We start from the raw sequence: 223,105 nt of genomic DNA on the forward strand, positions 1-223,105 counted from the left end.
CGTGAACCACGGCGGCGGCTGGTCGGCGGACGGCAGGACGCTGCCCGGAGTGCTCGACATCGAGTGGAACCCGTACGGCGGGGACTGCTACGGCAAGACCAAGAGCCAGATGGTCGGCTGGATCCGCGACTTCCTCAACCGCTACAAGGCCCGCACCGGCCGCGCCGCCGTGATCTACACCGCCACCAACTGGTGGACCGAGTGCACCGGGAACTACAGCGGGTTCAGCGCGACCAACCCGCTGTGGATCGCCCGTTACGCCTCGACGGCGGGCACCCTGCCGGCCGGCTGGGCGTACTACACGATGTGGCAGTACACCTCCACCGGCAAGACCGTGGGCGACCACGATCGCTTCAACGGCAGCGAGAAGCAGCTGAAGACCTTCGCCTCCGGCTGACCGGGCAGCGAGCCGGCAGGCGCGGGGGCGCCCGCCGGAACTCCCCGACCGCACCGGGAGGGGCGCCGGGTAGGCTCGAAGCGTGGCACGCGTCGAGATCCCTCAGCTGCTGGTCTCCCCGGTGCACCGGATGGCCGGCCGGCCGGGCGACGGCCTGCCCGGGCTGCCGCCCGGCGAACTGGTGGAGAGCGTCCGGGTGCGCGCCGGGCTCGGCATCGAAGGCGACCGGTACTTCAACCGCCCCGCCCACCGCGACGCCTCGATCACCCTGATGGCCGCCGAACGGCTCCCGCGCACCGGGTCACCGGAGGCGGGCCTGCTGCTCACCCGGCGCAATGTGCTGCTGCGCGGTGTGGACATCGACGCCCACATCGGCGCGACCGTCTTCCTCGACTGCGGCACCGGGCCGGTGGAACTGGAGGTGCGCCGCGCGGCGCGGCCCTGCGCCTGGATGGACGTCACTCTCGGGCCCGGCGCCCAGCGGGCGCTGCGCGGCGGCGGGGGAGTGCGGTGCCGCCCGGTCGGCGACGGCGTGCTGGCGGTGGGAGACGCCGAGTTCGGGGTGGTGCGGGCCGCCGGCGCGTGACGGCGCTCACCCGGCGGAGGCCAGGAGGTGGTCGGTGAGCCGGTTGGCCTGGGCGAGGAGCGTGCCGTAGGTGGCGAGGTCGTCCGGGTGGCCCGTGGTGGACCGGGCCAGCTCCTGGCGGAGGGTGTCGAGGGTGGCGCGCAGGTCGGTCACCTCGGCGCGCAGCTCGTCCTCGCGGGCGGCATCGAAGAGGCTGTGGCTGTACAGGCGCAGGGCGCGGGCGGTACGGCACAGGAACCGCGCGTAGGTGCGGGCGAGTCCGGGGTGCGGCCGGGGCGCGGCGCGGTCCTCGGCGGCGACCTCCAGGACCGTGCGGGTCACCCCGGCGATGTGCACGGCCGCGTAGTCCAGTACCGCGATGGCGTCGTCGTAGCCCTTGCCGGGCAGCGGTACGGACCCGCGGCGGCGCAGGTTGCCGCGCAGGCTCTCGCGGCTCCAGTCGACCGCCGAGCGGGCCTCGTCCACGTGCCGGTGCAGCCGCAGCGCCCGTTCGTGCCAGGCGCCCGCCTCCTCCGCGTCCCAGCGCCCGGAGGTCAGCCCGTCGGCTACCGCGTGCAGGATGTCGTGCGCCTCCTCGGTCGCGTCCCGCAGCACCGCCCGCGTGTCGCGCAGATACAGCGGCGGGCGGACCAGCGCGTTCACGGCGATGCCCACCCCCGCGCCGAAGACCGCCGCGGCGATCCGGTCGGCGGAGGTCGGCACGCTGACAGTGCCGTTGGTGAGCACGAACAGGGCACCGGTCGCCGCGTAGACGCCCTGGCTGCCCAGGCGCCGCCAGTGCCCGAGCAGCAGCGCGAGCGGCAGCACCACCGCCATCGCCACCGCGGTGCTGTGCAGCACCAGGCCGACGGCGGTGGCCGCGACCGTGCCCGCGGTGATCGCCCCGAGCTGCTGCAGGCCGTGCGCGAGGGAGCGGTAGACCGTGGACTCCACCAGGACAACCGCGACCCAGGGCGCCACGAACGCCGCCGGCGCGTGCAGCCACCAGCCCGCGATCAGCCAGGCCAGCCACGCGGCCAGCGCCGCCTTCAGTGCCTGCGCGGCCAGATCACGCTCCCGGCCGGGCCGGGCACAGGCCCGGCGCAGACTCCCCGCCGCGGCCGACAGATCGAGCCGGACCGCGCGCACCACCCGTCGTACGGCCTGCTCTGTACGCCCATTTCGCATAGGCCTCCGGGTGACCAACGGGTCCGGGCCTACGCATGCCTCCTCGCCGGAAGGGCGCGTGCGGCGGGGCGATGTGCTGGATGTCACGACGGCTTCGGCGTCATGAGGTGGGCTGCGTCACGGCCGCGAGCGACGCTGTGAGGTGATCGGTGTGCACGAGGGGAGCGGCTGGACGGCGGGATCGACGGCCCGGCGCGCTCGACGGCACGACGTGTTCGGCGGCATGCCCGTTCCCGATGCCGCAGCGCGAGCGACGCCATCGGGCGATCGGGCCGGTACGACCGACCGCGCGTGCGCGCGACCGGCTCGGCGGCGGGATGGGGTCTACGGAGTGAACGGCTGCACGGCCGGACGGTGTCACGGCGTGCACGGCCGGACGGGCGTCCGGCGGGATCGGTGTCGCGGTCTGTACGGCGTCACGGCGTGCGATGCCCCGCCGGGATCGTCGGCGGGGTCCAGTCGGCATGCCGCAGGATGGTCCGCATGGCCGCCCTGGCCGGGACGAGCCGCAGGGCGGTGTCGCGCAGGGCGACGGCCAGCGGGCCGGAGAGCTGCTGGCCCATCCGGCCCGCCTGGCGGGCGGCACGGGCCACCGCCTGGGCGCGGGGCCGGCGCTCGGCGTCGTACCGGGCCAGTGCCACGGGGAGCGAGGGCGCGTCCGCGAGCGCGGCGGCCAGGCATGCCGCGTCCTCCAGGGCCTGGCAGGCGCCCTGGCCCAGGTTCGGGGTCATCGCGTGCGCCGCGTCGCCGAGCAGGGCGACCCGGCCGGAGACGAAGGAGGGCAGGGGAGTGGCGAGTTCGGTGATGTCATGGTGCAGCACGTCCTTGGTCCTCGCGGCGCGCGGCGTGGCCGGCGCGGAGGAGCGGACGGTCTGGCTGCTGCGCTGTGTCGACGGGCTCGTCTTCGACCGGCTGGTCAACGGCGGCGCCGTGCCGGAGGCGGAGATCGCCGCGCTGGTGGCCGCGGCGCTGCGCTGACCCGGCTCTGCCACACGACGGCGGCGCCGCCTCCCTGGGACGGGGAGACGGCGCCGCTCTGCTTCATCTGACCCTCGGCGTCAGACCAGCCACCCGACGAGGTGGATGAGGCCGGCGAGGACGTTCGTGAGGATGTTCATGGTCGTGCTGCTCCTTGCGGTGTATCTCTGAGTGGGACCTGTGCTCGAACACGGTCTGCAGCCCGTCACTCGCACAACGTAAGTATCACCCGGTCGGCGTAGTCACGGCGGTCAGATGAACGACGTCCACCTGTTCGAGGGAACAAGTGATCCAGTGTTCGATCATGCTGCGGTCCGAGGGCCCCTCACGGCGGTACGGCCCGCAGCGCCCGCAGCACGGCCCACACCACCGAGATCAGCGGAACCGCGACGATCGCGCCGATCACCCCCGCCACGATGCTGCCCGCGATCACGGACACGGCGACGACCAGCGGATGCAGCCGGACCGCCCAGCTCATCACCACCGGGTGCAGCACATGCCCCTCCAGCTGGCCGATCACCACGATCAGCGCCAGCACGGCCAGCGCCGTGAGCGGCCCCCGCCCGGCCAGCGCGACCACCGTGGCGACCGCCAGCGCCACCGGCGAACCCACCAGCGGCACGAACGCGGCGAAGAACTCCAGCAGGGTCAGCGGCAGCGCCAGCGGCACCCGCAGCAACAGCAGTGCCACGCCCACCAGGACCGCGTTGGTGGCGGCCACGATGATGATGCCGCGCGTGTACCCGGCGAAGGTCAGCCAGGCCGCCCGCCCCGCCCGGTCCCAGGCCGTGCGCGCCCCGGCCGGCAGCAGCTCCTCGCGCGCCCAGGCCCACAGCCGCTCCCCGGAGTGGATGAAGAACACCGAGGCGAACAGCGCGAGCGCCCCGCCCGTCACCAGCTCCACCACCCGGCCGAGGCCGCTGACGGCGCTGCTCAGCAGGTTCGAGCGGTGCGCGGCGAGGTAGTTCGTCACCTGGCGTTCGAGCGCGGAGAGCCGGCCGGGGCTCAGCCGGAACGGCGGTCGCTGGAGCCACTCCTCGATCCGGTGCACACCGCCGCGGAACTCGCCCGCGAGCCGCGGCGACTCGCCCGCCACCGCGTTGCCCACCAGCGCGAGCAGCGCGAGGAGCACCAGCAGGCTGCCCACCAGCGCGGCGGCGACGGCCAGCGGCCGCGGCAGGAGCCGGTCCAGCAGGTCGGCGAGCGGGCGCAGCACCGAGGTGATGACCAGTGCCAGGAACAGGGCGACGGCGATCAGCTGGAAGCTGCCGAGGACGCTGAAGACGCCGTAGACGACGACGCCGACGAGGATGAGCCGCCAGGAGTAGGCGGCGGCGACGCGCAGCCAGGGCACGGTGCGTTCGGCCACCGGCTCCGACGGCTCGGGGCGCGGGGAGGCCGCGAGCCGCACCGAGTACGCGGGCCGGCTGCCGTACCCCGCCCGTCGCCCGCCACCCCCCGGCCCGGCCGCCCGCCGCCGCGCATCGCCCACCGTCGCTCCCGTCCCACGCTCCTGGAAGCACCGTAAGCACACCCCCGCCCACCCGGCCCGCCCAGCGCCCGCACGCGGGTCACCCCCCGCCCACGAACGTGACCGTCTCCCCGACCGGAGCCCGGCCGGTGCGCGCGTGCGGCACCACCGGATCGGCCCGGCCGACCGATAGGCCCGCGAACAGCACCTGCTCCGGCGGCGGCCCCACCACCTCCGCGACCGTCCGCCGGTACACCGACCAGGCCATCTGCGGACAGCTGTGCAGCCCCTCGGCGCGCAGCAGGAGCATCACCGTCTGGAGATACATCCCGAGGTCGGCCCACTGGGCGGCGCCCATGTCCCGGTCGATGTAGCACAGCAGCAGGCAAGGGGCACCGAAGCACGCCCAGTTGGCCGCCACGGCCGCGCGCCGGGCCGCCGCGTCCCCGCGCCCGATCCCGAGCGCCCCGAACCGCCGCGCGGCCGCCGCCGACTGCCGCTCGCGGTACGGTGGTCCCACGTCCGGCGGATACATCCGGTACTCCCGCTCGTCACCGGGGTCCCCGGCCGCGGCGCGCGCACCGGCGCGCTTCTTCAGCTCGGCCAGGGGCGTGCCGGTCAGCACGTATATGTGCCACGGCTGGAGGTTGCCGCCCGAGGGCGCGCGGGCGGCGGCCCCGAGGACCCGCTCCAGCACCTCCCGCGGCACCGGCTCGTCCGTGAAGGCGCGCACCGCCCGCCGGCTCCGCACCGCCGCGTACACATCCATGGCCCGCTCCTGTTCTCCGCTCATACGGAGACGACGCGCGTCCGCCCGGAGATGTGACACGGGGCGAGTGATGTGACAGTGGACGTGGGCCACGCGGCCCTGGTGCGGGTGGCGGTCACGGGACCTCCACAACTCTCCCCGGTGGGCGGGTAGCGCCGGGGCACTCGCGGGGTGTCGTCGGCCAGGAGGGGGTACCTCCATTGATCACCGTCGCGGTTCTGCTGCTCCCCGTTCTCAGTCTGCTGCTGTTCGGGCTCGATCAGGTCGAGGACCGATGGGTGACCCGCCCGTCGAAGCCCCGCGCCGCCCGTACGCGCCGGCGCCGCCGGGGCAGACCCGGACGTCGCTGACCCACTCAGGAGCTGGGTCCGTGCGGTGACGGGCGACGGCGGCGTCGAGCACGTCCCGCAGCGCCCGCCACGCCTCGGTCGTACACCGCGACCAGACCGGTGTGGAGAGCAGGGGCAAGGGCCGCTGCCGGGAGCGGGCGGAGAAGGCCATCGGGCACCTTTCCGGGCGGGGCGGCGGGCGGTCGCTGCTCCCTGTGCCCTCCGTGTGCGCACGCGCACGGCGATATGGGCGACCGGTGCCTGCCCGCCGGTGCGCCGCGCCGCCGCCCTTGCTCAGCGCTCCTCCTCCGCGCCCCCGCTCGCCCGCTCCACCGGCAGCAGCTCCCGGATGTCCGCCGGCAGCGCGCCCGCCATCCGCTCGGTCAGTTCCGGGGCCAGCGCGGCGTCCAGGACCTCCAGTACGGCGGCGGCGTCCCGCAGCGCGGTGTCCTCGTCGGTGCCCGCCCGGTCGGCGATGCGCCCGGCGAAGGCGGTCAGCCCGAACCGCTCGCCCGCCGCGCCGGAGCCGCGAACACAAGGGGTGCCCGGCTCCCGTTCCTGCGCGGAGACCGTGCCCGCGTCCGCCGCCCGCCGCATCGCGTCCGCCATGTCGGGCGGCAACTGGGCGGCCACATGCCGGGCCAGCCCGGACGGCAGCCGCTCCGACAGCGTCGCCACGACCGCGTGCGTGGCCCGCTCGACGGAGCCCCGGTCGGGCAGCCGGGCGAGCGCCTGCACCTTCCCGATCATCTCGTCGTGCCGCATGCGTCCGTCCCCTTCCTCACGTTTCCCCCCGGCCGGGTACCCACGTCATCGGCCGGATGCCGAGGGGCGCGGCCGGGGCCGTCCCGGTAGCGTCAGGAGACCACCTCGGGGGTAGGCGCGAGCGGCAGGACGAATCGAACGCGAGACATGCGAGGTGTGCATGGCGGGAGTGTGGCTGGCGGCACCGTTGTGGGACATACACAACGGCCAGGGACCCAGGCAACTGGCCGAACTGGGGCTCGCGCTGGTGCTGTCGAGCCTGATCGGCTGGGAGCGCGCGGCCCAGCAGAAGAGCGCGGGCCTGCGCACCCACACGCTGGTCGGCATCGCCAGCGCGCTGATGATGGAGGTGTCCCAGCACGGCTTCACCGCGGTGCTGGGCCTGGAGCACGTCTCCTTCGACCCCTCCCGTGTCGCGGCCCAGATCGTCTCCGGCATCGGCTTCATCGGCGGCGGCCTGATCTTCGTCCGACGGGACGCGGTACGGGGCCTGACGACCGCCGCCACCGTCTGGCTGACCTGTGCCGTCGGCATGGCCTGCGGCGGCGGGCTGCCCGTGCTCGCGCTGGCGGTGACCGCGCTGCACTTCCTCGTCGTGCGCGGCTACTCCTACTTCTCCGGCCGGCTGGTCCCCGGCACGACGGCCGCCGCCTTTGAGGCCCGGCTGACCTACCGCACCGGCTCCGCCCTGCTGCCCCGCCTGATGCAGACCTGCACCCGGCTCGGCTTCCGCATCGTGCAGGTCAAGGTCGAACGGCTGCCCGGTCGCACGGACGACGCGGCCCGCGTCCTGCTCGAACTGGAGGGCACCCAGGACCCGGCCCGGCTGACCTCGGAGCTGTTCCAGGACGAGGGCGTGCTCGACATAGAGCTGATCCCGGCGGCCGACGAGGAATGACGGCCGACGGGGATGACGCCCGGCCCTCCGGTCGTCGGCCGTGCGATGACGCTCAGTCCTCCGCGGTCTGCTGCGTCCACGTCCACGCGTACTGAAGCCAGTCCGCCGCGGTCAGCGCGCCGAAGCCGCCGCAGGCCAGCCGGGTGAGCCGGGGCGCGGCCGCATACGAGCACACCAGCGTCCCGGCGGCCCAGGCGGAGACGCAGAACGGGCAGGACAGCAGGTCGCCTACGGCCCGCCGCACACCCCGGCCGCGCGGCTCGTCCACGACCTCGTTCGCCTCGCCCTCGCCGGTCCGCCGGGTGAACGGCGCCCGCACGAAACTGGTGACCTTGTCCCTGGCCACCAGCCGGGACGCCTTGTAGGCCGCGGTGCCGAGCAGCACGACGTCCCACGGCGGCACCCGCTCGGGCAGCCGTACGCCCCGCCGCCGGGCCAGCAGTGCGAAGGCGCCGGTGCCCGCCGCGAACACGGAGGCGAGGGTCGCGTAGCCGGCGAGCGGCACCTCGCCCCGCTCGTCGTAGCCTGCTGCGACCTGCGTCGTCATGGGACCTCCATAGCCGTTCGGTTCCGCCGGGAGCAGGGACCGGGTTCCCGGAGGAGGCGGGGCGACACGGCACGGACCCGTACGCGCCGACCCGGTCTCCCGTACCCGCCCGGACCCTGGGCCCCGTCCCGCCCCCGGCGCCCGTCCCGCGCGGTCCAGATGGCGCAAGGGCACCCGTCGGCGGGGGTGAAACTCCGTGGCGGTCCTTCGCGGGGCGGGGCGCGGGGGTGAGCATGCCGCGTCATGGACATCCTGCTCGTGGCCAGCGCGTTCAACAGCCTCTCCCAGCGCCTGTACGCCGAACTCTCCGACCGGGGACACCGCGTGGACGTCGTCCTGGCGGCGCAGGGCGAGGAGCCGGTGCGGGCCGCCGTACGGGAGTCGCGCCCGGACCTCGTCATCGCCCCGATGCTCACCACCGCCCTGCCGGAGGACGTGTGGCGGGAGCACACCTGTCTGATCGTGCACCCCGGGCCGCCCGGCGACCGGGGGCCCGCCGCGCTGGACTGGGCCGTCGCCGGGCAGTCCGGGGAGTGGGGCGTGACCGTGCTCCAGGCCGAGGCCGGCATGGACGCGGGGCCCGTCTGGGCGGCCGAGCCGTTCCGCGTGGCGCCCGTCGGCAAGAGCGACCTGTACCGCAACGAGGTCGCCGACGCCGCCGTCACCGCCGTCCTCACGGCCGTACGCCGGCACGCGGAGGGCGCGTTCAAGCCCCGGCCGCAGAGCGACCCCTCGATCGACGTGGTCTGGCGGGACCCCTTCCGCCAGGAGCGGCGGCGCATCGACTGGGCGCGCGACGACACCGAGACGGTGCTGCGCAAGCTGCGCGGCGCCGACTCCCGGCCCGGTGTCCTCGACGAACTCCTCGGCCGGGAGCTGTTCCTGCACGGCGGCCACCCGGAGGACGAACTGCGCGGCCGGCCCGGCGAGCTGCTGGCCCGGCGGGCGGGAGCGGTCTGCCGGGCCACGCGGGACGGCGCGGTCTGGATCCCGGAACTGCGCCAGCGCAGGAACTCCGGCGACCCGGCACCCTTCCGCCGCCCCGCGACCGATGTCCTCGGAGCCCGCGAAGCCCTCGAACTCCCGGAGGTCCCCGCCCCGTTGGAGCTGCCCGAGACCCGGCGCACCTACACCGACATCCGCTACCGGCAGCACGGCGACGTGGGCCTGCTGAGCTTCTCCTTCCCCGGCGGCGCGATGAGCACCGGCCAGTGCCGCCGGCTGCTCGCGGCCTACGAGCACGCGCTCACCCGCCCCACCCGCGTCCTGGTGCTCGGCGGGCCGCGCGACTTCTTCTCCAACGGCATCCACCTGAACGTCATCGAGGCCGCCCCGGACCCCGGCCGGGAGTCCTGGATCAACCTGCACGCCATGGACGACCTGGTGGAGGCGGTGCTGCGGACCACCGACCGGCTGGTGGTGGCCGCGCTCGCCGGCAACGCGGCCGCGGGCGGCGCCATGCTCGCCCTCGCCGCCGACCAGGTGTGGTGCCGCACCGGCACGGTCCTCAACCCGCACTACCGGCGCATGGGCCTGTACGGCTCCGAGTTCTGGACGTACACCCTGCCCCGCCGGGTCGGCCCGGACGAGGCCCGGCGGCTGACCGAGGAGGCGCTGCCGGTGAGCGCCGCCCGCGCCGAACGGCTCGGCCTGGTGGACCGGCTCGTACCGGCCGCTCCCGGCGAGTTCGCCCCGGCGGTGCGGCGGCTCGCGGCCACCCTCGCCGCCGACCCCGGCTTGGGCCGCCGTATCGCCGCGAAGGCGTCCGCCCGCGCCGCCGACGAACGGCACCGCCCCCTCGCGGAGTACCGGCGGGCCGAACTGACCCGGATGCACGCCCTGTTCTTCGACCCGCGGGCGCCGTACCACGCCCTGCGGTCGTCGTTCGTCCGCAAGACCCCGGCGGGCTCACCCCGGCCACTGACCGCACCACCCGACCCGGCCCTCCCGCTCACCGGCCGCGCCAGCGGCACCGGCCGGACCGCCTGTATCCGTCGGACCGGCGGCGCCGGAGCGGGAGCCGCCCGATGACCGCCCCCCTCCTCGTCGCCGGTGTCGGCAACATCTTCCTCGCCGACGACGCCTTCGGACCCGAGGTGATCCGCGCCCTCGAACAGCGCCCCCTGCCCGCCGGGGCGCGGGTGCGGGACTACGGCATCCGCGGCCTGGACCTCGCCTACGACCTGCTCGGCGGGTGCCGGACCGCCGTCCTCGTGGACGCCGCCCGGCGCGGACGGCGCCCCGGCACGCTGTCCCTGATCGAGGCCGAACCCCCCGACGGCACCGTCCCGCCGGAGGCGCACGGCATGGACCCCGCGAAGGTGCTGGCCCTGGCCACCCACCTGGGCGACGAGCCGCTGCCCCGCGTGCTGGTGCTGGCCTGTGAACCCGAGGTGCTGCCCGCCGGGGACGAGGACATCCTGCCGGGACTCAGCGCCGCCGTGCGCGCCGCCGTCGAACCCGCCGTCACCGCGCTGCACCGGCTCGTCGCGCTGTTGCTGGCCGACCCGGACGCACCGGCCGCCGCATTGGGCCGCTCGATGGAAAACGGCCCGGCGCACCCGGCTGCGCTGCCGCCCACGCACCCGCGACGGCCGAAGATCGGTGACACCTGGGGGCCGCGCGGGACGCGGCCTCCGGGGCCTAGCCGCCCGACCCGAGGAGCAGCGCCCATGTGCCGGTCCGACGTCCGACAGGCCGTCCTGGCGAAGAACGACGACCTCGCCGCGCGCCTGCGCGAGGAACTGGCGGGGCGGGGGGTGGCCGTCGTCAACCTGCTCTCCAGTCCGGGGAGCGGCAAGACCGAACTCCTCGGCCGGATGCTCGCCGACGCGGTCGCGCGGGGCGTGCCCGTGGCCGCGCTCACCGCCGACCTGGCCACCGAGAACGACGCCGTCCGGCTCGCCCGCTCCGGCGCCCCCGTCCAGCAGGTCCTCACCGACGGGCTCTGCCACCTGGAAGCCCGCCAGGTACGCGAACGGCTCACCGGCTGGCTGCCCGAGGACACCTCGGTGCTGTTCGTGGAGAACGTCGGCAACCTCGTCTGCCCGGCCTCCTACGACCTCGGCGAGACCCTGCGGATCGTGCTGATGGCGGTCACCGAGGGCGAGGACAAGCCGCTGAAGTACCCGACCGCGTTCGGCTCCGCCCATGTCGTCGTCATCACCAAGACCGACCTCGCCGAGGCCGCCGGGTTCGACGAGAGCGCCTTCAGGGCGAATGTGCGGCGGGTCAATCCGGGAGTGGAGATCGTGCGGTCCTGCGCCCGCACCGGGGAAGGCGTCGGCACCCTCCTCGACCACGCGCTCGCCGCCCGCGAGGGCGCCCCCGCGCACCGGCCGCCCCTCGCCCCGCATCCGCACGGACACCACCACCCCCACACCGAGTCCGCGCCCGTCGCATGACCGCTCCCGCGACCGGCCCGGTCCGCCGCCGGCTCACCGTGCACGGCACCGTGCAGGGAGTGGGCTTCAGGCCGTACGTGCACCGCCTGGCCGCAGAGACGGGTCTGGCCGGGTTCGTCGGCAACACCGGCGACGGCGTGCTGATCGAGGTCGAGGGCCCGGCGGCGGAGGTGGACCGGTTCTGCGCACTGCTGGCCCACCGGCCGCCGCCGCTGGCCACGGTGACCCGCGTCGCCCACGAGGACCTGCCCGCCACGGGCGCCGCCGGACCCTTCGCGATCCGCTCCACCGAGCGGGCGGCCGGCCGCGCCCAGCTCCCGCCCGACACCGCGACCTGCGCCGACTGCCTGCGCGAACTCGCCGACCCGGCCGACCGCAGACACCGGCACCCCTTCGTCACCTGCACCCACTGCGGGCCCCGCTTCACCATCGCCACCGGCATGCCGTACGACCGGGCGGCGACCACCATGAGCGGCTTCCCGATGTGCCCCGACTGCGCCCGCGAGTACGGCGACCCCGCCGACCGGCGCTTCCACGCCCAGCCCGTCGCCTGCCCCCGCTGCGGGCCCCGGCTCACCCTGACCCGCCCCGGCGTGCGCCCGGCGCGGGACGCGGACGCCCTCGCGGCGGCACGGGACCTGCTCGCCACCGGACGGATCGTCGCCGTCAAGGGGCTCGGCGGCTACCACCTGGCCTGCGACGCCACCGACCCGGAGGCCGTCGCCAGGCTGCGCGAGCGCAAGGAGCGCGGCGGCAAGGCGTTCGCCGTGATGTGCGCCGACCTCGCGGTGGCCGAGGGCCTCGCGGACCTGACCCCCGCCGAGCGCGCCGCGCTGACCGGGCCCCGCCGCCCCATCGTGCTGGTCCGCCGCCGTACCCCGGCAGGGGAGCTGGCCGCGCAGGTCTGTCCGGGCAGCCCGCACCTCGGGATCATGCTGCCCTACACCCCCGTGCACACCCTGCTGTTCGGGCTGCCCGGCGACCCGCCGGGACCCCGCGTGCTGGTCATGACCAGCGGCAACCGCTCCGGCGAACCCATCGTCACCGACGACACCGAGGCCCTGACCCGGCTCGCGGGGCTCGCCGACGCCTGGCTCGCCCACGACCGGCCCATCGCCGGGCCCTGTGACGACTCCCTGCTGCGGGTCCGCCCCGACGGCACCGAACAGGTGCTGCGCCGCTCGCGCGGCTACGTCCCGCGCCCCCTGCGGCTGCCGGTCCCGGTACGGCCCGCGCTCGCGGTCGGCGGCGACCTGAAGAACGTGCCCTGCCTCGGCGAGGGCGACCTCGCCTGGTTCGGGCCGCACATCGGCGACATGGGGGACCTGGCCACCCTGGATGCCGCCCGGCGGGCCGAGCGGCACCTGACCCGGCTGACCCACGTCACCCCCCGGCTGATCGCCGCCGACCGGCACCCCGGCTACCACTCCACCCGCTGGGCCCGCAGACGCGCGGGCGCCCGGCTCCCGCTGCGGCTCGTCCAGCACCACCACGCGCACATCGCCTCCACCATGGCCGAACACGGCCTCGACGGCACCACCCCGGTCATCGGCGTCGCCTTCGACGGCACCGGATACGGCGACGACGGCACCGTGTGGGGCGGCGAGATCCTGCTCGCCGACTACACCGGCTACCGCCGCTTCGCCCACCTGACCCCCGCCCCGCTGCCCGGCGGCGACGCGGGCGTGGCCAACCCCTGCCGGCTGGCGCTGGCCCGGCTGTGGGCCGCGGGCCTGCCCTGGGCGGCGGACCTGCCCAGCGTCACCGCCTGTTCCCCGTCCGAACTCGCCCTGCTGCGCCAGCAGTTGGATCGCCAGGTGGCCTGCGTGCCCACCTCCAGCATGGGCCGCCTCTTCGACGCCGTGGCCTCCCTCGCGGGCGTGTGCCACCGCGCCGGATACGAGGCGCAGGCCGCGCTGGAACTGGAGGCCGCGGCCCTCGGCGCACGGGACGCCGACGCGGTGGCGTACCCCTTCGGGCTCACCGGAGGCGCCCCCCTCGCCTGCGACCCCGCGCCGATGCTGCGGGCGCTGCTCGCCGACCGGCGCCGCCACACCCCGGCGCCGGTCCTCGCCGCCCGCTTCCACCGGGGCGTGGCCCGCGCCGTCACCGAGATCTGCCGCCGGGCCCGCGCCGCCACCGGCCTCGGCACGGTTGCCCTCACCGGCGGGGTGTTCGCCAACGCCCTGCTGGAGGACAAGTGCGCCGCCCTGCTGGGCGCCGAGGGCTTCACGGTTCTGCGGCACGGCGAAGTCCCCCCGAACGACGGCGGGTTGGCGCTCGGCCAGCTGATGGTCGCGGCCACCGCACCCCACCACGAGACGGAGTGAGCCATCCATGTGTCTGGCAGTGCCCGGCAAGGTCGTGTCCATCGACCACCAGGCCGACCCCCTCACCGGCCTGATCGACTTCGGCGGCGTCCGTAAACAGGTCTGCCTGGAGTACCTGCCCGATGTGCGGGTCGGCGAGTACGTGATCGTGCACGTCGGCTTCGCGCTCCAGCGCCTCGACGAGGAGTCGGCCCGCGCCTCCCTGGAGCTGTTCGACCAACTCGGGCTGCTGGAAGAGGAGTTCGGCGACGCGTGGGAGCAGGCGGCCCGCCAGGAGAACGCCTGTCTGGAGAACGAGAGCGAGGTCCGGTGAAGTACATCGAGGAGTTCAACGACCCCGAGCGGGCGCGCCGGCTGCTGGACGAGATCCGTGCCACCGTCACCCGCCCCTGGGCACTGATGGAGGTCTGCGGCGGCCAGACCCACTCCATCATCCGGCACGGCATCGACCAACTGCTTCCGGATCAGGTCGAGTTGATCCACGGCCCCGGCTGCCCGGTGTGCGTCACCCCGCTGGAGGTCATCGACAAGGCCCTGGAGATCGCCGGCCGCCCCGAGGTGATCTTCTGCTCCTTCGGGGACATGCTGCGGGTGCCCGGCACCGACCGGGACCTGTTCCGGGTCAAGGGCGAGGGCGGCGACGTACGCGTGGTGTACTCCCCGCTGGACGCGCTCGAACTCGCCCGCAAGAACCCCGACCGGCAGGTCGTGTTCTTCGCCATCGGCTTCGAGACCACCGCCCCCGCCAACGCCATGGCCGTCCACCAGGCCCGCCGCCTGGGCGTGGCCAACTTCAGCCTGCTGGTCTCCCATGTCCGGGTCCCCCCGGCCATCGAGGCGATCATGACCGCTCCCAGCTGCCGGGTGCAGGGCTTCCTCGCCGCCGGGCACGTGTGCAGCGTGATGGGCACCGCCGAGTACCCGGACCTCGCCGACAAGCACCGCGTCCCCGTCGTCGTCACCGGCTTCGAACCCCTCGACATCCTGGAGGGCATCCGGCGCGCCGTACACCAGCTGGAGCGCGGCGAGCACCGGGTGGAGAACGCCTACCCGCGCGCCGTGCGCGAGCAGGGCAACCCGGCCGCCCTGCGCATGCTGGAGGAGGTCTTCGAGGTCACCGACCGCAACTGGCGCGGCATCGGCCGCATCCCGGCCAGCGGCTGGCGGCTGACCGACGCCTTCCGCGCCTACGACGCCGAGCACCGCTTCGACGTCTCCGGCATCCGCACCGAGGAACCGGCCGTGTGCCGGGCCGGCGAGGTCCTCCAGGGCCTGATCAAGCCGACCGAGTGCGAGGCGTTCGGCACCGCCTGCACCCCGCGCACCCCGCTCGGCGCCACCATGGTCTCCAGCGAGGGCGCCTGCGCCGCCTACTACCTCTACCGCCGCATGAACACCCCGGCACCGCAGGGATCGCGCATCCCGCGGGAGGAGATGAACCCCGTTGGCTGACCTCGTCACCCCCGCCGCGACCGCCACCCCGGACCCGGCCGTCGACCCGGCGAACTGGACCTGCCCCGCCCCGCTGCGCGACCAGCCGGTCGTCGTCATGGGCCACGGCGGCGGCGGTGCCCTCTCCGCCGAGCTGATCGAGCAGGTCTTCGCCCCGGCCTACGGCAACCCCGCCCTCGCCGCCCTCACCGACTCCGCCGTGTTCGAGCTCGGCGGCGCCCGGCTCGCCTTCTCCACCGACTCCTACGTCGTACGGCCCCTGTTCTTCCCCGGCGGCAGCCTCGGCGACCTCGCCGTCAACGGCACCGTCAACGACCTCGCCATGAGCGGCGCCCGGCCCGTCCACCTGTCCACCGCCTTCGTCCTGGAGGAGGGTGTGGAGCTGGCCGTGGTCGGGCGGATCGCCCGCGCCATCGGCGCCGCCGCGCGGGCCGCGGACGTCACCGTGATCACCGGTGACACCAAGGTGGTCGAGTCCGGGCACGGCGACGGCGTCTACGTCACCACGGCGGGCGTCGGCCTGGTCCCGGACGGCGTCGACATCCGCCCCCAGCGCGCCCGGCCCGGCGACGCGGTGATCGTCAGCGGCCCGATCGGGCAGCACGGCGTGGCCGTGATGAGCGTGCGCGAGGGGCTGGAGTTCGGCGTGGAGATCACCTCCGACACCGCCCCGCTGGCCGGTCTGGTCGCGGCCATGCTGGCGGTCACCAAGGACCTGCACGTCCTGCGCGACCCCACCCGCGGCGGGCTCGGCGCCTCCCTGAACGAGATCGCCCGCGCCTCCGGCACTGGAGTGCTGCTGCGCGACCGGGCCATCCCGGTCCCGGAGGAGGTCGGCAACGCGTGCGGCTTCCTGGGCCTGGACCCGCTGTACGTCGCCAACGAGGGCCGGCTCGTCGCCTTCGTACCGCCCGAGCACGCCGAGGCGGTGCTCGCCGCGATGCACGCCCACCCGCAGGGCACCGGCGCGGCGCTGATCGGGGAGTGCGTGGCGGACCATCCGGGCATGGTCGTCGTCGCCACCGGCCTCGGCGGCACCCGCGTCGTGGACCTGCCGCTGGGCGAGCAGCTGCCCCGGATCTGCTGACCGACAGCCACCAGGAAAGATCCGGCCCCGCCGTCCTCGGCGGGGCCGGACCGATGTCCACGTGTCGCCGTCCGTGTTTCCTAGGTGTCGACGCCCGTGATCTCCAGCTCCCGGCCGCTGCGCAGCTCCTGGGAGGGGCGGTCGCAGCGCGGGCACCAGAAGAACGGCGGTATGCCAACCGCGAACTCCTCGGCGCACCCGTCGCACCACGCCAGCGCGGGCACCGGCTCCACCACGAGCCGGGCGCCCGCGAGCGCCGTACCGTCGCGGGCCACCTCGAAGGCGAAGTCCAGCGCGTCGGGCACCACCCCGGACAGCTCACCGACCCGGACGGTCACCGCGGACACCCGGTCCGCACCGTCCGCGCGGGCGATCTCCTCTGCCTGTTCCACGATCGCCGCCGCGATCGACAGTTCGTGCACGGCCGCCTCAGGGGTAGCGCCGGTTCGCGCCCGGACCGCCGGTCATCCGGAAGATCCGCAACTCCCGCACGATGCCCGGGAATTCCTTGATCACAAGGGCGGTGATCACACCGCCCGCCAGCGCGGCCTGGAGCAGCAGGAGCTGCCGTCCGGACATCCGCGCTCGCGTGCGCCGTCTTCTTCTGCAATCGCTCATGGCGGTCACTTTCCGTTCTCTCATCCGGGCGAGATGTTCGGCATGCTCTCGCCCAGGGCGTCATGCCGCTTCCAGTGGATACCGGTGGAGCGGCGCGCGTCGGAGCTGCCGTCCCGGTGGTGCCCGGTCTGCTCCTGGTACGGGCCCTTGTTGCCCTGGTGCAGTCCGGGCACATGGCTCGGGGTGTCGGGCTTCGCCTGGGCTCGGCCCACTCGGATGGTGCCCATGTCCGCTCTCCTTCCAGGTCGTACGACTACGACCGTTCGGTGAGGTCCCTGAAGAACTGTTCTACGGCCGGCCAGACCCGCCCGCCACCGGAGAGGCCCCGCCACTCGCGGCGGACCAGCGCCGTCATCCGGAAACAGTCGTCGACCGGCACGATCCAGTGCTCCGAAAGGCCCCGTACGGTGTTCACCAGCAGCGCCTCCACGTCCGGTGCGATGGACGCCACCTGCGGAACCCCGGCGGCCAGCCGCCGCCAGGCGTCCGCGTCCACCTCCCAGCGCATCGCCCCGGCCGGGCTCGGCCCCTGCGCGGTGACCGTGCCGTCGGAGCGCGGCACGAAGAACACCAGCCCCACCGGGACACCCAGCATCCCGGTGTCCACGGGCGCGAGCCGCACCCTGCGCCGGGGCACCAGCCGGTAGCGGCCCTCGCCCGCCGCGCCGTCCGCGAACAGCACCGAGCAGGGACCGCACACACAGCGCACCTCGGCGGCCCCGGTGTCGTACAGATGCGGATGCTCCGGCGCCACCGGGGCCGCGCACAGCTCGCAGCTCTCGGCGTCGGCGGTGGCCGCGCGTTCCGCGGCGGAGCGGATCACCCGCGCCAGCGCCCCGTCCGCGCTCACCCGGCCTCCTGCGGCACGGACCGGCGCTTGATCGTGCTCAGCGGCACGAAGGCGGGGGCTGCCCTGCGCTCCTCGCCGGCCGGCACGATCTCGACGCCGGTCAGCTCGGGAGCCACGGCCAGCACGGCCTCCCGCACCGCCGCCGCGATGTCCGCGGAGCCACCGCCGCACCCGCCACCGCAGCCGCCCCCGGAACCGGAGCCGGAGTCCAGCCGCACCCGCGCGACCTCGCCCTCGACCCCGGCCCACGCCAGGTCGCCGCCGCGCTCGCGGACCGCGGGCGCGAGCCGTTCGACCGCGCGCTGGGCCCGCTCGGCCAGGGGCTGCGGGTGCACGCCGTGCAGCACCATGAGGTGGCCGACCAGCTCGTCACCGGCCAGCCGCGCGCCCAGCCGTTCGTCCGCGCCGTCCAGGACCCGGCCGAGGGCTTCGCCGTAGACCTCGGTCAGCAGCCGCACCGCTTCCAGGGCGGGGCCGGGCGTGTGCTCCAGCCCGGCCAGCGCCTCGTCCAGCCGCGCGAGCCGGGCTTCCACCTCCCGGTCCGTGAGGCGCCCGGCCGCTTCAGCCATGGTTGGCCCCGTACGTCGGCGAGTGCACGGTGCTCAGGGTCTTGCCCTTGCCCATGTACATGTGCACCCCGCACGGCAGGCAGGGGTCGAAGCTGCGCACGGTGCGCATGATGTCGACGCCCTTGAAGTCGTCGGGCCCGTTCTCCTCGAAGATCGGCTGGCCCTGCACCGCGTCCTCGTAGGGACCCGGCGTGCCGTAGATGTCGCGGGGGCTGGCGTTCCACGGCGTCGGCGGGTACGGGTGGTAGTTGGCGATCTTCTTGTCCCGGATCACCAGGTGGTGCGAGAGGACCCCGCGCACCGCCTCGTGGAAACCGCAGCCGATCGACTCGTCCGGCACCTCGAAGTTCTCGAAGACCTTGGTGTCGCCGCTCTGCAGCATCCCCATGGCCTCCTCCAGGAACTGGAGCGCCATGGCGGCGGCGTAGGCGATGAAGTACGGCCGGGCGCGGTCGCGTTCGAGGGTGTTGCTCCACTTCGGGATGCGCCACTCCAGCGTGGTCTCCGGCAGCTTCTCGCCCCTGGGCAGGGTGATGCGGATGCCGCCCCCGGTCGCCTTCACGTACGGGGTGTCCACCAGGCCGCTCAGCGCGGTCGACCAGAGCCGGGCGAGCGGGCCGCCGCCGGTGTCCAGGGCGAGGTGCTCGCCGGTGGCCGGGTGGTACCAGCGCGGGCTCATCACCCAGCTGTAGTTGCCCTCGAAGTCCCGCTTCTGCGGCACCGGCACCGTGGTCTGGTTCCACGGGTGGCGCATGTCGACGGGGTTGCCCAGCGGGTCGTGGGTGACGAACGGGTCCTCGTTCACCCAGTCCTCGTAGAAGGAGCTGCCCAGCATGATGCGCAGCCCGAGGTTGATGTCGATCAGGTTGTTGGTGACCAGCTTGCCGTCCACGATGATGCCCGGCGTGACGTACATCGCCTTGCCCCACTCGTTCATGGTGGCGTAGCGGTAGTCGACCACGTCCGGGTTCTGGAAGGCGCCCCAACAGCCCAGCAGGATGCGGCGCTTGCCGACCTCCTCGTAGCCGGGCAGCGCCTCGTAGAAGAAGTCGAAGACGTCGTCGTTCATCGCCACCGCCTTCTTCACGAAGTCGATGACGCGCATCAGCCGGCTGAGGTAGTCGGTGAAGACGCTCGGCTGCGGCATGGTGCCGACGCCGCCCGGATAGAGCGTGGAGGGGTGCACATGGCGCCCCTCCATCAGGCAGAACATCTCCCGTGTGATCCGGCTGACCTTCAGCGCCTCCTTGTAGACCTCACCCTCGAAGGGGTTGAAGGCCTTCATGATCTCGGCGATGGTGCGGTAGCCGTGCACATCGCCGCGGGGCGCGTCGGTCCGCTCGGCGCGGGCCAGCACACCGGGGTTGGTGGCCTTGACCATCGCCTCGCAGAAGTCCACGAAGACCAGGTTGTCCTGGAAGATCGTGTGGTCGAAGATGTACTCCGCCGCCTCGCCCAGGTTGGTGATGTGCTCGGCCAGCTTCGGCGGCTTGACGCCGTAGGCCATCTGCTGGGCGTAGTTGGAGCAGGTGGTGTGGTTGTCGCCGCAGATGCCGCAGATCCGTGAGGTGATGAACCCGGCGTCGCGCGGGTCCTTGCCCTTCATGAACACCGAGTAGCCGCGGAACAGCGACGAGGTGCTGTGGCACTCCACGACCTCACGGTTGGCGAAGTCGATCTTCGTGTAGATACCCAGGTTGCCGATGATCCGGGTGATCGGATCCCAGGACATGTCCACGAGCTGGGCGGGTTTGCGTCCTGAGGTCCGCGCGTCGGTGGTGGTCATCTGCGGTACTGTCCCTCGCTGTTCGAGTCGGGCGGGGCGGATGGCGGGGTGCGGCGGTCGGGTGGCGGGACGGGGCGCGGCCGGGGAGAGAGCGGCGTCACGCGCGCCAGTGCGGGTCGTAACCGCTGGTCAGCTTCTGCTTGTTGTGCCGCCAGCGGGGCTCGTGGTTCACCATGTCGTTGGTCAGCCCGCGCAGCCGGCGGATGACCGCCCCGTACGGCTTGATGACCATCGACGAGAGCGTGCCGCCCGGCGGCTCGTCCATGAACGGCATGAAGGCGTCGGGGAAGCTGGGCATGGTGCAGCCGATGCAGATGCCGCCGACGTTCGGGCAACCGCCGATGCCGGACATCCAGCCCCGCTTGGGCACGTTGCAGTTCACGACCGGTCCCCAGCAGCCCACCTTCACCTGGCACTTGGGGGAGTTGTAGTCCTTGGCGAAGTCGGCTTGCTCGTAGTACGCGGCCCGGTCGCAGCCCTCGTGCACGGTCTTGCCGAACAGCCACTGCGGGCGCAGCATGTGGTCCAGCGGCGGCGGGGGAGCGGTGCCGGCGGCGTGCTGGAGCACCCAGACCAGGGTCTCCATGAAGTTCTCCGGCTGGATCGGGCAGCCGGGCACGTTGACCACTGGCAGGCCCGAGCGCGCCTTGAACTCCCAGCCCAGGTAGTCCGCGAGGCCCATGCAGCCGGTCGGGTTGCCGGCCATGGCGTGGATGCCGCCGAACGTGGCGCAGGTGCCGGCCGCGACCACCGCCCAGGCTCTGGGCGCCAGTTGGTCGATCCACCAGTTGAGGGTCTGCGGCTCACCGGTCGCCGGGTCGTTGCCGAACGACGTCCAGTAGCCGTCGCCCTCGATGATGTTCTGGTTCGGGATCGAACCCTCGATCACCAGGATGAAGGGCTCCAGTTCACCGCGGGCCGCCTTGCGGTACGGGACGAGGAAGTCCTCGCCGCCCAGGCTCGGGGAGAGGACCTTGTTGACGAGGTTGACCCTCGGCAGGCCGGGGATGAGGCCGAGCACCACGTCCTCGATGGACGGCTGCCCGGCGGCGGTCAGCGACACGGTGTCGCCGTCGCAGCTCATGCCCTCGGAGATCCACAGGATGGTGATCTCGTCGAAGCCCTGCGGGGCGTCGGCGCGGGCCTCGGTGGTACCGCTCTGTGTGGTCATCTCTGCGGCCTCCGTCGCAGTCGGTCGTGGGCCCGGCCGGGGGCGGCCGGGGTGCCCGTGGTTGCGAGGGGTTCGACCTCGTCGGGCCGGAAGTAGTGGAAACGGCCGTACCAGCCGTGCAGTTCGGCGGCCGGATCGTCGTCCACGGTCACGGCGAGCCGGACGCCGCCGTCCACGTCGTGGAAGACCCCGGCCACGGTGGCGGACCGCCCGACCAGGAACATGTCCTGGGCGTCGGCCCCGCGCGTGCGCGGCCGCAGCAGCACCGGACTGCCGGCCCCGACGGGCACCCCGGCCACGAGCACTGTGTCGGTCGTCGGCGAGAGCCCCTCGTCCCCGCCTTCCTGCCACCAGGTGGGGCGTTCGGGTGTGCCGGGGCCGGGGGATGCCGCGCGGGCCGTGGTTCCGGGGCGAGCTGCCGGGGCCGGTGTGCGGGTCGAGCCGGCCGGCCGGGACCCGGTCGGAGCCGCCGGGGTCAGGGAGCGGATCGCGCCGTGCAGGTGTTCGAAGACCTCGCGGGGCATGCTGTCGACCCGGTCCAGGATCCGCGCGGCCCGTGGATCGGTGGCCCGCGCCTCCGCCTTCTCCTCGTCGGTCAGCAGCATCGTCCGCAGCGTGAGGATCTCGTCGATCTCCGCCGCGTCGTGCAGATCGCCCGGACTCTCCGGCGCCACCTGCGGATGGTCCGGGAGGATGATCGGCGCCGAGAGCATCGCCGGACCGGTCTCGCCCGCGCCGTCGTCCGACTCCGGCGGCGCGCCCCCGAGCACGGGGAACGTGAACGCGTTGCGGCACTCCCGTGCCTGCCCGGCCAGCGCCTCGGGCGGATCGATCAGCGAGACGAACTCCAGGCCCTCGCCGCCGATGACCGTGTGCGTGGCGATCAGCGCCTCCCGCAGCGCCTCGTTCCGGCAGGCCCCCACGTCCGCCGGCTCGCCCGTGTTCTCGGTGCGCACCCGCAGCCGGTACAGGCCCGGCGCGAGCGGCTCGGCGGCCACCGACGTCGCCGCCCGCACCTCCCGGTGCCGCCGTACGATCCGTCCCGCGCCCGAGGGCAGCGGCTCGTACTCCTCGCCTGCGGGCGCGCCGACCGTGACGGTACGACCGCCGTCCAGCAGTTCAGCGAGCGACGCCGTCAGCTCGGTCTCGCGAGCGATCGCCTCGTCGAAGGAGAGATGCGTGGTGCCGTCGTCCGTGCGCAGGGACTCCACCGGGGCCCCGTTCGCGTCCTCGACCTGCTTGTGCTGCATCTGGAGGTACCGCACCCGCAGCCGTACGACCGCGTCGTCCGCCGGTGTGCGCACCAGGCACTCGGTCTGCTGGTACCAGGAGTCCGCGGAGCCGGAGACGCCGGGCGCCACCGGGCCGAAGCGCTCCACCCAGTCGCGGGGGAGCAGCACCCCGAACTGCCAGCGGACGCGGTTCTTGGCCGAGGACCGGCGGTACGGGTAGAGCAGGTACCCCTCGTACAGCACGGCGTCCGCGACGGCGCCCAGCTGCTCGAAGGCACACGCGTGCTCGGCGTCGGCACCCTCCGTGAGCAGGGGTTCGCACACGCCGACCTGGTCCGGCATCCCGCCTCCTCGTCCCTGGGGCAGCCGGGTGGTTCCTCGCACACCCGGACATTTCTCCCATAACGGTCACATCGGTCGCCGCTTCCCGCCCCTCCGACGCACCCGCATTGGGCCGGTCAGGCGATGCGCCCGTCTCCGGGTGGCGGACCGGCGGCCCGGCACCGCCGGGTGCGGCGGCTGTGAGTGGAGGGCGGGACGTTCCCCAAGTGCCGTGAAGTGAAACGGCGTTGGGGCTCCGGCGGATGCGCCGACCGCTAGAATCGGAGGCTACGCACCGCGGGGGTCGTCAGAGTCGGGGGGAGTGGTCATGTCCGGTGGTTTCGGGGGTCCGGAGGGTCCGAGAGACGCGGCGGGAGCGGGGGGAGACCGGGGGCCGGGGGGCGCCGGTGCCACCGGGGGATCCGGAGGGCCGGGAGGGTTCGGAAGCCCTGGCGGGCCGACGGTCCCCGGAGGATTCGAAAGCCCCGCGGGCGGTGCCGGAGGCGCTGGAGCCCCCGCGGGACCGTGGCCGTACGGTCCGGGTGGTCCCGGCGCTCCGGGCCAGGGCTTCCGCGTGCCGCCCATGCCCACGAGCCCGCCGCCCGCGCCCCAGGACACCGGCCGGGCCGTCGCGGTCGCCCTGCTCAACCTCAGCGGACTCGGCCTCGGCTACGCGCTCACGCGCCGCCGGCTCCTCATGGTCGCCTGCTGGCTGGCGACCGCGATCCTGCTGGTCGTCGCCCTGCCCGCCGACGCCGACGGCGTCCCCGCCGCCATCCTGGCCCTCTACGTCCTGCTCCTGCTGCTGGCGGCCGCCCACGGCGCGTACCTCGGGCTGCGCACCCGCCTCGTCTGGCCCGGCCGCGCGCCCCTCGCGCTGCTGCTCGGGCTGGTGCTGCTCGCGGTGCCGGCCGGTGGCGCGCTCTGGTACCAGGACGCCCGCGAGGAGGCCGTACAGCAAGCCCTCCTCGACCGCCTCTCCAGTGCCGACCACCTGGTCGCGGCGGACGCGGGCAAGCCCTTCAGCACCGCCGAACCCGACTACCGCGAGGTCCTCGGCGTCTACCGCGAACTCGTCGGCGACCACCCCGGCTCCCGCGCCGCCCGCAAGGTCCCCGCCAGCCTGCGCACCTACTACGCCAAGGTCGCCGCCCCCTACGACAGCCAGGACTACTGCACCGCCGTGGCCCCGCTGACGTATCTGCGCACGGTGCCCGGCGAATTGCCCGACGCCACCGTCGGATCGCTCGCCGGCTGGCCCGACGACCGGCTCGCGACCTCGCTGTACGAGTGCGGAGCGCAGGGCCTGTCCGCGGGCGACCAAAACTGGGTCACCCGCTTCGGCGACTTGATGAAGACGTTCCCGCGCTCCGCGCAGACGGCCAAGGTGGCCCCCGCCGTCGACGCGGCCGTCAAGAAGGCGCAGAACGGCGTGGGCGGCTCCGGATCCTGCGCGGCCGTCGAGGAGTTGCAGCGGCTCGACACCAGGATCGGTGACCTGAAGACGGCCTCGGGCGACCCCGGCGGCAAGCTCGCGTCCGCCGCGTCCCGGGCCGGGCGCAGCGGCGACGACGGCGCCTACGACTGCGGCGTCCAGCAGTACAGGAGCGGCGACTTCAGCGGCGCCCAGCAGACCATGGACACGTTCGTCGCCGGACACCCGCACCACCGGAACCGGGCGCTCGCCCAGAAGATCGCCATCGCCGCCGAGGTCGCCCAGACCATCCCGGCGGCCGGCAAGAAGCTGCCCACCACGGCCACCGGCGGCAGCATCTCCGTCACGGTGAAGAACGACAGCCCGGACGACGTCACCGTTCTCTACACCGGCCCGGTCACCGGCAGCTTCACCCTGAAGGCCTGCGGGGGCTGCCGGTCGTACCTGCTCGCCGACACGCTGATGTCCACCTTCAAACCCTGCGCCGGCGGCAAGGACTATCCGCAGCGCACCCTGCAACTCCCGGTCGGCACCACGTACTTCGTGCACAAGCCGAACGGCGGCCGGGTGACGACCGCGGGCTCCGACACCGCGAAGCTGCGCCCCGGATACATCTACACCGAGTGCGCGTACACGACCCAGGGCTTCGGCGGCTCGGGGACCTGACCGGCGTCGCCGCCGGTCAGGCCGGGCGGGGGATCAGTCCTGGCGGCCGCCCCGGCGGCGGGCGGCCACCACGACGCCCGCGCCGAGGACCACGGCCGCGCCCGCGGCGCCCGCGAGGGGCAGCGCCGGACCGGCGCCGGTGCTCGCGAGGCTGACGGAGCCGCCGGTGGTGAGATCACCGGTGGTGCCGGCGCCGGTCGCACCGCCGGTGGTGCCTCCCGTGGTGGTGGTGCCGCCGTCGGTGCCCTTGCCGGTGCCGCCCGTGGACGTCGAGCCGGTGCCGCCGGTCGGGTCGCCGCCGCCCGGTGAGCCGCCGTCCCCGGTGGAGCCGCCGCCCGAGGTGTCCGTGCCGCCGGTGACGGCGAGCGCGATGCGGGCGGTGTCGTTCTTCTTCACATGGTCGAACGGCCGCGGCTCCGAGCCGAGTTCCACGTAGCCGCGGGCGCCGGGCACCGCCTTGTCGATCTTCACCTTGAAGGCGTACGACGTGCTCTCGTGCTCGTTCACCCAGGGCGCGCCGGTGCCGCACGCGTAGGACTCGGCCCCGGTGTTCGTGCACCGCGCGTCGGTCCGCGCCGCCGAGGTGCCCTCGGGCAGCGTCACCAGGACATGGGCCGCGCGCTGACCGGGCTGCGGCAGCACCCAGGCGGGCCCCGCGTTGCGGAACGTGACCCGCAGCGTGACCGTCTGTCCGACCTTGCCCTGCAACTGGGCGCCGCCCACCTGGAAGTCGGCCGAGCCCGCGGCGTTCACCGCGACGTCAGCGCTCGGCGCGGCGCCGGCCGGCGGGGCCTTCTCACCGGTCCGCTCGACCAGTTTCAGCGCGGCTGCCGTGCCGTGCACCGGGGGGGAGGCGCCGTCCTCCGGGACCGGGGCCGCGGAGTCGACCGCCACCTGGATGTGGTCGTACAGAGCGCGGTCCAGGGCCTTCAGGGTCAGCGGGCGCTCCGGGGCGTACACGGCGCCCGGCTGCACCGGCTGGTCGAACTCGCACACCACCTGCGCCCGGCCCGGCTGCTCGTCGGTCGAAGGGACCGTGTAGCTCAGGCAGTTGGACGGAACCGAGGTCTGGCCCAGGCCGCGGGTGACGGAGTACGACAGCCAGACCTTGTCGAGCGCCGCGCTGCCCGTGTTGGTGAAGACGGGCGACAGCGGGAGGTCGCTGCCCGGCTTCACCTTGTCGAACGGCGCGATCGTGCCCAGCGCCAGGCCGGTCGTGGGGCCGTCGGCGGCCACGGCCGGCGCGGCGCACAGCGCGATCAGGGCGACGGCGCCGAACGCGCCCGCGGTCTGGCGCACCGCACGGGGGCCGGGAGAGCTGAAAGGCATGGAATCCTCTGACTGGAGCGACGGTGGCGGACGAACGGTCAGTGGAGGAACGGGAGTTCCCCTTGCTGTGAGACGCCTGTGCCGCCGGAACGGTTGTGCGAGAGATCGTCCCGGTTTCGCGGCCACTCGTCGCCCGTCGCCGTTGCCCGTCACCTCGCCCCCGCCGTGCTCCCGCCCGTGTTCCCGTCCGGGCTCCCCGCGGGCGGTTCAGCCGGCCGTGTTGTCCGTGCGCAGGCGCACCTGTTCCTCCAGCCGGCGCAGGCTGTCCTCCAGAGCCTTGGCGGCGGCGCGTTCGCCCGGATCGTGGCGGGTGTCGAAGAAGGAGAGATGGACGGTCACCTCGCTGGCGCCGCTGCCGATGCCCGCCACCTGGAGCCAGCCCGCGTACTCGCCCTGCTCACGGGTGCCCCACTCCAGGCGCATCTGGTCGGGCTGGGCCCGCAGCAGGGCGGGCGTGTCCTCGCCGGAACCGGCCTCGTGCACGCTGACGGCGGGCGGGTCCTCGGGGGCCACGTGCAGGGCGTCCGGGAGCCAGGAGTCCAGCTGGTCGAGATTGGCCGCCTGGTCGAAGACGTGCTCGGGCTGGGCGGGCATCGTGCGGGAACGTTCGTACTCGCTCATGGTGGCATCGCCCCTCGGGTCGGAAGTCGTACCCCGCCCGCGTGCCCCGTCCGCGCCGGCCGAAAAGCGCCCGCGCCCGGCTGTCAGGCCACCGCGGCGCGGGCGGTGCGCTCCACCAGCGAGACGCCGTCGCTCATGGAGGCGCTGCCGTCGGAGAGGACGGCGACGAGGCACCGGTGGCCGCCGAGGGTGACCTCGCCGATGCTGTTGACGTCCCACAGGCCCGTGGTGGTGCGCTGGAGCCAGCCGTTCTTCAGCTCGGTGCCGGCCGCGTTCACCGCCGAGACGCCCCAGGACTGCTCGGGCAGGACCCCGGCCATCAGGGTGCGGATATAGGCGCGGGCGTCGTCGGTGAGGGGGGTCGGGGCGCCGTCGTCGAAGACCGCGCGCAGCAGCCGTATCTGGTCGCTCGCGGTCGTCCGGGTCAGCCCCCATTTGCCGCCGGGACCCGCCGTGGTCGAGGTGAGCCCCAGGCGGTCGTTGGCGGCCGTGAGGCCGGGGGCCCGGCCGATCTCCTTCCACAGGGCGTTCGCCGCCTCGTTGTCGCTGCGCCGGATCATCGGCTCGGCGTGCCCGCGCTCCTCGTCGGTGAGCGTCCGGTGCTCGTCCTGCGCCTTGAGCAGCAGCGCAGCCAGGATGTCGACCTTGACGATGCTGGCGGTGTCGTAGGCGCGGTCCTCGCCCTGGATCACGGGGGTGGCGCCGCCCGCGTCGAGGTCGAGGACGGCGACGGTGGCGCGCGGGTCGGGAACCGGGGCGGAGGCTTTCGGAGCCGGGTCCGAGGTCGTCGGCTTCGGCTGCGGGGTGGGCGTGGCGGCGGCAGCCGCCGGGACGCCGGCGGTGAGCAGGGCGGCCACCGAGGCCAGGAGGGCGCCGGCCGTGCGGCGCGGGTGCGAGGACATGGCACCCGAACGTAGACACATCCGGCCCCATGCGAAGTGGCTGCCGTCACTCCGGCCTCGTTTCGCCCCGTTTTGTGAGAAGAGACACGGGGGAGGCCAAGCGGTGCACGGGCGCCGCCGCGGCGGCGTGTATGCGCGGCCCGGCCCCGGTCCTCGCTTATCGTCGGCCGGACACCGACATCCGGAGCGATCATGGAAAAAACGGATGAACTGGTTGCCGCGGAGGAGGGCGTGGCGGTCGTCCCCGTCCCGCCGCCTGCGTCCGTGCGCCGCCCTGGGCTCTGGCCGCTCGGCGCGGCCGCCCTGCTCGCGGCGGGCGCGACGGCCGTACTCCTCCTCGGCGGCGCACAGTGGCTGGACCAGCCCGCCGTGGGGGCCTGGCGCACCGTCTGCCTGGCCATCACCGTCCAAGCGCTCCCGTTCCTCGTGCTCGGCACCGTGCTGTCCGGGGCCATCAACGCCTTCGTGCCCGCCGATCTGTTCACCCGCGTGCTGCCGAAGCGGGCCGCGCTCGCCGTGCCGGTCGCCGGCGTCGCCGGCGCGGTGCTGCCGGGCTGCGAATGCGCCTCCGTCCCGGTCGCCAACAGCCTGATCCGCCGGGGCGTCACCCCGGCCGCCGCCTTCGCCTTCCTGCTGTCCGCGCCCGCCATCAACCCCGTCGTGCTCACCGCCACCGCCGTCGCCTTCCCCGGCGACCCCGCGATGATCGCCGCCCGCCTGCTCGCCTCCCTCGGCACGGCCGCCGTGATGGGCTGGCTGTGGCTCTGGCGGGGCGACGAGAAGTGGCTGCGCCCGGCCCTGCGCCACCGGCACACCGGGCACGCCCACGGCCACAGCCGCTGGCGGGAGTTCCGGGCCGGCTTCCAGCACGACTTCCTCCAGGCCGGCGGCTTCCTGGTGCTCGGCGCCATGGCCGCCGCCACCTTCAACGTCGCCGTGCCGCGCGCCGTCCTCGACGCCTTCTCCGGCACCCCCTGGCTCTCGGTGATCTTCCTGGCCGGTCTCGCCGTCCTGCTGGCGGTCTGCTCGGAGGCCGACGCGTTCGTCGCCGCCTCGCTGACCGGGTTCTCACCGACCGCCCGGCTCGCGTTCATGGTCGTCGGGCCCATGGTCGACCTGAAGCTGATCGCCCTCCAGGCGGGCACCTTCGGCCGCGCCTTCGCCTGGCGGTTCTGCACGGCGACCACGGTCGTGGCCGTCGCCGCCAGCGCCCTGACCGGAGGGGCCCTGCTGTGAGACGCCTCCTGTCGAGCCTGCTGCTGAAGCTGACCGGCCTCGGCCTGCTGCGCATCACCCTGTTCGGCGACACCTACCTGCGCTACGTCAAACCCGGGCTGCGCCCCGTGCTGATCGCCTCCGGCGTGGTCCTGCTCCTGCTGGGGATCGCGGCGGCCTTCACCCGGACCGCGAGCACAGGGCACGGCCAGGAGAGCCAGGGCTGCCACGACGGCCACGACCACTCCGGCACGCCCAGGGTCGCCTGGCTCCTCTTCCTGCCCGCGTTGAGCCTGCTCCTCTTCGCCCCGCCGGCCCTCGGCGCCTACACCGCCGCACGCTCCGGCGCCAAGCCGGTCGCCGTGCAGAAGAGGGGCTTCGGGCCACTGCCCGCGACCTCCCCGCTGCCGCTGACCCTCACGGACTTCACCAAGCGCGTGCAGCAGGACCGCAGCCGCGCCATCCGGGACCGTACCGTCCGCCTGACCGGCTTCGTCACCCCGGACACGGCGGGTGACGGCTGGTACCTGACCCGCATCATCTTCACCTGCTGCGCCGCCGACTCCCAGACCGTCAAGATCCACGTCTACGGCTCCGCGGCGCCCCCGGCCAACACCTGGCTCGCCGTCACCGGCACCTGGCACCCCGCGGGCACCCTCGGCACCCGGTCCGCGCCGGCCGCGCTCGACGTCCGCCGGACCACCCCGATCGCCCAGCCGATCAACGCCTTCACCGACGACCTGCCGCTCACTCCGGGCTAGGGGTCTCTCTTTCGGATCTTGTCGGGGTCACGGCGTCTGGCACGCACATCTGCGGCGTTCTCGCCGTCGGCCGGCGCCGACCTGATCCGGAAGGCCCTGGCCGATCACCTCCGACCGGGAAAAGGGCGTCCGCTCAGCCGAACAGGGCGCGCACCCGGATCGTCTCGACCCGGCGCCAGGTGCCGCCGGGCAGCAGCAGCCACTGATTGCCGGGGCCGTGGCCGCGCCAGTGGCCCGCGCCGGGGGTGGCGTTGCCGGTGCGGGGATGCGCGCCCCGGCGTGTGGGCAGCGGGGCCCCGCAGTCGCGGCCGGTACGCCGCCCCGCGGCCTTCGCCTTGCCGTTCTTCCTGCTCTGTTTGCCCATCCGTGCCTCACCTCCCGTACCTCCCGGTTCCCCTTACGGCAGGATGCACCGCCCCGGCGCCCGGCGGCAGGGCCGAACGGACGCTCTTTTCTGGCGCGGCGGCGGCATCTCGCGCAGCGTGGAGCGCAGGAGGCTACAGCCGTGGCCGGCGCCGCCGCAGAGAGGTGGGACAGATGGACCAGGACGTCTCCAGGCCCCGGATCGTGGTGGGGGTGGACGGCTCGCCCTCCTCCTTCGAGGCGGTGCGCTGGGCGGTGCGCTACGCCGCGCTCGTCGGCGGGGTGGCGGAGGCCGTCGCGGCCTGGGAGGTGCCGCTGTACGGCTGGTCCGCGCCGGCGGTGGACATGTACATGGACGAGGAGGCCACCCTCGAGCAGATGACGCGGGAGCTCACCGAGGTGCTCGGCGCGGACGCGGCCGCCGAAGTGCGCACCCGCATGGCCCACGGCAACCCCGCCGACATCCTGCTCCGGGCCGCCGAGGGCGCCGAGGTCCTGGTCGTCGGCAGCCGGGGCCGGGGCGGCTTCGCCCGCGCCCTGCTCGGCTCCGTCAGCCAGCGGGTGGCCGCGCATGCCCCCTGCCCGGTGGTGATCGTCCGCTCTGAGGAGACCTGAGCACGGGGGCCGACGGGGGCTACAGGGGCTACGGCGGCCCCGGTGGCTCCCGCAGCACGCTCCAGGCCACCGGCCCCAGCAGGTCCGCGAGCCGCCGGAACACGTCCAGCAGCAGATCGTCCAGGGTGAGCACGCCCACCGGGCGGCCGTCGGCCAGGACGGGCAGCCGGCGCACGCCGGCGCGCCGGAAGGTGCGGTAGGCCTCGTGGATCTCGTCGCCCGCGTCCAGCGTGACCACCCGCGGCGACATCACCGCGTCGATCCGGCTGTCCGGCGGCAGCCCCTCGCCCAGCCCGCGCAGCGCCAGATCGCGGTCGGTGACGATGCCGCGCAGCACGCCGTCCGCGACGACCAGCAGGGAGCCGACGGCGGTCTCGGCCATCAGCCGGGTGGCCCCGGCCAGGGTGACGTCCGGTGCGACGGTCACCGGCGGCGCGGTCATCAGCCCGCCGACGGTGACCTGCCCCGCCGCGGACGGCGGTCCGGCCTGGGGGAGATGGGGCATCAGGACCTCTTTCGGGGGCGCCGGCGAGGACACCGGCACCGGGGCGGTGCCGTCTTCACTCTGCGCCGGGCGGGCAGCCGGGGTAGGGGCCGCCCGGACCGCGCCGGGGTAGTCCGATTCCCGGCGAAAGGGACAATGTATCCATCGGCTCACCCGTTCGGCCGCGCGAGCGTGAAAGCCGGACGGGCCGCCGCGCCGGCGCGCAGCCCGAGGAAAGGCGGTGAGGACGATGCCCCTGCCCCTGGTCGTGGGTGTCGACGGCTCTGAGTGCAGCCTGCTGGCGGTGGACTGGGCGGTGGACGAGGCGATCCGGCTCGGCGTGCCGCTGCGGCTCGTGCACGCCTCGCTCTGGGGGCGTTACGAGGGGCGGCTGCCCTCGCTCGGCGGCGAGCCGTCCGCTGCCCACGTGATGGCCCAGCACACCGTGGCCTCGGCGACCGAGCGGGTACACCGGCGCGCCCCTGACCTGGAGGTGGACTCCGCCGTGCCGGCCGAGGACCCGGTCTCGGCGCTGCTCGCCGAGGGCGACCACGCCACCGCCGTGGTGACCGGCAGCCGGGGCCGGGGCGAGCTGAAGGAACTGCTGCTCGGCTCGGTGGGACTCGCCGTCGCCGGACGGGCGTCCGGGCCGGTGATCGTGGTCCGCGGGGACGCGGCAGGACTCGGGGGCACCCATGAGCGGGTGCTGCTCGGCGTCGGCGAGCCCGGCACCGGCGACACGGCCGCCCGCTTCGCGCTGGGCGAGGCCGCCGCCCGCCGGTGCGTCCTGGACGCGGTGCGCACCTGGTGCCGCTCCCCCGCGGAGGGCACCGCCGCGCCGGATCACGAGGACCAGGCCGCCGGACTGATCGACAAGGTGCTCCAGGCCCCGCTGAGCGAGTACCCGGACGTACGGGTGTCCCGGACCGTCGTCGAAGGTCCGCCCGGCACAGTGCTCCTGCACCGCTCGGCCGCCGCGGACCTGCTGGTCGTCGGGGTACGGCGGGAGCGCGGACACGCCGGGCTCCAACTGGGCCGCGTGACGCACCGGTTGCTGCACCACGCCCTGTGCCCGGTGGCCGTCGTACCTCAACCGCTTTAAGACCTTGGGCGGCTCAGCGCGCGGAGTGCTCCTTCGTGCCCTGCGGCTCCAGGTGGGAGGCGAGCACGGCGGCCTGGACCCGGCGCTGCACCCCGAGCTTGGCCAGCAGCCGCGAGATGTGGTTCTTGACCGTCTTCTCCGACAGGTACAGCCGCCTGCCGATCTCACGGTTGGTCAGGCCCTCCCCGATCAGTGCCAGGATGTCCCGCTCGCGCGGCGACAGGCTCGCCAGCTCCGGCGGCAGCGACGGCGCCTCCTCGGGCTCGGCGCGCAGCGAGCGCATCAGCCGGGCCGTGGTCTCCGGGTCCAGCATCGACTGGCCGGAGGCGACCGTGCGCACCGCGGACACCAGGTCAGAGCCCTTGATCTGCTTGAGCACATAGCCGGACGCGCCGGCCATGATCGCGTCCAGCAGGGCGTCCTCGTCGTCGAACGAGGTGAGCATCAGACACGCCAGCTCCGGCATCCGGTCGCGCAGTTCCCGGCAGACCGAGATGCCGTCCCCGTCGGGCAGCCGGATGTCCAGCACGGCGACGTGCGGGCGCAGGGCGGGGCCCCGGACCAGGGCGTGTGCGGCGGTGTCGGCGTCGCCGACCACGGAGATGTCCGGTTCGGCGTCCAGGAGGTCCGCCAGACCGCGCCGGACGACCTCGTGGTCGTCCAGGAGGAACACCCGGATCGGGTCCTGTGCCGTGAAGGTGCGTGTCTCGGTCATCTCGACCTCTCGTTCCCGGAAGTGCAGACAGACTGCGGCCTGTCACCCGGTCGATCATCGCCGGACGGCGCCGCGCCCACCAGGGCCGACCGGCCCCACTTTCCGAGCTCCAGCCCCTTCCACCAGGGTGTCATGCCCGGCCGGGCGCCAGGTCGAAGCGCGCGTCCACGACGCCCTCGACCGCGCGCACCAGCCGGGCTGCCACCGGGACCAGGGACGTGTCCCGGATCCGGCCGAGCACCGTCACCACGCCGTCCTCCACCCGCAGTTCCACGGCCGAGTCCGGCGGCGGGAACAGCCGCGCCACGATCTCCCGCCGTACCTCCTCCTCGATCTCCCGGTCCGCGCGCAGGAAGACCTTGAGCAGATCGGCGCGGCTGACGACGCCCTCCAGCATCCCGGTCCCGTCCACCACGGGCAGCCGCTTGACGCCGGCGCGGGCCATGGTGCGGGCGGCCTCGGCGAGGGTGGCGCCGGCGCGCACGGTGACCGCGGGGGAGGTCATCAGGTCCCCGGCGGTGATCGCCTCGCCCTTCGCCATGTCGGCGGGCGGCCGCAACCGCCGGTACTCCTCGTCCGGATCGTCCCGCAACTCCTCCTTGGGCAGCATGTCGGCCTCCGAGACCACGCCCACCACCAGGCCCTCCCCCTCGATCACCGGCACGGCGCTGACCTGCCAGTCCTGCATCATCTCCACCAGCTCCTTGAAAGGAGCGCGCCGGCCGACGGCGGCGACGGTGGTCGTCATGACGTCGCTGACGGTGTGCGGGCTGCCGTACATGGTGACTCCGTGGCTTCTCGTGGCTTCTCGTGGCTTCTCGACGCGGGCTGCTCGCGGGGAGTCCCGCTGTCCCCAGCGTGCGCCGGGCGCGTCCGGTCGGCACAGGGGCTGCCCGGCTCCCGCGCGGCTCCGGTGACCGGGCCGGTCGGTCCCGGCCCGGGACCAGCGGCCCCTGATCGTCTCGCCGGTCCTGCCCGAGGCTGGAATCGTCGCCCCTGTCCCCCCGGAGGCGACGCCCCAGTGAGGTGGAACCATGACCCGAACCGTCACCGCGGGCCTCGACGGCTCGCCCGAGAGCCGGGCCGCCGTCGAGTGGGCGGCGCGCGAGGCGGCGCTGCGCGCGCTGCCGCTGCGGATCCTGCATGTGCGGGAGCCCGAGCCGGAAGCCGGCGCCGACCGCGCCGCCGCCGGGGAATGGGCCCGCAGGGTGCGCCAGTCCGCGGCCGGCCTGCGGCGGCGCCACCCCGCCGTCGAGGTCGTCACCGACCAGATCACCGGCGAACCGGCGCAGACCCTCACCGAGGCGGCCGACGGCGCGGAACTGCTGGCGCTCGGCTCCCGCGGCCTCGGCCGGCTCGGCGGGTTCCTGGTCGGCTCGGCCGGGCTGTTCGTCATCGCCCACACGACGCGTCCGGTGGTACTGGTCCGTGCGGGTGAAGCGGCCGCCGACGAACACCGGCCCGGCCCCTCGGGCGTCCCGTCCGCCGCGACCCCGTTCCGGCCCGTCGTCCTCGGCCTCGACATCGACGACCCCGAGGGCCCGAGCCAGGCCCTGCTGGAGTTCGCCTTCGACGCCGCCGCGCGCCGCGGCGCCGCGCTGCGGGTCGTGCACGCCTGGACGCCGCCGCCGTACGCCGCGTACGGCGTCCCCGCCGACCCGCCGGTCGTGCCCGCCTTCGGACGCCGGGCGTCCGCCCTGCTCACCGGGGCGCTGCGGCCCTGGCGGCAGAAGTACCCGGACGTCGAGGTGAGCGAGGCGAGCCGGGCCGGCAACGCCGCGCCGGTCCTGATCGACGCCGCTTCGGACGCCTCCCTGGTGGTCGTCGGGCGCCGCGTCCGCACCAGCCCGTACGGCATCCACGTCGGCCATGTCACCCACGCCGTCCTGCACCACGTCGCCGCGCCCGTGGCCGTCGTCGCGCACAGCTGAGGCAGCCCGCGTGCCGGGACAAGCGGCCGTATGCGGCGAGGCCCGTGGCCGAAACGGCGAAACGGGGCGCTACGGCTCGCGCGCGCCGGTGAATCCGTCAACGATGGGGTGCGGGCCCGCCTCGTCGTCGACCCCTACCAGGGAGAGTGAACACGATGGACCTGCCCGTGCTCGTCGGCGTCGACGGCTCCGAGGAGAGCCTGCGCGCGGTGGACTGGGCCGCCGGGGAGGCCGCCCTGCGCGGGGCACCGCTCCGCCTCGTCTACGCCTCGCTCTGGGAGCGCTACGAGGGTTCCCTCATCGCCCAGGATGTCGGGAAACCGGCCGAGGAGGTGATGGGCGAGGACATCATGAACGCCGCGGGACGCCGGGCCCGGCGGCACCATCCGGGGCTGCGGCTCACCACCTCCGTGCTGGCCGACGAACCGTCGTTCGGGCTGGTGAACGAGAGCAGCACCGCCCGCCTCGTCGTCCTCGGCTGCCGGGGCCGCAACGCCGTCGCCGAACTGCTCCTCGGCTCCGTGAGCCTGTCCGTCGCCGCCCGTGCCCACTGCCCGGTGATCGTGCTGCGCGGCGGGCCCGAGGACCGGCCGGCCCGCGTCGTGGTCGGCGTCGCCGGGAAGGCCGCGGGGCCGGCCGCCGTGCGGTTCGCCGCCGAGGAGGCGGCGCTGCGCGGGGTGCCGCTGGAGGCCGTACGGGCATGGCGGCGGCCCGCGCACGGCACCACCGGGCATCCGCTGCTCGCCGGCGGCCCCGCCCACGCGGAGGAGCAGGAGGCCGCCGAGACGCTGGAAGAGGCCCTACGGGACGTCCCCGAGGGGCTGGAGCAGCACCGGCGCACCGCGGAGGGACACGCCCGGGACGTCCTCGTCGCCGCCTCCCGCGGCGCCGGGCTGCTCGTCGTCGGCGCCCGGCGCCGCACCGGCCGCTTCGGCCCCCGGCTCGGCCGCGTCGCCCACGGGGTACTCCACCACGCGGCCTGCCCGGTGGCCGTCGTACCGGAAACCGACTGACCGCGCCCGCCCGGACGATTCCGCGCCCCCGACTCCCCACGCACACCACCGACTTCGCACGCCCACCACTGACGTCGTACGAACCTGACGCCGATCGGAGTCCTCATGACCGAGGCCGCCTCACGGGAAGCCGCCCTCACCGAGGAGGAGCTGCGCTCCCTGGACGCGCACTGGCGCGCCGCCAACTACCTGGCCGCCGGCCAGATCTACCTCATGGCCAACCCGCTGCTGACCGAGCCGCTGCGCCCCGAGCACATCAAGCCGCGGCTGCTCGGCCACTGGGGCACCTCGCCCGGACTCAACCTCGTCTACACCCACCTCAACCGCGTCATCAAGGCCCGCGACCTGGACGCGCTGTGCGTGTGGGGGCCGGGGCACGGCGGCCCGGCCGTCCTCGCGGGCTCCTGGCTGGAGGGCAGTTACAGCGAGATCTACCCGGACATCAGCCGGGACGGGGCCGGCATGGAGCTGCTGTTCCGGCAGTTCTCCTTCCCCGGCGGCGTGCCCAGCCATGTGGCCCCCGAGACGCCCGGCTCCATCCACGAGGGCGGCGAACTCGGCTACTCCCTCGCGCACGCCTACGGCGCCGCCTTCGACAACCCCGATCTGCTGGTGACCTGCGTGATCGGCGACGGCGAGGCGGAGACCGGGCCGCTCGCCGCGTCCTGGCACTCCGACAAGTTCCTCGACCCGGTGCACGACGGCGCCGTCCTGCCCATCCTGCACCTCAACGGCTACAAGATCGCCAACCCGACCGTGCTCTCCCGGCTCCCCGAGAGCGAACTCGACGCCCTGCTGCGGGGATACGGCCACGAACCGCTGTACGTCGGCGGCGACGAGCCCGCCGAGGTGCACCGCGCCCTCGCCGCCGCCCTGGACGACGCGCTGGACCGGATCGCGCGGATGCACCGCGGCGCCCGCGAGGACGGGGCCACCGAGCGGGTGCACTGGCCGGTGATCGTGCTGCGCACCCCCAAGGGCTGGACCGGTCCCGCCGAGGTGGACGGCGTACCGGTCGAGGGCACCTGGCGGGCCCACCAGGTGCCGCTGCCGGGCGTGCGCGAAAACCCCGAGCACCTGCGGCAGTTGGAGCGGTGGCTGCGCTCGTACCGGCCCGAGGAACTCTTCGACACGGACGGACGGCCGCGTGCCGACGTGCTCGCCTGCGTCCCCGAGGGCCCCCGGCGCCTCGGGTCCAACCCGCACGCCAACGGCGGCGTCCTGCTGCGCGACCTGCCGCTGCCGCCCCTGGACACCTTCGCGGTGGCCGTCGACAAACCGGGCACCGCCCTGCACGAACCCACCCGGATCCTCGGCGACCTCCTCGAACAGGTCATGGCGGACACCCGCGAGCGCCGGGACTTCCGCCTCGTCGGCCCGGACGAGACCGCCTCCAACCGGCTCCAGGCCGTCTTCGACGCCAGCGGCAAGGCATGGCAGGCCGGCGTCCTGCCGGTGGACGAGCACCTGGACCGGCACGGACGGGTGCTGGAGATCCTCTCCGAACACCTCTGCCAGGGCTGGCTGGAGGGGTATCTGCTCACCGGCCGGCACGGACTGTTCTCCTGCTACGAGGCGTTCGTGCACATCGTCGACTCGATGGTCAACCAGCACATCAAGTGGCTCAAGACATCGCGGCGGTTGACGTGGCGGGCCCCCGTCGCCTCGCTCAACTACCTGCTCACCTCGCACGTCTGGCGCCAGGACCACAACGGCTTCTCGCACCAGGACCCCGGCTTCGTGGACCACGTCCTCAACAAGAGCCCCGAGGTGGTCCGCGTCTATCTGCCGCCGGACGCCAACACCCTGCTGTCGGTGGCCGACCACGTGCTGCGCAGCCGCGACTACGTCAACGTCGTCGTCGCCGGAAAGCAGCCCTGCTTCGACTGGCTGACCATGGACCAGGCCCGCGCCCACTGCGCGCGCGGCGCCGGGATCTGGGAGTGGGCGGGCACGGAGAACGGCGGCGAACCCGATGTCGTCCTCGCCTGCGCGGGCGACGTCCCCACCCAAGAGGTGCTGGCCACCGCCCAGTTGCTGCGCCGGCACCTGCCCGACCTCGCGGTGCGGGTGGTCAACGTCGTCGACATGACCCGGCTGCTGCCGCACGACGAACACCCGCACGGGATGACCGACTTCGAGTACGACGGCCTGTTCACCACCGACAAGCCCGTCATCTTCGCCTACCACGGCTATCCCTGGCTGATCCACCGGCTCGCCTACCGCCGCACCGGCCACCGGAACCTGCACGTGCGCGGCTACAAGGAGTCGGGCACCACGACCACGCCCTTCGACATGGTCGTCCGCAACGACCTCGACCGCTACCGCCTCGTCATAGACGTCATCGACCGCGTCCCCGGCCTCGCGGTCCGCGCCGCCGCCGTCCGCCAGACCATGGCCGACGCCCGCAGCCGCCACCACGACTGGATCCGCGCCCACGGCACGGACCTGCCGGCGGTCGCGGAGTGGACCTGGGGCGGCTGAGGTCCGGCACCGCCCGCGTGGCGCGCCCCGTCCGGCGGGGCGTGCGGGCCGGACGGCCCATGTCCTGCGGCGACGACCACCCCGCCGGGCGGGCGGGGTCAACGCCGCGAGGGAGCGGCACCGCGGGGGATCGGTGCCGCTCCTGAGGACACTCTCGCCCGGCTCGTACGCGTCTCGCCAGTGCCGTTCGGACCCGCACCGGGGGCCGTACGGCCCGGCCCGTCCGCCGCGGCACATGCCCCCGGCATGCCGAGGATCACAGGTCGACGAGGGGACGGCCGCGTGTCCCTCCCCTGCCCCGAGCGGCTACCGTGTCCCTCGGAACCCGTCGGTTCGCGGCCTGGGCCGACGGGAAGTGGAGGGCGTGGTGACCGGAACGGAGGAGCCCCGCGTGCGGCTGCCGCAGCTGAAGCTGGACGAGCTGCTGGAGGAGCTGCAAGCGAGGATCGACGCGGCCCGCGGCACCCGCGACCGGGTGCACAGCCTGCTGGAGGCGGTCCTCTCCGTCGGCCGCGAACTCGACCTGGAACAGGTCCTGCACTCCATCGTGGAGGCCGCGGCGGCGCTGGTGGACGCCAAGTACGCGGCCCTCGGCGTCATCGGCCCGGACGGCACGACCCTCGCCGCGTTCCACACCGTGGGCCTCTCCGAGGAGCGGATCGCCGAGATCGGCCCCTACCCGGAGGGCCACGGCATCCTGGGCGAGCTGATCCGCCACCCGGAGCCCCTGCGGCTGCCGAAGCTCTCCGCCCACCCGGCGTCGTACGGCTTCCCGCCCGGCCACCCGCCGATGAACACCTTCCTCGGCGTCCCGATCCGCGTCCGCGACCAGGTCTTCGGCAACCTGTACCTCACCGAGAAGCGCGGCGGGGCCGACTTCGACGAGGAGGACGAGTCGGTCCTCGCCACCCTCGCCGTCGCCGCCGGCGTCGCCATCGACAACGCCCGCCTCTACGAGGACTCCCGGCTGCGCGAACGCTGGCTGATGGCGAACGCCGAGATCAGCCGCAGCCTGATGTCCGGCAGCGAACGCGCCGAGGCCCTGGACCTGATCGCCGAACACGCCCGCGAGATCACCGGCTCGGCCCTCGCCGCCGTGGCGATGCCGATGCCGGACACCGAGGTGCTCGGCGTGGAGATCGCCGTGGGCGCCCAGGCCGACGCCCACCGCGGTCTCGTGCTGCCCCTGGACCGGACCCTGATGGGCCTGGCCTTCACCGCCGCCGCCCCGGTCACCAGTGACGACGTCGCCCACGACGCCCGTGTCCGCCAGGATCCGCCGCGCTTCGACGGCCTCGGCCCCGCCGTCGCCGTCCCGATCGGCACCGGCGAGGGCGGTGCCCGCGGTGTGGTCCTGCTGGCCCGCGAGAGCGACCGGCCCGTGTTCTCGGAGAGGGAGACCGAGATGCTGCGGGGCTTCGCCGCGCAGGCCGCGATCGCCATGGAGCTCGCCCAGCGCCGGCAGGCCGCCCAGCAGATCGCGCTCCTGGAGGACCGCGACCGTATCGCCCGCGACCTGCACGACCTCGCCATCCAGCGCCTCTTCGCCACCGGCATGACCCTCCAGAGCGCGGGCCGCTTCATCGAGCACCCGCAGGCCTCCGAGCGGGTCCTGCGTGCCGTGGACGACCTGGACGAGACGATAAAGATCATCCGCTCCACCATCTTCGGGCTGCGCGCCCGCGAGGGCGCCGCGGCCGGCGGGCTGCGCGCCCGCGTGGTGAGGGTGGCCGGCGAGGCCGCCCCGGTGCTCGGCTTCGCGCCCAGCGTGCGCATGGAGGGCCTGGTCGACACCGACGTCCCCGGCGAGATCGCCGACCACGTGGTCGCCGTACTCTCCGAGGCCCTCACCAACATCGCCCGGCACGCCCATGCCGACCGGGCCGAGGTGCTGCTCACCGCCGACGGCCGCGAGGTGCGCCTGCGGGTCCGCGACAACGGCGTCGGCATCCCCGCCGGGGGCCGGCGCAGCGGGCTGCGCAACATGGCGGAACGCGCCCAGCGGCTCGGCGGCCGGCTCGACGTGACGAGAAGCGAGGGCGGCGGCGCCACACTGGAGTGGCGGGTCCCGCTGACCCCGGCCTGACCCGGCGCCGGGACCGGTGGGCACCCGGTCGGGGCCGCCCGGCCCATGACACCGGGCGGGCGGCGGCCACAGACTGAACGTGCGCACGGCACCAGAGCCCTGGAGGAAGCCATGGACGGCACTCCGACCACCGTGGACGACGTGATGACCCGCAGGGTGCTCGCCCTGCGCACCGGCGCGGGCTTCAAGGACATCGTGCAGGCCATGCGCGAGTGGCGGGTCGGCGCCGTGCCCGTGCTGGACGACGCCGGACACGTGGTCGGCGTCGTCTCCGAGGCGGATCTGCTGCCCAAGGAGGAGTACCGCGACCGCGACCTCGACCGGTACGGCAGGACGCGCCACCTCGCGGAGCCGGCGAAGGCCGGGGCGGCGAGCGCGCGGGAGCTGATGACCACCCCGCCGGTCACCGTGGCCCCGGACGCCACCCTCGGCCACGCCGCGCGCGTCATGGCGCGCGCCCACGTCAAGCAGCTGCCGGTCGTGGACCCGGAGGGCACCCTGGTGGGCATCGTGAGCCGCTCCGACCTGCTGAAGGTGTTCCTGCGCGGCGACCCGGAGATCGCCGGGGAGGTCGGCCGCGAGGTCGTGACCCGTCTCTTCGGCCCCGAAGCGGCCGGGATCCGGGTGGAGGTGCACGATGGTGTGGTGACGCTCAGCGGCCGGGTCCGGGACACCGCGCTCGTACCGCTCGCCGCGCGCCTCGCGCGGGCCGTGCCCGGCGTGGTGGACGTGCGGTGCGCGCTGGCCGGGCCGCCGCGCCACCCGGATCTGGACCCGGACCTGCCGGACGCCGAGTCGGCCGGCACCCGCTGAGGGGCCGCCGGCGGAAGAGGAGGCGGTGACGATGACACGGACACCTGCCACGGCGGTCAGGCCGGTACGGCTGTGGCGGTGGCGGCGCAATCCGCTGCGCCGGCACAGCGATGTCGTCGAGGCCTGGATCGTCCTCGCCAGCTGGCTGCTCGTCCTGGTCTGCGGGGTCCTCGCGGGGCTGCTCGCGGCCCAGGCGTCCGCCGCGTCGTACGCCGCCCGGCTCGCGCGGGTGCACCCCGTCACGGCGGTGCTCACCGACCCGGCCGTCACCTCACCCTCCGGCAGCGGCTATGACGACGGGCGGGTGTGGGCCACCGTGCGCTGGACCGACGCGGACGGCTCGGTGCACACCGACCGGGCGAAGGTCGCCCCCGGCGCCCCCGCCGGAAGCAGCGTCACGGTCTGGGCGGACCGCGCCGACCGCATCGTCACCTCGCCGGTCACCGGTGCCTCGGCCGACCTCCAGGCGGCCCTGACCGGCGTCCTCGTCGGCCCGGCGGCCGGCACCGCCGTGTGGTGCGCGGGCCGGCTGGTCCGGGGCCGGCTCATCCGGCGCAGGATGGCCGAGTGGGACGAGGAGTGGAAGCAGATAGGACCGCGCTGGGGCAACCTCAGCGGCGGCCGCGGCTGAACGGCGACGCGGGAACGCTCAGCCCTCCGTGAGATGGCAGTCCACCCCTACGACGCCCTCCACGCCCCGCACCATGTGCACCGCGAGCGGGATCCGCGTACCGTCCGTGACCTTCCCGGTCAGCGTCACGACCCCGTCGACCACCACGACGTGCAGCGGCTCGACCGGTGCCGGGAACAGCACGTCCAGCACGTCGCGCCGGATCTCGTCGGCCAGTTCACGGTCCTCGCGCAGGAACACCTTGAGCAGGTCACCCCGGCTGACCACGCCCTCCAGCACCCCCTCCGACGTCACCACCGGCAGCCGCTTGACGCGCTTGAGCGCCATGATGCGTGCCGCCTCGGCGAGCGTGGCATCCGCGTGCACGGTGACCGCGGGCGTGCTCATCAGCTCCTCCGCGCTCACCCCTCCGGCCTTGGCCAGGTCGCCCAGCCGGCGCCGCTGGGTCATCCGGTCGGGATCACTGTCCCGGAACTCCTCCTTGGGCAGCAGATCCGCCTCGGAGACCACGCCGACCACCCGGCCGTCGCCCTCCAGCACCGGCAGGGCGCTGACGTGCCACTGCTCCATCCGCGCCACGATGTCCTTGAACAGGGCGGTACGCCCCACCGCCACCGCGGCGCGCGTCATCACGTCGCCGACCCGGCTCGGGCCCCCGGTGGTGCGGGCCTCCCGCGCGGGCGGCCGGGCGGTCACTCGAGGCTCCCGCTGCCGTAGGGCGCGTAGAGGTCGAGCAGCCGGATGCGGGAGGCGTGCAGCCGCTGGGCGACCACGCGGCCGACCCAGCGGGCGATCGCCCGCCCGAACTCCGGGTCCTCGTCGCAGCGGCCGAGCACCGGGCCGGCATCGAACTCCCAGGCCCGGACCGGGCTCGTCGCCTCGGCGCCCAGCTGCCAGATGTGCGGCGGGAAGTGCCAGGACCAGCCGATCAGTTCGCCGTAGCCGAGCGTCTCGATGACGGCGGGCCGGCGGCCGGGCACCCGCAGATCGAGGGCGACGGAGCCGGTGCGCACGATCCAGAAGCGGTCGGCGCGCCGCCCCTCCTCGAACAGCCGGGTGCCGGCCTCGAAGGAGACCTCGCGGGCGAGGGCCATCAGCCGATCGCGCTGTACGGGGTCGAGTGCCGTGGCCATGGTGGTGGCGGAGGTCATCGCATCGGCTCCCTTCCTGGGGTCGTGATCCCAGCGTGGGCGTCTGTGCCCGGCGCCGCCACAGGTCGCCCGGACCCGGCGCGGGGGCCGTTCGGCCCACGGACGGGCGCGGGTACCGAACGGAACCGGGGCATCGCCGAGGCGGGACGCGACCGGGGCGGAGCGGGGCGGGGACGGGGCGGGGAAAGCCACCCGCTTCTCGCGGATCCGGATTGCGCGGTGCGCGGCTCCCGGCCGCTTCTCCGCGTCTCGACGGCTCTCCCCGCCACCACCAGCACACCACGAGATCCGCCGGCGCACCAGTGCCGCCCGGTAGCGGGCCGCTCTGGCAAGGGGGGCCGCAGGGCCCGAGCCGGACGCCGCCCCGATGGCGCACCATGGAGGACAAGCGTAGGGGGATATAAACACGCAAACCCGTCGAGGGGGCGCGGAGCGGAGAAGAGAGGCTGAGAGCATGGTCTTCGCATCTTGGACCACCCCCGGAGTCTTCACCGGCCGGGGCGGTGCCCGCACCGTGGAGGCGGGCGTCCTCACCGGCGACCTGACCGTCCACACCACCTGGGACGGCCGCGAGGCCGATGTGTCGGTGCAGTACAGCGGCACCTCCGAGTGGTTCACGCTCAGCGGCAGCCCGGTGCCCTGCCGCTCCGAACGCGCCAGCCGGGACCTGCACCAGGAGGTCGTCGAGTCCATCAGGAAGGGTGCCGAGGCCACCGTCCCGCCGTTCCACCAGACCGCCACCCCATAGCGGCGCACGGGCAGGACGCGTCCGGCGACGGCGCGTCAGGCGTCCAACGCCTCCCGCACGCCCGGATAGCAGCGGATCAGGTCGGTGAGCCCGACCAGCTCCAGGGTGCGCAGCACGGGTCTGCGCACCCCGGCCAGGCGCAGCCAGCCATCCGGCTCATGGGCCTGGTGGGCGGCGATCAGGACGTTGATGCCGCTGGAGTCCATGAACCCCACCCCGGCGAGGTCGGCGACCGTGTGCGGCGCCGCCCCGGTCGCCACGGGCATCAGCGCGCGCCGCAGGACGCCCGCGGTCCGGTGGTCGACCTCGCCGGTCACCGTGACCACGACGGCCCCGTCGTGCGCCGCCCGGCCGACCGCCAGCCCGTCCGGCTCCAGTGATTCCTCGGTGCTCGCCCTGTCTGTCACCCTTACCCCGGCCCTGTTCGAAGGTCCCTGAAGGCCCCTGCCCGACCCCCGCTCACCGGCCGCCTGCCCCGTTTTCCCCGGACGATGCCGCCCCGGCGCCCGGCAGCGGTTCCCGGCGCTCCAGCCAGGCGCGCGGTACGGCCGCCACTCCGGTGCGCGCGGCCACGATGCCCCCGGCGATGGCACACGTGGTGTCCACGTCGCCGTACCCCTCCGCGGTGCTCCACAGGGCGGCCACGAGGTCACAGGAGTGGCGGGCGGCGCACCAGACGGCGAACGGCACCGTGTCGTCGGCGCGGATCCGCCGCCCGCTGCCGAGCAGGTCCGAGGCGCGCGCGGGCTCGGTGGCGAAGGGCACCTCGGTGGCGCGGGCCAGCCCGTCTTGGACCGCGCCGTCCGGGGTCAGGGCGGCCACGTCGGCGACGGTCAGCGCGCCCCGTGCGGACAGCGCGGCCGCGACCGCCACGGCGACCGTTCCGGCGATGCCCTCGGGGTGGGCGTGGGTGACCTCGGCGGAGCGCGTCGCCTCCGCGACGACTCGGGTCAGGCTGCCGTGGAAGAACGCGCCGAGCGGTGCCACCCGCATCGCCGCGCCGTTGCCGAGACTGCCCTGCCCGCCGAACAGCTCGCGCGCGGACTCCCGCCATCGGTCCGGGAGTTCGAGCAGGCGCGGCAGCAACTGGTGCATGCCGTGGCCGTATCCCCGGCCGGGATCGGCGTCGTAGCCGAGGGCGAAGGCGAGGGCCAGTTCGCGCGGGCGGATCTCGCCGTGTTCGTCCAGCACCCGCAGCAGGGCGAGGGCCATCGCCGTGTCGTCGGTCCAGCGCCAGGGCGATTCCTCGGGGGCCTGCCGGGCGCGGATCTCCCGCGCCCGGCGGTGGGGTTCGCGAAAGAGCGGGAACCAGCGTTCGCCGAAGGCGTCGCCGAGCGCCAGTCCTCCAGGCTGCGGCGGGCGGCGGCGCGGTCCGTGGTCGCGGTGGCGGTCATGGCCCCGATTCTGCCCGGCGGCTCACAGCGGTGTGGCGGCGTGCAGCACAAAGGCCAGGGTGAGCGCGGAGTTGGCCGAGAACATCGCGGACAGCGCGGCCCCGGTGGCCGCGGTCCACACCGCGAGACCCGCCGTCGTGAACAGGGACGGCCAGGCACGGGCGGCGGGTGCGGGACCGAGGAGCGCGGCGACCCGGCGGGGGAGCGGTCCCGGCGCGGCGAGTGCGGGCAGCGTCGGGGCGGGCGCCGGGCCGGTGGCGGCCAGCGCCGCCCTGCCGATCGCACGGGCCACCACCCGGCGGCTGCCCACGGCCCGCGCGGCCTCCTCGTCCGCCCACCGCTCCGCCGTGTACGCCACCGCGGTGCGCAGCGGCAGCAGGAACGGGTTGGCGCGGGCGGCCAGCCGGACCAGCAGCAGATGGCGGTGGTGCCGGGCAGTGAGATGGGCCCGCTCGTGCGCGAACAGCGCGCGGCGCTCCCGCGCGGCCAGCGAGCCGAGCATCCCCGTGGACACCACGATCCGGTCTCGCCCGCCGCCGGGCAGCGCGTAGGCGTACGGCGCCGGGTCCGCCAGCACGGCCACCTCGGTGCGCGGCAACCCGGCCAGCGCCCGGTGGGCCCGCCGCCGTACCCGTACATGGCGGGCCAGGGTGCGGGCGCACGCGGCGAGGACCGCGAGCAGTGCGGGGATGGCGGCCTTGCCCGCGATCTCGTGCCGGGGCACGCTCGCGCGCACCTCCGGGTCCGACCAGCCGTCCGGCAGCGGATTGCCGGGCAGTTGGGCGGTGCCGACCACCATCAGCAGGGCCAGGCACACCGTGCTGCACAGCGCCATCACGGTGGACACCGAGGTCAGCAGCACGGTCGCGGTGCGCGGGTGCAGCCGCTGCTCGGCCAGCCGGGCGATCGGCCACGCGGTCAGCGGCAGGACCAGGGGCAGGAAGACGAAGATTCCCATGTGCGCTCAGTCTTCGCCGGATTCCAGCAGTTCGCGCAGCAGCCGTTCGTCGCCCTCGGGCAGCGCGGTGATGAAGCTCGCCAGCACCGCGTGCCGGTCCTGCTCGCCGTCCAGGACCCGGCGCATCTTCAGCGCGGCCAGGCCCGCCTCGTCGGCGGCCGGGAGCCACACGAAGGAGCGTCCCTCGCGCCTGCGGGTGACGGCGTTCTTCGCCAGCAGCCGGCCCAGGACCGTCATCACGGTCGTATAGGCGAGCCCCGCGGCCAGATGGTCCCGCACCCAGCCCGCGGTCACCGGACCGCCGGCTTCGTGCAGCGCCCCGAGCACCCGTGTCTCCAGTGCCCCCTGCGCCCTGCGCCGACGGTGCGCGTCCGGCTCCGCCACCCGCGTTCTCCCTTCCTGCCTGCCGCCCGTGTGCCTCAACCCCTCGTGCCGAAGGGGCGTCACATCGTACAGAGCGGACCTGCGCCGGCTTTCTTCTACAGTGTTGTAGATTCACACCGGCGAACCGGTGAGGGCGACAAGAGCAAGGGAGCGGACCCGTGTCGGTCAACCTGAGCAAGGGTCAGCGGATCAGCCTCGACAAGGCGGACGGCGGCGCACTGGACGCCGTGCGGATGGGCCTGGGCTGGCGGGCCGCGCCACGCAAGGGGTTCCTGGCCAAGCTGGCCGGCACCCGTGAGATCGACCTGGACGCCTCCGCCCTGCTGTTCGCGGGCGGCCGGCTCGCGGACGTCGTCTTCTTCCGTCATCTGGCCAGCGACGACGGCTCCGTACGCCACCTCGGGGACAACCTCGTCGGCGGCGCGGGCGCCGGGAGCGACGACGAGGTCATCCTGGTGGACCTGGCGCGGGTGCCCGGCCATGTCGACCAGATCGTGTTCACCGTCAACTCCTTCACCGGGCAGACCTTCGGCGAGGTGCGGGACGCCTTCTGCCGCCTGGTCGACGAGCGGACCGGGGCGGAACTCGCCCGCTACACCCTCAGCGGCGGCGGCGCGTACACGGCGCAGATCATGGCGAAGCTCCATCGCACCGGCGGCGGCTGGCAGTTGCAGGCCATCGGCGCACCGGCCTCGGGGCGCACCTTCCAGGACCTGCTGCCCGCGATCAGCGCGCACTTGTGACCTTCTTGGCCGAATCATTGCGTGCGTCATCGCGTGCGCGTGGAACCGGCGGCGGGCGGAACTCGTTGATCATCATGGACGCGGATTCCCGCGGTGGCTGTGGAGGACATGCATGAGCACGACCCTGACCAAGGGCGGCAATGTGTCGCTGAGCAGGCAGGCCCCCGGCCTGACTGCCGTGACGGTCGGGCTGGGTTGGCAGACCGGCCCCGGTTACGAGCCGGACGGCAGCGCGCTGCTGTGCGACGGGACCGGCCGGGTCCTGTCCGACGAGCACTTCGTCTTCTTCAACAACCCGAGCAGCCCGGACGGTTCCGTCCGGCACGACGGCCAGGGCCGGCCCGCCGGCGAGGACGACCAGCGGATCCGGATCGACCTCACGCGTCTCCCGGACGCCGTGGAGAAGATCGTCTTCCCGGTCTCCCTGTACGACGCGGCGCGTCGCGGCCACACCTTCGGACAGGTGCGGCGCGCTCATATCCGCGTCCTCGACCAGGACGGCGGCACCGAACTGGCCCGCTACGAGGTGACCGGCGGCGCCCTCTCCCAGGAGACGGCGCTGGTCCTCGGCGAGCTGTACCGGCACGGCGCGGAGTGGAAGTTCCGCGCCGTGGGCCAGGGTTACGCCTCCGGCCTCGCGGGCATCGCGGGCGACTACGGGGTGTCGGTGCTGGGGGAGGCGGCCGAGCCGGTGCAGGAGCCGGTGCCGGTGCCGGTGTCGCAGAAGGCTCCGGCGGCGCCCGAACCGGCGCCTCGGCAGGCCCCGGCTCCGCCCGTCCCCCCGCCTCCGCCCGCCCTGCCGGGGGCATCCGTGTCCGCCGTTTCCCCGCATCCCACCGGGAGTTCCCCCATGACCTGTTTCTTCGACCCCAACCACGGCCCCGGTGTGACGACCGTGACCTGGTCCCCGCAGTGGGGCGTGCCCCGGCCCGTCCAGACGTGCGGCGCCTGCGCCCAGCGGGTGCAGACCACGGTGCCGCCCTTCTACACCCCGCCCCAGCAGGGCTACCCCCAGCCGGTGGCACCGGGCTACCCGCAGCAGGGCTATCCCCAGCAGGGCTACCCGCAGCAGGGCTACCCGCAGCAGGGATACGCCCAGCCCTACGACGACCGCCCGCACGAGTACCGCCACCACGACCACGAGGAGCACGGCGGTGGCCGCCGGTTCGGCACCGGCGCGCTCATCGGCGCCGGCGCGGCCGGACTCATCGGCGGCGCGCTGCTGAACGAGGCGTTCGACGACGACGAACCGGAAGTCGTCAACAACTTCTACGAGGACTGACACCCGCTCCCCGCAGCCAGCGCCGCCCGTCGCACGACGCGCCCCCCGCCCCACGGCGGTCCGGACCCGGCCCCGGACCGCCGTGCGGTTCCGGACGCCTAGACTGGGGCCGCGCATCTGCGTCGGCTGTGCTGAGGGCGGGGACGGGAGAGGGTCGTGACGGAGAACGCCGGGGGGTACGACGATCCGCCCGCCGAGGTGCTGGCCGAGGCCGCCGCCGCGTTCGGACTGCTCGCCTCCTCCGCCCGGCTCCATCTGATGTGGGCGTTGTCACAAGGTGAGAGCGATGTCACGCACCTCGCCGACCGGGTGGGCGGCGCCCTGCCAGCGGTCAGCCAGCATCTGGCCAAGCTGAAGCTCGCCGGGCTCGTCCGCTCCCGGCGCGAGGGCAGACGGCAGGTCTACTACATCGACGACCCCGATGTGGTGACCCTCGTCCGTGCGATGGTCGGCCAGCTGACCGCCCGCGCCCGGCACACCGCCGCGCCCGCTCGCCGGCTGCACGGGATCGGCGGCTGAGCGTCACCGGCCTTCGCGTTCACCGGGCTCCAGGCTTGGGTAAGAGCGCGCGCCTGTACGCTCCGCTCACAGACGGGGCGCGTAGACTCCGGCTGCCGTACCGCCCCGCCCAGGGCTCGCCGGTGCGATGAGGTGCCTCACCTGTGAATCTCGTGTGCATCCCTGCCGTACCGGAACCTTTGTTTGTTAGATTGCGCAACTACGCAATCAAGGTGGGGCGGCACGTCACCGCCTCGTACACCACCGCGCATGCCAGGCCGCAGCGTCGACGGCCCGGCCCTACCGTTCAGGGGAGTGGGAGATGAGCGACCCGTGGGACGGGCCGGCCGGCCAGGCCACGCGCCGCCGTGACCGACGGGTGCCCGGCCAGCGGGCCCCCGAGCCGGACGGTGCCGGTGCCGAGGCGGCACCCGCCGAGGACCGCCCCCAGGGCGGCCGGGCCGCGGCCCGTGCGGCCGCCCGCTCCCGCAGCGCGAAACGCGCCCGCAGGGCCCGCCCGGTGCCGCGCGCCAAGCGCGTGCTGAAGATCGCCGCGATATCCGTGTCCACGCTCATCGTGGTCACCGCCGGTGCCGGCTGGTGGTTCTACGACCACCTGAACGGCAACATCCAGAGCTTCTCCCTCGACGGCAAGGGCGGCACCGAGAAGCCCGACGCGTTCGGCCGCACCCCGATCAACATCCTGGTGATGGGATCGGACGGGCGTACCAGCGCGGCGGACTGCGAGCTGGGCGGCGGCTGTGCGCACACCGGGGTGCAGACCGGGAGCAACGCGGACGTGGAGATGGTGGTGCACATATCCGCCGACCGCTCCAACGCCACCGTGATGAGCATCCCGCGCGACACCATGACCCAGGTTCCGGCCTGCAAGAATCCGGTGAACGGGCAGTCGACCGCGGGCTACTACGGCCAGATCAACAGCGCCCTCCAGTACGGCCCCGCCTGCCAGGCGCAGACCGTGCACCAGCTCACCGGCATCACCATCGACCACTTCGTCAAGCTCGACTTCTCCGGTGTGGTCAAGATGTCCGACGCGGTCGGCGGCGTCCCGGTGTGTGTCAGCGACAACGTCTACGACACCTACTCGCATCTGAAGCTGTCCAAGGGCACCCACACCCTCAAGGGCGTCGCGGCCCTGGAGTTCGTGCGCTCCCGGCACGGCTTCGGCGACGGCAGCGACCTGGGCCGCACCATCTCCCAGCACATCTTCCTCAGTTCGATGATCCGCAAGTTCAAGAGCGCGGGCACCCTCACCGACCCCGGCGCCGTCTACGACCTCGCGGACGCCGCCACCAAGGCGCTCACCGTGGACAACGGCCTCGACACGGTGAAGAAGCTGATCGGACTCGCCGCGGACGTGAACAAGGTCCCCACCAAGCGGATGACCTTCACGACCATGCAGACGGCGGCCGACCCGGCCAACGACAACCGCGTGGTGGTGGGCCCCGGCGCCAAGGCGCTGTTCGCCGCCATCGCCAACGACCAGTCCCTGACCACCGGTTCCGGCGGCAAGAGCGCGGCGGCCGCCGCCACCAAGAAGGCCACCGCGCCCAGCGTGCCCGCCGCGCAGATCGCCGTGACGGTCGAGAACGGCACCGCCGTCACCGGCCGGGCCTCCGACATCGCCACCGTGCTCACCGACCAGGGCTTCAGCTCCGGTACCACCACGGCCAACGCGCCGAGCCCGTCGGCGACCACCACGCTCACCTACGGCACCGGGCAGAAGGGCGAGGCTCAGACCGTCGCCAAGGCGCTCGGGCTGTCCGGCTCACACCTCAAGCAGGGCACCGGCACCGGCCTGACGTTGGTCATCGGCGGCGACTGGGCGAGCGGCACCACCTTCCCCGGCGGCTCCTCCGGCGGCACCTCCGACACCAAGACGGCGGTCGCCAACGCCCACGCCTCCACGGCCGACGAGGCCAAGGCGTGCGCCAAGGTCAGCCCCTACAAGACCGTCACCCTCAACGGGGTCTCCATGACGCCGTCCGAGGCGTACGCGGAGGCCAGGGACAAGCCGGACTCGGACTCCTGAGCCGGGCGCCGTCAGGAGGGCCGCTGCGAGGCCGCCGCGTCGGGGCGCAGATCGGCGAGGGTGAGCGGATGCGCCGGCGGGTCGGGCAGCAGGACGCGCGAGGTGACTTGGAGGTCGCGGCCGGCGTGCAGCAGCTCGCCGGGGGCCAGCAGCCGCCAGTGCGGGCTCTCGTCCAGGGGCTCGCTGGCCACCACGACGGACGACAGGTCGGCCAGCGCCGCCGAGTGCACCCGCAGCCGTCCGTGCCGGCCGGTGTGGTCGAGGTGCCGTGACCCGTGATGGCCGCCCGCGGGCCGCTCCAGCACATACAGCTCGTGGGTGTCCGGATAGCGCAGCGCCCACAACTCGCCGGCCGTGACGAGGATGACGTTCAGCGCGAACAGCGGCAGGTTCCCGGCGACCCAGCGGGCCGCGGCGGTGAGCCCCGCGGACACATCACCGCCGTGTGCCTCGGTCTCCCGCGTGACGAGGGCGAAGAACCGCTCGGAGTCGGTGTCGCCGTGCACCAGGGCGCGGTCCTCGCCCAGGTGACGGTCGAGCAGATCGAGCCCCTCGATCACCCCGTTGTGCGCGAACAGCCGGCCCCGCTGCTCGAAGGGGTGCGTGTTGCGCACGTCCAGGCCGCCCGTCGAGGCGTACCGGATGTGCGCGAGGAAGGCGGCCGATTCCACCTCCCGTGCCTCCTCGGCGAACGCCCGGTCCTCGTAGGCGGCGATCGGCGCCTTGTGCACCTCGGGTGTGCCGTCGGCCCGGTAGTACCCGAGGCCGGTGCCGTCCGGCTCGCGGTGGCTCTGCGCGCTGAGGCTGTCGGGCGCCTCCAGCAGCCAGAAGGTGGCACGGGTGCGACGGGGAGCGCTGGTCAGCCCGAACAAGCGGCACACGGGGTCCTCCGAACAGAAGGCGTCCTCCGAACAAAAGGTCAATCTGTTCCTACCCCAGGCAAAAGGAAGATACCGGGACGGCAATGCATTTTGTTTTCCACCCGGGATCCCGTCGGCGGCTTGCACAGTGTGGAGGTGCGGTCACCCGGCCGTCATCTGGACCACGCACCATGCACAGCACCATGCGCACAAGGGGGACCTCTGTGTCCGTTTCCGTTCTCACAAACGTCCGGCGGCTGACCGCCGCCACCGCCGTCGCGGCGGCCGTCGTCGGCGCCGCCGCGCTGCCCGCCGCGGCCGCCGGCCACCACTCGGGCCGCTCGCACGGCGTGGTGTACATCAGCACCGTGCGGTACGACAGCACGGGCCGGGGCGCCCGTAACAACACCGAGCTGAACCAGCAGTGGGTGGCCGTCAGCAATCATTCGCGCAAGGCGGTGAACCTGAACGGCTGGACGCTGTCGGACGCCGCCGGCCACACCTTCACCTTCCACCACTACTCCCTCGGCGCCCGCGCCACGGTCCGCGTCCACACCGGCGTCGGCCGCGACACCCGGTCCGACCTCTACCAGGACCGCCGCTCCCAGGTCTGGGACAAGTCGGACACCGCCAAACTGCGCAACGACCGCGGCCGCCTCGTCGACCAGGTCTCCTGGAACCAGCACCGCGCCACGGGCCACCACCCGCGCCAGGGAGGTGGCCGCCACTGAAAGCGACCGGCTGAGGTGAACGGCGCGGGCGGTGCGCGGCTCTCCGTGGGCGGCGCGCCGCCCGTCGGTGTGACGGCGGTTCAGAGCACGGACCGCAGCGCCTGTTCGAAGGTGGGATGGGCGAAGGAGAAGCCCGCCCGCGTCAGTGCCGCCGGGACGGCGCGGGTGCTGCACATGAGGGTCGCCGCGAACTCCCCGAGCGCGGCGCGGAGCGCGATGGCGGGTGCGGGGAGGACGGCCGGGCGGTGCAGGACCCGCGCCATCACCCGCGTGATCTCGCGTTCTGTCAACGGCTCGGGAGCCGTGAAGTTGACCGGCCCCGACAGCGCCCCGGCGGTGAGGGCGAACCGCAGCGCCGCGATGTGGTCGGCCAGCGAGATGAACGGCCAGTACTGCGTGCCGGACCCGATCCGCCCGCCCAGCCCGAGCCGGAACAGCGGCAGCATCCTCCCGAACGCCCCGCCCCCGCCCGCGACCACCAGCCCGGTCCGCGGATGCACCACCCGGATCCCGGCTTCCCGAGCCGGGTCGGCCGCCGCCTCCCACTCGGCGCAGACGGACGCCAGGAAGTCGTCCCCGGCCGGTGCGCCCTCGTCCACGATCCGCCCGCCGGTGTCCCCGTAGTAGCCGGTCGCGGACGCCGACACGAGCACCCGCGGCGGCACCTCCGCGCCGGCGCACGCCCGCGCGATGGCACGGGTGCCCCGCACCCGGCTCTCCCGGATCTCCCGCTTGTACGACGCGCTCCACCGCCGGTCCCCGACCCCGGCCCCCGCCAGATGCACCACTGCGTCCACCCCCTCAAGACGCACCCCGCCCCCGGCCGGATCCCACGTCACCGCCTCGCCGCCGTCCCCCGACCCGTGCCCCGCCCCCTCCCGGACGAGCCTGACGACCTGATGCCCGTCCCGCGAGAGCGAACGGACGAGGGCGGAACCGATGAGCCCATGGGACCCGGTGATCGCGACGCGCATGGCGTCCTCCTGGGGCGGCGAAGTGCTGCGGTCTCTCCCCGGATTGAACCCCGGATCCGCCCGTTTCGCGCCGCACGACAGCCCGGTCTTTTTGAGCGCGGCCATCCCGCGGCGACCATCGCCGAGACACTCGACCGAGCCGGCACCACCCCGGCCGTCCTGGGCCGCCTCGACACCGCCCCGGACCACGTTCGCCGGCGCGTCGGCCGAAACGCCGTGGACTCCGCCGCTCCCGGCCTGGTTCACTGCCGCCCGGATCGAAACCGGACCGAACCGGACCGACCCCGGCCCGAGCCGCTCCCTTGGAACGGCCCCCGCAGGAAAGGCTGTGACGTGACCTGGGAGTGGGACGAGACCCTGTTCGCGGGAGCCGCCGAGCACTACGAGCGCGGCAGGCTGCCGTACGCCCCCGGCCTGGTGCCGCTGCTCGCCGGGGCGCTGCCCGCCGACGGCCGCGGCCGGCTGCTCGACGTGGGCTGCGGTCCGGCCACCGTCACCGTCCCGCTCGCCGCCCTGTTCCGCGAGGCCGTCGGCATCGATCCCGACCCGGAGATGATCCGCGCGGCCGAACGCCGGGCCGCCGCCGCGGGGGTGGCCCGGCGGACCCGCTGGGTGCGGTTGCGCGCCGAGGAACTCCCGGCCGGGCTCGAGCTGTTCGACGCCGTGGTCTTCGCCCAGTCCTTCCACTGGACGGACCGGGCGCGGGTGGCCCGCACGGTCGGCGGGATGCTCCGGCCCGGTGGCGCGCTGCTCCACCTCGCCGATCTGAAGGGCGAGCGGCACCCGGCCGCGGGATCGCCGTACCCCGCCGTGCCCCGCGAGAGCATCGCCGCACTGGTCAGGGAGTACCTCGGGCCGGTCCGCCGCGCGGGGCGCGGGCTGCTGCCGCGCGGCACTCCCGGCGACGAGGCGGAGATCCTGGCGGCGGCCGGCTTCCTCGGTCCCGAGCGCCATGTCGTGCCCGGCGGCCGGGTGCTGGAGCGCACCGCCGACGACGTCGTCGCCTGGACCCTCTCGCACTCCTCCTCCACCCCGCCCCTCTTCGGCCCCCGCCTGGGCGCCTTCGAGGCGGACCTGCGTGCCCTGCTCGCCGGGGTCTCACCGGCGGGTCGCTTCGCCGAGCGCGTGCCCAGCACCGAGGTGTTCATCTGGCGGATTCCCGGAGCGGTTTGATCCGCTTGAGACACGGTAGGGGACCGCGATATCCGGTACGAAGATCGCATCATTGGTCATTACGATGTGATCCTCAGAGACAACTATTCGACCGGCTCGGCGGACCTGAGCCGGTCGGGGTCATCGATGCCAGGGACCGCTCCCCGGGCTGCGGTGATCTTCCTTCACAGGAGGACCCTCCCGCATGTTCCGACGTATTGGCGCCACGGTCGTCCGACATCCCGTCTGGACGATCGTGGCATGGCTGATCGCCGCGGTGGCGGTCGTCGCCACCGCCCCCGGCCTGCCCTCGAACAGTGACGAGAGCAGCTTTCTGCCCAAGAGTTACGAGTCGATCAAAGCCGCGGACCTCCAGTCGAAGGCGTTCCCCAGCGCCTTCACCCCGTCCGCGATCGCGCTCTACCAGCGCACCGACGGCGGCCGGCTGACCGCCGCCGACCAGAAGGACGTCGCCCGGATCACCACCGAGCTGGGCCAGAAGAAGATCGACCAGGTACAGAAGGTGGTCCCCGGCCCGCCGTCCAAGGACGGCCGGTACGCCATGACCCTGGTCCAGATGGACAGCAAGAACGCGGGACAGCCCAAACAGGCCGACGCCGCCAAGACCTTGCGCGCGGACGTCAAGCAACTGGCCAAGGGCACCCATCTCGACGTCAGACTGGGCGGCTCCGCCGCGCAGGCCCTCGACCAGCAGGACTCCTCCAAGCGCGGCCAGGCCCTGATCGGGTTCGGCACCTTCGCCATCATCCTGGTCACCCTGCTGATCATCTTCCGGGCGCCGATCCTGGCCGTCCTGCCGCTGGTCCTCATCGGCCTGGTCTCGGCCGTCGCCAACGGGCTGATCGCCTACGCCACCAAGCTGTTCGGGCTCCAGGCCAACAGCTCGATCTCGTCCATCCTGATCGTGGTGCTGTTCGGCGTGGGCACGGACTACTTCCTGTTCCTGATGTTCCGCTACCGCGAACGCCTCAGGGCCGGTGACGAGCCGAAGGAGGCCATGGTCAACGCGGTCGGCCGGGTCGGCGAGGCCATCGCCTCGGCCGCCGGCGCCGTCATCATCGCCTTCCTCGCGCTGGTCCTGTCCACCCTCGGCTTCCTCAAGCAGATGGGCCCCGCGCTCGCCATCGCGGTCGCCGCCACCCTGGTCGCGGGTCTCACCCTGATCCCGGCCGTGGTCTCCCTCATCGGCCCGAAGGTCTTCTGGCCCTCCAAGTCCTGGCAGAAGGAGCCGGAGAACGCCCGGTTCGCCGCGCTCGGCCGCGCGGTACGGCGCCGCCCGGCGCTCACCGCCGTCGCCTCCGGCCTCGTCCTGCTCGCGCTGTCGGCGGGCACGCTCGGCTACAAGGCCACCTTCGACCTGGCCTCGGGCTCGATGCCCAAGACCAAGGAGTCGATGGTCGTCCAGGACCGGATGCAGAAGGCGTACTCGGCCGGTGCCGCCGCGCCCACCGACGTCTTCCTCTCCAGCACCGGCGGCAAGCCGCTCGACAAGAGCGCCTTCGCCGGGTACGCCAAGAAGCTGGGGGCGGTCGACGGCGTGGCGAGCGCCCGGATGACCGAGCTCAACAAGGACGGCACCACCGCGGACTTCACCGTCACCCTCAAGTACGAGGCGTCCACGGACCAGGCGATCGACGCGGTGCAGCGGGTGCGCGACGTCGCGCACGCGGACGCGCCCGCCGGCACCGGGGCGCTGGTCGGCGGCATGTCCTCGATCTACAAGGACATCGACACGGCGGTCAACCACGACTACCGCACGGTGTTCCCGGTCGCGGCCGTCCTCATCATGATCATCCTCGGCCTGCTGCTGCGCAGCGTCGTGGCGCCCTGGTACCTGATGGCCTCGGTGGGCCTCGGCTTCGGCGCCACCCTCGGGGCCACGGTGTGGATCTTCCAGAAGGGGGAGGGGCACTCCGGTCTGATGTTCATGCTCCCGGTGATCATGTACCTGTTCGTGGTCGCCATCGGCACCGACTACAACATCCTGATGATCGCCCGGCTGCGCGAGGAGGCCCGCGAGGGCCGCGAGCCGCGCGAGGCGGCCGGCCAGGCCCTGCGGCACGCCGGGCCGACCGTGGCCGCGGCCGGCTTCATCCTGGCGGCGACCTTCGCCACCATGATGCTGGCCGGCAACTCGCTGCTCACCGAGATGGGTTTCGCGGTCTCCTTCGGCATCGCGATCGCCGCGTTCGTCATGGCGATGTTCTTCACGCCGAGCCTCACCGCGCTCATCGGCCACGCGGCCTGGTGGCCGGGCCACGGGGACCGGGCGGCCGAGGCCCCCGGCACCGTCCCCGCGCAGGCCGCGGGCGAACGTGACCCGGCGCGCCACAGCCGCTGACACCGGGCACCGCTCCACGGGGGCACACCAGGGCACGGGCCCCGGTGTGCCCCCGCTCGCGGTGACGTTTCGCACCGGTCGCCCGGCGGTACCCGGAGGCCCATGTTCCGCAGCATCGTGCGCGGCTGTGCCGCCGGGGCCGCCGGTACCACCGCACTGAACGCCATGACCTACTTGGACATGGCGTTGCGCGGCCGGCCCTCCAGCGGCGCGCCCGAAGACGTGGTGGAGAAGGTCACCGAGAAGGCGGGGCACCCGGTCCCGGAGACGGAGGACCGGGGGAACCGGCTGTCCGGTCTCGGCGCGCTCACGGGCATCGCCGTCGGGGTCGGCACCGGCGCCGCCGTCGCCCTGCTCCACCGGGCCGGCCTCCGCCCGCCCGGCTGGCTGGGCGGCCCCGCCACCGGCGCCCTGGCCATGACCCTGACCGACGCCCCGATGGCCGGTCTCGGCGTCAGCGACCCCCGCGCGTGGTCCCCGGCCGACTGGACCGCGGACGCCCTCCCGCACCTGGCCTACGGCCTGGTCACCTACGGAATGATCGCCGCGGCCCACCGGCACCACTGACCGCGGGCGGCGGCTCCGTCAGCGAAGCAGCAGCAGCGTCACCGCCGCCGCCAGCCCCGCACAGAGGCCCAGCGTCCAGGCCACGCACCGCCGCCGCAGTTCCCGGTACCGGTTCTCGTACTCGGCGCGCAGCGAGGCGCAGCGGGCGGCGATGCGTTCCAGGTCCTTCCTGGCGCGGCGCAGGGCGTCCTCGACGTAGCTCTGCTCGATCTCGGTGCGCTGGGAGGTCGTCAGCCAGTCCATCGGCCGGACGAACTCCCTCGCGCGCTGCTCCGCCTCCGCGATGCGGGCCTGCCAGAGCAGGTATCCCTCCACCTGGTTGCCCAGTTCCCCCTCGGCGACCTCCGGCCGCAGAGTCGGGTCGCTCATACCGCGCCCTGTGCCTCGGCCTCGGCCAGCGCGATGTCCGGATGGTGCAGATCGAACGCGGGGGCTTCGCTGCGGACCCGCGGCAGGGTCAGGAAGTTGTGGCGCGGGGGCGGGCAGGAGGTCGCCCACTCCAGGGAACGGCCGTAGCCCCACGGGTCGTCCACGCCGACCGGCACCCCGAACCTCGCCGTCTTCCAGATGTTGTAGAGGAACGGCAGCATCGACAGGCCCAGCAGGAAGGAACCGATGGTGGAGACCGTGTTCAGGGCGGTGAAGCCGTCGGCGGCCAGGTAGTCGGCGTACCGGCGTGGCATGCCCTCGGCGCCCAGCCAGTGCTGGACGAGGAAGGTGGTGTGGAAGCCGATGAACAGCGTCCAGAAGGTGATCTTGCCGAGGCGTTCGTCCAGCATCTTGCCGGTGAACTTCGGCCACCAGAAGTGGAAGCCGGCGAACATGGCGAACACGACCGTACCGAAGACCACGTAGTGGAAGTGGGCCACCACGAAGTACGAGTCGGACACATGGAAGTCCATCGGCGGCGAGGCCAGGATCACTCCCGTCAGACCGCCGAAGAGGAACGTGACGAGGAAGCCGGTCGCCCAGAGCATCGGGGTCTCGAAGGACACCGAGCCCTTCCACATGGTGCCGATCCAGTTGAAGAACTTCACCCCGGTCGGCACCGCGATCAGGAAGGTCATGAAGGAGAAGAACGGCAGCAGCACACCACCGGTGACGTACATGTGGTGCGCCCACACGGTCACGGACAGACCGGCGATGGAGATCGTCGCGGCGATCAGGCCCATGTAACCGAACATCGGCTTGCGGGAGAAGACCGGAATGATCTCGGAGACGATCCCGAAGAACGGCAGCGCGATGATGTAGACCTCGGGATGTCCGAAGAACCAGAACAGGTGCTGCCACAGCAGCGCCCCGCCGTTGGCCGAGTCATAGACGTGGGCGCCGAACTGGCGGTCCGCCTCGATGGCGAACAGCGCGGCCGCCAGCACGGGGAAGGCCAGGAGCACCAGAACAGCGGTCAGTAGGACATTCCATACGAAGATCGGCATGCGGAACATGGTCATGCCCGGAGCGCGCATGCAGATGATCGTGGCGATGAAGTTGACCGAGCCCAGGATCGTCCCGAAGCCGGAGAAGGCCAGCCCCATGATCCACAGGTCGGAGCCGACATAGGGCGAGAACGCCTCGCTGTGCAGCGGGGCGTAGGCGAACCAGCCGAAGTCGGCCGCGCCGTCCGGGGTGAGGAAGCCGCCCACTGCGATGAGCGAGCCGAACAGGTACAGCCAGTAGGCGAGCATGTTCAGCCGCGGGAAGGCCACGTCGGGCGCGCCGATCTGGAGCGGCATGATCCAGTTGGTGAAACCGGCGAACAGCGGCGTCGCGAACATCAGCAGCATCACGGTGCCGTGCATCGTGAACAGCTGGTTGTACTGCTCCTTGGAGACGATCTGGAGCCCCGGACGGGCCAGCTCGGCGCGGATGATGAGCGCCATGAGGCCACCGACCAGGAAGAACCCGAACGACGTCGCCAGGTACAGCGTGCCGATCGTCTTGTGATCGGTGGTCGTCAGCCACCGCACCACGACATTGCCGGGCTGCTTGCGCCGCACCGGCACCTCACTGTCGTAGGTGTCGGCCGGCCCCTTGGGCTCGTTCAGAATGCTCACAGCTGGTACGCCTCCCGGCGCTCGCAGGTTCGCCGACGTCAGTCATCCGACATCCTCGCGGCACCGGGGTGGCCGCCGGAGCCGCCGGCGGCCGGGACACGGCCGAACGGCTGACGCTCACACCCGAACGGAGCATCCCCGTGCCCCGTTCGGAGCAACGGGGAAGCGCGCGGCGGCGGGCCCGGCCATCAGGGGGAGTGGTTGGCGAAGGTCGCCAGATAGGTGCCGTAGAGCAGGGAGAAGGCGGCGAGGTACCCGCACAGCCTGCGGGTGGCGTCGGGGTCGGTGCGCCACCGGTGGACCAGTGCCCGTGCCGCGGGGACGAGCAGCGGGAACGCGGGCAGCAGGAAGCGCGGCTTGGACTCGAAGGGGCCCGAGACGAGCACGACCGGCAGCAGCAGCGCGGCGGTGTACAGCAGCAGCGCCGGCGGGACGCGCTCCCGGCACAGCCGGACGAACAGGAAGACGCCGACCGCCACGACCACCAGCGCCACCGGGTAGACGACACCGTCGGTGACCGGCACCGTCGCGAGGAAGCGCAGGGTGCCCAGGCCTCCGTCGAAGCGCGACTCCCAGGCGCTCTGCACCTGGAAGTAGCCGCGCAGCAGAGCGCCCGTGCGCTCCCCCACCAGCAGCAGGTATGCCGTCCAGCCGAGCGGGGCGACGAGGGCACCGGCCCACAGGCCGAGCGGCACCCGCCCCCGCCGCCGTACGACGTCGAGGGCGGCCACGCCCAGGACGGCCGCGGCGGCGGCGTAGCCGTTCGGCCGGGTCAGGCCCGCCAGCGCGGCGAGCGCGCCGGCCGTCAGCCAGCGCTCGTCCAGCAGGGCGTACAGGCACCAGACGGCGAGCGCGATGAACAGGGGCTCGGTGTAGGCGAGGGTGAGGACGACCGAGTGCGGCAGCACGGCCCACAGGGCGACCATGGCGGTGGCGACCGCGCGGCCGTACAGCCGGTACCCGATCGCGTAGATGCCGACGACGGCCAGCGCGGTCGCGGTCCAGGCGATCAGCAGCGCCGCCACGCCCGGCGTCAGCGGCGGGATCCAGTCGAGCGCCCGGATGAGCCCCGGATACAGCGGGAAGAACGCCCAGTCGGTCTGCACCGCGCCCGAGTCGGTGATGTGCACGCGGGTGCCGTAGCCGTGCGTGGCGATGTGCAGGTACCAGACGGAGTCCCAGGAGTGGGCCAGGCCCTTGAGTATCGCCCGGCCGGTGAGCAGGTTCACCAGGACGACGAGGCCGGCCCCGGCCAGCCGGACGGCGCCGAACAGGACGAGCGCCCGCTGGACGCCGGGCGGCCAGGCCCGCCGCTCGGGTCCCCGCAGGGACGGGCCGGGCCGTTCGGGGGCGGGGGCAGCACGGTGCTGCGGGGAGAACGTACTCACCCCTCGACCTTCATCGCAGCCGCACGTCCGTGCAATGGGACCACGCCGATCACGTCACTTCTGGCTCGTTCTCTTTGCTGGTCAGAGCGTCGCATCCGGGAAATACAAGACTGTTCGCCCCTACCCGTCCCGGTTCGGGCGGGTCATCCTTGAACGGCGGCCCGCACCGGGCCGCGCCCCGCGGAAGGAGCCCCTGTGGACGGCTGGTACGTCGACGACCGCTGCACCAACTGCGACGTCGCCCGGCAACTGGCGCCGGACCTGATCGCCGAGGAGAACGGCACGTCCCGGATCGTGCGCCAACCGGCGACCGAGGACGAGAACCGGCGCCTGTACGCCGCCGTGTTCGCCTGCCACACCCGCTCGATCCGCCCCGCCACCGGCCGCGTCGACCAGGCACTCGACCCGTTCCCCCTGGCCCTGGACGACGGCGTGCTGCTGTGCGGTCACAACTCGCCGCGCACCGCGGCCGCCAACTCCTATCTGCTGCGCCGCCCCGACGGCACCCAGATGATGATCGACACCCCCCGCTGGAGCCCCGCCCTGGCCGGCCGGTACACGGCCACGGGCCGCATCACGGACGTGCTGCTCACCCACCGCGACCACGCCGCCCACGGCCGCCGCTGGGCGGACCACCTCGGCGCCCGGCTGTGGATCCACGAGGGCGACCTCGACGCCGCGCCCGACGCGGACCAGGTCATCCGGGGCCTCGACCCGGTGGAGGTCGGACCGGGCGTCACCGTGCATCCGCTGCCCGGCCACACCCGCGGCAGCGTGCTCTACCTCGCGGACGACCGGTACTGCTTCAGCGGCGACAGCTTCCACTGGTCGCGCTCGCTCGGCGACCTCGCCGTCGTGGACTGCGTGACCTGGTACTCCATCGAGGAGCTGGCCGCCTCACTGGCCCGGACCGCGGACCGGCTGCGCTTCGAGTGGGTCCTGCCGGGCCATGGCGACCGCAGGCACCTGCCCGCCGCCGAGATGTCCCGCCGCCTGCGCGCCCTGACCGAGCACACCAGCACCCTGCGCCCGCGTCCCGTGGACTTCACGGCCGTACGGTGGTGAGGGGGACGGCGTTCGGCAGCGGGAGGTCACCGTGCGGCTGGCGGAGTTTCTGACCCGGGTCCAGGACCGCGGGGAGTACCGGAGCGAGGAGGAGGCCGAGCACGTCAGCGAGGCCGTGCTGTGGACGCTGGCCACCCGGATCACCCCGGAGGAGGCCGAGGAGCTGGCGGCGCGGCTGCCCGCACCGCTGGACGAGGCCCTGCACCGGGACCGGGGCTGCGCCGAGTCCTTCGGCCGGGAGGAGTTCCTGCGGCGGGTGGCCCAGCAGACCGGCGCCCGGCCGCGCACGGCGGAGTGGGACGCGGGCGCGGTGCTCTCCACCGTCGCCGACTCCGTCCCCGGCGGCGAGCTGGACGGCCTGCTGGCCCGGCTCCCGGTCGACTACGCGGACCTGTTCGGGAGGCCGGAGCCCGCCTGAGCGGGGGACCTGAGCGGGGAACCTGAGCGGGGAAGGGGACTGGCAAGCGGGACCGGGGGTTCGGGAGCGGGGCCGGCAGGTAAGCGGGGCGCGGACTCACCGCTGTGCGTCTCCGCCTACGCCTCACTCCCGTGCGTCTTTGTCACCGGCCCCCGTTCCCGGTCACCGGCCCCCGTTCCCGCTCCTCCCGCACGGCCCGCAGCCGCTCGTCGCACCACCGCCTGGCCGCCTCGGAGACCTGGGCCAGCGCGCGCGGGTCCTCGAACAGATGGGTGGCGTCCGGTACGACGTGCAGGGCGTGCGGGGCCCGCAGCCGCCGGGCCGCGTCCTGGTTGAGCCGCAGCACCTCGTGGTCCTGCCCGCCGACGACCAGCAGGACCGGCGCCCGCACCTTCTCCAGCGCCTCGCCCGCCAGATCGGGCCGCCCGTCCCGCGACACCACGGCCAGCACCCGGTCGGGACGTTCGGCGGCGGCCGTCAGCGCGGCGGCGGTGCCGGTGCCCGCGCCGAACAGCACCACCGGCGTGCCCCGCGTGTCCGGCTGCTCGTCGAGCCAGTCGATCGCGCCCACCAGACGGTGCGCGAGGAGCGGGATGTCGAAGCGGTGCTCGCCGTTCAGCGCGTCGTGCCGCTCCTCCCGCTCGCTGAGCAGGTCGAGCAGCAGCGTGCCGTACCCGGCCGTGCGCAGCTCGGCGGCCACGGTCCGGTTGCGGGTGCTGTGCCGGGAGCTGCCGTTGCCGTGCGCGAACAGCACCACCGCGCGCGAGGATGCCTGGACCACGAGGTCGCCGTGGAGCGCGGCGTCGTCCATGCGGACGAGAACCATCTCGGAGATCATCGGCCTCAACCCTTTCCGGGGCGCCGTTCCCGCCGAGCGATACGGCCCGGATCCCGCCGAGCGGTACGGCCCGGATGTCCACATCCCATGATGCCCACGGCACCACGCCCCCGGCACCCGCAGGGCCGCGGGCCGGAAGGACCGCCGTCACCAGCCGGTCAGCAGCAGATGATTGAGCAGCAGCGCGAGCACGGCCTGGGCGGCGAGCCAGGGCCGGGGATGGGGCAGCAGCGCGCAGGCGGGCAGCAGCCACAGCGCGAAGGGCAGCCAGATCCGCTCGGTCTCGGCCTTGCTCATGCCGGACAGGTCGGCCGCCAGCAGGGCGAGCAGCGCGGCGCAGACGAGGAGGGCGAGCCGGGCCCGCGGGCCGGTACGGCGGCGCAGCAGCTCGGCACCGGTGCGGCGCAGGCCCGCCGCGGTGGCCGGTCCGGTGATGAGCACGGCGCAGGCGAGATTCGCCCACACCCAGTAGCCGTAGGGGCGCACACCGCCCACCCCCTGGTAGTAGCGGATCGTCAGGAGCTGGTAGCCGTGCCACCAGTTGAAACCGGCGAGCGTGAACACCACCGGCACGACGGCCAGCCCGGCGAACAGGGGAAGCAACAGGACGGGCCGGGCGCGCAGTTCGCGCCGGGCGAGGAGGAGCACCACCGCGCCGACGAGGGCGAAAAGCGTGAGGCCGTACGAGAGGTAGCAGGTCAGCCCGGACAGCAGGCCCGCGCCGGCCGCCGCCCAGGGGGAGCGCCGGGTCAGGGCGAGGGCGAGCAGGGCCAGTGCCCAGGCGGCGACCGCCGCGAAGTAGCCGTCGGCGGAGACGCCCTGCCAGACCGCGGCCGGGGCCAGCACCGTGAACGGGGCCGCCCGCCGCGCGAGCGCCTCGCCGGCCAGGGCCCGCACGGCGATCAGCACCGCCACGCATCCGCTCGCGCCGACGAGAACGCAGAACATCCCGGCCCAGCCGCCGCCGCGCAGCCCGATCCGGTCGAGCAGGACGAAGGTCAGCGTGGCCGCCGGGGGATGCCCCGCGACATGGGCGGGCCAGGGGCGGGGTGTGCCGCTGACGATGTGCCGGGTGAAGTCGTGCAGGGCGGCCGGGATGTCGTGGAAGCGGCCGATCACCCGGAGGTACTCCTCACGGGCGGTCAGCCGGCCGGCGATGCCCCGCTGCCAGCCGTCCACCAGCGCCAGCGAGACGATCCACGCCAGCGCGGTCGCCCAGGCCGCCGCGAGCAGCCCGCGCCAGGGCAGCCGGGCCGCGAGCACGGGACCCTGCACCACGGTCGCCGCCGCCACGGCCAGTGCGGCGGGGGTGCCGGGGCCGGCGTGCGGGTCCCAGTCGGCGAACAGCGGGGGCCAGTGCACGAACAGCGTTCGGTGCACGGCCTGGATATGGCGGCCGACCAGGACCGCCGCCGTCACGAGCAGGGCGGCGGCAGCGGCGGCGTACAGATCGCGTCGCCCGGCACGGGAGGGATGTGCCGCGGGGCCGGGAGCGGGGTCTCGGTGGGGAAGGAGGGTCACACCCGGAACGCTAGGCCGGGCGGGCGGCGCCGGGCCGCCGTCCAGGCCGGACGTCAGGGTTTCGTCACCGGCCGTACCGCCTGTCCCGGACGTCTTGCGGCTTACGGTCGGCACATGCGCGACCAAGACCGCCTCCCCAGCTCACCGGGTTTCTGGCGCAGCCCCCTGCGCGGCCCGTGGTTCACCTCGGTGCTCGGCCTCGTCCTCCTCGTCGGCGTCACCGTCCTGTTCGTGACCGGCCTGGTGTCGTACGCCGCCTACAACCCGAACCTGTCCCCCGTGAACGACACGACGCCGGACAAGGGACTGCTCGGCTTCTACCTGTTCGCCTGGCCGACCGACCCCGTGTGGCTGTACCGCCTCACCCAGGGCGTCCACGTCACCCTCGGGATCACCCTGATCCCCGTGCTGCTGGCCAAGCTGTGGTCGGTGGTGCCCCGGCTGTTCGCCCTGCCCCCGGCCCGCTCCGTCGCCCACGCCCTGGAACGCGTCTCCCTGTTGCTGCTCGTCGGCGGCGGCCTGTTCGAGTTCACCACCGGCGTGCTCAACATCCAGCTGGACTACGTCTTTCCGGGCTCCTTCTACCCGCTGCACTTCTACGGCGCCTGGGTGTTCTTCGCGGCCTTCGCCGCCCACGCCGCGCTCAAGACGCCGAAGGCGCTGCGCACCGTACGACGGCGGCTGCGCGGCGAACCCGAGGAAGGCGGCACGCCCGCACCCGACACCCTGGTCGCCCCGCGCCCCGATCCGCCCACCGTCAGCCGGCGCGGCGCTCTCGGACTGGTCGGCGGCGGCTCGTTGCTGCTGCTCCTGACCACGGTCGGACAGAGCCTCGGCGGCCCCTTCCGCCGTGCCGCCCTGCTCGCACCCCACGGCACGGCCGATCCGAACGGCGGCCCCAACGGCTTCCAGATCAACAAGACCGCCGCCTACGCCGGGACCACCACGGCCGACACCCACGAGGACGCCTGGCGGCTCGTCGTCACCGGCCGCACCGGCACCGTCCGCCTCAGCCGCGCCGAGCTGCTCCGACTGCCGCTGCACAGTGCCTCGTTGCCCATCGCCTGTGTGGAGGGCTGGTCGACCGCCGACCAGTGGTGGCGCGGGGTACGGCTGCGCGACCTGGCCGCGCTGGTCGGCTACGACGGCGATCCGCCGGACGTGCTGGTGGAGTCCCTGCAACGACACGGTGCCTTCCGCCGCGCGGCCCTGCGCGCCAACCAGGTGGCCGATCCGCGCGCCCTGCTCGCCCTCTACGTCAACGGCGAGGAACTGTCCCCCGACCACGGCCACCCGGCGCGGGTCATCGTGCCCGCCGCACCCGGTGTGCTCAACACCAAATGGGTGGCCCGGCTGACCTTCGGAGCCCTGTGATGACGTCCCGCCGGATGCGCCTCGCGCTCGGCAGCCCCTTCCAACTGCTGCTGCTCGCCTGCTCCTTCGCGCTCGCCGCCTACGCCGGGATCCGGCTGCTGGCCGGCGACTGGCGCGCGGTGGCGCTGTGGATCGTGGGCGCCGCCCTGCTGCACGACCTCGTGCTGGTGCCCCTGTACGCGGCGGCCGACCGGGCGGTGACCCACGGTCTCGCGGCGGCCGGACGGCGCGGCTGGACCCCTTACGTACGGGTCCCGGCCGTGCTGTCCGCGCTGCTGCTCCTTGTGTGGTTCCCGCTGATCAGCGGTATGACGGCCGAGCGCTACCGATCGGCGACCGGTCTGTCGCCGGACGGCTTCCTCACCCGCTGGCTGCTGATCACCGCCGTACTGTTCGGCGGTTCCGCCGTGCTGCTGGCGTGGCGGGTGCGCAGGGCGGCGAAGCACCGGCCGCCCGCGCCCCAGTGAGCGACGCGCCGCCACCCGGCCCGGCGCGCATGGCGCAGCAGGGCCGGGGTGCCGAGCCGGGCCCACGGGAACGGGGCACCGCCGGCGCCCGGCCCCGCGCTCACGTCGACCACCTCGACGTGAGCGCGTTCATCGACGTCCACCGGCACGGTCTCCGCGATCAGCAGGCCGCCCGGCCGAAGCAGCGCGGCCACCCGCTCCAGCAGCGCGGCCGGGTCCCCGCCGATGCCGATGTTGCCGTCCATCAGCAGCACGGTGCCCCAGCGGCCCTCGGCGGGCAGCGCCTCGAACACCGAGCGGCGCAGCACCGGACCGCCGAGCCCCGTGGTGTGCGCCACGGCCGCGTCGCTGACGTCGATGCCGAGCACGGGACGGCCTCGGGCGGCGAGTTCCGCCACCAGCCTTCCCGGCCCGCAGCCGACGTCGAGCACGGTGCCCTCGCAGCGGTCCAGCACCGCGAGGTCGACCGCATCGGCCCGGCCGCACCAGCGCTCCACCTCCAGCGGCAGCAGCCAGCCGTCGACCCGGCGCAGGAACAGCGGACCCCGGCCGGTGCGCAGCGCGGTGGCGTACGGGTCGGCGGCGGCCCAGGCGACGGAGCCGCTCATCGGGGCAGCCCCGCGGCGCAGCGGGCCATCTCGGCGGCGAACCGGCCGCGCGGGGCCAGCGCGGCGACCGCCCGAGCGTCGGCGGCGACATCGACGTCCCGCAGCCGGGGCAGGTCACGCACCCGCAGCCCGGCTGCGGTCAGCCGGGCCCGCTGCGCGGCGCCGGTACCCGGCGTGGACATGGGGACGCCGCGCAGCAGCGCCGGGTCGGGCTCGGCCAGCCCCAGCGCCCAGAACCCGCCGTCCCGCGCCGGGCCCAGCCACGCGTCGCAGTCGGTGAAGTCCACCGTGAGAAGCTCCGGCGTGACCTGCGGGGTGTCCATGCCGATCAGCAGTGCGGGGCCGGCGCAGTGCGCGAAGGCGTCCGCCAGCCGCTCGTCCAGGCCGCCCGCGCACTGCGGTACGACCTCGAAGCCCGGCGGCAGCCAGGGGCCGGGTGTCCCGTCCAGCACGAGGACACGCCGGGACGCGGGTGTCCGCGCCACGGTGTGCAGGGTGTCGGCGAGCGCCGCCTCGGCGAGCCGCGCCGCTTCCGGCGGGCTGAACGGCGGGGTCAGCCGGGTCTTGGCCCTGCCGGGACGGGGCTCCTTGGCGATGACGAGCAAGGTGGTCACTGCGCCGTCCTCTCCTGGGCGCGGGCCGGGGCCTCGGTCAGCACCCGGCGCATGTCCCGCACCGCGTGCCAGGTACCGGTCCAGGTGCCCGTCACCTTGGAGGTACCGGTGCGGGGGAGGTACGGCACGTCGTACTCGGCGATCCGCCAGCCGGCGTCGGCGGCACGTACCACCATCTCCAGCGGGTACCCGCTGCGCCGGTCGGTGAGACCCAGCCCGAGCAGCGCCTCGCGCCGGGCGGCACGCAGCGGCCCCAGGTCGTGCAGCCGAAGACCGGTGCGGCGGCGCAGCATCCGCGCCAGCGCGAGGTTCCCGGCCCTGGCGTGCACCGGCCAGGTCCCTCGGGCCACCGGGCGCCTGCGGCCCAGCACCAGATCGGCCCTGCGCTCCTGGATCCGCTGCACGAAGGGCACCAGCAGGGCCGGGTCCAGCGAGGCGTCGCAGTCGCAGAAGCACACGATGCCGGCCGTGGCGGCGGTCAGCCCGGCATGGCACGCGGCACCGAAGCCGCGCCGCGGTTCGTCCACCACGGTGGCGCCCAGCGTCCGGGCGATGCGGGCCGAACCGTCGCTGGAGCCGTTGTCGACGACGAGAGCACGCCAGCCCGCCGGGATCCGGCCGAGCACCCAGGGCAGGGCCTCGGCCTCGTCCAGACAGGGCAGCACCACGTCGACGGACGGAGAAGAGATCGTCATGCCTCTCACCCTACGAACGCGAACCGGGCATAACGGACTGTCGGTCCTTACGAAACGCGGACACCGCACCCGCCGCCGCGCCCGCTCGCCGCGGGCGGTGGGACGCTTGGGGCATGCGAGCGCAGTACGGGCCCGACCGGGCCCCCACCACGGACGACGACCTGGTACGAGGCACGGACGACCCGGTACGCGACAGGGGCGACCGGGTACGCGGCACGGACGACCAGGCGCGAGAGCGGGACCGGGAGGCAGCCCGCGCCCGGATCCTGGTCGTGGACGACGACCCCACCGTCTCCGAGGTCGTCGCCGGATACCTGGACCGCGCCGGCTACACCGTCGACCGCGCCGACGACGGCCCCACCGCGCTCGGCCGCACCCGTGACCGGTGGCCCGATCTCGTCGTCCTCGACCTGATGCTGCCCGGCATGGACGGCCTGGAGGTGTGCCGGCGGCTGCGGGAACAGGGGCCCGTGCCCGTCATCATGCTCACCGCCCGCGGCGACGAGGAGGACCGGATCCTGGGCCTGGAGATCGGCGCCGACGACTACGTCACCAAGCCCTTCAGCCCCCGCGAACTCGTGCTCCGGGTGGAGTCGGTGCTGCGCCGCAGCCGCCCCGCCGCCACCGGGCACCGGCTGGCCGCCGCCGGTCTCGCGCTCGACCCCGAGGCCCGCCGTGCCACCAAGGACGGCCGTGAACTCACCCTCACCCTCCGGGAGTTCGACCTGCTCGCCTTCTTCCTGCGCCACCCCGGCCGGGCCTTCGCCCGCGAGGACCTGATGCGCGAGGTCTGGGGCTGGGACTTCGGCGACCTGTCCACCGTCACGGTCCATGTCCGCCGGCTGCGCGGCAAGGTCGAGGACGACCCCGCCCGGCCCCGGCTGATCCGGACCGTCTGGGGCGTCGGCTACCGCTTCGAGCCGGACGGCGCGGAGGACTGACCGTGCGCGACATCCTCCTCATCGCCCTGTACGCCTTCGCCGCGGCGGCCGCCACCGGTCTCGCCGGGGCGGGCGTGCTGCGGCTGATCCGGCGGCGTTCACTCACCGCCTCCCTCACCGTCGTCGCCGCCGTCGGGGTCCTCGCCATGCTGGCCGGGACCCTCGCCGTCGCCTGGGCGATGTTCCTGTCTCCGCACGACCTGACCGCCGTCACCACCGTCGTCGCCATGGCAGCCGTCGTCTCCCTGGCCACCGCGCTGCTGCTGGGCCGCTGGGTGGTCGCCCGCAGCCGCGAACCCGCCGACGCCGCACGCTCCTTCGGGGACGGCGGTGCCTTCGCCGCGCCCGGCGGACCCGCGACCGCCGAACTGGAGGAACTCAGCCGTGAGTTGGCCGCCACCAGTGCCCGGCTCGCGGAATCCCGCGAGCGCGAGCGGGCGTTGGAGACGTCCCGCCGGGAACTGGTCGCCTGGATCTCGCACGATCTGCGCACTCCGCTCGCCGGACTGCGCGCCATGGCGGAGGCCCTGGAGGACGGGGTGGCCGCCGACCCCGACCGCTATCTGCGGCAGATCCGTGCCGAGGTGGAACGCCTGGACGGCATGGTCGGCGACCTCTTCGAACTCTCCCGCATCCACTCGGGCACCCTCTCCCTGAGCCTCGCCCGGATGTCCCTGTACGACCTGGTCGGCGACGCGCTGGCCGGCGCCGATCCGCTGGCCCGCGAGCACGGGGTGCGGCTGGTGGGGGAGGGCGTCGCGCCCGTGCCGGTGGAGGTGGACGGCCGGGAGATGAGCCGGGTGCTGGGCAACCTGCTGGTCAACGCCATCCGCCGGACGCCCGCCGACGGCACGGTCGCCGTCGCGGCCGAACACACCGACGAGGGCGTGATGCTGTCCGTCACCGACGGCTGCGGCGGCATCCCGGAGGAGGACCTGCCGCGTGTCTTCGACACCGGATGGCGCGGTACCGACGCCCGGACACCCCCCGCGGGCGCGGGCCTCGGCCTCGCCATCGTGCGCGGCATCGTGGAGGCCCACCGGGGCCGGGCCACCGTCCGCAACATCCCCGGCGGCTGCCGCTTCGAGGTGACCCTGCCCGCCGCCCGCTAAGTCCCGCGACCCCCGCCAAGGTCCTCAGAGAGCGGCTCCGGGCTCCGGGAGATCAGTCCTCCCGGAGCCCGGCCCGCGCGAACTCCCGTACCCCGTCCGCGAATCCGACCCGTGGCCGCCAACCCAGCGCGGCCCGCAGCCGGGACGAGTCGGCGGTGATGTGCCGTACGTCCCCCAGCCGGTACTCCCCGGTGACCACCGGTGCCGGGCCGCCGCACGCCTCGGCGAGCGCCCGCGCCAGTTCGCCGACGGTACGGGGCTCACCGCTGCCCGTGTTGTACACCGTGAGGGCGCCCGGCGCGCACTGGGCCTCCAGCGCGGCCACGTTCGCCGCCGCCACGTCCCGGACGTGCACGAAGTCCCGCCGCTGGCCGCCGTCCTCGAAGACCCGCGGAGCCTGACCGCGGGCGAGGGCGGAGCGGAAGAAGGAGGCGACCCCGGCGTAGGGGGTGTCGCGGGGCATCCGCGGCCCGTACACGTTGTGGTAGCGCAGGGAGACCGCCGTGCCGCCGGCGGCACGGGCCCAGGCGGCGGCCAGATGTTCCTGGGTGAGCTTGGTCGCCGCGTACACATTGCGGGGATCGGCCGGGGCGTCCTCCCCGACAAGACCCGGTGACAGCTCGGCCCCGCACGCCGGGCAGCGCGGCTCGAACCGGCCCGCGTCGAGGTCGGCCACGGCGCGCGGGCCCGGCCGTACGACACCGTGGTCCGGGCAGGTGTAGCGGCCCTCGCCGTAGACCACCATGGACCCGGCGAGGACCAGGTGCCGCACGCCCGCCTTCGCCATCGCGGTGAGCAGCACGGCCGTACCCAGATCGTTGCGTGAGACGTACTCGGGGGCGTCCGCGACGCCGTTGCCGAGACCGACCATCGCCGCCTGATGGCACACGGCGTCCACCCCGGCCAGCGCGGCCGTCACCGCCCGCGCGTCCCGCACATCCGCGCCGGGGTCCGCCCGGACGTCGTACACCACCGGCTCGTGCCCGCGCGCCCGCAGCGCCTCGACGATGTGGGAACCGATGAACCCGGCGCCGCCGGTGACAAGTACACGCATACGGGCCACGCTAGACGGGGCCCGCGCCGCGCCTCGGGAAAACGCGGGTCATGTCACGACTCCGTAAGGCGTGCCGGTGCTCAGCCGATGCAGAGCACCAGCACGCAGAGCTGTTCCGGCGAGGTCGACGGGGGGCGGAGCTGCCGGTGGTGGGGGAGGGGGTGCCGGTGGGCGGGTCGTGACGGCTTGCCGTACGGGGCTCGTGCCGTCCGGCGTCCGGGTCGCCGGGGTGGAGTGCCGGGCCGGGGGCGTGCCGGGCGGGGCCGACGGGACGGGGGCCTGGTCGGGCGCCTCGTCCTGTGGTGCGGTGCCCGTGGCCCCGTCGTCCAGCGGCGTGGCCGCCTGCGCGCGGTCGGCGGTGTGCCGGTCCAGTGCGGCGAGGGTCAGCCCGCCGCCGACGAGGGCGACGGCGGTGGCGACCACCGCCCGGCGCCCGCTGGGGATCGGCAGATGCCGGACGGGGCGATGTCCGGGGCGTAGGCGCCGCAGCCGGGGCACACCGGTGTGTCACTCCTCGCGGATTCTCCGCCGGTCGTGCGGCCTCCTGAGCCGGTCAGGCTCCCGAGCCGAAGCCCAGCGCGAACACATGCAGGCCACCGCCGCCGACATCGGAGGGCAGCCGGACGCTGCGCACCGTCCTGCCCGGAGCGAGGGCGGCCGGCGCCGTGGCGAAGACGTCCGTGGTGACGTTCTCGGGCGCGGCCTTGGCATGGTTGCGGTAGGAGGTCGTGACCGCGAGGGTGGTGCCGGGCAGCGGGGTGGCGCGTCCGGCGTTCAGCGTCCAGTCGGAGAAGCCGACGGGCACCGTCTGGGTCGTGCCGTCGGTGTAGGTGACGAGCGCCGTGCCCGAGGAGGGGCCGTTGTTCGCCGCGCCCAGGAAGGACAGCGTGCCCGAACCGCGCACGCGCAGCGTCTGGCCGTTCGCCAGGTAGTTGTCGGCCGTGGCGGGCGCCTGCCTCGGCCAGGTGAAGGTGGTCCCGCCGACCGTGAGCCGGGCGCCCGGAGTGACGCCCGCGGCGGCGAGGGCGGCGGCCGAGTAGCTGTGGCCCGCGCCGTCGAAGTCGGCCGAGTCGGCCGCGGTGTCGGCGGAGGTGCCGACGTCGGTGTAGCCCTCGACGCCGGGATAGGAGCGCGGGGCCGCCGAACTTCCGGACGCCCAGGCCGGGTTGGGGGCGGTGTCCAGGGTGAAGGCGAGGGTGCCGCCGGTGGTGAGGGCGCCCGCGGGGGCGTACGCCTTGTTCCAGGCCGCACCGCGCCAGGTGGCCGAGCGTACGTACGGGGCGTCGTCCGCGGCGCCCTTGCCGTCGATGGTGAGGGTACGGCCGGACGGGAGGGTGACCTGGGCGCGCGGGAACAGGGGGCTGCCGAGGGCGAGATCGGCGGTGCCAGGCGTCTCGGGGTACATCCCGAGCGCGGACCACACGTACCACGAACTCATCTCGCCCAGGTCGTCGTTGCCCGCGAGACCGGCCGGGCCGTCGGTCCAGATCTGGTCCTGGACCTGCCGCACCACCTGCTGGGTGCGGTAGGGCAGGCCGATGTAGTCGTACTCCCACGGGATGTTGAGGCTCGGCTCGTTGCCGAGATTGGTGTACCCGCCGGCGCCGGTCAGCGAGGACAGGTCGGTGTCCAGGAACTTCGCCAGCGCCGCGTCACCGCCCATAGCGGTGGCCAGTCCGTGCACGTCGAACGGCACCATCGGCGTGTACTGCCAGGAGTCGCCCTCCACGAAGGACGCCCCGGAGGTCGGCGAGAACCCCGCCGTCCAGGTGCCCGAGGCGTCGCGCGGCTGGAGGAAGCCGGTGCCGTAGTGGAACAGGTTGCGCCAGTCGCGCGCGCGGTTCACGAACCGGCGCTGGTCGGCGCGGTCGCCGAGGGAGCCGGCGAGCGCGGAGACCGCGAAGTCGGCCGCGCCGTACTCCAGGGTGGTGGAGACGGGCCCGTAGGCGTTGCAGCAGCCGTAGCTGCCGTTCCGGGGCAGCCGGCCGAGCTGCTCCAGATGGGCGAGGCCGGGCCGGTTGTCGTTGGCGGCGGTGGCCTCGTGGATCACCCCGCGCAGGGCCTCGGCGGCGTCGAAGTGCCGGGCGCCGAAGGCGTAGTACCCGGCGATCATCCCGTCCGCCGGGTCGCCGACCATGACATGCGTCTCGCCGTTGTTCTCCGACCACTTGGGGAACAGGCCGGTCTGGCGGTAGTCGTCCAGCATCGACTGCGCGGTGTCGGCGGCGGTCCCCGGCGCGAGCAGCGCCTCCAGCTGGGCCTGGGAGCGGTAGACGTCCCAGCCCGAGTAGTTGGCGTAGGCCGCGCCGTGCCCCGGGTCCACGGTGTGCACGGTGTCGTCGAAGCCCGGATAGCGGCGGTCGCTGTCGCTGATCACGTTCGGGTGCAGCAGGGAGTGGTAGAGCGCGGTGTAGAAGACCGTCCGCCGGCTCGGTGTGCCCCCGGCGATCCGCACCCGGCCGAGCAGCGCGTTCCAGTCCCGGTGCGCCGCGTCGCGCACCCGGTCGAGGTCCCAGCCGGGGTTCTCGACGCGGCGGTTGCGCACGGCGCCGGCCACCGAGACGTACGACAGGCCCACCTTGGCCTGGACCGTGCGGTGCGCGGTGGTGTCGAAGGTGACGTAGCCGTCGCTCCCGGTCGCGGCCGGCGTGAAGGTGCGCCCGGAGTGCGGCAGCCGGCCGTGCGGCACCGGCCTGTTGGGGGTCTCGGGGGCGTTGGGCGGGGCGACGGTCGTGGGGGCGGCGGGCGCGGCGGTGACCGGTACCGTGCCGCTCGCGGTGAACGGCCGGTCGAAGACCATGTCGAAGTAGACGGTGTACGCGTTGTGCATCCCGCAGAAGTTGCCGCTGGTGACCTGCCCGCTCACCTCGTCGTCGCCCACGACGTCGAACTTCACGTCCGAGTCGCCCGCCTGACTGCCCATCAGCTTGAACAGCAGGTTCGCCCGGTCCGTCGCGGGAAACGTGAACCGCGCCATGCCGCTGCGGGTGGTCGCGGTCAGCTCCGTGCGCACCCCGTTGTCCAGGTCGACGGCGTACGAACCGGGGGAGGCGGACTCGGCCGTGTGCGAGAAGCCGGCCGTGGCCCCGGTGTCGAGCGCTCCGGTGGTCGGCAGCACCGGGATGTCACCGGCGGCGCGGCAGCCGGGCCCCGCGATATGGGTCAGGCTGAAGCCGGTGATCGCCGAGTCGCCGTACGCGTAACCGCCGCCGTAGGGCCGGTGGGGGGTGTCGGGGCTCCACTGGACCATCCCGAAGGGGGCGTCGGCGCCGGGGAAGTCGTCGGCCGCGTTGGCCGTCCCGATGAACGGGTCCACCAGGGCGGCCGGGTCGCTGACCGGGGCCGGTGCCTCCGGCGCGGCATGGGCCGGAGCGGCCCCGAGCGCCACCAGCAGGGCGCCGGCGGCGAGCAGTCCCCGTCCTCTCGGTCGTGCCATGGCGACCAGGTCCCTTCGTCGGCAGGCCGGACAGCCCGAAGCGGATGGCTTCACGAGACGCAACGAGACACATGACAACGTTGTTCCGGTGGGGCGGCGGTCAACACGCCGTACGTCCGGGAACGTTGAGCCTTCCGGCCCCAGGGTGTCAAGCACGGGCCCACCGGAATCGGCCGAGATCGCGGAGGGCTCCCGGCCCGGTGGACCCCACCGGGCCGGGAGCGCCGCTCAGTCGGTCGTCAGCAGGCGTCGTACGACATAGCCGGCGGAGTCCACGCCGGAGGTGCCGCCCTCGACCAGGGCCGCGACCGCGATGTGCGCGTTGTACGCGGTCAGCCAGCCGTTGGTGTGGTCGCCCTCCTCGGCGGTGCCGGTCTTGGCGCCGACCCCGGCGAGGCCGCTCAGCCGGGGTGCGGCGGTGCCACCGGTGGCGGCCGCGCGCATCATCGACCGGAGGTAGCCGGCCGTGCGGGGCGTGATGGGCCGCGGCGCGTTCGCCTGCGGCTGCCCCGGCACGATGATGGGCTGCCGGAAGGCACCGCCGCGCACGGTGGCCGCAACGGACGCCATGAACAGCGGGGTGGCCGAGACCCTGCCCTGCCCGATGAACTGGGCCGCCTGGTCACCGCCCTGCGCGTCCTCCGGAATGCGCGGGTCGGTGGTGGCGACGCCGCCGCCGATGGACCAGCTGCCCATGCCGAAGACGTTCACGGCCTCGTCGTGCAGGGCGGAGGCGTCACCGTCGTGCACCAGGTAGTGGAAGCCGTCCTTGATGAAGGAGGTGTTGCAGGACACGGCGAAGGCCTGCGCCAGGTTGGACCCCGGATCCGCCTTCACGCCGGGGTCGTTGTGGAACAGCTGGCTGTTGGCCATCAGGGAGTCGGTGCACGGCGCCGGGCTGGCCGGGGTCAGGCCCGCCTTGTCGAACAGGGCCGCCGAGGTGATGATCTTCATGGTGGAGCCGGGGGACTTGATGCCGTTGATGGCGATGTCCCCGTCCGTGCCCGTGTGCGCGACCGCCAGGATGTGCCCGTTGCTCCAGTCGACGGCCACCGACCCCGCGGGCCTGCCCCCGAGGTGCGGATCCTTTACCGCCTGCTCCGCCGCCGTCTGGAGCCGGGCGTCGATCGTGGTCCTGATGACCGGCGCGGTGCCCTTCTTGAAGGTCTTCAGCGTCTTCACGCCCACCCCGTCGGAGTCCACGACGGCCACACCGGTGCCGGGACGGCCGCCGGTGGCCTTGCCGTTCTGCCGGATCGTCGTCGCGATGTCCCGCAGCGAGTCGAACCCCGACAGGTCCGTCCTGCCGTCGGCGGCCACCACCTTCGCGTCGCTCGCTCCCGCGGGCAGCGTGCCCGCGGTCAGTGACTGGTCGTCCCCGAGGCCCGGATACAGCACCGAGTTGTTCCAGTGCACCGCCATCGCGCCGTTGTCGCTCTTGCGCACGGCCACCGCGCTGGGGTAGCTCCAACTCCCGCCCGCCACCTGCGCGGTGACGGTGAAGGTGACCTTGGTGGCCCCGGCGGTCGCGCTCGACGGACCGGCCGCGGAAACGTTGTCGAACGTCACCTGCTTCAGGCGCAGGCCGTCCTTGTACTGCCGCAGCGCCGGGGCCGCCGCGTCCGGCGCGTCGGTCTCACCGGCCGCGCCGCCCACGTTCTGCCCGGACCAGTGGTCCAGGAACGACCGGGCCAGCCTCACCGCCTCGGTCCCGGAGGGCGGTGTGTCCGACGCCGCCGACGGGTCGAAGCCCGCGTCCTGCGTCCGGTCGGCCGTACCACCGGTCAGCCCGTGCAGGAGGTTGTAGGTGCCTATTCCCCCCAGAACGAGCAGCGCGGTGGACGTACCGGCTATGCCGATCTTCACAGCTCTGTTCATGCGCTGGATCGTATGTACGTTCCATGAAGTGACGAGGTGACTACGGCGGGATCGTTACCGGAATGTCAATACGGACCGCTCAAAAATCCGGAGTGACGGGACCGGACGGGGCCCCGGCGGCGCCACCGCCCCCGGCCCTCGGACGATTAAACCGGTCGATACTGGTGTAAAAGTGAGACTGATGGAACCATCGCGCACGAACGGCACGGCAGCCGCGTCCGCGGGGTCGGCGGACCTCTTCGACGCGTCCACCGACGCGGCCGCGGTGATCGCCGAGGACGGTGCGGTGGTCGGCTGGACCCGCGGCGCCGAGGCACTGCTCGGCTACTCCGCGACGGAGATGGTCGGAGTTCCGGCCGGCCGCCTGCTCGCCGTGCCCGAGGACCCCGCACGCGTCGGCGGCATCGCGGCGCGCTGCCGGGACGGAAACGGCTGGAGCGGCACGGTCCGGGTCCGGCACCGCGACGGCCACCCGCTCGACCTCCTGCTGCGCGTCTCGGCCGCCTTCCGCATGGGCGGCCAGAACTGCTTCCTGATGTCGGCGCGCGAGGAGCGTGAGCGGTGGACGGTGGCCCAGTCCGTCCTCGACGGCTTCCTCACCCGCTCACCGGTCGGCATGGCCGTCCTGGACCGCGAACTGCGCTACGTATGGCTGAACGGCACGCTGGAACGCCTCGGTGGGGTACCCCGCGAGGAGCGTATCGGCCGGCGCCTGAGCGAACTGCTGCCCGGGTTGCAGGCGGAGGCCCTGGAAAAGCTGATGCGCAAGGTGCTCGCCACCGGCGTGCCCGTCACCGACTACGAGTACCACGGCTGGAGCTGGGCCGACCCGCACCGCGGACACGCCTACTCGACCTCCTTCTTCCCCCTCGCGGACGCCGACGGCACCGCCACCGGGATCTGCTACATGGTCCTCGACGTCACCGAACGCTGGGCCGCCCGTCGCATCCTGTCGATGGTCAACGAGGCGGGCACCAGCATCGGCACCACCCTCGACGTGCTGCGCACGGCCGAGGAACTGGCCGACTTCGCCGTCCCGCGCTTCGCCGACTTCGCGGTCGTGGACCTGCTCGAACCCGTGCTCGGCGGCGAGACGCCTGAGAGCCTGCTCGACGACGCAGCAACCGCGCCCGCCCGGCCCATGCTGCGCCGCGCCGCCCTGCGCTCGGTGCGCGAGGGCTGCCCGGAGGCCGTCTACCGGGTCGGCGACCGCGTCGGCTTCCTCGGCCCGCCGCACGACGCCAGAACGCTCGTCAAGGGCGAACCGCTGTTCATCCCGGTCCTCGACGCGCGACAGGGACCCTGGGCCACCGCCGAGCCGCTGCGGGCCGACCGCATCCGCGCGTTCGGCATGCACTCGCTGATCTCCGTGCCCATGCGGGCCCGCGACACCACCCTCGGCGTCGCCACCTTCGCCCGCACCACCAACCCGTCCCCCTTCGACCCCGACGACGTGCTGCTGGCCCGCGAACTCGTGGCGCGCGCGGCGGTCTGCCTGGACAACGCCCGCCGCTACACCAGGGAGCACACGGCCGCCCTCACCCTCCAGCGCAGCCTGCTGCCCCCGGCGCTGACCGGCGGGACCGCGCTGGACGTGGCCTCCTCCTACCGCCCCGCCGACTCGGCCGGCGGCGTCGGCGGCGACTGGTTCGACGTGATCCCGCTGTCCGGGGCGCGGGTCGGGCTCGTCATCGGGGACGTGGTGGGCCACGGCATCAGCGCCGCCGCGAGCATGGGCCGGCTGCGCACCGCCGTACAGACCCTCGCCGACATGGAGCTGCCCCCGGACGAACTGCTCGCCCATCTGGACGACCTCGTGCTGCGGCTGAGCGGCGAGGAGAGCTTCTGCGGCGCCGATGTCCGGGGCGCGGCGGCCTTCACCGGCGCGACCTGCCTCTACGCCGTGTACGACCCCGTCACCCGGCGGTGCACCATGGCTCGCGCCGGCCACCCGCCACCCGTCGTCGTCCCTCCGGACGGCCCCGCCTACTTCCCGCAGATCCCCGCGGGGCCGCCGCTGGGCCTCGGCGGCATGGCCTTCGAGGCGGCGGAGATCGAACTGGCCGAACACAGCCTGTTCGGCCTGTTCACCAACGGTCTCATCCAGGCATCCGACGACGTCGAACGCGGCTTGACCCGGCTCGCCGAGGCACTCGCCCGGCCCCAGCCGGACCTCGGGACGCTGTGCGCCGCCGCCGTACGCGATCTCGTCCCCGGCCCCCAGCCCGACGACATCGCGCTCCTGCTGACCCGCACCCACGCGCTCGGCGCGGACCACGCCGTCTCCTGGGAAGTCCCCGACGACCCGGCCGCCGTCGGCGAGATCCGCACCCTGGCCGCCCGCCAGGTCACCGACTGGGGCCTCGGTGAACTGGCCATGACGACGGAACTCCTGGTGAGCGAGCTGGTCACCAACGCCATCCGCTATGCCGCCGGGCCCATCAGCGTCCGCCTCCTCCGCGACTCCCGGCTGACCTGCGAGGTCGCCGACGCCAGCAGCACCGCGCCCCGCCTTAGGCACGCCCGCAGCACCGACGAGGGCGGCCGCGGACTGTTCCTCGTCGCCCAGCTCTCGCTGCGCTGGGGCGCCCGCTACACCGGCGACGGCAAGATCATCTGGGCCGAGCAGGAGATCCCCTAGGGGTCGGATGGCTCGGCTAGGGCTGGTGCGGCTAGTGCGCGGCGTGGATTCCGTCGTCGGCGAGCAGGCATGCCGCGAGGGCCGCCGTGTCGTCCTGGAGGCTGTCGCCGCTGTACGCCAGCAGATCGTGGTGCAGCCGCTCCAGCAGCTCGTGCGGGGGCAGCGGGCCGAAGGAGTGCAGGCGCTGCACCAGGGGGTAGAAGGTGCCGGACGCGTTCCTGGTCTCCGTCACACCGTCCGTGTACAGCAGCAGTTGCTCGCCGGGCTCGAAGGGGTAGCTGTCGACGTGGTGCGGCTCCGGAAGCAGCACCCCGAGGTTGAGCGGGGGACCGGAGCAGCCGCGATCGAGTTCCCGTACCTCGTCGGCGCGGATCAGCAGCGGCGGCGGATGCCCGCAGTTGACGACGCGGATGACCTGGCCGTCGGCGGGGATCTCGGCGAAGACCGCGGTGACGAACCGCTCGCCCGTCTCGCTGCCGCCGAGGTGCTCGGCCCGGCGGGTCATGCTGCGCTCCATGCGGTGGGCCAGCGCGGCGAGATCGGGCTCGTCGTGCGCGGCCTCGCGGAACGCGCCGAGCAGCGCCGCGGCCGTCTCCACCGCGAGCAGTCCCTTGCCGCGCACGTCACCGATGAGCAGCCGTACACCGAAGGCGGTGGGGACCGCCTCGTAGAGGTCGCCGCCGATGCGCGCCTCGGCGGCGGCGGACAGATAGAGGCTCTCCAGGAGGAGGTTGCCGATCCGCTGCGGCAGCGGCCGCAGCAGCACCCGCTGCGCGATGTCGGCCACGAACCGCACGTCGGCCAGGGTACGTTCGCGGCGGATGCGGTGGGCGGCCAGGATCGTGCCGAGGGCGCCCACCAGCGCGGTGCAGACGTAGTCGGCGACGTAATGGCGGTCCCACAGGTAGCCGACCGGACGGCCCGCACAGCAGGGCGTGCCGGCCAGGATCCCCTCCATGACGACGGCGAAGACCGTGGCGCCCGCGACCGCGCGCGGCCCGTGGGCGAAGGCGGTCACCAGCGGGAGGGCGACCAGCAGAAAGCTCACGGGCCAGTCGACGGGCGTGATCGGTTCGAGGATGAGTACGGCTGCGACGTAGAGCACCGGAAGCCAGCGCATCCACCCCGGAGGCGCCGGCGGTCCGGTCCGCGTGGCGGCACCGACCTCCGGCTGGCGACGTGGACTGCGCACACGGGACTCCTGTCACACGGGCTGGACGAGCATCCAGCCTGGTGCGCGGGTCCACGCCGCACCGGTCATTGCTCCAGTCAGCGGCATGTTCCGGTTTCCGGAGGCCATCGGGCCGTGCCGGGGAACCGGGGTGCCCGGCCGGGGGAACGGTTCACCAGTAGTGCCGGCGGCCGGCGACCGCGTGCCCCATCGACCCGAGGATCCACAGCACCGCGCCGACCACCAGAAGGATGATCCCGATGGTCCACAGAATGGATATCCCGGTGAGGAATCCGACGATGAGCAAGATGATGCCGAGGGCGATCATGGCCCGCCTCCTGTCGACGAATGTTCCTGGTGACCGGGTGCCCCGAACTACGCCGAGTCATCATCCGGGACGCGAAAATCTGAGCGGGTTCCGACGGCCGGGCCCTGCTCTCCCGCCGGGCCGTGCTCTCCCGCCGGGCCGTGCTCTCCCGCCGGGCCGTGCTCTCCCGCCGGGCCGTGAGCGCGACGGCACCCGGCGTTCAGTTCCCGGGCGCGCCCCGGAGCAGGCCGTCCATCACCAGGTCCAGGAGCCGGGTGGCGCGCGGTCGCCAGTCCTCGCGGGGGTCGAGCTGCCACAGCCCGGCGATGGCGAGCATGAAGTCGTCCGCGGTGACGCCGGGCCGGATGGTGCCGGCCTCCTCGTTGGCCCGCAGCAGGAGCGCGGCCGCGTCGGTCACCGGGGTGTGCGCGGGCTTGGCCGGGCCGCCCGGCGCGCCGGTGACCTGCCGGATCGCGGCGGCCAGACCGGCCTTGGCCATGGCGAACTCGGAGAGCCGGTCCATCCAGGCGCGCAGGGCCTGCGCGGGCGGCCGGGTCTGGAGCAGCCGGGCCGCGCTCTGCGCGACCTGCCCCATCTCGTGGCGGTAGATCTCCAGGACCAGCGCCTCGCGGTTGGGGAAGTTGCGGTAGAAGGTCCCCTGGCCGACGCCCGCCTTGCGGGCGATGGCGCTCAACGGGACGTCCGGGCAGCGCGACAGCTCGGTGAGGGCCACCTCCAGGATGCGCTCCCGGTTGCGCTGCGCGTCCGAGCGCCGTGGTGAGTCCTTCATGTGCGGCACTCGTCCTCTCCGAGGGTCGTGGCCGAACCTCGCCCTTGCTAAGCGGACAAGTGTCCGTTACGTTTTCAAGGTAACGGACACTTGTCCGGTTGACTCCACGATAGCCGCGGAACCGCCACCATGGCAGCCGTCAGGCCGCCGCCCCCCACCACGGCGATCCGCACCGGCCCGCTACGGCCGTTCCCGGCCCCTGTACTCCACGGCTCCGCATACCAACGGCTCGGCATACAACGGCTCTGCACCCCATGTGTTCTCTGGAAATGCGAAAGAAGCTGCCATGGCCCCCTCGACGTCCAGTGTCATCACCCTGCACATCAACGGCGAGAAGTTCACACTGCCCGTCGACCACCGCACCACCCTGCTCGACGCCCTGCGTGAACGCCTCACCCTGACCGGCACCAAGAAGGGCTGCGATCAAGGGCAATGCGGGGCCTGCACCGTCCTGCTGGACGGGCGCAGAACGCTCGCCTGTCTGCAACTCGCCGTGGCGGCCGAGGGGCGGGAGATCACCACGATCGAAGGCGTCGCCGAGGGGGGCCGGCTGCACCCCGTGCAGCAGGCGTTCCTCGAACTCGACGGCTACCAGTGCGGCTACTGCACGCCCGGACAGATCTGCTCGGCGATCGGGATGCTCCGGGAACACGCCGAGGGCCTGCCGAGCGCCGTCACCGACGATATCCGGCCGGAGGCGGGGCCACCCCCGCTGACCGCCGAGGAGATCCGGGAGCGCATGAGCGGCAACCTGTGCCGGTGCGGCGCCTATGTCGCCATCGTCGAGGCGGTGGCCAGGGCGGCGGCGGACGGCGAGCGCGCGGGCGCCGCGACCGGGTCCGAGGAGGTCGTGGCATGAGGGAGTTCGACTACCGGCGGGCCGCCGACGTGGCGGGCGCCGTCGCCCTGCTCGGCGCCGACCCGGACACCCGCTACCTCGGCGGCGGCACCAACCTCGTGGACCTGATGAAGACGGGCGTCGAACGCCCCACCCGACTGGTCGACATCCGCGAACTCCCGCTGGACGGGATCGAGTCGACGCCGGACGGCGGCCTGCGCATCGGCGCCACCGTCACCAACGCCGACCTCGCCGCCCACCCCGAGGTGCGCCGCCGCTACCCGGCGCTTGCCCAGGCGGTGCTGGCCGGTGCCTCCGGACAGCTGCGCAACATGGCGACGGTCGGCGGGAATCTGCTCCAGCGCACCCGCTGCGGCTACTTCACCGATGTCGCCCAGCCCTGCAACAAGCGCATTCCGGGCAGCGGTTGCCCCGCCGTCGAGGGCGAGCACCACAACCACGCGATCCTCGGTGCCTCCGAGCACTGCGTGGCCGTACACCCCTCCGACATGGCCGTCCCGCTCGCCGCCTTCGACGCCGTCGTCCACTATGAAACCGCCGACGGGCCGGGCGAGTTGCCGCTCGCGGAGTTCTACCTCCCGGTCGGCGACACCCCGCACCGGGAGACCGCCCTGCCGGCCGGCGCGCTGATCACCGGCGTCGTCCTGCCGCCCGCGCCGGTCGCGGCCCGCTCCCGCTACCGCAAGGTGCGCGAGCGCGCCTCGTACGCGTTCGCCATCGGCTCCCTCGCGGCTGCCCTCGACGTCCGCGACGGCGTCGTGCACGAGGCGCGCCTCGCTTTCGGCGCGGTCGCCTCCCGGCCCTGGCGTGCCCTGGCCGCCGAAGAGGCGCTGACCGGGGCGCCCGCCGCGCCCGAGACCTACGCCGCCGCGGCGGACGCCGAACTGGCCGCGGCCCGGCCGCTGCCGCACAACGGATACAAGGTGACCCTCATGCGCAACCTCGTCGTGGCCGTGCTCACCGAACTCGCCGAGGAGGCCACCCGATGACCACCGTCACCGACACCGGGACGGCCACCCGCACGCCGTCCGTCGGCACCGCCCGCACCCGCGTGGAGGGCATCGAGAAGGTCACCGGCGCCGCCCGGTACGCGGGCGAGATCCCCTTCGCCGACCTCGCCCACGGCTGGCTGGCCCTCTCCACGGTCGCCCGCGGCCGCATCAGCGCCCTCGACACCGACGCGGTGCTCGCCATGCCCGGCGTCCTCGCGGTCCTCGACCACCGCAACGCCGTGCGCCTGAACACCGAGTTCGGCAGTCTGCTGGGCATGCGGCCGGACCCGACCTGCGCCGTCTTCCAGCACGACCGGGTGCCGCACCTGGGCTGGCCGGTGGCGCTCGTCGTGGCCGAGACCTCCGAACAGGCACGGGAGGCCGCCGAGTCGCTCGTGGTGCACTACGAACCGGAGCCGCACGCAACGGAGTTCACCGCGGAGCACCCCGACGCCTATCCGGTGGACGGGGTCATGCCCGCGGTGACGGAGAAGGGCGACATCGAGTCCGAACTCGCCGCCTCCGCAGTGGCGCTGGACGCCGAGTACACCACCCCCGAGGAACATCACAACCCGATGGAGCCGCACGCGGCCACCGCCCACTGGGAGGACGGCCGCCTGGAGGTCTTCGACTCCAACCAGGGCGCCAACTGGGTGGTGGGCGACCTCGCCAACCTGTTCTCGCTGGACCCCGCCAGCGTGCGGGTGCGCTCCGAACACGTCGGCGGCGGCTTCGGCAGCAAGGGCGTGCGCGCCCACCAGGTGGCCGCCGTGATGGCCGCGAGCGTGCTGCGGCGGCCCGTGCGCGTGGTCATGACGCGCCGTCAGATGTTCACGCTGGCCGGCCACCGCAGCCCCACCGTCCAGCGGGTCAGGCTCGGCGCCGACGCCGGCGGCCGGCTGCGCGCCCTGGAGCACCGCGCTCTCAGCCACACCTCCACCGTCTACGAGTTCGTGGAACCGAGCGCCGGGGTCGCGCGGGTGATGTACGACGCGGACGCCCACCGCACCGAGAACCGCGTGGTGCGGCTCGACGTGCCGAGTCCGACCTTCATGCGCGCTCCGGGCGAGGCGCCGGGGTCCTTCGCCCTGGAGTCCGCGCTGGACGAACTCGCCGAGAAGTGCGGGCTCGACCCGGTGGAACTGCGGCTGCGCAACGACGCCGAGCGGGGGCCGGTCTCCGGCCTGCCGTTCGCCGGCCGGCGGCTGGCCGACTGCTTCCGCGAGGGCGCCCGCAGGTTCGGCTGGGCCGACCGCGACCCGCGACCGGGAGTCCGCCGGGACGGGCGCTGGCTGCTGGGCACCGGCACCGCGGCGGCCTCCTTCCATGTGGGCGCGGGACCCTCCACCGCGACCGCGACCGCCCACCCGGACGGCACCTTCACCGTCCGGATCGCCGCGGCCGACATCGGCACCGGGGCCCGTACGGCCCTCACGCTGGTCGCAGCGGACGCGCTGCACACCGCGCCCGAACGGGTCCGGGTCCGCATCGGCGACAGCGCCTTCGGGCCGGCGATGATCGCCGGCGGCTCGATGGGCACCCGCTCCTGGTCCTGGGCGGTCAAGCTCGCGGCCGAGGAACTGCGCGAGCGGCTCGCCCTGGGCGCCGACATCCCGGCCGAGGGCATCACCGTCCGCTCGGACACCACCGCGGCCATCGGCGCGCTCGCCGCCGCCGAACGGCACTCCTTCGGCGCCCAGTTCGCCGAGGTGGCCGTGGACGTCAGCACCGGCGAGGTGCGCGTGCGCCGCATGCTGGGCATCTTCGCGGCGGGCCGGATCATCAACCCGCTCACCGCCCGCAACCAGTTCCTCGGCGGCATGGTCTGGGGCATCTCCATGGCCCTGCACGAGGAGGCGCTGCGCGACCGCGCCTCGGGCGGCCTCGTCGGCGCCGACCTCGCCGGCTACCACGTCGCCAGCCACGCCGACGTCCCGCGCCTCGAGGCCGACTGGATCGAGGACGACGACCCGGACGACCCGGTCGGCGTCAAGGGCATCGGCGAGATCGGCGTCGTGGGCGCCGCGGCCGCCGTCGCCAACGCCGTCTGGCACGCGGCCGGCACCCGCCAGCGCCACCTGCCGATCAGCCCGGAACGGGTCCTCGCCGCGGGGGCGCCGGATGCTTGACCTGGCCGCCGAGCTGACGCAATGGCTGAACGAGGGGCGGGAGTTCGCCGTCGCCACCGTGGTGTCGGTGGGCGGCAGCGCCCCGCGCGAGCCCGGCGCCGCCCTCGCCGTCGACCGCGCGGGCGCCGTCATCGGCTCGGTCTCCGGCGGTTGTGTCGAGGGCGCGGTCTACGACCTGTGCCGGCAGGCGCTGGAGAGCGGGCGGAGCGTCGTCGAGCGGTTCGGGTACAGCGACGAGGACGCCTTCGCCGTGGGGCTGACCTGCGGCGGGGTGATCGATGTCCTGGTCGCTCCGGTGGGCGAGGGCGCACCCGTGCGGCCGGTCCTCGCCGCGGCCCTCGGGCTCGCCGCCCGCGGCGAACCCGCGGCCCTCCTCCGGGTCGCCCGCGGCCCGGAGGACCTGCTGGGCCGGGCCCTGCTGGTGCGGCCCGACGGCGCGCACGAGGGCACGCTCGGTGGGCACGCGGACCTCGACCGGACGGCGGCGGCCGAGGCGGGCGCCCTGCTGGAGGCGGGCCGCACCGGCACGGTGGAGGTCGCCGCGGACGGCTCGCACTGCCCCGGCGGTCTCACCCTGCTGGTGGAGTCCGACGTACCGCCCCCGCGCATGATCATCTTCGGGGCGGTGGACTTCGCCGCGGCGCTGGCCAGAGCCGGAAAGTTCCTCGGCCACCATGTGACCGTCTGCGACGCCCGCCCCGTCTTCGCCACCCCGGCCCGCTTCCCCGACGCCGACGAGGTGGTGGTCGACTGGCCGCACCGCTATCTGCGGCGCACCGCGACCGACGCGCGGACCGTGCTGTGCGTGCTCACCCACGACGCGAAGTTCGACGTGCCGCTGCTCAAGGTGGCCCTCGGCATGCCGGTGGCGTTCGTCGGCGCGATGGGCTCGCGGCGCACCCACGAGGACCGGGCTCGGCGGCTGCGCGCGGAGGGCGTGAGCGAGCGCCAACTGGGCCGGCTGCGCTCGCCCATCGGCCTCGACCTGGGCGCCCGCACGCCCGAGGAGACCGCCCTGTCCATCGCGGCGGAGATCGTCGCCGCCCGGCGGGGCGGCACCGGGGCCCCGCTGACCGGCGGCCGGGCGCCGATCCACCGGGACCGGCCGCCCGCCGTGGCGGCGGGCGTATGAGACGGGGACGGTGGGTACACAGGGAATGAGGTTTTCATCGAACGGTGAATTGCTGCTCCGGCGAAGGGCGGGACCGGCATGGACACGGCAGGCACCGGCAGCGCGGTCGAGCGGACCACGTGCTGTGTGGTGGGCGGCGGCCCCGCGGGCATGGTGCTCGCCCTGCTGCTGGCCCGCTCCGGCGTCGAGGTGACGGTGCTGGAGAAACACGCCGACTTCTTGCGCGACTTCCGTGGCGACACCGTCCACCCGTCCACCCTGGCGCTGCTGGACGACCTGGGCCTGGCCGAGCGGTTCGCCCGGCTGCCGCAGCGCCGGGTGCGCACCGTGCGGCTGCCGGTCGACCCCGGCCGTCCGGAGGTCACCGTCGCCGACCTGTCCGTACTGCGCGGCCCCTACAACTACGTGGCGATGGTGCCCCAGTGGGACCTCCTCGACCTGCTGGCCGACGAGGCCCGCCGCGAACCCTCCTTCCAGCTGCGGATGAACACGGAGGCCACCGGCTTCCTGACCGAGGCGGGACGGGTGACCGGCGTGCGCTACCGCACCGCCGACGGCCGCACCGGCGAACTGCGCGCCCTGCTCACCGTCGCCTGCGACGGCCGCGGCTCGCTCGCCCGCGCCCGGCCCGAGCTGGGCCCGCGCTCCTTCGCCTGCCCGATGGACGCCTGGTGGTTCCGGCTGCCGCGCCGCACCGGCGATCCGAGCGGGCTGGTCGGTGGCGCGGGCGACCGCTTCCTCACCGCGATGATCGACCGCGGCGAGTACTGGCAGTGCGCCGCGCTCATCCCCAAGGGCACCGACGGCAGCCGCCGCGCAGCCGGACTCGACCGGTTCCGGGCCCAGTTCACCGCCGCCGTGCCCTGGCTCGCCGACCGCACCGACGCCCTGCGCTCCTGGGACGAGGTCAAGCTCCTCGACGTACGCCTGGACCGGCTGCGCCGCTGGTACCGCCCCGGACTGCTGTGCATCGGCGACGCGGCCCACGCCATGTCCCCGGTCTTCGGCATCGGCATCAACCTCGCGGTCCAGGACGCCGTGGCCACCGCCCGCCATCTCGCCCGCCCGCTGCGCCGGGGCGCCGTGAGCGAGCGAGAACTGCGCGCGGTGCAGCGCCGTCGCCGGCCCACCACGGTCGCCACCCAGACGCTCCAGCGGCTGGCCCATGCCCGGCTCATCCGCCCCGTGCTGGAGGGGTGGCCACCGCTCGGCGACGCGGACCGGGCCCGGCGCGTCGCCCATCTGCTCGCCGGATCACGGCGGTTGCGCAGGCTTCCCGCCTACTTCATCGCGTACGGCGCCCTGCGCGAGCGGCCACCCGCGGCGGCGATCCGGACAGGCGACGCCGAGCGGACACACAGGTAACCGCGGGTAAGCGGGGTAATCCATAACGATCTTGGCGCAGCCCTTGTGCAAGGGACGAACACCCCTAGCCTCCCCCCCATGGCTTTCCTTTCAAGTCGCCGCAGGAGAACCCGTCTGGCTCCCGAGCTGGACGATCAGGAGCTGGGCAGACTTCTCAAGTCCCTGCGGGCGACCACCCGGACGGGGACGATCGCGACGACCGACCTGTGCGCGGCGCAGATCACCCGCCTGCTCGATCAGGACCAGGGCGACTGGGACCGCCGTACCCACCGCATCGGTGTGCTGGCGGACTTCCTGACCGCGTCGCACCTGCCACGCTCCTGGGCCGCGCGCGAGCCCCGCAGTGCCGACGCGCTCGTGCTGCACGCCTGGACCATGGTGGCCGACGCCCGCGCCCAGGGCCGCCCGGAGGCCGCCTCCGAGGCCACCGACCTGTGTCTGCGGGCCGCCGAGACAGTCCCCGACGACCCCACCCCCTGGGTCGTGCTGCTGGAAGTCGCCCGCCTCCAACGCTGGGCGCAGCCCCAGGCGTTCGGCGTCTGGAACGAGGTGCTCGCCCGCGACCGCTGGAACCGCGAGGCCTACCTCGCCATGCTCGGCTACCTCAGCCCCGAGGAGGGCGGCTCGCGCATCCAGGTCCTGGAGTTCGTGGACACGCTGTGCGCCCGCATGCCCGCGAACGCCCCCTGCGCCGGCGTCGAACTCACCGCCCAGGTCCTCCAGTACCACTCCGTCCTCGGCCGGGGCGGCTTCGAGGCCCTGGTGGCCCGCAACCACTGGTCCCACGCCATGGCCGCCCAGGCCCTCGACCGCGTGGCCCACACCTGGCCCCAGGCGGGATTCCTCCGCCACGCCAGGGCGCTCGCCGACCTCAACCTGCTCGCCTACGCCCTGATGGCCGCCGACCGGCGCCGCGACGCCGCCCCCGTCTTCGAGGCCCTGGGCGGCATCGTCACGTCCTGGCCCTGGAACACCGGCGGCGACGCCCTCACCGAGTTCGACCAGGCGCAGCGCAGGGCGACCGTCGGCTTGTGAACTTGCGCAGGACGAGCCGGTCGGGGTGGTTGAGGCGGTTCTTGCGCGTCACATAGGTGACGCCGGTCCCGGCCGTCGACTTCAGCCTGACGACGGGACGCGCGGTGCTGCGTGCCATGGGGTGCCTTTCCGCCCGGCCCTCACTCCCAGAGGCCCGCTGATCCCTACGGGGGCGACCCCCGCGATCCCGGAGGTCCGCTGACCGGTATTCCCGATGGCCCACCGGCCCGGTTCCGCGAGCGGCGGCACCGGGCCGGTCGCCGTGGGGCGGCAGCGGCCTGCTGTGATGTCCCCCACCCACCCTTGTCGTGGCGGGGAAGGGCTCCCTAAGTTCGTATGTATGTCCGCTTATGACCCCGCTCCGTCCGGCCGGCCGGTCGAGTTCTCCGTCGACCTCACCGCCCACGAGATGCTCCGGCGCGCCCACGTCATGGACGCGGTCGGCCCCACCTGGGACCCCGTCACGGCGCTGCGGGACGAGGACGCGGCGCGGGACCTGCTCTACTCGGACCTCGACGAGGAGCAGCAGCGCATCTACGACGAGCTGGTGGCCGCCGGCGTCCTGCCCGAGCGCGGAGACGGCCGTGCTACCGCTTGACCCCCAAGCGGACATCGGTCGGCGCGCCTGGGTGACCTGCCCGAACTGTTCGGACCACCAGGGCTGCGCCACCTGCGGGGAACGCCGCAGGTGCACACGGCACTGGCGCTATCTGCTGTCGAACACCGGCAGCATGCTCCACCTCCAGTGCCCGACCTGCACCCACGTCTGGGACCACGAGACGGGCTTCGGCGCGAGCCGGGGCAGCCCGAACCGGGCCTCGGAGGACCGCTGACCTCGCCTGCCGCCGGGCGGGCGCGGTTCAGGCCGCGCGGCTGAAGAGGGGCAGGTAGCCGAGGGACTGCCCGGAGGCGTTGGGGTGGTACGACTCGGTGAGGTCCAGCACCTCGACGCTGCGCAGCCACGGCCCCGCGGAGCAGATCTCGTGCCCGTCGAACGCGCTCCGGGCGTCCGCGAACGCGAATCCGTGGCCGGTGGCATGCCGGGCGATCACGCCGTCGAGGTGGTCGATGGCCGCGTTGAGCGCCGCCCGCTCCTTGTCCTCAAGCCCCCGCGTGCAGGTGCCGTGGAGCTGGTAGAAGTGCGGGTAGCCGAGCACCACGACGCGGGCGGCCGGCGCCTTGCTCCTGATCGTCGAGTAGAGCCGGTCCAGGTTCCCGGGCAGCGTCTTGTCGACGTAGGCGCGCGCGGTGTCGATGGCGCTCAGGCACGCGGTGGTGCCGGGCAGCGCGCAGATCCCCATCACCTTGGCCCAGCTCGCGTCACTGCCGCCGACGGTGACGCTGACCAGGTTGGTACGGCCGCTCAGCGACCCGAGCTGCTTGGCCAGCACATCGCCGGTCCTGGCGCCGTTGCAGGCGGCGAACGCGAACGACGAGGCGTGCGCCGCGGCCCACAGGGCGGGGTAGGCCCGGCGGCTGCGCAGACAGCTCGCGCCGTCGGGGAGGTAGTCCCCGGCGCCGACGCCGGCCGAGTAGGAGTCCCCGAGCGCCACGTAGTCCAGGGTCGCCCGGTTCGGTGCCGCCGGTGCGCTGGCCGGGCCGGCCAGGGTGCAGGCGCCCGCGAGGAGCACGGCGGCGGCCCAGGACTGGATGCGGAACGGTCTCATGCCCCCGTTTATCGCGGAGCCGCGACACCCCCGCCTCGTCACGGTCCGCGACCTTGACAATCCACTCCGTCAATGCGCCCGGGGCGGGGACTCGGGCTGGAGGGCAGCGAGGCGTGGGACCGTCGGCCCGCAGCCCGCCCGGAATTCACCCGAAAGGACGCCACCCGTACGGCCGAGCGGAAACAGAAAAGGCAAGGAGACGTACTCCTTGCCACTCTCAACTTATAGCGGGTGGGGGGCCTTGCGGCAAGGCCCCTCCCATGCCGCACAATCTCCGCTCTGGACGGCGAACCGCAGGTGGGACGCCTGCTGTGGGTGAGGGAGTTCCATGATTGACGTGATCATCGCGGGCGGCGGACCGACCGGTCTGATGCTGGCCGCCGAGCTGCGGCTGCACGGCGTCCACGCCGTCGTGCTGGAGAAGGAGGCAGAGCCCACCCAAATCGTCCGGGCGCTCGGGCTGCACGCGCGCAGCATCGAGGTGCTGGACCAGCGCGGCCTGCTGGAACGCTTCCTCGCCCAGGGCAAGCGGTACCCGCTCGGCGGCTTCTTCGCGGGCATCCGCAAGCCGTCGCCGACGGGCCTGGACACCGCGCACGCGTACGTCCTCGGCATCCCGCAGCCCACCACAGAGCGCCTGCTGGCCGAGCGCGCCACGGAACTGGGCACCGAGATCCGCCGGGGCCGCGAACTGGTCGCCCTGAGCCAGGACGAGGACGGGGTGACCGCCGCACTGGCGGACGGCACCCGGCTGCGCTCGCGCTACCTCGTCGGCTGCGACGGCGGCCGCAGTACGGTGCGCAAGCTGCTCGGTATCGCCTTCCCCGGGGAGTCCTCCCGCGTGGACACGCTGCTCGGCGAGGCACGGCTGACCGCCTCGCCGGAAGAGGTGGACGCCGTGGTGACCGAGGTCCGCAAGACCCAGCTCCGGTTCGGCGTCGGACCGCTCCAGGACGGCGCGTACCGCTTCGTCGTACCGGCCGAGGGCGTGGCCGAGGACCGCACGGCCCCGCCGACCCTGGACGAGGTACGGCTGCGACTGCGGGCCGTCGCCGGCACCGACTTCGGCATCCACGCGCCGCGCTGGCTCTCCCGCTTCGGCGACGGCACCCGGCAGGCCGAGCGTTACCGGGCCGGCCGCGTCCTGTTGGCCGGCGACGCCGCCCACGTCCACCCGCCGATGGGCGGACAGGGCCTCAACCTCGGCGTCCAGGACGCCTTCAACCTCGGCTGGAAACTGGCCGCCGAGCTCGCCGGCTGGGCCCCCGAGGGGCTGCTCGACACCTACGAGCGCGAACGCCACCCCGTCGCCGCCGACGTGCTCGACAACACCCGCGCCCAGATGGAACTGGTCTCCCTCGAACCCGGAGCGCGGGCGGTGCGCAGGCTGCTGACGGAACTGATGGACATCGAGGAGGTGAACCGCCGCCTGACCGAGAAGATCATCGCGACCGGCATCCGCTACGACTTCGGCGACGGCCACGAACTCCTCGGGCGCCGCCTCCCGGACCTGCCACTGAAGCAGGGACGCCTGTACGAGCTGCTGCACCAGGGCCGCGGCCTGCTGCTCGACCGGACCGGCCGGCTGTCGGTGACCGGCTGGGCGGACCGGATCGACCACGTCGTCGACGGCAGCGACGAACTGGACGTCCCCGCCGTGCTCCTGCGGCCCGACGGCCATGTGGCCTGGGCGGGCGAGGACCCGTCCGACCTCGCCGAACGACTGCCGACGTGGTTCGGCGCCCCCGCCTCACGCCGTTAGGAGGCCCGGCCCTACGCGCGCTCGGGAGTGCGGGGCCTCGTCCGCCGGTGGATGGCGCCGCGCGGAGCGCCGCAGGGCGAGGAGGGCGCGGCTCTCGGTGTGCACGGACTTGCCCACCAACTCGACGTCCATCACTCGCACATGCGGATCCGGGTCGCGGGTCAGGTGCCCCAGCGCAGGCCCGAGGACCCGGTCCGCTCCCGGCGCACAGGCGCCCCCCTCGCAGCGGACGCAGGCGAGGGCGTGGAACGCGGCGACCCTGGAGCCGGCGACAAGCCGCGCGGGCCGCCGGGTTCCGGCGCGGGGCCCGGCGCGGAAGGCGCCCGTCGCCCGCACACCCTGGCGCGGCAGCTCCCGGTTCGCCGCGACGGCCCGCTGCGGGTCACCCAGGCACGCGACGAGGGCGTCGCCGTTCGCACTGATGAAGCCGAGCCCGGAGCCAGTCTTGGCCCCCGGTCTTCGCCCCCCCGTAAAAGGGAATTCGCGAGGCGAGTCGAGGGGGGCGAGATGCGGCCCGCGTGGGTGCACATGCCCAGGGGGCCGCCCCCGGTGTCAGACGGTGCCGTCCTCGGCGGCCCGGAAGTAGTAACCCGCCTCCAGGTCGGCGAGGAGGGTCGGCCCGGTCGGGTCCCAGCCGAGCAGGGCGCGGGTGGCGGTGCTCGACGCGGGCGCGTCGAGGCCGACGAAGCCGCTCATCCAGCCGAAGTGCCCGGCCAGCTCCTCGGCCCCCACCGACACCGTCGGCAGCTTCAGCTGACGGCCGATCACCTCCGCGATCTCGCGGAGCGGCACGCCCTCCTCGGCGGCCCCGTGCAGCACGGTGCCGGCCGGGGCCTTCTCGACCGCGAGCCGGAACAGCCGCGCCGCGTCCAGCCGATGCACGGCCGGCCACCGGTTGGCGCCGTCACCGGGATAGCCGGAGACGCCCTTGTCCCGCGCGATGCCGACCAGGGCGGCGATGAAACCGTTGTCCCCGTCGCCATGGCAGGTGGGGGAGAGCCGCACCACGGACGAGCGCACACCGCGTTCCGCACACGCGAGCACGGCCTGCGCGGTGACCGCGCGGATCAGGACCGGCGAGTCGCCCTCGATCACCGGCATGTCCTGCTCCGTCGCCACCCGCCCCGGATTGAGCCCGGCCAGCCCGGAGGCGAGGACGAACGGGCGGTCGCTGCCGGCGAGCGCCTCGGTGAGCACGTCGACGGCCCTGCGGTCGGCCTCCGCCGCGCTCTGGAAGCCGCCGGAGAATGCCACGTCGTGCTTGAACGCGAGGTGGATCACGCCGTCCGAGTCGGCGGCCGCGGCGCGCAGGACGTCCAGGTCGTCCACGGCGCCGCGGACGACCTCGGCGCCGGCCTTGGTGAGCGCGTCGGCGGAGGCGTCGGAACGGGCCAGGCCGACGACCTGATGACCCGCGTCGATGAGTTCCGGTACGACGGCCGAGCCGATCCAGCCGGACGCCCCGGTCACGAAGATGCGCATGAGAGATCCCCAGACAGGTCGATGTCAGTTACTGACATCGACGCTAGCACTGATGTCAGTCGCTGTCATCGCGTAGGATTCGGGCCATGGGCAGATGGGAGCCGAACACGCGCGAGCGCCTTGCGAAGGCGGCGCTGGACCTGTACGGCGAGCGCGGGTACGAGCAGACCACCGTGGCGGAGATCGCCAGGACCGCGGGACTCACCGAGCGCACGTTCTTCCGGCACTACGCCGACAAGCGCGAGGTCCTGTTCTCCGGCGCCGTCGAACTGGAGCAGATGTTCACGCAGGCGGTCGCCGACGCCCCGCCCTCGGCCGCGCCGATCGACGCGATGGCGGCGGGCCTGGACGCGGTCTGCGCGGTGTTCGAGGAACGGCGCGACTTCGCCCGCAAGCGCCACGCCGTGATCTCGGCGACCGCGGAACTGCGTGAACGCGAACTGATCAAACTCGCCTCCTTGGCCGCCGCCCTCACCGGAACCCTCCGCCGCCGCGGCGTCCCGGAACCGGCCGCCAGTCTCACCGCGGAGACCGGCGTCGCAGTCTTCAAGGTGGCTTTCGAACGCTGGATCACCGCCGACGAGACGCGTCCGCTGGCTCTGCTGGCGCGGGAATCGCTCGACGATCTCAGGTCCGTGGCCATGGGCGGGAACGTTCCGATGAGTGAGGTGTGACCGGTGGGGTAGGCGCCCCCACCGGCCGGTCGAGCGGCAAAACAGGGCAGACCGCTACAGGATGCCCAGGGCTCGTCGCCGGCCGTACAGGAAGGAGAACGTCATGATCAAGCTGGTACGGCACGCGGGTACGGTCGGCGCCTCGGCGGCCCTGCTCGGCGGGGCTCTACTCGCCACTGCCGGGACCGCGGCGGCGGCTCCGCAGAACGCCGCACACCTCCCCGCCCGCACGACTGCGAGTCAGACCGGCGGCCACGTCTGCTCCGCGCAGCGTGGCACCCACCGGCTCGACCCCTGGATCGAGGGGCAGCTGGCGCAGTTCGTGCCCGCGGCGAAGCACCGGCTGGCCGTGTACGACCCGTGGGTGAAGGACCAGCTGGCCCGGTACGCGCCCGCCTCCTGCGGCCAGGGCTGACACCGGCTCCCCGCGTCCGTCCCCGTCGGCGCCGTCAGCGCACGAACTCCATGGCCGGGTATATCGGTGACGGTCTCTCCAGCAGCCGTCCGTCACGGCCGCGCAACCAGTGGTCGAAGTACGCCGCCACATACGCCTCGGTCGTGCGGATCGCGGTGGCCGGAGCGATCGTGCCGAGGTCACCGGTCAGGACGGACGCCGGCAGGCCCAGCTGGGGCAGAAGCGCCTCCGCGTCGGTGAACGAGGCGTGTTCCGAGCCGCGCAGGGTGAGTTGACGCGTCCAGCCCGGGGTGCGGGCGCGGAACGCCTGCCAGCCGGGTCCGGTGTCCGTCTCGCCGTCCTTGCCCAGCAGCAGGAACGGCCGGTCGAGACCATGCCGGGCCACCGGCATCAGTGAACCGTCCAGGTAGGTCAGGTTGCCGTCCATGTCGATGCCGGCGGTGATCCTGTGGTCGGCGTCCATCGCCAGCGCGGCGGCGGTACCGCCCATCGAGTGGCCGAACATGCCCACTCTCGACAGATCCAGCGCGCCGGCCAGACCCTTCGGCAGGCGCTTCCCGTCCGCGTCGGGGGTGTGGCCGCCGTCGAGCAGCCGAAGCTGGTCCAGGACGAAACCGGTGTCGGCGACCCGGACCGCCAGCGCCTTGCGGATGAAGGCGTCGGGGTCGCCGGGCGGCAGCATCGTGGCGAGCGAGCCGTCCGGGAACTGGACCTCGGGTGCCTCATAGGTGTGGTCGACGGTCACCACGGCGTAGCCACGGCTCGCCAGGTCCGCCGCCAAGGTGGTGTCCCAGGTGCGGGGTTCGCCGAGGCCGGGGGAGTAGAGCACCACGGGAAGCGGCCCGCTTCGCCCGGTGGCCGCGGGGGCGTCGCGCCTCACGTGGGTGACCACACCGGCCCAGTCGGCCCGGCCCTTCGGGGTGCCGAGCTGGAGATAGTCGTCGGCGGTGACGCGGTCGAAGTGGGCGGCCGCGGCGGGCAGCATGTACGGGGCCGGCGGCCCGTCGGCCGTGCGCGTTGCCGGGTAGAACACGCTGACCATCAACTCGCGGTGTATCGCGCCCGATTGCCAGGGATCGGGACGTGTGCGGTCCACCAGGTGCAGCGTCGTCTCCCCGACCGGGTGCGGTCCCGTGGGGAAGGGCAGCGTCAGGCGGTGTGTGGGCGGCGCGGTGGAGCCGGAGTCGGAGGCGGGGTCGGTGGGCGTGGCGGCGCCGGCCGGCAGGGCCGCCGCGAAGGTACAGAGTGCGGCGACCGCGCAGGCGAGGAGCGCCCGCAGCCCCCTGGCCCCGCGGCGGATGCGCGGGTGTTCATCGGTCATGATCCAAGAGTGACGGCACGTCACCGGCCGCACATCAGGGACGAACCCCGGTCTTCGGCCTCGGGGTATCCGTAGGGGACGCCGGCTCCCGGCCTGCGCGTCACTCCCGCGCGCCGCCCGGTCCCGCAGGCGGGGCCCCGGTGACGGCGGCGTCGTACAGCGCGCGGGTCGCTGAGCCGAAGTACGCGCTGTACGAGACCTGCGGGGTGTTGCCGCCCGTGTGGTACCCGCCGATCACACCGACGACCGCCCACCCGCCGGGCCACGGCACGAGCATGGGGCCGCCGCTCGTGCCGCCGACGAAGGCGTCGCAGGCGATGCGCGGAAACGTCCCCGGATCGGCCGGATCGTCGCTGGCCCACCTGGTGGTCCGGCTCCAGCACTCCAGCGGCTTCTCCGCTCCCGCCGGGTATCCGATCATCCGTACCGGCGCGTGGTGGTACCCCGTCCCCGTGAGCAGCCGTACCCCGCCGACCGCGTCCTGCAAGCTCGTCCCGTCCTGGTTGGATTCCGTCACCGCGAAGGCGAAGTCGTAGGCTGCGCCCGCGTGTTCGCCCAGGTCGTAGTACTGCTGCGGCACGTAGACGCCGTTCGCCCCGACCGGGAAGACCCCGTAGGGCTTGATCCCGTCGTGGTATTGGGGGACGAAGGCCAGGCGGCGCTGCGGGGCGGTGCCGGAGTAGCCCTTCAAGCAGTGGCCCGCGCTGAGGACCAGGTCGTGCCCGGGGCCCCGGACGACGGAGCCGCTACAGGTACGGCCGGTGCCCTGGGCGTCGGTCCAGAAGAAGGTGCCGGCCTGCGGGATGCCGTCGAAGCTCCGGCTGGGCGGAATGTACTCGCCCGGCCGGGGTCCGTCCACCGCGGGGGAGAGGGCCGGGCCCGCCCCGGAACCCCTCGCGGTGTCGGCGGGCAGAGCGGCCGTCATACGGGCCGCCGTCCAGTAGGCGTCGAGCCGGGCGGCGACGGGATTCGGGTCGGCCGCCGTACCCTTCGCCGAAGCCGCCGAAGCCGCCGAAGCCGCCGAAGCCGCCGAAGCCGCCGAAGCCGCCGAAGCCGCCGAAGCCGCCGAAGCCGCCGAAGCCGCCGAAGCCGCCGAAGCCGCCGAAGCCGCCCCGGCCGGGCCGCCCGCCAGCAGCAGGGCGGCCGTGCAGGCGGCGAGGTGGCGTAAGCCCGCGATCCTACGCACCATCAGTTTCCTTCGGAGCAGCGGCACATGACGGTTCACCCTAGGCCCGAGGGCGGTGCGGCGAAAGAACGCACCACGGAAGGTCGCGACGCCGGTCGACCCGCGCGGCGAGCGGCCGCGATCTCGCCCCGCCCTCGCTCAGGCCCCGGTCGGCGAAGTGAGGAGGTGTAGGCGGCGAAACCGTACGAGATGCACATGCTATGAAGCGGAGTAAATGGGTACATTCCGTACAGGTGTATCTACGTGGCACGCGAGTGTCACAGCCCGCCTCGGGGGCACTGACCAGCATGTTTGCGGGCTCGGCGAGCAAGGGCCTCCGGCCCTGCTGACCATTGGTCGAAGGGATGCCGGTTATGAACGAGGACACGAGGAGCCTGCACCCGGAGCAGCCGCCCGGTGCGGTCCCGCCCGGCGCGGCGGCGCCCGAGGCGGCCCCGCGCGCATCGGCCTGGGCCGACCCCGCCCCCCTGGGCCTGGCCGGCTTCGCCCTGACGACTCTGCTGCTGTCGATCGTCAACACCAATCTGCTGAAGGAGACCGCCGGCATCCTGCCGGTCCTGGGTCTCGCCCTGTTCTACGGCGGCCTCGCGCAGTTCGCCGCGGGCCTCATGGAGTTCCGCCGGGGCAACACCTTCGGTGCGACGGCGTTCGTCTCCTTCGCCGCCTTCTGGCTGTCCTACTGGTGGATCGCACCGCGTGTGGCGCTCGCCGGTGACGCGCACAACGCGCTGGGCCTGTTCCTGCTCGGATGGGCGATCTTCACCGCCTACATGACCGTGGGCGCCCTGCGCGTCAGCCTCCCTGTGCTCGCGGTGTTCGTGCTGCTGACCCTGACCTTCCTTTTCCTGGCCATCGGGTCGTTCCAGGGCGGCGCCGGACACGCCATGACCGAGGTGGGCGGCTGGTTCGGCATCCTCACGGGACTCGCCGCCTGGTACGCGTCGGCGGCCGGCGTCATCAACGAGAGGCACGGCCGCAGCGTGCTCCCGGTCGGCTCGGTTCCGGGCCGGACCACGCCGGGCGAACGGGTGCGGCAGGACGAGCGACCCGTCTGACGAGGGCGGCGTGACCGCCGTATCCCGCCACCACGGGCGCGTCGGTGTACCCGCCGTACCCGCTCGCGCCGCGCCGTCCCGGCCGTCACCCGGCCCCCCCGCGCCCGCGACAATGTCCGGCATGAGCGAGGACAACGACGACGCCGAGGGCCGACTGGCCAGGATCGAACGGCTGCTGCGAAGCGGCGAGCGGGGACTTCAGCCGGCGTGGCGGCGGGCGACGCGGGGCGAGACGCGCTGGGCCGTGACCACCGTCATGCTGGCGGCGGTAGCCCTGCAACTCGTCCTGCCGCACCGGCTCGTGCTGCTGCGGCCGGTCTGGGTCCTGCCGGTGCTGGAACTCGTCCTGCTCGCCGCCCTCGTGGCGGCCAACCCCCGGCGGGTGGAGCCGAGCACGACGTGGTGGCGGTGGCTGGGGCTGCTCCTGATCGGCGTCATCAGCCTGGCCAACGGCTGGTCGGCGGGCCGGCTGGTGTGGGACCTGGTGCATGGCGTCGGCGGTCAGGACGCGGTGTCGCTGCTGCGGGCCGGCGGCGTCATCTGGTTCACCAACGTCATCGTCTTCGCGCTCTGGTACTGGGAGTCGGACCGCGGCGGCCCGATGGCGCGGGTGCGCGGGCAGCGGCAGTACGCCGACTTCCTCTTCGTCCAGATGCAGAGCCCCGACATGGCGCCCCCGGACTGGGAACCGGAGTTCCTCGACTACCTGTATCTCTCCTTCACCAACGCCACCGCCTTCAGCCCGACCGATGTGATGCCCCTGTCCAGGTGGGCCAAGATGCTGATGATGCTCCAGTCGATGGTGTCCCTGGTGACCGTCGGGCTCGTGGTGGCCCGCGCCGTCAATGTCCTCAGATGAGCGGCGGGCGGGTCGGCCGGCCTCCCTCACGAAACCCGGCCACCCTCGGCCGAATCCCTCTCACCCGATCGGTGGACGGTTCGACTGGTCCTGTCCGGGGAGAGTGGGGTGGGGCGCATGATCCGCGCGTGCCCCGCGCGGCCGCCGACCGAGGGCGGCCCGCACGCTGAGCAAAGCCCACAGCCGTGAACGCGGAGGTGAACGCCGTACACCGGCGGACGACCAGAATTGCATCCTTCGTTTTCTTGAATCCCTCGTGTTTGTGAGAGTAGGTTCGGCCCCATGACCGCCTCCCCGACTCCGACCACCGCGGAGGAGTTGCGCGGTGCCGGCCTGCGCGTGACGGCGGCTCGCGTCGCGCTGCTGGAGACGGTCCGGGACGGCGACCACCTCGGTGTCGAGGCGATCGCCTCCGGGGTCCGTGACCGCGTAGGCCATATATCCCTGCAAGCCGTCTACGAGGCGCTGCACGCGCTCACCGCGGCGGGTCTCGTACGCCGCATCGAGCCGGCCGGCCATCCGGCCCGGTTCGAGGGGCGCGTCGGCGACAATCACCACCACCTCGTGTGCCGGTCGTGCGGGGCCGTCGCCGACGTCGACTGCGCCGTCGGCGAAGCGCCCTGCCTGACCGCCGCCGACCACCGCGGTTTCGCCATCGACGAAGCCGAGGTCGTCTACTGGGGCGTGTGCCCCGACTGTTCCACCGGCCGCAGTTCCTGAGCACCTGGTTCCGCTTAGTTCGGAAGGATTGCCATGACTGACAACCACGACGCGATCGTCACAGACGCGAAGTCGGAGGAGGGGAGCGGCGGCTGCCCCGTCGCTCACGACCGGGCCCTGCACCCGACCCAGGGCGGCGGCAACCGCCAGTGGTGGCCGGAGCGGCTCAATCTGAAGATCCTCGCCAAGAACCCGCCCGCGGCCAACCCGTTGGGCGAGGAATTCGACTATGCCGCCGCCTTCCAGAGCCTCGACCTCCCGGCGGTGAAGCGGGACATCGAGGAGGTGCTCAACACCTCCCAGGACTGGTGGCCCGCCGACTTCGGCCACTACGGCGGTCTGATCATCCGCATGGCCTGGCACTCCGCCGGCACCTACCGGATCAGCGACGGCCGCGGCGGCGCCGGCCACGGCCAGCAGCGCTTCGCCCCGCTGAACAGCTGGCCCGACAACGTCAACCTGGACAAGGCGCGCCGCCTGCTGTGGCCGGTGAAGAAGAAGTACGGCCAGAAGATCTCCTGGGGCGACCTGATGGTCCTCGCCGGCAATGTGGCGCTGGAGTCCATGGGCTTCGATACCTTCGGCTTCGGCGGCGGCCGCACGGACGTCTGGGAGCCGGAGGAGGATGTCTACTGGGGCCCCGAGACCGCCTGGCTCGACGACCGCCGCTACAGCGGCGACCGCGAGCTGGAGAGCCCGCTCGGCGCCGTCCAGATGGGCCTGATCTACGTCAACCCCGAGGGCCCCAACGGCAACCCGGACCCGCTGGCGGCGGCCCGCGACATCCGCGAGACGTTCCGCCGCATGGCGATGAACGACGAGGAGACCGTCGCGCTGATCGCCGGCGGCCACACCTTCGGCAAGACCCATGGCGCCGGCCCCGCCGACCACGTCGGCCTCGACCCCGAGGCGGCCGGTCTGGAGGAGCAGGGCCTGGGCTGGCGGAGCACCTACGGCACCGGCAAGGGCAGGGACGCCATCGGTTCCGGTCTGGAGGTCACCTGGACCTCCACCCCGACCCGCTGGAGCAACGGCTTCTTCGACAACCTGTTCGGCTACGAGTGGGAGCTGACCGAGTCCCCGGCCGGCGCCAAGCAGTGGGTCGCCAAGGACGCCGAGCCCACGATCCCCGACCCGCAGGACCCGTCCAAGAAGCGTCTGCCCACGATGCTCACCACGGACCTCTCCCTGCGCTTCGACCCGATCTACGAGCCGATCTCCCGCCGCTTCCACGAGAACCCGCAGGAGTTCGCCGACGCCTTCGCCCGCGCCTGGTACAAGCTCACCCACCGCGACATGGGCCCGAAGTCGCTGTACCTCGGCCCCGAGGTCCCCGAGGAGACCCTGATCTGGCAGGACCCGCTGCCGGAGCGCGAGGGCGAGCTGATCGACGACGCGGACATCGCGGCCCTCAAGACCAAGCTGCTGGACTCCGGGCTCAGCGTCGGCCAGCTGGTCACCACCGCGTGGGCCTCCGCGTCCACCTTCCGCGGCAGCGACAAGCGCGGCGGCGCCAACGGCGCCCGCATCCGCCTCGCCCCGCAGCGCGGCTGGGAGGTCAACCAGCCCGACGAGCTGGCCCAGGTGCTGCGCACCCTGGAGGGCATCCAGCGGGACTTCAACGCCTCCTCCGGCGCCAAGAAGGTCTCGCTGGCCGACCTGATCGTCCTCGGTGGTGTCGCCGCGGTCGAGAAGGCGGCCAAGGAAGGCGGCTTCGAGGTCCGGGTGCCGTTCACGCCGGGCCGGGTGGACGCCGGTGAGGAGCACACCGACACCGAGTCCTTCGAGGCGCTGGAGCCGACCGCGGACGGCTTCCGCAACTACCTCGGCAAGGGCAACCGGCTGCCGGCCGAGTACCTGCTGCTCGACCGCGCCAACCTGCTCACCCTCAGCGCCCCCGAGATGACCGTCCTCATCGGCGGCCTGCGGGTGCTCGGCGCCAACCACGCCCAGTCCCAGCAGCTCGGCGTCCTCACCGAGACGCCGGGGGTCCTCACCAACGACTTCTTCGTCAACCTGCTCGACATGGGCACGACCTGGAAGTCGGCCTCCGAGGACCAGACCACCTTCGAGGGCCGCGACGCCGCGACCGGCGAGCTGAAGTGGGCCGGCAGCCGTGCCGACCTGGTCTTCGGCTCCAACTCCGAACTGCGCGCCCTCGCCGAGGTCTACGCCAGCGACGACGCGAAGGAGAAGTTCGTGCGGGACTTCGTCGCCGCGTGGGACAAGGTCATGAACCTGGACCGGTTCGACATCGCCTGATCCACCGGCAAGATGTCCGGGCCCGCCCCCGACCGGGCGGCCCGGACATCGCCGTGCCCGGCCGTAGAGCCGTGCCCGGCCGCAGAAATGGGTACGACGGCCCGGCGCGCGTCAGCGGAGCGGTCCAGCGCCGCCGAGCCCGCCCGGGCGGACTTCTCCCCAAGCCCCCGTAGGGGCCGGCCGCGACACCGATGCCCGCGACCGACGCGCCCTCGGCGGTCACCGAGATGCCGCTCCGGGACAGCGCCTGCCGTCCTGGTCCGACGGAAGGCGACGATGATGCCCTCAGCGGCGCAGCGCCTCGAAGGCGTCGCGGGCCGCCGTGCCCATCGCCAGTTCGATGTCTGCGGCGAGCGCGGCGCGGCGTCCCGCGCAGGTCAGCGCGGCCATGGCCACCCGGTCGCCCGACTCCGCCTCCACCACTCCGATATCGTGCCGCAGATGCAGGAATGTGCCCGTCTTCCCGCTCCACCGCAGCGTGTCCGCGCGCAGCTCGCACGCCAGCCGCTGGGTGAAGACCTGGAAGCCCATCAGCCGCCGTAGCTCGGCCGTTGCCTCGGGTACGGCGATCTCGTCGCACCACACCCGCCGCAGCAGGCCGACGAGCGCCGCGGCCGAGCCGGTGCTGGCGTGCGCCGGGTCCAGGGTCTCGAGGGTCGGCAGGCCCGCCCTCTCGTCCCGCACGGCCAGCTCCAGCGCGAGCGAGAAGTCGTCGCCGGCGGCACCGGCCGCGCACTCGTACATGTGGTTCATCCGGTGCCGTATCCGGATGCCGTCGCATCCCCACGCGCGCAGCCGCGCGTCCACCTCCGCCACCGGCACCAGGTCGAACAGCGCGTCCGCGGCGGCGTTGTCGCTCACCGACAGCGCCATCAGCAGCAGATCGCCGACGGCCACGGTGGCCGGGTGCCGGAACGCCGCGAGACCGGTGGAACCGACGCTGCTGCGGGCCGGGTCGACGGTCACCGGCCGCGCCGCGTCCAGCTCTCCCGCCGCGATCCGGTCCAGCACGACCAGCGCGAGCGGGACCTTCGCGACGGACGCGAGAGGCACCGGCTCCTCGATGCCGAAGCCGAGTCGGGCACCCGTGTCCAGGTTCAGGGCGAGGAGGGAGCCGCGCACGCCGAGCGCCGCCCAGTCCGCCGCGACCGCCTCGGCGACATCCAGCAGGGCACCGTCGTCGCCGACGCAGACGGGCCGGTCCCGGGCGCCGCCGGTCTCCGCCCAGCTCATCCGCGGGCCGCCAGCCGGGAGGGGGCGTCACCGGCGGCCCGGAGGTCACCGGTGTCACCGTGCCGTGCCGCCCCGACCGCCGTGGCCAGCAGCCGAGTCAGCCACTCCGGTACGTCCGGCGTGCCGCGCGGGCCGGGTGGCGCGCTCACGTCGTACCCGCGGTGCAGAGCCGTGTCGCCCAGCGGAGCCCAGCGGGCGTCGTACCGGCGGGCGTACGACTCGGTGCACAGCAGCAGGGCGCGCCCGGCCAGGGTCTCGGTGAGCGCGTCGGCCGCCGGCCCGGCCGGCCTGATCAGGCCCTCGGGCAGCCCGGCGCGCGCGACGGCTCGGGCGAACCGGCCCTCGAAGCAAGGGACCTGGTCCTCTCCGAGGACGAGGATCGGGAGCGGCGGAGAAGCGGGCGGTCCGCCGGTACGGCGGCGGCGTGGACGCAGCTGTTCGAGGTGGAGGGCACGCGGCGCCTCCTTGCCGGCCGGCGCGGACGCCAGGCCCAACGGCACCCGGAGGGCGGCGCGTTCCGGTGCGACGCGCAGGAGCGCGTAGGCGAGCGAGCCGTCGCTCAAGCCCGACTTCCGTTCCAGCGGTGGCAGTTCACGCATGCCGAGGGTGATCCCGTGCTCGGTGCCGGCGTGCAGCGCACGGGCCAGGGCGGCCGGGGCGCAGTCCGCGGGCACGCCGACGGGGCGCACTCGCGCCTGCCGGGCCGCGTGGGCGGCCTGTCGTAGCCGCTCGGCGCGGTCCAGGACGTCGCGGGTGTAGGGGAGGAGCAGTGCGCCCAGGTCGGTGGTGGTGACCTGCCGCCGGGAACGGTCGAACAGCGGACCGCCGAAGTGGCCCTCCAGCGTCTTGATCCGGCGGCTGAGCAACGGCTGGGCGATCCCCAGCCCTTCGGCCGCACGGGAGAAGCTCTCCTCGTCGGCGGTCGCCACGTACGCCTCCAGATGCGCCAGCAGATCCATCCAGCAGTCATATCAATAAGGCATGAGAGCCGCACAATTCACTCTTGGACATGAGCGCGTCCCCGGTGCTTCGCTGTTCCCCACGGATCGCCCCCGAGGGGCATGACCTGGGAGGACTTCACCATGACCGCTTCCGGCCCGCTCGCGCGTCGTGGCCTGCTGAAGGCAGGCATCGCGCTCACCTCCGCCGCCGCCATGGCGTCCACCGGACGCGCCGCGGCCGCCCCGGCCGCTCCGGACCCTGGCGAGCTGGCCGATCTGGAGCGGCGCTACGGCGCCCGGCTCGGCGTGTACGCGCGCAATGTGCGCACCGGTCGGGTGCTCGCCCACCGGGCGGGGGAACGGTTCGCGATGTGCTCGGTGTTCAAGGCGTTCGCGGCGGCCGCCGTGCTGCGCGACGAGGCGCGCTGCGCGCCGATGGACAAGGTGATCCACTATCCGCCGCACGACCTCCTGCCCAACTCGCCCCGCACCCAGGAGCATCAGGCCACCGGCATGACCGTGGCCGACGTGTGCGCGGCGGCGATCCAGTACAGCGACAACGCGGCCGGCAATCTGCTGCTGCGGCAACTGGACGGGCCGGCCGGCCTCACCCGGTTCTTCCGCTCGCTCGGCGACGAGGTGAGCCGGCTCGACCGGTGGGAGCCCGAACTGAACACGGCGATCCCCGGCGACCCGCGCGACACCTCGACCCCCGAGGCCCTCGCCGCCGGCATCGAGCGGCTGGCCCTCGGCCATGCCCTGGCCGCGCCCGACCGCGAGCGGTTCGTCGGCTGGCTGAAGGGCAACACCACCAGCGCCGCACGGTTCCGCGCCGGGCTGCCCGCGGGCTGGACCGTCGCCGACAAGACCGGGACCGGCGACTACGCGAGCGCAAACGACCTCGGCGTCGCCTGGACCACCCGGCGCACCCCCGTGGTGCTGGCCGTCCTGTCGACCAAGGAGGGCGCGAACGACAAGGACGCCCCGGTCGACGAGGCCCTCATCGCGGAGGCGGCCCGCATCGCGGCACGGACGGTGGCGCCCGGCGAGTGAGCCCGGCCGCGCCGGGCCGCCGGGACCGGGGCCACCGGGATGGGGAGGGCCCGCCGGGGTCAGGCACGCGGGGGCGGTTCGCCCTGTACGGCCTGGAGTCCGGCGAGCAGCCCGGCCTGTTCCGCGAGGACTTCGGACAGGATCGTCCGCGCCACCCGCGACGGCTCGGCCACGTGCGGGCTGGTCAAGGAGTGGTGGACGTTCGAGCATTCCTCGCGGGTCTTGACCAGATTGGCTGCGGCCCGGTCTCGGCCCGTTCCAGCGACCCAGACGTCCACACCACGGGGTCCAACCTCACCGGGAGGCCCCGCGGGGACTCGATCGGCCCGGGATCCCCGCGGACCGGCCGTCGCCGGCCGCGGGGGCCCGGCTGCTTACGCGCTCGGCCAGCCGCCGTAGGGGACGGTGAGCAGTTCCATGGCGTGCCCGACCGGATCCATGAAGTACACGCCCTTGCCGCCATCGTTGTGGTTGATGGTGCCGGGGTGCTTCTTGTGCGGATCGGCGTAGTGCTCTATACCGCGTTCGGTGATGCGGGCGTACGCGGCGTCGAACTCCTTCTCGGAGACCAGGAACGCGTAGTGCTGCGGGGTGATCTTGTCCTCGGGGATGGTGGCGAAGTCCAGCGTGACGCCGTTGCCCAGGGCGACGGCCACGAACGGGCCCCACTCCGCGGTGATGTCCAGGCCCACGATCTCGGTGAAGAAGCGGGCGGATTCCCGGTTGTCCCGCGCATGGACGATGGTGTGGTTCAACTCGACCGACAAGGAATGCCTCCAGAGGCAAATCCTGGCACCTCCATGCCTCACCCGGACGGTGACCGGCACGCGATGCCACCGCCCAGTGTAGTCAGCCGTCCGGCGCGGCGGAGAGGGCAGGATTCGAACCTGCGCGGGCCCCGAAGGGCCCGACCGTGAGCCGTGCTCGCTGGTCCCCGATAAACCACTCCGGGCACCTCTCCCTGTGACCGGTTCCGGTTCCCCGTCCCGCTCACAGGAACAACAGTGCCAGGAGACGCTGACCGGGAACTGACGTACGGCTGACCCCGGACACCCGTCAGGGGGCGTGCGGCACGGCGCGCAGCGGGAGCGCGATCAGCAGGGCGAGCGCGACCAGGGCGCCGCTGGCCCACAGCGGGGCCAAATCCGTGCCGGTGAGGGTCGCCGAGGCGATGAGCGGACCCGCGGCGGCGCCGACGTTGAGCGCGGCGGTCGCGTACGAGCCCGCCATGGTGGGGGCGAGTGCGGCCTCGTACAGGACGCGGGTGATCAGAGTGGTGCCCAGCGCGAATGACAGCGCGCCCTGCACGAAGACCAGGGTCAGCAGGGCGGCGGGCCGGTGGGCCACCAGGGCCAGGGCGGGCCAGCCGGTCAGCAGCAGGGACCGCCCAGCGTGAGGATGAGGCCGGGGCGCCGGTCGGACAGTCGTCCGGCGATGCCGACACCGGCGAGGGAACCGGCGCCGAACAGCACCAGGGTGACGGAGATCCACAGCTCGCCCAGCCCCGCGGGGCCGGTCACGACGGGGGCGAGGAAGGTGAAGCTCGCGAAGGTCGCCGCGTTGACCAGGGCGCCCAGCAGCATCGCCAGCAGCAGCCGCGGCCGCCGTAGCTGGATCAGCTCGGCCCGCAGCGGGCGAGTCGTGCCCTTCTGAGGACGGCCCCGCGGGATCGCCAGGAGGATGCCGGCGGCCGCGGGCAGGCACAGGACGGCGAGGGCCCAGAACGCGGCCCGCCAGCCGAGCAGCGTCCCCAGCACCGACCCCGCCGGGACGCCGACGATCGTGGCCACCGTGGTGCCCGACAGTAGCACCGCGAGCGCGCGGCCCTTGCGGTCGGGAGGAACCAGCGCGGCGGCGGTCGTCAGCGCCACGGCGAGGAACCCCGCGTTCGCGAGCGCCGCCAGCACGCGGGTCGCGCACAGCAGGGGGAAACCGGTGGCGGCGGCGCCCACCGCGTGGGCCATCGCGAAGAGGAGGACGAAGCCGAGCAGGGCACCGCGGCCGGACCGGTCGCGGGCGAGGGCCGCCATCAGCGGGGCGCCGACGACCATCCCGAGGGCGAAGGCGGAGGTGAGCAGGCCCGCCGTCCCGACGGTGACGCCGAGGTCCGAGGCGATGTCCGGCACGAGACCGGCGAGCATGAACTCTGAGGTGCCCATGGCGAAGACGGCGAGAGCGAGCGGATACAGCGCGAGAGGCATCGAGAGTGACTCCGGGGTGAGGAGAAGCACGAGACGGTCATCTCGTCACCGCGGTCAGCGCCCAGGGGCGCACCCGCCCGGCCGTGGCGCGCGAAGGCGCGGCGCGACGAGGGTGGGCTCAGTGGCTTCGGGGGCTGACGGCGTGACCGAAAGCCCCCGCCCTGTCCGACTCAGGACTCGGCATGGCCCCGAGGCTACCTGAGCGCCGCCCGAAACCCGTACGGCTTTGCCCCAGGCTCCTGATCACCGGTAAGGTCGGTCAGGTGATCGCCGGATCGGCCAAGGGCCAAGCACGGGCAGGGTTTCCTGCCCTGGCGTGAGCGCGCGGCGGGCAAGAGCCCCGCCTTCTCCGGGAGTTCCCGACTACTACGAGAAGTGCGACGAACCGATCCAGTCGCAGCACTACGCGTTCCTCGTCCCCGACGAGGAGTTCGCGTCGATGCTCGCCCGCCTGGAAGCGGTCGGCGTCACCTATTACGCGGACCCCGCCCACACCGAACCCGGCCGGGTCAACCACCTGTTCGGCGGTCGCGGCGTCTACTTCGACGACCCGGACGGCCACAACATGGAGCTCATGACCAGGCCGTACGTCCGCCCGTAGCCGGCGCCCGCCGGACCCACCGGCGGCCCGCCGCCCGGCAGGGCCGCTGGGCAGGGCCGTTCGGCCCAAGGCGGGCGGGGCGGGGCGCCCCTAGGGTTTCCGAACGCGCGGCACCGTGTCCGGCCTCCAGTGGGGAGGCCGGACGCGACCTCCCCCGGGTGCCCCGGCGCACCCGAGTGGTAGCCGGGGTGCCGCGGTGGTAGACGTGGTACGAGCCCGGGCCCCCGGCTGCCCGCCGGGCGGAGAAGCCGACCTGGGGGCCAGGACGCTGCCCGAGGGGCGGACACCGTGCACACCGGCGGTCCGGGATCCCCGCGAGGAGTGAGCGAGCATGGCAGAACGCCCCCCATCCGGCCACCGCGCACCGGAACCGGAGGACCGCCCCGCGCGGGGCGACCTCGGGCACCGGCTCCAGCGGCGCCGCGCGGAACTCGGGCTGAGCCGGGAAGAGGTGGCCGAACGCGCCGGCATGGCCGAGGCGTACGTCGCCCATCTGGAGCAGCACAGCACCGCCGCGCCCGACTCCGGCACCCTGCTGCGGCTCGCCGGGGCGCTGCGCACCAGCCCCCAGGAACTCGGCGGCGGATACTCCGGGCTGCCCGCCGGACTGGGGCAGGCCGCCCGCAACCCCCGGCTGGGCGAACTCGACGAACAGGAGTGCAGGGAACTGCTGTCGACACACGGCGTCGGCAGGTTCTCCCTCAGCACTGAGGGCGCGCCCGTGGTCCTCCCGGTGAACTACAGCGTCGTGGACGGCGCGATCGTGTTCCGGACCCGCGCGGAATCGGTGATCACGCGGGGGCTCGACCGCGAGGTGGCCTTCGAGGTGGACCGGGTGGACGACGCGTTGAGCGAGGGATGGAGCGTGCTGGTGCGGGGGACCGCCCGCGCCGTGAGCGACCCCGGCGAGGCGGAGCGCCTGACCGAGCGGGCCTACAGCACCCCGTGGGCCGGCGGCGACCGCGATCTGTGGGTGCGGATCGAGTCCGCCGCGTACACGGGGCGTCGTATCGAAGCGGGGTGAGGGCGGGCGGGGCGCGGCGCCGAGACGGACCTGCGAGGGCGCGGAGGTACGGGGAACAGACTGGCGGGGGCGCAGAGGTTACGGGGCGCGGAGGCACGGGGGCACGGACCTACCGGGGTACGGGGCCCTGGCCGTACGGGGGCACGGGGGCGCGGACGTAGGGGGTGCGGGGATGTAGGGGGTGCCGGCGTACGGGATACCGGGGCCGCCGCGGACCGCGTCACGAGTGTCGCCGGACCCGGCGGCGCCCCCGTCACCCCGGTCGCGCCCTTCCCTCGGGCGTCACGGCCGGTACCAGGTTGACCACGCCGACGACCCCGTCCAGCCGCCAGGCGGCGAAGCCGGCGCGGGCGATGGCGGCGCGCAGTTCCGCGCCGCCCGCCAGGGTGACGATGCCGTCGCGCACGGACACGGTGACGGCTTCCGGCGGCAGGCCCAGCTCGCCCGACACGATCTCCTCGGACACCTGACGGCGGATCTCGTCGTCCGCGCGCAGAAAGACCCGGAGCAGGTCGCGGCGGGTGACGATGCCGATCAGCCGGTCCTCCTCGTCCACCACGGGCAGCCGCCGCAGGCCGCGCCGCTCCATCAGCCGGGCCGCGTCCGGGACCCGCTGCTCGGGATGGACGGTGATGGCGGGCGCCGACATCAGCTCGCGCGCCGGCGGCTCCCGTACCGGCTCGCCGGGGGCCCGCGGCTGCCGGGCGGCGCGGTGACGCAGCAGGTCGGAGGCGGAGACGACGCCGAGCACCTTGTCGTCGTGGTCGATCACCGGCAGCCCGCCGATCCCGTACCGGTCCAGCAAGCGGGCCACGGCCGTGGACGATGTCGTCGCCGACGCGGTGACGACATCGCCGGTCATCACCTCGCCGATCGTGCTGTGCGGCACGGCTCTCCTCCTTCCGGGGTGGGCGGCCCTTCGCCGGCCGGCTCCCTCTTCACCGGGCCCGCTCGGCGCCCCGGCCACGCGCGTCCCCGCCGTCCGTTTCGAGCCGGTACCACCAGCGTGCCGCCTCCTTCGCCTCCGGCCGAGGGCCGGGTGCCCCCGTGAAACGGGACCTTTGGTCCTGTCCCCGCGCCGCTTCCGGCACCGCCGGAACGGCTGCCGGGCCGCTTCTCCAGGGGGCACCCGGCAAGGCACCGACCCGCACGGCCCACGGGCGCGACTCACCTCGACGAGGCACGCTTGTCGTACGGGAGAGCCTCGGTGGACGGCGGGAAGCGTCGGGTCGGATCCGGAGGGACACGTCATGGCTGGTCATATCGCGGCGGGAGTCGACGGGTCCCCGCAGAGCGTCGCCGCCGCTCACTGGGCGGCGCAGGAGGCGGTGCGCCGGGGCGCCGAGCTGCTCGTGGCGCACGCGTGGGTCGCGAACGTGCGGCCCGCCCCGCTGGCGACGCGGGACAGCACGGAACGCGGCTGGGCGGAGCGCGTGCTGCGGGAGGCGGTCGACAGCGTGCGGGCGGCGCACCCGACGCTGGCCGTGACCGGACGGCTGATCGCCGACTCGCCGGTGCCCGCGCTGCTGTCCGTGGCCGCCGGGACGGACACGCTGGTGGTGGGCACCCTCGGGCTCAGCCGGACCGCCGGGGTCCTCGTCGGCTCGGTCTCGCTGCGTGTCGCGGGCCGCGCCCCCTGCCCGGTGGTCCTGGTGCGGGCCGGCCGCAGCGCCGCCGACGAGCATCTGCCGACCGCTCCCGGACTCGCGCCGGACGAGATCCCGAGCATCCCGTACCGCGCCGTCCTGCTCGGCCTGGACGTCGACAGCCCCTGCGACGAGCCGGTCGGGTTCGCCTTCGAGGCCGCCCGGCGTCGCCACACCGAGCTGCGCGTGTGCCATGTCCACGAGCCGGACGGCGGCGCCGGCCCCGAGGGTGCGGCCGCCGCCGAGCACGCCGTCATCGCGCTTCTGCGGCCCTGGCACGAGAAATACCCGGACGTGCCCGTCGCCACCACGGTCACCGAGGGTCGCGCGGGCGACGAACTCGTGCGGGCCACGGACGGCGCCGGACTCGTCGTGGTGGGCCGCCGGATCAGCGGCGGCAGGCTCGGCGAACGCCTCGGGCATGTCGCCCACGCGGTCGTCCAGCACGCGGAGTGCCCGGTCGCGGTCGTGCCGCACAACTGAGCGGACCGACAGGCGGAGAGGGCAGGATTCGAACCTGCGCGGGCCCCGAAGGGCCCGACCGTGAGCCGTGCTCGCTGGTCCCCGATAAACCACTCCGGGCACCTCTCCCTGTGACCGGTTCCGGTTTCCCGTCCCGCTCACAGGAACAACAGTGCCAGGAGACGCTGACCGGGGACTGACACCCGGCTGACCCCGAACTCCCGCTAGCAGGTGGCCCGGTGCACCACCTGTCCGCCCGTCACCGTCAACGCCACCGGTGCGTCGGCGAGTTCGTCGGCGGGTGCGCTCAGGGGGTCCACGCCCAGCGTGGTCAGGTCGGCGCGGAAACCGGGTGCGATACGGCCGGCCACCCCCGACTCGCCCGCCGCCGCGGCCGCGTGGCTCGTGCAGCCCTCCAATGCCTGCAACGGTGAGAGGCCCGCGCGGTGCGCGGCGGCGCCCTTGGGACGGCGGGCGGTCGCCAGCACCGCACGGGCGTCGTAGTGCGCGATGGGCCAGTCCGAGCCGAGCGCCACGATGGCGCCCGCCTCCCGCAGATCCCGCAACCGCCAGGCTCGGGCGGCCCGTTCACCGCCCAGGCGGCGGGACCACTCGTCGCTGCCGTCGTCCCGCGTGTACCCGGTGTGCGGCGGCTGCATCGAGGCTGCCACGCCCAACGCGGCGAAACGGGGCAGGAGTTCGTCCGGAGCCGTCTCGATGTGCTCGATCCGGTGTGCCCCGTGCCCGCCCGGCCCGAGCGCGGCCACGGTGTCCAGTACGTGGCGTACGGCGGCGTCCCCGATGGCGTGGGTGGCGGTGCGCACCCCGGCCGCGTGCAGGGTGCGGACGGCTTCGGCGTAGGCGTCCGGGTCCGGCCAGAACGCGTCCCTGCCCTGTCCGTGGCAGTCGGGATGCTCCAGCCACGCCGTGCCGCCCTCCACGGTGCCGTCCATGAAGAACTTCACCCCGCCGACCACCCAGTGCCGCCCGCCCCGCCCCTGGAGCGCGATCAGCTCGCGCAACGCCTGTGCGTCCGCGCCCGGCATGCACCAGGGCGCGAACCGCAGCCGCACCGGCAGCACCGACTCCCGCGCCATCGCCGCCACCAGCTCCAGGTCCCCGCAGTCCATCACATGGGCGCCGGTGAGCCCCGTGGCGGCCATCGCGGACAGCAACTCACCGAGCCGGGCCCGGCGTTCCGCGTCCGAGGGGCGCGGTGCGACGGCCGTCACCAGGTCCATCGCGGCATGCTCGACCAGATGCCCGGTGGGCCGGCCCCCGGCGTCGCACACCACCTGGGCCCGCTGGTCGAAGGAGCGCGGCCCGGACACCCCGGCGGCGGCCAGGGCGGCGGCGCTGGCGAGGGCGGAGTGACCGTCGTACAGGCGCAGGAAGGCGGGGGCGTCACCGAGGACGCCGGCCACCAGGTCGTGGTGTATCGGGCGGCCCTCGAAGGCGTTGTGGTCCAGGCCGTACCCGAGCACCCAGCCCCCGATCCGTCCGGCCTGCGCCAACTCGGCGCGCAGCCCGGCCAGATCGTGTACGCCCGACAGGTCCACGCCGGTCGCCATCTCCAGGCCCCACACCGGATGGCTGTGGGAGTCGACCAGGCCGGGCACCAGATGGGTCCCGCCCAGCTCCACCACCTCGGTGCCGGGGCCGCGCCAGTGCCGTACGTCGGCCGCCTCGCCGACGGCGGTGATCACCCCCTCGCGTACGGCGACCGCCGTGGCGGTGGGACGGCCGGGATCGAGGGTGCGCACCTGGGCGCCGGTGAGGACGAGATCGGCGGCGGGCATGTCGTGAACTCCAATGCGATCGGGGGTCATTCGGCGGACAGGGTGATGGGCGCGGGGGGCGCTGCGGGCTCCGCGGCGAAGGACTCGTACACCTGCGGCCGGTTGCGGCGCAGCCACCACGCGAAGGGCAGGCCGAGCAGGAAGGCGACCGGTGCCGCGAGCACCAGCAGGGTGTTCACGGCCGGGGAGGCGCCGGTGAACAGGCCGATGTGCCCCACCACCAGGACGGTCGCGGTCGCGAGCAGCACCGTGGCGAGGACCGGTGCCACCACCGTCCGCAGGCTGCCCTCGCTGTGCCGCACCCGCCGGAAGTAGCAGGGCACGGCGATCGCGGCGAGCAGCTGGAGCAGCATCAGGCCGATCATTCCGGGGGTGTTCACCCACAGCAGCAACTGCTGGTAGGGGTCGGCGTGCGCGGCCCAGAAGGCGAGGACGACGACCGCGCCGAGCACGGTCTGGGCGATCCCGGCGGCGTACGGGGAGCGGTGGCGCGGGTGGATGCGGCCGAGCCGGCGGGGCAGCACGCCCTCCTCGGCCAGCGCGAGCGCGTAGCGGTTGATGGCGTTGTGGAAGGCGAGGAGGGAGGCGATGACGCTGGTGACGATGAAGACGTGCATCAGATCCGCCGCCCAGCCGCCCACATACGTGGTGATCGCGGTGAAGAAGAGACCGGCGGGATCCTTCCCGGCCGCGCGCACCACCTGGTCGTCGCCGAACGCCTGGACGGCGATCCACACCACGAACGCGTAGAACAGGCCGAGGAATCCGACGGCCAGATAGGTGGCGCGGGGCACGGTGCGCGCCGGGTCGCGGGCCTCGCGGCGGTAGATGACGGTCGACTCGAAACCGGTGAACGCGGCGAACGCGAAGGCGAGTACGGCGGCCGTGCCGGGCACGAGGACATGGGAGGGGGCGAGGGAGGCCAGGGACAGCCCGTGTGCGCCGCCCTTCAGCAGCACCCCGCCGGCCAGCAGGACGAGTATCCCCGTCTCGGCGACCAGCAGGACGCCGAGCAGCTTGGCGCCGAAGTCGATCGAGCGGAAACCGCCGTAGCCGATGAGCAGCAGCCCGGCCAGCGAGACGGGCAGCCAGGGGACGTCGGCGCCGGACAGGGCCTGCAGGGTGTCACGGGAGGCGGAGGCGAGCAGGCCGTAGACGCCGATCTCCATGCCGTTGTAGCCGAGCAGCGCGAGCAGGGCGGCGCCGATCCCGGCCGGGCGGCCCAGACCGCGGGCGATGAAGGCGTAGAAGGCGCCGCCGCCCGTGACATGGCGGCTCATGGTGGTGAAGCCGACGGCGAAGACGGCGAGGGTCAGCCCGGCGAGGAGATAGCCGACCGGGGCGCCGATGCCGCCCAGCAGGATCGCGAGCGGCGCCACCCCGGCCATGACGGTCAGGGGCGCGGCGGCGGAGACGACGAAGAAGGCGATGTCGGCCGTGCCGAGGGACCGGTGCGGAGGGCGGCCGCGGCGGACGGCGCCTTCTCCTCGGGCAGTTCGGAGGTGCTGACGGGCATACGGGAGGCCCTTCTGGCGGCGGAGGGGAGGGAGTCCCGGAGACGGGCGGGCGCGTCCGCGGCGGCCCAGGGGGACGGGCCCGCGCGGCGCTGTCGGTCGTACGGCCATGCGGGCGCGCGGAAGGGATGGCGGGCGCCCGGAGCCGTAAACCTAAAGGCTTTCGGTTTCCGCAAGTAACCTGCCGTTGGGCATCCGGGAAGACCTCAGGGAGAACACCGATCATGGGACGGCCGCGCACCCCGCTCCTCGACCGCGAGCGCATCACCAGCACCGCGCTCCAGCTCATCGACGAGAGCGGCGACTTCAGCGTCCCGCAGATAGCCAGGCGGCTCGGCGTGCAGACCGGGTCGGTCTACCACCACGTGGACGGCCGGGACGGCATCGTGGAACTGCTGCGCGAACGCGTCGCCTCCGCGATCGTGACGGCCACCCTCGACCTCGAACCCTGGGACGCGGCCGTCGAGGCCTGGGCCCGCTCCTACCGCGCCGCCTTCGCCGCGCACCCCCGTGCCATCCCGCTCCTGATGACCTCGCCGGTGCGCGCGCCCCGCGTCCTGGACCAGTACGAACGGGCGGTCACCCGGCTGCTGGACGCCGGGTTCGAGTCCGCCGGGATCATGGCGCTGATCACCGCGCTGGAAAACCTGGTGCTGGGCTCCGCCCTCGACCTCGCCGCGCCCGAGACGATGTGGGAACTCCCGGACCGCGCCGCGACGCCCCATCTCGCCGCGGCCCTCGCCGCCGCGGGCGACCACCGCGCCGACCGCGCCTTCGAGGTGGGCCTGAGCGCCGTCCTGAACCACGCCCGGACGCTGCGCGGGACGGGCGGATTCCGGAAGCCGTGAGCTCGCCGGCGCCGGCGGCCCCGGCGGCACGAGCGGCACCGGGCGGCTGGGCGGCACCGCTGATACCGCCGGTACGCAGCCCGGAACGGCAAGGGCCGGCAGCCCCGCGCCGTCGGCACGCGACCCGGAATGGCCGGGGCCGGCACGCCCGCGCCGCCGGACCCGGCACCGTGGAGATGCCCCGCCTGAGCGCCCCGCCGAGGCCCCGATGTCGGCGGGTTGCCTTGCGCGAGCGGGGCCGGGCACGGATGCTGCGTGGTGCGTATCCCGCTCGTCGAGGTCCGGTCACCGGATGCCAAGATGGGGCGTCATGTCTGTCTGTGGGCTGTTCCGCGTCGTACGGGCCGCGATGTTCGCGGCCGTCTGCGTGGTGCTCGCAGCCATCGGCCACGTGCTGATGTCGGGCTCCCCGGTGCCGTGGTGGGCGCTGCTCGCCTCGGCGACGGCGGTGGGGACCCTCGGCTGGACGCTCGGTGGCGCCGAGCGCGGCCGGACCGGCGTGGTCGCGCTGACGGTCGGCGTGCAGGCCTGCCTGCACCTGTGCTTCACGCTCGCTCAGGCCGCCGGCCAGCCGGGCGCGGCCGTACCCGATGACGCCGCCACCGCCAGGTGGTGGGCGCGCTTCCTGCTGTGCGGGGCCGATCCGGACACCGGTTCCGCCGCGCACGCCTACCACCTGGCGGTGCGCTCGGGACTGGCGCGCGTGACGGCCCCGCCGTCGGCACCCGGCATGGCCGCCATGAGTCACTCCGGTCACTCCATGGCCGGCATGGGCGACATGGCGGGCATGACAGGCATGGGCGGTATGGCCGGTATGCACCACATGACCGGCATGGGTGGCATGACCGGAACGGCTTCCTGGGGCATGCTGACCGCCCACCTGATGGCCGCCCTGCTCTGCGGTCTGTGGCTCGCCCAGGGCGAGCGGGCGGCGTTCCGTCTGCTGCGGGCGGTGGCGGACCGGGCCTTCGTGCCGCTGCGGCTCGTCCTGGGCGTCCTGCTGCCGTCCCCGCGCCCGCCCCGCCCACGGCCCCGGCGGCGCCGCACGCGATGCCCGCGGCGCCTGCTGCTCGCCCACACCCTCACCACCCGAGGCCCGCCCGGAGAGATCGCTGTCGTCTGACAGCCGGCTCCCCGCCGCGTGACGTACGCGCGGCGGGCTCCCCGCTCGTGTGTCCGCACGGGCGGATCTCTCCCACCCGTGCGCGGTCGGCGGCTCCGCCGTGCCCGCTCCCCGACGGCACCGGCATGCCCTTTCGCCGGCTCCGCCGCACGGGCCCAGCGAAAGGACCACGGGCAATGAGTCCTGCCCTGCCCACCGTGACCGACGAGACGGTCACCGCATGGGCGCTGGCCGCCGCGGGCGGCGACGGCGACGCGGTCGACCGGTTCGTCCGCGCCCTCCAGCGTGATGTGCGCCGTTACGTGGCCCACCTGGCCGGCGATCCGCAGAAGGCCGACGACCTCACCCAGGACACGTTCCTGCGCGCCCTGGGCAGCCTGCACCGGTTCGAGGGACGCTCCTCGGCCCGGACGTGGCTGCTGACCATCGCCCGCCGGGCGGTGGTGGACAGCCTGCGGCACGCGTCCGCCCGGCCCCGGCTGACGGACACCGGCGACTGGCAGACCGCCGCCGAGCACAGTCAGCCGCTGGGCCTGCCCGGTTTCGAGGAGGGCGTCGCCCTCATGGACCTCGTCGACTCCCTGCCGGACGACCGGCGGGAGGCGTTCGTCCTCACCCAGCTGCTCGGGCTGCCGTACGCCGAGGCCGCCGCCGCCAGCAGATGCCCGGTCGGCACAGTCCGCTCCAGGGTCGCCCGCGCCCGGCTGAGCCTCGCCGGAGCACTGGAGGCGGCCGAACCGGTCCGCGATCCGGGGCCGGCCCACGCCGGGCAACCGGGCCGCGAGGCCGCACCGGTCAACGCCTGACGGCACGCCCGCCGCTGCCAACCGGCCGCTGGACGGTACGACGGTACGTCGGCCACCGCCCGGAGCGGCGGGCTCGCTTCACCGCTGCCGCGGGCGGTCTTCAGGGCCGTCGGCGCCCCGGCGCGCGACCCCGCGCCGCTTGTCGTCAACCGTGCGGGCGGAACTGCGGACCGTAGGTCGACTCGGTGCCGGGGACCGGCAGTTCCATGAGTCCGACGGCCGGGGTCTCCAGTTGACGCATGCGCCGCACCGCGGTCCGCAGGCTGTGGCGGTCGCCTTCGCCCCACGCGGTGTCGAGCGCTTCCAGCAGGTGGGTGTACGTGCTGTCGAAGTCGTCCAGGAGCCGCCGGGCCGCGGCGGGCGGCCGCTGCCAGCCGCCCGCCGGGACCCTGGCCATGGGCCGCGTGTCGGGGAAGGGGACCGGCGCCCCGGTGAACTGCCAGGTGCCGCCTGAATCGCGCAGTTGCCGACCGTGGTAGATCTCCGCGAAGGCGTAGTAGTGCGCCAGGTGCCCGTCCTGTGTGCCGTCGGCCGGTGAAGCCGCGGTGCCCTCGCCCTGGTCCTTGATGATCTCGATCGAGCGCTCGATGTCCGCGGAGGTCCTGATCGGTCTCAGGGTGTCGTCGCCGATCTGTTCGTGCAGCTGCCGGTCGACGGAGAGCGCGGGTGCCACCACCCGGAAGGCCTTCAGCAGTTCCTCGTAGAAGAGGCCGATGCTGAGGGGGTCCCGCGCGCTGTCGGTGAGCGGTGCCGCGGGTGCCTCGATGGCCATCATCACGTCCCGTACGAGCGCCTTGGTCAAGCCGGACAGGTACACGTCCACCCCCGGATGCACCCCGCCCGGCAGCGGCCCCGGATAGACGGGCGCGGACTGTCCGATGCGGGGCCTGCCGCCCAGGCCCGTCAGCAGATTGCAGACGATGCCGAGGTGGTACATCTCGTCGGAGATGACGCGCCGGATCAGCCGGGCGGCGTCGCACCTGCGGTTCCTGACGGACCACCAGCCGCAGAGGTACGGCGGGATGGTGGCGAACTCGATCCGCACCGCGATCTGAAGGGCCGACCTGAGCCAGTCGACGCCGCGGCTCTCCATGGGCACGGCGACCAGACGGGCCGCGGCCCCCTGGTGCGGCGCGGCATGCCGTCGCGGTGCGGGCCGCGCGGCGCCGTGGTCGCAAGCGGCCACCGCGGCCGGCGCCCCCGCCGCCAGGGCCGCCGACGCCAGGACGCTACGGCGTCTCAGGACAGGGGCGCCGGCCGCCTTGTCGGGTGATCCGCTCGTCTTCGCCAACGCTGCCTCCGTATCCGCCCGCGATCCGGGCGCCGACCTCGAACCAGGTGCGCGAAGCTAGCAGCGACGGCCGCGCATCCCGTGCCGCCCGCACCGCGTGACTGGCCGTCCCACGCTGTCGGTCCACGGCCGGGAACCAAGTGCCCGTCCGCCACGACTGCCTGTTGATGGGGTGGATCGCGCCCGGCGGCGGGCGGCCCTCCCCGCGCTGCCCGTGGACCGGAGCTGTGGCGACGGTCACTCCGCGGCCGCGGGAACTGAGCCGGACAGGCACCCGACTCCTCCTGCGGGCCCCGGAAACCGGACACCGCAACAGCCGAGGAGAAGCGTCGCCATGCCTGAAAGCCACCGCACCGCAGCCGGACCGGGGAAGGCGGCCGCCCCACCGGGCGACGCGTGTCCCGGGACAACCGCCACGCCGGACGCCGGTACCTCCGGGAGCGGGGCCACGGCCACTGCGGGCACATGGAGCAGTGTGCGCCCGCTGCTGCTGCGGCTGCACTTCTACGCGGGCGTCGTCATCGGCCCCTTCATCCTCGTCGCGGCCCTGACCGGCCTCGTCTACACGGCCACTCCGCAGCTCGAATCGGCGCTCTACCGGCACGAACTGAAGGTCACCCCACGGGGCGAGGCGGACTCGCTGGCCACTCAAGTGGCCGCCGCCCGGCGGGCGGTACCCGACGGCACCCTGGTGTCCGTCACCCCGGCGCCCGGCCGCAGCGACAGCACCCGCGTCGTCTTCAGCAAGCCCGGACTCCCCGACGGCTCCACCCTGACCGCGTTCGTCGACCCGTACGGCCACCAGGTGCTCGGCACCCTGCGGACCTCCGGCCAGTGGCTGCCCGTCCGGGCCTGGCTCGACAGCCTGCACCGCAACCTGCACCTGGGCGAGTTCGGCCGCAACTACAGTGAGCTGGCCGCCAGTTGGCTCTGGGTCGAGGTGCTGGGCGGACTCGCCCTGTGGTTCGGCGCTCCCCGCACCCGGCGGCGGCTGCGCTCCGTCCTGCTGCCGCGCGGCGGTGCCAAGGGCCGGCGGCGCACCCTGTCCTTTCACGGCGCGGTCGGCCTGTGGGCCTCGATCGGCCTGCTGGGACTGTCCGCCACGGGCATGACCTGGTCCGCCCACGCCGGGGCCAGTATCGGCAGCGTCCAGGACGCGCTCGGCGGCAGCACTCCCGCGATCTCGACAACCGTCCCGGCGCACGGAGTTGGCGCCTCCGGTGCCGTCCGCACGAAGGACGTCGGCATCGACGCCGTGACGGCGGCCGCACATGCCGCGGGACTGCGCGGACCGCTCGTCGTCACGCCGCCCGCCAAGGCCGGAAACGCCTACGTGGTGAAGGAGAACACGCGCAGCTGGCCGGAGCGCCAGGACTCGGTGGCCGTCGATCCCGGCACCGGCAAGGTGACGGCCAAGCTGAGGTTCGCCGACTACCCGGTCCTGGCCAAGCTGACCCGATGGGGCATCGACGCCCACATGGGTCTGCTGTTCGGCCTCGCCAACCAGATCGCGCTGGCGCTGCTCGCGATCTGCCTGATCGCCATGATCCTGTGGGGCTACCGGATGTGGTGGCTGCGGCGGCCGACCCGCTCGGGCGGCATGTCCTTCGGGCGGGCACCGGCACGCGGCGCGTGGCGCCGGATACCCGGAGCGGTACTGGCACCCGCCGTGGTCCTGGCCGCCGTCGTCGGCTACTACGTTCCGCTGTTCGGCCTGCCCCTGCTGGCCTTCCTCGCCGCCGACCTGCTCATCGGGTCCCTGCGCCGGCGCCGGGGCACGGTGACGCCGTGATCACCGCGACCGGACTGCGCTGGCTGCTGAGCCTCGTCTTCGCCCTGTCCGTGCTGTACGGCCTCAGATCGGCCACCGCTCCGGGCCGGACCGGCCCCCACCGGGTGGACCACGCGCTGCACACCGCCATGGGCCTGGTCATGATCGCCATGGTCTGGCCGTGGGGCATGGAACTGCCGACGGCGCCGCAGATCGTGCTGTTCGGGGCGGGCGCGCTGTGGTTCGCCTGCTCCGTGCCCCTGCGCGCCGACTCCGCGCACCGGCTCAGGGCGTGCCTGAGCGCACTGCCGCGCGTGCTGATGACGGGGGCCATGGCGTGGATGGCCGCCGCCATGGACGGCGCCGGAATGGCCGCGGGCGGCGGGGGCGGCGCGATGCACGACATGCCCGGAATGGACATGTCCGGCTCCTCCGGTGCCTCGGCGATGACCCTGACCGGTGCGGGCGAGCGCGGGACGGCTGTCGTACTGGCCGTCCTGCTCGCCGCGTTCGCCCTGCGCCGGCTGGCGAGGGCCTTCGACCGGGCCAGGTCCGCTCCCGCCCGCGGGCCGGAGACGGTCGTACGGGACGACGCCGACGTTCTCGGCCTGTTCTGCCACGCGGCCATGGGGCTCGGCATGGCGGTCACGCTCGTTCTGCTGGTGTGACTCGTCCCGCTGGTGTGATCTCCGCCATGCGGCCGTGCGGGAACCCGGCGGTGCGCGGGTCCGACAACTGGAGTGGTACGGCGGGACAGGAATCGGCCGTACGACGCACCCTGGAGACTCGGTTGACGGACCACACCCCCTCGCGCGCCGCGGGCCCCGCGGCCGCGAGGGCACGCAAGACGCCCCCACCCCCCGTGCTGTACGGCTTCCTCCTGCTGCTGGCGGCGGTGTTCGCGGCCGCCTACGCGGTCGGAGCGTCCGCCGGCCCCGTGGCCCCCGGGCTGCCCGGAACCCGACCCGCGCCGACCGGCACGGGAGGCCACGGCGGAGGAACGGACACGGGCGACATGGGCGGTATGGAGATGAGTCACGGGAGCGGGGGCTGATGGCCGCGGAACGCGTCGCCCCGGACACGGTCACCGATCTCACGGTCGGCGGCATGACCTGCGCCGCCTGTGTGCAGCGGGTCGAGAGGAAGCTCGCCCAACTGGACGGTGTCACCGCCACCGTCAACCTGGCGACCGGCCGGGCCCGCGTCCGCCATCCGCCCGAGGTGAGCCCCGAGGAGCTGATCGCCCGCGTCGAACGGGCGGGCTACACGGCCGCGTTGCCCCAGCCGCCCGTGTCAGCCGCGGGTGTGGAGGCCGAGGCCGACCCCGGCGCGCGGGAGCGGCGGGAACGCGCCCGGCTGACCGGCACGACCGTGCTGGCCGTGCCCGTGCTGGTCCTGTCCATGGTCCCGGCCCTCCAGTTCCGCGACTGGCAGTGGCTGTGCTTCGTGCTCGCGGCCCCGGTCGCCGTCTGGGGTGCCTGGCCCTTCCACGTGCGCGCCGTGCGGGGGCTGCGGCACGCCGCGGCGACCATGGACACGCTGGTGTCGCTGGGCGTGGCGGCGTCCTTCTCCTGGTCGGCGTACGCGCTGTTCCTCGGCGGGGCGGGCGGCCCCGGCATGCGGATGCCGTTCAGCCTCATGCCCACCGCCTCCGGTGGTGCGGCGCACATCTACCTCGAAGCAACCGTGGGCGTACCGCTGTTCGTGCTCCTGGGCCGCTTCCTCGAAGCGCGGGCCCGGCGGGGAACCGGTGCCGCGCTGCGCTCCCTCGCCCGGCTCGCGGCGAAGGAGGTGTCGGTCCGGCACGCCGACGGAGAAAGACGCGTACCGATCGAGGAACTGCGGGTCGGGCAGGAGTTCATCGTCCGCCACGGCGAGCGGATCGCCACGGACGGTGCCGTGGTCGAGGGCCGATCCGCCGTCGATCTCGCGCTGGTCACCGGGGAGAGCGAACCGGTCGAGGTCGGTCCGGGCGATCCGGTCGTCGGCGGCGCGGTCAACGCCGGCGGCCTGTTGCTGGTACAGGCCAGCGCCGTCGGGGCGGACACCCAACTGGCCCGTGTCGCAGCCCTGGTGAGGGAAGCTCAGGGCGGCAAGGCACGGGCGCAGCGCCTGGCCGACGAGGTCGCGGGCGTCTTCGTCCCGGTGGTGCTCGCCCTGGCGGTCGCCACGCTCGGATTCTGGCTCGGCGCCGGAGCGGAGGCCCAGGCCGCGCTCACCGCGTGCGTGGCCGTGCTCGTCGTCGCCTGCCCGTGCGCCCTGGGCCTGGCGACGCCCACCGCGCTGATGGCCGCGACCGGACGCGGCGCCCAGCTCGGCGTCCTCGTCAGCGGCCCCCAAGCGCTCGAAGGGCTGCGGCGGCTGGACGCCGTGGTCCTGGACAAGACCGGCACCCTGACCTCGGGGCGGATGAGCGTCGTCCGGGTCACCTCGGTGCCCGGCGGGCTGGGCTCCGCGGAGGCGCTGCGGCTGGCCGGTGCCCTCGAACAGGGCTCGGAACACCCGCTCGGCCGGGCCGTCACGGCCCACGCCGCACGGCATCCGACCGGGCGGGAACTGCCGCCCGTGCGGGACTTCACCGCCGTACCGGGGCATGGCGTGCGCGGCCGGATCGGCGGTCGTCTGGTCGAAGTACTCGCCCCTGACGGCGAGTTGCCGGACCCGCTCGCGAACGCCTTGTCGGCCGCCGAGGCCGCCGCGCACACCGCGGTCGTGGTGCGGGTGGACGGTGCCGCGGAAGCCCTGATCGAGATCGGGGACGTCCTGCGGCCCGGCGCCTACCGGGCCGTGGACCGGCTGCGACGGCTGGGGGTGCGCCCCGTTCTCGCCACCGGAGACCGTCCGGCACCCGCGCGTGCCGTCGCCGCCCACCTCGGCATCGACGAGGTGCACGCACGCTGCACTCCCGAGGCCAAGGCCGCCCTCGTCCGCCGGCTGCGCGCCGGGGGACACCGTGTCGCCGTCGTCGGTGACGGCGTCAACGACGCGGCGGCGCTGGCCGGAGCCGATCTGGGTATCGCCATGGGAAGCGGCACGGACGCGGCGATCGGTGCCGCCGACGTGACCCTGGTGAGCGGGGACATCGAGGCACTCGCGGACGCGGTACGGCTCGCGCGCGCCGCGCTCGGCACGATCCGCGCCAATCTCCTGTGGGCGTTCGGCTACAACGTCGTCACCGTGCCGCTCGCCATGGCCGGTCTGCTCAATCCGATGTTCGCGGCGGCGGCGATGTCCGTCAGTTCCCTGCTCGTGGTCGGCAACAGCCTGCGGCTGCGGGCGTGGCAGCCGTCACCGGTCCGCGGTCGCGGGACGCGCCCGGCCGTTCGGGGCGCGCCGTGACACCGGCGGGCCCGGCCGCCGGGCGGGCGACCGTCCGCCCAGCGCCTGCGCGGGTCTCCGTCATGCCGCGTCCGCGTTCCGCACGACCGGGTGCAGGGCCGCGTACTCCAGCGGAGCCGACGGATCGATCGACACGTCCAGCGGCGCCGGCTCGGCACCGGCCCTGACGAGGAGGTCGCCGACGGCCGCGATCATCGCGCCGTTGTCCGTGCACAGCCGCAGCGGCGGCACCCGCAGTGAGATCCCCGCCGCCCGGCAGCGCTCCTCGGCCAGCGACCGCACCCGCGAGTTCGCCGCGACCCCGCCGACCACGATCAGAGTGCCCACCCCGTGCTCGGTGCAGGCGGCGACCGCCTTGCGGGTCAGCACGTCGGCGACGGCCTCCTGCAAGGACGCCGCCCCGTCGGGCACGGGCAGCCCGGCGGGCCCGGTGTGGGACTCCGCCCAGCGGGCGGCAGCCGTCTTCAGCCCGGAGAAGGAGAAGTCGTACGAGCCGGGAAGCGGCCGGGGGAAGGGGACGGCGCGCGGATTCCCGTCGCGCGCGGCCCGGTCGACGGCCGGCCCGCCGGGGTAGGGCAGGCCGAAGACGCGGGCGACCTTGTCGAAGCACTCACCGGCCGCGTCGTCGAGGGTGTCCCCGAGATGCGCGATGGGTTCGCGGGCCAGGTCGCGCACGAGGAGGAGCGAGGTGTGGCCGCCGGAGACGATCAGCACCACGCAGGGGTCGGGCAGCGGGCCGTGCTCCAGGGTGTCGGCGGCGACATGCCCGGCGAGGTGGTGCACGCCGTACAGCGGCACGCCCAGCGCGTAGGCGAGCCCCTTCGCGCCGGCCAGCCCCACCTGGAGCGCGCCGGACAGCCCCGGTCCCGTGGTGACGGCCACCGCGCCGATGTCGGACAGACCGAGTCCCGCCTCGTCCAGCGCCTTGCGGACGACCGGGCGCAGGGCGTGCAGATGGGCGCGGGAGGCGATCTCGGGCACCACCCCGCCGTAGCGCGCGTGCTCGTCCATGCTCGACGCCACCGCATGTCCGAGCAGTCGTCCGTCCTGGACGAGCCCCGCGCCGGTCTCGTCGCACGACGACTCGATACCGAGCACGATCGGAGAGCCCATGGCCAACCCTTTCTACACATCAAAAGTAATTGCAACCAGCGTGCAATAGTGCGCCGTCCTGGGCGAACCCGAAGTCGGGGTATGCCGCTGACTGTTCAATCACGACACCACGGTTGTCATTACTGTCAGTAACATGATCACCTTTGGGAATGGTTGCATCGGCCAGTCAAGTCGGCGCGCCGCCCGATGTCATGTCTTTCCCGGAGATGTCCATGTCTACTGTCAGTGACGCATTAGAAGACGCCCGTACGCAGTACGAACAGCACACCCGCGCCTGCCGCCAGTGCCGAGCCGACTCCGCGCCGTGCGCCGTGGCCAAGCATCTGTGGCGCCTGTTCAACAAGGCCCGCCAGAACCAGCTGCGGGCGCAGGAGGGTTGACCGGGGCGCCGGTCAACCGCCGTACACCGCAGCGATGTTGGCGTCGGGTGGCGGCGCGTGGCGGGCCGCCGGGCCCAGGGCGAACATCCGCAGCACGTTCTCCGTGGTGCGGGTGACGAAGGCACGGGTGCGCGCGTCCATCCCGTGGTCCCGGCCCAGTTCGCCCGTCCCGGCCAGCAGCCCCTCCACCCAGCGCATGGTGCCGGTCGCGAACACCCCCGCCCCGGCGGGGGTGGTGTAGTACGCCGAGTCGCTGTGGCTCGCCCGCCCCGCGCACACCAGCGGGGAATGCGCGGTGATCTCCAGCGGGCCGGGCGTGGGAGCGCCGGGGGTGACCCGGTCGTACTCCACGCCCACCAGATGCGCGAAACCCTCCCCGGCGCGGACGCCGGTGCCCTCGTACGCCCAGTGGTCCGGCGCCCGTACGACGTACGGCGCGTCCACGGGGTAGCCCTCGTAGAACACCCCGGTGAGCGCGGACTCGGGGTCGGCGCCGGGCGGCAGCCGGTAGTCGGTGGTGACCCGTGCCGGGGCGGACGGATAGCACGGGTCGGCGCGGTAGTCGCTCTTGTAGCAGACCACCGTACGATCCCCCGCGCTCTCCCCGGCCGCCAGCCGCACCCGGCGGAAGCAGGTGTTCGCGCCGAGGAAGGCGAGGTTCGCCCCGGCGTCCCGGGCGGCGGTGACATGGGCGCGCTGCTCGGGTGTCCAGTACTCGTCGTGCCCCAGGCAGACCACGGCGTGCGCGCCCCGCAGCACACCGGGGTCTCGGTGGATGTCGGTGCCGGTGCTGTACGCGAGCGGGATGCCGAGGCGCTCGGCGAGCACCACCAGCGCCCGCTCGTAGGTCAGGAACTTCTCCGCGCCGCTCCCGTCGTAGGGCCGGTCGAAGCTGACCGCGAGGGACCGCGTGGCGTACGCGCCGTCCGCTCCGGCGTACAGGCTGGCGCCGCCCCAGCGGTTGTACGCCTGCCAGGTGGCGGGGGCGTGGAGCAGGACCGTACGGCCCGTGCCGTCGGTGGAGCGGACCACGAACGGCACGTACCGCTGGTACCCGGTGTCCGCCTCCAGGCGCAGCAGATAGGCGCCCTCCGGCCAGCCGGTGGTGTCCACGGGCAGCGTGAGGGGCCAGTCGGCGCGCACGGTACGGGTGGCGGCCAGGACTCCGGGGGCGGCCTGCGCCCGGCCGGGTATCCGGCCCGAGGCCCAGATCCGCCGGGCCCCGGCGCCGCCGTACCAGCCGACACGGAACGCCGAGACCCAAAACGCCGCCGCCGTGGTCGACACGTGCAGGCCGAAGGTCTCGCCCGGCGTCACGCTCACCCGGTCCGCATAGCCGCTCACCGCGTCCGGCGGACCGGTCGGGCCGAGCCGCCAGGCGGCGGTGCCCGGCGCGTCCCGCTCCGACTCCGGCCGGGTACGGGCGCTCCGGGACGGCGTCGGCGCGGCCGTGCACGCGGCGGCCGTACCGAGCCCCGCGCCCGCGCACAGGGCCAGGAACTGCCGCCGCCCGAACCCGTGGCCGTCCGCCGGGGCCACGCCGTCTCCCGGATGCGTCACCGCTCCAGCGTCCGCGCGGCCCCGCCGGGGGCGCAACCCGTAGGCGTGGTGCCCCGCCCCCGGCGAGCACGCTCGGGGGCGGGGCGCCGTATGCGCCCTGGGTGGGGACCTTGCTGATGCCAGGTTGTGGGCGGGTGAACTTGATGCGGTGCACGAGCGGTTCGTGCATCGTTTCAGCAGGTCGGAGCCGCGTGAGTCGGCTCTGGCCTATATGCGCGGGCTGATCGCTCCGCTGCAACGCAAGAACGGCTGGACGCTGGCGGAGGAGGCCGGCCATACGGGCCCGGACCGTATCCACCGGATGCTGAACCGGATCGAGTGGGACGCCGATGAGGTGCTCGACGACGTGCGGCAGTAGGTGGTCGACAACCTTGGCGACCCAAACGCCGTCCTGGTCGTGGACGACACGGGCTTTCTGAAGAAGGGGACGCGGTCGGCCGGGGTGCAGCGGCAGTACTCCGGCACCGCCGGGCGGACGGAGAACTGCCAGGTCGGCGTCTTCCTGGCCTATGCAACCGACCACGGGCGGACACTGATCGACCGGCGTCTGTATCTGCCCACCTCGTGGACCGATGACCGCGAAAGGTGCCGCCGGGCCGGCATCACTGATGAGGTCGCCTTCGAGACCAAGGTGGCCATGGCCAAGGCGATGGTCCGCCGGGCGATCGCTGACATGATCCCGTTCCGGTGGGTGACCGCGGATGCCGCCTACGGGTTCTCCAAGGGGTGGCGGTCCGAGCTGGAGAGGGCGGACGTCTTCCACGTCATGGCCACCACCCGGCACGACACCGTGGTCACCCGCTGGGCGATCGACCATCCCGTCCACGACCTGTTCAACGGGCTTCCCCGGCAGAAGTGGAAGCGTCGTTCCTGCGGCAGCGGGGCGCACGGCCTGCGGATCTACGACTGGGCACGCGTCGAAGTCAGACCGTCGCACCGGTCCGACCGCCGGCACTGGGTGATCGCCCGCCGCAGCGTCGCCCGCCCGCAGGAGATCTCATCTCGTACTATATTGCCTACTGCCCCGCCGGCACCACCCTGGATGACCTGATCCGCATCGCGGGCAGCCGGTGGGCCATTGAGGAATGCTTCCAGAGCGCGAAGCAGGAGTGCGGCCTGGATGACTACCAGGTCCGCCGCTATTCCGGGTGGCACCGCCACATGACCCTGGCCATGGCCGCCCACGCCTGCCTGACCGTCCTGCGAGCCCGCGAGCTGGATGCGGACAAAGCAGAAACGGATCCTCACAGCTCATCCACCTCAGCCTCGCCGAGATACGACGGCTGATCACCCGCCTCACCGACCGCCGACCCACACCCGCGGAGCACATCCTGCACTGGTCGGCCTGGCGCCGAAGACGACAACATCAGGCCCGCACCAGCCACTACAAACGACGCGGACACAGCCCCTGACCTGGCCACCAGTCACGGCAAGCACCGTTGCAGTACTAGTACTCCAGCAGGATTTTGCTGTCTGACCTGGTCTTTCGCCGGGCGGCCGGAGTGTAGCGCGGCTTCGGTGGTGTGGGGGCGGTCTCACGGGGACCGCCCCTCGATCGTGCGACAACGCCGCAGGTAGTGACAGCGGCGGGCGACTGCTTGGCGCTGACGGCGCCAGTTCGACCAGCTCAGCGCATGACGTCGTCCGCGATATCCGCTCCGGTGCGGGGGCTGGGCACGACAAGCTGCCAGGAGTCGCCGAACCTCCGCCACTGTGAGTCCGATGACCCCAGCTGTCCCACCTGTTCCGCCCCCTTTTCCCGGACCTGGTGTGCCGTAGCGGCCAGGAAGGCGTGCGCAAGCATGGCCAGCGTGATGTGCCGATACCAGCCCACGTAGCGGCGAACCTCGTACTGGTCCAGGCCGCACTCGTTCTTCGCGGCCTGGAAGCACTCCTCGATCGCCCAGCGCGTCCCGGCGACTCTCACCAGCTCCTGGACGGTGACCTGAAGGGGTGTGTAGGCGAGGTAGTAGGCGATCTCGTCTGGCTTGCTGATGCTGCGCCGGGCCAGTGCCCACCGCATCCGGTGAGGCACCTGGCCCTGGTAGTCGAACTCGGCGACGGCCGGCAGCCGCACTGCTGCCCAGTGGTAGACGCGTGGCCCCTTCGCGCCGTCGCCGCAGGAGATCTTCTCCCACGCTTCGTTGGGGGCCTGCGCGAACAGGCCCTCGATCCGTGAACAGCCCACGCTGAACTGCGACTTGGGGACAGCCATTACATAGCCAACACCTGACTGCTCCAGCAGCCGGCGAAAGCGGTTGTCCTGGCCGTAGGCGGAGTCCGCGGTGACCCAGGCGATGGGCAACGGCGAGGCGAGGGCCCGCAGCACGATGTGCCGGGCCAGTTCGCCTTTGGTGGCGAACTCCCGCTCGCCGGGGACCCTTGCGGTGCGACAGCGTTCCCGGTCCTCGGTCCATGACTTCGGGAGATACAACTCACGGTCGACCAGAGCCCGGCCGCGGACAGAGGCGTAGGCGGCGAAGACGCCGATCTGGCAGTTCTCCGTCCGGCCGGCGGTTCCGGAGTACTGGCGCTGGACCCCGGCTGAGGTGGTGCCCTTCTTGACGAACCCGGTGTCGTCGATGATCAGTACGCCGTCGTTCTCGCCGAGCTTGTCGGCGACGTATTCCTGCAGGTCGTCGCGGATGTCATCGGACTCCCACTTCGATCCGGCTAGGAGGTGCTGCAACCCGTCAGGCGTGCGGTGGCCGGCCTGTTCGGCCAGCTGCCAGCTGTTCTTGCGGGCCACCGGGGCGAGCAGCCCGCGCACGTAGTCACGCATGCGGCGGCGGAGCTCGACTCGGCCGAAGCGGTGCCCGATGCTCAGGAAGAGATCGTCCAGTTCGAGGTCCCACTGCTCGGCGGCATACTCGGTGATCACCCTCGGAGGCTGCCCCGCCGCTGTCACTACCTGCGGCGTTGTCGCACGATCGAGGGGCGGTCCCCGTGAGACCGCCCCCACACCACCGAAGCCGCGCTACACTCCGGCCGCCCGGCGAAAGACCAGGTCAGACAGCAAAATCCTGCTGGAGTACTAGGGCGCGTATCGAGTCGTGATCAATCTGCGGGCTTAGCCCTCGTGGCGGGGCCTGGGGCGGTAGATCTTCCTGCGTGACTCGAGTGCAGCTGACGGTCCAGGAGTGGGAGTTCATCGAGCCGTACCTGCCGATCGGCGAGTACGGCCCGTACCCCGAGCGGCTGCGGAAGCAGTTCGAAGGCGTGATCTGGCGGTTCAGGACCGGCTCGCAGTGGCGGGAGATGCCGCAGGAGTTCGGCGCCTGGTCGACCGTGCACAACCGCTTCCGGCAGTGGCGTGACGGCGGCGTCTTCGAAGCCCTGCTGGAGGGCCTGATAGCAGAAGCCGCGAAGCGGGGCGAGGTGGACCTGTCCCTGGTCAGCATCGACTCCACCACCGCGCGGGCCCACCACGACGCCGCCGGGATGCACCTGGACAAGGACGTCATCACCGCGCTGGAGAAGGCTGCCGCCGAAGAGGAGAACACAAGGTCAAAGGGGGAAGCCTCGAAGAACAAAACGGCCAGGACGCCGAAGCCGATCCCGAGCGGGAAGAGCGAGGACGCATCCGGCGTCGGCGAAAACTCCGGCTGAAGGCTGCCCTCCTCGGACGCTCGCGGGGCGGGCAGACCAGCAAGGCCCACCTCGCCGCCGACCGCAAGTGCCGCCCGCTGGCGTTCATCCTGACCGCTGGACAAGCCGCCGACAGCCCGCAGTTCATCCCAGTACTGGGGAAGATCCGGGTCCGTGGTCCCGTCGGCCGCCCCCGCACCCGCCCGATGCGGTCGCTGGAGACAAGGCCTACTCATCCCGCGGTAACCGGTCCCACCTGCGGAAACGCCACATCAAGGCAGTCATACCGGAGAAGTCGGACCAGGCCGCCAACCGAAAGAAGAAGCGTTCCAGAGGCGGCCGGCCCGTCAGCCACGACGCCGACCTCGACAAGGAGAGGAACACCGTCGAGCGCCTGATCAACAAGCTCAAGGCCTGGCGAGGCATCGCCACCCGATATGACAAGACCCCGGACAGCTACCTCGCAGGCCTCCACCTACGCGCCGCGATGATCTGGATCAAGGACCTCACCAGGCACCCATCGATCACGACTTGATACACACCCAAGGAGCGAAAACCGTTGGCCCCTCGGGCTGGTGATCATCTAGCGTCGCCCGGGTGATGAGCGAGACACAGCTGGATGAGTTCACTGAGCGCGGCTTCGTCGTGATCCCACAGGCAGTTCCTGGAGAGCTTCTGGATCGGGCGAACCGCCGGGTCGACGGGCTGGTGGCCGGGCAGCCGCCGGAAGCCGACAAAGTGGGGCCGCATTTCTATTTCCTGGAGACCAAGGAGGAAGAGGATCTGCTGGCGCCGTTGACCGGCGGCCCGGCGTTCGGGTATGCCGAGGAACTGGCCGGTCCTGGCACCTTGGAGGTCCCCTGGCAGGTTCAGGTCGCACTGAACATCCCGCCGTTCTCGCACCGCCCGGGCATCCCGCACATCGACGCGGCCAACGCCGAGCCGGTTGACGATCCCGAGTTCGGGACCTTCACCATGCTGGCCGGTGTCCTGCTGACCGACCAGCTCACCGAGGATTCTGGCAACCTGTGGGTCTGGCCGGGCACCCACCGCACCCACGCCGCCTACTTCCGCGAACACGGCACGGGCAAGTACTGCGCCTACCCCCCGATCACTCTCCCCGAGCCCGAACAGATCACCGGCCGGGCTGGCGACCTGCTCCTGGCCCACTACCTCCTCGGCCACAACATCGGCGGCAACTTCGCCTCCGACCAGACCCGACGCGTGCTCTACTACCGCATCAGCAGCCCCGCGCATGCGACACGCCAGAAGGACTTCCTGCAGGACGTCTGGCTGGAGTACGGGCCGATCAGATCCCGCCTCATCGAAACCTGAAGTAGGCTTCCACGTCTCGCGGAACAGATACTGCTCGATCAACCCGTGCAGCATCCGTCAACTGTGGCCCGCCGCTCCAAGCAAGACGATCTACCAGATCAGCTCCCACGAGGCCGTACCTCACCGGTTGATCACGACTCGATACGCGCCCTAGAAGGGCGGCTCGTCGAGGAGGCCCAGCAGCCATTCGGCGCTCTGTGTGGCGCCGGGTGCGGGGCGTCCCGGATGGGGGAACATCCGGCCCCAGGAGGTGGCGCGGCCCAGGCAGCTGAGCCGCCAGGCGAGGCTCGCGGCCCGACGCAGGTCCGCGGCCGGGCGGCCGGTGCCGGTCCAGGGCTCCAGGTAGGCGTCGCGCAGCCGGGGCAGGGCCTTGGGGCCGTACCGTTCGCGGACCTGTTCGGCGGTGACCCGGAGGCTGCAGAACGGGTGGGAGACGGCCGCGTCCCCCCAGTCGAAGAACGTGAACCGGCCCGGCGCCGGCCGGAACAGCTGCCCGTCGTGCAGATCCGCGTGGTCGAGCGTGTCCTCGATGCCGAGCGCGGCGAGTTCGGCGCACCAGTCCACGAGCCGGGGCCGTACGGCCGCCACCCGGACGCGTGCCTCGGCGTCGAGCGCGGTGTCCGCCGCGAGCAGCCGGTCGAACACATCCGGCAGGTCCAGGGTGCGGGCCGCCGGAACCCCCAGCCGCTCCAGTTCCCCGGCGTACGGGGTCAGGGCGCGCTGCACGCCCGCGTACTGGCGCAGCAGGTCCTCCCAGACCTCCGGTCCGACCGGCTCCCGCGCCAGCACCTGCCGGAACAGATCGCCGCCGTCCGGCAGCAGCGACCAGGCACGCCCCGCGTCCACGGCCAGCGGCTCGAGCACATGTCCGGGCACCCAGCGGGCCAGCGCGGCGGTCAGCGGGCCCTCGAAGGCGGCGGACGGCGGGTTCGCCTTGAACCAGACCGCCTCCCGCCCGGCCACCGGCACCCGCACCAGCACCGACCACGGCCGCAGTCGCACCCGCAGCCCGCCGTCCCCGCGCAGGCCGTGCCCGGCCAGTCGCTCCTGGACCCAGCCGAGGGCCGCGGTCCGCCAGGACTCCTGCTCCCAGGGCGTCACCGCGTCCGGGAAGGCGCCCCGGTCCACGGTCATCGAGATCTCGCTTCGCATCACGTCATCCCAGCAGCACGGCCGGGGCCCCGACCACTGGTTTTCCGGCGCGGACGGCGCGGACACGGGTGTGCCCCCCGGCCGGCGACCGGGGGGCACACGTGGTGGGCTCGCTGTCGTCAGGCCTGCTGACGGCGGCGCATCGTGAAGTACGTGCCCGTCAGACCGGCGGCCAGCAGGGCGCCGACGCCGAGACCGACCGGGAGGGCCGGGAAGGACGCGTCCGTGGTGTCGGCCGCGTTCTGGAGGGCCGGGCCGGGCGTGATGCTCGTGTGCACCGGGGCGACGTGCCTGATCGGGCCGACGGACTTCACCGAGCCGTCGGTGTTCAGCAGCACCTGCTTGTCGTTCGGGTGCCGGAAGTCGAACATCCCGCGGAGCGAGCCGGCCTTGGCGTCGAAGGAGGCGTCACCGATGCGGCCGGTGTGCCAGTTGTCCTCGATGAAGCGGGTGATGGACGCCTGGTCGGTCAGCGTGTGGTCGACCTTGTTCACCTTGCTGTAGGGCGAGATGACCAGCAGCGGCTGCCGGGTGCCGGGGCCGCAGCGGTCCGCGTAGCCGCCGGCCGCCTTCGGGCCCCGCTGGCAGGCCGGGCTGTCGGTGGCCTTGCCGTTGGAGCCGACCGAGGTGTCGGTCGAGCCGTTGCGCGGGGCGACGAACGCGTGGTCGTACCAGCCGTCGGAGTCGTCGTAGGCGACCACGATCGCGGTCGACTTCCACTGCGGCGAGCTCTGGATCGCGTTGATCTCGCCGACCAGGAAGTGCTGCTCGTCTATCGGGTCCGAGTACCCGGCGTGGCCGTCCTGGTACTCGCCGGCCTTGAGGAAGCTGACGGACGGCAGCTTGCCCGCCTTGAGCGCGGCGGAGAAATCGGTCAGGTCGTAGTTGTGGTTGGCCTGGCCGTTGTGGCCGATCTCGGAGACGGACTTCGGCGGCAGGTGGTGCGGGTTGGCCGTCGACTTGTAGTACGAGAACGGGTTGTGGTGCGGGCTGTAGTCCACCGCGGCCGCGCCGCCCACGTTGGTGTGCGTGGTGTCGCACTTGGCGTGCGAGCCGGACTGGCCGTTCCACGCGGTCGACGGACGGAAGCCGCCCTGGAACCAGCCCCAGGACACCTTCTTGGCGTTGAGCAGGTCACCGACGTTCCTGCCCTGCATCGACGCCAGCGCGTTGCTGCTGGTGTGGTCCTTGTCGGAGCAGTCGTCCCAGGCCGGGTCGGGGTCGTTGACGACCGTGCCGACACCGTTGGCGTCCGGCGACTGGACCGTGTACGAGTCCGGCTTGGCGGTCTGCTTGCCGGTGGCGGGGTCGATGGAGACCACGCCGTGCGTGTTGCCGGAGGCCAGGTTGAGGGCGCCGGGGGTGGACGGGCCGTAGTTGGAGCTGTAGGCGCGGTCGCTCAGCGTGTAGTGCTGGGCGTAGTTCCACAGCGCGGTGACGGTGTTGCCGTCGTAGTAGTCCATCGCCAGGCCCGGCTCGCCGAACAGGCCGCCGCTGCACTTGTCGACCTCGGTGTTCTGCACGAACTGGTCGGCCTTGCCGCCGTTGTAGGCGTACTGCTCCGGGCCGTAGGAGTGGTTCTGGTCGCAGGTCAGGGCCTGGGACGGCGACAGTCGCTTCGGCGCGTACTGGTTCGGGTTGTGCTTGAGCAGCCCGGCGTTGGCGAGGGTGTCGATGTCCTTCGGGGTGTGCTTCGACGCGGTGAACTTCGTGCCGTCGGTGTTGGCGGCCTTCGGGTACGTGGCGAAGTAGTGGTCGAAGGAGATGTTCTCGTCGAAGAGCACGACGACATGCTCGATCGGCGTCGCGGTCGACGAGGACCCGTGACCGTGGGCGGACGTCGCCGCCCAGCCGGGCGCGTTGCTGCCGAGCGCGGTGAGCGCCGCGACTCCCGCGAGCGCGCCCAGGCTGCGCATCGCGGCTCGTCTTCCTCTGCTGGCCATGGTGGTCTACCCCTTTGGACAGAACGTCTGTGCGGTGTACGAGCAGGCATGCTGCGCTCCTTGCGGGGCGCGATGGCAGAGCAATGATGTCGCGCGGGTGAACACCGAGTCAGGGAACCTGTGGGAAAACTTGACGGTGTGTTGACCTGGCGGGCCGCCGGGTTGTCCGGACAGGTCCGGCCGAACTGCCCGCCCGGCCAGGGGAAATGGCCCGGAGCGGTCCACGGGTGGAATGGACACGTCAGGCGAACAGGGCGCGTCCGTACCAGTCCTGGACATCGCGCACGCCGGGCAGCGCGAAGAAGTAGCCGCCGCCGAACGGGCTGATGTAGTCGGTCAGCGGCTCGCCGGCCAGCCGGTGCTGCACGGTCTCGAACTGCCGTACAAGGTCCTGCTGGTAGCAGGAGAACAGCAGGCCCATGTCGAGGTTGCCGTTGGCGTCCATGCCCCGGTCGTAGTTGTAGGCGCGGCGCAGCAGCCGCTGCCGGGCGGTGGCGGGGGTGCGCGGGTTGGCCAGCCGGATGTGCGCGTCCAGCGGGATGACGTCGCCCTTGGGGTCGTCGGCGTACCGCGGCACATCGTGCTCACGGTCGCCGTCCAGCGGTGCGCCGGAGGAGCGGGACCGGCCGATCATCCGCTCCTGCTCGCCGAGCGAGACCCGGTCCCAGAACTCCACCAGCATCCGGATCAGCCGGACGACCTGGTAGCTGCCGCCGACGGCCCAGTCCGGCTCGCCCGAGTCCCGTCCCACCCAGACCAGTTGGTCCATCTCGCGGGCGCTCGCGGTGTCCGGGTTGGCGATGCCGTCCCGGAACCCCAGCAGATTGCGCGGGGTGCCGGAGGGCCGGGGCGGGCTGGCGAAGCCGTCCATCCGCCAGCGGACCTGGACACCGCCGCGCGTGTGCCGGGTTATGTCGCGCAGCGCGTGCAGGGTGACATCCGGGTCGTCGGCGTGCAGTTGGAGGCTGAGATCGCCGTGGCACCACTCGGCCTTGAGGTCGTCGTCGGGGAAGGCGGGCATGGCGGTCAGCCGCCTGGGCCTGCGCGCGCTCAGCCCGAACCGGTCGTCGAACAGCGAGGCGCCGACGCCCACGGTGACGGCCAGCTGGCCGCCGGGAAGCCGGTCGCCGAGGATGCCGGAGTCGGCGGGGGGCCCGGTGACGCCCACCGGGTCCGGGGTGCCGCCCGTGGCGAGCAGCCGGGCCCGCTCGGTCAACGTGCGTAGTACATCGGTGAGTTCGGCGCGGCTCCCGGCGGTCACGTCGAGCGCGGCGAACACACAGGTACGACGGGGGGCCGCGATCGCCGATGCCTGGTGGACGCCGTGGAACGGGGCGAGGGCGGACGCCGGCGCGCCCGCGGCCGGTTCGGGGGCGGCGGCGCTGGTGGCGAGCCCCGCACCGGCGAGGGCGGCGCCGCGCAGAAAGCCGCGCCGGGCGAGTGTGTTCGGTCGTTCGGCGGTGCTCACACGGTCCTCCGGGGGTCGCACAGGGTCGCCACCGACGCCAGCCGCTCCACGAGGCCGTCGAGCACGGAGTCGGTCCGCTCCCGCTGGGCGCGGGTCAGCTCGCCGAGCGCGGTCCAGTGCCCGCCGTGCCGGAACCCGTCGAGCATCTGCCCGGCGCGCGTCAACTCCCGGTTCAGCTGCGGCAGATCGGCGTACCGGGTGGTGAGCAGCGGACGCAGCCGGGACAGCACCTCGCGGGTGCCGTCGAGGTTGGCGCGGGCGGTGGCGAGATTGCTGCCGCTGCCGTAGTCGGTGCGGCCGGTCAGCTCGAACTGCACGGTGTTCTCCAGGATCTCGTGCGCGCGCAGCCCGAGCTGGGCGGGGTCCATCCGGCTCTGCGCCCAGCTGTCGCGCAGTCCGGTGAGCGCCGTGACCAGGGCGGCCGCCGGGGCACGCAGCCCGCTTGCCGGCTCGCCGTGCCACAGGCCGTACTCGATGCGGTGGAACCCGGTGAAGTCCTTGTCGTGCACCCCGCGGGGCAGTCCGGCGTCGGTGCCGTTGATCTTTCCGTCGGCGTCGCCGAAGGCGTCGTACGCCGCGCCGAGCCGCTCGTACTGGAGGTGCGCCGGCAGCCAGGCCGCGCGGGCGGCGGCGAGGTCGCCGCGGTCGATCGCGTCCTTCAGCTCGGCCGAAAGCCGTACGGCGGCGGCGAGTCCGCCGCCCACCCACTTCTGGTAGGCGAGCGCGGGCGGGATCAGATCGTGCTCGGTGACCGGCACGGCGCCGGGGCCGCGCCGCCCGCCGGTGACGTGGACGGTGGGGCCGGTGACGGCATCCGCGTCATCGGGCACGCACAGGAACGCGTACGCGCCCTTGCCCACCCGGACCGTCAACTGCCGTGTGGTGCCGGGGCCGACGCCCTCCACCTCGCCGTACACGGCATGGGTGGCCGGATCCTCCAGATAGACCTCGGCGGCGCCGTCGGAGGTGTTGTGCAGGTCGAAGGTCTGCACTCCGGGCTCGGGCCGGGTCCAGCCCCGGCCGCAGTGACTCTTGGAGACCTCGACGACGACGCGCCGGGCGGCGGTCTTCTCCGGCCGGGAACCGCCGGTGCACAGGGCCGCCAGCGCGAGCGCCACGGCGACGACGAGGAACACGGCCGGCGCCGTCCGGAGACGACGCGACCGCGTGCCGAGGCGGGGCAACGGCATGCTGTGCCTTTCCGGACGACGTACGCAGCGGTCCGCGGGACGCTTTGCGCACCGGCGGAACGGCCTCATCGTAGACACCCGGAGGGAACCGAACACCCGTCCGGGGTGTTCGGTGGCCAAGAATTCTCCGGGGGTTCACCGGCCGGTACATCGACCGGTGCCCGGTTCAGCGCACGGGGAAGCCGAAGCCGTAGCCCCGCTGCTTCAGCCACGGCAGCAGGGTGCGCAGCGCGGCCACGGTCTGCGAGCGGTCGCCGCCCGCGTCGTGGAAGAGCAGGGTGGGCCCGTTGGGCAGCTCGCTCCTGACGGTGGCGAGGATGGCGGCCGTGCCCGGCCGGTCGAAGTCCTTGGAGTCCACGTTCCAGCCCAGCGGCCGCATCCCGTGCGCCGCCGCCAGCTTGCGGCTGTACGGCGTGAACGCGCCGCCCGGCGCCCGGTAGTACATCGGGCGCACGCCTCCGGACGCCTCGGTGATCTGCCGCTCGGCGTCCAGGATCTGCTGCGACTGGTAGGACTCGGACTTGTGGTCCATGCCGGTGTCGTGCGACACCGTGTGGTCGCACAGCCGGTGCCCGGCCGCGACCACCTTCCTGACGACGTCCGGGTGCGCCTGCGCCTGGGGGCCGATCATGCAGAACGTCGCCTTGACGCCGTTCTCCCGCAGCACCTGGAGCACCTGCGGGGTCCAGGTCGGGTCGGGACCGTCGTCGATGGTGATGTTGACGGCGTGCGCGCCACCGTCGGAGGAGTGGGCGATGACGGGGGACACGGCCACCGTCTTCGGCGCGGTGCGGTGAGCCGGCGCCGCCGGGGCGTGGTTCTGCCCCGCCTGCGCGGTCCACACCGAGGCGGCGGCCGCCATCGCCGTCACCCCGACCGCCGCCCCGATCACCCGGCCGTACCATCCCCGCCCCGTGTGCCGCGCCATGTCCCGCCCCCTGCTCCCCGCCGTGTCCCCGGCTCTCGTCTCCTGCACTGCACCTGCCAGGACGGCGGGCGGGCCGCCCGCGCTCCCGCTGTTACCGATCACGGACAATTCCGCGACAACGCCCGGACCTGCGCTCCGGCACCGAGGGCGCACGCACCGGCCGCGAACGGGTACTCCGTGACGTGGACGCACGGCACGAGGCCCGAGGGACGGGGTGATCCGGATGCCGCCACCAGGAGCGGGAACGCACGAGCCGGCGAGCGGGCCGCCGCGCCCCGAGGCCCTGACCAGGATCGTGCTCAGGCCGCTGGCCAGCAGCCTGCCGCTGGGCTTCTTCGCCTTCGGCACCGGCAGCGTGCTGCTCTCCGCCCAGCAGCTGCACTGGGTGCCCGCGGCCCAGACGGCACCGCTGATGCTGCTGATCCTGGTCTTCGCGGCGCCCCTGGAACTGCTTGCCGGCACGCTCGCCTTCCTCGCCCGCGACGGCGGCGCGGCCTGCGCCCTGTGCGTCCTCGGCGCCACCTGGGCGGGCACGGCGCTGGTCGCCCTGCTCGGACCACCGGGCCGGCGCAGCCCGACCCTCGCGGTGTTCGTGCTGGCCGTCGCCCCGCTGATGCTGCTGCTCTTCGTCGCCGCGCTCCCCGGCAAACCACTCTTCGGTGTGCTCCTGCTGATCGGAGCGTGCCGCTTCGCCCTGACGGGCGCGTACGATGCCGGTGCCGGACCCGCGCTGGAGACCGCGGCCGGCTGGCTCGGCGTCCTCCTCTCCGCGTTCGCCCTGTACGGCGGCTTCGCCCTGCTCCTTGAGGACACCGCCCAGCGCACGGTCCTGCCCCTGGGCCGCCGCGGCCGGGCCCGTACCTCCCTCCAGGGCGACCTCGCCACGCAGTTGGAGCAGGCGGAGCGGGAGGCGGGGGTGCGGCGGCAGCTGTGAGGGAAGCCGGTCGGACGGCAAGCGACCGCGCGGTGAGGGGTGCCGGTCGGACGGCGCCGACGGCGTTGTGAGGGGAGCCGGTCGGACCGCGGATACCGCGCCGTTCACCCGCCGGTCAGCGCCGCCCGTACGATCGCCGCGGCCGACCCGCTCGCCGCCAGTACCGGTGCCGTGCTGCGGGCGGCGCGGGCCAGCATGAAGGCGCCTTCCAGGAGGGCGATGACGGAGGAAGCCGTGTCGCGGGCGAGACGGGCGGGGATGCCGCCGGTGGTGTAGAAGGCGGCGAGGTGGCCGATCCAGCCGTCGAAGACCTCGGAAGTGGCCTTGCGCAGCGGCTCGTTGGTGCTCGCCACCTCCAGCGCGACCGTGGCGATGGGGCAAGGGTCGGCGAAGTCCAGGGCGGTGAGCGTGTCCGCGGCGGCGGTGAAGGCGTCGGCGGTGGCCCTGACCGGGTCGTCGGACGAGGCCATGAGGGTCGTGACGAGATCCAGGTAGACGGCGCCCGAAGTGCGGACGATCTCCTCGGCAAGCTGGGCCTTGCCGCCGGGGAAGAAGTGGTAGATCGACCCGAACGGCGCGCCCGCCGCCTCGGCGATCTGCTTCATGCCCGTGCCGGTGTAGCCCGAGCGGCGGAACAGCTCGGTGCCGGCGCGCACGATGCGCTGCCGCGTCTCATGGGTGCTCGCGGCCTTGCCGTCGTTCACGGAACGAAACCTCCGGAAAGCCGGTTGCCGACGGTCGGTCGGCGTCTATTCTGGCACTAGAACGCTCTATCAAGTCGAGGGAGACTCCCTCAGGTCCACAAGAGAGGCTCCGACAGGTCCGCGGAGCCATCCCTCACATCAGCGGAACGACCCAACACGTCCCCGTGTCGGCACGCACGAGCCGACCGGAACGGAGGCAAGGGCATGCCGGAGATCGAGCTCAGCGCGGGAACCATCGACTACGTGGACACCGGGGGCGAGGGCCCCGTGCTCGTCCTGGTGCACGGCCTCGGCTTCGACGAGTCCGTGTGGACCGGGGTGATCCGGGCGCTGCGCCCGGACTTCCGGGTCGTCGTCCCGGTCCTCCCGCTCGGCAGCCACCGGCGCCCGATGCGCCCGGACGCCGACCTCTCCGCCCACGGCGTCGCCCGGCTGCTCGCCGAGTTCATGGACCGGCTCGACCTGCGCGAGGTCACCCTCGTGCAGAACGACGCGGGCACCGCCCAGCTCCTCGTCGGCACCCGCGACGAACGCGTCGCCCGCCTGGTCCTGACTTCCTGCGAGGCCCTGGACAACTACCCGCCCGGCGTCCAGGGCCGTCTGCTCTCCACGGCGTGCAAGATCCCCGGCGGACTCTTCCTCCTCCTCCAGTCCTTCCGCTTCCCCTTCCTGGCCCGGATGCCCCTCGCGCTCGGCGGAATGGCGAAGCTTCCCCTGCCCAAAGAGCTGATCGCCCGCTGGTACAAACCGCTGCTGACGAACGCTCAGATCCGGCGTGACTTCGCCAAGTTCCTCCGCTCCACCCGCGCGGACTGCTACCTGGAGGCGGCCGGAAACCTCCCCTCCTTCACCCGCCCCGCCCTGGTCGCCTGGGGCGCCGAGGACCGGATGATGCCACCGGCCACCGGCCGCCGACTGGCCCGGCTCCTCCCGGACTCCCGCTACGTGGAGATCCCCGGCGCCCGCACCCTCGTCCAACTGGACAACCCGGCCGCCCTCGTCGACGAGATCCGCCGCTTCGTCAAGGACAACCCGCTGCCCTGAGGGGCCCGTCAGTCGTGGAGCGTCAGATACAGCCGGGTGCCGCCGGGCCGGAAGCCCACGCGTTCGTATACGCGCCGCGAGCCCTCTCCCGAATACTCCAGCCACACGCTCCGGGCACCCCGGCCGAACAACGCCCCGGCCAGGCTCGCGGTGACCGCCGCGGCGATCCCCCGGCCCCGGTACGCGGGCAGGGTGCCGACGCCCGCCAGCTCCGCGGTGCCCTCGGCGGGCGCGGAGCACAGGGCGCCGCCCGCGCAGCTCCCGTTCCCGGCGCGGACGAAGCGGACCGCCCCGCCGCCCTCCTCGGTGCGCCGCAACCGGGCCGCGCCCTGCGGGGACGGGGCCCATTCGCCGCCGAACGCCTCGGCGAGCGCCGTGTCGACGGCGATGTAGTCCGCGTCGGTGACCGGCGCCTCCACCCGGACGCCGGCCCCCGGTTCCGGCGACGACTCCGGAATGGTGAGTGTCGCGGGGGTGCAGACGAGGTATTCGTGCACCGCCTCCGTGGTGAATCCGGCCCGCCGGAGCGCCGGTTCGACCGCCGGGGCGGCATTCGGGGCGAATTCCAGCCGGGGCAGGAGTCCGCGGGAGCGGAAGGCGTCGATCAGGTCCGCCACGTCCGCGTCGGTGGGTTCGGCGCCCGGAACGGGGGTGGCGTAGTTGACGTACGGGCTCGTCGTGGCCGGATCGAACCCCACGACGAAGCCGCCCACCCGGCGGGCCGCCGGGCGGCGCAGGAGATGGGCGACGGCAAAGCTCTGGACATCGGGGTGCACGCTGAGAAGTCCTCACGGTGAAAGCGGTCGTGCGTACGAGGGAGCGCCTCGGTGAGCGAGGCGGCGGTGTGCTGGACACCGCGTCGTCGGGCCGCCGTGAGGAGAGCGGGGGAACGGGGGAGCGCGCTGCCGTGGGGCAGGGGGCTCAGTTCCGACGGCGGCCGCTGCGGGACGCCGGAACCATGGACTTCAGTCCTTCGGAGGGAGAAACGGGGATCGGATAGCTGCTGTTCGAGCCGGATGGATCTTGCCATCGCCGGGGCGGGACGGCAAGGCCCAGGCATCGCAGGGGAGTTGTGGTCCGCCGCTCAGCCGAGCCGGGCGTCGAGCCAGCTCAGGATCTCGGGGGTCACCTCGTCCGTGATGTCCGCGAACTCCTCGTGCTTCTTCAGGAACCCGGCGACGTACGGGCACACCGGCACGATCCGCTTGCCGAGCGCGCGCACGTCCGTGAGGGCGTACCCGACCAGTTGCCCGGCCAGGCCCTGCCCGGCGTGGGCGTCGTCGATCTCGGTGTGGAAGAAGATTCGCTGCTCGCCCCGGTCGCGGTAGGCGGTCAGGCCGGCGCGCTCGCCGCCGACCAGGATCTCGTAACGGTGCCGTGCGTCCACGCGCTCCACGGTCGGCGCGGGGGAGGGCTGGTCCATGGTCGTCCTTTCGGCGGAGGGAACACCGGTGTGACGGGGTGCGGGAGGATACCGCCGAGAGTCCGCCACGCCCGCACTCTATCCCGGTTCCCGCAGGTCAGCGCCGCCGGGCGCCGACACGACGGACCCGGCGGCCGCCGGTCCACCGCTCCCGGCGGCGTTCGTGCTCGAATGATCCATGCCGTCACCAACTCCTCCGTGGGTGACGGCAATTCGTCACTCATGTTTCATGGGCATTTCAAGAACTTCCGTCCGCAATGTTGACTCGGCGATCAGCTGCCCGCACATTACCTAGCGGTAGAACTCGCTGGTAGTACCCGCAACTCCCTGCTCCACGGCCGTCGTCGTGCGCACCCCACGCAGCGCCCCGACGGCCGGCGATACCCCCTGCCCCACACCCGTCGCGTAGAAGAGGGAGCACTCCCTATGCCCACCCCCGCCCTGCGCCGTGCCGCCGCCGCGGCATCCGCACTCGCCGGCACGCTGGCCCTCGGCCTCACCGCCGTCCCCGCCCATGCGGCGACGCCCCTCAACTACGCGGCTCTCGGCGACAGTTACAGCGCCGGTTCGGGTGTCACGCCCGTCGACACCAGCAATCTGCTCTGCCTGCGCTCCACGGTGAACTACCCGCACGTCCTCGCGCGGGCGACCGGCGCCTCGCTGACGGACGTGACCTGCGGCGGCGCCGAGACCAAGGACTTCACCCAGTCCCAGTATCCGGGTGTGGCACCGCAGTTGGACGCGGTGAACGCGAACACCGACCTGGTGACGCTGACCATCGGCGGCAACGACAACAGCACCTTCCTTAACGCCATCGTGGACTGCGGCACCGCCGGCGTCCTCAGCGCCGGGTTCGGCCACCCCTGCAAGGACAAGTACGGCACGTCCTTCGACGACGCGATCGACGCGAACACCTATCCCGCGCTGAAGAGTGCCCTGACCGCCCTGCGGGCCAAGGCACCCCACGCCCGTGTGGCGGTGCTGGGTTACCCGTGGATCGTGCCCACCGCCTTCGAGGCGTCCTGCTTCGTCAAGCTGCCCATCGCCTCCGGCGACATCCCGTACCTGCGCGCCCTCCAGGCCCACCTCAACTCGGTCGTGCAGCGCGCGGCCCAGGAGACCGGGGCCACCTTCGTGGACTTCTCGCAGGCGTCCGACGGCCACGACGCCTGCCAGCCTTCGGGCACCCGGTGGATCGAGCCGCTGCTGTTCGGGTCGAACATCGTGCCGGTGCACCCCAACGCGCTCGGCGAGCAGCGCATGGCCGAGCGCACGATGAGCGCCCTGGGCCTCGGCTGACCAGGACCCGGATCAGGCGCGGGCGCCCCCGTCGACCCTGAGGACCGTGCCGGTCACGAAGGAGGACCGATCGCTGAGCAGCCACGCGGCGGCCTCGGCGATCTCCTCCGGGGCGGCCGGCCGGCCCAGCGGGATCCCCGCCGTGATCCGCTCGCGCACACCGGGCGAGTCCGCCTCCCAGCTCCGGGTCATCTCCGTCAGCGTGAAGCCCGGCGCGATCGCGTTGACGCGGATGCCCTCGGGGCCGTAGGTCACGGCGGCCGACGCGGTCATGCTGTTCACCGCCCGCTTCGTCGCCGCGTAGGCGGGCAGCTCGGGATTCCCGCGCAGGCTGCCCACCGACGAGTTGTTGACGATGGCACCGGTCCCCGCGCTCGCCCGGATGGCGGCCACCTCGGCGGCCATGGCCAGCCAGACGCCCTTCATGTTCACCGTGTAGATCCGGTCGAGGTCGGCCTCCGGCAACTCGTCCAGGGGGGCGGGCCGCTGGATCGTCGCCCCGTTGTTGAAGGCGACGTCGAGCCGGCCGAACCGCTCCACCGCGCGGTCCACGGCGGCGCGCACGCTCGCCCCGTCGGAAAGGTCGCACACCACGTGGTCCGCGGAGCCGCCCGCCGCCCGGATCTCCTCGGCCACCGCCGTCAGTTGCTCCTCCGTACGCGCCGCGAGCAGCACCCGCGCACCCTCCCGTGCGAACAGCCGCGCCGCCGCCGCGCCGATGCCGCGCCCGGCCCCGGTGATGAAGGCGACCTTGCCGGCCAGCAGCCCGGCGGAGGTCGGGCGAGGTGTCTCGGTGTTCTGTCTGTTGTTCATGCCAACGAGCCTGCGCCCTGCGCCGCCCCGTATCCAGGCACCATCTGCACCCGGCTGGGCCATCCGGCGGGCACGGACACCGGAACGGCGGACAGGGCGACTTCGCTTCCCGGGACGCCCTGGAAGCGTTCGTGTTGGACGCGGGCGCGCCGGTCGGCCTAGCGTTCGGATCATGACAGAGCGACGTGCCATCCTCAGCGGCTCGGCCTTCGAGGAGCAGATCGGCTACGCCCGTGCCGTGGTCGACGGCGAGTGGGTGCATGTGTCCGGGACCACCGGGTTCGACTACACCACCATGACGATCCCGGACGACGTGGTGGGACAGGCCGAGCAGTGCCTGCGCAATATCGGGGCCGCGCTGGCCGAGGCGGGGTGCACGTTCGCCGATGTGGTGCGGGTGCGCTATCTGCTGCCGGACCGCGCGGACTTCGAGCCCTGCTGGCCGGTGCTGCGCGCCTGCTTCGGCGAGGTCCGGCCCGCCGCCACCATGATGGTGTGCGGCCTCGCCGACCCGCGTATGAAGATCGAGATCGAGGTGTACGCCCGCCGCTCAGCCGACTGAACCCGCCCTGCTCCGGCCCTACTTGGCCGGGTGCAGGAACGAACTCCAGCCGCCCGCCGGCTTCTCGCCCACCTCCAGGGTGCGCAGCTGCGCGAGGATCGCCGGATCCTGGGCGTCGAGCCAGTCGACGAACTGCCGGAAGGAGACGAGCCGTACCTCCGGCCGCCCGGCGATCTGCCGCAGCGCCTCCTCGACCGCGTCCATGTAGATGCCACCGTTCCACTGCTCGAAGTGGTTGCCGATGAACAGCGGCGCGCGGTTCGTCTCGTAGGCCCGGTCGAATCCCGCCAGGTACGCCTGCGAGGTCTGGGCCCGCCAGTAGGGATAGTTGTACGACGGCGCGCGCGTCGAGTTCAGGGACTGGTTGGCCAGCATGTTCCAGTCCATGGACAGCACCTCGAAGCTGCGTCCGGGGAACGGGATGCCCTGCAACGGCAGATCCCATACGCCGTTCCGCTTCCGTGGCCAGCGCTGCACCCCGCCCGGAGACGAGGCGTCGTACCGCCAGCCCAGTGCGCGCGCGGTCGGCAGCAGGTTCTCCTGGCCGAGCAGACAGGGGGTGCGGCCGCCCACGAGTTCCTTGTCGTAGTCGAAGGGCAGCGGCGGCTCGTCGCGCCAGCCGGTGTTGGTCCGCCAGGTCTTGACGAAGGTCCGAGCCTGCTCGATCTCCCAGCGCCACTGTGCCGGGGTCCAGTCGGCCACCGATCCGGAGCCCTCGCAGAAGTGCCCGTTGAAGTGCGTGCCGATCTCGTGCCCGTCGAGCCAGGCCTGGCGCACGTACTTCAGGGTCTCCTTGATGTGCGCGTTCGTGAGATAGCCGATGTCCGAGGCGCCGACCGGGTTGTTCGGCGGCCGGTACAGCCGCTTCTTGTCCTCCGGCAGCAGGTAGAGGCCGGACAGGAAGAAGGTCATACGGGCGTCGTGCTCGCGCGCGAGTTCCAGGAAGCGCGGGAAGAGTCCGGTGCCGAGTTCGCCCGCGCCGTCCCAGGAGAACACCACGAACTGCGGCGGGGTCTCGCCCGGTTCCAGGGGGGTTGGCGCGTCCGGCTGGTTCGGCTGGCGTCCGGTGTAGGCGGTCGAGCCGTCGCCGATCGGCCGGGGCGCCTGCCGCTGCCCGCCGGGTCCGCCGGAGCCGAGGCCCCATCCGCCGCCGTCGCATCCGCTCAGCGCGGCGGCCGCCACGCCGAGTCCGGCACCGAGGCCCAGGCGCGCCACACTCCGGCGGCTGATTCCTTGCGTCGCCACGCCATCGCCTCCTCGACCGGGGCATCCGAACCGCCCGACGCGACGCATAATATGGACGATAAGCATACGAAAATCGTTATTTGACGCGGCGTGGTGCATAAAGGATATTCATACTTCGAGCCGAAGCCGAAGCCGAAGCCGAAGCCGAAGCCGGACCGGGAGCCGGTCCCGCAGCCGCTCAGCTCGCGCTCCCCTCCCCGGCCGGCACCGGCACGGGCGCGATCCGCTGAACGGCCCGGCTCAGCACCAGCACCCCCACGATGATCACCAGTGCCCCGCACGCCTCCGGCACCAGCCACCAGCCGGGGCGGATCCGCTCGTGGAACAGGGCGATGCCGAGGGTCAGGCTCACCACCGCGTCGCCGATGGTCAGCGCGGGCTGGGCCGCGGCCAGCGGGCCCGCCTGGAGCGCGTTCTCCAGGAGGAGGACGGCGGCCACCCCGGCGAGCGCGAAGCCGTACGTCTGCCAGGACCGCAGAAACGCCTGGAACCCCTGGTCGGCGAAGGTGCCCGAGGACGACTTCAGCAGTGCGGCGGTCAGCGCGTTGCCCGTGGCGGACGCGGCGCCCAGCAGGGCGGCACGCCGGGCCGCCGGGTGGCCGGGGGCGGCGAGGAGCACGGCGGCGGCCATCGCGCCGACGCACAGGCACAGCGCCGGGACCCAGCGGGTGAGCGGGGCCTGGTCGGTCGCCCCGTGCGGCGCGGCGGCGATCAGCAGTACGGCGAGCCCCGCCACACAGCTCGCCACGCCCCACCAGCCCGAGCGGGGCAACCGCCGGTGCATCAGCGGGGCGGCGACCAGCAGCGCGAACGGCAGCTCCAGGATGAACAGCGGCTGCACCAGCGCCAGCGGACCGTTGACCAGGGCCAGGCTCTGGAACAGGGCCGCGCAGATCACACCGGCCATGCCGATCATCCAGAACGGCCGGCGCACCAGCTCCGCGAGCAGCCGGATTCCGCCGCGGCTGCTCGCGGAGGCGGCCTTGCGCTGGAACGCGGTGCCGACGGCGTTGCTCGCCGCGCCCGCGACGGCGAACGCCGCGGCCAGTCCGATCACGCCCGTCTCCCCTGCCTGCGGTCGTCTCTTCCCGAGGAGTCTCACCCACAGCCTCTCGCACCCCGCGGAAGATCACCGCGTGGCGCGGGGCGGGACGGACGGCTGGGCCCGTCCGGTGCGCTCACCGGACGGGCCCAGCCGCGGGAGGGGACGGGTCAGGACAGGGCGAGGTCGTCGGCGTGGACGGTGCCCTGGCCGTACCAGCCGTGCACGTACACGGTGACCGTGCCGGAGGAGCCGGTGGTGAACGGCACCGTCAGCTTCTGCCAGGTGGAGGACGAGGTCCAGGTGCTGGCCGTCGCGCCCCCGCTCACCCCGAGGTAGGCGTACGACCCCTGCACCCAGCCGCTGAGCGTGTACGACGTGTTCGGCTTGAGGGTGAGGGTCTGGGCGCACTGGCCGGTCGACGAGGAGGTCGGCGCGGTCTGGAGCGCGTGGCCGCCGCTGTGCGCCGGGGAGGAGACGACCGTGGCCCCGCTGTCGCAGGTCCAGGGCGAGAGCGAACCGCTCTCGAAATCACCGTTGGCCAGCGCCGTGGGGGCGCCCCCGCCGGACCCGTTCACGGTCAGGCTGAAGGTGGAGCTGTGTGTGGCCGAGCCCGCCGTGCCGGTGACGGTCAGCGGGTAGGTGCCCGACGCGGTGGCGGCGGTCGTCTTCACGGTGAGCGTGGAGCTGCCGCCCGCGGTGACCGAGGTGGGGCTCAGTGTCGCGGTCACCCCGCTCGGCGCGCCGCTGACCGTCAGGCCGACGGACTGCGCGCTGCCCGAGGCCACCGACGTCTTCACGGTCGCCGTGGTCGAGGCGCCGGGATCGACGGCTGCGGAGGCGGGGGAGAGGGAGAGGGAGAAGTCGTTGGCCGGCGGGGTGGTCGTACCGCCCGAGAACGGCGCGAAGGTGTGCGTGAAGTACCAGGTGTCCTGGCTGATGCCCGAGCAGCTGTCGGAGCCGCCGGTGCCGGGGCAGCCGCCGTTGTCGCGCTGGAGCGCCCAGAAGGAAAGCGTGTTGATGCCCTTGGAGACCGCCCAGTTGTACACCGTCGTGGCGTCGGCGGTGGTGAAGGTCTCGGCCGCGCCGTAGTCGTCGATGCCGGGCATCTCGGTGACGCCGATCATGCTCCACAGCTGGCTGTCGGACAGGTTCGGGTACAGCGAGGCGAGCTGGTCGTGCAGCCCGCTCGCGGCCGTCTGGGTGTCGGTGGCCATGTGGTGGGTGGCGCCGTCGTAGTAGTCGAACGTCATGAGGTTGACGACGTCCACCTTGGCGCCCGCGGTCTTGGCGCTGCGCAGCACCGCGAGCCCGCTGTCGGCGAGCCCGGTCGTGGTGGTGGGCAGGGTGTACGAGAACTGCACCGAGCGCCCGTTGGCGGCGGCCCAGTCCTGGACCTTCTTGATGGCCTGGTTGCGGCGGTCGATGCCGGCCTGGTTGGTCAGCGAGTTGTCCTCGACGTCCATGTCGAGCCGGGAGACGTCGTACGTGGTGATGATCTTCTCGTAGGCGGCCGCGATGGAGTCGACGTTGGTGCAGCTGTCGGCGATCTCGGTGCCGCCGTCGTCGGCGGCGTATCCGCCCAGCGAGGGGATGACGTCGCCGCCGCGCGAGCGGATGGTGTCGAAGTCGGAGCCGTAGACCGAGGAGTCGATGGGCGTGCTGGTGTCGCCGTCCCAGTAGGGCGTGCAGGAGCCCTTCTTCTCGGTCTGGATGAAGGCCATGGTGAGGTACTTGGCCCCGGAGGACTGGGCGAGCGCGGCGGGGCTGTCGCCGTTGTACGCCTCGAAATAGGGGGCGAAGACATGTGCGGGCAACGGGGTCGCCGCGTGCGCGGTGCCCCCGATGCCCAGGGCCAGCCCCGCCGACGCGGCCAGGGTGGCCACGCCGGTGAGCAGGGCGCGTACGGATCTCGGACGTGTCATCGGGTACTCCCGGTTGGCGAACGACAGTCGATCGAGCGGGGGTCTCGCACGGTAGGGCCCGGCCGGGGCTATTGGTCTAGGCCATGATTGGTCTGGACCAAACTCCGGTCAAGGTGCGGGAGCCGCCTTTTTGCATGTTCATGAAAGAATCAACTGTTCGTTCCCGGACCGGAACTGATTGCCCGTCAGGTGGCGCGGGTGCCGCCACCTCGGCGGATACGGCCCAGCAGATCCCGGTGATAGGCGGCGAGCTGCCCCTCGGGGACGGGCGCCGGGCTGCCGGTGAGGGTGTACCAGGTGTCATCGCCGAAGTGCTGCACGGCGACGCGCGCACTGCGCCCGTCGGACCGCAGGATCGTGGCCACGGTGATCTCGCCGGTGATGATGCCGGCCTCGTCCGTCATCGCTCCGCCGGGCCCCGCGGTGACCCGGTCGACATAGCTGTTCACGCTCGGAGGGTTGCTCATGGGCCGCAGGGTTCCATCACGGCGGGCGCCACACCCGGACCGGCCCGCACCCGCGCGTGTCCGGCCCGGCTCACACCCGCGCGTGTCCGGCCCCCGGCTCACACCCGGCTGGAGGTCGCGGTGTCCGCCGACAGCCGCTGCGCCAGGTAGATCGGCACCACCGACAGCAGCACCAGCACCGCGGCCACCACATTGACCACCGGCGCCTGCTGGGGCCGCGTCATGTTGTCGAAGATCCAGATCGGCAGGGTCTCGATGCCGGGCCCCGCGGTGAACGTGGTGACCACGATCTCGTCGAAGGACAGCGCGAACGACAGCAGCGCACCGGCCAGCAGCGCCGAGCGCACCAGTGGGAAGGTGACGTCCGCGAAGGCGCGGAAGCTGGTCGCGCCGAGGTCCATCGCCGCTTCCTCGTACGAGCCCGTCGTCCGCCGCAGCCGGGCCACCACGTTGTTGAACACCACGACGATGCAGAACGTGGCATGCCCGACGATCACCGTGAACAGCCCGAGCCCCACCCCGAGCGGCTGGAGCACCGTGCCGAACGCCGAGTTGAGGGCGATGCCCGTGACGATGCCGGGCAGCGCGATCGGCAGCACCACCACGAACGACACCGTGTCCCGGCCGAAGAAGCGGTGCCGGGCCACGGCGAACGCGATCAGCGTGCCGAGGACCAGCGCGATCGCGGTCGCCCCGAGCCCCGCCTTCACCGACGTCCACAGGGCGTGCCGGGCGCCCGGGTCGTGCAGGGCCGCCGACCACCAGCGCCCGGTCAGGCCCGGCGGTGGCCAGCTCGCGCTGCGGTCCGGGTTCAGCGAGTTGACGAGGACCAGCAGCAGCGGGACGTAGATCACCGCGAAACCGAGCCCGGCGCCGATGCGCAGGGCGATGCGCGCACTGCGGGTGAGATGCACGTCGCTCATCCTCTCCGGAGGCCGGTGCGGGGGCTGGTGCGGAGGCCGGTCACAGGCTGCTCAGGGCGCCGGTGCGGCGGATCGCCAGCAGGTACAGGACGATCACGAGCACGGGGACGGTGCCGAGCGCGGCGGCCATGGGCAGGTTCAACTCGATGTTGGAGTACACGAGATTGCCGATCAGCTGTGTCTTGCCGCCGACGATCTGCACGGTGATGTAGTCGCCGAGGCTCAGTGAGAAGGTGAACACCGAGCCCGCCGCCACCGACGGCAGCACCATCGGCAGCACCACCGAACGGAAGGTGCGCCCCGCGCGGGCCCCGAGGTCCGCCGACGCGTCGAGCAGCCGCGCCGGAAGCTGTTCGAGCGCGGTGTGGATCGGCAGGATCATGTACGGCAGCCACAGGTACGTCAGCGTGAGCACGGTGGCCGGCAGCCCGAATCCGGGGCCGCCGGTGCCGAACGGCGCGAGCAGCCAGTCGGCGAGCCCGCCCCTCGACAGGATCAGCCGCCACGCGTACACCTTGACCAGGTAACTCGCCCACAGCGGGGTGAGGATGGCGACCACAAGCAGCGGGCGCCGGCGCGGCGGGGCCACCCGCGCGGTGTAGAAGGCGACCGGGAAGGCGATCAGCGCGCACAGCACGGTCACCGCGAGCGCGACGCCGACGCTGCGCACGATCACCTCGCGGAACACCGGCACTGTCACCAGCTGGTGGAAGTTGTCCGCCGACCAGACCTTCACCACCTGGGAGGTGAAGGAGTCGGTGGTCCAGAACGCGGAGGCGAACAGCACCGCCAGCGAGCCGAGGTACAGGACGATCAGCCACAGGAGCGGCGCGGTGAGCAGCAGGGTCAGGCGCACCCGGGGCCGGCGGTGCAGGGCCCCGGCGAGCCGCCGTACCCCTGAGGCCCCTTTCGCGGTGGTCGCTTCGCTCGCCACCGGTCAGCCCTTGATCTCGGTCCAGGCCTGCACCCACTTGGCGTAGGGCACGCACTTCACGTCCTTGCGGCCGTCCAGGCACTGCTCGATCGGGGTGTTCCAGAAGGCGATCCGCTTCCAGTAGTTCTCGTCGGCAGCGTGGTAGACCGTGCAGAAGTTCCTGTCCGAGGTCTCCGCGCACGCCTTGGAGTTGGCGGGGGCCTCGCCGAAGTACTCGGCGACCTCGGCGTTGACCTTGGGGGAGACGATCCAGTTCAGCCATTTGTAGGCGCAGTTGGGGTGCTTGGCCTTGCTGGAGACCATCCAGGTGTCCGACCAGCCGGTCGAACCCTCCTTCGGGACAAGCGCCTTTACCTTGGCGCCCTCGGAGGCCGCGAGGTTGGCGATCACCTGCCAGGTGGTCCCGACGACCGAGTCGCCGCTCTTGAAGGCGGAGACCTCCTTGAGGTAATCGCCCCAGTAGTCGCCCACGTTCGCGTTCTGCTTCTTCAGCAGGGCCACGGCCGCGTCGAACTGCCTCTGGTCCAGTGCGTACGGGTCCTTGATCTTCAACTCCGGCCTGGTGGCCTTGAGATGGAGGGCCGCGTCGGCGATGTAGATCGGCGAGTCGTACGCGGTCACGTGCCCCTTGTACCTGGACGCGCCCTCGAAGACCGCGGACCAGGAGGTGGGCGCGGGCTTCACCTTCTCGGTGTTGTACATCAGCAGATTGGCGCCCCGGCCGTGCGGGATGCCGTACATCCTGCCGTCCACCGAGTTCCAGGCGCCGTTCTTCAACCCGCTGAAGACATCCTTGTAGTTGGGCACCAGACCGGTGTTGACGGGGGCCGCGTCACCGGAGGCGATCAGCCGCAGGGAGGCGTCGCCGGAGGCGGACACGGCGTCGTACTCGCCCGTCTTCATCAGCTTGACCATCTCGTCCGAGCTGGCGGCGACCTTGGAGTGGACCTGGCAGCCCGTCCGCGTCTCGAAGTCGTGGACCCAGTCGACCCTCGGGTCGTTCGAGCCGTCCTCGACATAGCCGGCCCAGGCGATCAGGTTGACCTGCCCCTCGGTCCTGCCGAGTTTCGTCGGGGCCTTCAGATCGGGCGGGTTGAGGCCGGTGGCGGAGGTGGAGCCGGAGGAGTCGCAGGCGGCGGCGAGCAGCAGCACGGCACCGGCGCAGGCGGCGGTGCGCAGGGTTCGGGTGAGACGCACGGCGTTTCTCCAAGTATGGGGATCAGGAGGGCAGGCGGACGGCGTGGCGGCGGTGCCACTGGAGGCGGACCCGGCTGCCGCGGTAGGCGGCGACGTCCTCGGCGGAGGTCTCCAGGTTCTGCTGCACCGCGGTGAGCCGGCCGCCGCCGTCGAGGTCGACGAGGAGCCGGGTGGTGTCCCCGAGGTAGACGGCATCGGCGACCACGCCCGTGGCGGTGGTGTGTTCGGGCTCGTCCGCCTCCGCGGACTCCTTCAGGACGCGGATCTTCTCCGGGCGGATGTTGTAGACGCCCTCGGCGCCGACGAGCCGCCGGGCCGCCTCTCCGTCGAGCAGGTTGGAAGTGCCGACGAAGGCCGCGACGAAGGGCGTCGCCGGGCGTTCGTAGATCTCCGCGGGGGTGCCGACCTGGGCGATGCGGCCCCGGTCGAAGACGGCGATCCGGTCGCTCATGGTCAGCGCCTCCGCCTGGTCGTGGGTGACGAACACGAAGGTGATCCCCACCTCCCGCTGGATCGCCTTGAGCTCGCTCTGCATCCGCTCCCGCAGCTTCAGGTCGAGGGCGCCCAGCGGCTCGTCCAGGAGCAGCACACGGGGGCGGCCGACGAGGGCGCGGGCGAGCGCGACCCGCTGCCGCTGGCCGCCGGACAGCTGGGCGGGCCGCCGGACGCCGTAGCCCTCCAGCCGCACTTGGGCGAGCGCCTCGCGGGTGCGGGCGAGGCGCTCGGCCTTGGGTACCTTGCGGATCTTCAGCGCGTACGCCACGTTCTGTGCGACCGTCATGTGCGGGAACAGCGCGTAGTCCTGGAAGACGGTGTGCACGTCCCGCTCGAACGGGGCGAGCCCGGTGACCTCCTGTCCGGCCAGCTCGATCCGGCCCGCGTCCGGCGACTCGAACCCGGCCACGAGCCGCAGCACCGTGGTCTTCCCGGAGCCGGACGGGCCGAGCATCGAGAAGAACTCGCCGTCCCGTATCTCCAGATCGACCCCCGCGACGGCGGTCGTCTCGCCGAACGACTTGCGCAGGTCGTGCAGCCGGATCGCAATTCCCTGCATGGGGAACCTTTCTGGCGCGCGGTACGTTGACCGCAAACATATGAAGTCATAGTTCTCAGCTCAAGAGCCCGTTGGGGTAAAGCTTGAGTCAATGCACGAGGTGATGGCTGTGAGGCAGGAACAGATCGACGGCGGCGCCCGCAGGGCCGTGTTCAGCCCGGTGGACAACCGGGCCCGCGTGGACACCGTCGTCCGCCGCCTCGGTGACGCGATAGAACTGGGCCTCCTCGCGGACGGCGAGCAACTGCCGGGCGAGAGCGAACTCGCTGGGCAGCTCGGTGTCTCCACCGTCACGTTGCGGGAGGCCCTCATGGCCCTGCGGCAGCAAGGCCTGCTGGTCACCCGCCGGGGCCGCGGCGGCGGCAGCTTCGTCTCACTGCCCGAGCTGCCCGCGGGGGACCGGCTCAGGATCCGGCTGCGCGGCTGGAGCACCGAGGAACTGCGCGACCTCGGCGACCACTGGGCCGCCCTGTCCGGCGCCGCCGCCCGGCTCGCCGCCCAGCGCACCGAAACCGAGGACCTGATACAACTGCGCCGCACAGCCGAGGAGTTGACGCGGTCCGATGGCGCGGCGGCGCGCTGCCGGCTGTACGGCCGATTCCATGTCGAACTCGCGGCCGCCGCCCAGTCCGCCCGGCTCACCCGTGAACAGCTCACGCTCCAGGGCGAAGTGGGCGCGCTGCCCTGCCTCGTGCTCGCCGACGACTCCTGTCGTGAAGAAGTTGCGGACCGGCAGCGCGGGTTGATCTCCGCCGTGCAGGATGGGGACCACGAAACGGCCGGCACGCTGGCCGAGCGGTGCGTCAGGGAGCCGGTGGCCCGGCTCGTCGCCGTACGCCTCGAACTCTGAGCGCGCCGCGTCCGGTTCCCGGTCCGCTGGAGGACACGATGGGCGTCAGCCCCGAGCTAGCCGCCCCCGGCACGGAGACGGAACTGCGGGTGGCCGCGCGGGTGGGCGGCGCCCTGGAGGCCGTCTTCGACGCGGTCGCCGCCACCCGCGCCGAGGCGACGGCCCTGCTCGCCCGAGTGAGCGCCGAGGGGCGCCCGGCGGTCAGCGCCGACCTCGCCTCCCTCCGCCCCGGACTCCATCAGCGCCTCAGGTGCGGCGAGTTGGTGTCCGGAGCCGGCTTCGTCGCCGCTCCGGGGCTGCTCGCCGATGTGCCCGCCTGGCTGGAGTGGTGGCAGTGCGCCGCCGGGGGCGACGTACGACCGCTGCTGCTCGACCTCGACCCCGGCCGGTCGGCGTACTCCGACTACACCCACTGGGACTGGTTCGCGCTGCCCCGCGCCACCGGACGCCGGGCGGTCGCCGGACCGTACGTCGACTATCTCTGCTCCGACGAGTACAGCCTCACCCTGTCCGAACCGGTGTACGTGCAGGGGGAGTTCGCCGGAGTGGCCGCGGCCGATGTGTATCTGCGCCACTTCGAGACCGCCGTGCTGCCGCTGCTACGGCACCTCGCGCGCCCCGCCCATCTGGTGAACGCCCGCGGCCGCGTCGCCGCCTCCGCGGACCCCGCGCATCTGGCCGGCTCCCTCACCAGGGGACCGGACTTCGGTGAACTGCTGCTCGGGGAGCGCCGGACCGGCGTCCACGAGGGCATGCGTCTTGTGCCGTGCCGGGGGATCCCGCTGGTGCTCGTACTGGCCTGAGAAGCACAGTAGTTGGCGCGGCTCAGTCGACCGGCCAGGTGTGGACCGGGGCGTTGAGGTGCATGTAGTCGATGTACAGCTCCGTCATGCGCCGCAGTGCCTCGTGCCGGGTGCAGTGCGCGGTGCCGATGATGTGGTGGAACATCTCCTTCTGCCACACGGCGCCGTTGCGGGCCGCCACACAGCGCTGCTCGATGATGCCGAGCAGCGGCTCCCGCCAGGCCGCGTCCATCCCGGAGTGCTCCAGGCCGCGGTGGGCGAGCGGCAGCAGCCGGCGCAGCACCAGTTCGGGCGCCGTGACCTCGCCGGCGCCGGGCCAGTACAGCAGCGCCTCCATGCCGTGCCGGGCGGCGCTGTGCAGATTCTCCTCGGCGGCCTTGAAGGACATCCGCGACCACACCGGCCGGTCCTCCTCGACCAGCGCGCGGGTGAGCCCGTAGTAGAAGGCGCCGTTGGCGAGGGTGTCGGCGACGGTCGGTCCGGCGGGCAGCACCCGGTTCTCCACGCGGATGTGCGGCCGGTCGCGGAAGACGGCGTAGACGGGGCGGTTCCAGCGGTAGATCGTGCCGTTGTGCAGGGTGAGTTCACCGAGCTCGGGCACGTCGCCGCGGTCCAGCGTCTCCATCGGGTCCTCGTCGTCGCACAGCGGGAGCAGGGCGGGAAAATAGCGCACGTTCTCCTCGAACAGGTCGAAGACGCTGGTGATCCATCGCTCCCCGAACCACACCCGCGGCCGTACGCCCTGCACCTTGATCTCCTGCGGACGGGTGTCCGTGGCCTGTTCGAACAGCGGGATCCGGGTCTCGTGCCACAGCTCCTTGCCGAACAGGAAGGGCGCGTTCGCCGCGAGCGCCACCTGGACGCCGGCGATGGCCTGCGCCGCGTTCCAGTAGCCGGCGAACTCCTCCGGGGAGACCTGGAGATGGAACTGGGTGCTGGTGCAGGCGGCTTCCGGGGTGATGCTGTCCGCGTAGGTGCGCAGCCGGTCGACGCCGTCCACCTCGATGCGCAGGTCCTCGCCGCGGGCCGCGAAGACCTGGTCGTTGAGCAGCCGGTAGCGGGGGTTCTCCGACAGCGTCTCCTCGCCGATGTCCGCCTGCCGCAGCGTGGGCAGGATGCCGACCGTGATCAGCCGGGCGCCGACCGTGCGCGCCCGTTCGTCGGCGTGGTCCAGCGCGGCCCGTATCTCCGACTCCCAGGCGTCCGGTCCGCCCGCCGTCAGCCGCCTCGGCGGCACATTGATCTCGAGGTTGAAGCGGCCCAGCTCGGTCGACCACGCCGGGTCGGAGATCGCGTCCAGCACATCGCTGTTGCGCATGGCCGGCTCGGCGTCGTCGTCCACCAGATTCAGCTCTATCTCCAGGCCGACCTGCGGCCGCTCGGCGTCGAACCGCGCCTCCCGCAGCATCTTCGCGAACGCGTCCAGGCACTCCTGCATCTTGACCCGGTACCGGCGGCGGTCCTCGCGGGTGAACACGAGCGCCGGGACGTCACGTCCCATCGCGCCTCCAGGGTGACCCTCGTCGGACGGTCTCATCGTCGGACAGTCTCATCCCAATGTCGCACCATCGGTGGTGGGCCACCACGCGGCCCCTCGGCGGGGGCCACGACGCGGCTCCTGGGCGGGGGGTCACGGCGCGGTTCCTGGGCGGGGGCTGTGTGGTCCATTGGCCGGGGCCGTGATGCGGCTTGTCGGCCGGGGCCGGGACGCGGTTCCTGGGCGGGGGCACTGTGCGGTCCATCGGCCGGGGCCGTGATGCGGCTTGTCGGCCGGGGCCAGGGCGCGGTTCCTGCGGCCGGGGCCGGGACTCGGTTCGTGCGGCCGGGGCCGCCACGCGGTCGCGGACCAGCCCGCCCCGGTCGGAGGTGCCCGCCGGGGTTGAGGCCCCGCGACGCTGGTTACCCCTGAGCGTATGAACGAGGAAAAGCCACTCGCCCTGGTGACCGGGGCGTCCAGCGGCATCGGATACGCACTGGCCAGGCAGTTCGCCGAGCACGGCTACGATCTGGTGATCAACGCGGAGGACGGCCGCCTGGACCAGGCGGCGAGCCGGCTGCGGGAGACCGGCGCCGAGGTCCGTGCCGTACGGGCCGACCTCCGGGACGCGGACGGCGTGGACCGGCTGGTCGAGGCGGCGAGCGGCCTGGACATCGACGTCGCCGTGCTCAACGCCGGGGTCGGGCAGGGCGGGGCCTTCACGGACACCGATCTCGCCGACGACCTCTCCGTCATCGACCTGAACGTGACCTCGACCGTACGGCTCGCCAAACCGCTGCTGCGCGGCATGGTCCGACGCGGCACGGGCCGGCTCGCGTTCACGTCCTCGATCGCGGCGACCGCGCCGGGCCCCTTCCAGCCCGTGTACAACGCCTCGAAGTCGTTCGTACAGTCCTTCGCCGAGGCGCTGCGCGAGGAGGTGAAGGACACGGACGTCAGCGTCACCGCGTTCCTGCCCGGACCGACGGACACCGACTTCTTCCGCCGCGCCGACCTCGGCGACACCAAACTCGGCACCATGGAGAAGGACGATCCGGACGACGTCGCCCGGCAGGCGTACGACGCGATCACGCACGGCCGCGGTTCGGTCGTCACCGGCTCCCTGAAGACCAAGGCCCAAGGCGCCGCCAACAAGGTCCTGCCGGACAGCACCAAGGCCGCCATGCACCGCTCGATGACCGAACCGGGGACCGCCGGGGGCGACGAGGGCCAGTAGCCGGCGCGTCGGTCCGCGTACGGCACCCGGCCGGTCCGTCCCGATGTGTCACCCGGTCGGTCCGTCTCCGTTGGCCGCCGGGCGGGCGGCGACGCAAGGTCTGAACGAGATCTTCGGTCGCCGCGGCCGCCCCGGCGCGTCACGGCACTTCCGCACGCTCGCGGTACGCCTCTGCGTGCCGCGGCGCCCCAGACCGGCCCCCGCCACACCGCCGACGCGTCGGCGGTGCCGGTGGGGGGTCGAGCCGGGGCGGGGAACGTTTAATCCATGCGCTCGGGTAGTTCCCCGCCCCGTCCCTCCGCTGCTGCCCCGGTCTCCGAACGCCTGTACGAAACGCTACCCGCCCTCGCCGTGGTCACCGCGGCCGCCGCCACCGGCCGGATCGGCGCGGCCCTCGCCTCCTAAGCCGACGGCCGGATCACCCCGCGCCTCCACTCCACGAGTCGATCGCAACGATCCACCGGAGAGCGACACCCCCTGAGAACCATCGCAACCTCCTCAACGAGAAGGGCCTGCACGACGTCACACCACAGCCGGGTATCCCCCAACAGGGGCACTACGACGAACCCGTGGCGGGCGGCGGGCTGTTCGCCGGACTCGTGGCCCTGGCCAAGGACCGCTGACGCACCGGCCGGGTCCGGTCCCGGCGGTACTCCCTGGACAGTGGCCGGCCGATCGCTTAGCCTCGCTGTCCAGAAATGGATTTCAAGGCTAAGGAGCCTCGGGGGAGGGGCGGCGGATGGACGGAGCGGCGGCGGACGAGCATCTCGTCCGGGAGGCCGAGAAGATCGCCGTCGCCCTGGGCCGGATGTTTCCGGGCCTGTGCGAGGTGGTCCTGCACGACCTGCGCGACGCGGACCGCTCGATCCGGGCCATCGAGAACAACCTGTCGGGCCGTCAGGTGGGCGATCCTGCGACCGAGTTGGGCCTCAGTCGCATCGCCGACCCCGCCTTCCCCGATGTCGTCCAGAACTACCCCAACCGCTTCCCGGACGGCCGCCCGGTGAAAAGCACCTCCATCGGCATCAAGAACGCCGAGGGCCGGTACATCGCGGCGCTCTGCCTCAACCTCGACGTCTCCGTGCTGTCACCCGTCACGCTCGCCCTGGCCAACCTCGTCGCCACCGACAGCGGACACGGCGACCAGCCCCTGGAGACGCTGCGCGACCGCCAGGCACGCGAACTGCGCCGCGCGGTCGAGGAGTTCGCCGCCGAGCGCGGCGCCCCGCCCCGGTCGCTGAGCCGGACGGACAAGAGGGCACTCGTGCGACAGCTCAACCGGGACGGCTACTTCGAGTCCCGCGACGCCGCGCGGACCATCGCCGACCTCCTCGGCGTCTCGCGGGCGACGATCTACAACTACGCGAAACCACCGTCGGATCCGCGGTGAGCCGACGGTCCTCCTCCGGGGCCCGGAGGGACCGGCACGCACCCGGCCGATGCAGCAGCACCGACCAACACCCGGCAAAGAAAGAGGACTTCGCCATGCCCGGCGCCGCCGACCTGCCCGTGACCCTCGACGACATCCGCGCCGCCGCCGCGCGCATCGGGGGCTTCGTCCACCGCACCCCGGTCCTCACCTCGCGCACCCTCGACGAGCGGGTGGGCGCACGGGTGTTCATCAAGTGCGAGAACCTCCAGCGGATGGGCGCCTTCAAGATCCGCGGCGCCTACAACGCCATCGCCCGGCTCGCGCGCGAGGAACGCGCCAAGGGCGTCGCCGCGTTCTCCTCCGGCAACCACGCCCAGGCCACCGCCCTCGCCGCCCGCGAACTGGGCACCAGCGCCGTCATCCTGATGCCCGAGGACGCCCCGCGCTCCAAGATGGAGGCCACCGCCGGATACGGCGCCGAGATCGTCACCTACGACCGCTACACCCAGGACCGCGTGGCGCTCGGCACGGCGCTCGCGAAGGAGCGGGGCCTGACCCTGATCCCGCCCTACGACCACCCGGACGTCATCGCGGGCCAGGGCACCGCCGCCCTCGAACTCCTGGAGGAGGCAGGCCCGTTGGACGTCCTGCTGGTGCCCGTCGGAGGCGGCGGGCTGATCGCCGGGAGCGCCGTCGCGGCCAAGGGAGTGCACCGGGACATCCGGGTCGTCGGCGTGGAGCCGGAGGGCAGCGACGACACCAAGCGCTCCCTGGAGCGGGGCAGCCGGGTCGCGGTCCCCGTGCCCCGCACCGTCGCCGACGGCCAGGCGGTCGCCGTCCCCGGCGAGCTGACCTTCGAGATCAACCGGCGCCTGGTCGACTCGGTCGCGCTGGTCGGCGACGCCGAGATCCTCGACGCGATGCGCTTCGCCTTCGACCGGCTGAAGGCCGTCTTCGAACCCAGCGGTGCCACCGGCCTGGCCGCCCTCCTCGCCGGGCGTGCCGGCGACCTTCCGCCCCGCGTCGGCGTCATCGCCTCGGGCGGCAACATCGACACGCGCCGCTTCGCGGAGCTGCTCGGCGGCTGAGCCGGGCCGGTGCCCCGCCGCCCGGTCGATTGTCAGTGCCCCCGCCTACGGTGTGATCAGTGAGGACCCGCGGGGCGGCCGGGGTCCGCTGTGGGGAGGGGTGTGCCATGTCTGCGGTGACCGCGGCGGAGACGACGTACCTGGAGCTGTCGCAGGAGGGCGGGGGCGCCCACAAGTTCTACGAGGTGCGCGTCGAGGGCCTGGTGGTCACGGTGCGGTACGGCAGGATCGGCGCCGGCGGGCAGACGCAGACCAGCACGTTCCCGACCGTGGAGAAGGCGCGGGCCGCCGCGGCGAAGAAGGTGTGGGAGAAGGTCCGCAAGGGGTACGCCCCGGCGGTGCCGGGCGGCCGGGCCCCGCGGCCGGTGACCCGGCGCGAGGTCAGCTCGGCCCCGTCCACCGCGCGCGCCGTGGCACCGGTGCTGTGGCGGTTCCGGACCGGCTCGGCGGCGTTCGGCATCCATGTGGACGACGACCACTGCTGGGTCGGCAACCAGGCGGGCGACGTCTACACCCTGGACCACGAGGGCACCGTACTGGCTCGCTTCGGCCTGCCGGACGGCGTGAAGTGCCTGGTCGCCGACGACTTCTGGATCTACGCGGGCTGCGACGACGGCAAGGTGTACGACCTGTCCGCCAAACTGCCCTTCGCCGCCTACGACATCGCCGCCGACGTCGACATCTTCTGGCTGGACATCCACGAGGGCGTGCTCAGCGTCTCCGACCGCGCGGGCCGGCTCACCGTCATCGACCACGAGGACGAACACCAGTGGGCCCGCCGCAGCGGCGGCGGGAGCGGCTGGATGGTGCGTGCCGACGACCGCGCCGTCTACCACGGTCACCACCAGGGCGTCACCGCCTACCACCCGGACGGCGGCGGCGAGTTGTGGCACACCGACACCCGCGGCGGGGTGCTGTTCGGCTGGCAGGAGGCCGACGCGGTGTACGCGGGCACCGGGCACCCGTGGTGCAGCGGCTGTCGAAGGCGACCGGCGCGATCGAGGCGACGTACGCTTGCGACGGCGCGGTCTACTCCTGCGCCACCTCGCCGGGCGGCCGGTTCGTCTTCGCGGGTGACTCGGCCTCGTCCGTGTACTGCTTCGACCGCGACGGCACCCGGCTGTGGAAGCTCGGCACGGGCAGCGGCTCCGCGCTGTCGATGCAGTACCGGGACGAGCGGCTGTATCTGGTGACCACCGACGGCTTCCTGGTGTGCGTGGACGCCGGCGAGTCCGCCATCGGTGCGGCCCAGCAGGGCTCGGTGCCGGCCGTCCGCGACGTCAAACTCGCCGCCGCCCTTCCCGCGTACGCCCCGGCCACCGCCGTCGAAGCGGTCGCCACCGTCGCTCAGGCCCCGACCGGTTCCGTCGTCGTGGAGTGCGTCCAGGAATCCGGCAGTCTGCGGGTCCACGTCGTCTCCGGCGGCTACGACCCCTCGTGGAACGTCCAGTTCCCCCGCGCGATACGCGTGCCGGGCGCCCGCTACGTCGTGGACGCCCTGCACCCCGCGGCGGGCGGCTTCTACCGGGTGCGGGGGGACATCCGGCGGCTGGTGTGAGGGCGCCGCCGGACCTCGGACGCCCTCAGCGCAGCACCCCTTCCACCATCACCTCCCGCGCCACCCCCAGCGCCGCCTCCCGGTCCTCCGGGACCAGGCCGATGCGGGTACGGCGGTCCAGCAGGTCGGAGGCGTCCAGTGCGCCCTCGTGCCGGGCCGCCCACACGAGTTCGGCGCGGGTGACCGGATGGCCGGGCAGCACGGGCGCGGCGAGGGCGGGGTCCCCGGCGGCGAGGGCGTGGACGGCCAGGGCTTCCGTGCCGTAGCGGCGGACCAGGCGCCTGGGCACCGGCAGGGCGCGCAGCCGTCCGGGCGCGGCGGCGCCGACCAGCGGCAGCCCGGCGGTGGGGGACGGGGGTACGGAGATCCCACCGGCCGCGGCGGCGGCGTCCACGGCGTCCTGGGCCATCCGGCGGTACGTGGTGAGCTTGCCGCCGACCACCGTGGTCACCCCGTCCGGCGAGGTCAGCACCGCGTGCCGGCGGGAGATGTCGGAGGTGCGGGTCGTCGCGGCGCCGTCCCCCGACAGGTCCAGCAGCGGCCGCAGCCCGGCGAAGGCGCCGACGACCTCGTCGCGGGCGACGGGCACGTCCAGGGCCGAGCCGAGCACGTCCAGCAGGAAGCCGATGTCCGTCTCCGGCACCTCCGGCACATCCGGGACGCCGCCCTCGACGGGCTCGTCGGTGAGGCCGACGTACACCCGGCCGTCCCCTTGGGGCAGCACCAGCACGAAGCGGTTGGTCTCGCCGGGGATCGGGATGTGCAGCCCGGCCGGCAACTCCCCGAGCCGCTCGGAGCGCAGCACCAGATGCGTGCCGCGTGAGGGCCGGATCCGGATGCCGTCGACCAGGCCGCCCGCCCACACCCCGGCGGCGTTGACCACCACACGGGCCCTGATCTCGCCCTCCTCGCCGGTGAGTTCGTCACGGACGCGGGCGCCGCCGCCGGTCAGCTCCAGCACCCGGACGCGGGTCAGCACCCGTGCCCCGTGCGCCGCCGCCGTACGGGCCAGCGCGGTGACCAGCCGGGCGTCGTCGGTGACCCGTCCGTCCCAGGACAGCAGTCCGCCGCGCAGCCCTGCCCCGCGCACCGCGGGCGCCAGGTGCCGCGCCTCCGTCGCCGACAGCCGGCGCGGCGCGGGCAGCACCTGGCGCGGGGTGCGCGCGGCCAGCCGCAGCATGTCCCCGGCCCGCAGCCCGGCCCAGGCGACGGCCGCCTGAGCCGTCGACACCATCGGCGTCAGCGGCAGCACGAACGGCTGCGCGCCGACCAGATGCGGGGCGGTACGGGTCATCAGCACCCCCCGCTCCACCGCGCTCTCGTGCGCCACGTCGAACTGCGCGGACGCCAGATAGCGCAACCCGCCGTGGATGAGCTTGGAACTCCAGCGCGAGGTGCCGAAGGCCAGGTCGTGGGCGTCCACCGCGACGACGTCCAGACCGCGGGCCGCCGCGTCCAGGGCGACTCCGGCCCCGGTCGCGCCGAGCCCGACGACCAGCACGTCGGCCACCCGCCCCGCCGCCTCGGTCAGTTCGCGGGCCCGCCGGGCCGCGCTGAGGGACGAGCCGGGTACCGCCTCGGTGTGACTCATGGCCTGAGGATCCTCTCCAGGAGGGTGCGCAGCTCGCCGAGGAAGGCGGCGGAGTCCAGCTCCGGATCGTCCTCGTCGGTCATCGTGCGCAGGGACAGGGTGAAGGACTGCACCGTCAACAGCAGGGCGCGCGCCTGGCGTTCGGTGTGCGCGCGGCGCACGGAGCCGTCCGCGTGGCCCTCCCGCAGGCTCTCGGTCAGCAGCCCGAGCAGCGCCAGCTGGCTCGCCCCGCGCCGGTCGAGCACATAGGGGAGCAGCAGCTCCGGATCGACGTCGACGATCTTGCGGAACAGGGGGTGCGCCCGGAACGCCTCGACGCCCGCCACCAGCCCCTCCACGATCCGGGTGCGCGTGTCGAGGCCGGGCGCCGGCTCGGGGATCGACCGGCCGGCCACGTCGATCCACTCACGGGTCATCAGATCGCCCACCAGCGTGCGCAGATCCGGCCAGCGCCGGTACAGGGTCATCCGGGAGACACCGGCGCGGCGGGCCACGTCGGCGAGGGTCGTGCGGCGGACCCCGACCGCCAGCACGCAGTCGCGCACCGCGTCGAGGATCGGATCGCTCTCCGCGTCTTCCGTACCGTTGTGACGAATAGGCGTCATGTGTAACAGTGTAACGCCCCCGAGCCGGGCGGACGCCGGCGGACCGTCGCCCGTCGGCCCCGGACACCGCCCGGACCGAGCACACCGACCTTTGTGAGGACGACCTTCAATGGACATGCTGTGGAACGGCTGGGGCGACCCGGCCAAGGCGGCACCGCTGCCCGACTCGGTGACCGGGCTGCTGCGCGACGTGCTCGGTGTCAAGCCGCGCAGCACCCCCGCGCTCGCCCTGGACGACCTCCGCCTGCCCGCCCCCACGGCCGGGCCCGCCGCCCTGGCGGCGCTCGCCGCGGCCGTCGGCGGCGCCGGGCACGTGCGCACCGACGCCGAGAGCCGCGTCCGGCACACCCGCGGCAAGTCCACCCCCGACCTGCTGCGCATCCGCACCGGCGATGTCACCGACGTCCCGCAGGCCGTGGTCCTGCCCGCCACCCACGACGAGGTCATCGCCGTACTGCGCGCCTGCGCGGACCACGCGCTGGCCGTCGTCCCGTTCGGCGGCGGCACCTCCGTCGTCGGCGGACTCGCCCCCGAGCGCGGCGCGTTCATCGCGCTCGACCTGCGCCGCATGGACGCCCTGCTCGACCTCGACCCCGTCTCGCGCACCGCCGTCCTCCAGCCCGGTCTGCGCGCCCCCGAGGCCGAGGCGCTCCTCGCCGGACAGGGCTTCACCCTCGGCCACTTCCCGCAGTCCTTCGAGTGGTCCAGCATCGGCGGCTTCGCCGCGGCCCGCTCCAGCGGCCAGGCGTCCGCCGGATACGGCCGCTTCGACGAGATGGTCCTCGCCCTGACCCTCGCCACCCCCGAGGGCACCGTCGAGACCGGCCGCGCCCCCCGCTCCGCCGCGGGCCCCGACCTGCGCCAGCTGATCCTCGGCTCCGAGGGCGCCTTCGGCGTCATCACCTCCGTGACCGTGCGCGTGCGCCCCCTGCCCGAGACGAAGATCTACGAGGGCTGGCGGTTCGCCTCCTTCGAGGAGGGTGCCGCCGCGCTGCGCAGGCTCGCCCAGGACGGACCGCGCCCGACCGTGCTGCGCCTGTCCGACGAGACCGAGACCCTCATCGGCCTCGCCTCGCCCGACAAGATCGGCGCCGGTCCCGGCCAGAGCGACGCCGGGTGCCTCGCCATCGCCGGCTACGAGGGCACGCCCGAGGAGACCGCGTACCGGCGCGAGCGGGCCGCCGCCGTCCTCACCACCTGCGGCGGCACCCCGCTCGGCACCGAGCCCGGCGAGCGCTGGGCCCACGGCCGCTTCTCCGCGCCGTACCTGCGCGACGCCCTCCTCGACGTCGGCGCCTTCGCCGAGACCCTGGAGACCGCCGCGTTCTGGTCCCGCGTCCCCGAGCTGTACGCGGCGGTGCGCACCGCGCTCACCGACACCCTCACCGCGGCGGGCACCCCGCCGCTGGTGATGTGCCACATCTCCCATGTGTACGAGAACGGCGCCTCGCTGTACTTCACCGTCGTCAGCGCCCAGGGCGAGGACCCGGTGGCCCACTGGACGCCCGCCAAGCACGCGGCCAACGAGGCGATCCTGGCCGCCGGGGGCACCATCTCCCACCACCACGGGGTGGGCACCGACCACCGCGACTGGTATCTCAGGGAGACCGGAGAACTGGCCGCCGAGGCACTGCGCGCCGTCAAGCGCCGCCTCGACCCCGACGGACTGCTCAACCCCGGCGTCCTGCTGCCCACCGACTGACCCGCCCACCGACCGACTCGTCCACCGACTGACTCTCGTCCACCGACCGTCCCCATCCACCGCCTGCCCCGGAGGCACCCCCGATGCGCCAGTTCACCGCCGTCGTCAACCCGACCGCGGGCGGGTCCACCGCGGCGGCCACGCTGCTCCAGGTGGCCCGCCTGCTCAGGGAGGCCGGGGCCGGCCTGGAGACCGAGTACAGCCACAGCCTGGCCGACGCACGGGACATCGCCCGCCGGGCCGGTGAGCGGGGCCGGATCGTGCTCGCCGTCGGCGGCGACGGCATCACCGGCGGCATCGGTGGCGCGCTCAGCGGCACCGGAACCGTGTTCGGCCTCGTACCGGCCGGGCGCGGCAACGACTTCGCCCGCGCCCTCGACCTGCCGGCCGACCCCGCCGCGCTCGCCGACATCCTGCTGCACGCCGAGCCCCGGCCCGTCGACACCATCGAGGTGGAGTCCGCCGTCCACCGGCGCGCCGTGGTCCTCGGCAGCGTCTACGCCGGGGTCGACGCGCTGGCCAACCGGCACGCCAACCACGCCCGGCTGCTGCGCGGCGCCGCCGCCTACTACGCGGGCGGCCTGCGCGCGGTGACCACCTGGCGCCCCGCCGACTACCGCGTCACCGTCGACGGCGAGGAGCACACCCACTGCGGCTACACGGTCGTCGCCGCCAACTCCCCCTACTACGGCTCCGGTCGGCGGATCGCCCCCGGCGCCCGCGTCGACGACGGCCTGCTGCACATCGTGATGATCAAGGACGCGCCCCGCCGGCTGTTCTTCACCCTGATGAACGAACTGAAGACCGGAACCCACATACGCCGCCCCGAAGTCCGCGTCCTGCGCGCCAGGGAACTGCGCATCGAGGCCGCCGGTTCCGTCCCCTACGGCGCCGACGGCGAGGTGGAGGCCACCTTGCCGGTGACCCTCCGGGTGCGGCCCGGCGACCTGCCGGTGCTGTACCGGCCCGCGGACACCGCCTGACCCGTGTGCGGAGGCGCCCGCCGGGGTAGGCCAGCAGCGATCGGGGGAGCCTGACCAGGGGGAGGAAGCGCATGAAGAACGCCGTACAGGCCGTCGTCGTGTACGACGGACGGCTGCTGCTGATCCGGGAGGCGGACGGCTGGGGGCTGCCGTCGGGCGTCGGGCAGCCCGCCGAGACGGCGCAGGCCACCGCCGCCCGCGTCGTCTACGAGACGACCGGCTACCTGGCCGACGGCTCCCCGGCGCTGGACGGCACCGCGGCCGTGCCCTGCCAGCTCCTCAGCGAGGACCCGTCGGACGGCGCCCGGCTCGGCCCCGAGGACATCCGCTGGACGCCGGTCGAACAGACCGCGGCCATCGCGCTGCCCGCGGCCGTGCGTGACTACCTGGCGGGGCACACCCCCGTGTAACCCGGCCCAGGTCAGGGGCCGCCGCAGAGGAACCGCCGCCGGTCCACGACCGCCCGGTCGATCTCGCCCTCCGCGACCGGCAGGCCCCGACCGTCCACGGCCCGCACCGCGAAGGTGAGCCGTCCCGCGCTCGTCCGGGCCGGGGGATCCGCCGTCACCTCGACCCGGCCGCCGACCGGCGTCGCGCGCAGATGCCGCACGCGTACGGCGGTCCCCACCGTGGTCTCGCCCGGACCGGTGAACGGCGCGGCGGCGCGCACGGTCGCCGCCTCCAGCCACGCGATCAGCCGGGGCGTGCCGAGCACCGGCACCTCGCCGCTGCCCGGCGCCCGCGCGGTGTCCGCATCGGTCACCCGGTGCACACGGGCCACCTGGTCGCACACCCCCTCACGCTATGCGCCCACCGGCCCGCCGACCTGCCGAGCCCGCGGGGCCGCGCCATGCTGGAACGGTCCGGCTCCGTCCCGTACGAGAGGAGGCAGGTCCCCGTGCCCGAGTCGCAGCCCGTCGTCGTCCCGCCCGCCAGGGCCGCCGTGTTCCTCGTCGTCACCGTCGACCAGGGCGGCGAGGACACAGTCCGGGACCTGTTGCAGGACGTGGCCGCGCTGCGCCGTTCGATCGCCTTCCGCGCTCCGCCCGAGGAGCTGAGCTGCGTCGTCGGCATCGGCTCCGCCGCCTGGAGCCGGCTGTTCAGCGGGCCGCGCCCCCGCGACCTGCACGCCTTCAGGGAACTGGACGGCCCCCGCCACCGCGCCCCCGGCACGCCGGGCGACCTCCTCTTCCACGTCCGCTGCCGCCGCATGGACCTCTGCTTCGAACTGGCCCGCGTGTTCGCCGAGCGGCTCGACGGCGCGGCCACCGTGGTGGACGAGGTGCACGGCTTCAAGTTCTTCGACGAACGGGATCTGCTCGGCTTCGTGGACGGCAGCGAGAGCCCCGAGGGCCGGGTCGCGGACGACGCGGTCTTCATCGGCGACGAGGACCCGGACTTCCGCGGCGGCAGCTATGTGACCGTGCAGAAGTACCTGCACGACATGAAGGGCTGGAACGCCCTGTCCGTCGAGGAGCAGGAGAAGGCCATCGGGCGCACCAGACTCGCCAACATCGAGCTCCCCGACGACGTCAAACCCGCCGACTCCCACGTGGCCCTCAACACCGTCACCGACGAGCACGGCGACGAACGCAAGATCGTGCGCGAGAACATGCCCTTCGGGAACATCGCGCAGGGCGAGTACGGCACCTACTTCGTCGGCTACGCCCGCACCCCCGAGGTCACGGAGTCCATGCTGCGCAACATGTTCCTCGGCCGGGACACCGCGTCGCACGACCGGATCCTCGACTTCTCCGTGCCGGTCACGGGCTGTCTCTTCCATGTGCCGACCCTCGACTTCCTCGACGATCCCCCCGCCCGGCCTCCGCTTGCGGGCCACCCGGCGCCGGGGTTCAGTGTGTACTGACCCCCCTTGCGCCCCTGGAGTTCTCATGTCGATGCCGTTCGGCACCCCCTTCGGTTCCCAGGACCCCTTCAGCGACCTGCTGAATCGTTTCTTCGGGATGTCGCCGGCCTCCTCCCCGCCCGCGGTGCAGCGCGTGCCGATCGGGCGGCTGCTGACGGAGTCGTCGCAGGAACTCCTCAACCTGGCCGCGCGGCGGGCCGCCGAGGACGGCACCTCGGACCTCGACACGGAGCATCTGCTGTGGGCGGCCACCAAGGTCGAGCCCTCACGCCGGCTGCTGCTCCAGGTGGACGTGGACCCCGACAGCCTCGCGGCCGAGATCGCCAAAGTGCTGCCGCGCGAGTCCGGCCAGCCCTCCGCGCAGCCCGGCCTCACCCCGGCGGCCAAGCGCACCCTCGGCGCCGCCTACGCCCAGTCGCAGGCGGCCGGGGTGTCGTACATCGGCCCCGAGCACATCCTCGCCGCGCTGCTCGGCGACAGCGACAGCGGGGCCGCCCGGCTGCTGCGGGCCGAGGGCATGGACGCCCGCAAGCTCTCGGGCCTCGCCGAACAGACCGCCCGCGGCGAGAACACGCCGGCCGAGCGCAAGCAGCCGGCCACCACCCTGGACGAGTTCGGCCGCGACCTCACCGACGAGGCCAAGGCCGGCAAGCTGGACCCGGTGGTGGGCCGCGCCGAGGAGATCGAGCAGACCGTCGAGATCCTGTCCCGGCGCTCGAAGAACAACCCCGTGCTGATCGGCGAACCCGGCGTCGGCAAGACCGCCATCGTGGAGGGCCTCGCCCAGCGCATCGTGGCCGGCGAGGTCCCCGACACCCTGAAGGACAAGCGGGTCGTCGCGCTCGACCTGTCGGGCATGGTGGCGGGCGCCCAGTACCGGGGCCAGTTCGAGGAGCGGCTGAAGAAGGTCATCGAGGAGGTCCAGGCCGCGAGCGGCAACATCATCCTCTTCATCGACGAACTGCACACGGTCGTCGGCGCCGGGGCCACCGGCGAGGGTGCCATGGACGCGGGCAACATGCTCAAACCCGCCCTGGCACGCGGCGACTTGCACGTCGTCGGCGCCACCACCATCGACGAGTACCGCAAGTACGTCGAGAAGGACGCCGCCCTGGAGCGCCGGTTCCAGCCGGTGATGGTCCCCGAGCCGACCGTCGAGGAGACGGTGCAGATCCTCGAAGGACTGCGGGACGCCTATGAGGCGCATCACCAAGTGCGTTTCGACGACGGTGCGTTGGTGGCCGCCGCCGAGATGTCCGACCGGTACATCACCGACCGCTTCCTGCCCGACAAGGCCATCGACGTCCTGGACCAGGCGGGCGCGCGGGTGCGGCTGCGCAGCGCCGGCCGCTCCACCGAGGTCGTCAGCCGCGAGGACCGCATCGCCAAGCTGCGCCGTGAACTCGAACAGGCCGTGTCCGCCGAGGACTTCGAGCGGGCGTCGGAACTGAAGCGGGAGATCGCCGAGACGGAGGCCGAACTCGCCGGCATCGAGGAGCGCCGCGAGGGCGTCGTCTCCGTCACCGCCGCCGACATCGCCGACATCGTCTCCCGGCGCACCGGCATCCCCGTCTCCCAGCTCACCGCCAGCGAGAAGGAGAAACTCCTCAAGCTGGAGGAGGAGATGCACGCCCGCATCGTCGGCCAGGACGAGGCGGTCACCGCCGTGTCGCAGGCCGTACGACGCAACCGCGCCGGCATGGGCGACCCCAACCGGCCCGTGGGTTCCTTCCTGTTCCTCGGCCCGACCGGTGTCGGCAAGACCGAACTCGCCAAGACACTCGCCGAGTTGCTGTTCGGCGAGGAGGACCGCATGGTCCGCTTCGACATGAGCGAGTTCCAGGAGAAGCACACCGTCGCCCGCCTCGTCGGCGCCCCGCCCGGATACGTCGGCTACGAGGAGGCGGGCCAGCTCACCGAGAAGGTGCGCCGGCAGCCGTACAGCGTCGTGCTGTTCGACGAGGTGGAGAAGGCGCACCCCGACGTCTTCAACACCCTGCTCCAGATCCTGGACGACGGCCGCCTCACCGACTCCCAGGGCCGCACCGTCGACTTCCGGCACTGCGTCGTCATCATGACGTCCAACATCGGCGCGCACCGCATCCTCGACCACAAGGGCGATGTGTCCGAGCTGAAGGACGAGTTGATGGACGATCTGCGGGGCCGTTTCCTGCCGGAGTTCCTCAACCGCATCGACGACATCATCATCTTCCACGGGCTCACCGAGGACGACCTGTCGCAGATCGTGGACCACCTGCTGGACCAGAGCAAGCGCCGGGTGCACGCCCAGGGCATGAAGCTGGAGGTCACCGAGGCCGCGAAGAAGCTGCTCATCGCCCATGGCCACCAGCCGGAGTTCGGCGCCCGCCCGCTGCGCCGCACCATCCAGGCGGAGCTGGACAACCGCATCGCCACGCTGCTGCTGAGCGGCGAGGCCGAGCCGGGGGACACGATCGTCGCCGACGTGGAGAAGGACACCCTGCACTGCTCGGTCCGCAAGCCCGAGAGCTGACCGGCTTCCCGGCTCTCTTACGACTTCCCGGCTTTCTATACGACTTCAGGGCTCTCTTACGAGGGCGAGCCGCCGATCGACTCCACCACCGCGCTCGCGGGGCCGTCCGGGGTGTCGTACCGCACGCTGTCCCCGGCCCGGCGGCCGAGCAGCGCCCGGCCGAGCGGGCTGTCCTCGGTGACCAGGTTCTGGTCCAGCGCCTCGGCGCCCTCGCCGATGGACAGCGTCTCCACGGAGCCGTTCGCGAACCGCACGGTGACCGCGCTGCCCACCCCGACCACATCGGTGCGCGCGGGCCCGGCCTGATCCGCCTCGTGCAGCCGCTCGGTGATGTCCGCGATCCGCCGGTCCAGCCGGTCGAGCTGGTCCACCCGCTGCAACTCGTCCGCCTGGTCGGCCTGGTCCCCCACGTCGGGATCGTCCTTCAGCGTCCCGGCGACCATCCGCCGCTCCTCCCGCAGATCCGCGAGCTCCTGCTCCAACGCGCGCCGCGCTTCGGCACTGATCGGTTCGGGGCCACCGGTCATGACTGCTCCAGTCGACGTCGTTATGCGGCTCGATGAGGCTTTGCTCCCGCATCGTAAGCGGTGGACGGTGGCGGCGGTGGAGGCGGCGCACGGGCGGCAGGCCGTGGCCCGGATCGCTAGGGATGCGGCTTCTTCCCGTCGGCGAGCATGGCGACGAACCGGGCGATGCGCGCTGCCCTGGTCTCGGGCTTCTTCGCCTCCTCGATCCGGTGCAGGACGGAGTAGCGGTTGCGGCCGTCCAGGGTGGTGAAGAACGCGGCGGCCGCCGGGACGGCGTCCAGGGCCGCCCGGAGGTCGTCGGGCACGGTGGCCGCGCGCGGACCGGCGTAGGCCGCCGCCCAGCGGCCGTCCGCGCGGGCCCGTTCCACCTCGCGCAGCCCGGCGGGCCGCATCCGGCCCTCCTCGATGAGGCGTGTCGCCTTCTCCCGGTTGACCTGGGACCACCGGCTGGTGGGCCGCCGGGGAGTGAAGCGCTGGAGCCAGTGGCGTTCGTCCAGCTTCCGCTTCTGGCCGTCGATCCAGCCGAAGCAGAGCGCCGACTCCAGCGCGCCCTGGTAGTCGACCCCACCGGGCCCGGCGACGCCCTTTCGGGCGAGCTTCAGCCAGACCCCCGCGACATCGGCGTGGTTGTCCTCCAGCCACTTCTCCCACTCCTCGGGGGTGGCGAAGAAAAGCACCGGATCGGTCGTGTGGGATGAGCCGCCAGACATGGTCCTCATGAAATCCCGCCGGTGCGCGGCCGGTCAATCGGGCGGGGAGGCGTCCGGTCAATTGGGCGGGGACCGCGATCAGTTCGCGTGCAGCGCCCGGTGCAGGGTACGGGTGGCCAGGTCGATGGCCGCCCGGGCCGCGTGGGTGTCGCGCAGGGCGTTGAGCATGACGAAGTCGTGGATGATGCCCTGGAACCGAACGGCGGTCACCGGGACGCCGGCCGCGCGCAGCTTGGACGCGTACGCCTCGCCCTCGTCGCGCAGGACATCGGCCTCGCCGGTGATGACCAGCGCGGGCGGCAGGCCGCTGAGCTGCTCGGTGGTGGCGCGCAGCGGCGAGGCGGTGATCCGGGCGCGGTCGGACGCGTCGGTCGTGTACTGGTCCCAGAACCACTGCATGCCGTCGCGGCGCAGGAAGTAGCCGGTGGCGAACTGGTGGTACGACGGCGTGTCGAAGTTCGCGTCGGTGACCGGGTAGAACAGCACCTGCTGGACCAGCGCGGGACCGCCGCGCTCCTTGGCCATCAGGGTGAGGGCGGCGCTCATGTTGCCGCCGACCGAGTCCCCGGCCACGGCGAGCCGGGAGCCGTCGAGGTCCTTGGTCGCGCCCTGCTCCACCACCCAGCGGGCGACGGTGTAGTTCTGCTCGATGGCGACGGGGTAGCGGGCCTCGGGGGAGAGGTCGTACTCGGGGAAGACCACCGCGGCCTGTGCGCCGACGGCGAGTTCGCGCACCAGGCGGTCGTGGGTGTGGGCGTTGCCGAACACCCAGCCGGCGCCGTGCACATAGAGGATGACCGGGAGGCTGCCCGAGGCGCCGGGGGGCCGGACGATCCGTGCCCGGACGCTGCCCGTGGGCCCGCCGGAGACGGTGATCCACTCCTCGTCGACCGCCGGTTTCCCGATGTCCCCGGACTGGACCTCGTCGACCGCCTTGCGGCCCTCCGCGGGCGGCAGATCGAACAGGAACGGCGGCTTCGCGGTCGCCGCGGCGAACTCGGCCGCCGCGGGCTCCAGGACCGGCTGCGGCGCTACGGCATCGGACATCGACTCTCCTCGGTATCTCCTGGCCGCCGGACCGGTGGGCGAACGGCCGACGTTCCCACCCTGCACGTTTTGTACCGGCGCCGCACGCGGAGCGCCCCGCCCCCTGGCGCACCCGGCGGCGCCGGGAAAAGGGCGTGCTCGGACGGCGCGCCGCGCGAGAGGGTGGGCGCATGGAGTTCCTCTGCTATCACCGCGACCGGCCCGACTCGCTGCCGCTCCGCATGGCGTTGCTCGAAGATCACTGGTCCTACATGGACCGGTACGACAAGGAGATGATCGCCCGCGGTCCGACGCTCGGACAGGACGGCGAGACCCCCACCGGCAGCCTGCACATCCTGGACCTGCCGGACGCCGCGGCCGCCCGTGCGTTCGCCTTCGACGAGCCCGGCTACCAGGCGGGCGTCTACCGGGACGTGCTGCTGCGGCGCTGGCGGAACCTGCTCGGGCGCACGATGTGGGACTTCCCCGGCGGTCCCGCCGACGGCGACCGCTACCTGGTGCTCGGCCTCGGCGCGGGCGAGGCCGCCGAGCTCGCGGTCCCGGCCGGACGCGGCGACGATCTGATCGCCTACGGCCCCCTGCTTTCCGACGACGGCACCGCCTGGCTGGGCACCGCGGCCCTGCTCCGGGCCCCCGGTCCGGCCGCCGCCCGTGCCTTGCTGACGGTGGACCGGTACGCCGAGGTCGAGGTCCACGCCTGGCGGTTCGGCGGCCGCTCGGGGTGAAGCCGCTCATGTGCCGGGCGGGGCGGGCTCCGGTCGGCGGCTCGTGCGCAGGCGGCTGACGAGGAGGGCGGTGACCGCCGCGAGGACGATCAGCGGCATCTGGTTGTACGCGTCGCGGCCGAGCAGCAGTACCGCCAGGACACAGCTGGTCAGCGGCTGCCCGGTGACGACCGTCGTGGCCGCCGAGATGCCCAGCGCGAACGCGGGGGCGGTCCCGAGCCCCGGCAGGCCCGCGAAGGTGAGGCCGGTCGCCACCCCGATCAGCACCGCGGGAAAGATCGGGCCGCCGCGCAGGCTGCCCAGGCTGATGCCCCAGGCGAGCGCCTTGCAGACAACCAGCGCCACCAGCGCGAGCACCGGCCACCCCCGCGGGTTCTCGGCCAGCTGCCCGAGCGTCGTCTGCCCCGACAGCGCCGCCTCCTCGGGCGAGCGGCCGGTCAGCAGGGCGTACGCCGTCAGACAGACGCCGGCGGCCACGGCGCACACCACCGTGCGGACCGCCGTCGCCTGCGCGGAGGTCCACCGATGGGTGCGCTCCCCGAGGCCGTGGGCCACGGAGACGAGTACGGCGATCAGCGCGGCCACCGGCAGTCCCCACAGGAAGTCGCCCGCGTCGGGGACCGTGTCCGGCGGCACCTTCGGCAGCGCGAGGGCGCCGATCGACAGGCCGGTCCAGTGGCCGAATCCGGTGAACACGAGCGCGCCGGCCCCGCTCGCGGCCAGACAGGGCAGCAACAGCACGGCGAGCCGGGGCCCGGCGAGACCGGCGGCCTCCACGACCATGATGGCGGCGACCACCGGGCCGCCCAGGATGGTGGAGATGGCCGCCGTGGACCCCGCGGTGGCCACCACCGTCGCCGAGGCGGCGTCCGCCGGGTGCCGCCGCAGCACGCGCACCCCGAGCAAGGCGAGCGCGGACCCGACCGCCATCAGCGGCGCCTCGGGGCCGAGGGTGACGCCCAGCGGAAGCGTGAGGACGGCGGCCAGCACCACGCCCGGCAGGGCGCGGGGGCCGATGGGGGCACCGCCCAGGCCGTGCGCCGGGACGTGCCCGCCGGCTCCCGGCAACCGGGTGACGATCGGGGCGAGGAGCAGTCCGGCCAGCGTCAGCGCGGGCAGCGGCCACCACCAGGGGGCCCGCCCGAGCCCGAGCGCGTGCGGCAGCTCCTGCCACACCTGGTGCTGGAGCCAGTGCTGGAGGCCGACGAAGAAGAAGCTGGCGAGCGCGATCGGCACACCGAGACCCAGCGAGAGCACGAGCAGCCGGAGATATCCGCGGCTCAGCAGCGTCCGCGCCGGGTCGCCGCCCGCGGAGGTCTGCTGGCCGCCGGCTGCGGGTGACTGGTCGCGGCCTGCTGCTGAGGGCGGCCCGTCGCCGGGCGTGGATGTCCGCTTGTCGTCGGCTGCGGAGGTCCGCTCGTCGGCAGCCGCCGAAGGCTGCCCGGAACCCGCCGCGGCGGGCCGCCCGTCTCCCCCCGTCGAGGACCGCCCGTCGTCGGCCGGGGAAGGCTGTCCGACCGTGTCGCTCACGCCCGATCCACCTCCACCGCCGACAGTGCCCCGGACGGCGTTCGGCAACGCACCGGGCGGGCTCCAGCGAACGGCCGTCCGTCCCGTCCCAGGTGAGAGGCCCCGTCCGTCCCGTCCCGAGTAAACGACCGTCCGCCCCGCCCCGCATCTCGACGGGCGCCTGTTCAGCGCAAGGCCCGGCCGCGCCGCTCAGTCCTCGGGCCCCGGCCGCGCCGCTCAGTCCAGCGCCAGCCGCATCAGCGTCAGGTCGAGCCGGCGGCCGAACTTGATCCCGGCCTCCCGGATCGTTCCGGCGTGCTCGAACCCGAAGCGCTCATGGAGCCGGATCGACGCGCCGTTGCCCGACTCGATGCCGGCGATCACGAGGTGGTGCCCCGCCGCGCGCGCCGCCGCGATGAGCGTGCTGAGCAGCGCGGACCCGATGCCGAGCCCGTGTCGGCCCTCGCGCACGTAGACCGAGTCCTCCACCGTGTGCCGGTATCCCTCCAGCTCCCGCCACGGTGCGAACACCGCGAACCCCGCCACCTCGCCGTCCGTCTCGGCCACGAACGCCGAACCGCGCTCCAGATGCCGCGCCAGCCAGGCCGCACCCTCGGCGGGTGACTGCGCGATCTCGGTCCACAGGGCCGACGAGTGCTCGATCGCGTGGTTGCGGATCGCCCGCACCGCCTCCGCATCACCGGCGCACGCCGGGCGCACGGTCACCGGGCGGTCCCTCTCATATATTGGAAGCATGTCCAACATAGTAGAACCCCTGGTGGCAGGGATCGCGGCCCGGATCCGCGCCGAACGGGAACGGCGCGGCTGGAGCCTGGCCCAGCTCGCCGACGCGTCCGGGGTCTCCCGTGCCATGATCAACCGGATCGAGCGCGGCGAGAGCAGCCCCACCGCCGTCGTGCTCGGCAAGCTGTCCGCCGCCTTCCAGCTGAGCATCGCCTCGCTGCTCGCCCTCGCGGAGGGCACGGCGCCGGGGACCGCGGAGGAAGCGGGAGTGCGCCGTCGTACCGAGGCGCCCGAGTGGCAGGACCCCGCCACCGGCTACCGGCGCCGCCAGATCACCGGCGCGCACTTCCCCGCGGAGGTCGCCGAGATCCGGCTGCCCGCCGGGGCACGGGTGCCGTACCCGGCCGCGGCCTTCGCCTTCGTCCACCAGGTCGTCTGGGTCCTCGACGGCCGCCTGACCTTCCAGGACGGCGAGCACATCCATGAACTCGGGCCGGGCGACACCCTCGAACTCGGCGATCCCGCGCCGCGCGTCTTCGCCAACACCACGGACGCCGAGTGCCGCTACGTCGTCGTCCTGGCCCGCGGCACCCGGCCCTGACCCGCGCCCCTCAGTCCTCGCCGTGCTGGCGGCGGATCCGGGCGGCCACCTCGTTCTGCTCCGTCTCCCACCAGGGCCGTACCCGTACCGCCTCGGCCTCGTCGGACGGCGCCTCGGCCCGCTCAGCCCTCGACGCGGGGGGCGCCACCGGCGCGAGGTCCCGGTCCAGCCGCCGGTCCAGGGCCGCGGCCTGCACGCGTTCGGCGCGCGCCCACTGCGCCAGGATCGCCAGCAGGAAGGGCAGTGCGACCAGTTCCGCGATGCTCAGCATGGCGCCGCCACCGATCTGCTGGTCGTGCTGGACGTCCGGCGACCAGGCGGGCGCGTGATGCAGATACCAGGCTCCGGCGATCAGCGTGCCGTGCGTCATCACCACCAGGCCGGGCACCGCGTCGATGATGCCGTCCAGGAAGACCAGCGCCGCGCGCACCGGGTGACTGCACCACGCGGGCAGCGCCTCCTCGCGGGTGAGGACCGGTACGACGAACAGGCAGCCGGCCACCAGCAGGTGCAGGTACATCAGCTCGTGCAGCCAGCCGACGCGCAGGGCGGTGGCGAAGTACGGCGTGAAGTAGACCGTCAGCTCGGTCCCCAGCACCAGGGCCGTGCTGACCAGCGGGAAAGTGAGCAGTCGTACGACCCGCCCGCCCGTCACCCGCTGCACCCGCGCGGCGCCCTCGCCCGGCAGCGCCTCGATGGCGAGCCGCAGCGGATCGCCGAGGGCCAGGCCCAGCGGGGTGATGAGGTCCAGCAGGACGTTCTGCACCGCGGCCGGCCAGAACAGCACATGGTCGTAGACCGCGAGGCTCGACATGGTGGCCACCGCGAGGCCGCCGAGGCCCAGCAGGGTGAACGCGAGGATCCGGCCCGGCGACCAGGTCCCGCCCGCCCGGCGCACCCGCAGCACGCCCCAGCCGTACAGGCCGCCCAGGAGCGCGATCAGTATCAGCGCGGGCACGTCGATCTGCCACGACCCCAGCGCGCGTGCGAGTGTCAGCTCCGGCAGGCTCCCGGCCGCCACCACGGCCGTCGCGTGACCAGACATGGAAAAGCTTCCTCCACCTGCCTATAGGGAGCACACCGGACGACAGGTGACAGTAGCCGCTCGCGGCGCGCCCCGTCGCGGCAGGGTCGTGCGCAGCGGGCTCGGCCGGGCCCGGCCGAGCCCACCGAGATACCCGCATCGGCGACGTGCGGGTGAGCGCGTGATTGACGTCGTCATCCAAGGAGGCGACATCGCTGCCGGCGCCCCGCTGCAATCGGACGATCCGCGCCCTTCTGCTCCGGACTCACCCGCGCGAACACTGCCGCCGCCGCCTCGGCCAGCCCGCTCTGCGTCACGTCCAGCTCGCGCAGCACGCCCTCGCCGGGCCGCGCCGCCGGCCGGTCCGGTGTGCGGCAGGATGGGGCCGTGCCGACGAAACCGAGCAAGACGGACCGGGCGGACCGGATAGAACTGACCGAGGACGAACTGCGGGAGATCACGGGCTACGCGGCCGGCTGCGCTAGCAGGGTGCTGCACCTGTTCGAACAGAACATGCCCGCGGACCCCCGCCCCCGCGAGGCCATCGAGGCGGCACGCGCCTTCGCGGGCGGCGGACGCCGTACCCAGGCGCTGCGGCTGAGCGGCTTCGCGGCGTTCCGCGCGGCACGCGAGGCCGCGTCACCGGCCGCCGCCGACGCCGCCCGCGCGGCGAGCCATGCGGCAGGCGCCGCGTTCCTCCACCCCCTCGCCGACGCCCACCAGGTCAAACACATCCTCGGCGCGGCGGCCCACGCCGCCCGCGCACAGGAGCTGGCGGCCGACGAGGACCACACAGCCGCCGACGCGCTCGCGCAGGCACGCGCCCACGCCCCGGCCGCCGTCACCGCCGTCCTCGGGCGCCTGCCCGCGGCTCCGGCCGGGGGCGGGCGCGTGGGGGAGTACGTCCGGGTGTTGGACGCGGCGCTGCGCGAGTGAGCGGGGCACTGGGCGCCGATCGCCCCGGCGGCCCCGCGATTCAGGGCGATTCAGGGCGGTTCGGGACCGGAGACGGGGCGGGTCACCCCGCCTCGCGGTGCAGTACCCGCCGTGCCGCCTCGGCCTCGGCCGCCGGCGGGGAGAGTTCGTCCAGCGTGTCCAGTTCGTCGTCGGCCTCCAGTTCCCGTTCCCAGGCCGCGGCCAGCTGCTCCTGCTCGGCGCGCGGTTTCGCGCCGATGGCCGCCCGCTGGTCGGGATCCAGAGCCGCCATGAATCGTCCGATCGCGTCCGTCGGCATGCCGTGCTCCTTGTCGCGCGGAACTGCCCCTCTCAGCCCAGCATGGCCAACGGGGCGCCCGCCCGCCTCCCGGCGGCCGGTCAGACGGTCAGCTCCGTCCGCGCCGGTGCCGTGGTGGCGAAGCCGTGCCGGATGAACCACTCCGTGCCCATCACCCGCTTCCACTCCGGCCGGGAGAGACGGGCGAGCAGACCCGGCACCGCTCCGCGCTCCACCTCGGAGCGGTGCGCCAGCACGGCGGCGATCTTCCGCTCCAGCCAGGGGCCGACATCGACCGTCGCCGTGACCTGCTCGTCCGGAACGCTGTACGCCGTCTCCCGCTCCCCTACCACCTCCCGCAGCGCCGGCACGGCCGAGTGCGGATGGGTCGCCAGATACAGGGCGCGCGGCTGCCAGGGCGCGCCGGCGTCCGGATCGAACCGGGCAAGCCCGGCTGCCTGGACGGCGAGCACGGTCACCCGGTGCGTGTGCACATGATCCGGATGCCCCGTCACCCCGCCGTACGCGTCGTGCGTGACGACTTCCCTGATGCTTGGGTGAGTTCAAGCGTCAGGGGAGACAGCAGTTGAGCACGTGGCAAGTAGTGCGGGTACCGGATCCAGGCCGGTGGGGGACACTCCCTGCTGACGGGGTTCTGGGGGTACAGGATCTGCCAGAGGCGGTGGCCCGAATCGGGCTCAAACCGGGCGACCCCGTGTTTGTGAGGCCCGACGGAATGGTCGATGCGGGGCTTCTGAGTTTCGTCCGTTCGACCGAATTTCGGAGCATGCAACGCGAGTCGAAGCGGAACTACTCGACTGATATCCGGCTGTTGCTGGTTTTCCTGTCCTCGCGGGGCGTCGAGTGGTGGGAGGCGACGCAGCAGGATCTGGATGATTTTCGGGACTGGCGGTGTGAGGCACAGGAGAACCCGGAGCGGATCAGTGGGACGAAGTGGGACCGGGAGGCGGCTGCCTTCACGAAGCTGTTCCGGTGGGGGAAGGTGCGCCCGCTGCCGGTGGATGTGTCACGGCGGGAGGACCGTGCGGCGGACTCGGTGAGCTCGCGGGTGACGTGGCTGACGCCGCGGACCTGGGGCCTGTGGTCAGATATCGGCTTGCGAGGCCACACCCGAAGTGGCCTCTCGGCGCCGGGCTGGGACTCGCGGACGGAGATACGCAACACCGGCTTCGTCCAGCTGCTACTTTCTTCGGCTCTTCGCCGACAGGAGTGTGGATCCCTGTTGACGTTCGAGCTGCCCACCCAGCGGCTGCGGCATGGCCGTTACTGCCACGGCCGGATCGCGGGGGCAGTGACGCGGTCGAAGAACAGCCGGGTGTTTTACGCCTCGGTTGAGGCTGTCGGCCAGGTTGAAGCCTACGTTCAGTCAGAGCGGGCGTGGGCCGTCCAACGTGCCCAGGCCGCAGGCCGATACGAACGGCTGCCGGTGATGAGGCTGATCACGCAGGTAACCGGCGGGCTGAAGCCAAAGGTTGAGTGGGCTGACCTGAATGGTGTCGTCGGTGCAAGGGAGCTGAGTCGGCTCGACTGGCGGGAGAGGCAGTCATTGTTCCTGGAGGGACCGGAGGGGCCGGAGCCAGCCTATCTGTGGCTGACTGAGCAGGGCCTGCCTATGCCGCCCGAGCGCTGGAACGGGGTCTTCAGGACGGCGAACTTGCGCTGTGAGAAGGTGCTGCTCACCGAGAAGGAACGCAAGATCACCCACGACTTCCGGCTGGCGGACGTTCGGGGCAAGAGCCCGTATGCCACCCCGCACTCGGCCCGGCATTCAGCGGCGCTCTACCTACTGATCGTGCTGAACCGGCTGGTGGAGTCCCGTTACGGACTGTCGAAGGCGGAGAGACGGGACTTCGCGTTGTTGTTCGGTGACCCGTGGTGGCTGGTCAAGACGATTCTCGGGCACGCGGACGTGGAGACGACGAAGCGGCACTACCTCGCACCGGTGGCTCACCTGCAGCTGGAATCGATCCTCGCCATGGCCGACACCACCGACGGCCAGAACGAGCATGCCGATGATGTGGACGGTGTCTTCGCGCGCCTTGCCCAGGAGACGGTCGGGATCCAGGACATCGACCTCCTCCTTGGTGAGGTGGCCTCGTGAGGGGGCGGGGGCGTGAGGCCGTCCTGCCGCCGGCCGGTCACCGGGCCGAACCTCCGCTGACGCCGGATGGGCTCGTGGTAACGGTCACCAACAAGGCGGGGTTCAAAAAGGAGTATGACTTCGCCGAGCTGCCAGTGCCCGGGCCGATGCAGCGCTCCCTGGCTCGTGTGTTCGCGCACCGCTCCCGTGGCTGGACCAGCCACGGTACTGCCCGGAGCAATTGGATAAAGCTAGGATATTTTGCAGATTTCCTCTCTGCATTGGGCAGTCCACCGGATGATCTGGACAGCCTGACCGCCGCCATCATGCAAAGCTGGCGTGACGGGCTCATCAATACCAACTCCGGTAAGGGCACGCTGAGATCGGTCCGGAATCTGTTGCAGGGGGACCCTCGACTGGCCGCCGGACCGGTGGCGGAAGAACTGGCCCGCAGAATCCCCGCGCCGACGCCGACCAAGCAGTCTTATGAGCAGGGTGAACGGGACCGGGTAGTGCAGGCCGCTCAACGCCAGTTCCGGTCGGCCTGGCTTCGGATCGGTGAGAACACGCGTCTGCTGAACGCATGGCGGGCGGGCGACCTCCCTGAGGGCGCCCGGGAGTGGCGGCTAGGGAAGGTGCTCGACCACCTCGCCCGCACTGGCGATGTCCCTCGCACCCTTCACCCGGGTGGGCATGCCAGCGTGACGAATCGCGGATTGCTGGGCGGGAAAGGGGTGGATGCCTGGGGCCGACTGTTTCTGAGCCGAGGGGAACTCACCTCGCTGGCCGTGCTGCTGACTGACCGGTTCGGCTGGAACCTGTCCGTCTACGACCGGATCCCGGCGCCGACGACGGCGCCGTCGGTCGGCGAGACGGTGTCGGTGACGTATCAGGTCCAGGTCGAAAAGCGCAGGAGGGGAGGCGGACGGTGGTTCTCCACCGAGAACATCACCGATTCAGGGGCCGACTCCTCCGGGCGGCTGATCACTCAGGCCCTGGAGGCCACTGCTCACGGACGCGCTCTGGCCAACAGCCTGGTGCCCGGGCGTGATCTGCTGATGGTTGCTCGCTCCTACAATCTCGAGCAGGAGCATCTCGACCTGGACAGGCCCGCCCCGGTGGGTCCTCTGTCTTTCGGCGTCTCCGAGTCGATGATCCAGTACTGGGCCCGCGGCCATGGGCTGAGCGGATCTCCGTTTCAACGGGCCCGCCGGACAACAGTGACGAATGAGGGTCGTCCCCTACAGCACAGCCAAGGCACCCACGAGAGCGTCTACGTCCTGCCTGACCAGCGCATACAGCGTGCTTCGCGCGACGTGTTCGAAGCCGGCGCGCTCGAAGCCTTTGAACAGGCCAAGGCTGCCGTCTTCGGCGGGCAGATCGCGGACAACCCGGATCAACAGCACCAGGAGACGGCAACCGCGGACTGCGAGGACGAGACGTCCAGCCCCTGGCCAGCCTCTGGGGGCGGCTGCGGAGCGGACTTCCTGCTCTGCCTGGCCTGCCCCAACGCCCACGTCCACCCCGGCCACCACCCTCGGCTCGCCCACCTGCACGAGCAGATCCTGAGCCTGCGGTCCGTTCTGGACGACCGAACGTTCCACGAACGCTGGCGTGATCATCAGCTACGGCTGGAAGACCTCCGCTACAGGGTTGGCCCGGCCGCTTGGAAGGCGGCGCTGGCCCACGTCAACGACACCGATCGCACCATCGTCCAGTTCCTGGTGAAGGAAGACCTCGCCCTGTGACCAGCCTCGCCACCGAGAATGACCCGTACGTCCTGGCCATGCCCAGCTCCGCGAGCCCCGTGGTGTTGTCGCAGTGGATCAAGCCGGGCAACACGCACCCGAACGCCCGCTACAACGATCTCGTCTGGCCACTGGGCCCGCTCATCGACAACCCCGGCACCAGTCTCTGCGCAATCTTCTGGGAAAGGTGCCCCACATCCCTGCTCGGACAGGTGAAACTCGCAGCCTGGACGATGATCAACGGTCGGCTCCGGCCTACCTACCTGAAGGAACGGGGGGTCCGGGCCCGGGCCCGGACGTCCGCGGCAGTTATGCGTGCCACATGCAACGAATGGATACGTCTGGCGCTCTGGCTACACGAACGTCGAATCACCAGCCTCGGCGCATGCACCGAGGAAGTGTGGCGGATCTACATTTCCGAGCGCTGGGGCGCTGGCATCACCCGCGACCCTGCGAAGAGCATCTGCTCCAGCCTGACTGACCTTTGGGCGTTCGATCAGCTCAGTGCGCAGCCCACCGGCATTGCACGACCTCCATGGGAAACGGAGGGCCTCGACGACTTCCTTCCCGCAGATGACGGGTCGGCACACGGAGAGAACAGCACGGAGCCGCTTGACCCGCAGGTCCTCGGACCGCTGCTGCTCTGGTCGATTCGCTTGGTCGACGACTTCGCCGACGACATCCTCGCCGCCTGGGACGAGCGGTGTCACCTCGTCGCCACGGCAGCTGCCAACAGGGCCAGTGCAAAGACACGGGCAGCCCTGGAGGAGCTCCTGCTCCAGGCGGACGCCCCACTGCCCTCTGTCTGGGGTCGCGGCCGGCGAATGCTAGCCCGTGCTTACGTCGCTTCTCTCACCGGCGCGAGCCTCAGCCAGGTGGACCGATTCAACAAGCGGCATCAGCTCTCGACCGCCCTCAACGAACGACCGGGACCTTGCCCTTTGCAGGTACCAGTCACCGGGCGGATCAACGGGAAGCCCTGGCGCGAGCACATGGACTTCGACGAAAGTGCCGAACTTATGCGCCATCTCGGAACCGCCGCAGCGATCATCTGCCTGTACTTGACCGGCATGCGCCCCCAAGAGGTACAGGGTCTACGCGAGGGATGCTGCCCAGAGCCCGAACCCGCCGCTGACGGCGCTCCCCGACGACACCTGATCCGCAGCCACCACTACAAGAACGTCACCGACGACGAAGGCAGCGACATCTCCGCCGGAGAGGAGCGTGCTGTTCCCTGGGTAGCCATTACTCCGGTCGTCCATGCCATCCGGGTCCTGGAAAGAATGGTCCCTGAAAGAGAGCTCCTTCTCAGCTCCGCTCACCACGACTTCACCCACCAGCAGGGTCACCATGGCGCCCTGAAGAGCGGGACCCTGAACGAGCGAATCGAAGCATTCGTGGAATGGGCGAACTGCGAATCTGTCTCCCAGGGCCTGCCCGACCAGGTCATCCTCGCGGATCCACTCGGGGGAATCGGAGTGACCCGGTTCAGGCGAAGCCTGGCCTGGCATATCGCGCGCCGTCCCGGCGGGCTGATCGCTCTTGCGATCCAGTACGGCCACATGAGAACTCTGCTGGATGCTCGAACTTCCAGCGCTTACGGGTCCCGCAGCCGCGGTGGCATCCACAGCGTCCTCGACGTCGAGACCGCACTCGCCGCTGCTGACACCGCCCGTCTCCGCGATCAGGCCGCGGCAGGGGAGAAGATCTCAGGCCCGGCCGCCCGCCGGGCCATCACCGCCGCCGCAACGGCGCCACGGTTCGAGGGCCGCCTCGTCCCCGCGACCTTCGCGAAGAAGGCCGCCAAGTTCCTCGCCCGCGACGGCATCGTGCTCTATGACAACCCCGAGGCGTTTCTGATCTGCGCGTTCAAGCACGACAACGCGCTCTGCGAACCCGAGCCGGGCGCCACCGCCCCGAGGCAGTACGCCTGCACGGCCGGCTGCGGCAACACGGTCCGCACCGACACCCACGCCCTCCAGATGCGGCGGCGGGCCGACGAGATTGACCAACTGGCCGCCGCCTCGCCCGAGAAGATTGCCAAGCGTCTCCGAATCAATGCCAACAATCTTCGGGCCACGGCCGACGCTCACGACGCCGCCGCCCAGAGCGCCAAGGCCCTGACATGAACGAACAGACCCAAGACGAACGCACCCGCATCCGCGAGGCTATGGACCGGCTACTGGCCGGACAGGCCACCGTCTCCAACGGCGGCCTCACCGCCGTTGCGCTCGCCGAGGAGGCTGGCGTCCACCGCATGGCCCTCCACAAGCGGCACGTCGATCTGAAAAACGAGTTCTACCAACGTGTCCGCTCCGAGACCAAGCAGGTCCCGGAAAGCGAAAAGCGACTCCGCGAAACCGTCGCCAAACTCAAGGAGTCGCTGGCCAAGAAAGAAGCTGAGCTCCGGGAACTCCGTCAGCAGGTAACCCTGCTGACCCTCGCCAACGCAGTTCTGACCCAAAAGAACGAAGTCAAGAGTGAACCTCCACCTCTCCCGGACAATGTTTTTCCCTTCCGGCCACCGAACACCTGACCGATCCACCCACAGCGCCGCCCCGACCACCGTCACGTCGGGGCGGCTTCACTACATCTCGGGGGTTCATGCAGGACCTGGTTGGAGCTGAACAGATCAAGCCTCCGCGTGCTGCTCCTGGGAGGTTGAAGGAGACCAGCGTGAACAGCTTACGATCCACAGCTCTGAGCAATCGATCGCTACCTCAGAGTCTCCTCAAGTCGCCTCCGCAAGCCCTGATTGCCCATCAACATCAGCGACATGACTGCCGTCGATTGGGGTAACTTCCCAACTTGGATCAGTGCCGTTGGTTCCACCGGAGCCCTCAGCGCCACGATCAGCATCATCTGGCGAGATCACCGAAAAGCAGAGCGAGCAGACGCCTGTGCGGTGTCGTGCTGGGAGGTCTCTCTGCACGACCGCGACAGGGAGAAACTGCCCCCTCACAGCGACAATATCCACGTACAGAACAACGCGACGCGACCGATCTACGACATCGTCATCCTCATCTGGGACGGTGTCGCCGTTGAGTTCAAGATCGGACACATCATGCGGCGCGTCCTGGGCCCCAGCGAGACCTGTGCAGCCTACGTAGCACCTTCCGCCGACCCTTTCGGTCCCTCGCCTGTAGCTGTTGCCTGCCGTGATAGCGAAGGCAACTACTGGTTGCGAGACTTGTCCGCACAGACGCTACATTCGCGCAACCTCACACCGAGCACTCGCGAAAAGCGTCACTTCAGCCAACGTATGGTCAAACAACGACAGCGCAATGAGGAAGCAAACCAGCGGATTCAGCAAGAGCATCGCCCTGGAGACATGATCAGCCGCTCCGTCACGGCCCCACCCTGGAGGTGGCCACGGCGCTGGTGGACGCCACCGCGCACCCCCATTGGGTAGAGCTCAGTCTGCGTGCCACCGGCAGCGGACCCGACGGGGAGATAGGTGACACTTGCCTCCTGGCCGCCCCACGTAAGTGCCGCCGACAGTTCAGGTCCGCTCCGCAACATCACATCGATGAGGGCTGGCGGCCTGATGCGCCGGCCTCGTCAGTCAGCCTCGGACGGGATCCACGCGGCGGGTACGAGTGCTTGCCCATCGCGCCGACGCCACCGATGCACGACGTGGTCACTGAAGGCCGGATCTTCAAGGTCTGCGTGCTCCATAACGATGACCTGCAGCTTCCCATCGAGCCTGCGGAGCGTCCGGTGGATGGCGTTGAAGATGTTCAGAAGCAGGACCCGGTCATCACTCTCAAGCACCTCTTCGCCGACGTGATCGGGCGGGAAGTACACCTGCGAGGGTTGGTCGAGAATGAGCACGCCCGGCACAGGGCTGCCATTCTCGGCGAACCACTCGTGCAGGCTGAGGAGTGTGGCCACATGGTACCCGAGATGGTTGTCGCCGCTGCCCATATCCCTCAGGGGCACCGGCCCCTCTACGGTGTCAGCAACAACGGTGAGGCGGTTGACATCGAGGCGAATGGGTGAACTGGAGTGTTCCAGAGCGAGTTCGAGGGCCTTCTTCCTGATCTCCACGTTGATCAGTGACAGGAAGCTGGTCAGGCGGTCGCCTTGAACATCTTCGCTGAGGAGCGTCTCCAACTCGGCAATCCGTGCCCGAAGCTCTTCGGTTCGATCTTCCATCCTAGGGCCGACAGCGAGTTGGGCCGCCGTGTCCAGGTAAAGGCTGATACGGCCTTGCACTATGGCAGCACGTCGCACGTCGTCCGGCTCTTGGTCGAGGATCCGGGACGCTGCGGTGACCTCGTTGATCTCTTCCTGATTGCGGGCGAGTTCCGAGCGGAGTTCCTGAAGCTGGCCCTCTTCGTGGCTGATCATCCGTTCGATGGCGGGCGTGTCGCTGCGGATGGCGTGCAGGTCACCTTGGAGATGGAGTAGGTCGGCGGTCAACGCCATGACAGTGGCATGGGCGGATCTGACCGGGCTGTCGCAGACCGGGCACTGTTCAGCAGCGGATGCCTCTGGATCGCGCTTCAGCAGGCCAAGGGTGGCCAGCCGCGCGCGCTGCTCGTTGGCTTGGTCGGTGAAGTCACTGTTCTCCGTCAGGGCGGCCTTGAGGTCGGCGATCCGGACCCGTGCTCTACTGGCCCGACCGCGCAGCTCGGCACGGTGGGCGCGCAGAGCGGTGAGAGGGTCGTCGGTCCCGTCTGGACCCGGCTGTGGGCCCCTTTGGAGGAGTGCCTCACGCAGGAGGCGCAGGATACCTTCGGCGGTTGCCTCGTGGCCGTCGGGAGGGTCCACGAGACGGGCTTCGATGGCCTCGGTGAGCAGGGCCTGTGCCTGCCCGGCGGCAGGGGCAAGGTTACTCGCGGTGGCCAGCTTGGCTTCGTGGTCGGACAGATCCCGGCGAGCGAGGCGTAGCCGACTGCGGAGAAGTGCCTGCTCACGGTCTGTCGCGCCAAGGAAGTAGGGGATGACGCCGCGGATGGTGTTCGGCCTCCACTCTTCGCCTTGCGAGTGGAAGAGCACATCTTCGTTGGCGATCTCGTTCTGGGCCTGGAAGCAGAAGAACAGTGCATGCCGGACGGAGGGCGCGATGAGTGTTGCGCGGCCGACGGCGGGGACGCGGATATTGCGGTCGATGCCGCAGAAGTCGCTCAACAGCCCCTTGGCGACGTCCCTCGGTGTGACGAAGCGAAGCTCGTTCAGAGGCGGCGGCGGCGAGCCGGGCGTCTGGGAGAGGATGCAGAGGACGGTGCTGACGCCTCCCTTGGCTTCCGGGGCGCGGCGGGCGACAAAGAGCTGTTCTCCGGGTTTGACGAGGGTGATCGCGAACGTGCTGACGTATTCACGGACCTTGCCGGACTTCACTGGATAGCCTGCGCTGGCGAGGCAGTAGTCGATGATCGTCAACAGAGCGCTCTTCCCGCGGCGGGAGTCGCCGGTGACGATGTTGAGACTGCCTGGCTCGAAGGGCACGGTGTGCACCTGGCCCGGCTGCTTGCCGTAGATAGTGACCGCTTTGATCTGAAAGGTCACGGCTTGACTCCAAAGAGGGTCAGGACGGTGCCAAGACTGCCGGTGCTGGGAAGCCAGCGTCCGAGCATGAGGGCTGCCCGTTGGATGTCTACGGTCTGTGGTGTGCCACCACTAGGGGTCTTGGCCAGCGCGCGGGGCACGGGGATGAGGCCGACGGCCGTGCAGTGCAAGACGCGGGACTGAAGGGCGAACAGAAGACCTGGCCTGACCACGTCGGCGAGGAGCGCGGCGTTGCGGGACATCTCGACGCGCACATGCTCGTTCGCTTCGAGCCACCCCATCAGTCCAGTGCCAGTCGTTGCTGGCAGCGCTGCCCGGATGGCGGGCTGCAAAGCCATGACGCTGGCTGTCACAGCTACGGGAAGCGGGCAGGCGGCGGCGTATTCCTTGTCGTAGCCTTGAACAGCGCGGGTGCACAGGACCCCGGTGAACGCAGGGTTGTATAGGGCCCGTTCCTCACGACTCAGCTGCATCAGTGGGCCCCGGTCGGCTCAAGGAGCTCCATCAGGCGCGCGGAGAAGTCCGGGTGCCATCCGACTTTCAGTTCGTCGGCGAGCATGTGATAGGAGCCTTTGGTGACGAAGATTTCGTCACAATCTGCGCGAATCGGGAAGCGGGCCTCTCGATCGACCCAGCGGTAGATCAGCCTGGCTTCCTTCTTCTTCTCCGCTTCGGAAGCCTCGAACCCAAGGTCCTCCGCCATCTCGGCGAAACGCGACTGCCACTCCTCAACGAGCCGGCGCTCGTACTTACCAAGCTCGCCCGCACGCAGCAAATTCTCGGCGGACCAGCGGGAACGCTGGGTGAAGGCACGGACGTAGTCCCTCACCGCGAGACCGATCCGCTCATCTCCGACACCGATCAGCGCGAGCTGGCGGACAAACTTCCTGTCGGCTGAGTGGGAGGCGTCGGAAGTCATGTCGGAGATGTCGGAGTCGATCGGCAGGTTGTCGTAGCGGAACTGTCGCTGCAGGTCGGAGAGCCGCTCGTCGAATTCGATGCCGGTGACCGGGCTTCCCCCTGGGGTCTGCATCTGCTCGATCACACGGTCGTAGAACCAGCCTTCCAGCCTGGCAAGGAAAGCCTTCGCCGCATCGTGGCCGACCGCGAAGGCGGCGAGGCCCTTCAACGCGTCTCGGACCTCGGTGATGTCCTGAGTGCCTCCAAGGACTTCGACGCGGGAGATCAAAGACTGCTGGAGCGGCCTATCCCCCCGGTCCAGATCATCGAAGGCCTCAAAACACTTTGGAAGGGACCCCTTCTTCGCCTTCGACGCCTTACGGGCCTCGCGGAGCAAGTGCAGGGCGCGGTCTTCATCGCGATGCTGACTGCTTCGAGGCTGCAGGTAGAAGGCAGCGCTGCCTTCAGGGAGCTCAGCTGTCGTCAGCAGGAACAGCTTCGTCTCAGCGAGCGCGATCCGGCCGGACTTGGCGGCCTCCGCCCAGATCCGCAACGTCTTCCAGAGATCCTCGGACAGATCGGTCATGCGAACGCCTTCGGCGCGCTGCTTGAGCTGGATCAGGCTCCTATCCGGGCCCCGCTGGATTTCGATGTCGTCAGCTGCTTCGACCGCAACGTCCCAGTCCATGCCGCCGCTCATCCACTGCTCGATGCAGATGTGCAGCGCCTTCGCAAACTGAAAAAGGTACCCAAGTGCCGACGCCGACGCCTCGTACTGCTCACCCGTGTCTGTCATCGTCCACTCTCCCCCCAGGCCGACCCAGCGATCATTCCACGGAGGTGACCGCCGCGCACATAGCGATGCACAAAGCGGAGCAGCGGATTAAGGCGAACGGGACCACTTCACCCTTCTGGGCCCCCGCACGTTGACCTCTCCTCGGGCTACCAGATGCGGGGAACCAACCTGAACACATCCACTTGACAGGGAAGACGACGATCTCGGGGCGGAACGCGCGGATGTGCGCCACCAACCGCCGTACCGCCTCGTCCAGCGGCGCGTCGCAGAACCGGGCGCGGCCCGGCGCCGACCACGGCACCCGCGCGTCGGCGTACCCCAGCAGCCGGGGCTCCCCGGCACCGAGGATCCGCAGCGCCTCGGCCAGCTCCGCGGCGCGCCCGGTGTCCGCCGCCCACGTCGATGTGACGACCCCGGTACGGGCACCCGCGGCCGCGTGCCGGGCCAGCACCCCGCCCGCCGACAGCGACTCGTCGTCCGGGTGGGCGAACACCGCGAGCAGACTCGGCACGGACATGGACGGACCACCTTCGTCACGAGATTCCGGGGGACGGCTCACACCGGCCGCGCGTACACCGACCGCCCGCCACCATACGGACGGCGCACGGTCAGCGCGCTCACCTCGAACGACATCTCGCTCGTGGCCGGCTCCGGCGGCGGGTGGTAGCGCCCGGCGCACACCGAGAGGCCGACGATGAGATGGGCCCGCCACGCCTGCCCCACGCCCCGGTGGTCCGCGAACACCGAGGCGCCGTTCAGCGACCAGATCACACAGCGCGGCCCGAACTCCGTACGCAGGTCCACCCAGGCGCCGGGGCGGACCGCGTCGTCGCGGAGGTAGCAACTGGCGCTGCGCACCCGGTTGGTGAACTCCAGATGGTCGGGGTTGTCCACGTGGTACTCGAACACGTCCACCCCCTGGCCGCCGTCCCGCCAGGTCCGGATCGCAGGCCAGGCGCCGGTCTCCCGAGGCAGCCGCACCCGCGCCTCCAGCACATCACCCGGCTGCACGGTGAACCCCTGACGGCTGCCCTCCGTGGTCAGCAGCCCCGTGTCCCAACGCCCGTCCGCCCGGCGGGTGGCCCGGAAGACCCCCGAGCGGCAGTAGCCGGGGTCGGCCACCAGCCGGTCCAGCCGGTCCTCGTCCGGATGGGCCGGGCCGCCCCCCGGGAACGCCCGCGAACGGCCCGCGACCCACTGGGCCGTGGAGGCGAAGTCCGCCGTGAACACCACATCGGACGCGTCCGGGAATCGCGGGGCGGCCGATAAGGGGTCGCCCCGCGGCGGTTCGTCCATGCTCATCTCCATGACCGATGTCTCACCGCCTGGCGGCCGGTCATGCGCCCACGCCCCGACTCTTGCCCGGATCTACCCATCCGGGTGAACGACCGGTATGCCCTTCCCCGTTTCCGGGGCTGGTCCGGAGGTCCGGTCCGGCGGGGCCGCGCCGAACCGAACCCAAGCCTCCCGTACGGCTATTGCTCCGGCGTGTCGTCCTGCTCGGCCAGTCCTTCCGGGCGCCGTCCCCGCGGCTGCTGCGGCTCCGGGCGCACCGGCGTGGGCGGGACGGCGCGGTCCTGCGGCGCGTCCGTGGTCACGGCGACCGGGTCGCCGTAGTGGAGGATCGTCACCGGCTCGCCCTCCACCAGCCGGTACCGCACCTGCTGCGGACCGATGTCCACCTTCAGCCGGCGCCCGCGCACCTGCACCGTGAACACCACCCGTGACAGCGCCTCGGGCAACCGCGGCGCGAAGCCGAGCACATCCGGCCGCTCGTCCTTGCCGAGGTGCCAGCGCAGGCCCCCGAAACCGGCGACGAGAGCGATCCAGGTCCCGGCCAGCGAGGCGATGTGCAGCCCGTCGCGGGTGTTGTGCTCAAGATCGTCCAGGTCCATCAGCGCGGCCTCGGCGAGATAGGCGTAAGCCAGCCTGAGGTGCCCGGTCTCGGCGGCGAGCACCGCCTGGCAGCACGCCGACAGGGAGGAGTCGCGCACCGTCAGCGCCTCGTAGTAGGCGAAGTTGCGCGCCTTCTCCTCGTCGCTGAACGCGTACGGGCACTCCAGCATCGCCAGCACCACGTCGGCCTGCTTCACCACCTGCTTGCGATACAGGTCGAAGTAGGGGTAGTTGAGCAGGAGCGGGTAGTGCTCGGGCGGGGTCCGCTCGAAGTCCCAGCGCTGGAAGTGCGTGTATCCGGCGGACTGTTCGTGGACGCCCAGGGCGTCGTTGTACGGGATCGCCATCCGGGCCGCCGCGTCCCGCCAGGCCGCGGCCTCCTCGTCGTCCACCCCGAGTTCGTCGGCCCGGTCCGGATGGCGGATCGCCACGTCGGCGGCGGCCAGCAGGTTCTGCCGGGCCATCAGGTTGGTGTAGAGGTTGTCCCGCGCGATGGCGCTGTACTCGTCGGGCCCGGTGACCCCGTCGATGTGGAAGACGCCCTCCGGGTCGTGGTGGCCGAGGGAGCGCCACAGCCGGGCGGTGTCCACCAGGATGTCGAATCCCACCCCGCGTTCGAACGCCTCGTCGCCGGTCGCCGCGATGTAGCGGACCGTGGCCAGCGCGATGTCCGCGTCGATGTGGAAGGCGGCGGTCCCGGCCGGCCAGTAGGCGGAGCACTCGGCGCCGTCGATGGTCCGCCAGGGGAACGCCGCGCCCTGAAGGCCCAGTTGACGGGCACGCTCACGGGCCGCGGGCAGTGTGCTGTGCCGCCAGCGCAGGGCGGACGCCACCGTCTCGGGCGCGGTGAACGTCAGCACCGGCATCACATACGACTCGGTGTCCCAGAAGGAATGCCCGTCGTACCCGGTCCCGGTCAGCCCCTTCGCGGGGATCGCCCGGTTCTCGCCGCGGGCCGCCGCCTGGAGCACATGGAAGAGGGCGAACCGCACCGCCTGCTGGATCTGCGAGTCCCCCTCCACCTCGACGTCCGCCCCCGCCCAGAACCCGTCGAGAAAGGCCCGCTGCTCGGCGACCAGACCGTCCCAGCCGGTGCTGACGGCGACCGCCACCGCCCCGTCCACCTGATCGCGCATGCTCGGCAGCGAACGCTCCCCGGACCAGCCGTACGCCACGAACTTGACCAGCCGCAGCGGCTGTCCGGGCGTCAGGTCCGCGGTCACCGTCAGCCGGCTGACATCGGGCTCGCACTGCGCCGACCAGCGGGTGCTCTCGGGCCCCTCCACGAGATGGTCGGCCGCCGCGCCCACCCGCTGCCCGCTGCGTTCCGTGCGGTGCACCAGACGCAGCCGGGTGTCCTCGGCGTAATGCTCCTCCGCCGTCAGCGGGGAGCCGGTCGCGGCGGCCACGCGCGGATCGCCCTCGACATGCGGGAGCTGCTCGTTGGCGATCAGCTCGGACTGGATGGCCACCGAGGCCGGACCGTCCTCCGGCTCCACCTCGTAGACCACGGCGGCCACCGCGCGCTGGGTGAAGGACACCAGCCGCCGCGAGGTGATCCGGACCGTGCGCCCACCCGGCGAGGTCCAGCGGGCGGTGCGGCTGAGCACCCCGGAGCGGAAGTCCAGCACCCGCTCGTGGGACAGCAGCCGACCGTAGCGCAGATCGTACGGGTGGTCGTCCACCAGCAACCGGATCACCTTGCCGTCGGTGACGTTGATCGCCGTCTGGCCGGACTCGGGATAGCCGTACCCGGCCTCCGCGTACGGCAGCGGGTGCCGCTCGTGGACTCCGTTGAGATAGGCGCCGGGCAGCCCGTGCGGCTCGCCCTCGTCGAGGTTGCCGCGCCAGCCGACGTGCCCGTTGGACAGGGCGAACACCGACTCGCTCTGCGCGAGCACATCCAGGTTCAGCTCGGTCTCGCGCAGGGACCACGGCTCGACGGTGTAGCTGGGATGCGTGATCACGACGACTCCAGGAGTTCCGCCAGGTCGCGGACGACCACGTCGGCGCCGTGCGCCCGAAGCTGCTCCGCCTGCCCCACCCGGTCCACCCCCACCACCAGCCCGAACCGTCCCGCCCGCCCGGCCTCGACACCCGCGAGGGCGTCCTCGAACACGGCCGCCGCACCGGGTTCCACGGACAGCCCGCGTGCCGCCTCCAGATAGGTGTCCGGAGCGGGCTTGCCACGCAACTGCCGCTCCCGCGTCACCACCCCGTCGATCCGCTCGTCGAACAGGTCCGCGATACCGACCGCGGCCAGCACGTCCCGCGCGTTCGCGCTGGACGACACCACCGCGCGGGCCAGGCCTGCCGCGCGCACCTCGTGCACGAAGCGGACCGAGCCCTCGTACGGCTCCACGCCGTCCTCCCGGATCCGGCGCAGCACCAGCTCGTTCTTCCGGGCGCCCAGACCGTGCACCGTCTCGGCGTCCGGCGGATCCTGCGGTGAACCCCCGGGCAGCCGCACCCCGCGCGCCGCGAGGAACGTCCGCACGCCGTCCTCCCTGGGCCGCCCGTCCACGTACTCGTCGTAGTCCCGCACGGCGTCGAACGGCACGAACTCGGTGCCCTCCCGTCGCGCGCGTTCTCGCAGACAGGCGTCGAACATCTCCTTCCAGGCCGCCGAGTGCACCTTGGCGGTCTGGGTGAGCACCCGTCGAGATCGAACAGACAGGCGCGTACGTGTGCGGGAAGCCGGGGCATGCTCCGAGGCTAGGAGCCGGCGGCGACCGACGGCGAGGGGACACCGGCCCGGCACGCCGGAAGGCACCCGCTCGGTCGAGGCGCGCGCCGGGCGCATGGCAGGATGCGCGGATCATGTGCGCTGACTGGTACGTCCTCATCGAGGAAGACATACGGGAGACAAGACATCTGGAGGCCGTCGAGTTCCGGCTGCACCACTGGAAGCTGGCGGCCGCCCACCGCGTCCGGGGGGACGAGGAAAGGATCGCCGCCGTGGCCGAGGACGCGGCGCTGCACTACCTGCCGACCACCCTGGCCCGGCACGCCAAGCCGGGGGACCAGCCGGCCCGGCACGCCTTCCTCGCCCAGGACGGGTCATGGGTGGTCCTCGTCGGGCTGCGGGGGCACCAGTGCCACATACGCGTGAGCACGGCCCGGCTCATGCATGTGCGGGAGGAGAAGGAGACGCCGCCGAGGACGCTCAAGGAGATGCTCCGCGGCGCATGGGAGGGGCCGCCGCCCCCGGAGCGGCCCTGGTCCCCGCCGGCGGAGAACTGAGGGCGGATCGAGTCGGCGGAGAGGGCAGGACTCGAACCTGCGTGGACCCCGTGAAGGATCCGACCTTGAGACGCGCTCGCCGGTCCCCGATCAACCACTCCGGGCACCTCTCCTTGCTCCCGGTCCGGGGCGGTGTCCTGTTCGTGGGGCGGCCGGTGCGCAGGTCGGCCACGCCGTCCGTCACGGTCCAGCGCGCGCAATCCGCACGCGGGCCGGGCTCTTGACGAGAACGGCGGCCCCGGCGACGGCCCGCGAGCGGGGGGAAAGTAACCCGAAGGCCCCGGTCGGCTACCCCGTGACGAGCGCCTTGCCGTACACCGTGGAACTGCGGCGCACCGTCATCCCGATCCGCTCGTACAGCGGCAGCGCCCCCGTGTCCGAGTGGGTAAACAGGACGCAGCTCCGCTTCCCCTGGAGGTAGAAGGCGCGGAAGGCCTCCCGCAGCAGCAGCCGCGCGATGCCCCGGTCACGGTGGTCACGGCGGACCGCGACCCGCTCGACGTACCCTTCTTTGCCGACCGCGTCCGCATCCAGAGCCGGATCTCCCGGATCCAGCGACAGCACCGCACCGACCAGCCGGCCTCCCGCGAAGGCGAGCGGCGACGCCGCCGGTGCGAACGTGGCCCGTCCGACCGTGTGCCGTGCCCACTCGGCGTAGGGCTTGCGCCGCTGCTGCCACTCGTCGAACGCGTCCTCGGTGAGCCGGTACGCGGCCTCCTCGTCGCCCGCGCGGAACGCCCGTACCGTGATCCCGGCGGGCGGTTCCGGTACCTCCGGTTCCTCGGGCAGCGGCATCTCCAGCAGCCACTCGGTGACCATCTTGGCGTATCCGCCGGAGCGCAGCAGCGCCGTGGCCGCGAGATCGCTGTCGGAGACCGTCTGGGACAGCCGGTCTCCGCCCAGCTCCCGTGCCCGCGCCTCCGTCCAGGCGAGGAGCGCGGCGCCGAGCCCCCGGCCCCGGTGCTCGGGGTGCACATGGACGGTGGCGCGCCGCCCCCGCACCCAGCCCCACCCGGCCGGGTTCCCGCCGTGACCGGTGACCAGCACCGTGTCACACGCCGACTCGCCCCCGACCATGCCGAGATCGGCCGCGATGCGATCGGCGTCGGTCGTGGCCCGGCCGTGCAGCGCGCATTCGCACGCGGCGACCAGACGGTGCACCGCGTCGGTGTCCAAGGCGGTGGCCGGGCGGACCCGATACCCGGCCGGCCATGCTCCAGCAAGAGGATCAGCCATGGAAGAACCCTGCACCGGCACACCCCACCGGAAACAGGGGGAAGGCCCCCGGTCGACGGTGACGCCGGCCAGGGGCTCCCTTCGCCCGGCCGGTCGTGTGACAGGCGTGACGCCGGCCGGGGGTTTCCTCACACCCGCTCAGGCCGCGTCAGCCGTCGTTCTCCGATGACGGCAGGTACGCGCCCGGCACGTCGTTCGGTGCGTACAGCTTCTTCTCACCGGGGTACGGCTTGGCCCAGTTGTGGGTCTGGTACCACGTGTAGTGGTTCATCTGGGCCGGGTTGGCGTAGTCGGGCACCGCGTTCGGCCCGGTCAGCCGCTGCTCGGACTTCCAGGTGTCCCACTGCGCCGCGAGCGACTTCTCGGCCGCCGGCACCTTCGTGGCCGGCACCGCGGCGGCCTTCGGGTCCTGCGGCGCCGGGGTGTCCACACCGCACGACGGCGGGGTGCTCAGACCGTCGGTGAGCGAGGTCCGGTTGGGCAGCGCGGTGAACGGCGTGTAGTCCGGGTGCCGGGTGAACGCCCCGGTCATCGGGGTGGCCGCGCTGTCCTTCTGGTTCATCGGGTGGATCCCGAGGATCTGCTCGATGGTGCGGATCACGGTGATCTGCGAGTAGTAGCGGCTGTCGGTCGTGCCGTGCTGCGCCCAGGGGCTGATGATCTGGATCGGTGCACGGTGGCCGTCGACGTGGTCGAGACCCGCCTGGGCGTCGTCCTCGACCACGAAGATCGCCGAGTCCTTCCAGTACTCGCTGTGCGAGATCTCGTCCACGATCCTGCCGGTGGCGAGGTCGTTGTCCGCGACCTGGGCCGCGGCGCTCGCCGGACCACCGGTGTGGTCGCTGGAGAGCCAGAACATGTTCAGGTCCGCCGGACCGTTCTTCTCGAAGTCCTGCTTCCAGACCTGCTCCCGGTAGACGTCCGGGACACTGGTGTCGAACTTCGCGAAGCCGTGCACCGACACGTCGTTGAGCGACGGGATCGGCGAGGACGAGTTCAGGGTGTAGGCGGAGCCCTGCCCCGTCGCGTCCATGTTCTTGGCGTCGCAGTACAGGTTCTGCCAGCTTGAGCCCGCCGGCTTGGTCAGGAACTGCTGGAACTCGCCGAAGTCCCGCACCGACTTGCCCGCCGCCTGCGCCCCGGTCCACAGGAACCCGGACTTCTGGTGGCCGAGGGCGTCGTCCTCGGTGTCGTAACTGCGCGCGTACTCACCGGCGGAGGACTCGGTGTACTCCGGGTCGTCCGCCTGCATCAGCCAGTTGTGGCCCTCGGCGGAGTTGGTGCCGATGTCGTACGTGTTGTCGTACAGACCGAACTGGGCGGCCATCGCGTGCTGGTTGGGCGTGACGTTCTCGCCGAACTCCGTCAGCGCCGGATCGCCGTTGCCCTGCGGCATGTCGCCGAGCACCTGGTCGTAGGTGCGGTTCTCCTTGACGATCAGGAAGACGTGCTTGATCGTCGACGGGTCGCCGAGACGCGCCGGGACCGGCACCGGCCTGGCGTCGCTCCGGCCCCTGGCGAGTCGCACCGAGCCAGCGGTCCAGCCGTTCTGCTGGAAGACTTTGGACGTCCGGGCCCGGATCACGCTGTCGTCGGGCAGCGTGAAGCCCTGCACGCTCGACGTGGTGTCGTGGGTGGCGTGCCCGGAGGCGGTGGTGGGACGCAGCGCGTCGATGCCGCGGGTGTTGGAGACCACCACCTGCTTGCCGACGCTCGCGATCTCCGCGGGGAAGTAGTCCGTCGGCAGCAGACCGACGTAACTCACCGGCTCCTGCGGGCTGGTGTAGCGGTAGACGGCGACCGCGTCGGCCCGGCCGAGCGTCACCAGCAGGTGCCCGTCGTCGGTGAGGGTCACCGCGTCGGGCTCGTAGCCCACCGACGCCTCCGGCCACGGCTGGGTGGAGATCGTCTGGACGACCTTGTCGTTGGCCGTGCTGATCACCGAGACGTCGTTGGTCGCGGTGTTGGTGACGAACACCGCGCCCTTCCTGGCGTACAGCGCGGTCGGGTGCAGACCGACGTCGATGCTGCTCGCGGGCTCCGCCGGGTGCGCCAGGTCGATGACGCTGACCGTGCCCGTGGTGGTGGCACCGGTCTTCGGGTCGGCCGGCACCTGGGTGCCGTACGAGTTGATGGTGGTGTCGCCGGGCTTCGCCGGGCGTCCGCCCTCGTTGCTCACGTACAGCTTGTCGCCGACCTGCACCAGGCCGCGCGGGGCGTTGCCGACCGGCCAGCTCTGCTCGATGCTCCCGGTCGCCGCGTCGATGGCGACCACCCGGTTCTGGCCGTTGACCGCCGAGTACACGGTGGAGCCGTCGGCCGAGAACACCGCGGCGCCCACCAGCGCGTGCTTGGTGCCGTCCGCGGGGATCTTGATGTACGTGGGGTCGGCGACCGTGCCGTCCGCGTTCACGGTGAAGCGGGTGTAACCGTCGGTCTGGCCGAGCCACAGCTGCTTGCCGTCGGGGGAGTAGGTGGGACCCTCCTGGCCGACGTCGTTGCCCTTGAGGCGCGGGCTGGACGACGCGGCGCTGCCGACGACCTGCTGCACCTTCCAGCCGTCCAGGTCCACGACGGCCAGCGCGGCGCCGCCGTCGGCGATGGAGGCGGCGAGGTGGGTGCCGTCCGGGCTGACCGTGGACGACATGATCTTGCCGTTGTTCACGACCAGGTGCTTGCCGTACGGCGCGAGGTACTGGTCGCTGGAGATGACCTGGCCCCTGTGGGTGACCTGGCCGACCTGTTGGGTGCCGAACTGGTGCGTCTGCGCGAAGGCGGCACCGGCGGCGAGGAGCGCGAGCGCGGAGGTCCCAGCGGTCACCAGCGGTATCCGGCGGCCGAAGCGTCTGGACAGGAAGCCCCGGCGCTCCTTCTGGACACGCCTGCGGTGGCGTGTTACCTGCATGGGTTATCCCTTCGAGGTGGGGAGCAGCTCGACGTTCCCGTCGAACTGCCACAGCGGGTTCGGCGCGTCCCCCTCGGGGGTGCGCACCAGGAAGTAGCCGTTCACTTCCTTCGGGCCGTCGCCGTCCGCGACGAACCGCCCGTCCGAGGTGACGTCGAGCTGGTAGACGGCCGTACCGGTGGCCTCGACGCCGGGGAGATGCCAGGACACGACGCAGCGCCAGTCGTTGCCCGGCCCGCGGGCGGCGACCTTGTCACTGCCCTTGTCGCAGGCGGCCGTGGCCCTCAGCTGCGCCTCGGTGACGGCCGGCCGGTGGAGCTGCCGGGTCTGCATCCGGTACAGGTGGGCGAAGGCGGTGGCGAGCGAGCGCTGCACCTTGTCCTGCTCGATGCCGGAGCCCGACACCCCGGTGGCCGGCGCGATCACGGCGGCCGACACGGCGAGCAGGCCCGCGAGCGGCAGCACTCCCGCCGTCACCGCGCGCCGGCCCGAGCCGTCGTAGCCCTGGTCGGTGAAGTCGCGCCGCAGGAACAGCACATGGGCGAGCACGGTCGCGGTGACGGCCCAGGCGAGGCTCACCGCGACGCCGATGAGCAGCGGGCCGACCTGCTCGGGGCTGGTGAACAGGCCGTTCCAGGCGATGAAGGCGTAGCCGGGCAGCGCGAGGCGCACGCCGAGGGGCAGCGGCAGCATCTGGGCGAGCTGCATCGCGAGCGCCACCACCGCGGGCAGCAGCAGGCCCATGGGGGAGCGGCCCAGGGTCACGGAGCCCAGCAGCCCGATTCCGGCGAGCGCCAGCGTCGGCGCGAGGACGGCGATCCAGGCCAGCAGGACCCTGACGGCGGCGTCCGAGGGGGCGAGCAGCCGGCCGTCGAGGCCGACCAGCGGTTGATCGCCGACCGCCAGCAGGCCGCCGACCGCGCTGGAGACGGCCAGCCCGGCCACCAGCAGCAGGATGACGGTCAGGCTCGCCAGCGCCTTGGCGACGAAGATGCGCCGGGCCGACCGTACGACCACCAGCAGATGGCGCCAGGTGCCGAGCCGGTCCTCGGCGGCGAACACGTCACCGGCGACCACCGAGGTCAGCAGCGGCAGCGCCCAGGTGCCCGCGAAACCGAGCACCACCAGCGGCCCCGCCCAGCCGGTGGCGTGCATCCAGCGTCCGAACAGCGTGTCGGAGGGCAGGGTGCTCTGGGCGCTCACCCCGGCGACGAACACCGCCGGGACGATCCAGCAGGCGAGCACCAGCAGCCGGATCCGCCACTGCGAGACGAGTTTGACCAGCTCGAAGCGGTAGCCGCGCGATACGGAGACCGGCCGGGCGGGGGCGGGGCGCTCCGCCGTCAGGGTCGCGGTCATCGGCCGGCCTCCTGCTGTTCCCGCTGTGCCTGCTGCCCGTACGGGGCCTGCTGGTCCCGCTGGTCCTGCTGGTTCCCCTGGCCCTGCTGGTTCCGCTCGTCATGCTGTTCGGTGAGCGCGAGGAAGGCGGCCTCCAACGGCGAGACCACGGGCGCCAGTTCGCGTACCGCGATGTCCGACCGCACGACGCGGTCCACGAGCCGGTCGAGCGCGGGCACCAACGCCCGTACGACGAGCACCCCGTCGCCGTACCGTGTACCGCCGCCCTCCACGACCCGGACACCCGCCGCCTCGATCGCCAGCCGGCGCGCGGCCGCGGGGTCGGAGGTGATCAGCCGGTACTCCAACTCCCGGTTTTCGGCGGCAAGTTCGGCGAGCGGTCCGGAGAAGACGACCCGTCCGGTGGCGAGGATGGTCACCTCGGAGCACAGCGCCTCGACGTCGTCCATCCGGTGGCTGGAGAGCACCACGCTCGTGCCGTCCGCCGCGAGCCGGTCCAGGACCCGGTGCACATGCCGCTTGCCCGAGGGGTCGAGGCCGTTGGACGGCTCGTCCAGGACGAGCAGCCGGGGCCGGGTGAGCAGGGCGGCGGCGAGCCCGAGCCGCTGCCGCATGCCGAGCGAGAAACCGCGCACCCGGTCGTCGGCGACATCGCGCAGCCCGACCTCGGTGAGCACCTCCCCGATCCCCGCCGTGCGCGCGTCGGGCCCGCGCAGCGCGGCCAGCGCGGCCAGGTTCTGCCGGGCGGTCAACGACGGGTACAGGCCGGGCCCGTCGACGAATCCGGCCACTCCGTCAACGGCCGAAAGTGCGCGCCCGACCGGCACGCCGAGGATGTCCAGAGTGCCCGCGTCGGCGACGGCGAGCCCCAGCAGCAGGCCGAGCAACGTCGTCTTGCCGGCCCCGTTCGGCCCGACCAGGCCATGGATCTGACCCTGGGTCACATCCAGGTCGACACCGTCGAGCGCGACCACATCACCGAAGCACTTCGTTATCCCGCGCGCCCGCACCGCGAGCACTGCGTCCATGAACTCCTCCTTGAAGACCGCAAGGACCGTAGGCGGGTGCCGAAGAACCCTGGCAGGGAGGAGAGCTGAACGTTCCGGGAATGCGGGGCTACGGATGTACGACACAGCGTGCGCGCTCCCTGTACGCGCCGCACGCCCCCGTACCCGGCCCGCCCCGGACCGTGTGGCACCCCCCGCCCTCACCCGCGCGTGCGCGCGTCCGGCGCTCCCGTCCCCGACGGGCCCGGCGGCGCAGCGGTCACCCTAGAGCGCGGTCCGCCCGGCAGGGAGGCCGTACCGCGATGCCCGGCCAGCGCAGCGCGCGGTCCTGGCACACAGCGTGGCCGGGTACCCTGCTCCCCCCCCACCGCCCCGTCGTATTGCCGAAGCGTGACCGGACACCGGCGTAGAGGTGGCGTCGGCCAGGCTCTACACTCACTTGGTAGCCGCAAGCAACGGAATGTGAGTGATGATCGGCACCGAGAGCCGCAGAGGCCAGGAGGGCGCCGTACGGGTGGATGCCGTACGGGCCGACGACGCGCGCCCGGACGACGTACCGTCCGCCCAGGCGACGCCCCCGGCGACGGCGAGCACGACCGCTACGGCGGCCGGGACCGCGACGGTGAGCATGACCGCTACGGCGGCCAGGGCCGCGATCGAGGAGGTCGTGAGCGCCGAGGCCGCCGCGTCCGGCCTGGGGGCCGAGATGGTGCGCCTCATGCGGCACTTCGCCGCCTGGACGCAGCGCGCCGGCGTCGAGTGCGGGGCCGCCGACCGAGTCCTGCTGGCCCGCCTGGTGACCTACGGGCGGCGCCGCGCGACCGATCTGGCGGCGGACGTCTTCCTCGACCTGTCGACGGTCAGCCGGCAGGTGCGCTCGCTCGTGGACCGGGGGCTGGTGGAACGCCACCCCGACCCGGAGGACCGCAGGGGCTCGCTGCTCAGCGCGACCGAGGCCGGACGCGCCGCGTACCAGAGCGCCGTACGCCGCCGCGAGGCGGAACTGACCCGGCTCCTGGAGCCCTGGCCGGCCGAGGACCGCACCCTTCTCACCCGTCTGCTCAAGCGCCTCAACGACGACCTGGTGGACAGCACGTACACGAGCCTCGGGCCCGGGCAGCACCCGGTGGGCGAGGCCAGGCAAGGAGATCTGCACGCATGACCATGTCCGCGTCCCCGGCCCGCGGGGGAACCCCAGCGATATCCGCGTCGCCGCCGCCACCGGCCGGCCGGCTGTCGCACCGCCAGATCATGACGATCCTCAGCGGTCTCATGCTGGGCATGTTCCTCGCCGCCCTCGACCAGACCATCGTCAGCACCTCGATCCGCACCATCGCGGACGATCTGCACGGACTCAGCGCCCAGGCGTGGGTCACCACCGCCTACCTGATCACGTCGACCATCAGCACCCCGCTGTACGGCAAGCTGTCCGACCTCTACGGCCGCAAGCCCTTCTTCCTCGCGGCCATCACGATCTTCATCGCCGGCTCGGCGGCCTGCTCCTTCGCCACCTCGATGAACGAGCTGTCGGCCTTCCGCGCCTTCCAGGGCATCGGCGCCGGCGGTCTGATGTCGCTGGCGCTGGCGATCATCGGTGACATCGTGCCGCCCCGCGAGCGCGCCCGGTACCAGGGCTACATGCTCGCCATGTTCGGCTCCTCCAGCGTCCTCGGCCCGCTGATCGGCGGCTTCCTGGCCGGTCGCAGCAGCATCCTGGCCATCGCGGGCTGGCGCTGGGTGTTCCTCGTCAACGTCCCGGTCGGCATCGTCGCACTCTTCGTCGTCGCCAAGGTGCTGAACCTTCCGCACACCCGGCGCGAGCACCGCATCGACTGGTGGGGGGCGCTCACCATCGCCATCGGCGTGGTGCCGCTGCTGCTCGTGGCCGAGCAGGGCCAGACCTGGGGCTGGACCTCCACCAAGTCGTACATCTGCTACGCCGTCGGCGTGGTCGGCCTGGTGGCCTGGGTGTTCGTGGAGCGGGCCATGGGCGACGAGGCGCTGATCCCGATGCGCCTGTTCCGCAGCTCCGTGTTCAGCAAGATGAGCCTGCTGTCCATCCTCATCGGTATGGGCATGTTCGGCGGGATGATGATGGTCCCGCTGTACCTCCAGATCGTGAAGGGCGTCAGCCCCACCAAGTCCGGCCTGCTGATGCTGCCGCTGATGGTCGGCATGATCGCCGGTACCATGGTGGTCGGCCGCATCATCGCCAAGACCGGCAAGTACAAGATCTTCCCGGTCATCGGCACGATCCTGCTGATCGCGGCCATGCTGCTGTTCCACTACCGGGTCCAGTGGGACAGCCCGCTGCCGGAGACCATGTCCTACATGGCGCTGTTCGGCCTCGGCCTCAGCGGCTGTATGCAGATCCTGACCCTCGCCGTGCAGAACTCCGTCGAGCCCAAGGACATGGGCGTGGCGACCGCGTCGGCCACCTTCTTCCGCCAGATGGGCGGCACCGCCGGTACGGCGATCTTCCTGTCCGTGCTGTTCAGCACCGTCGGCGACAAGATCAGCTCCGCGTTCCGGGCGGCCGCCCGCACGCCCGCGTTCCAGGCCGCCCTGCACGACCCGGCCGTGCGTTCCGACCCGGCCAACGCGCCCGTCCTGAACATGCTCAAGCACCCCGCCGCGAGCGGCAGCGGCTCGGGCGTGCTGGACGACTCCTCCTTCATCCAGCAGCTCGACCCCCGGCTCGCCCAGCCCTTCAAGGAGGGCTTCACCGACGCGATGCACGTGGTGTTCCTGTGCGCCGCGGCCATCATGGTGCTCGGCTTCCTGGTCGCCGTGTGGACCAAGGAGGTGCCACTGCGCAAGGTCTCCGGCCTGGAGGCACGGGCCGCTGAGGCGAACGGCACCCCGGCCGAGGACGCCGACGTGAAGGACGCCCAGGTGAGCGCCGTGGCGGCGGACAGCGGTCAGGCGACCTCCGCGCCCCTCGTCGAGGACGCCGCCGTCGAATCGGCGCCGGCCGCGGGACAGGTCGTCCGCGGCCGGGTCCTCGACGGTGCGGACGCCCCGGTCCCGCAGGCGGCGATCACCCTGATCGACGTCCGCGGCCGGCAGCTCGACCGCGCGGTCAGCGGCGTGGACGGCACGTACACGCTGTCGGTGCCGGGTGCCGGTACCTATGTGCTGATCGGCGCGGCCGGTGCCCGTCAGCCGCAGGCCGTCACCGTGCTGGTCGGCGACGATCCGGTGGTCTGCGACCTCGTGCTCACCGGCAGCAGCGCCGCGCTCGCCGGGTCCGTCCGGGACGCGGCCCAGGGGAACCCGCTGCCGGGTGCCCTGCTGGTCGCGACCGACCTGCGCGGCGAGGTGGTGACCTCCGCGACCTCCGCGGCCGACGGCGGCTTCTCGCTGGCGAACCTGGTTCCGGGCAGCTACACCCTCGCCGTGAACGCGGCGGGTTACCGTCCGGCCGCGGTGCCCGTCGAGGTGACGCCGGGCGCGGCGGAGCCGTGCGAGATCCGGCTCGAAGCCGGTGCCCAGCTGCACGGAGTCGTCAGCGCCGCCACCGGCGGGCCGCTCGACGACGCCAAGGTGACGCTGCTGGACGCGGCCGGCAATGTGCTAGGCACCGCGACCACCGGCCCCGACGGCGCCTACGGGTTCACCGACCTCGATCTCGGCGAGTACACCGTGATCGCCAGCGGGTACGCCCCGGTCGCCGGGTCCGTCCGCGTGGACGCGGGCGGCACCACGGACTTCGACCTCGAACTGTCCCACGAGGACACCGCCAAGTAACGCGCTCGACGCTCTCCGGGGCACCCGATCAGGGCCTGCGATCCCCCGCGGATCGCGGGCCCTGATGCATGTCCGGGCCGCCTCATGGGTCGCGGCCCGGCCGGAGTGGTGGAGGCCGGAGGCTGCGCCGGCCGGGCAACCGCTCCCGGCAGGCGCTCAGTGCGGTGCTTGACTTCGAGAGCACTCCAATTCGTAGCGTTCCCGGTATGAGTACTGCACAGCACAAGATCGGGTCCGGCTTCGGCGCCACCAGCACCGCCGACGAGGTCCTGGCGGGCATCGACCTCAGCGGCAAGCTCGCCCTCGTCACGGGGGGCTACTCGGGGATCGGCCTCGAGACCACGCGCTCGCTCGTCAGGGCCGGCGCCGAGGTCGTCGTACCGGCGCGCCGTCCCGAGACCGCCGAGTGGGCACTGGCCGGGCTGCCCGGCGTCGAGGTGGACGAACTGGACCTCGGCGACCTGGACAGCGTGCGCGGCTTCGCGGAGCGGTTCCTCGCCTCCGGGCGGAGCCTGGACATCGTGATCGACAGCGCCGGGATCATGGCCTGCCCGGAGACGCGGGTGGGGGACGGCTGGGAGGCGCAGTTCGCCACCAACCACCTCGGCCACTTCGCCCTCGTCAACCGGCTGTGGCCCGCCATCGCACCGGGCGGCGCGCGGGTCGTCTCCGTGTCCTCGCGCGGCCACCACGCCTCCGGGATCCGCTGGGACGACGTGCACTGGCGGCGGGGCTACGACAAGTGGGGGGCGTACGGCCAGGCCAAGACCGCCAATGTCCTGTTCGCCGTCCATCTCGACAGGCTCGGCCGCGACGCCGGGGTCCGCGCCTTCGCCCTGCACCCCGGCGGCATCCTCACCCCGCTCCAACGGCACCTCGCCCAGGAGGAGATGATCGAGCGCGGCTGGATCGACGAGCACGGCAACCTGCTCCACCCCGAGGCGTTCAAGACCCCGCAGCAGGGCGCCGCCACCCAGGTCTGGGCGGCGACCTCCCCGCAGCTCGACGGTCTCGGCGGCCTCTACCTGGAGGACTGCGACATCGCCGAGCTCGCCCCGGAGGGCGACGCCCGCGAAGGCGTCAAGGGGTGGGCGATCGACCCGGAGCAGGCGGCCCGGCTGTGGACGCTGTCGGCCGAGCTGACGGGGGTGGACGCGTTCGCCTCCTGAGCCGTCGCCCGGCAACCGCGTAGTCCGCGCCGTCTGCGGGGTGGGGTGGCGCGTCCGTCGTCGTCACCCGTCCGGCGCACCGGCCCGCCGCCACCTCACGGTCGCGCGGTCCCCCGCGCGCGGTTGGTGCGCGGCCCGGTGCGGCGCCGCCGGGGGCCCGCCGCGGCCGGGGACTCCGTACGTCGGCGCACCATACTGGCCTGAAAGGGTCATGACGTCCGCCGGACTCGCGGAGGTGCCAGGATGCGCGACGACGTCGAGAACGACGACGGGCTTGCCGAGGAGCCCGAGCCGTACGACGAGGACGCGGTGGAGGGCGGTTACGAGGACGAGGACGGCTACGGCCCCGAGGGCGACGCCGAGGTCCTGGCGCCCGGTGACGAGCCCGACGTCTTCCTCGACGTCCCGTTGCTCAAGGTCGACGAGATCGACCTGGACGTGGAGGATCTGCGGGCCCGCGTCTCGCTCCAAGCGGAGGTCCTGGACCTGCTGAGGCTGAACGTGGGTGCCGATGTCGCCCTCGGCCGGGTGCACTTGGGCATCTCCGGTGTGGAGGCGCAGGCGCACCTCAGAGTGCGGCTCGACAACGTCGCGTCGATCATCAACCGGGTGCTCACCACCCTCGATCGCAACCCGCAGATCCTGGAGGAACTGGCGCGGGGCGTCGGGTCGGCGGTGCGGGACGTCGGCGGCGGGGCCCGGCTGGCCGTGGGCGAACTCGGCACCGGGGCGGGCAGGGCCGTCGAGGACGTCGGTCACGGCGCCGGGTACGCGGTGGAGGGCGTCGGACGCGGAGTGGGCGGCGCCGTCCGGGACGTGGGCCGGGGCGCGGGCTCGGCGGTGCGGGACGTCGGCGCGGGCGCGGGCGGGGCCGTCGAGGACGTGGGCGGGGGAGCCCGGCGGGTGGTGGAGGACGTCGCGGGTGGCGCGGGGCGCGTGGTGGAGGATGCCGGCGGCCGGACCGGGCGGGCCGTGAGCGAGGTCGGCGGCGCGGTGCCGGAGGCGGGCCGGACCGCGGGGCGGACCGTGCGGGAGGCGGGCGACGTCGCGGGTGAGGCGGTCGGCGTGGCGGGGGACACGGTCGGCGGCGAGGGCGGGACAGCCGAGGTTGCGGGGAAGGCGGCTGAGCGCAGGGCGGTCCGGCGGACCGCGCGGTCGGCCAGAAGGGCCGCCGGGGGGATCGGTGAGGCCGAGCGCGGCGGGAACATCGCCCGGACACGCCGTTCCCGTGACGGCGACGACGCAAGCGGGAGCGGTGGTGGGCGCCGCAGAGGTGCTGATGGCGGCGGCGATGACGAGCGGCCGGAGCGGCCCGTCCGCCGCCGTGCCCGGAAGTCGCGGGACGAGCCGCCGTGAACGAACGACGGCCGAGGACCCGGCGGAGCCGCCACGGGGCCGGTGCAAGGATCACCTGCCGCGCGCGGCCCCGGCGGATCCCCGGAACCGGACATCTCGTTCGAGGCGACGGTCCGCGGTGACCGCCTCCGTTTCGCGGAGAGGCCCCGGACCGCCGTGCGCTTCCCCGGCGACGGCGAACGGGAGTCCTCCTCCCGCAGCGAGCGGACCAACCTCCCCGACCGGGTCGCCGCCGGCCGGGAGTACCGCGGGGTCCGCGTCGCCTACCGTCTCGCGAGCCGACTCGTCTCGCCTACCACCGGTACCAGCGTCCCCGGCGGCCGCCGCTCCCGGTGGGCCGGACCAGGAAGCCCAGCAGCCACAGCACGAGCACGATCACCGCGATCCACCACAGCGCCTTCAGGGCGAAGCCCGCGCCGAAGAGGATCAGGGCCAGAAGAAGAACCAGAATCAGGGGAACCATCGTTATCAACCTCCTGGCCAGCCAATGCCCTTGCTTCGTTGTGGCAAGCGCACAAAGCACCGGTTACTTCCACGGCTCGGGGGGAAGGAGCAGCCGTTTCGGAGGGGGACTGATCCGCCCGGCGTAATCCGCCGGGCACCGGGGCGCGATCGGTGTGATGCCACATCCGGAGGGCTTGTCCTACGATGTGAAGCGCCTCGGTGACGGGCGGCGGAGGGGAACAGGTGCGACGGCTCGGTGGTCTGGAAGCCGAAATCATGGACCGTCTCTGGGACTGGGGACGGCCCGCCACGGTCCGGGAAGTCGTCGACGACATCAACCGGACCCGGCCGGTCGCCTACACGACCGTCATGACGGTCGCGGACATCCTGCACCGCAAGGGCATGGTCCGGCGCGAGAAGGCCGGACGCGCCTGGCTGTACGAGGCGCTGTGCAGCCGCGAGGAGTACACCGCGAGCCTGATGCGGGAGGCGCTGGGCAGCACCGGGAACCGGCAGGCCGCCCTCCAGCACTTCGTGCGGCACATGTCACCGGAGGACGTGTCCGTCCTGGCGGCCGCCCTGCGCGCCTCGGGCCACCACTTCGCGGACGAGGCGCCACCGCCAAGGCCGTTGTGAACCGACTCGGTGAACGGCCCCGCCGTACCGGTGCGTTGGCGTGCACGCGCGTATCCGCTCCGGTCGTTCGAGGTGGCGCGGTTCGACGGGAGTCCCATCTCGCCCTGAAGTGAGAGGACTTCGGCCCGGCGGCCAGCGCGAGCGCATCACCTGCGCCGTCGAGCGCGCTCGGTCGGCGAGCAGCCGCCCCGACGCGTGACGACCGTCACATTACTAAGCAGCATCGGAGATCTGCGGCCTCCTCTGTGACAAGGTGTGATGAGAGAGCTTCGCGCATTCACAAGGGGGGCTGCGTCGCGGTGATCAATGGCAGTGGCGGTGCGGGGGTGCAATCCACTGATCTGGCTCTCACTCTCTACCGGCATCTTCGGGCACGGGGCGCGTCCAGCCTGCGCAGGGCCGCCCGCGACATGGGTCTGTCGGAAGGTGCCCTCGGGCGATGCCGTGAAGAACTGATCGACCTCGGTCTGGTCGTCCGAACCGGCCGACTGCACGCCAACCGCCTCGAACCCGACACGCCGGACGAGGCCGAGAGCGACGTCGTCACGGTCATCGCGCCCGAGATCGCCCTGCTGCGACTGCTGGAGCGCGAGCGCACCCGGCTGCGCGACCATCTGGAGCAGGCCGACCGGGCGCACCACACGCTGAAGACGCTCGCCGGCAACTTCCTGTACACGGAGACGCTGGCCCGGACGGTCGGCGTGGAGATCGAGATCCTCTCCGACTACCGGCGTATCCAACAGGTGCTGGAAGACATCACGGTGACGGTGCAGAGCAACCTCGCCTCGATGCACCCGATCGCACGGGGCCGGGAGATCCCCGAGCGTGCCCTCGACCGCGACCGGCGGCAGATCGAGAAAGGGGTCCAGGTCCGCTCCATCTTCAGCCAGCGTCTGACATCGGTGCCCGAGGACGCGGAGCATCTGCGGATGAAGGCGAAGCTCGGCGTCCAGGTGCGCCTGTCACCCGTCGTCCCCATGAACATGATCATCGCGGACGGGCAGTTCGCGATCCTTCCGGTCGACCCGGAGGACGGCTCGGCCGGCGCCATCCTCGCGCGCGGCTCCGCGATCGTGCGGTCGTACCAGACATTGTTCGAGCACTGCTGGCACGCCGCGACGCCGTACGGCGAGCAGGCGCTGCCCGCGCGAGGCGGGGACGGGCTCTCGGAGCAACAGCGGGCGGCGCTGCGCATGCTGGCCTCGGGGATGAAGGACGAGAAGGTGGCACGCAGCCTCGGCGTCTCGCTGCGCACGGTGAGCCGGATGATCTCGGAGCTGATGCAAGAACTCGGCGCGTCCAGCCGCTTCGAGTTGGGGGTGCGGGCCGCCCGGCTCGGCTGGCTCGGTTGAACACCACCGCCCGGCGCGGGATTTGCCAGCCGCCGCCGTCCGCGCGCGCCCCGAGCGCCCGGTGAACCAAGAGGTACGATGCGGCCAAACTTTCGGTCTCACCAGCCGGCGGGGGAGATGGCGCGCGAAGCGGTGGCTCAGGGGCGCGAGGCGGCGATCCGGCAACTCCGCGATGCGGGGCTGCGGGTCACCAGCGCGCGCCTGGAAGTGCTTCAGGTGCTCGCGTCGGGCGATCACTTCGATGTCGAGAGCCTGACGGCCGCGGCCCGCGAACGGCTGGGCACCCTCACCTCCCAGGCCGTCTACGACATGCTGCGGCATTTCCTGGAAGCCGGTCTGGTCGCGAAATTCGAGCGACCTGGCTGGCCGGCGGTCTTCGAAATAGCGGGCCCTCGGCACCAGCATGCGCTGTGCGTGCGGTGCGGACGCGTGGAAAATGTCGTACACCGCGCTCCCGTGCTGCCGGGGAAAGATTTGCCGGAGTGGGATGTGAGCGATGCGGATATTGTTTTCAAGGGCCGGTGCCCGGACTGTCGTCCGGTGATTTCCGCAGCCGGATGACGGGCGGATGAGGGGCGGGGCCGGGTGAGATGGCCGTCCCACTCACCCGGCGCCCGGGAATGCGCCGCGTCAGATCACCGCGGTCGCCGTCGGCCAGTTGTTGTCCGGGGACGTGGTGCTGGGCCAGTTGTTTCCGGCCACCGAGCGGTGTGCCGAGTGCTTTCCCGTGGCGGTGGCCGCGACCGTTCCCCCCGTCATGGCGGTGCGGACGAGTGCGGCCAGGGTGAACTGGCGGGCGGCGGTGTGGAAGTCGGCGGTGCGGGAAGGCGCGGACACTTTTCCTCCAGGAAACGAGTGGTGATTTCCGTCCTCGGGCCCGTGCCGCCGGGCGTGTTCCGAAGACATTTCCATAATCGCCCTTCCTGGACTCGGAGTCCATGTTTCCTCAAGTCGTAGACCCGCCATGGCGCAGATAAGACGCGGGGGGCGTTTTTTGGGTGAGCCAACACCTTTGGTCTGCCCAAATGAACTGCTAGGCTCAGCTTACGGCCCTTTTGTACCTCCGGGAGGAAGCGGCCGCCGGGGCAGGAGCGTGCCGCCGCTTCTGCCCCACCTCGGGCACCGGGCACCCGGAGGTGCTCACGCCGCGACGCCGGTCGACACCCGCAGGCCCTGCACCACATCGGTCCACAACTCGTGTACGCCGAGCGCCCACAGCGCCAGGGCGTCCTGGTCGGAGGGGCGTTCGGCGTGCCGGGCGAACAGCGCCTGCACCCGGTCGGGGCGCAGTTGCCCGGTGCGCCGCAGCCGCGCGGGCGAGAGCAGTTCGCGCAGGGTCCACAGCAGCGGCCCGTCGGCGGCGAGCATCGCGGACAGGGGCAGTGTGAAGGGCTGGTGGGGCCGGCGGAGCGTGGCGGCCGGGAGCAGTCCCCGCCCGGCCTCGTACAACGCCCGTTTACAGGTGCGCAGTTCTACGGGCAGCCGGTGGGCCAGGGCCGCAACGCCCGGCTGGCAGAACGGCATCCGGGCCTCGACCGCCCACGCCATGCTCAGATGGTCCACACGCCGCAAGTGGTACGCGGGCAGTCGGCGGCGCGTCTCGAACCGCTGGAGCCCCCCGGCCCGTTCGGTGCCGCAGGCGCGCAGTTCGGCCGTGACCCGGTCGGCCGCGGAACCGTGCTCCGCGATGAACGCCCGGTACTCGGGGGTGTAGAGCCACTCCCGCAACAGCCGGGGCACGGCCGCCAGCGCGTCGGCGTAGACCGCCGTCCAGTCGGATCCGGCGGGCGCCGCCAGGGCGGTGCGGATCCGGTCGTAGCCGCCGAAGAGTTCGTCCGCGCCGTCCCCGGTGAGCGCCGCGGTGAACCCTGCCTCGCGCACCGCCCGGAACAGCGCGTAGGTGCCGACGGTGGTCGGATCGGCGTGCGGCTGGCCCAGATGGCGCACCGTGCGGGTCAGCAGCGAGGGCAGCTCGGCGGGATCGAGGACGACCTGGTGGTGCCGGGTGCAGGCGCGCTTGGCCACGGCCTTCGCATAGGTGTGCTCGGCGCCCGGCAGCCGGCCGCGGTAGCCGAGGTGGAAGGTGTGCAACGGCTCGTTGCGCTCCGCGGCGAGGGCGGTCACCAGGCCCGAGTCCAGGCCGCCGCTGGTCAGGGCGCACAGCGGCACGTCGACGTCGGCGAGCCGGCGCACCTCGCGGCGCAGGGTCTCCCGCACCTCCGCGGCCGACGGCGCCGGCTCGCCGCGGGGCGCCGCGGCGCGCGGTCCGCAGCGCAGCATCCGCAGCCCCTCGCCCCCGCGGGCCACCGCGAGGCTTCCGGGCGGCAGCACGCGGATGCCGCGCAGGGCGGTCTCGGTGCCGAAGGGCGTCCGGGTGGACAGGACGGTGTCGAGGGTGTCCTCGCGCGGCGTGGCGGGCACCCCGTCGAAGGCGAGCAGCGCGGGGATCTCGGAGGCGAACCGCAGGGCGCCGCGCGGACCCTGGTGGTAGTGCAGGGGTTTCATGCCCATCGTGTCCACGGCCAGGACGAGTTGGGGCCGGCGCTCGCGCAGGTCGAGGACGGCGATCGCGAACATTCCGTCCAGCCGGTCGGTGAAGCAGGGGCCGAACTCGGTGTAGAGGGCGGGCAGCAGGCTGCCGTCGCAGCGGTCCGGGAAGCGGTGGCCGCGGGCGGTCAACTGCCCGCGCAGCTCCTGGTGGTTGTAGATCTCACCGTTCAGTACGGCCAGTACGCCGGGCGCCGTCGGCAGGGTGAAGGGCTGGGCGCCGCCCGCCGGGTCGGTCACGGCGAGCCGGTCGCACCCGAGGGACCAGCCCCGGCCGGTGCGGACCCCGCGGGCGTCCGGCCCCCCGTGCCGCTGCCGGGCCGACACGGTGGCCAGTTCGGCGCCGGTGGCCGCGACCGCGAAGGAGCCGAAGATCCTGCACATGCTGGTGGCCTCCGAGAGGTGGTTCCCGCGTGATTTCGGAGCAACAAAATATCGGCGGAATGCCGACTGTTGATCTGGCGCGTTGGTGTCATGGCGTCCATGCGCCAGGGGAGCCGCCTCGTCCGGTCGGTGGGCGGCCGAAGACGATGTGCCGCACCCACGGGGACAGCCGCCGGGGCACCCGCTCGGCCAACTCGGTGGAGTGCGGGGCGGAGATCTCCTGGAGAAGGCCGAACTCCCAGGGGTCGCAGGCCATGCCGGAGTCATTCTCCCCGGTCGTCCGATCCCGTACCCCTAGGGGGTACAGTGACGTGCCAGAAGGAGCGCACCGTGCGCGCGGCTCGGGAAGGGGATGGCGGCAGGTGACGTACCGGCGGATCGGTTCCCGGAGCGGTGCGGCGCGCCGGTCCTGGGCCGCCGTGCTGACGCTGCTCGCCGCTCTCGTCGTCCTGGTCCACCACGACGTGGGCCCGGTCCCCACCGCACCCGCGACCCCCATCACCACCATGACCGCGATCTCCGGGATGTCCGGGATGGCGCACACTGCGCACCGCGCCGCCGGGCACCAGCGGCACACGGCCGCGCTGACCTCGGCCATGGGCCACGGCATGGACCATGACATGGGCGGCGCCTGCTCCGGCGCGCAGCACTGCTCCTCCGGTGCCATCGGCTCACCGCAGTGGATCGCGCCGCCGACCGTGCCGGTGCACACCATCGAGGGCGCGCCGCCGGGCGGTGTCCTCGCCGGGCGCGGACTTCCGGGCAACCCGCACCGCGCGCCGCCGGACCTCTCCCGCCTCTCCCGACTGCTGATCTAGGCCGCCACCGCGCGGCCCGTACCCCCGTACACCGTGGGGGCGATGCCGCATGCGCGCAGGTCAAAGGCATCTCGATCCAGAAGAGGCATCCCCCATGAACAGCATCAACCGTCGTTCCGCGCTGCTGGCCGGTCTCGCCGCCGCCGGAGCGGGAGCGCTCGCCGCGTGCGGCGGCTCCGGGTCCGCGCCGACCCTGGTGAGCCCCGACAGCAAGGTGGTCGCCACCACCGAGAGGAAGCGCAAGGGCACCGGAAAGGTGCGCGACGTGACCCTGACCGCGGCGCCCGCCACGCTCGACCTCGGCGCCAAGGTGACGGCCAAGAGCTGGGCCTACGGCGGCCGCACGCCGGGCAAGGAGATCCGCCTCTCCGCCGGTGAAACCCTCGCCGCCGAACTCTCCAACCAGCTCCCCGACCGGACCACGACGTCCGTCCACTGGCACGGCATCGCCCTGCGCGCCGACATGGACGGAGTGCCCCCGGCCACCCAGGACGCGGTGCGCGCCGGCCGCACCTTCACCTACCGCTTCCTCGCCGACACCCCCGGCACCTACTTCTTCCACCCGCATGTCGGCGTCCAGCTCGACCGGGGACTGCACGCCCCGCTGATCGTGGAGGACCCGAGGGAGCCGCTGTCGTACGACGACGAGTGGGTCGTCGTCCTGGACGACTGGATCGACGGCGTCACCGGCACCCCCGACCAGGTCCTCGCCGAACTGAGCCACGGCATGGGCGGCATGGGTGAGATGAACGGCATGGACATGAGCGGCGGTGCCACGGGCAAGGGCGGCGAGGCGGCGTCCGGCTCGATGAGGTTCATGCTCATGGGCGCCCGCAGCAGCCTGCTCGGCGGCGACGCCGGTGACGTCGCGTACCCGTACCACCTGGTCAACGGCCGCGTGCCGGCCGACCCCGACGTCTACAGCGGCAAGCCCGGCACGCGGGTGCGGCTGCGTTTCATCAACGCCGGCGGCGACACGGCGTACCGGGTCGCGCTCGGCGGTCACAAGCTGACCATCACCCACACGGATGGCTTCCCGGTCGCCCACCAGCGGGTGGACGCGCTGCTGGTGGGCATGGGGGAACGGTACGACGTCCTCGTCACCCTCGCCGACGGGGTCTTCCCGCTGGTCGCCCGCGCCGAGGGCAAGAACGCCGGCGGTATGGCACTGGTGCGCACCGGCTCTGGCGCCGCGCCGAAGCCGACCGTCCGCCCGAAGGAACTGGACGGCATGATCATGTCCTCCACCGGACTGAAAGCCGCCGACGACGTCCGCCTGGACACGAAGAAGACCGACCGCGTCCACCGGATCGAACTCACCGGCGGCATGGCGAAGTACGACTGGGGCATCAACGGCAGGCGCTACGACATGAAGCGCCCCACCGCCCACCCCCTCCTGGTCGAGCAGGGTGAGCGGGTCCGGCTGGACTTCGTCAACAAGACGGACATGTGGCATCCGATGCACCTGCACGGACATACGTACCAGCTCGGCACGGGCGGCCCGCGCAAGGACACCACCATCGTGCTGCCCGGCCGGACGGTGTCCGTGTACTTCGACGCCGACAACCCCGGCCAGTGGATGCTGCACTGCCACAACGCCTACCACGGCGAGGCGGGGATGATGGCGCTGCTCGCGTACCGGGCGTGACGGCACGAGGGGTGCGGGCCGCGCGGCCCGCACCCCTCGTCCATGCGTCAGACGTTGCGCCGGTACTGGCCGCCCACCTCGAAGAACGCCTCGGTGATCTGCTGGAGGGTGCACACCCGCGCGGCGTCCATGAGCACCGAGAAGACGTTGTCACCGTCGACCGCCGCCGCCTTCAGGGCGGTTAGCGCGGCGTGCGCCTCCTGCTGGTGCCGGGACTGGAAGTCGCGCACCCGCTCCAGCTGGGAGCGCTTCTCCTGCTCCGTGGCACGGGCCAGCTCGATGGCGCCCGGTTCGGCATCTTCCGCGTGCGGGTTGCGGAAGGTGTTGACGCCGATGATCGGCAGCGAACCGTCGTGCTTGCGCTGCTCGTACAGCATCGACTCGTCCTGGATACGGCCCCGCTGGTAACCGGTCTCCATCGCGCCGAGCACGCCCCCGCGCTCACTGATCCGCTCGAACTCCAGCAGCACCGCCTCCTCGACCAGGTCGGTCAGCTCGTCGATGACGAACGACCCCTGGAGCGGGTTCTCGTTCATCGCGAGGCCCCACTCCCGGTTGATGATCAGCTGGATGGCCAGGGCCCGGCGGACGGACTCCTCGGTCGGGGTGGTGACCGCCTCGTCGTAGGCGTTGGTGTGCAGGCTGTTGCAGTTGTCGTAGATGGCGATGAGCGCCTGGAGCGTGGTGCGGATGTCGTTGAAGTCCATCTCCTGGGCGTGCAGGGAGCGGCCCGAGGTCTGGACGTGGTACTTGAGCTTCTGGGAACGCTCGTTGGCGCCGTACTTCCGCTTCATCGCGATCGCCCAGATCCGGCGGGCGACCCGGCCCAGCACCGAGTACTCGGGGTCCATGCCGTTGGAGAAGAAGAACGAGAGGTTGGGCGCGAAGTCGTCCACGTCCATGCCGCGCGCCAGGTACGCCTCCACATAGGTGAAGCCGTTGGCGAGGGTGAAGGCGAGCTGGCTGATCGGGTTCGCGCCCGCCTCGGCGATGTGGTAGCCGGAGATGGACACCGAGTAGAAGTTGCGGACCTTGTGCGCGATGAACCACTCCTGGATGTCGGCCATCATCCGCAGCGAGAACTCCGTGGAGAACAGGCAGGTGTTCTGGCCCTGGTCCTCCTTGAGGATGTCGGCCTGCACCGTGCCGCGCACGCCGGCCAGCGCGTCGGCGCGCAGCCGCTCGGCCTCCTCGGCGGTGGGCTCGCGGCCCTCGGCGGCGCGGAACCGGTCGATCTGCTGGTCGACCGCGGTGTTGAGGAAGAACGCCAGCACGGTGGGCGCCGGGCCGTTGATCGTCATCGAGACCGAGGTCGTCGGCGCGGTCAGGTCGAAGCCGTCGTACAGCGCCTTCATGTCCTCCAGGTGCGCGACCGAGACGCCGGAGGTGCCGACCTTGCCGTACACGTCCGGGCGCTCGCCGGGGTCGCGGCCGTAGAGGGTGACCGAGTCGAAGGCGGTGGACAGCCGGGTGGCGGGCTGGCCCTCCGAGAGCAGCTTGAAACGCCGGTTGGTGCGGAACGGGTCGCCCTCGCCGGCGAACATCCGCGCCGGGTCCTCGCCGTCGCGCTTGAAGGGGAACACCCCGGCGGTGAACGGGAAGTAGCCGGGCAGGTTCTCCCGCCGCCAGAACCGCACCAGCTCACCGTGGTCGGTGAAGCGGGGCAGCGCCACGCGGGGGATCTTGTTGCCGGACAGCGACTCGCGGGTCAGCTTGGTGCGGATCTCCCGGTCGCGCACCCGCACGACCTGCTCGTCGCCGGAGTACGACGCGACGACGGCGGGCCAGTTCTCGATCTGCTCGCCGACCTCGTGCGGGAGCTGCTTGCGGGCCTCGGCGAGCAGTGCCGCCACGTCGTCCGCGTCCGAACCGGCCGCCGCCAGCTCGCCCGCGACCAGGTCGAGCCGCTGCACCCGCCGGGCCGCCTCGGCGAGCACCTCGGTCTCGGCGTGGTACGCGCGGACCGCCTCGGTGATCTCCGCGAGGTAGCGCACCCGGTCCGCGGGCACCACCTGGCGGATGCCGGAGGAGTGGCGCACGTCGACGGGCGCCAGGGTGCCCTCCTCGAGGTGCAGTCCCTTCGCGTCCAGCTCCGCCTTCAGGTGCTGGAAGAGGGCGGTGACCCCGTCGTCGTTGAAGGTCGCGGCCGAGGTGCCGTACACCGGCATGTCCTCGGGCTTCTTGTCGAACGCCTCGCGGTTGCGCACCAGTTGGCGGCTCACGTCGCGCAGCGCGTCCTTGGCGCCGCGCCGCTCGAACTTGTTGACCGCGACCACGTCGGCGAAGTCGAGCATGTCGATCTTCTCCAGCTGGGACGCGGCGCCGAACTCCGGCGTCATCACGTACAGCGAGGTGTCGACGAACGGCACGATCGCCGCGTCGCCCTGGCCGATGCCCGGCGTCTCCACGATCACCAGGTCGTACCCGGCGGCCTTGACCACGTCGATCACATCGGTGAGGTGCTCGGGCAGCTCGTGGCTGCCGCGGGTGGCCAGGCTGCGGAAGAACACCCGATTGCCGTCGAGGGAGTTCATCCGGATCCGGTCGCCGAGCAGGGCGCCGCCGCCGCGCCGCCGGGTCGGGTCGACCGCGATCACCGCGATGCGCAGCTTGTCCTGCTGGTCCACGCGGAAGCGGCGTACCAGCTCGTCGGTCAGCGAGGACTTGCCGGAGCCGCCGGTGCCCGTGATGCCGAGCACCGGCACCACCCGCCCGGCCGCGGCGGTCCGCAGCCGGGCCAGGAACTCCTGGGGCAGCTTGCCGAGTTCGGCGCCCGTGATGGCGCGGGCGGTGGCGAACCGGTCGCCCGCGAGCACGGCGTCCACGTCGGCGGGCTTGCCCTCCCACAGGTCGAAGTCGCAGTCCCGCACCACCGAGTTGATCATCCCGGCGAGGCCCATCCGCTGCCCGTCCTCGGGCGAGAAGATGGTCACCCCGTGCGTGCGCAGCCGGGTGATCTCCTCGGGCACGATCACCCCGCCCCCGCCGCCGACCACCCGGATGTGCTCCGCGCCCCGCTCCCGCAGCGACTCGACCAGGTACTCGAAGTACTCGACATGGCCGCCCTGGTACGAGGAGACGGCCACGCCGTGCGCGTCCTCCTCCAGCGCCGCGTTCACGACCTCCTGCACCGACCGGTTGTGCCCGAGGTGGATCACTTCGGCGCCCTGGGACTGGAAGATCCGCCGCATGATGTTGATCGACGCGTCGTGCCCGTCGAACAGAGCGGATGCGGTGACCAGGCGTACGGGGTGCACGGGGGAGTGCAGTTCGCTCATCGGGGGCCTTCCGGGACAGGTCGGGGGACGCTGATCAGAGAAATACTAGGACGTCCTAGTAAAGCGCAGAAGTCGAACGAGATGTGACCAGGCACACAGTCGACGAAGCCTTTTTGTGAATCTCGATCAGTGCACGGGTGGGGCGCACGGTGTCGGACGGCCCCGCTTCACCCGCTGTCACTTCACCACTTCCGCCGCAAGTGAATCTTGAGTAGTCTCCGCTGGCGCATTCGGTCGCATGACGGCACCGTCGCGGTTCTCGATCCCTCTGAGGAAGCTGAGCATGAAGCGAACCCTTTACGAAGCCGAGCACGAGGACTACCGCGAGAGCGTGCGGGCCTTCGTCAGCAAGCACGTGGTGCCGCACTACGCGGACTGGGACAAGGCCGGCATCGTGCCCCGTGAACTGTTCACCGGTCTGGGCGAGCTGGGCGCGCTCGGCATCGCCGTGCCCGAGGAGTTCGGCGGCGCGGGGATCAAGGACTTCCGCTACAACACGATCCTGCACGAGGAGGGCGCGCGGGTGGGCGCCATCCCGGCGATCCTCGGCCCGACCCTGCACGCGGACGTGGTCCTGCCCTACTTCCTCGACCAGACCGACGACGAGCAGAAGGCGCGCTGGCTGCCCGGCATCGCCTCCGGCGAGCTGATCACGGCGGTCGCGATGACCGAGCCCGGCACCGGTTCCGACCTGTCCGGCATCCGTACCAAGGCCGTCCGCGACGGCGACCACTACGTCATCGACGGCGCGAAGACGTTCATCACCAACGGCATCAACGCCGACCTGGTCGTCGTCGCCGTACGCACGGGCGAGCACCCGCACCGCGGGCTGAGCCTGATCGTCGTGGAGCGCGGCACGCCGGGCTTCGAACGCGGCCGCAAGCTGGAGAAGGTCGGTCTGCACGCGCAGGACACCGCCGAGCTGGTCTTCACCGGCGCCAGGGTGCCGGCGGCCAACCTGCTCGGCCAGGAGGGTGAGGGGTTCTTCGCCCTGACGCGCAACCTCGCGCAGGAGCGGATGTCGGTCGCGATCGCCGGTCTGGCGCAGGCGACGGCCGCCTTCGAGTGGACCGTCGAGTACGTGCGCGAGCGCAAGGCGTTCGGCAAGCCGATCGGTTCCCTCCAGGTGACCCGGCATCGCCTCGCCGAGCTGTCCACCGAGATCGAGATCGCCCAGCACTACCTCGACCGCTGCGTACTGGCCCTGAACTCGGGCGAGTTGACGGTGGTCGACGCCGCCAAGGCCAAGTGGTGGTGCACCGAGCTCCAGGGCCGGGTCATGGACGCCTGCGTCCAGCTGCACGGCGGGTACGGCTACATGCTGGAGTACCCGATCGCGCGGGCCTGGCAGGACAGTAGGGTGAGCCGGATCTACGCGGGCACGACCGAGATCATGAAGGAGATCATCGGCCGTTCGCTGGAACTCGGCTAGCCCACGGGTCCAGGGAGTCGGCTGGCCTGTCTGGAGGTGCCGGTGAGGGTCGAGGTCGGGACGGAGGCCGCGGGTGTGGGGGGCGGCGCCGCTGCGGTCCGTACGGGGGTGACGGGGGGCGGTGCTGGCGGTCCGGGGCCGGTCGCGTCGGACGGTGCGGGACCGGTCGCCGCGAGCGGTACGGCGGCGACCGGACCCGGTGTGGAGCCGGGCGCCCCGCTCGTGCGGGCGACGCGTCCGCGCAACCGGCGGGAGCTGATCATCGCCGCCGCGCGGGAGCTGTTCTCCCGCGACGGTTACGCCAATGCGGCGATGAGCGACATCGCGGCCGCCGTGGGCATCGGCCCCTCCGCCCTGTACCGGCACTTCGGCGGCAAGCAGCAGCTGCTGCACGCCGTCGTCGCCGAGGCCCTCGACTCCTGCCTGGCCGGGCTGTACCCGGCGGGCCCCGGTGAAATCGACGTCCTCGTGCGGGACTTCGCCGAGTCCGCGCTGGCCCGGCGCGAGCTGGGCGTGCTGTGGCAGCGCGAGGCCCGGCATCTGCCCGCCGAGGAGTACGCGGAGCTCACCCGGCGGCTGCACGCGGCCCGGCGCACCCTCGCCGGCCAGCTGACCGCCGCCCGGCCGGGGCTGGACCCCGGCCACACCGAGCTGCTGTCCTGGGGCACGCTCGGCGTGGCGGCGAGCCTCGCCTACCAGCATGTGGAGCTGGCGGAACCCGATCTCGTCGCGGGCCTGATGCACCGGGTCGCGACCTCGACCCCGCCCGGACTCGGCGAACCCCGACTCGACGCGCCGCGCGGTGTGTTGCGCCACCGCTCCCGCCGGGAGGCGCTGCTCGCCGCCGCGACCGAGCTGTTCGCCGAGCGCGGCTACGCCTCGGTCAGCCTGGAGGACACCGGCGCGGCCGTCGGGATCGCCGGGCAGAG

The 223,105-nt window shown here is 72.7% G+C and carries 197 protein-coding genes and 14 pseudogenes (2 of these 211 running past the window's edge); 102 read left to right on the forward strand and 109 right to left on the reverse strand.

The window, feature by feature from the left end:
• Window positions 1-397: the 3' portion of a lysozyme gene (locus ACE4Q9_RS31150; protein ID WP_397987855.1), read on the forward strand. It extends 455 nt beyond the left edge of the window; 397 of the gene's 852 nt are visible here — the last part of the coding sequence; the start codon falls outside the window, past its left edge; the stop codon is at window positions 395-397.
• 82 nt (window positions 398-479) lie between these two features.
• Window positions 480-983: a molybdenum cofactor biosysynthesis protein gene (locus ACE4Q9_RS31155; protein WP_397987856.1), complete on the forward strand. Its 504-nt coding sequence runs from the start codon at window positions 480-482 to the stop codon at window positions 981-983.
• A 6-nt stretch (window positions 984-989) separates the two neighbouring features.
• On the opposite strand, the gene ACE4Q9_RS31160 is transcribed toward ACE4Q9_RS31155, so the two are convergent.
• A complete protein-coding gene (locus ACE4Q9_RS31160; RefSeq protein ID WP_397987857.1) occupies window positions 990-2,150 on the reverse strand; it encodes an aromatic acid exporter family protein in 1,161 nt (386 codons plus the stop codon).
• A 416-nt stretch (window positions 2,151-2,566) separates the two neighbouring features.
• Window positions 2,567-2,983, reverse strand: a pseudogene (locus ACE4Q9_RS31165) (FAD-dependent monooxygenase); the annotation flags it as partial.
• Here ACE4Q9_RS31165 and ACE4Q9_RS31170 point away from each other — a divergent pair.
• Window positions 2,982-3,128, forward strand: a pseudogene (locus tag ACE4Q9_RS31170) (TetR family transcriptional regulator); the annotation flags it as partial. The pseudogenes ACE4Q9_RS31165 and ACE4Q9_RS31170 overlap by 2 nt on opposite strands.
• 325 nt (window positions 3,129-3,453) lie before the next feature.
• On the opposite strand, the gene ACE4Q9_RS31175 reads toward ACE4Q9_RS31170, so the two are convergent.
• The 3 genes from ACE4Q9_RS31175 to ACE4Q9_RS31185 form a co-directional block, all read right to left on the reverse strand.
• The gene (locus tag ACE4Q9_RS31175; protein WP_397987858.1) at window positions 3,454-4,620 is read right to left on the reverse strand and encodes an AI-2E family transporter; all 1,167 of its coding nucleotides are present in this window, start codon (window positions 4,618-4,620) and stop codon (window positions 3,454-3,456) included.
• Window positions 4,621-4,699: 79 nt separating this feature from the next.
• Window positions 4,700-5,368, reverse strand: a complete 669-nt coding sequence (locus tag ACE4Q9_RS31180; RefSeq protein WP_397988280.1) for a nitroreductase — start codon at window positions 5,366-5,368, stop codon at window positions 4,700-4,702.
• Between the two features lie 623 nt (window positions 5,369-5,991).
• Window positions 5,992-6,462 (reverse strand): DUF2267 domain-containing protein, encoded by a 471-nt coding sequence (locus ACE4Q9_RS31185; RefSeq protein ID WP_397987859.1) that lies wholly within the window; start codon window positions 6,460-6,462, stop codon window positions 5,992-5,994.
• Between the two features lie 160 nt (window positions 6,463-6,622).
• On the opposite strand from ACE4Q9_RS31185, the gene ACE4Q9_RS31190 reads away from it, so the two are divergent.
• The gene (locus tag ACE4Q9_RS31190; protein ID WP_397987860.1) at window positions 6,623-7,360 is read left to right on the forward strand and encodes an MgtC/SapB family protein; all 738 of its coding nucleotides are present in this window, start codon (window positions 6,623-6,625) and stop codon (window positions 7,358-7,360) included.
• Between the two features lie 52 nt (window positions 7,361-7,412).
• Here ACE4Q9_RS31190 and ACE4Q9_RS31195 read toward each other — a convergent pair whose 3' ends face one another.
• Complete coding sequence (locus ACE4Q9_RS31195) at window positions 7,413-7,907, reverse strand: DUF1360 domain-containing protein (protein ID WP_397987861.1); 495 nt, start codon at window positions 7,905-7,907, stop codon at window positions 7,413-7,415.
• Window positions 7,908-8,150: 243 nt separating this feature from the next.
• Here ACE4Q9_RS31195 and ACE4Q9_RS31200 point away from each other — a divergent pair, with 243 nt between their 5' ends.
• The 7 genes and pseudogenes from ACE4Q9_RS31200 (at window position 8,151) to hypE (ending at window position 16,180) form a co-directional block, all read left to right on the forward strand.
• Window positions 8,151-9,938, forward strand: a complete 1,788-nt coding sequence (locus ACE4Q9_RS31200) for a hydrogenase maturation protein (RefSeq protein WP_397987862.1) — start codon at window positions 8,151-8,153, stop codon at window positions 9,936-9,938.
• Window positions 9,935-10,327 (forward strand): annotated as a pseudogene (locus ACE4Q9_RS31205) (hydrogenase maturation protease); the annotation flags it as partial. The gene ACE4Q9_RS31200 and the pseudogene ACE4Q9_RS31205, both read left to right, overlap by 4 nt.
• A gap of 252 nt (window positions 10,328-10,579) precedes the next feature.
• The gene (hypB, locus tag ACE4Q9_RS31210) at window positions 10,580-11,311 is read left to right on the forward strand and encodes a hydrogenase nickel incorporation protein HypB (RefSeq protein ID WP_397988281.1); all 732 of its coding nucleotides are present in this window, start codon (window positions 10,580-10,582) and stop codon (window positions 11,309-11,311) included.
• Window positions 11,308-13,641, forward strand: a complete 2,334-nt coding sequence (gene hypF, locus ACE4Q9_RS31215) for a carbamoyltransferase HypF (RefSeq protein WP_397987863.1) — start codon at window positions 11,308-11,310, stop codon at window positions 13,639-13,641. Before hypB ends, hypF begins: the two co-directional genes overlap by 4 nt.
• 7 nt (window positions 13,642-13,648) lie before the next feature.
• Complete coding sequence (locus ACE4Q9_RS31220) at window positions 13,649-13,954, forward strand: HypC/HybG/HupF family hydrogenase formation chaperone (RefSeq protein ID WP_397987864.1); 306 nt, start codon at window positions 13,649-13,651, stop codon at window positions 13,952-13,954.
• Complete coding sequence (gene hypD / locus ACE4Q9_RS31225; protein ID WP_397987865.1) at window positions 13,951-15,093, forward strand: hydrogenase formation protein HypD; 1,143 nt, start codon at window positions 13,951-13,953, stop codon at window positions 15,091-15,093. Before ACE4Q9_RS31220 ends, hypD begins: the two co-directional genes overlap by 4 nt.
• Before the next feature lie 97 nt (window positions 15,094-15,190).
• Window positions 15,191-16,180 (forward strand): hydrogenase expression/formation protein HypE, encoded by a 990-nt coding sequence (gene hypE, locus ACE4Q9_RS31230; RefSeq protein ID WP_397988282.1) that lies wholly within the window; start codon window positions 15,191-15,193, stop codon window positions 16,178-16,180.
• Between the two features lie 80 nt (window positions 16,181-16,260).
• On the opposite strand, the gene hypA is transcribed toward hypE, so the two are convergent.
• From hypA to ACE4Q9_RS31270, 8 genes are all read right to left on the reverse strand, one after another.
• Window positions 16,261-16,602 carry a hydrogenase maturation nickel metallochaperone HypA gene (gene hypA / locus ACE4Q9_RS31235; protein ID WP_397987866.1) on the reverse strand — a complete coding sequence of 114 codons (342 nt, stop codon included), beginning with the start codon at window positions 16,600-16,602 and terminating at the stop codon, window positions 16,261-16,263.
• A gap of 7 nt (window positions 16,603-16,609) precedes the next feature.
• Window positions 16,610-16,798: a hypothetical protein gene (locus tag ACE4Q9_RS31240; RefSeq protein WP_397987867.1), complete on the reverse strand. Its 189-nt coding sequence runs from the start codon at window positions 16,796-16,798 to the stop codon at window positions 16,610-16,612.
• 20 nt (window positions 16,799-16,818) lie between these two features.
• Window positions 16,819-17,025 (reverse strand): hypothetical protein, encoded by a 207-nt coding sequence (locus ACE4Q9_RS31245; protein ID WP_397987868.1) that lies wholly within the window; start codon window positions 17,023-17,025, stop codon window positions 16,819-16,821.
• Between the two features lie 26 nt (window positions 17,026-17,051).
• On the reverse strand, window positions 17,052-17,648 hold the full coding sequence (locus ACE4Q9_RS31250) for a DUF5947 family protein (protein WP_397987869.1): 597 nt from the start codon (window positions 17,646-17,648) through the stop codon (window positions 17,052-17,054).
• Window positions 17,645-18,217, reverse strand: coding sequence for a NifU family protein (locus ACE4Q9_RS31255; protein WP_397987870.1), 573 nt, complete (start codon window positions 18,215-18,217; stop codon window positions 17,645-17,647). The genes ACE4Q9_RS31250 and ACE4Q9_RS31255 overlap by 4 nt, the downstream gene beginning before the upstream one ends.
• Window positions 18,210-20,003, reverse strand: coding sequence for a nickel-dependent hydrogenase large subunit (locus tag ACE4Q9_RS31260; protein ID WP_397987871.1), 1,794 nt, complete (start codon window positions 20,001-20,003; stop codon window positions 18,210-18,212). Before ACE4Q9_RS31260 ends, ACE4Q9_RS31255 begins: the two co-directional genes overlap by 8 nt.
• Before the next feature lie 97 nt (window positions 20,004-20,100).
• Window positions 20,101-21,174, reverse strand: a complete 1,074-nt coding sequence (locus tag ACE4Q9_RS31265) for a hydrogenase expression protein HypE (protein WP_397987872.1) — start codon at window positions 21,172-21,174, stop codon at window positions 20,101-20,103.
• A complete protein-coding gene (locus ACE4Q9_RS31270; protein WP_397987873.1) occupies window positions 21,171-22,748 on the reverse strand; it encodes a hypothetical protein in 1,578 nt (525 codons plus the stop codon). Before ACE4Q9_RS31270 ends, ACE4Q9_RS31265 begins: the two co-directional genes overlap by 4 nt.
• 562 nt (window positions 22,749-23,310) lie before the next feature.
• Between ACE4Q9_RS31270 and ACE4Q9_RS31275 the strand changes: the two genes are divergently transcribed.
• Window positions 23,311-24,828 (forward strand): hypothetical protein, encoded by a 1,518-nt coding sequence (locus ACE4Q9_RS31275; protein ID WP_397987874.1) that lies wholly within the window; start codon window positions 23,311-23,313, stop codon window positions 24,826-24,828.
• A 33-nt stretch (window positions 24,829-24,861) separates the two neighbouring features.
• On the opposite strand, the gene ACE4Q9_RS31280 is transcribed toward ACE4Q9_RS31275, so the two are convergent.
• From ACE4Q9_RS31280 to ACE4Q9_RS31290, 3 genes are all read right to left on the reverse strand, one after another.
• Window positions 24,862-26,157: a hypothetical protein gene (locus ACE4Q9_RS31280; RefSeq protein WP_397987875.1), complete on the reverse strand. Its 1,296-nt coding sequence runs from the start codon at window positions 26,155-26,157 to the stop codon at window positions 24,862-24,864.
• Window positions 26,158-26,364: 207 nt separating this feature from the next.
• Window positions 26,365-26,778 (reverse strand): SRPBCC family protein, encoded by a 414-nt coding sequence (locus tag ACE4Q9_RS31285; protein WP_397987876.1) that lies wholly within the window; start codon window positions 26,776-26,778, stop codon window positions 26,365-26,367.
• A gap of 83 nt (window positions 26,779-26,861) precedes the next feature.
• The gene (locus tag ACE4Q9_RS31290) at window positions 26,862-27,680 is read right to left on the reverse strand and encodes a serine hydrolase (RefSeq protein WP_397987877.1); all 819 of its coding nucleotides are present in this window, start codon (window positions 27,678-27,680) and stop codon (window positions 26,862-26,864) included.
• Between the two features lie 192 nt (window positions 27,681-27,872).
• Between ACE4Q9_RS31290 and ACE4Q9_RS31295 the strand changes: the two genes are divergently transcribed.
• Together ACE4Q9_RS31295 and ACE4Q9_RS31300 are read left to right on the forward strand one after the other, a co-directional pair.
• Window positions 27,873-28,916 carry a permease gene (locus ACE4Q9_RS31295; protein WP_397987878.1) on the forward strand — a complete coding sequence of 348 codons (1,044 nt, stop codon included), beginning with the start codon at window positions 27,873-27,875 and terminating at the stop codon, window positions 28,914-28,916.
• Window positions 28,913-29,656: a TIGR03943 family putative permease subunit gene (locus tag ACE4Q9_RS31300; RefSeq protein ID WP_397987879.1), complete on the forward strand. Its 744-nt coding sequence runs from the start codon at window positions 28,913-28,915 to the stop codon at window positions 29,654-29,656. The genes ACE4Q9_RS31295 and ACE4Q9_RS31300 overlap by 4 nt, the downstream gene beginning before the upstream one ends.
• A gap of 133 nt (window positions 29,657-29,789) precedes the next feature.
• Here the strand turns inward: ACE4Q9_RS31300 and ACE4Q9_RS31305 are convergent, their stop codons facing one another.
• The gene (locus ACE4Q9_RS31305; protein WP_397987880.1) at window positions 29,790-30,020 is read right to left on the reverse strand and encodes a hypothetical protein; all 231 of its coding nucleotides are present in this window, start codon (window positions 30,018-30,020) and stop codon (window positions 29,790-29,792) included.
• A gap of 173 nt (window positions 30,021-30,193) precedes the next feature.
• On the opposite strand from ACE4Q9_RS31305, the gene ACE4Q9_RS31310 reads away from it, so the two are divergent.
• Entirely contained in the window at window positions 30,194-30,634 is a 441-nt protein-coding gene (locus tag ACE4Q9_RS31310) for a universal stress protein (protein ID WP_397987881.1), read from the forward strand.
• A gap of 28 nt (window positions 30,635-30,662) precedes the next feature.
• Here the strand turns inward: ACE4Q9_RS31310 and ACE4Q9_RS31315 are convergent, their stop codons facing one another.
• Window positions 30,663-31,139: a CBS domain-containing protein gene (locus ACE4Q9_RS31315; RefSeq protein WP_397987882.1), complete on the reverse strand. Its 477-nt coding sequence runs from the start codon at window positions 31,137-31,139 to the stop codon at window positions 30,663-30,665.
• Window positions 31,140-31,368: 229 nt separating this feature from the next.
• On the opposite strand from ACE4Q9_RS31315, the gene ACE4Q9_RS31320 reads away from it, so the two are divergent.
• Window positions 31,369-32,220: a universal stress protein gene (locus ACE4Q9_RS31320; RefSeq protein ID WP_397988283.1), complete on the forward strand. Its 852-nt coding sequence runs from the start codon at window positions 31,369-31,371 to the stop codon at window positions 32,218-32,220.
• A 13-nt stretch (window positions 32,221-32,233) separates the two neighbouring features.
• Here ACE4Q9_RS31320 and ACE4Q9_RS31325 read toward each other — a convergent pair whose 3' ends face one another.
• Both ACE4Q9_RS31325 and ACE4Q9_RS31330 read right to left on the reverse strand, forming a co-directional pair.
• Window positions 32,234-32,935 (reverse strand): response regulator, encoded by a 702-nt coding sequence (locus tag ACE4Q9_RS31325; RefSeq protein ID WP_397987883.1) that lies wholly within the window; start codon window positions 32,933-32,935, stop codon window positions 32,234-32,236.
• Window positions 32,936-33,065: 130 nt separating this feature from the next.
• Window positions 33,066-33,716 (reverse strand): CBS domain-containing protein, encoded by a 651-nt coding sequence (locus ACE4Q9_RS31330; RefSeq protein ID WP_397987884.1) that lies wholly within the window; start codon window positions 33,714-33,716, stop codon window positions 33,066-33,068.
• Window positions 33,717-33,969: 253 nt separating this feature from the next.
• On the opposite strand from ACE4Q9_RS31330, the gene ACE4Q9_RS31335 reads away from it, so the two are divergent.
• From ACE4Q9_RS31335 to ACE4Q9_RS31360, 6 genes are all read left to right on the forward strand, one after another.
• Window positions 33,970-34,866, forward strand: coding sequence for a universal stress protein (locus ACE4Q9_RS31335; RefSeq protein ID WP_397987885.1), 897 nt, complete (start codon window positions 33,970-33,972; stop codon window positions 34,864-34,866).
• Between the two features lie 155 nt (window positions 34,867-35,021).
• Window positions 35,022-35,879 carry a universal stress protein gene (locus ACE4Q9_RS31340; RefSeq protein ID WP_397987886.1) on the forward strand — a complete coding sequence of 286 codons (858 nt, stop codon included), beginning with the start codon at window positions 35,022-35,024 and terminating at the stop codon, window positions 35,877-35,879.
• A 105-nt stretch (window positions 35,880-35,984) separates the two neighbouring features.
• Window positions 35,985-38,363 carry a phosphoketolase gene (locus ACE4Q9_RS31345; protein WP_397987887.1) on the forward strand — a complete coding sequence of 793 codons (2,379 nt, stop codon included), beginning with the start codon at window positions 35,985-35,987 and terminating at the stop codon, window positions 38,361-38,363.
• Window positions 38,364-38,730: 367 nt separating this feature from the next.
• Complete coding sequence (locus ACE4Q9_RS31350) at window positions 38,731-40,449, forward strand: GAF domain-containing protein (RefSeq protein ID WP_397987888.1); 1,719 nt, start codon at window positions 38,731-38,733, stop codon at window positions 40,447-40,449.
• Between the two features lie 111 nt (window positions 40,450-40,560).
• A complete protein-coding gene (locus ACE4Q9_RS31355) occupies window positions 40,561-41,262 on the forward strand; it encodes a CBS domain-containing protein (protein ID WP_397987889.1) in 702 nt (233 codons plus the stop codon).
• A gap of 31 nt (window positions 41,263-41,293) precedes the next feature.
• Window positions 41,294-41,893, forward strand: a complete 600-nt coding sequence (locus ACE4Q9_RS31360) for a hypothetical protein (RefSeq protein ID WP_397987890.1) — start codon at window positions 41,294-41,296, stop codon at window positions 41,891-41,893.
• 18 nt (window positions 41,894-41,911) lie between these two features.
• On the opposite strand, the gene ACE4Q9_RS31365 is transcribed toward ACE4Q9_RS31360, so the two are convergent.
• Both ACE4Q9_RS31365 and ACE4Q9_RS31370 read right to left on the reverse strand, forming a co-directional pair.
• A complete protein-coding gene (locus tag ACE4Q9_RS31365) occupies window positions 41,912-42,523 on the reverse strand; it encodes a CBS domain-containing protein (RefSeq protein WP_397988285.1) in 612 nt (203 codons plus the stop codon).
• 62 nt (window positions 42,524-42,585) lie between these two features.
• Complete coding sequence (locus ACE4Q9_RS31370) at window positions 42,586-43,044, reverse strand: Crp/Fnr family transcriptional regulator (protein ID WP_397987891.1); 459 nt, start codon at window positions 43,042-43,044, stop codon at window positions 42,586-42,588.
• Window positions 43,045-43,498: 454 nt separating this feature from the next.
• Here ACE4Q9_RS31370 and ACE4Q9_RS31375 point away from each other — a divergent pair, with 454 nt between their 5' ends.
• A complete protein-coding gene (locus ACE4Q9_RS31375) occupies window positions 43,499-43,792 on the forward strand; it encodes a hypothetical protein (RefSeq protein WP_397987892.1) in 294 nt (97 codons plus the stop codon).
• Between the two features lie 35 nt (window positions 43,793-43,827).
• Here the strand turns inward: ACE4Q9_RS31375 and ACE4Q9_RS31380 are convergent, their stop codons facing one another.
• The 4 genes from ACE4Q9_RS31380 to ACE4Q9_RS31395 all read right to left on the reverse strand — a co-directional run bounded on the left by ACE4Q9_RS31380 (window position 43,828) and on the right by ACE4Q9_RS31395 (window position 46,528).
• Complete coding sequence (locus ACE4Q9_RS31380) at window positions 43,828-44,199, reverse strand: STAS domain-containing protein (RefSeq protein ID WP_397987893.1); 372 nt, start codon at window positions 44,197-44,199, stop codon at window positions 43,828-43,830.
• Window positions 44,200-44,251: 52 nt separating this feature from the next.
• Entirely contained in the window at window positions 44,252-45,133 is an 882-nt protein-coding gene (locus ACE4Q9_RS31385; protein WP_397988286.1) for an ADP-ribosylglycohydrolase family protein, read from the reverse strand.
• 75 nt (window positions 45,134-45,208) lie between these two features.
• The gene (locus ACE4Q9_RS31390) at window positions 45,209-46,144 is read right to left on the reverse strand and encodes a M56 family metallopeptidase (RefSeq protein ID WP_397987894.1); all 936 of its coding nucleotides are present in this window, start codon (window positions 46,142-46,144) and stop codon (window positions 45,209-45,211) included.
• Between the two features lie 6 nt (window positions 46,145-46,150).
• Window positions 46,151-46,528 (reverse strand): BlaI/MecI/CopY family transcriptional regulator, encoded by a 378-nt coding sequence (locus tag ACE4Q9_RS31395; RefSeq protein WP_397987895.1) that lies wholly within the window; start codon window positions 46,526-46,528, stop codon window positions 46,151-46,153.
• A gap of 158 nt (window positions 46,529-46,686) precedes the next feature.
• Here ACE4Q9_RS31395 and ACE4Q9_RS31400 point away from each other — a divergent pair, with 158 nt between their 5' ends.
• The 4 genes from ACE4Q9_RS31400 to ACE4Q9_RS31415 all read left to right on the forward strand — a co-directional run bounded on the left by ACE4Q9_RS31400 (window position 46,687) and on the right by ACE4Q9_RS31415 (window position 51,104).
• Window positions 46,687-47,271, forward strand: coding sequence for a TerD family protein (locus ACE4Q9_RS31400; protein ID WP_397987896.1), 585 nt, complete (start codon window positions 46,687-46,689; stop codon window positions 47,269-47,271).
• Between the two features lie 112 nt (window positions 47,272-47,383).
• Window positions 47,384-48,553 (forward strand): TerD family protein, encoded by a 1,170-nt coding sequence (locus ACE4Q9_RS31405; protein ID WP_397987897.1) that lies wholly within the window; start codon window positions 47,384-47,386, stop codon window positions 48,551-48,553.
• Window positions 48,554-48,709: 156 nt separating this feature from the next.
• Window positions 48,710-49,072: an ArsR/SmtB family transcription factor gene (locus ACE4Q9_RS31410; protein ID WP_397987898.1), complete on the forward strand. Its 363-nt coding sequence runs from the start codon at window positions 48,710-48,712 to the stop codon at window positions 49,070-49,072.
• 301 nt (window positions 49,073-49,373) lie between these two features.
• Entirely contained in the window at window positions 49,374-51,104 is a 1,731-nt protein-coding gene (locus ACE4Q9_RS31415) for an LCP family protein (protein ID WP_397987899.1), read from the forward strand.
• Between the two features lie 11 nt (window positions 51,105-51,115).
• Here ACE4Q9_RS31415 and ACE4Q9_RS31420 read toward each other — a convergent pair whose 3' ends face one another.
• Entirely contained in the window at window positions 51,116-51,985 is an 870-nt protein-coding gene (locus ACE4Q9_RS31420; protein WP_397987900.1) for a class II glutamine amidotransferase, read from the reverse strand.
• Window positions 51,986-52,188: 203 nt separating this feature from the next.
• Here ACE4Q9_RS31420 and ACE4Q9_RS31425 point away from each other — a divergent pair, with 203 nt between their 5' ends.
• Complete coding sequence (locus tag ACE4Q9_RS31425; RefSeq protein WP_397987901.1) at window positions 52,189-52,695, forward strand: lamin tail domain-containing protein; 507 nt, start codon at window positions 52,189-52,191, stop codon at window positions 52,693-52,695.
• A gap of 80 nt (window positions 52,696-52,775) precedes the next feature.
• Here ACE4Q9_RS31425 and ACE4Q9_RS31430 read toward each other — a convergent pair whose 3' ends face one another.
• Window positions 52,776-53,669 carry a TIGR01777 family oxidoreductase gene (locus tag ACE4Q9_RS31430; RefSeq protein ID WP_397987902.1) on the reverse strand — a complete coding sequence of 298 codons (894 nt, stop codon included), beginning with the start codon at window positions 53,667-53,669 and terminating at the stop codon, window positions 52,776-52,778.
• Between the two features lie 333 nt (window positions 53,670-54,002).
• On the opposite strand from ACE4Q9_RS31430, the gene ACE4Q9_RS31435 reads away from it, so the two are divergent.
• The 3 genes from ACE4Q9_RS31435 (at window position 54,003) to ACE4Q9_RS31445 (ending at window position 57,750) form a co-directional block, all read left to right on the forward strand.
• Window positions 54,003-54,842, forward strand: coding sequence for a class I SAM-dependent methyltransferase (locus tag ACE4Q9_RS31435; protein WP_397987903.1), 840 nt, complete (start codon window positions 54,003-54,005; stop codon window positions 54,840-54,842).
• Window positions 54,843-55,026: 184 nt separating this feature from the next.
• Window positions 55,027-57,183 carry an MMPL family transporter gene (locus tag ACE4Q9_RS31440; RefSeq protein WP_397987904.1) on the forward strand — a complete coding sequence of 719 codons (2,157 nt, stop codon included), beginning with the start codon at window positions 55,027-55,029 and terminating at the stop codon, window positions 57,181-57,183.
• 102 nt (window positions 57,184-57,285) lie between these two features.
• Window positions 57,286-57,750: a hypothetical protein gene (locus ACE4Q9_RS31445; protein ID WP_397987905.1), complete on the forward strand. Its 465-nt coding sequence runs from the start codon at window positions 57,286-57,288 to the stop codon at window positions 57,748-57,750.
• Between the two features lie 18 nt (window positions 57,751-57,768).
• Here ACE4Q9_RS31445 and ACE4Q9_RS31450 read toward each other — a convergent pair whose 3' ends face one another.
• The 3 genes from ACE4Q9_RS31450 to ACE4Q9_RS31460 form a co-directional block, all read right to left on the reverse strand.
• On the reverse strand, window positions 57,769-58,119 hold the full coding sequence (locus ACE4Q9_RS31450; protein ID WP_397987906.1) for a cytochrome C oxidase subunit I: 351 nt from the start codon (window positions 58,117-58,119) through the stop codon (window positions 57,769-57,771).
• Window positions 58,116-59,804: a cytochrome c oxidase subunit I gene (gene ctaD / locus ACE4Q9_RS31455; RefSeq protein WP_397987907.1), complete on the reverse strand. Its 1,689-nt coding sequence runs from the start codon at window positions 59,802-59,804 to the stop codon at window positions 58,116-58,118. Before ctaD ends, ACE4Q9_RS31450 begins: the two co-directional genes overlap by 4 nt.
• A 188-nt stretch (window positions 59,805-59,992) precedes the next feature.
• Window positions 59,993-61,192: a hypothetical protein gene (locus ACE4Q9_RS31460; RefSeq protein ID WP_397987908.1), complete on the reverse strand. Its 1,200-nt coding sequence runs from the start codon at window positions 61,190-61,192 to the stop codon at window positions 59,993-59,995.
• A gap of 195 nt (window positions 61,193-61,387) precedes the next feature.
• Between ACE4Q9_RS31460 and ACE4Q9_RS31465 the strand changes: the two genes are divergently transcribed.
• A complete protein-coding gene (locus ACE4Q9_RS31465; protein WP_397987909.1) occupies window positions 61,388-62,257 on the forward strand; it encodes an MBL fold metallo-hydrolase in 870 nt (289 codons plus the stop codon).
• 31 nt (window positions 62,258-62,288) lie between these two features.
• Window positions 62,289-62,675: a DUF2267 domain-containing protein gene (locus tag ACE4Q9_RS31470; RefSeq protein WP_397987910.1), complete on the forward strand. Its 387-nt coding sequence runs from the start codon at window positions 62,289-62,291 to the stop codon at window positions 62,673-62,675.
• A gap of 142 nt (window positions 62,676-62,817) precedes the next feature.
• Here the strand turns inward: ACE4Q9_RS31470 and ACE4Q9_RS31475 are convergent, their stop codons facing one another.
• The gene (locus ACE4Q9_RS31475; protein WP_397987911.1) at window positions 62,818-63,513 is read right to left on the reverse strand and encodes a dienelactone hydrolase family protein; all 696 of its coding nucleotides are present in this window, start codon (window positions 63,511-63,513) and stop codon (window positions 62,818-62,820) included.
• Between the two features lie 147 nt (window positions 63,514-63,660).
• Window positions 63,661-65,034 carry a hypothetical protein gene (locus ACE4Q9_RS31480; protein ID WP_397987912.1) on the reverse strand — a complete coding sequence of 458 codons (1,374 nt, stop codon included), beginning with the start codon at window positions 65,032-65,034 and terminating at the stop codon, window positions 63,661-63,663.
• Between the two features lie 114 nt (window positions 65,035-65,148).
• Between ACE4Q9_RS31480 and ACE4Q9_RS31485 the strand changes: the two genes are divergently transcribed.
• A complete protein-coding gene (locus tag ACE4Q9_RS31485; protein WP_397987913.1) occupies window positions 65,149-66,408 on the forward strand; it encodes a molybdopterin-dependent oxidoreductase in 1,260 nt (419 codons plus the stop codon).
• Window positions 66,409-66,730: 322 nt separating this feature from the next.
• Here the strand turns inward: ACE4Q9_RS31485 and ACE4Q9_RS31490 are convergent, their stop codons facing one another.
• Genes ACE4Q9_RS31490 through ACE4Q9_RS31500 form a run of 3 tightly spaced genes read right to left on the reverse strand, consistent with a single transcriptional unit; the run spans window position 66,731 to window position 68,792 of the window.
• On the reverse strand, window positions 66,731-67,483 hold the full coding sequence (locus ACE4Q9_RS31490) for a class I SAM-dependent methyltransferase (RefSeq protein WP_397987914.1): 753 nt from the start codon (window positions 67,481-67,483) through the stop codon (window positions 66,731-66,733).
• Entirely contained in the window at window positions 67,480-68,097 is a 618-nt protein-coding gene (locus ACE4Q9_RS31495; protein ID WP_397987915.1) for a DUF2064 domain-containing protein, read from the reverse strand. Before ACE4Q9_RS31495 ends, ACE4Q9_RS31490 begins: the two co-directional genes overlap by 4 nt.
• Entirely contained in the window at window positions 68,094-68,792 is a 699-nt protein-coding gene (locus ACE4Q9_RS31500; RefSeq protein ID WP_397987916.1) for a glycosyltransferase family 2 protein, read from the reverse strand. Before ACE4Q9_RS31500 ends, ACE4Q9_RS31495 begins: the two co-directional genes overlap by 4 nt.
• Before the next feature lie 113 nt (window positions 68,793-68,905).
• On the opposite strand from ACE4Q9_RS31500, the gene ACE4Q9_RS31505 reads away from it, so the two are divergent.
• Together ACE4Q9_RS31505 and ACE4Q9_RS31510 are read left to right on the forward strand one after the other, a co-directional pair.
• Entirely contained in the window at window positions 68,906-69,733 is an 828-nt protein-coding gene (locus tag ACE4Q9_RS31505) for a response regulator transcription factor (RefSeq protein ID WP_397987917.1), read from the forward strand.
• 2 nt (window positions 69,734-69,735) lie between these two features.
• Window positions 69,736-70,845: a sensor histidine kinase gene (locus ACE4Q9_RS31510; protein ID WP_397987918.1), complete on the forward strand. Its 1,110-nt coding sequence runs from the start codon at window positions 69,736-69,738 to the stop codon at window positions 70,843-70,845.
• A gap of 52 nt (window positions 70,846-70,897) precedes the next feature.
• On the opposite strand, the gene ACE4Q9_RS31515 is transcribed toward ACE4Q9_RS31510, so the two are convergent.
• From ACE4Q9_RS31515 to ACE4Q9_RS31530, 4 genes are all read right to left on the reverse strand, one after another.
• Window positions 70,898-71,899 (reverse strand): NAD-dependent epimerase/dehydratase family protein, encoded by a 1,002-nt coding sequence (locus ACE4Q9_RS31515; RefSeq protein ID WP_397987919.1) that lies wholly within the window; start codon window positions 71,897-71,899, stop codon window positions 70,898-70,900.
• Between the two features lie 48 nt (window positions 71,900-71,947).
• Window positions 71,948-72,397 (reverse strand): hypothetical protein, encoded by a 450-nt coding sequence (locus ACE4Q9_RS31520; protein WP_397987920.1) that lies wholly within the window; start codon window positions 72,395-72,397, stop codon window positions 71,948-71,950.
• A gap of 55 nt (window positions 72,398-72,452) precedes the next feature.
• Window positions 72,453-75,335 carry a lectin gene (locus ACE4Q9_RS31525; RefSeq protein WP_397987921.1) on the reverse strand — a complete coding sequence of 961 codons (2,883 nt, stop codon included), beginning with the start codon at window positions 75,333-75,335 and terminating at the stop codon, window positions 72,453-72,455.
• 228 nt (window positions 75,336-75,563) lie between these two features.
• Window positions 75,564-77,213: a penicillin-binding transpeptidase domain-containing protein gene (locus ACE4Q9_RS31530; RefSeq protein ID WP_397987922.1), complete on the reverse strand. Its 1,650-nt coding sequence runs from the start codon at window positions 77,211-77,213 to the stop codon at window positions 75,564-75,566.
• A gap of 181 nt (window positions 77,214-77,394) precedes the next feature.
• Between ACE4Q9_RS31530 and ACE4Q9_RS31535 the strand changes: the two genes are divergently transcribed.
• Window positions 77,395-79,854, forward strand: coding sequence for a SpoIIE family protein phosphatase (locus ACE4Q9_RS31535; protein WP_397987923.1), 2,460 nt, complete (start codon window positions 77,395-77,397; stop codon window positions 79,852-79,854).
• Window positions 79,855-79,885: 31 nt separating this feature from the next.
• Here the strand turns inward: ACE4Q9_RS31535 and ACE4Q9_RS31540 are convergent, their stop codons facing one another.
• From ACE4Q9_RS31540 to ACE4Q9_RS31550, 3 genes are all read right to left on the reverse strand, one after another.
• Window positions 79,886-80,974: a PP2C family protein-serine/threonine phosphatase gene (locus ACE4Q9_RS31540; protein ID WP_397988287.1), complete on the reverse strand. Its 1,089-nt coding sequence runs from the start codon at window positions 80,972-80,974 to the stop codon at window positions 79,886-79,888.
• 223 nt (window positions 80,975-81,197) lie between these two features.
• Window positions 81,198-81,353, reverse strand: coding sequence for a DUF6131 family protein (locus ACE4Q9_RS31545; protein WP_086807291.1), 156 nt, complete (start codon window positions 81,351-81,353; stop codon window positions 81,198-81,200).
• Window positions 81,354-81,552: 199 nt separating this feature from the next.
• Window positions 81,553-82,122: a TetR/AcrR family transcriptional regulator gene (locus tag ACE4Q9_RS31550; RefSeq protein WP_397987924.1), complete on the reverse strand. Its 570-nt coding sequence runs from the start codon at window positions 82,120-82,122 to the stop codon at window positions 81,553-81,555.
• 286 nt (window positions 82,123-82,408) lie between these two features.
• Between ACE4Q9_RS31550 and ACE4Q9_RS31555 the strand changes: the two genes are divergently transcribed.
• The 6 genes from ACE4Q9_RS31555 to ACE4Q9_RS31580 all read left to right on the forward strand — a co-directional run bounded on the left by ACE4Q9_RS31555 (window position 82,409) and on the right by ACE4Q9_RS31580 (window position 89,634).
• Window positions 82,409-82,981 carry a (2Fe-2S)-binding protein gene (locus ACE4Q9_RS31555; protein ID WP_397987925.1) on the forward strand — a complete coding sequence of 191 codons (573 nt, stop codon included), beginning with the start codon at window positions 82,409-82,411 and terminating at the stop codon, window positions 82,979-82,981.
• The gene (locus tag ACE4Q9_RS31560; protein WP_397987926.1) at window positions 82,978-83,970 is read left to right on the forward strand and encodes an FAD binding domain-containing protein; all 993 of its coding nucleotides are present in this window, start codon (window positions 82,978-82,980) and stop codon (window positions 83,968-83,970) included. The genes ACE4Q9_RS31555 and ACE4Q9_RS31560 overlap by 4 nt, the downstream gene beginning before the upstream one ends.
• Complete coding sequence (locus ACE4Q9_RS31565; protein ID WP_397987927.1) at window positions 83,967-86,102, forward strand: xanthine dehydrogenase family protein molybdopterin-binding subunit; 2,136 nt, start codon at window positions 83,967-83,969, stop codon at window positions 86,100-86,102. Before ACE4Q9_RS31560 ends, ACE4Q9_RS31565 begins: the two co-directional genes overlap by 4 nt.
• Window positions 86,095-87,234 (forward strand): XdhC family protein, encoded by a 1,140-nt coding sequence (locus ACE4Q9_RS31570; protein ID WP_397987928.1) that lies wholly within the window; start codon window positions 86,095-86,097, stop codon window positions 87,232-87,234. The genes ACE4Q9_RS31565 and ACE4Q9_RS31570 overlap by 8 nt, the downstream gene beginning before the upstream one ends.
• A gap of 78 nt (window positions 87,235-87,312) precedes the next feature.
• Complete coding sequence (locus ACE4Q9_RS31575; RefSeq protein ID WP_397987929.1) at window positions 87,313-88,599, forward strand: FAD-dependent oxidoreductase; 1,287 nt, start codon at window positions 87,313-87,315, stop codon at window positions 88,597-88,599.
• Window positions 88,600-88,677: 78 nt separating this feature from the next.
• Window positions 88,678-89,634: a hypothetical protein gene (locus ACE4Q9_RS31580; protein ID WP_397987930.1), complete on the forward strand. Its 957-nt coding sequence runs from the start codon at window positions 88,678-88,680 to the stop codon at window positions 89,632-89,634.
• Here ACE4Q9_RS31580 and rpmG read toward each other — a convergent pair.
• Window positions 89,588-89,752 (reverse strand): 50S ribosomal protein L33, encoded by a 165-nt coding sequence (gene rpmG, locus ACE4Q9_RS31585; RefSeq protein ID WP_397987931.1) that lies wholly within the window; start codon window positions 89,750-89,752, stop codon window positions 89,588-89,590. The genes ACE4Q9_RS31580 and rpmG overlap by 47 nt on opposite strands.
• Before the next feature lie 222 nt (window positions 89,753-89,974).
• Between rpmG and ACE4Q9_RS31590 the strand changes: the two genes are divergently transcribed.
• Window positions 89,975-90,232: a DUF6400 family protein gene (locus ACE4Q9_RS31590; RefSeq protein ID WP_397987932.1), complete on the forward strand. Its 258-nt coding sequence runs from the start codon at window positions 89,975-89,977 to the stop codon at window positions 90,230-90,232.
• Window positions 90,219-90,467, forward strand: a complete 249-nt coding sequence (locus ACE4Q9_RS31595; protein WP_397987933.1) for a hypothetical protein — start codon at window positions 90,219-90,221, stop codon at window positions 90,465-90,467. Before ACE4Q9_RS31590 ends, ACE4Q9_RS31595 begins: the two co-directional genes overlap by 14 nt.
• Before the next feature lie 27 nt (window positions 90,468-90,494).
• Here ACE4Q9_RS31595 and ACE4Q9_RS31600 read toward each other — a convergent pair whose 3' ends face one another.
• Window positions 90,495-91,301 (reverse strand): SGNH/GDSL hydrolase family protein, encoded by an 807-nt coding sequence (locus ACE4Q9_RS31600; RefSeq protein ID WP_397987934.1) that lies wholly within the window; start codon window positions 91,299-91,301, stop codon window positions 90,495-90,497.
• 328 nt (window positions 91,302-91,629) lie between these two features.
• Here ACE4Q9_RS31600 and rox point away from each other — a divergent pair, with 328 nt between their 5' ends.
• Entirely contained in the window at window positions 91,630-93,063 is a 1,434-nt protein-coding gene (rox, locus tag ACE4Q9_RS31605) for a rifampin monooxygenase (protein ID WP_397987935.1), read from the forward strand.
• Between the two features lie 552 nt (window positions 93,064-93,615).
• Here rox and ACE4Q9_RS31610 read toward each other — a convergent pair.
• A complete protein-coding gene (locus ACE4Q9_RS31610; RefSeq protein WP_397987936.1) occupies window positions 93,616-94,545 on the reverse strand; it encodes an SDR family oxidoreductase in 930 nt (309 codons plus the stop codon).
• Between the two features lie 86 nt (window positions 94,546-94,631).
• Between ACE4Q9_RS31610 and ACE4Q9_RS31615 the strand changes: the two genes are divergently transcribed.
• Both ACE4Q9_RS31615 and ACE4Q9_RS31620 read left to right on the forward strand, forming a co-directional pair.
• Complete coding sequence (locus ACE4Q9_RS31615) at window positions 94,632-95,219, forward strand: TetR/AcrR family transcriptional regulator (protein WP_397987937.1); 588 nt, start codon at window positions 94,632-94,634, stop codon at window positions 95,217-95,219.
• Between the two features lie 103 nt (window positions 95,220-95,322).
• The gene (locus ACE4Q9_RS31620; RefSeq protein ID WP_397987938.1) at window positions 95,323-95,634 is read left to right on the forward strand and encodes a hypothetical protein; all 312 of its coding nucleotides are present in this window, start codon (window positions 95,323-95,325) and stop codon (window positions 95,632-95,634) included.
• Window positions 95,635-95,668: 34 nt separating this feature from the next.
• On the opposite strand, the gene ACE4Q9_RS31625 is transcribed toward ACE4Q9_RS31620, so the two are convergent.
• Both ACE4Q9_RS31625 and ACE4Q9_RS31630 read right to left on the reverse strand, forming a co-directional pair.
• Window positions 95,669-96,955 (reverse strand): alpha/beta hydrolase family protein, encoded by a 1,287-nt coding sequence (locus tag ACE4Q9_RS31625; RefSeq protein WP_397987939.1) that lies wholly within the window; start codon window positions 96,953-96,955, stop codon window positions 95,669-95,671.
• Between the two features lie 100 nt (window positions 96,956-97,055).
• Window positions 97,056-98,144 carry a trypsin-like serine peptidase gene (locus ACE4Q9_RS31630; protein ID WP_397987940.1) on the reverse strand — a complete coding sequence of 363 codons (1,089 nt, stop codon included), beginning with the start codon at window positions 98,142-98,144 and terminating at the stop codon, window positions 97,056-97,058.
• A 350-nt stretch (window positions 98,145-98,494) separates the two neighbouring features.
• Here ACE4Q9_RS31630 and ACE4Q9_RS31635 point away from each other — a divergent pair, with 350 nt between their 5' ends.
• The 4 genes from ACE4Q9_RS31635 to katG all read left to right on the forward strand — a co-directional run bounded on the left by ACE4Q9_RS31635 (window position 98,495) and on the right by katG (window position 103,037).
• Window positions 98,495-99,196 carry an acetate uptake transporter gene (locus tag ACE4Q9_RS31635; protein WP_397987941.1) on the forward strand — a complete coding sequence of 234 codons (702 nt, stop codon included), beginning with the start codon at window positions 98,495-98,497 and terminating at the stop codon, window positions 99,194-99,196.
• Window positions 99,197-99,317: 121 nt separating this feature from the next.
• Entirely contained in the window at window positions 99,318-100,055 is a 738-nt protein-coding gene (locus ACE4Q9_RS31640) for a hypothetical protein (RefSeq protein ID WP_397987942.1), read from the forward strand.
• 282 nt (window positions 100,056-100,337) lie between these two features.
• The gene (locus tag ACE4Q9_RS31645) at window positions 100,338-100,775 is read left to right on the forward strand and encodes a Fur family transcriptional regulator (RefSeq protein WP_397987943.1); all 438 of its coding nucleotides are present in this window, start codon (window positions 100,338-100,340) and stop codon (window positions 100,773-100,775) included.
• Window positions 100,776-100,808: 33 nt separating this feature from the next.
• Window positions 100,809-103,037 carry a catalase/peroxidase HPI gene (katG, locus tag ACE4Q9_RS31650; protein ID WP_397987944.1) on the forward strand — a complete coding sequence of 743 codons (2,229 nt, stop codon included), beginning with the start codon at window positions 100,809-100,811 and terminating at the stop codon, window positions 103,035-103,037.
• A gap of 285 nt (window positions 103,038-103,322) precedes the next feature.
• Here katG and ACE4Q9_RS31655 read toward each other — a convergent pair whose 3' ends face one another.
• Together ACE4Q9_RS31655 and ACE4Q9_RS31660 are read right to left on the reverse strand one after the other, a co-directional pair.
• Window positions 103,323-104,270, reverse strand: coding sequence for a serine hydrolase (locus ACE4Q9_RS31655; protein WP_397987945.1), 948 nt, complete (start codon window positions 104,268-104,270; stop codon window positions 103,323-103,325).
• A complete protein-coding gene (locus ACE4Q9_RS31660; protein WP_397987946.1) occupies window positions 104,267-105,229 on the reverse strand; it encodes a LysR family transcriptional regulator in 963 nt (320 codons plus the stop codon). Before ACE4Q9_RS31660 ends, ACE4Q9_RS31655 begins: the two co-directional genes overlap by 4 nt.
• A gap of 123 nt (window positions 105,230-105,352) precedes the next feature.
• On the opposite strand from ACE4Q9_RS31660, the gene bla reads away from it, so the two are divergent.
• The gene (bla, locus tag ACE4Q9_RS31665) at window positions 105,353-106,264 is read left to right on the forward strand and encodes a class A beta-lactamase (protein ID WP_397987947.1); all 912 of its coding nucleotides are present in this window, start codon (window positions 105,353-105,355) and stop codon (window positions 106,262-106,264) included.
• 59 nt (window positions 106,265-106,323) lie between these two features.
• On the opposite strand, the gene ACE4Q9_RS31670 is transcribed toward bla, so the two are convergent.
• From ACE4Q9_RS31670 to ACE4Q9_RS31685, 4 genes and pseudogenes are all read right to left on the reverse strand, one after another.
• Window positions 106,324-106,452, reverse strand: a complete 129-nt coding sequence (locus ACE4Q9_RS31670; protein ID WP_397987948.1) for a hypothetical protein — start codon at window positions 106,450-106,452, stop codon at window positions 106,324-106,326.
• Between the two features lie 186 nt (window positions 106,453-106,638).
• The gene (locus tag ACE4Q9_RS31675; protein WP_397987949.1) at window positions 106,639-107,031 is read right to left on the reverse strand and encodes a VOC family protein; all 393 of its coding nucleotides are present in this window, start codon (window positions 107,029-107,031) and stop codon (window positions 106,639-106,641) included.
• Window positions 107,032-107,130: 99 nt separating this feature from the next.
• Window positions 107,131-107,225 (reverse strand): annotated as a pseudogene (locus tag ACE4Q9_RS31680).
• Window positions 107,226-107,320: 95 nt separating this feature from the next.
• Window positions 107,321-108,465, reverse strand: a pseudogene (locus ACE4Q9_RS31685) (Cmx/CmrA family chloramphenicol efflux MFS transporter).
• A gap of 361 nt (window positions 108,466-108,826) precedes the next feature.
• On the opposite strand from ACE4Q9_RS31685, the pseudogene ACE4Q9_RS31690 reads away from it, so the two are divergent.
• Together ACE4Q9_RS31690 and ACE4Q9_RS31695 are read left to right on the forward strand one after the other, a co-directional pair.
• Window positions 108,827-109,066 (forward strand): annotated as a pseudogene (locus ACE4Q9_RS31690) (VOC family protein); the annotation flags it as partial.
• 331 nt (window positions 109,067-109,397) lie between these two features.
• A complete protein-coding gene (locus ACE4Q9_RS31695; RefSeq protein WP_397987950.1) occupies window positions 109,398-110,090 on the forward strand; it encodes a helix-turn-helix domain-containing protein in 693 nt (230 codons plus the stop codon).
• A 253-nt stretch (window positions 110,091-110,343) separates the two neighbouring features.
• On the opposite strand, the gene ACE4Q9_RS31700 is transcribed toward ACE4Q9_RS31695, so the two are convergent.
• Window positions 110,344-110,979: a CBS domain-containing protein gene (locus ACE4Q9_RS31700; RefSeq protein WP_397987951.1), complete on the reverse strand. Its 636-nt coding sequence runs from the start codon at window positions 110,977-110,979 to the stop codon at window positions 110,344-110,346.
• A 361-nt stretch (window positions 110,980-111,340) separates the two neighbouring features.
• Between ACE4Q9_RS31700 and ACE4Q9_RS31705 the strand changes: the two genes are divergently transcribed.
• Complete coding sequence (locus ACE4Q9_RS31705) at window positions 111,341-112,219, forward strand: universal stress protein (protein ID WP_397987952.1); 879 nt, start codon at window positions 111,341-111,343, stop codon at window positions 112,217-112,219.
• Between the two features lie 13 nt (window positions 112,220-112,232).
• Here ACE4Q9_RS31705 and ACE4Q9_RS31710 read toward each other — a convergent pair.
• From ACE4Q9_RS31710 to ACE4Q9_RS31720, 3 genes and pseudogenes are all read right to left on the reverse strand, one after another.
• Window positions 112,233-112,327: pseudogene (locus ACE4Q9_RS31710) on the reverse strand.
• A 95-nt stretch (window positions 112,328-112,422) separates the two neighbouring features.
• Complete coding sequence (locus ACE4Q9_RS31715; RefSeq protein ID WP_397987953.1) at window positions 112,423-113,997, reverse strand: amidohydrolase; 1,575 nt, start codon at window positions 113,995-113,997, stop codon at window positions 112,423-112,425.
• A 26-nt stretch (window positions 113,998-114,023) separates the two neighbouring features.
• Window positions 114,024-115,513 (reverse strand): annotated as a pseudogene (locus ACE4Q9_RS31720) (APC family permease).
• Window positions 115,514-115,735: 222 nt separating this feature from the next.
• Here ACE4Q9_RS31720 and ACE4Q9_RS31725 point away from each other — a divergent pair.
• The 3 genes from ACE4Q9_RS31725 to ACE4Q9_RS31735 all read left to right on the forward strand — a co-directional run bounded on the left by ACE4Q9_RS31725 (window position 115,736) and on the right by ACE4Q9_RS31735 (window position 118,288).
• Window positions 115,736-116,359 (forward strand): TetR/AcrR family transcriptional regulator, encoded by a 624-nt coding sequence (locus ACE4Q9_RS31725; protein ID WP_397987954.1) that lies wholly within the window; start codon window positions 115,736-115,738, stop codon window positions 116,357-116,359.
• Window positions 116,360-116,669: 310 nt separating this feature from the next.
• The gene (locus tag ACE4Q9_RS31730; protein ID WP_397987955.1) at window positions 116,670-117,482 is read left to right on the forward strand and encodes a hypothetical protein; all 813 of its coding nucleotides are present in this window, start codon (window positions 116,670-116,672) and stop codon (window positions 117,480-117,482) included.
• A 176-nt stretch (window positions 117,483-117,658) separates the two neighbouring features.
• A complete protein-coding gene (locus ACE4Q9_RS31735) occupies window positions 117,659-118,288 on the forward strand; it encodes a sigma-70 family RNA polymerase sigma factor (RefSeq protein WP_397987956.1) in 630 nt (209 codons plus the stop codon).
• A 145-nt stretch (window positions 118,289-118,433) separates the two neighbouring features.
• Here the strand turns inward: ACE4Q9_RS31735 and ACE4Q9_RS31740 are convergent, their stop codons facing one another.
• The gene (locus ACE4Q9_RS31740) at window positions 118,434-119,579 is read right to left on the reverse strand and encodes a ferritin-like protein (protein ID WP_397987957.1); all 1,146 of its coding nucleotides are present in this window, start codon (window positions 119,577-119,579) and stop codon (window positions 118,434-118,436) included.
• A 334-nt stretch (window positions 119,580-119,913) separates the two neighbouring features.
• On the opposite strand from ACE4Q9_RS31740, the gene ACE4Q9_RS31745 reads away from it, so the two are divergent.
• Genes ACE4Q9_RS31745 through ACE4Q9_RS31760 form a run of 4 tightly spaced genes read left to right on the forward strand, consistent with a single transcriptional unit; the run spans window position 119,914 to window position 124,689 of the window.
• On the forward strand, window positions 119,914-121,371 hold the full coding sequence (locus ACE4Q9_RS31745) for a PepSY-associated TM helix domain-containing protein (protein ID WP_397987958.1): 1,458 nt from the start codon (window positions 119,914-119,916) through the stop codon (window positions 121,369-121,371).
• On the forward strand, window positions 121,368-122,018 hold the full coding sequence (locus ACE4Q9_RS31750; protein WP_397987959.1) for a DUF5134 domain-containing protein: 651 nt from the start codon (window positions 121,368-121,370) through the stop codon (window positions 122,016-122,018). The genes ACE4Q9_RS31745 and ACE4Q9_RS31750 overlap by 4 nt, the downstream gene beginning before the upstream one ends.
• Window positions 122,019-122,044: 26 nt before the next feature.
• Window positions 122,045-122,404, forward strand: a complete 360-nt coding sequence (locus ACE4Q9_RS31755; RefSeq protein WP_397987960.1) for a hypothetical protein — start codon at window positions 122,045-122,047, stop codon at window positions 122,402-122,404.
• Window positions 122,404-124,689 carry a heavy metal translocating P-type ATPase gene (locus ACE4Q9_RS31760; protein ID WP_397987961.1) on the forward strand — a complete coding sequence of 762 codons (2,286 nt, stop codon included), beginning with the start codon at window positions 122,404-122,406 and terminating at the stop codon, window positions 124,687-124,689. Before ACE4Q9_RS31755 ends, ACE4Q9_RS31760 begins: the two co-directional genes overlap by 1 nt.
• A gap of 60 nt (window positions 124,690-124,749) precedes the next feature.
• Here the strand turns inward: ACE4Q9_RS31760 and tsaD are convergent, their stop codons facing one another.
• Entirely contained in the window at window positions 124,750-125,802 is a 1,053-nt protein-coding gene (gene tsaD, locus ACE4Q9_RS31765; protein ID WP_397987962.1) for a tRNA (adenosine(37)-N6)-threonylcarbamoyltransferase complex transferase subunit TsaD, read from the reverse strand.
• A gap of 392 nt (window positions 125,803-126,194) precedes the next feature.
• On the reverse strand, window positions 126,195-127,742 hold the full coding sequence (locus tag ACE4Q9_RS31770; RefSeq protein WP_397987963.1) for a N,N-dimethylformamidase beta subunit family domain-containing protein: 1,548 nt from the start codon (window positions 127,740-127,742) through the stop codon (window positions 126,195-126,197).
• Between the two features lie 97 nt (window positions 127,743-127,839).
• Between ACE4Q9_RS31770 and ACE4Q9_RS31775 the strand changes: the two are divergent.
• Window positions 127,840-129,029, forward strand: a pseudogene (locus tag ACE4Q9_RS31775) (IS701 family transposase).
• A gap of 340 nt (window positions 129,030-129,369) precedes the next feature.
• Here the strand turns inward: ACE4Q9_RS31775 and ACE4Q9_RS31780 are convergent.
• Window positions 129,370-130,620 carry an IS701 family transposase gene (locus ACE4Q9_RS31780; RefSeq protein WP_397988288.1) on the reverse strand — a complete coding sequence of 417 codons (1,251 nt, stop codon included), beginning with the start codon at window positions 130,618-130,620 and terminating at the stop codon, window positions 129,370-129,372.
• 233 nt (window positions 130,621-130,853) lie between these two features.
• Between ACE4Q9_RS31780 and ACE4Q9_RS31785 the strand changes: the two are divergent.
• Together ACE4Q9_RS31785 and ACE4Q9_RS31790 are read left to right on the forward strand one after the other, a co-directional pair.
• Window positions 130,854-131,865: pseudogene (locus tag ACE4Q9_RS31785) on the forward strand (IS5 family transposase).
• 65 nt (window positions 131,866-131,930) lie between these two features.
• Window positions 131,931-132,665, forward strand: a complete 735-nt coding sequence (locus ACE4Q9_RS31790) for a phytanoyl-CoA dioxygenase family protein (protein WP_397987964.1) — start codon at window positions 131,931-131,933, stop codon at window positions 132,663-132,665.
• A 150-nt stretch (window positions 132,666-132,815) separates the two neighbouring features.
• Here ACE4Q9_RS31790 and ACE4Q9_RS31795 read toward each other — a convergent pair whose 3' ends face one another.
• From ACE4Q9_RS31795 to ACE4Q9_RS31815, 5 genes are all read right to left on the reverse strand, one after another.
• Window positions 132,816-133,817, reverse strand: coding sequence for a phosphotransferase (locus ACE4Q9_RS31795; protein WP_397987965.1), 1,002 nt, complete (start codon window positions 133,815-133,817; stop codon window positions 132,816-132,818).
• A 119-nt stretch (window positions 133,818-133,936) separates the two neighbouring features.
• Window positions 133,937-135,760, reverse strand: coding sequence for a phospholipase C (locus ACE4Q9_RS31800; RefSeq protein ID WP_397987966.1), 1,824 nt, complete (start codon window positions 135,758-135,760; stop codon window positions 133,937-133,939).
• Between the two features lie 241 nt (window positions 135,761-136,001).
• Window positions 136,002-137,228 (reverse strand): iron uptake transporter deferrochelatase/peroxidase subunit, encoded by a 1,227-nt coding sequence (gene efeB / locus ACE4Q9_RS31805; RefSeq protein WP_397987967.1) that lies wholly within the window; start codon window positions 137,226-137,228, stop codon window positions 136,002-136,004.
• Window positions 137,225-138,418, reverse strand: coding sequence for an EfeM/EfeO family lipoprotein (locus ACE4Q9_RS31810; RefSeq protein ID WP_397987968.1), 1,194 nt, complete (start codon window positions 138,416-138,418; stop codon window positions 137,225-137,227). The genes efeB and ACE4Q9_RS31810 overlap by 4 nt, the downstream gene beginning before the upstream one ends.
• 166 nt (window positions 138,419-138,584) lie before the next feature.
• Window positions 138,585-139,346, reverse strand: coding sequence for a polysaccharide deacetylase family protein (locus tag ACE4Q9_RS31815; RefSeq protein ID WP_397987969.1), 762 nt, complete (start codon window positions 139,344-139,346; stop codon window positions 138,585-138,587).
• A 223-nt stretch (window positions 139,347-139,569) separates the two neighbouring features.
• Here ACE4Q9_RS31815 and ACE4Q9_RS31820 point away from each other — a divergent pair, with 223 nt between their 5' ends.
• Window positions 139,570-140,280 carry an acetate uptake transporter family protein gene (locus ACE4Q9_RS31820; RefSeq protein ID WP_397987970.1) on the forward strand — a complete coding sequence of 237 codons (711 nt, stop codon included), beginning with the start codon at window positions 139,570-139,572 and terminating at the stop codon, window positions 140,278-140,280.
• A 104-nt stretch (window positions 140,281-140,384) separates the two neighbouring features.
• Here the strand turns inward: ACE4Q9_RS31820 and ACE4Q9_RS31825 are convergent, their stop codons facing one another.
• Window positions 140,385-140,984 (reverse strand): TetR/AcrR family transcriptional regulator, encoded by a 600-nt coding sequence (locus tag ACE4Q9_RS31825; RefSeq protein WP_397987971.1) that lies wholly within the window; start codon window positions 140,982-140,984, stop codon window positions 140,385-140,387.
• Between the two features lie 204 nt (window positions 140,985-141,188).
• Here ACE4Q9_RS31825 and ACE4Q9_RS31830 point away from each other — a divergent pair, with 204 nt between their 5' ends.
• A complete protein-coding gene (locus ACE4Q9_RS31830) occupies window positions 141,189-142,028 on the forward strand; it encodes an alpha/beta fold hydrolase (protein WP_397987972.1) in 840 nt (279 codons plus the stop codon).
• An 8-nt stretch (window positions 142,029-142,036) separates the two neighbouring features.
• Here ACE4Q9_RS31830 and ACE4Q9_RS31835 read toward each other — a convergent pair whose 3' ends face one another.
• Together ACE4Q9_RS31835 and ACE4Q9_RS31840 are read right to left on the reverse strand one after the other, a co-directional pair.
• On the reverse strand, window positions 142,037-142,804 hold the full coding sequence (locus ACE4Q9_RS31835) for a GNAT family N-acetyltransferase (RefSeq protein ID WP_397987973.1): 768 nt from the start codon (window positions 142,802-142,804) through the stop codon (window positions 142,037-142,039).
• Window positions 142,805-143,112: 308 nt separating this feature from the next.
• On the reverse strand, window positions 143,113-143,451 hold the full coding sequence (locus ACE4Q9_RS31840) for a GNAT family N-acetyltransferase (protein ID WP_397987974.1): 339 nt from the start codon (window positions 143,449-143,451) through the stop codon (window positions 143,113-143,115).
• Between the two features lie 426 nt (window positions 143,452-143,877).
• On the opposite strand from ACE4Q9_RS31840, the gene ACE4Q9_RS31845 reads away from it, so the two are divergent.
• Window positions 143,878-144,750, forward strand: a complete 873-nt coding sequence (locus tag ACE4Q9_RS31845) for an SGNH/GDSL hydrolase family protein (RefSeq protein ID WP_397987975.1) — start codon at window positions 143,878-143,880, stop codon at window positions 144,748-144,750.
• Between the two features lie 12 nt (window positions 144,751-144,762).
• On the opposite strand, the gene ACE4Q9_RS31850 is transcribed toward ACE4Q9_RS31845, so the two are convergent.
• On the reverse strand, window positions 144,763-145,563 hold the full coding sequence (locus ACE4Q9_RS31850) for an SDR family NAD(P)-dependent oxidoreductase (RefSeq protein ID WP_397987976.1): 801 nt from the start codon (window positions 145,561-145,563) through the stop codon (window positions 144,763-144,765).
• Window positions 145,564-145,735: 172 nt separating this feature from the next.
• On the opposite strand from ACE4Q9_RS31850, the gene ACE4Q9_RS31855 reads away from it, so the two are divergent.
• Window positions 145,736-146,125 carry a RidA family protein gene (locus ACE4Q9_RS31855; protein ID WP_397987977.1) on the forward strand — a complete coding sequence of 130 codons (390 nt, stop codon included), beginning with the start codon at window positions 145,736-145,738 and terminating at the stop codon, window positions 146,123-146,125.
• Between the two features lie 18 nt (window positions 146,126-146,143).
• Here ACE4Q9_RS31855 and ACE4Q9_RS31860 read toward each other — a convergent pair whose 3' ends face one another.
• The 8 genes from ACE4Q9_RS31860 to ACE4Q9_RS31895 form a co-directional block, all read right to left on the reverse strand.
• Entirely contained in the window at window positions 146,144-147,418 is a 1,275-nt protein-coding gene (locus ACE4Q9_RS31860) for a hypothetical protein (RefSeq protein WP_397987978.1), read from the reverse strand.
• A 130-nt stretch (window positions 147,419-147,548) separates the two neighbouring features.
• Window positions 147,549-148,427 (reverse strand): DMT family transporter, encoded by an 879-nt coding sequence (locus ACE4Q9_RS31865; RefSeq protein ID WP_397987979.1) that lies wholly within the window; start codon window positions 148,425-148,427, stop codon window positions 147,549-147,551.
• Window positions 148,428-148,582: 155 nt separating this feature from the next.
• On the reverse strand, window positions 148,583-150,337 hold the full coding sequence (locus ACE4Q9_RS31870) for a carbohydrate binding domain-containing protein (protein ID WP_397987980.1): 1,755 nt from the start codon (window positions 150,335-150,337) through the stop codon (window positions 148,583-148,585).
• A 185-nt stretch (window positions 150,338-150,522) separates the two neighbouring features.
• Window positions 150,523-150,804 carry a hypothetical protein gene (locus tag ACE4Q9_RS31875; protein WP_397987981.1) on the reverse strand — a complete coding sequence of 94 codons (282 nt, stop codon included), beginning with the start codon at window positions 150,802-150,804 and terminating at the stop codon, window positions 150,523-150,525.
• Window positions 150,805-150,902: 98 nt separating this feature from the next.
• On the reverse strand, window positions 150,903-151,718 hold the full coding sequence (locus ACE4Q9_RS31880) for an ABC transporter permease (RefSeq protein ID WP_397988289.1): 816 nt from the start codon (window positions 151,716-151,718) through the stop codon (window positions 150,903-150,905).
• A gap of 49 nt (window positions 151,719-151,767) precedes the next feature.
• Window positions 151,768-152,661: an ABC transporter permease gene (locus tag ACE4Q9_RS31885; RefSeq protein ID WP_397987982.1), complete on the reverse strand. Its 894-nt coding sequence runs from the start codon at window positions 152,659-152,661 to the stop codon at window positions 151,768-151,770.
• A 3-nt stretch (window positions 152,662-152,664) separates the two neighbouring features.
• Window positions 152,665-153,858, reverse strand: coding sequence for an ABC transporter substrate-binding protein (locus tag ACE4Q9_RS31890; RefSeq protein WP_397987983.1), 1,194 nt, complete (start codon window positions 153,856-153,858; stop codon window positions 152,665-152,667).
• Window positions 153,859-153,880: 22 nt separating this feature from the next.
• The gene (locus tag ACE4Q9_RS31895; protein ID WP_397987984.1) at window positions 153,881-154,912 is read right to left on the reverse strand and encodes an ABC transporter ATP-binding protein; all 1,032 of its coding nucleotides are present in this window, start codon (window positions 154,910-154,912) and stop codon (window positions 153,881-153,883) included.
• 103 nt (window positions 154,913-155,015) lie between these two features.
• Between ACE4Q9_RS31895 and ACE4Q9_RS31900 the strand changes: the two genes are divergently transcribed.
• Window positions 155,016-155,762, forward strand: a complete 747-nt coding sequence (locus tag ACE4Q9_RS31900) for a FadR/GntR family transcriptional regulator (protein WP_397987985.1) — start codon at window positions 155,016-155,018, stop codon at window positions 155,760-155,762.
• Window positions 155,763-155,800: 38 nt separating this feature from the next.
• Window positions 155,801-156,565, forward strand: coding sequence for a cache domain-containing protein (locus ACE4Q9_RS31905; protein ID WP_397987986.1), 765 nt, complete (start codon window positions 155,801-155,803; stop codon window positions 156,563-156,565).
• A 22-nt stretch (window positions 156,566-156,587) separates the two neighbouring features.
• Here ACE4Q9_RS31905 and ACE4Q9_RS31910 read toward each other — a convergent pair whose 3' ends face one another.
• Window positions 156,588-158,066, reverse strand: a complete 1,479-nt coding sequence (locus tag ACE4Q9_RS31910) for a glutamate--cysteine ligase (protein ID WP_397987987.1) — start codon at window positions 158,064-158,066, stop codon at window positions 156,588-156,590.
• A 412-nt stretch (window positions 158,067-158,478) separates the two neighbouring features.
• Between ACE4Q9_RS31910 and ACE4Q9_RS31915 the strand changes: the two genes are divergently transcribed.
• From ACE4Q9_RS31915 to ACE4Q9_RS31935, 5 genes and pseudogenes are all read left to right on the forward strand, one after another.
• The gene (locus ACE4Q9_RS31915; RefSeq protein ID WP_397987988.1) at window positions 158,479-159,279 is read left to right on the forward strand and encodes an SDR family NAD(P)-dependent oxidoreductase; all 801 of its coding nucleotides are present in this window, start codon (window positions 158,479-158,481) and stop codon (window positions 159,277-159,279) included.
• Between the two features lie 267 nt (window positions 159,280-159,546).
• On the forward strand, window positions 159,547-159,684 hold the full coding sequence (locus ACE4Q9_RS31920) for a hypothetical protein (protein ID WP_397987989.1): 138 nt from the start codon (window positions 159,547-159,549) through the stop codon (window positions 159,682-159,684).
• Window positions 159,685-160,018: 334 nt separating this feature from the next.
• Window positions 160,019-160,669 (forward strand): transcriptional regulator, encoded by a 651-nt coding sequence (locus ACE4Q9_RS31925; RefSeq protein WP_397987990.1) that lies wholly within the window; start codon window positions 160,019-160,021, stop codon window positions 160,667-160,669.
• A gap of 95 nt (window positions 160,670-160,764) precedes the next feature.
• Window positions 160,765-161,739, forward strand: a complete 975-nt coding sequence (locus ACE4Q9_RS31930) for a pyridoxal-phosphate dependent enzyme (protein ID WP_397987991.1) — start codon at window positions 160,765-160,767, stop codon at window positions 161,737-161,739.
• A gap of 107 nt (window positions 161,740-161,846) precedes the next feature.
• Window positions 161,847-163,297: pseudogene (locus tag ACE4Q9_RS31935) on the forward strand (WGR domain-containing protein).
• A gap of 25 nt (window positions 163,298-163,322) precedes the next feature.
• On the opposite strand, the gene ACE4Q9_RS31940 reads toward ACE4Q9_RS31935, so the two are convergent.
• Window positions 163,323-164,888: a glycerol-3-phosphate dehydrogenase/oxidase gene (locus ACE4Q9_RS31940; RefSeq protein WP_397987992.1), complete on the reverse strand. Its 1,566-nt coding sequence runs from the start codon at window positions 164,886-164,888 to the stop codon at window positions 163,323-163,325.
• Window positions 164,885-165,493, reverse strand: coding sequence for a TetR/AcrR family transcriptional regulator (locus ACE4Q9_RS31945; RefSeq protein ID WP_397987993.1), 609 nt, complete (start codon window positions 165,491-165,493; stop codon window positions 164,885-164,887). The genes ACE4Q9_RS31940 and ACE4Q9_RS31945 overlap by 4 nt, the downstream gene beginning before the upstream one ends.
• 109 nt (window positions 165,494-165,602) lie before the next feature.
• On the opposite strand from ACE4Q9_RS31945, the gene ACE4Q9_RS31950 reads away from it, so the two are divergent.
• The 3 genes from ACE4Q9_RS31950 (at window position 165,603) to ACE4Q9_RS31960 (ending at window position 168,588) form a co-directional block, all read left to right on the forward strand.
• Window positions 165,603-167,195, forward strand: a complete 1,593-nt coding sequence (locus ACE4Q9_RS31950) for an FAD-binding oxidoreductase (RefSeq protein WP_397987994.1) — start codon at window positions 165,603-165,605, stop codon at window positions 167,193-167,195.
• An 83-nt stretch (window positions 167,196-167,278) separates the two neighbouring features.
• Window positions 167,279-168,178 (forward strand): diacylglycerol kinase family protein, encoded by a 900-nt coding sequence (locus ACE4Q9_RS31955; protein ID WP_397987995.1) that lies wholly within the window; start codon window positions 167,279-167,281, stop codon window positions 168,176-168,178.
• A gap of 71 nt (window positions 168,179-168,249) precedes the next feature.
• Window positions 168,250-168,588 (forward strand): NUDIX hydrolase, encoded by a 339-nt coding sequence (locus ACE4Q9_RS31960; protein WP_397987996.1) that lies wholly within the window; start codon window positions 168,250-168,252, stop codon window positions 168,586-168,588.
• A gap of 11 nt (window positions 168,589-168,599) precedes the next feature.
• Here the strand turns inward: ACE4Q9_RS31960 and ACE4Q9_RS31965 are convergent, their stop codons facing one another.
• Entirely contained in the window at window positions 168,600-168,971 is a 372-nt protein-coding gene (locus ACE4Q9_RS31965; RefSeq protein ID WP_397987997.1) for a thioesterase family protein, read from the reverse strand.
• A 105-nt stretch (window positions 168,972-169,076) separates the two neighbouring features.
• Between ACE4Q9_RS31965 and ACE4Q9_RS31970 the strand changes: the two genes are divergently transcribed.
• Together ACE4Q9_RS31970 and ACE4Q9_RS31975 are read left to right on the forward strand one after the other, a co-directional pair.
• Window positions 169,077-170,045, forward strand: coding sequence for a Dyp-type peroxidase (locus tag ACE4Q9_RS31970; protein ID WP_397987998.1), 969 nt, complete (start codon window positions 169,077-169,079; stop codon window positions 170,043-170,045).
• Window positions 170,046-170,070: 25 nt separating this feature from the next.
• The gene (locus ACE4Q9_RS31975) at window positions 170,071-172,557 is read left to right on the forward strand and encodes an ATP-dependent Clp protease ATP-binding subunit (protein ID WP_397987999.1); all 2,487 of its coding nucleotides are present in this window, start codon (window positions 170,071-170,073) and stop codon (window positions 172,555-172,557) included.
• 56 nt (window positions 172,558-172,613) lie between these two features.
• Here the strand turns inward: ACE4Q9_RS31975 and ACE4Q9_RS31980 are convergent, their stop codons facing one another.
• From ACE4Q9_RS31980 to ACE4Q9_RS31990, 3 genes are all read right to left on the reverse strand, one after another.
• Entirely contained in the window at window positions 172,614-173,084 is a 471-nt protein-coding gene (locus ACE4Q9_RS31980) for a GreA/GreB family elongation factor (RefSeq protein ID WP_397988000.1), read from the reverse strand.
• A gap of 116 nt (window positions 173,085-173,200) precedes the next feature.
• Window positions 173,201-173,794: a YdeI family protein gene (locus tag ACE4Q9_RS31985; RefSeq protein ID WP_397988001.1), complete on the reverse strand. Its 594-nt coding sequence runs from the start codon at window positions 173,792-173,794 to the stop codon at window positions 173,201-173,203.
• A 78-nt stretch (window positions 173,795-173,872) separates the two neighbouring features.
• Window positions 173,873-174,841 (reverse strand): alpha/beta hydrolase, encoded by a 969-nt coding sequence (locus ACE4Q9_RS31990; protein WP_397988002.1) that lies wholly within the window; start codon window positions 174,839-174,841, stop codon window positions 173,873-173,875.
• Between the two features lie 170 nt (window positions 174,842-175,011).
• Between ACE4Q9_RS31990 and ACE4Q9_RS31995 the strand changes: the two genes are divergently transcribed.
• The gene (locus ACE4Q9_RS31995) at window positions 175,012-175,566 is read left to right on the forward strand and encodes a YciI family protein (RefSeq protein WP_397988003.1); all 555 of its coding nucleotides are present in this window, start codon (window positions 175,012-175,014) and stop codon (window positions 175,564-175,566) included.
• Between the two features lie 6 nt (window positions 175,567-175,572).
• Here the strand turns inward: ACE4Q9_RS31995 and ACE4Q9_RS32000 are convergent, their stop codons facing one another.
• On the reverse strand, window positions 175,573-177,096 hold the full coding sequence (locus tag ACE4Q9_RS32000) for a chloride channel protein (protein ID WP_397988004.1): 1,524 nt from the start codon (window positions 177,094-177,096) through the stop codon (window positions 175,573-175,575).
• A 216-nt stretch (window positions 177,097-177,312) separates the two neighbouring features.
• A complete protein-coding gene (locus ACE4Q9_RS32005; RefSeq protein ID WP_397988005.1) occupies window positions 177,313-177,831 on the reverse strand; it encodes a GNAT family N-acetyltransferase in 519 nt (172 codons plus the stop codon).
• Here ACE4Q9_RS32005 and ACE4Q9_RS32010 point away from each other — a divergent pair.
• Window positions 177,830-178,420, forward strand: coding sequence for a helix-turn-helix domain-containing protein (locus ACE4Q9_RS32010; protein WP_397988006.1), 591 nt, complete (start codon window positions 177,830-177,832; stop codon window positions 178,418-178,420). The two genes, ACE4Q9_RS32005 and ACE4Q9_RS32010, sit on opposite strands and share 2 nt — an antisense overlap.
• A gap of 10 nt (window positions 178,421-178,430) precedes the next feature.
• On the opposite strand, the gene ACE4Q9_RS32015 is transcribed toward ACE4Q9_RS32010, so the two are convergent.
• The gene (locus ACE4Q9_RS32015; protein ID WP_397988007.1) at window positions 178,431-179,465 is read right to left on the reverse strand and encodes a cytochrome c oxidase assembly protein; all 1,035 of its coding nucleotides are present in this window, start codon (window positions 179,463-179,465) and stop codon (window positions 178,431-178,433) included.
• Between the two features lie 366 nt (window positions 179,466-179,831).
• Between ACE4Q9_RS32015 and ACE4Q9_RS32020 the strand changes: the two genes are divergently transcribed.
• Complete coding sequence (locus ACE4Q9_RS32020; protein WP_397988008.1) at window positions 179,832-180,380, forward strand: putative immunity protein; 549 nt, start codon at window positions 179,832-179,834, stop codon at window positions 180,378-180,380.
• 82 nt (window positions 180,381-180,462) lie between these two features.
• Here the strand turns inward: ACE4Q9_RS32020 and ACE4Q9_RS32025 are convergent, their stop codons facing one another.
• Together ACE4Q9_RS32025 and ACE4Q9_RS32030 are read right to left on the reverse strand one after the other, a co-directional pair.
• Window positions 180,463-180,678, reverse strand: a complete 216-nt coding sequence (locus ACE4Q9_RS32025) for a hypothetical protein (RefSeq protein ID WP_397988009.1) — start codon at window positions 180,676-180,678, stop codon at window positions 180,463-180,465.
• An 80-nt stretch (window positions 180,679-180,758) separates the two neighbouring features.
• Complete coding sequence (locus ACE4Q9_RS32030) at window positions 180,759-181,151, reverse strand: hypothetical protein (protein WP_397988010.1); 393 nt, start codon at window positions 181,149-181,151, stop codon at window positions 180,759-180,761.
• Between the two features lie 293 nt (window positions 181,152-181,444).
• On the opposite strand from ACE4Q9_RS32030, the gene ACE4Q9_RS32035 reads away from it, so the two are divergent.
• The 5 genes from ACE4Q9_RS32035 (at window position 181,445) to ACE4Q9_RS32055 (ending at window position 187,918) form a co-directional block, all read left to right on the forward strand.
• Complete coding sequence (locus ACE4Q9_RS32035) at window positions 181,445-182,779, forward strand: integrase (RefSeq protein WP_397988011.1); 1,335 nt, start codon at window positions 181,445-181,447, stop codon at window positions 182,777-182,779.
• A 74-nt stretch (window positions 182,780-182,853) separates the two neighbouring features.
• Window positions 182,854-184,506, forward strand: a complete 1,653-nt coding sequence (locus ACE4Q9_RS32040) for a hypothetical protein (RefSeq protein ID WP_397988012.1) — start codon at window positions 182,854-182,856, stop codon at window positions 184,504-184,506.
• A gap of 38 nt (window positions 184,507-184,544) precedes the next feature.
• Window positions 184,545-186,635 carry an integrase gene (locus ACE4Q9_RS32045; protein WP_397988290.1) on the forward strand — a complete coding sequence of 697 codons (2,091 nt, stop codon included), beginning with the start codon at window positions 184,545-184,547 and terminating at the stop codon, window positions 186,633-186,635.
• Window positions 186,632-187,042, forward strand: coding sequence for a hypothetical protein (locus ACE4Q9_RS32050; RefSeq protein WP_397988013.1), 411 nt, complete (start codon window positions 186,632-186,634; stop codon window positions 187,040-187,042). The genes ACE4Q9_RS32045 and ACE4Q9_RS32050 overlap by 4 nt, the downstream gene beginning before the upstream one ends.
• A 240-nt stretch (window positions 187,043-187,282) precedes the next feature.
• Entirely contained in the window at window positions 187,283-187,918 is a 636-nt protein-coding gene (locus tag ACE4Q9_RS32055; RefSeq protein ID WP_397988014.1) for a hypothetical protein, read from the forward strand.
• 149 nt (window positions 187,919-188,067) lie between these two features.
• Here the strand turns inward: ACE4Q9_RS32055 and ACE4Q9_RS32060 are convergent, their stop codons facing one another.
• The 7 genes and pseudogenes from ACE4Q9_RS32060 to ACE4Q9_RS32090 form a co-directional block, all read right to left on the reverse strand.
• Complete coding sequence (locus tag ACE4Q9_RS32060; protein WP_397988015.1) at window positions 188,068-190,020, reverse strand: DUF3732 domain-containing protein; 1,953 nt, start codon at window positions 190,018-190,020, stop codon at window positions 188,068-188,070.
• Window positions 190,017-190,493 carry a three component ABC system middle component gene (locus ACE4Q9_RS32065; protein ID WP_266847205.1) on the reverse strand — a complete coding sequence of 159 codons (477 nt, stop codon included), beginning with the start codon at window positions 190,491-190,493 and terminating at the stop codon, window positions 190,017-190,019. The genes ACE4Q9_RS32060 and ACE4Q9_RS32065 overlap by 4 nt, the downstream gene beginning before the upstream one ends.
• Complete coding sequence (locus ACE4Q9_RS32070; RefSeq protein ID WP_397988016.1) at window positions 190,493-191,716, reverse strand: ABC-three component system protein; 1,224 nt, start codon at window positions 191,714-191,716, stop codon at window positions 190,493-190,495. The genes ACE4Q9_RS32065 and ACE4Q9_RS32070 overlap by 1 nt, the downstream gene beginning before the upstream one ends.
• 193 nt (window positions 191,717-191,909) lie before the next feature.
• Window positions 191,910-192,233: pseudogene (locus ACE4Q9_RS32075) on the reverse strand (PIG-L deacetylase family protein); the annotation flags it as partial.
• A gap of 38 nt (window positions 192,234-192,271) precedes the next feature.
• The gene (locus ACE4Q9_RS32080; protein ID WP_397988017.1) at window positions 192,272-193,012 is read right to left on the reverse strand and encodes a beta-glucanase; all 741 of its coding nucleotides are present in this window, start codon (window positions 193,010-193,012) and stop codon (window positions 192,272-192,274) included.
• Window positions 193,013-193,191: 179 nt separating this feature from the next.
• The gene (locus ACE4Q9_RS32085; protein ID WP_397988018.1) at window positions 193,192-195,579 is read right to left on the reverse strand and encodes a glycoside hydrolase family 65 protein; all 2,388 of its coding nucleotides are present in this window, start codon (window positions 195,577-195,579) and stop codon (window positions 193,192-193,194) included.
• Window positions 195,576-196,318, reverse strand: a pseudogene (locus ACE4Q9_RS32090) (beta-phosphoglucomutase family hydrolase). Before ACE4Q9_RS32090 ends, ACE4Q9_RS32085 begins: the two are co-directional and overlap by 4 nt.
• A gap of 114 nt (window positions 196,319-196,432) precedes the next feature.
• Here ACE4Q9_RS32090 and ACE4Q9_RS32095 point away from each other — a divergent pair.
• Window positions 196,433-196,855 carry a hypothetical protein gene (locus ACE4Q9_RS32095; RefSeq protein WP_397988019.1) on the forward strand — a complete coding sequence of 141 codons (423 nt, stop codon included), beginning with the start codon at window positions 196,433-196,435 and terminating at the stop codon, window positions 196,853-196,855.
• A 16-nt stretch (window positions 196,856-196,871) separates the two neighbouring features.
• Here ACE4Q9_RS32095 and ACE4Q9_RS32100 read toward each other — a convergent pair.
• From ACE4Q9_RS32100 to ACE4Q9_RS32120, 5 genes and pseudogenes are all read right to left on the reverse strand, one after another.
• Window positions 196,872-196,968, reverse strand: a pseudogene (locus ACE4Q9_RS32100).
• A 175-nt stretch (window positions 196,969-197,143) separates the two neighbouring features.
• Window positions 197,144-198,091: a GNAT family N-acetyltransferase gene (locus ACE4Q9_RS32105; protein ID WP_397988020.1), complete on the reverse strand. Its 948-nt coding sequence runs from the start codon at window positions 198,089-198,091 to the stop codon at window positions 197,144-197,146.
• 148 nt (window positions 198,092-198,239) lie between these two features.
• Window positions 198,240-200,996 (reverse strand): phosphoesterase, encoded by a 2,757-nt coding sequence (locus ACE4Q9_RS32110; RefSeq protein WP_397988021.1) that lies wholly within the window; start codon window positions 200,994-200,996, stop codon window positions 198,240-198,242.
• A gap of 3 nt (window positions 200,997-200,999) precedes the next feature.
• Window positions 201,000-202,355 (reverse strand): ABC transporter permease, encoded by a 1,356-nt coding sequence (locus tag ACE4Q9_RS32115; protein ID WP_397988022.1) that lies wholly within the window; start codon window positions 202,353-202,355, stop codon window positions 201,000-201,002.
• Window positions 202,352-203,383: an ABC transporter ATP-binding protein gene (locus ACE4Q9_RS32120; protein WP_397988023.1), complete on the reverse strand. Its 1,032-nt coding sequence runs from the start codon at window positions 203,381-203,383 to the stop codon at window positions 202,352-202,354. The genes ACE4Q9_RS32115 and ACE4Q9_RS32120 overlap by 4 nt, the downstream gene beginning before the upstream one ends.
• Window positions 203,384-203,831: 448 nt before the next feature.
• Here ACE4Q9_RS32120 and ACE4Q9_RS32125 point away from each other — a divergent pair, with 448 nt between their 5' ends.
• From ACE4Q9_RS32125 to ACE4Q9_RS32140, 4 genes are all read left to right on the forward strand, one after another.
• Complete coding sequence (locus ACE4Q9_RS32125; protein ID WP_397988024.1) at window positions 203,832-204,524, forward strand: MarR family winged helix-turn-helix transcriptional regulator; 693 nt, start codon at window positions 203,832-203,834, stop codon at window positions 204,522-204,524.
• Window positions 204,521-207,112, forward strand: a complete 2,592-nt coding sequence (locus ACE4Q9_RS32130; RefSeq protein ID WP_397988025.1) for an MFS transporter — start codon at window positions 204,521-204,523, stop codon at window positions 207,110-207,112. The genes ACE4Q9_RS32125 and ACE4Q9_RS32130 overlap by 4 nt, the downstream gene beginning before the upstream one ends.
• A 206-nt stretch (window positions 207,113-207,318) precedes the next feature.
• On the forward strand, window positions 207,319-208,281 hold the full coding sequence (locus ACE4Q9_RS32135) for an SDR family NAD(P)-dependent oxidoreductase (protein ID WP_397988026.1): 963 nt from the start codon (window positions 207,319-207,321) through the stop codon (window positions 208,279-208,281).
• Window positions 208,282-208,524: 243 nt separating this feature from the next.
• The gene (locus tag ACE4Q9_RS32140) at window positions 208,525-209,637 is read left to right on the forward strand and encodes a hypothetical protein (RefSeq protein WP_397988027.1); all 1,113 of its coding nucleotides are present in this window, start codon (window positions 208,525-208,527) and stop codon (window positions 209,635-209,637) included.
• Window positions 209,638-209,929: 292 nt separating this feature from the next.
• Here the strand turns inward: ACE4Q9_RS32140 and ACE4Q9_RS32145 are convergent, their stop codons facing one another.
• Window positions 209,930-210,100: a DUF5670 family protein gene (locus ACE4Q9_RS32145; RefSeq protein ID WP_125211829.1), complete on the reverse strand. Its 171-nt coding sequence runs from the start codon at window positions 210,098-210,100 to the stop codon at window positions 209,930-209,932.
• 224 nt (window positions 210,101-210,324) lie between these two features.
• Between ACE4Q9_RS32145 and ACE4Q9_RS32150 the strand changes: the two genes are divergently transcribed.
• The 3 genes from ACE4Q9_RS32150 (at window position 210,325) to ACE4Q9_RS32160 (ending at window position 212,630) form a co-directional block, all read left to right on the forward strand.
• Window positions 210,325-210,717 carry a BlaI/MecI/CopY family transcriptional regulator gene (locus tag ACE4Q9_RS32150; protein WP_397988028.1) on the forward strand — a complete coding sequence of 131 codons (393 nt, stop codon included), beginning with the start codon at window positions 210,325-210,327 and terminating at the stop codon, window positions 210,715-210,717.
• A gap of 410 nt (window positions 210,718-211,127) precedes the next feature.
• Window positions 211,128-212,069, forward strand: a complete 942-nt coding sequence (locus ACE4Q9_RS32155; protein WP_397988029.1) for a LuxR C-terminal-related transcriptional regulator — start codon at window positions 211,128-211,130, stop codon at window positions 212,067-212,069.
• A gap of 117 nt (window positions 212,070-212,186) precedes the next feature.
• Window positions 212,187-212,630 (forward strand): Fur family transcriptional regulator, encoded by a 444-nt coding sequence (locus ACE4Q9_RS32160; RefSeq protein WP_397988030.1) that lies wholly within the window; start codon window positions 212,187-212,189, stop codon window positions 212,628-212,630.
• Window positions 212,631-212,699: 69 nt separating this feature from the next.
• On the opposite strand, the gene ACE4Q9_RS32165 is transcribed toward ACE4Q9_RS32160, so the two are convergent.
• The 3 genes from ACE4Q9_RS32165 to ACE4Q9_RS32175 form a co-directional block, all read right to left on the reverse strand.
• Complete coding sequence (locus ACE4Q9_RS32165) at window positions 212,700-212,906, reverse strand: hypothetical protein (RefSeq protein WP_397988031.1); 207 nt, start codon at window positions 212,904-212,906, stop codon at window positions 212,700-212,702.
• 303 nt (window positions 212,907-213,209) lie between these two features.
• Window positions 213,210-215,000, reverse strand: coding sequence for an asparagine synthase (glutamine-hydrolyzing) (gene asnB / locus ACE4Q9_RS32170; RefSeq protein WP_397988032.1), 1,791 nt, complete (start codon window positions 214,998-215,000; stop codon window positions 213,210-213,212).
• 88 nt (window positions 215,001-215,088) lie between these two features.
• A complete protein-coding gene (locus ACE4Q9_RS32175; protein ID WP_397988033.1) occupies window positions 215,089-215,256 on the reverse strand; it encodes a hypothetical protein in 168 nt (55 codons plus the stop codon).
• A 106-nt stretch (window positions 215,257-215,362) separates the two neighbouring features.
• Here ACE4Q9_RS32175 and ACE4Q9_RS32180 point away from each other — a divergent pair, with 106 nt between their 5' ends.
• Window positions 215,363-215,818 (forward strand): hypothetical protein, encoded by a 456-nt coding sequence (locus tag ACE4Q9_RS32180; protein WP_397988034.1) that lies wholly within the window; start codon window positions 215,363-215,365, stop codon window positions 215,816-215,818.
• A gap of 94 nt (window positions 215,819-215,912) precedes the next feature.
• Complete coding sequence (locus ACE4Q9_RS32185) at window positions 215,913-217,466, forward strand: multicopper oxidase family protein (RefSeq protein WP_397988035.1); 1,554 nt, start codon at window positions 215,913-215,915, stop codon at window positions 217,464-217,466.
• 47 nt (window positions 217,467-217,513) lie between these two features.
• On the opposite strand, the gene icmF is transcribed toward ACE4Q9_RS32185, so the two are convergent.
• Window positions 217,514-220,744: a fused isobutyryl-CoA mutase/GTPase IcmF gene (gene icmF / locus ACE4Q9_RS32190; RefSeq protein ID WP_397988036.1), complete on the reverse strand. Its 3,231-nt coding sequence runs from the start codon at window positions 220,742-220,744 to the stop codon at window positions 217,514-217,516.
• A 283-nt stretch (window positions 220,745-221,027) separates the two neighbouring features.
• Here icmF and ACE4Q9_RS32195 point away from each other — a divergent pair, with 283 nt between their 5' ends.
• Window positions 221,028-222,176, forward strand: a complete 1,149-nt coding sequence (locus ACE4Q9_RS32195; protein WP_397988037.1) for an acyl-CoA dehydrogenase family protein — start codon at window positions 221,028-221,030, stop codon at window positions 222,174-222,176.
• A 42-nt stretch (window positions 222,177-222,218) separates the two neighbouring features.
• Window positions 222,219-223,105, forward strand: partial view of a TetR/AcrR family transcriptional regulator gene (locus ACE4Q9_RS32200; RefSeq protein WP_397988038.1) — the 5' portion only. 457 nt of this gene lie beyond the right edge of the window; only the first 887 of its 1,344 coding nucleotides appear in the window; the start codon lies at window positions 222,219-222,221; its stop codon lies off the right edge, out of view.

It is taken from the genome of Streptomyces sp. AM6-12 (assembly GCF_044327085.1).
GTDB lineage: Bacteria > Actinomycetota > Actinomycetes > Streptomycetales > Streptomycetaceae > Streptomyces.

Bases quoted from the DNA above. Each gene is read 5' to 3' on its own strand.
- ACE4Q9_RS31160 (WP_397987857.1), bottom strand. From the start codon at position 2,150: ATGCGAAATGGGCGTACAGAGCAGGCCGTACGACGGGTGGTGCGCGCG.
- ACE4Q9_RS31180 (WP_397988280.1), bottom strand. From the start codon at position 5,368: ATGGATGTGTACGCGGCGGTGCGGAGCCGGCGGGCGGTGCGCGCCTTC.
- ACE4Q9_RS31185 (WP_397987859.1), bottom strand. From the start codon at position 6,462: ATGCGGCACGACGAGATGATCGGGAAGGTGCAGGCGCTCGCCCGGCTG.
- ACE4Q9_RS31190 (WP_397987860.1), top strand. From the start codon at position 6,623: ATGGCGGGAGTGTGGCTGGCGGCACCGTTGTGGGACATACACAACGGC.
- ACE4Q9_RS31195 (WP_397987861.1), bottom strand. From the start codon at position 7,907: ATGACGACGCAGGTCGCAGCAGGCTACGACGAGCGGGGCGAGGTGCCG.
- ACE4Q9_RS31200 (WP_397987862.1), top strand. From the start codon at position 8,151: ATGGACATCCTGCTCGTGGCCAGCGCGTTCAACAGCCTCTCCCAGCGC.
- hypB (WP_397988281.1), top strand. From the start codon at position 10,580: ATGTGCCGGTCCGACGTCCGACAGGCCGTCCTGGCGAAGAACGACGAC.
- hypF (WP_397987863.1), top strand. From the start codon at position 11,308: ATGACCGCTCCCGCGACCGGCCCGGTCCGCCGCCGGCTCACCGTGCAC.
- ACE4Q9_RS31220 (WP_397987864.1), top strand. From the start codon at position 13,649: ATGTGTCTGGCAGTGCCCGGCAAGGTCGTGTCCATCGACCACCAGGCC.
- hypE (WP_397988282.1), top strand. From the start codon at position 15,191: ATGGGCCACGGCGGCGGCGGTGCCCTCTCCGCCGAGCTGATCGAGCAG.
- ACE4Q9_RS31240 (WP_397987867.1), bottom strand. From the start codon at position 16,798: ATGAGCGATTGCAGAAGAAGACGGCGCACGCGAGCGCGGATGTCCGGA.
- ACE4Q9_RS31245 (WP_397987868.1), bottom strand. From the start codon at position 17,025: ATGGGCACCATCCGAGTGGGCCGAGCCCAGGCGAAGCCCGACACCCCG.
- ACE4Q9_RS31255 (WP_397987870.1), bottom strand. From the start codon at position 18,217: ATGGCTGAAGCGGCCGGGCGCCTCACGGACCGGGAGGTGGAAGCCCGG.
- ACE4Q9_RS31260 (WP_397987871.1), bottom strand. From the start codon at position 20,003: ATGACCACCACCGACGCGCGGACCTCAGGACGCAAACCCGCCCAGCTC.
- ACE4Q9_RS31265 (WP_397987872.1), bottom strand. From the start codon at position 21,174: ATGACCACACAGAGCGGTACCACCGAGGCCCGCGCCGACGCCCCGCAG.
- ACE4Q9_RS31270 (WP_397987873.1), bottom strand. From the start codon at position 22,748: ATGCCGGACCAGGTCGGCGTGTGCGAACCCCTGCTCACGGAGGGTGCC.
- ACE4Q9_RS31275 (WP_397987874.1), top strand. From the start codon at position 23,311: ATGCCCACGAGCCCGCCGCCCGCGCCCCAGGACACCGGCCGGGCCGTC.
- ACE4Q9_RS31280 (WP_397987875.1), bottom strand. From the start codon at position 26,157: ATGCCTTTCAGCTCTCCCGGCCCCCGTGCGGTGCGCCAGACCGCGGGC.
- ACE4Q9_RS31285 (WP_397987876.1), bottom strand. From the start codon at position 26,778: ATGAGCGAGTACGAACGTTCCCGCACGATGCCCGCCCAGCCCGAGCAC.
- ACE4Q9_RS31290 (WP_397987877.1), bottom strand. From the start codon at position 27,680: ATGTCCTCGCACCCGCGCCGCACGGCCGGCGCCCTCCTGGCCTCGGTG.
- ACE4Q9_RS31295 (WP_397987878.1), top strand. From the start codon at position 27,873: ATGGAAAAAACGGATGAACTGGTTGCCGCGGAGGAGGGCGTGGCGGTC.
- ACE4Q9_RS31305 (WP_397987880.1), bottom strand. From the start codon at position 30,020: ATGGGCAAACAGAGCAGGAAGAACGGCAAGGCGAAGGCCGCGGGGCGG.
- ACE4Q9_RS31310 (WP_397987881.1), top strand. From the start codon at position 30,194: ATGGACCAGGACGTCTCCAGGCCCCGGATCGTGGTGGGGGTGGACGGC.
- ACE4Q9_RS31315 (WP_397987882.1), bottom strand. From the start codon at position 31,139: ATGCCCCATCTCCCCCAGGCCGGACCGCCGTCCGCGGCGGGGCAGGTC.
- ACE4Q9_RS31320 (WP_397988283.1), top strand. From the start codon at position 31,369: ATGCCCCTGCCCCTGGTCGTGGGTGTCGACGGCTCTGAGTGCAGCCTG.
- ACE4Q9_RS31325 (WP_397987883.1), bottom strand. From the start codon at position 32,935: ATGACCGAGACACGCACCTTCACGGCACAGGACCCGATCCGGGTGTTC.
- ACE4Q9_RS31330 (WP_397987884.1), bottom strand. From the start codon at position 33,716: ATGTACGGCAGCCCGCACACCGTCAGCGACGTCATGACGACCACCGTC.
- ACE4Q9_RS31335 (WP_397987885.1), top strand. From the start codon at position 33,970: ATGACCCGAACCGTCACCGCGGGCCTCGACGGCTCGCCCGAGAGCCGG.
- ACE4Q9_RS31340 (WP_397987886.1), top strand. From the start codon at position 35,022: ATGGACCTGCCCGTGCTCGTCGGCGTCGACGGCTCCGAGGAGAGCCTG.
- ACE4Q9_RS31345 (WP_397987887.1), top strand. From the start codon at position 35,985: ATGACCGAGGCCGCCTCACGGGAAGCCGCCCTCACCGAGGAGGAGCTG.
- ACE4Q9_RS31355 (WP_397987889.1), top strand. From the start codon at position 40,561: ATGGACGGCACTCCGACCACCGTGGACGACGTGATGACCCGCAGGGTG.
- ACE4Q9_RS31360 (WP_397987890.1), top strand. From the start codon at position 41,294: ATGACACGGACACCTGCCACGGCGGTCAGGCCGGTACGGCTGTGGCGG.
- ACE4Q9_RS31365 (WP_397988285.1), bottom strand. From the start codon at position 42,523: ATGACGCGCGCCGCGGTGGCGGTGGGGCGTACCGCCCTGTTCAAGGAC.
- ACE4Q9_RS31370 (WP_397987891.1), bottom strand. From the start codon at position 43,044: ATGACCTCCGCCACCACCATGGCCACGGCACTCGACCCCGTACAGCGC.
- ACE4Q9_RS31375 (WP_397987892.1), top strand. From the start codon at position 43,499: ATGGTCTTCGCATCTTGGACCACCCCCGGAGTCTTCACCGGCCGGGGC.
- ACE4Q9_RS31390 (WP_397987894.1), bottom strand. From the start codon at position 46,144: ATGGGAATCTTCGTCTTCCTGCCCCTGGTCCTGCCGCTGACCGCGTGG.
- ACE4Q9_RS31405 (WP_397987897.1), top strand. From the start codon at position 47,384: ATGAGCACGACCCTGACCAAGGGCGGCAATGTGTCGCTGAGCAGGCAG.
- ACE4Q9_RS31415 (WP_397987899.1), top strand. From the start codon at position 49,374: ATGAGCGACCCGTGGGACGGGCCGGCCGGCCAGGCCACGCGCCGCCGT.
- ACE4Q9_RS31430 (WP_397987902.1), bottom strand. From the start codon at position 53,669: ATGCGCGTCGCGATCACCGGGTCCCATGGGCTCATCGGTTCCGCCCTC.
- ACE4Q9_RS31440 (WP_397987904.1), top strand. From the start codon at position 55,027: ATGTTCCGACGTATTGGCGCCACGGTCGTCCGACATCCCGTCTGGACG.
- ACE4Q9_RS31445 (WP_397987905.1), top strand. From the start codon at position 57,286: ATGTTCCGCAGCATCGTGCGCGGCTGTGCCGCCGGGGCCGCCGGTACC.
- ACE4Q9_RS31450 (WP_397987906.1), bottom strand. From the start codon at position 58,119: ATGAGCGACCCGACTCTGCGGCCGGAGGTCGCCGAGGGGGAACTGGGC.
- ACE4Q9_RS31475 (WP_397987911.1), bottom strand. From the start codon at position 63,513: ATGATCTCCGAGATGGTTCTCGTCCGCATGGACGACGCCGCGCTCCAC.
- ACE4Q9_RS31485 (WP_397987913.1), top strand. From the start codon at position 65,149: ATGCGCGACCAAGACCGCCTCCCCAGCTCACCGGGTTTCTGGCGCAGC.
- ACE4Q9_RS31490 (WP_397987914.1), bottom strand. From the start codon at position 67,483: ATGAGCGGCTCCGTCGCCTGGGCCGCCGCCGACCCGTACGCCACCGCG.
- ACE4Q9_RS31500 (WP_397987916.1), bottom strand. From the start codon at position 68,792: ATGACGATCTCTTCTCCGTCCGTCGACGTGGTGCTGCCCTGTCTGGAC.
- ACE4Q9_RS31505 (WP_397987917.1), top strand. From the start codon at position 68,906: ATGCGAGCGCAGTACGGGCCCGACCGGGCCCCCACCACGGACGACGAC.
- ACE4Q9_RS31515 (WP_397987919.1), bottom strand. From the start codon at position 71,899: ATGCGTGTACTTGTCACCGGCGGCGCCGGGTTCATCGGTTCCCACATC.
- ACE4Q9_RS31525 (WP_397987921.1), bottom strand. From the start codon at position 75,335: ATGGCACGACCGAGAGGACGGGGACTGCTCGCCGCCGGCGCCCTGCTG.
- ACE4Q9_RS31530 (WP_397987922.1), bottom strand. From the start codon at position 77,213: ATGAACAGAGCTGTGAAGATCGGCATAGCCGGTACGTCCACCGCGCTG.
- ACE4Q9_RS31535 (WP_397987923.1), top strand. From the start codon at position 77,395: ATGGAACCATCGCGCACGAACGGCACGGCAGCCGCGTCCGCGGGGTCG.
- ACE4Q9_RS31540 (WP_397988287.1), bottom strand. From the start codon at position 80,974: ATGCGCTGGCTTCCGGTGCTCTACGTCGCAGCCGTACTCATCCTCGAA.
- ACE4Q9_RS31545 (WP_086807291.1), bottom strand. From the start codon at position 81,353: ATGATCGCCCTCGGCATCATCTTGCTCATCGTCGGATTCCTCACCGGG.
- ACE4Q9_RS31550 (WP_397987924.1), bottom strand. From the start codon at position 82,122: ATGAAGGACTCACCACGGCGCTCGGACGCGCAGCGCAACCGGGAGCGC.
- ACE4Q9_RS31555 (WP_397987925.1), top strand. From the start codon at position 82,409: ATGGCCCCCTCGACGTCCAGTGTCATCACCCTGCACATCAACGGCGAG.
- ACE4Q9_RS31560 (WP_397987926.1), top strand. From the start codon at position 82,978: ATGAGGGAGTTCGACTACCGGCGGGCCGCCGACGTGGCGGGCGCCGTC.
- ACE4Q9_RS31565 (WP_397987927.1), top strand. From the start codon at position 83,967: ATGACCACCGTCACCGACACCGGGACGGCCACCCGCACGCCGTCCGTC.
- ACE4Q9_RS31570 (WP_397987928.1), top strand. From the start codon at position 86,095: ATGCTTGACCTGGCCGCCGAGCTGACGCAATGGCTGAACGAGGGGCGG.
- ACE4Q9_RS31575 (WP_397987929.1), top strand. From the start codon at position 87,313: ATGGACACGGCAGGCACCGGCAGCGCGGTCGAGCGGACCACGTGCTGT.
- ACE4Q9_RS31580 (WP_397987930.1), top strand. From the start codon at position 88,678: ATGGCTTTCCTTTCAAGTCGCCGCAGGAGAACCCGTCTGGCTCCCGAG.
- rpmG (WP_397987931.1), bottom strand. From the start codon at position 89,752: ATGGCACGCAGCACCGCGCGTCCCGTCGTCAGGCTGAAGTCGACGGCC.
- ACE4Q9_RS31590 (WP_397987932.1), top strand. From the start codon at position 89,975: ATGTCCGCTTATGACCCCGCTCCGTCCGGCCGGCCGGTCGAGTTCTCC.
- ACE4Q9_RS31600 (WP_397987934.1), bottom strand. From the start codon at position 91,301: ATGAGACCGTTCCGCATCCAGTCCTGGGCCGCCGCCGTGCTCCTCGCG.
- rox (WP_397987935.1), top strand. From the start codon at position 91,630: ATGATTGACGTGATCATCGCGGGCGGCGGACCGACCGGTCTGATGCTG.
- ACE4Q9_RS31610 (WP_397987936.1), bottom strand. From the start codon at position 94,545: ATGCGCATCTTCGTGACCGGGGCGTCCGGCTGGATCGGCTCGGCCGTC.
- ACE4Q9_RS31615 (WP_397987937.1), top strand. From the start codon at position 94,632: ATGGGCAGATGGGAGCCGAACACGCGCGAGCGCCTTGCGAAGGCGGCG.
- ACE4Q9_RS31620 (WP_397987938.1), top strand. From the start codon at position 95,323: ATGATCAAGCTGGTACGGCACGCGGGTACGGTCGGCGCCTCGGCGGCC.
- ACE4Q9_RS31625 (WP_397987939.1), bottom strand. From the start codon at position 96,955: ATGACCGATGAACACCCGCGCATCCGCCGCGGGGCCAGGGGGCTGCGG.
- ACE4Q9_RS31630 (WP_397987940.1), bottom strand. From the start codon at position 98,144: ATGGTGCGTAGGATCGCGGGCTTACGCCACCTCGCCGCCTGCACGGCC.
- ACE4Q9_RS31635 (WP_397987941.1), top strand. From the start codon at position 98,495: ATGAACGAGGACACGAGGAGCCTGCACCCGGAGCAGCCGCCCGGTGCG.
- ACE4Q9_RS31640 (WP_397987942.1), top strand. From the start codon at position 99,318: ATGAGCGAGGACAACGACGACGCCGAGGGCCGACTGGCCAGGATCGAA.
- ACE4Q9_RS31645 (WP_397987943.1), top strand. From the start codon at position 100,338: ATGACCGCCTCCCCGACTCCGACCACCGCGGAGGAGTTGCGCGGTGCC.
- katG (WP_397987944.1), top strand. From the start codon at position 100,809: ATGACTGACAACCACGACGCGATCGTCACAGACGCGAAGTCGGAGGAG.
- ACE4Q9_RS31655 (WP_397987945.1), bottom strand. From the start codon at position 104,270: ATGAGCTGGGCGGAGACCGGCGGCGCCCGGGACCGGCCCGTCTGCGTC.
- ACE4Q9_RS31660 (WP_397987946.1), bottom strand. From the start codon at position 105,229: ATGGATCTGCTGGCGCATCTGGAGGCGTACGTGGCGACCGCCGACGAG.
- bla (WP_397987947.1), top strand. From the start codon at position 105,353: ATGACCGCTTCCGGCCCGCTCGCGCGTCGTGGCCTGCTGAAGGCAGGC.
- ACE4Q9_RS31695 (WP_397987950.1), top strand. From the start codon at position 109,398: ATGGCAGAACGCCCCCCATCCGGCCACCGCGCACCGGAACCGGAGGAC.
- ACE4Q9_RS31705 (WP_397987952.1), top strand. From the start codon at position 111,341: ATGGCTGGTCATATCGCGGCGGGAGTCGACGGGTCCCCGCAGAGCGTC.
- ACE4Q9_RS31715 (WP_397987953.1), bottom strand. From the start codon at position 113,997: ATGCCCGCCGCCGATCTCGTCCTCACCGGCGCCCAGGTGCGCACCCTC.
- ACE4Q9_RS31725 (WP_397987954.1), top strand. From the start codon at position 115,736: ATGGGACGGCCGCGCACCCCGCTCCTCGACCGCGAGCGCATCACCAGC.
- ACE4Q9_RS31730 (WP_397987955.1), top strand. From the start codon at position 116,670: ATGTCTGTCTGTGGGCTGTTCCGCGTCGTACGGGCCGCGATGTTCGCG.
- ACE4Q9_RS31735 (WP_397987956.1), top strand. From the start codon at position 117,659: ATGAGTCCTGCCCTGCCCACCGTGACCGACGAGACGGTCACCGCATGG.
- ACE4Q9_RS31745 (WP_397987958.1), top strand. From the start codon at position 119,914: ATGCCTGAAAGCCACCGCACCGCAGCCGGACCGGGGAAGGCGGCCGCC.
- ACE4Q9_RS31755 (WP_397987960.1), top strand. From the start codon at position 122,045: ATGCGGCCGTGCGGGAACCCGGCGGTGCGCGGGTCCGACAACTGGAGT.
- ACE4Q9_RS31760 (WP_397987961.1), top strand. From the start codon at position 122,404: ATGGCCGCGGAACGCGTCGCCCCGGACACGGTCACCGATCTCACGGTC.
- tsaD (WP_397987962.1), bottom strand. From the start codon at position 125,802: ATGGGCTCTCCGATCGTGCTCGGTATCGAGTCGTCGTGCGACGAGACC.
- ACE4Q9_RS31790 (WP_397987964.1), top strand. From the start codon at position 131,931: ATGAGCGAGACACAGCTGGATGAGTTCACTGAGCGCGGCTTCGTCGTG.
- ACE4Q9_RS31795 (WP_397987965.1), bottom strand. From the start codon at position 133,817: ATGCGAAGCGAGATCTCGATGACCGTGGACCGGGGCGCCTTCCCGGAC.
- ACE4Q9_RS31800 (WP_397987966.1), bottom strand. From the start codon at position 135,760: ATGGCCAGCAGAGGAAGACGAGCCGCGATGCGCAGCCTGGGCGCGCTC.
- ACE4Q9_RS31810 (WP_397987968.1), bottom strand. From the start codon at position 138,418: ATGCCGTTGCCCCGCCTCGGCACGCGGTCGCGTCGTCTCCGGACGGCG.
- ACE4Q9_RS31815 (WP_397987969.1), bottom strand. From the start codon at position 139,346: ATGGCGCGGCACACGGGGCGGGGATGGTACGGCCGGGTGATCGGGGCG.
- ACE4Q9_RS31820 (WP_397987970.1), top strand. From the start codon at position 139,570: ATGCCGCCACCAGGAGCGGGAACGCACGAGCCGGCGAGCGGGCCGCCG.
- ACE4Q9_RS31830 (WP_397987972.1), top strand. From the start codon at position 141,189: ATGCCGGAGATCGAGCTCAGCGCGGGAACCATCGACTACGTGGACACC.
- ACE4Q9_RS31840 (WP_397987974.1), bottom strand. From the start codon at position 143,451: ATGGACCAGCCCTCCCCCGCGCCGACCGTGGAGCGCGTGGACGCACGG.
- ACE4Q9_RS31845 (WP_397987975.1), top strand. From the start codon at position 143,878: ATGCCCACCCCCGCCCTGCGCCGTGCCGCCGCCGCGGCATCCGCACTC.
- ACE4Q9_RS31850 (WP_397987976.1), bottom strand. From the start codon at position 145,563: ATGAACAACAGACAGAACACCGAGACACCTCGCCCGACCTCCGCCGGG.
- ACE4Q9_RS31855 (WP_397987977.1), top strand. From the start codon at position 145,736: ATGACAGAGCGACGTGCCATCCTCAGCGGCTCGGCCTTCGAGGAGCAG.
- ACE4Q9_RS31860 (WP_397987978.1), bottom strand. From the start codon at position 147,418: ATGCGTCGCGTCGGGCGGTTCGGATGCCCCGGTCGAGGAGGCGATGGC.
- ACE4Q9_RS31870 (WP_397987980.1), bottom strand. From the start codon at position 150,337: ATGACACGTCCGAGATCCGTACGCGCCCTGCTCACCGGCGTGGCCACC.
- ACE4Q9_RS31875 (WP_397987981.1), bottom strand. From the start codon at position 150,804: ATGAGCAACCCTCCGAGCGTGAACAGCTATGTCGACCGGGTCACCGCG.
- ACE4Q9_RS31895 (WP_397987984.1), bottom strand. From the start codon at position 154,912: ATGCAGGGAATTGCGATCCGGCTGCACGACCTGCGCAAGTCGTTCGGC.
- ACE4Q9_RS31900 (WP_397987985.1), top strand. From the start codon at position 155,016: ATGGCTGTGAGGCAGGAACAGATCGACGGCGGCGCCCGCAGGGCCGTG.
- ACE4Q9_RS31905 (WP_397987986.1), top strand. From the start codon at position 155,801: ATGGGCGTCAGCCCCGAGCTAGCCGCCCCCGGCACGGAGACGGAACTG.
- ACE4Q9_RS31910 (WP_397987987.1), bottom strand. From the start codon at position 158,066: ATGGGACGTGACGTCCCGGCGCTCGTGTTCACCCGCGAGGACCGCCGC.
- ACE4Q9_RS31915 (WP_397987988.1), top strand. From the start codon at position 158,479: ATGAACGAGGAAAAGCCACTCGCCCTGGTGACCGGGGCGTCCAGCGGC.
- ACE4Q9_RS31920 (WP_397987989.1), top strand. From the start codon at position 159,547: ATGCGCTCGGGTAGTTCCCCGCCCCGTCCCTCCGCTGCTGCCCCGGTC.
- ACE4Q9_RS31925 (WP_397987990.1), top strand. From the start codon at position 160,019: ATGGACGGAGCGGCGGCGGACGAGCATCTCGTCCGGGAGGCCGAGAAG.
- ACE4Q9_RS31930 (WP_397987991.1), top strand. From the start codon at position 160,765: ATGCCCGGCGCCGCCGACCTGCCCGTGACCCTCGACGACATCCGCGCC.
- ACE4Q9_RS31940 (WP_397987992.1), bottom strand. From the start codon at position 164,888: ATGAGTCACACCGAGGCGGTACCCGGCTCGTCCCTCAGCGCGGCCCGG.
- ACE4Q9_RS31945 (WP_397987993.1), bottom strand. From the start codon at position 165,493: ATGACGCCTATTCGTCACAACGGTACGGAAGACGCGGAGAGCGATCCG.
- ACE4Q9_RS31950 (WP_397987994.1), top strand. From the start codon at position 165,603: ATGGACATGCTGTGGAACGGCTGGGGCGACCCGGCCAAGGCGGCACCG.
- ACE4Q9_RS31955 (WP_397987995.1), top strand. From the start codon at position 167,279: ATGCGCCAGTTCACCGCCGTCGTCAACCCGACCGCGGGCGGGTCCACC.
- ACE4Q9_RS31960 (WP_397987996.1), top strand. From the start codon at position 168,250: ATGAAGAACGCCGTACAGGCCGTCGTCGTGTACGACGGACGGCTGCTG.
- ACE4Q9_RS31975 (WP_397987999.1), top strand. From the start codon at position 170,071: ATGTCGATGCCGTTCGGCACCCCCTTCGGTTCCCAGGACCCCTTCAGC.
- ACE4Q9_RS31980 (WP_397988000.1), bottom strand. From the start codon at position 173,084: ATGACCGGTGGCCCCGAACCGATCAGTGCCGAAGCGCGGCGCGCGTTG.
- ACE4Q9_RS31985 (WP_397988001.1), bottom strand. From the start codon at position 173,794: ATGTCTGGCGGCTCATCCCACACGACCGATCCGGTGCTTTTCTTCGCC.
- ACE4Q9_RS31990 (WP_397988002.1), bottom strand. From the start codon at position 174,841: ATGTCCGATGCCGTAGCGCCGCAGCCGGTCCTGGAGCCCGCGGCGGCC.
- ACE4Q9_RS31995 (WP_397988003.1), top strand. From the start codon at position 175,012: ATGGAGTTCCTCTGCTATCACCGCGACCGGCCCGACTCGCTGCCGCTC.
- ACE4Q9_RS32010 (WP_397988006.1), top strand. From the start codon at position 177,830: ATGTCCAACATAGTAGAACCCCTGGTGGCAGGGATCGCGGCCCGGATC.
- ACE4Q9_RS32005 (WP_397988005.1), bottom strand. From the start codon at position 177,831: ATGCTTCCAATATATGAGAGGGACCGCCCGGTGACCGTGCGCCCGGCG.
- ACE4Q9_RS32015 (WP_397988007.1), bottom strand. From the start codon at position 179,465: ATGTCTGGTCACGCGACGGCCGTGGTGGCGGCCGGGAGCCTGCCGGAG.
- ACE4Q9_RS32025 (WP_397988009.1), bottom strand. From the start codon at position 180,678: ATGCCGACGGACGCGATCGGACGATTCATGGCGGCTCTGGATCCCGAC.
- ACE4Q9_RS32035 (WP_397988011.1), top strand. From the start codon at position 181,445: ATGCAACGCGAGTCGAAGCGGAACTACTCGACTGATATCCGGCTGTTG.
- ACE4Q9_RS32045 (WP_397988290.1), top strand. From the start codon at position 184,545: ATGCCCAGCTCCGCGAGCCCCGTGGTGTTGTCGCAGTGGATCAAGCCG.
- ACE4Q9_RS32050 (WP_397988013.1), top strand. From the start codon at position 186,632: ATGAACGAACAGACCCAAGACGAACGCACCCGCATCCGCGAGGCTATG.
- ACE4Q9_RS32055 (WP_397988014.1), top strand. From the start codon at position 187,283: ATGACTGCCGTCGATTGGGGTAACTTCCCAACTTGGATCAGTGCCGTT.
- ACE4Q9_RS32065 (WP_266847205.1), bottom strand. From the start codon at position 190,493: ATGCAGCTGAGTCGTGAGGAACGGGCCCTATACAACCCTGCGTTCACC.
- ACE4Q9_RS32070 (WP_397988016.1), bottom strand. From the start codon at position 191,716: ATGACAGACACGGGTGAGCAGTACGAGGCGTCGGCGTCGGCACTTGGG.
- ACE4Q9_RS32080 (WP_397988017.1), bottom strand. From the start codon at position 193,012: ATGGACGAACCGCCGCGGGGCGACCCCTTATCGGCCGCCCCGCGATTC.
- ACE4Q9_RS32095 (WP_397988019.1), top strand. From the start codon at position 196,433: ATGTGCGCTGACTGGTACGTCCTCATCGAGGAAGACATACGGGAGACA.
- ACE4Q9_RS32105 (WP_397988020.1), bottom strand. From the start codon at position 198,091: ATGGCTGATCCTCTTGCTGGAGCATGGCCGGCCGGGTATCGGGTCCGC.
- ACE4Q9_RS32110 (WP_397988021.1), bottom strand. From the start codon at position 200,996: ATGCAGGTAACACGCCACCGCAGGCGTGTCCAGAAGGAGCGCCGGGGC.
- ACE4Q9_RS32115 (WP_397988022.1), bottom strand. From the start codon at position 202,355: ATGACCGCGACCCTGACGGCGGAGCGCCCCGCCCCCGCCCGGCCGGTC.
- ACE4Q9_RS32120 (WP_397988023.1), bottom strand. From the start codon at position 203,383: ATGGACGCAGTGCTCGCGGTGCGGGCGCGCGGGATAACGAAGTGCTTC.
- ACE4Q9_RS32125 (WP_397988024.1), top strand. From the start codon at position 203,832: ATGATCGGCACCGAGAGCCGCAGAGGCCAGGAGGGCGCCGTACGGGTG.
- ACE4Q9_RS32130 (WP_397988025.1), top strand. From the start codon at position 204,521: ATGACCATGTCCGCGTCCCCGGCCCGCGGGGGAACCCCAGCGATATCC.
- ACE4Q9_RS32135 (WP_397988026.1), top strand. From the start codon at position 207,319: ATGAGTACTGCACAGCACAAGATCGGGTCCGGCTTCGGCGCCACCAGC.
- ACE4Q9_RS32140 (WP_397988027.1), top strand. From the start codon at position 208,525: ATGCGCGACGACGTCGAGAACGACGACGGGCTTGCCGAGGAGCCCGAG.
- ACE4Q9_RS32145 (WP_125211829.1), bottom strand. From the start codon at position 210,100: ATGGTTCCCCTGATTCTGGTTCTTCTTCTGGCCCTGATCCTCTTCGGC.
- ACE4Q9_RS32155 (WP_397988029.1), top strand. From the start codon at position 211,128: ATGGGTCTGTCGGAAGGTGCCCTCGGGCGATGCCGTGAAGAACTGATC.
- ACE4Q9_RS32160 (WP_397988030.1), top strand. From the start codon at position 212,187: ATGGCGCGCGAAGCGGTGGCTCAGGGGCGCGAGGCGGCGATCCGGCAA.
- asnB (WP_397988032.1), bottom strand. From the start codon at position 215,000: ATGTGCAGGATCTTCGGCTCCTTCGCGGTCGCGGCCACCGGCGCCGAA.
- ACE4Q9_RS32175 (WP_397988033.1), bottom strand. From the start codon at position 215,256: ATGGCCTGCGACCCCTGGGAGTTCGGCCTTCTCCAGGAGATCTCCGCC.
- ACE4Q9_RS32185 (WP_397988035.1), top strand. From the start codon at position 215,913: ATGAACAGCATCAACCGTCGTTCCGCGCTGCTGGCCGGTCTCGCCGCC.
- icmF (WP_397988036.1), bottom strand. From the start codon at position 220,744: ATGAGCGAACTGCACTCCCCCGTGCACCCCGTACGCCTGGTCACCGCA.
- ACE4Q9_RS32195 (WP_397988037.1), top strand. From the start codon at position 221,028: ATGAAGCGAACCCTTTACGAAGCCGAGCACGAGGACTACCGCGAGAGC.